The sequence below is a fragment of the Armatimonadota bacterium genome (assembly GCA_028871815.1).
Lineage (GTDB): Bacteria > Armatimonadota > Chthonomonadetes > Chthonomonadales > Chthonomonadaceae > REEB205.
This window is the reverse complement of sequence record JAGWMJ010000001.1, coordinates 172,373-403,058: the sequence shown is the minus strand read 5'-3', so window position 1 is coordinate 403,058 and position 230,686 is coordinate 172,373. Positions and strand designations below refer to the sequence as shown.

The 230,686-nt window shown below is 61.6% G+C and carries 180 protein-coding genes, 4 tRNA genes and 3 pseudogenes (1 of these 187 only partly in view); 95 read left to right on the top strand and 92 right to left on the bottom strand.

The annotated features are described in order from the left end of the window. Window positions 1–123 precede the first annotated feature (123 nt). The 7 genes from KGJ62_01620 to KGJ62_01590 all read right to left on the bottom strand — a co-directional run bounded on the left by KGJ62_01620 (window position 124) and on the right by KGJ62_01590 (window position 16,871). Entirely contained in the window at window positions 124–1,374 is a 1,251-nt protein-coding gene (locus tag KGJ62_01620; GenBank protein ID MDE2125269.1) for an AAA family ATPase, read from the bottom strand. Window positions 1,375–1,503: 129 nt separating this feature from the next. Beyond that, window positions 1,504–2,316: a hypothetical protein gene (locus KGJ62_01615; protein MDE2125268.1), complete on the bottom strand. Its 813-nt coding sequence runs from the start codon at window positions 2,314–2,316 to the stop codon at window positions 1,504–1,506. Beyond that, window positions 2,313–6,560, bottom strand: a complete 4,248-nt coding sequence (locus KGJ62_01610; protein ID MDE2125267.1) for an N-6 DNA methylase — start codon at window positions 6,558–6,560, stop codon at window positions 2,313–2,315. Before KGJ62_01610 ends, KGJ62_01615 begins: the two co-directional genes overlap by 4 nt. Window positions 6,561–6,569: 9 nt before the next feature. Further along, entirely contained in the window at window positions 6,570–9,389 is a 2,820-nt protein-coding gene (locus tag KGJ62_01605; protein MDE2125266.1) for a DEAD/DEAH box helicase, read from the bottom strand. Next, window positions 9,386–14,605: a DEAD/DEAH box helicase gene (locus KGJ62_01600; GenBank protein MDE2125265.1), complete on the bottom strand. Its 5,220-nt coding sequence runs from the start codon at window positions 14,603–14,605 to the stop codon at window positions 9,386–9,388. The genes KGJ62_01605 and KGJ62_01600 overlap by 4 nt, the downstream gene beginning before the upstream one ends. A gap of 115 nt (window positions 14,606–14,720) precedes the next feature. Beyond that, complete coding sequence (locus KGJ62_01595; GenBank protein MDE2125264.1) at window positions 14,721–15,794, bottom strand: DUF1738 domain-containing protein; 1,074 nt, start codon at window positions 15,792–15,794, stop codon at window positions 14,721–14,723. Window positions 15,795–15,896: 102 nt separating this feature from the next. Then, window positions 15,897–16,871 (bottom strand): tyrosine-type recombinase/integrase, encoded by a 975-nt coding sequence (locus KGJ62_01590; protein MDE2125263.1) that lies wholly within the window; start codon window positions 16,869–16,871, stop codon window positions 15,897–15,899. 771 nt (window positions 16,872–17,642) lie between these two features. Between KGJ62_01590 and KGJ62_01585 the strand changes: the two genes are divergently transcribed. Beyond that, a complete protein-coding gene (locus KGJ62_01585) occupies window positions 17,643–18,254 on the top strand; it encodes a hypothetical protein (GenBank protein MDE2125262.1) in 612 nt (203 codons plus the stop codon). 761 nt (window positions 18,255–19,015) lie between these two features. Beyond that, the gene (locus KGJ62_01580; protein ID MDE2125261.1) at window positions 19,016–19,207 is read left to right on the top strand and encodes a hypothetical protein; all 192 of its coding nucleotides are present in this window, start codon (window positions 19,016–19,018) and stop codon (window positions 19,205–19,207) included. Between the two features lie 88 nt (window positions 19,208–19,295). Here KGJ62_01580 and KGJ62_01575 read toward each other — a convergent pair whose 3' ends face one another. Then, the gene (locus KGJ62_01575) at window positions 19,296–19,763 is read right to left on the bottom strand and encodes a hypothetical protein (protein MDE2125260.1); all 468 of its coding nucleotides are present in this window, start codon (window positions 19,761–19,763) and stop codon (window positions 19,296–19,298) included. Between the two features lie 72 nt (window positions 19,764–19,835). Between KGJ62_01575 and KGJ62_01570 the strand changes: the two genes are divergently transcribed. Further along, window positions 19,836–20,324, top strand: a complete 489-nt coding sequence (locus KGJ62_01570; GenBank protein MDE2125259.1) for a hypothetical protein — start codon at window positions 19,836–19,838, stop codon at window positions 20,322–20,324. A 46-nt stretch (window positions 20,325–20,370) separates the two neighbouring features. On the opposite strand, the gene KGJ62_01565 is transcribed toward KGJ62_01570, so the two are convergent. Continuing rightward, window positions 20,371–20,592: a hypothetical protein gene (locus KGJ62_01565; GenBank protein MDE2125258.1), complete on the bottom strand. Its 222-nt coding sequence runs from the start codon at window positions 20,590–20,592 to the stop codon at window positions 20,371–20,373. Between the two features lie 29 nt (window positions 20,593–20,621). Beyond that, window positions 20,622–20,870, bottom strand: a complete 249-nt coding sequence (locus KGJ62_01560) for a helix-turn-helix transcriptional regulator (GenBank protein ID MDE2125257.1) — start codon at window positions 20,868–20,870, stop codon at window positions 20,622–20,624. 145 nt (window positions 20,871–21,015) lie between these two features. Here KGJ62_01560 and KGJ62_01555 point away from each other — a divergent pair, with 145 nt between their 5' ends. Then, window positions 21,016–21,669 carry a GNAT family N-acetyltransferase gene (locus KGJ62_01555; GenBank protein ID MDE2125256.1) on the top strand — a complete coding sequence of 218 codons (654 nt, stop codon included), beginning with the start codon at window positions 21,016–21,018 and terminating at the stop codon, window positions 21,667–21,669. Window positions 21,670–21,743: 74 nt separating this feature from the next. After that, entirely contained in the window at window positions 21,744–22,772 is a 1,029-nt protein-coding gene (locus tag KGJ62_01550) for a hypothetical protein (GenBank protein MDE2125255.1), read from the top strand. Between the two features lie 6 nt (window positions 22,773–22,778). Here KGJ62_01550 and KGJ62_01545 read toward each other — a convergent pair whose 3' ends face one another. The 6 genes from KGJ62_01545 to KGJ62_01520 form a co-directional block, all read right to left on the bottom strand. Further along, entirely contained in the window at window positions 22,779–23,159 is a 381-nt protein-coding gene (locus tag KGJ62_01545; GenBank protein MDE2125254.1) for a hypothetical protein, read from the bottom strand. 20 nt (window positions 23,160–23,179) lie between these two features. Then, window positions 23,180–24,952: a type IV secretion system DNA-binding domain-containing protein gene (locus tag KGJ62_01540; GenBank protein ID MDE2125253.1), complete on the bottom strand. Its 1,773-nt coding sequence runs from the start codon at window positions 24,950–24,952 to the stop codon at window positions 23,180–23,182. Between the two features lie 35 nt (window positions 24,953–24,987). Beyond that, the gene (locus KGJ62_01535; protein MDE2125252.1) at window positions 24,988–27,096 is read right to left on the bottom strand and encodes a hypothetical protein; all 2,109 of its coding nucleotides are present in this window, start codon (window positions 27,094–27,096) and stop codon (window positions 24,988–24,990) included. A 77-nt stretch (window positions 27,097–27,173) separates the two neighbouring features. Beyond that, the gene (locus KGJ62_01530) at window positions 27,174–29,915 is read right to left on the bottom strand and encodes a relaxase domain-containing protein (protein MDE2125251.1); all 2,742 of its coding nucleotides are present in this window, start codon (window positions 29,913–29,915) and stop codon (window positions 27,174–27,176) included. A gap of 6 nt (window positions 29,916–29,921) precedes the next feature. Beyond that, window positions 29,922–30,188 (bottom strand): hypothetical protein, encoded by a 267-nt coding sequence (locus KGJ62_01525; protein ID MDE2125250.1) that lies wholly within the window; start codon window positions 30,186–30,188, stop codon window positions 29,922–29,924. A gap of 694 nt (window positions 30,189–30,882) precedes the next feature. Beyond that, window positions 30,883–31,425: a JAB domain-containing protein gene (locus KGJ62_01520; GenBank protein MDE2125249.1), complete on the bottom strand. Its 543-nt coding sequence runs from the start codon at window positions 31,423–31,425 to the stop codon at window positions 30,883–30,885. 453 nt (window positions 31,426–31,878) lie between these two features. Here KGJ62_01520 and KGJ62_01515 point away from each other — a divergent pair, with 453 nt between their 5' ends. The 9 genes from KGJ62_01515 (at window position 31,879) to KGJ62_01475 (ending at window position 39,811) form a co-directional block, all read left to right on the top strand. Further along, complete coding sequence (locus tag KGJ62_01515; GenBank protein ID MDE2125248.1) at window positions 31,879–32,268, top strand: hypothetical protein; 390 nt, start codon at window positions 31,879–31,881, stop codon at window positions 32,266–32,268. A 72-nt stretch (window positions 32,269–32,340) separates the two neighbouring features. After that, complete coding sequence (locus KGJ62_01510) at window positions 32,341–32,730, top strand: hypothetical protein (protein ID MDE2125247.1); 390 nt, start codon at window positions 32,341–32,343, stop codon at window positions 32,728–32,730. 988 nt (window positions 32,731–33,718) lie between these two features. After that, window positions 33,719–34,063: a helix-turn-helix transcriptional regulator gene (locus KGJ62_01505; protein MDE2125246.1), complete on the top strand. Its 345-nt coding sequence runs from the start codon at window positions 33,719–33,721 to the stop codon at window positions 34,061–34,063. After that, window positions 34,063–35,055, top strand: a complete 993-nt coding sequence (locus KGJ62_01500; GenBank protein MDE2125245.1) for a PD-(D/E)XK nuclease family protein — start codon at window positions 34,063–34,065, stop codon at window positions 35,053–35,055. Before KGJ62_01505 ends, KGJ62_01500 begins: the two co-directional genes overlap by 1 nt. After that, a complete protein-coding gene (locus KGJ62_01495; GenBank protein ID MDE2125244.1) occupies window positions 35,048–37,348 on the top strand; it encodes a hypothetical protein in 2,301 nt (766 codons plus the stop codon). Before KGJ62_01500 ends, KGJ62_01495 begins: the two co-directional genes overlap by 8 nt. 43 nt (window positions 37,349–37,391) lie before the next feature. Next, window positions 37,392–37,841: a hypothetical protein gene (locus KGJ62_01490; protein ID MDE2125243.1), complete on the top strand. Its 450-nt coding sequence runs from the start codon at window positions 37,392–37,394 to the stop codon at window positions 37,839–37,841. 3 nt (window positions 37,842–37,844) lie between these two features. Next, the gene (locus KGJ62_01485; GenBank protein MDE2125242.1) at window positions 37,845–39,008 is read left to right on the top strand and encodes a hypothetical protein; all 1,164 of its coding nucleotides are present in this window, start codon (window positions 37,845–37,847) and stop codon (window positions 39,006–39,008) included. 64 nt (window positions 39,009–39,072) lie between these two features. Then, the gene (locus KGJ62_01480; GenBank protein MDE2125241.1) at window positions 39,073–39,453 is read left to right on the top strand and encodes a DUF4160 domain-containing protein; all 381 of its coding nucleotides are present in this window, start codon (window positions 39,073–39,075) and stop codon (window positions 39,451–39,453) included. Window positions 39,454–39,739: 286 nt separating this feature from the next. Next, window positions 39,740–39,811 (top strand) — tRNA-Val (locus tag KGJ62_01475). Between the two features lie 254 nt (window positions 39,812–40,065). Here the strand turns inward: KGJ62_01475 and KGJ62_01470 are convergent. Continuing rightward, entirely contained in the window at window positions 40,066–40,359 is a 294-nt protein-coding gene (locus KGJ62_01470) for a hypothetical protein (protein MDE2125240.1), read from the bottom strand. Window positions 40,360–40,389: 30 nt separating this feature from the next. Between KGJ62_01470 and KGJ62_01465 the strand changes: the two genes are divergently transcribed. Further along, window positions 40,390–42,657: a DEAD/DEAH box helicase family protein gene (locus KGJ62_01465; GenBank protein MDE2125239.1), complete on the top strand. Its 2,268-nt coding sequence runs from the start codon at window positions 40,390–40,392 to the stop codon at window positions 42,655–42,657. Window positions 42,658–43,567: 910 nt separating this feature from the next. Here KGJ62_01465 and KGJ62_01460 read toward each other — a convergent pair. From KGJ62_01460 to KGJ62_01450, 3 genes are all read right to left on the bottom strand, one after another. After that, the gene (locus tag KGJ62_01460; GenBank protein MDE2125238.1) at window positions 43,568–48,691 is read right to left on the bottom strand and encodes a type IV secretion system DNA-binding domain-containing protein; all 5,124 of its coding nucleotides are present in this window, start codon (window positions 48,689–48,691) and stop codon (window positions 43,568–43,570) included. A gap of 429 nt (window positions 48,692–49,120) precedes the next feature. Further along, window positions 49,121–50,443 (bottom strand): hypothetical protein, encoded by a 1,323-nt coding sequence (locus KGJ62_01455; protein ID MDE2125237.1) that lies wholly within the window; start codon window positions 50,441–50,443, stop codon window positions 49,121–49,123. A 14-nt stretch (window positions 50,444–50,457) separates the two neighbouring features. Continuing rightward, window positions 50,458–54,447: an NERD domain-containing protein gene (locus KGJ62_01450; GenBank protein MDE2125236.1), complete on the bottom strand. Its 3,990-nt coding sequence runs from the start codon at window positions 54,445–54,447 to the stop codon at window positions 50,458–50,460. 137 nt (window positions 54,448–54,584) lie between these two features. On the opposite strand from KGJ62_01450, the pseudogene KGJ62_01445 reads away from it, so the two are divergent. Further along, window positions 54,585–56,109: pseudogene (locus KGJ62_01445) on the top strand (SAM-dependent DNA methyltransferase). Between the two features lies 1 nt (window position 56,110). Here the strand turns inward: KGJ62_01445 and KGJ62_01440 are convergent. Beyond that, on the bottom strand, window positions 56,111–56,836 hold the full coding sequence (locus KGJ62_01440; GenBank protein ID MDE2125235.1) for a prepilin-type N-terminal cleavage/methylation domain-containing protein: 726 nt from the start codon (window positions 56,834–56,836) through the stop codon (window positions 56,111–56,113). Between the two features lie 327 nt (window positions 56,837–57,163). Here KGJ62_01440 and KGJ62_01435 point away from each other — a divergent pair, with 327 nt between their 5' ends. Further along, window positions 57,164–57,604: a hypothetical protein gene (locus KGJ62_01435; protein MDE2125234.1), complete on the top strand. Its 441-nt coding sequence runs from the start codon at window positions 57,164–57,166 to the stop codon at window positions 57,602–57,604. Between the two features lie 38 nt (window positions 57,605–57,642). Here KGJ62_01435 and KGJ62_01430 read toward each other — a convergent pair whose 3' ends face one another. Then, window positions 57,643–57,927, bottom strand: a complete 285-nt coding sequence (locus tag KGJ62_01430; protein ID MDE2125233.1) for a helix-turn-helix transcriptional regulator — start codon at window positions 57,925–57,927, stop codon at window positions 57,643–57,645. A gap of 112 nt (window positions 57,928–58,039) precedes the next feature. On the opposite strand from KGJ62_01430, the gene KGJ62_01425 reads away from it, so the two are divergent. The 3 genes from KGJ62_01425 to KGJ62_01415 all read left to right on the top strand — a co-directional run bounded on the left by KGJ62_01425 (window position 58,040) and on the right by KGJ62_01415 (window position 60,721). Continuing rightward, complete coding sequence (locus KGJ62_01425) at window positions 58,040–59,212, top strand: Fic family protein (protein ID MDE2125232.1); 1,173 nt, start codon at window positions 58,040–58,042, stop codon at window positions 59,210–59,212. A 251-nt stretch (window positions 59,213–59,463) separates the two neighbouring features. Continuing rightward, window positions 59,464–60,240, top strand: coding sequence for a TIGR04255 family protein (locus tag KGJ62_01420; GenBank protein ID MDE2125231.1), 777 nt, complete (start codon window positions 59,464–59,466; stop codon window positions 60,238–60,240). Then, window positions 60,224–60,721, top strand: a complete 498-nt coding sequence (locus KGJ62_01415) for a hypothetical protein (GenBank protein MDE2125230.1) — start codon at window positions 60,224–60,226, stop codon at window positions 60,719–60,721. The genes KGJ62_01420 and KGJ62_01415 overlap by 17 nt, the downstream gene beginning before the upstream one ends. 488 nt (window positions 60,722–61,209) lie before the next feature. Here KGJ62_01415 and KGJ62_01410 read toward each other — a convergent pair whose 3' ends face one another. The 4 genes from KGJ62_01410 to KGJ62_01395 form a co-directional block, all read right to left on the bottom strand. Then, a complete protein-coding gene (locus tag KGJ62_01410) occupies window positions 61,210–62,142 on the bottom strand; it encodes a cobalamin-binding protein (GenBank protein MDE2125229.1) in 933 nt (310 codons plus the stop codon). After that, entirely contained in the window at window positions 62,139–62,567 is a 429-nt protein-coding gene (locus tag KGJ62_01405) for a hypothetical protein (protein ID MDE2125228.1), read from the bottom strand. The genes KGJ62_01410 and KGJ62_01405 overlap by 4 nt, the downstream gene beginning before the upstream one ends. Window positions 62,568–62,684: 117 nt before the next feature. Then, window positions 62,685–63,869: a trypsin-like peptidase domain-containing protein gene (locus KGJ62_01400; protein MDE2125227.1), complete on the bottom strand. Its 1,185-nt coding sequence runs from the start codon at window positions 63,867–63,869 to the stop codon at window positions 62,685–62,687. Window positions 63,870–63,952: 83 nt separating this feature from the next. Continuing rightward, the gene (locus tag KGJ62_01395) at window positions 63,953–64,306 is read right to left on the bottom strand and encodes a hypothetical protein (protein MDE2125226.1); all 354 of its coding nucleotides are present in this window, start codon (window positions 64,304–64,306) and stop codon (window positions 63,953–63,955) included. A gap of 142 nt (window positions 64,307–64,448) precedes the next feature. Between KGJ62_01395 and KGJ62_01390 the strand changes: the two genes are divergently transcribed. Then, window positions 64,449–65,150: a CADD family putative folate metabolism protein gene (locus tag KGJ62_01390; protein MDE2125225.1), complete on the top strand. Its 702-nt coding sequence runs from the start codon at window positions 64,449–64,451 to the stop codon at window positions 65,148–65,150. 16 nt (window positions 65,151–65,166) lie between these two features. On the opposite strand, the gene KGJ62_01385 is transcribed toward KGJ62_01390, so the two are convergent. Next, window positions 65,167–67,785, bottom strand: coding sequence for a hypothetical protein (locus KGJ62_01385; protein MDE2125224.1), 2,619 nt, complete (start codon window positions 67,783–67,785; stop codon window positions 65,167–65,169). Window positions 67,786–68,137: 352 nt separating this feature from the next. On the opposite strand from KGJ62_01385, the gene KGJ62_01380 reads away from it, so the two are divergent. Further along, window positions 68,138–70,243, top strand: coding sequence for an IPT/TIG domain-containing protein (locus KGJ62_01380; GenBank protein ID MDE2125223.1), 2,106 nt, complete (start codon window positions 68,138–68,140; stop codon window positions 70,241–70,243). Between the two features lie 272 nt (window positions 70,244–70,515). Continuing rightward, window positions 70,516–72,834 (top strand): alpha-xylosidase, encoded by a 2,319-nt coding sequence (gene yicI, locus KGJ62_01375; GenBank protein MDE2125222.1) that lies wholly within the window; start codon window positions 70,516–70,518, stop codon window positions 72,832–72,834. Window positions 72,835–72,858: 24 nt separating this feature from the next. Here yicI and KGJ62_01370 read toward each other — a convergent pair whose 3' ends face one another. Then, a complete protein-coding gene (locus tag KGJ62_01370; protein MDE2125221.1) occupies window positions 72,859–74,352 on the bottom strand; it encodes a hypothetical protein in 1,494 nt (497 codons plus the stop codon). Window positions 74,353–74,424: 72 nt separating this feature from the next. Between KGJ62_01370 and KGJ62_01365 the strand changes: the two genes are divergently transcribed. Further along, window positions 74,425–74,877 carry a hypothetical protein gene (locus tag KGJ62_01365; GenBank protein ID MDE2125220.1) on the top strand — a complete coding sequence of 151 codons (453 nt, stop codon included), beginning with the start codon at window positions 74,425–74,427 and terminating at the stop codon, window positions 74,875–74,877. A gap of 34 nt (window positions 74,878–74,911) precedes the next feature. Continuing rightward, the gene (locus KGJ62_01360) at window positions 74,912–75,976 is read left to right on the top strand and encodes an NADH:flavin oxidoreductase/NADH oxidase (protein ID MDE2125219.1); all 1,065 of its coding nucleotides are present in this window, start codon (window positions 74,912–74,914) and stop codon (window positions 75,974–75,976) included. Between the two features lie 224 nt (window positions 75,977–76,200). Here KGJ62_01360 and KGJ62_01355 read toward each other — a convergent pair whose 3' ends face one another. Both KGJ62_01355 and KGJ62_01350 read right to left on the bottom strand, forming a co-directional pair. After that, window positions 76,201–76,674 carry a DinB family protein gene (locus tag KGJ62_01355; protein ID MDE2125218.1) on the bottom strand — a complete coding sequence of 158 codons (474 nt, stop codon included), beginning with the start codon at window positions 76,672–76,674 and terminating at the stop codon, window positions 76,201–76,203. Window positions 76,675–76,756: 82 nt separating this feature from the next. After that, complete coding sequence (locus KGJ62_01350; protein ID MDE2125217.1) at window positions 76,757–77,137, bottom strand: VOC family protein; 381 nt, start codon at window positions 77,135–77,137, stop codon at window positions 76,757–76,759. A gap of 412 nt (window positions 77,138–77,549) precedes the next feature. Here KGJ62_01350 and KGJ62_01345 point away from each other — a divergent pair, with 412 nt between their 5' ends. Then, window positions 77,550–78,227 carry a DUF2807 domain-containing protein gene (locus KGJ62_01345; GenBank protein ID MDE2125216.1) on the top strand — a complete coding sequence of 226 codons (678 nt, stop codon included), beginning with the start codon at window positions 77,550–77,552 and terminating at the stop codon, window positions 78,225–78,227. A 23-nt stretch (window positions 78,228–78,250) separates the two neighbouring features. Here KGJ62_01345 and KGJ62_01340 read toward each other — a convergent pair whose 3' ends face one another. Both KGJ62_01340 and KGJ62_01335 read right to left on the bottom strand, forming a co-directional pair. After that, window positions 78,251–79,513 carry a DUF4010 domain-containing protein gene (locus tag KGJ62_01340; GenBank protein ID MDE2125215.1) on the bottom strand — a complete coding sequence of 421 codons (1,263 nt, stop codon included), beginning with the start codon at window positions 79,511–79,513 and terminating at the stop codon, window positions 78,251–78,253. A 78-nt stretch (window positions 79,514–79,591) separates the two neighbouring features. After that, the gene (locus KGJ62_01335) at window positions 79,592–81,031 is read right to left on the bottom strand and encodes an MBL fold metallo-hydrolase (GenBank protein ID MDE2125214.1); all 1,440 of its coding nucleotides are present in this window, start codon (window positions 81,029–81,031) and stop codon (window positions 79,592–79,594) included. 36 nt (window positions 81,032–81,067) lie between these two features. Here KGJ62_01335 and KGJ62_01330 point away from each other — a divergent pair, with 36 nt between their 5' ends. From KGJ62_01330 to KGJ62_01310, 5 genes are all read left to right on the top strand, one after another. After that, window positions 81,068–81,637, top strand: a complete 570-nt coding sequence (locus KGJ62_01330; GenBank protein ID MDE2125213.1) for a hypothetical protein — start codon at window positions 81,068–81,070, stop codon at window positions 81,635–81,637. 407 nt (window positions 81,638–82,044) lie between these two features. Beyond that, window positions 82,045–82,584 carry a hypothetical protein gene (locus tag KGJ62_01325; GenBank protein ID MDE2125212.1) on the top strand — a complete coding sequence of 180 codons (540 nt, stop codon included), beginning with the start codon at window positions 82,045–82,047 and terminating at the stop codon, window positions 82,582–82,584. Window positions 82,585–82,615: 31 nt separating this feature from the next. Continuing rightward, entirely contained in the window at window positions 82,616–84,676 is a 2,061-nt protein-coding gene (locus KGJ62_01320) for a DUF1592 domain-containing protein (protein ID MDE2125211.1), read from the top strand. Window positions 84,677–84,827: 151 nt separating this feature from the next. Then, the gene (locus KGJ62_01315; protein ID MDE2125210.1) at window positions 84,828–86,192 is read left to right on the top strand and encodes a DUF1552 domain-containing protein; all 1,365 of its coding nucleotides are present in this window, start codon (window positions 84,828–84,830) and stop codon (window positions 86,190–86,192) included. A 123-nt stretch (window positions 86,193–86,315) separates the two neighbouring features. Beyond that, window positions 86,316–87,209 (top strand): hypothetical protein, encoded by an 894-nt coding sequence (locus KGJ62_01310; GenBank protein ID MDE2125209.1) that lies wholly within the window; start codon window positions 86,316–86,318, stop codon window positions 87,207–87,209. On the opposite strand, the gene KGJ62_01305 is transcribed toward KGJ62_01310, so the two are convergent. The 4 genes from KGJ62_01305 to KGJ62_01290 form a co-directional block, all read right to left on the bottom strand. After that, on the bottom strand, window positions 87,184–89,010 hold the full coding sequence (locus KGJ62_01305; protein ID MDE2125208.1) for a hypothetical protein: 1,827 nt from the start codon (window positions 89,008–89,010) through the stop codon (window positions 87,184–87,186). The genes KGJ62_01310 and KGJ62_01305 overlap by 26 nt on opposite strands. Before the next feature lie 137 nt (window positions 89,011–89,147). Next, window positions 89,148–89,951 carry a class I SAM-dependent methyltransferase gene (locus KGJ62_01300; protein MDE2125207.1) on the bottom strand — a complete coding sequence of 268 codons (804 nt, stop codon included), beginning with the start codon at window positions 89,949–89,951 and terminating at the stop codon, window positions 89,148–89,150. Beyond that, the gene (gene pncA / locus KGJ62_01295; GenBank protein MDE2125206.1) at window positions 89,948–90,601 is read right to left on the bottom strand and encodes a bifunctional nicotinamidase/pyrazinamidase; all 654 of its coding nucleotides are present in this window, start codon (window positions 90,599–90,601) and stop codon (window positions 89,948–89,950) included. Before pncA ends, KGJ62_01300 begins: the two co-directional genes overlap by 4 nt. A 19-nt stretch (window positions 90,602–90,620) precedes the next feature. Next, window positions 90,621–92,015 (bottom strand): nicotinate phosphoribosyltransferase, encoded by a 1,395-nt coding sequence (locus KGJ62_01290; GenBank protein MDE2125205.1) that lies wholly within the window; start codon window positions 92,013–92,015, stop codon window positions 90,621–90,623. Window positions 92,016–92,211: 196 nt separating this feature from the next. On the opposite strand from KGJ62_01290, the gene KGJ62_01285 reads away from it, so the two are divergent. Next, a complete protein-coding gene (locus KGJ62_01285) occupies window positions 92,212–93,261 on the top strand; it encodes a hypothetical protein (GenBank protein MDE2125204.1) in 1,050 nt (349 codons plus the stop codon). Between the two features lie 114 nt (window positions 93,262–93,375). Continuing rightward, window positions 93,376–94,515: an LptF/LptG family permease gene (locus KGJ62_01280; GenBank protein ID MDE2125203.1), complete on the top strand. Its 1,140-nt coding sequence runs from the start codon at window positions 93,376–93,378 to the stop codon at window positions 94,513–94,515. Between the two features lie 24 nt (window positions 94,516–94,539). On the opposite strand, the gene mqnC is transcribed toward KGJ62_01280, so the two are convergent. From mqnC to KGJ62_01245, 7 genes are all read right to left on the bottom strand, one after another. Beyond that, the gene (mqnC, locus tag KGJ62_01275; protein MDE2125202.1) at window positions 94,540–95,688 is read right to left on the bottom strand and encodes a dehypoxanthine futalosine cyclase; all 1,149 of its coding nucleotides are present in this window, start codon (window positions 95,686–95,688) and stop codon (window positions 94,540–94,542) included. Window positions 95,689–95,716: 28 nt separating this feature from the next. Further along, entirely contained in the window at window positions 95,717–97,021 is a 1,305-nt protein-coding gene (gene purD / locus KGJ62_01270; GenBank protein MDE2125201.1) for a phosphoribosylamine--glycine ligase, read from the bottom strand. 15 nt (window positions 97,022–97,036) lie between these two features. Further along, a complete protein-coding gene (gene dnaB / locus KGJ62_01265; GenBank protein ID MDE2125200.1) occupies window positions 97,037–98,476 on the bottom strand; it encodes a replicative DNA helicase in 1,440 nt (479 codons plus the stop codon). 31 nt (window positions 98,477–98,507) lie between these two features. After that, window positions 98,508–99,110: a 50S ribosomal protein L9 gene (gene rplI, locus KGJ62_01260; GenBank protein ID MDE2125199.1), complete on the bottom strand. Its 603-nt coding sequence runs from the start codon at window positions 99,108–99,110 to the stop codon at window positions 98,508–98,510. 92 nt (window positions 99,111–99,202) lie between these two features. Continuing rightward, window positions 99,203–100,630: an MCE family protein gene (locus KGJ62_01255; protein MDE2125198.1), complete on the bottom strand. Its 1,428-nt coding sequence runs from the start codon at window positions 100,628–100,630 to the stop codon at window positions 99,203–99,205. 2 nt (window positions 100,631–100,632) lie between these two features. Continuing rightward, window positions 100,633–101,325 (bottom strand): ATP-binding cassette domain-containing protein, encoded by a 693-nt coding sequence (locus tag KGJ62_01250; protein ID MDE2125197.1) that lies wholly within the window; start codon window positions 101,323–101,325, stop codon window positions 100,633–100,635. 71 nt (window positions 101,326–101,396) lie between these two features. Then, the gene (locus tag KGJ62_01245; protein ID MDE2125196.1) at window positions 101,397–102,209 is read right to left on the bottom strand and encodes an ABC transporter permease; all 813 of its coding nucleotides are present in this window, start codon (window positions 102,207–102,209) and stop codon (window positions 101,397–101,399) included. A 160-nt stretch (window positions 102,210–102,369) separates the two neighbouring features. Between KGJ62_01245 and KGJ62_01240 the strand changes: the two genes are divergently transcribed. From KGJ62_01240 to KGJ62_01210, 7 genes are all read left to right on the top strand, one after another. Beyond that, window positions 102,370–104,388 carry a carbohydrate binding family 9 domain-containing protein gene (locus KGJ62_01240; protein ID MDE2125195.1) on the top strand — a complete coding sequence of 673 codons (2,019 nt, stop codon included), beginning with the start codon at window positions 102,370–102,372 and terminating at the stop codon, window positions 104,386–104,388. Window positions 104,389–104,942: 554 nt separating this feature from the next. After that, the gene (locus tag KGJ62_01235; protein ID MDE2125194.1) at window positions 104,943–105,992 is read left to right on the top strand and encodes an RHS repeat-associated core domain-containing protein; all 1,050 of its coding nucleotides are present in this window, start codon (window positions 104,943–104,945) and stop codon (window positions 105,990–105,992) included. Between the two features lie 5 nt (window positions 105,993–105,997). After that, on the top strand, window positions 105,998–106,762 hold the full coding sequence (locus KGJ62_01230) for a hypothetical protein (protein ID MDE2125193.1): 765 nt from the start codon (window positions 105,998–106,000) through the stop codon (window positions 106,760–106,762). An 81-nt stretch (window positions 106,763–106,843) separates the two neighbouring features. After that, window positions 106,844–107,815 carry a hypothetical protein gene (locus tag KGJ62_01225; GenBank protein MDE2125192.1) on the top strand — a complete coding sequence of 324 codons (972 nt, stop codon included), beginning with the start codon at window positions 106,844–106,846 and terminating at the stop codon, window positions 107,813–107,815. A 138-nt stretch (window positions 107,816–107,953) separates the two neighbouring features. Continuing rightward, window positions 107,954–108,262, top strand: coding sequence for a hypothetical protein (locus KGJ62_01220; GenBank protein ID MDE2125191.1), 309 nt, complete (start codon window positions 107,954–107,956; stop codon window positions 108,260–108,262). A gap of 128 nt (window positions 108,263–108,390) precedes the next feature. Beyond that, the gene (locus KGJ62_01215) at window positions 108,391–108,987 is read left to right on the top strand and encodes a hypothetical protein (protein MDE2125190.1); all 597 of its coding nucleotides are present in this window, start codon (window positions 108,391–108,393) and stop codon (window positions 108,985–108,987) included. A gap of 1,010 nt (window positions 108,988–109,997) precedes the next feature. After that, window positions 109,998–112,016, top strand: a complete 2,019-nt coding sequence (locus KGJ62_01210) for a carbohydrate binding family 9 domain-containing protein (protein MDE2125189.1) — start codon at window positions 109,998–110,000, stop codon at window positions 112,014–112,016. A 15-nt stretch (window positions 112,017–112,031) separates the two neighbouring features. On the opposite strand, the gene KGJ62_01205 is transcribed toward KGJ62_01210, so the two are convergent. After that, window positions 112,032–112,595 (bottom strand): lytic transglycosylase domain-containing protein, encoded by a 564-nt coding sequence (locus KGJ62_01205; protein MDE2125188.1) that lies wholly within the window; start codon window positions 112,593–112,595, stop codon window positions 112,032–112,034. Window positions 112,596–113,160: 565 nt separating this feature from the next. Beyond that, window positions 113,161–113,251: transfer RNA gene (locus KGJ62_01200), tRNA-Ser, on the bottom strand. Window positions 113,252–113,440: 189 nt separating this feature from the next. On the opposite strand from KGJ62_01200, the gene KGJ62_01195 reads away from it, so the two are divergent. Further along, entirely contained in the window at window positions 113,441–116,173 is a 2,733-nt protein-coding gene (locus tag KGJ62_01195; protein ID MDE2125187.1) for a hypothetical protein, read from the top strand. Here KGJ62_01195 and sat read toward each other — a convergent pair. Further along, entirely contained in the window at window positions 116,170–117,327 is a 1,158-nt protein-coding gene (gene sat, locus KGJ62_01190; protein MDE2125186.1) for a sulfate adenylyltransferase, read from the bottom strand. The genes KGJ62_01195 and sat overlap by 4 nt on opposite strands. Window positions 117,328–117,577: 250 nt before the next feature. Between sat and KGJ62_01185 the strand changes: the two genes are divergently transcribed. Then, on the top strand, window positions 117,578–118,579 hold the full coding sequence (locus tag KGJ62_01185) for a hypothetical protein (protein ID MDE2125185.1): 1,002 nt from the start codon (window positions 117,578–117,580) through the stop codon (window positions 118,577–118,579). 89 nt (window positions 118,580–118,668) lie between these two features. On the opposite strand, the gene KGJ62_01180 is transcribed toward KGJ62_01185, so the two are convergent. After that, window positions 118,669–119,868, bottom strand: coding sequence for an AI-2E family transporter (locus KGJ62_01180; GenBank protein ID MDE2125184.1), 1,200 nt, complete (start codon window positions 119,866–119,868; stop codon window positions 118,669–118,671). Window positions 119,869–120,002: 134 nt separating this feature from the next. On the opposite strand from KGJ62_01180, the gene KGJ62_01175 reads away from it, so the two are divergent. The 10 genes from KGJ62_01175 (at window position 120,003) to KGJ62_01130 (ending at window position 129,673) form a co-directional block, all read left to right on the top strand. Further along, the gene (locus tag KGJ62_01175; GenBank protein ID MDE2125183.1) at window positions 120,003–120,833 is read left to right on the top strand and encodes a PspA/IM30 family protein; all 831 of its coding nucleotides are present in this window, start codon (window positions 120,003–120,005) and stop codon (window positions 120,831–120,833) included. 18 nt (window positions 120,834–120,851) lie between these two features. After that, entirely contained in the window at window positions 120,852–121,400 is a 549-nt protein-coding gene (locus tag KGJ62_01170; GenBank protein MDE2125182.1) for a hypothetical protein, read from the top strand. A gap of 12 nt (window positions 121,401–121,412) precedes the next feature. Next, window positions 121,413–121,706, top strand: a complete 294-nt coding sequence (locus tag KGJ62_01165) for a 4a-hydroxytetrahydrobiopterin dehydratase (protein MDE2125181.1) — start codon at window positions 121,413–121,415, stop codon at window positions 121,704–121,706. Between the two features lie 9 nt (window positions 121,707–121,715). Continuing rightward, window positions 121,716–122,873, top strand: coding sequence for a cysteine desulfurase (locus KGJ62_01160; GenBank protein ID MDE2125180.1), 1,158 nt, complete (start codon window positions 121,716–121,718; stop codon window positions 122,871–122,873). Window positions 122,874–123,319: 446 nt separating this feature from the next. After that, on the top strand, window positions 123,320–124,426 hold the full coding sequence (locus KGJ62_01155; GenBank protein MDE2125179.1) for a sigma-70 family RNA polymerase sigma factor: 1,107 nt from the start codon (window positions 123,320–123,322) through the stop codon (window positions 124,424–124,426). Between the two features lie 71 nt (window positions 124,427–124,497). Next, window positions 124,498–126,078 (top strand): TolC family protein, encoded by a 1,581-nt coding sequence (locus KGJ62_01150; GenBank protein MDE2125178.1) that lies wholly within the window; start codon window positions 124,498–124,500, stop codon window positions 126,076–126,078. 8 nt (window positions 126,079–126,086) lie between these two features. Next, the gene (locus tag KGJ62_01145; GenBank protein MDE2125177.1) at window positions 126,087–127,601 is read left to right on the top strand and encodes an efflux RND transporter periplasmic adaptor subunit; all 1,515 of its coding nucleotides are present in this window, start codon (window positions 126,087–126,089) and stop codon (window positions 127,599–127,601) included. A gap of 422 nt (window positions 127,602–128,023) precedes the next feature. Beyond that, a tRNA-Gly gene (locus tag KGJ62_01140) sits at window positions 128,024–128,095 on the top strand. Between the two features lie 72 nt (window positions 128,096–128,167). After that, a tRNA-Cys gene (locus KGJ62_01135) sits at window positions 128,168–128,242 on the top strand. Between the two features lie 63 nt (window positions 128,243–128,305). Next, on the top strand, window positions 128,306–129,673 hold the full coding sequence (locus KGJ62_01130; GenBank protein MDE2125176.1) for a M20/M25/M40 family metallo-hydrolase: 1,368 nt from the start codon (window positions 128,306–128,308) through the stop codon (window positions 129,671–129,673). 11 nt (window positions 129,674–129,684) lie between these two features. On the opposite strand, the gene KGJ62_01125 is transcribed toward KGJ62_01130, so the two are convergent. Then, a complete protein-coding gene (locus tag KGJ62_01125) occupies window positions 129,685–132,207 on the bottom strand; it encodes a S8 family serine peptidase (protein MDE2125175.1) in 2,523 nt (840 codons plus the stop codon). 119 nt (window positions 132,208–132,326) lie between these two features. Here KGJ62_01125 and zwf point away from each other — a divergent pair, with 119 nt between their 5' ends. Then, window positions 132,327–133,973: a glucose-6-phosphate dehydrogenase gene (gene zwf / locus KGJ62_01120; protein MDE2125174.1), complete on the top strand. Its 1,647-nt coding sequence runs from the start codon at window positions 132,327–132,329 to the stop codon at window positions 133,971–133,973. A 40-nt stretch (window positions 133,974–134,013) separates the two neighbouring features. Here the strand turns inward: zwf and KGJ62_01115 are convergent, their stop codons facing one another. After that, a complete protein-coding gene (locus KGJ62_01115; GenBank protein ID MDE2125173.1) occupies window positions 134,014–135,648 on the bottom strand; it encodes a YifB family Mg chelatase-like AAA ATPase in 1,635 nt (544 codons plus the stop codon). Window positions 135,649–135,884: 236 nt separating this feature from the next. Beyond that, window positions 135,885–136,442, bottom strand: coding sequence for an AAA family ATPase (locus tag KGJ62_01110; GenBank protein MDE2125172.1), 558 nt, complete (start codon window positions 136,440–136,442; stop codon window positions 135,885–135,887). A gap of 278 nt (window positions 136,443–136,720) precedes the next feature. Here KGJ62_01110 and KGJ62_01105 point away from each other — a divergent pair, with 278 nt between their 5' ends. From KGJ62_01105 to KGJ62_01075, 7 genes are all read left to right on the top strand, one after another. After that, window positions 136,721–137,542: a hypothetical protein gene (locus KGJ62_01105; GenBank protein ID MDE2125171.1), complete on the top strand. Its 822-nt coding sequence runs from the start codon at window positions 136,721–136,723 to the stop codon at window positions 137,540–137,542. A gap of 92 nt (window positions 137,543–137,634) precedes the next feature. Further along, entirely contained in the window at window positions 137,635–139,842 is a 2,208-nt protein-coding gene (locus KGJ62_01100; protein ID MDE2125170.1) for a polysaccharide biosynthesis tyrosine autokinase, read from the top strand. Between the two features lie 13 nt (window positions 139,843–139,855). Continuing rightward, window positions 139,856–140,998, top strand: coding sequence for a sugar transferase (locus KGJ62_01095; protein MDE2125169.1), 1,143 nt, complete (start codon window positions 139,856–139,858; stop codon window positions 140,996–140,998). Further along, the gene (locus KGJ62_01090) at window positions 140,995–142,434 is read left to right on the top strand and encodes an O-antigen ligase family protein (GenBank protein ID MDE2125168.1); all 1,440 of its coding nucleotides are present in this window, start codon (window positions 140,995–140,997) and stop codon (window positions 142,432–142,434) included. Before KGJ62_01095 ends, KGJ62_01090 begins: the two co-directional genes overlap by 4 nt. Then, entirely contained in the window at window positions 142,434–143,894 is a 1,461-nt protein-coding gene (locus KGJ62_01085) for an oligosaccharide flippase family protein (protein ID MDE2125167.1), read from the top strand. The genes KGJ62_01090 and KGJ62_01085 overlap by 1 nt, the downstream gene beginning before the upstream one ends. Before the next feature lie 10 nt (window positions 143,895–143,904). Further along, a complete protein-coding gene (locus KGJ62_01080) occupies window positions 143,905–145,026 on the top strand; it encodes an ATP-grasp domain-containing protein (protein ID MDE2125166.1) in 1,122 nt (373 codons plus the stop codon). Window positions 145,027–145,054: 28 nt separating this feature from the next. Further along, the gene (locus tag KGJ62_01075; GenBank protein ID MDE2125165.1) at window positions 145,055–146,053 is read left to right on the top strand and encodes a polysaccharide deacetylase family protein; all 999 of its coding nucleotides are present in this window, start codon (window positions 145,055–145,057) and stop codon (window positions 146,051–146,053) included. Between the two features lie 91 nt (window positions 146,054–146,144). Here KGJ62_01075 and rsgA read toward each other — a convergent pair whose 3' ends face one another. From rsgA to KGJ62_01040, 7 genes are all read right to left on the bottom strand, one after another. After that, window positions 146,145–147,185 (bottom strand): ribosome small subunit-dependent GTPase A, encoded by a 1,041-nt coding sequence (gene rsgA, locus KGJ62_01070; GenBank protein MDE2125164.1) that lies wholly within the window; start codon window positions 147,183–147,185, stop codon window positions 146,145–146,147. Between the two features lie 80 nt (window positions 147,186–147,265). Next, window positions 147,266–148,963 carry a hypothetical protein gene (locus tag KGJ62_01065; GenBank protein MDE2125163.1) on the bottom strand — a complete coding sequence of 566 codons (1,698 nt, stop codon included), beginning with the start codon at window positions 148,961–148,963 and terminating at the stop codon, window positions 147,266–147,268. A 29-nt stretch (window positions 148,964–148,992) separates the two neighbouring features. After that, window positions 148,993–149,868 (bottom strand): FAD-dependent thymidylate synthase, encoded by an 876-nt coding sequence (gene thyX, locus KGJ62_01060; protein MDE2125162.1) that lies wholly within the window; start codon window positions 149,866–149,868, stop codon window positions 148,993–148,995. Window positions 149,869–149,885: 17 nt separating this feature from the next. Continuing rightward, the gene (locus tag KGJ62_01055; GenBank protein ID MDE2125161.1) at window positions 149,886–152,372 is read right to left on the bottom strand and encodes a hypothetical protein; all 2,487 of its coding nucleotides are present in this window, start codon (window positions 152,370–152,372) and stop codon (window positions 149,886–149,888) included. Further along, entirely contained in the window at window positions 152,303–153,460 is a 1,158-nt protein-coding gene (gene solA / locus KGJ62_01050; protein ID MDE2125160.1) for an N-methyl-L-tryptophan oxidase, read from the bottom strand. The genes KGJ62_01055 and solA overlap by 70 nt, the downstream gene beginning before the upstream one ends. Next, entirely contained in the window at window positions 153,457–154,347 is an 891-nt protein-coding gene (locus KGJ62_01045) for a polyprenyl synthetase family protein (protein ID MDE2125159.1), read from the bottom strand. The genes solA and KGJ62_01045 overlap by 4 nt, the downstream gene beginning before the upstream one ends. After that, complete coding sequence (locus KGJ62_01040) at window positions 154,344–155,078, bottom strand: hypothetical protein (GenBank protein MDE2125158.1); 735 nt, start codon at window positions 155,076–155,078, stop codon at window positions 154,344–154,346. Before KGJ62_01040 ends, KGJ62_01045 begins: the two co-directional genes overlap by 4 nt. Before the next feature lie 56 nt (window positions 155,079–155,134). Here KGJ62_01040 and KGJ62_01035 point away from each other — a divergent pair, with 56 nt between their 5' ends. Then, window positions 155,135–155,977, top strand: a complete 843-nt coding sequence (locus tag KGJ62_01035) for a methyltransferase domain-containing protein (protein ID MDE2125157.1) — start codon at window positions 155,135–155,137, stop codon at window positions 155,975–155,977. A gap of 108 nt (window positions 155,978–156,085) precedes the next feature. Here KGJ62_01035 and KGJ62_01030 read toward each other — a convergent pair whose 3' ends face one another. The 3 genes from KGJ62_01030 to KGJ62_01020 all read right to left on the bottom strand — a co-directional run bounded on the left by KGJ62_01030 (window position 156,086) and on the right by KGJ62_01020 (window position 159,110). Then, window positions 156,086–156,757: a hypothetical protein gene (locus KGJ62_01030; protein MDE2125156.1), complete on the bottom strand. Its 672-nt coding sequence runs from the start codon at window positions 156,755–156,757 to the stop codon at window positions 156,086–156,088. 90 nt (window positions 156,758–156,847) lie between these two features. After that, window positions 156,848–157,750 carry a hypothetical protein gene (locus KGJ62_01025; GenBank protein ID MDE2125155.1) on the bottom strand — a complete coding sequence of 301 codons (903 nt, stop codon included), beginning with the start codon at window positions 157,748–157,750 and terminating at the stop codon, window positions 156,848–156,850. After that, window positions 157,743–159,110 carry a hypothetical protein gene (locus KGJ62_01020; protein ID MDE2125154.1) on the bottom strand — a complete coding sequence of 456 codons (1,368 nt, stop codon included), beginning with the start codon at window positions 159,108–159,110 and terminating at the stop codon, window positions 157,743–157,745. The genes KGJ62_01025 and KGJ62_01020 overlap by 8 nt, the downstream gene beginning before the upstream one ends. A 623-nt stretch (window positions 159,111–159,733) precedes the next feature. Between KGJ62_01020 and KGJ62_01015 the strand changes: the two genes are divergently transcribed. From KGJ62_01015 to KGJ62_00990, 6 genes are all read left to right on the top strand, one after another. Beyond that, complete coding sequence (locus tag KGJ62_01015) at window positions 159,734–160,102, top strand: hypothetical protein (protein MDE2125153.1); 369 nt, start codon at window positions 159,734–159,736, stop codon at window positions 160,100–160,102. Between the two features lie 2 nt (window positions 160,103–160,104). After that, a complete protein-coding gene (locus KGJ62_01010) occupies window positions 160,105–160,542 on the top strand; it encodes a PIN domain nuclease (protein MDE2125152.1) in 438 nt (145 codons plus the stop codon). Window positions 160,543–160,887: 345 nt separating this feature from the next. Next, complete coding sequence (locus KGJ62_01005) at window positions 160,888–161,133, top strand: hypothetical protein (GenBank protein MDE2125151.1); 246 nt, start codon at window positions 160,888–160,890, stop codon at window positions 161,131–161,133. A gap of 89 nt (window positions 161,134–161,222) precedes the next feature. After that, window positions 161,223–161,708: a hypothetical protein gene (locus tag KGJ62_01000; GenBank protein MDE2125150.1), complete on the top strand. Its 486-nt coding sequence runs from the start codon at window positions 161,223–161,225 to the stop codon at window positions 161,706–161,708. A 300-nt stretch (window positions 161,709–162,008) separates the two neighbouring features. After that, window positions 162,009–164,660 carry a hypothetical protein gene (locus KGJ62_00995; protein MDE2125149.1) on the top strand — a complete coding sequence of 884 codons (2,652 nt, stop codon included), beginning with the start codon at window positions 162,009–162,011 and terminating at the stop codon, window positions 164,658–164,660. Window positions 164,661–164,694: 34 nt separating this feature from the next. Further along, on the top strand, window positions 164,695–165,252 hold the full coding sequence (locus tag KGJ62_00990) for a hypothetical protein (protein MDE2125148.1): 558 nt from the start codon (window positions 164,695–164,697) through the stop codon (window positions 165,250–165,252). A 759-nt stretch (window positions 165,253–166,011) separates the two neighbouring features. Here the strand turns inward: KGJ62_00990 and serS are convergent. Genes serS through KGJ62_00975 form a run of 3 tightly spaced genes read right to left on the bottom strand, consistent with a single transcriptional unit; the run spans window position 166,012 to window position 169,034 of the window. Beyond that, window positions 166,012–167,298, bottom strand: a complete 1,287-nt coding sequence (gene serS, locus KGJ62_00985; GenBank protein MDE2125147.1) for a serine--tRNA ligase — start codon at window positions 167,296–167,298, stop codon at window positions 166,012–166,014. Window positions 167,299–167,349: 51 nt separating this feature from the next. Then, a complete protein-coding gene (locus tag KGJ62_00980; GenBank protein MDE2125146.1) occupies window positions 167,350–168,279 on the bottom strand; it encodes a glucosamine-6-phosphate isomerase in 930 nt (309 codons plus the stop codon). Then, window positions 168,276–169,034 carry a PIG-L family deacetylase gene (locus tag KGJ62_00975; GenBank protein ID MDE2125145.1) on the bottom strand — a complete coding sequence of 253 codons (759 nt, stop codon included), beginning with the start codon at window positions 169,032–169,034 and terminating at the stop codon, window positions 168,276–168,278. Before KGJ62_00975 ends, KGJ62_00980 begins: the two co-directional genes overlap by 4 nt. A gap of 103 nt (window positions 169,035–169,137) precedes the next feature. Here KGJ62_00975 and KGJ62_00970 point away from each other — a divergent pair, with 103 nt between their 5' ends. The 3 genes from KGJ62_00970 (at window position 169,138) to KGJ62_00960 (ending at window position 173,882) form a co-directional block, all read left to right on the top strand. Next, the gene (locus KGJ62_00970) at window positions 169,138–169,971 is read left to right on the top strand and encodes an RHS repeat-associated core domain-containing protein (protein ID MDE2125144.1); all 834 of its coding nucleotides are present in this window, start codon (window positions 169,138–169,140) and stop codon (window positions 169,969–169,971) included. Between the two features lie 460 nt (window positions 169,972–170,431). Continuing rightward, window positions 170,432–171,472 (top strand): Gfo/Idh/MocA family oxidoreductase, encoded by a 1,041-nt coding sequence (locus tag KGJ62_00965; GenBank protein ID MDE2125143.1) that lies wholly within the window; start codon window positions 170,432–170,434, stop codon window positions 171,470–171,472. 67 nt (window positions 171,473–171,539) lie between these two features. After that, a complete protein-coding gene (locus tag KGJ62_00960; protein MDE2125142.1) occupies window positions 171,540–173,882 on the top strand; it encodes a glycoside hydrolase family 95 protein in 2,343 nt (780 codons plus the stop codon). A 42-nt stretch (window positions 173,883–173,924) separates the two neighbouring features. On the opposite strand, the gene KGJ62_00955 is transcribed toward KGJ62_00960, so the two are convergent. Both KGJ62_00955 and KGJ62_00950 read right to left on the bottom strand, forming a co-directional pair. After that, window positions 173,925–174,914, bottom strand: coding sequence for a carbohydrate-binding family 9-like protein (locus KGJ62_00955; GenBank protein ID MDE2125141.1), 990 nt, complete (start codon window positions 174,912–174,914; stop codon window positions 173,925–173,927). Window positions 174,915–174,918: 4 nt separating this feature from the next. After that, window positions 174,919–175,686, bottom strand: coding sequence for a hypothetical protein (locus tag KGJ62_00950; GenBank protein MDE2125140.1), 768 nt, complete (start codon window positions 175,684–175,686; stop codon window positions 174,919–174,921). A 197-nt stretch (window positions 175,687–175,883) separates the two neighbouring features. On the opposite strand from KGJ62_00950, the pseudogene KGJ62_00945 reads away from it, so the two are divergent. The 4 genes and pseudogenes from KGJ62_00945 to KGJ62_00930 all read left to right on the top strand — a co-directional run bounded on the left by KGJ62_00945 (window position 175,884) and on the right by KGJ62_00930 (window position 179,713). Then, window positions 175,884–176,597: pseudogene (locus KGJ62_00945) on the top strand (sugar phosphate isomerase/epimerase). A 51-nt stretch (window positions 176,598–176,648) separates the two neighbouring features. Continuing rightward, window positions 176,649–177,398: an SDR family oxidoreductase gene (locus KGJ62_00940; protein ID MDE2125139.1), complete on the top strand. Its 750-nt coding sequence runs from the start codon at window positions 176,649–176,651 to the stop codon at window positions 177,396–177,398. 18 nt (window positions 177,399–177,416) lie between these two features. Next, window positions 177,417–178,388 carry a Gfo/Idh/MocA family oxidoreductase gene (locus KGJ62_00935; GenBank protein ID MDE2125138.1) on the top strand — a complete coding sequence of 324 codons (972 nt, stop codon included), beginning with the start codon at window positions 177,417–177,419 and terminating at the stop codon, window positions 178,386–178,388. Then, the gene (locus tag KGJ62_00930) at window positions 178,385–179,713 is read left to right on the top strand and encodes an ankyrin repeat domain-containing protein (GenBank protein MDE2125137.1); all 1,329 of its coding nucleotides are present in this window, start codon (window positions 178,385–178,387) and stop codon (window positions 179,711–179,713) included. The genes KGJ62_00935 and KGJ62_00930 overlap by 4 nt, the downstream gene beginning before the upstream one ends. Here the strand turns inward: KGJ62_00930 and KGJ62_00925 are convergent. Both KGJ62_00925 and KGJ62_00920 read right to left on the bottom strand, forming a co-directional pair. Next, window positions 179,700–182,591, bottom strand: a complete 2,892-nt coding sequence (locus KGJ62_00925) for a family 20 glycosylhydrolase (GenBank protein MDE2125136.1) — start codon at window positions 182,589–182,591, stop codon at window positions 179,700–179,702. The genes KGJ62_00930 and KGJ62_00925 overlap by 14 nt on opposite strands. Continuing rightward, a complete protein-coding gene (locus KGJ62_00920) occupies window positions 182,588–183,319 on the bottom strand; it encodes a hypothetical protein (GenBank protein ID MDE2125135.1) in 732 nt (243 codons plus the stop codon). The genes KGJ62_00925 and KGJ62_00920 overlap by 4 nt, the downstream gene beginning before the upstream one ends. 150 nt (window positions 183,320–183,469) lie before the next feature. On the opposite strand from KGJ62_00920, the gene KGJ62_00915 reads away from it, so the two are divergent. Beyond that, window positions 183,470–183,946, top strand: coding sequence for a GNAT family N-acetyltransferase (locus KGJ62_00915; protein MDE2125134.1), 477 nt, complete (start codon window positions 183,470–183,472; stop codon window positions 183,944–183,946). On the opposite strand, the gene KGJ62_00910 is transcribed toward KGJ62_00915, so the two are convergent. Continuing rightward, entirely contained in the window at window positions 183,943–185,271 is a 1,329-nt protein-coding gene (locus KGJ62_00910) for a hypothetical protein (GenBank protein MDE2125133.1), read from the bottom strand. The genes KGJ62_00915 and KGJ62_00910 overlap by 4 nt on opposite strands. 172 nt (window positions 185,272–185,443) lie before the next feature. Here KGJ62_00910 and KGJ62_00905 point away from each other — a divergent pair, with 172 nt between their 5' ends. Genes KGJ62_00905 through KGJ62_00895 form a run of 3 tightly spaced genes read left to right on the top strand, consistent with a single transcriptional unit; the run spans window position 185,444 to window position 187,044 of the window. Then, window positions 185,444–185,968, top strand: a complete 525-nt coding sequence (locus KGJ62_00905) for a DUF1003 domain-containing protein (protein ID MDE2125132.1) — start codon at window positions 185,444–185,446, stop codon at window positions 185,966–185,968. A 53-nt stretch (window positions 185,969–186,021) separates the two neighbouring features. After that, a complete protein-coding gene (locus KGJ62_00900; protein MDE2125131.1) occupies window positions 186,022–186,486 on the top strand; it encodes a DUF255 domain-containing protein in 465 nt (154 codons plus the stop codon). Between the two features lie 30 nt (window positions 186,487–186,516). After that, window positions 186,517–187,044: a thioredoxin fold domain-containing protein gene (locus KGJ62_00895; GenBank protein ID MDE2125130.1), complete on the top strand. Its 528-nt coding sequence runs from the start codon at window positions 186,517–186,519 to the stop codon at window positions 187,042–187,044. Between the two features lie 5 nt (window positions 187,045–187,049). On the opposite strand, the gene KGJ62_00890 is transcribed toward KGJ62_00895, so the two are convergent. Beyond that, complete coding sequence (locus KGJ62_00890; protein ID MDE2125129.1) at window positions 187,050–188,108, bottom strand: LD-carboxypeptidase; 1,059 nt, start codon at window positions 188,106–188,108, stop codon at window positions 187,050–187,052. A gap of 93 nt (window positions 188,109–188,201) precedes the next feature. Here KGJ62_00890 and KGJ62_00885 point away from each other — a divergent pair, with 93 nt between their 5' ends. The 3 genes from KGJ62_00885 (at window position 188,202) to KGJ62_00875 (ending at window position 191,667) form a co-directional block, all read left to right on the top strand. Further along, complete coding sequence (locus tag KGJ62_00885; protein MDE2125128.1) at window positions 188,202–188,954, top strand: hypothetical protein; 753 nt, start codon at window positions 188,202–188,204, stop codon at window positions 188,952–188,954. A 74-nt stretch (window positions 188,955–189,028) separates the two neighbouring features. Continuing rightward, window positions 189,029–190,585, top strand: a complete 1,557-nt coding sequence (locus KGJ62_00880; protein ID MDE2125127.1) for a hypothetical protein — start codon at window positions 189,029–189,031, stop codon at window positions 190,583–190,585. After that, window positions 190,582–191,667 (top strand): M42 family metallopeptidase, encoded by a 1,086-nt coding sequence (locus tag KGJ62_00875; protein MDE2125126.1) that lies wholly within the window; start codon window positions 190,582–190,584, stop codon window positions 191,665–191,667. Before KGJ62_00880 ends, KGJ62_00875 begins: the two co-directional genes overlap by 4 nt. Here KGJ62_00875 and KGJ62_00870 read toward each other — a convergent pair. Then, window positions 191,655–191,822, bottom strand: coding sequence for a hypothetical protein (locus KGJ62_00870; protein ID MDE2125125.1), 168 nt, complete (start codon window positions 191,820–191,822; stop codon window positions 191,655–191,657). The two genes, KGJ62_00875 and KGJ62_00870, sit on opposite strands and share 13 nt — an antisense overlap. A gap of 28 nt (window positions 191,823–191,850) precedes the next feature. Here KGJ62_00870 and KGJ62_00865 point away from each other — a divergent pair, with 28 nt between their 5' ends. Then, complete coding sequence (locus KGJ62_00865) at window positions 191,851–193,041, top strand: peptidylprolyl isomerase (GenBank protein ID MDE2125124.1); 1,191 nt, start codon at window positions 191,851–191,853, stop codon at window positions 193,039–193,041. Between the two features lie 82 nt (window positions 193,042–193,123). Here KGJ62_00865 and KGJ62_00860 read toward each other — a convergent pair whose 3' ends face one another. The 4 genes from KGJ62_00860 to KGJ62_00845 all read right to left on the bottom strand — a co-directional run bounded on the left by KGJ62_00860 (window position 193,124) and on the right by KGJ62_00845 (window position 196,418). Continuing rightward, window positions 193,124–194,104, bottom strand: a complete 981-nt coding sequence (locus KGJ62_00860; protein MDE2125123.1) for a hypothetical protein — start codon at window positions 194,102–194,104, stop codon at window positions 193,124–193,126. 140 nt (window positions 194,105–194,244) lie between these two features. After that, window positions 194,245–194,784, bottom strand: a complete 540-nt coding sequence (locus KGJ62_00855) for a zf-HC2 domain-containing protein (GenBank protein ID MDE2125122.1) — start codon at window positions 194,782–194,784, stop codon at window positions 194,245–194,247. A gap of 39 nt (window positions 194,785–194,823) precedes the next feature. After that, window positions 194,824–195,414 carry a sigma-70 family RNA polymerase sigma factor gene (locus tag KGJ62_00850; GenBank protein ID MDE2125121.1) on the bottom strand — a complete coding sequence of 197 codons (591 nt, stop codon included), beginning with the start codon at window positions 195,412–195,414 and terminating at the stop codon, window positions 194,824–194,826. 32 nt (window positions 195,415–195,446) lie between these two features. After that, window positions 195,447–196,418 carry a ChbG/HpnK family deacetylase gene (locus KGJ62_00845; GenBank protein MDE2125120.1) on the bottom strand — a complete coding sequence of 324 codons (972 nt, stop codon included), beginning with the start codon at window positions 196,416–196,418 and terminating at the stop codon, window positions 195,447–195,449. 530 nt (window positions 196,419–196,948) lie between these two features. On the opposite strand from KGJ62_00845, the pseudogene KGJ62_00840 reads away from it, so the two are divergent. Both KGJ62_00840 and KGJ62_00835 read left to right on the top strand, forming a co-directional pair. After that, a pseudogene (locus tag KGJ62_00840) lies at window positions 196,949–197,146 on the top strand (prepilin-type N-terminal cleavage/methylation domain-containing protein). A 727-nt stretch (window positions 197,147–197,873) separates the two neighbouring features. Continuing rightward, on the top strand, window positions 197,874–198,140 hold the full coding sequence (locus tag KGJ62_00835) for a hypothetical protein (GenBank protein ID MDE2125119.1): 267 nt from the start codon (window positions 197,874–197,876) through the stop codon (window positions 198,138–198,140). 37 nt (window positions 198,141–198,177) lie between these two features. Here the strand turns inward: KGJ62_00835 and KGJ62_00830 are convergent, their stop codons facing one another. Genes KGJ62_00830 through hpnJ form a run of 3 tightly spaced genes read right to left on the bottom strand, consistent with a single transcriptional unit; the run spans window position 198,178 to window position 202,802 of the window. After that, on the bottom strand, window positions 198,178–200,019 hold the full coding sequence (locus KGJ62_00830; GenBank protein MDE2125118.1) for a beta-galactosidase: 1,842 nt from the start codon (window positions 200,017–200,019) through the stop codon (window positions 198,178–198,180). Window positions 200,020–200,059: 40 nt separating this feature from the next. Continuing rightward, the gene (locus KGJ62_00825) at window positions 200,060–201,322 is read right to left on the bottom strand and encodes an NAD(P)/FAD-dependent oxidoreductase (GenBank protein ID MDE2125117.1); all 1,263 of its coding nucleotides are present in this window, start codon (window positions 201,320–201,322) and stop codon (window positions 200,060–200,062) included. A gap of 22 nt (window positions 201,323–201,344) precedes the next feature. After that, window positions 201,345–202,802, bottom strand: a complete 1,458-nt coding sequence (gene hpnJ, locus KGJ62_00820; protein MDE2125116.1) for a hopanoid biosynthesis associated radical SAM protein HpnJ — start codon at window positions 202,800–202,802, stop codon at window positions 201,345–201,347. A 128-nt stretch (window positions 202,803–202,930) separates the two neighbouring features. On the opposite strand from hpnJ, the gene KGJ62_00815 reads away from it, so the two are divergent. Continuing rightward, window positions 202,931–203,938 (top strand): aldo/keto reductase, encoded by a 1,008-nt coding sequence (locus KGJ62_00815; GenBank protein MDE2125115.1) that lies wholly within the window; start codon window positions 202,931–202,933, stop codon window positions 203,936–203,938. Window positions 203,939–203,945: 7 nt separating this feature from the next. On the opposite strand, the gene KGJ62_00810 is transcribed toward KGJ62_00815, so the two are convergent. Further along, on the bottom strand, window positions 203,946–204,716 hold the full coding sequence (locus KGJ62_00810; protein MDE2125114.1) for an isochorismatase family protein: 771 nt from the start codon (window positions 204,714–204,716) through the stop codon (window positions 203,946–203,948). Window positions 204,717–204,788: 72 nt separating this feature from the next. Between KGJ62_00810 and hflX the strand changes: the two genes are divergently transcribed. Next, on the top strand, window positions 204,789–206,078 hold the full coding sequence (gene hflX, locus KGJ62_00805; protein MDE2125113.1) for a GTPase HflX: 1,290 nt from the start codon (window positions 204,789–204,791) through the stop codon (window positions 206,076–206,078). Between the two features lie 12 nt (window positions 206,079–206,090). Here hflX and KGJ62_00800 read toward each other — a convergent pair whose 3' ends face one another. The 3 genes from KGJ62_00800 to KGJ62_00790 form a co-directional block, all read right to left on the bottom strand. Continuing rightward, window positions 206,091–207,026, bottom strand: a complete 936-nt coding sequence (locus KGJ62_00800; protein ID MDE2125112.1) for a phosphoribosylaminoimidazolesuccinocarboxamide synthase — start codon at window positions 207,024–207,026, stop codon at window positions 206,091–206,093. Between the two features lie 260 nt (window positions 207,027–207,286). After that, window positions 207,287–208,060 carry a sugar phosphate isomerase/epimerase gene (locus KGJ62_00795; GenBank protein MDE2125111.1) on the bottom strand — a complete coding sequence of 258 codons (774 nt, stop codon included), beginning with the start codon at window positions 208,058–208,060 and terminating at the stop codon, window positions 207,287–207,289. 76 nt (window positions 208,061–208,136) lie between these two features. Continuing rightward, on the bottom strand, window positions 208,137–210,206 hold the full coding sequence (locus KGJ62_00790; GenBank protein ID MDE2125110.1) for a GAF domain-containing sensor histidine kinase: 2,070 nt from the start codon (window positions 210,204–210,206) through the stop codon (window positions 208,137–208,139). Window positions 210,207–210,290: 84 nt separating this feature from the next. On the opposite strand from KGJ62_00790, the gene KGJ62_00785 reads away from it, so the two are divergent. From KGJ62_00785 to KGJ62_00765, 5 genes are all read left to right on the top strand, one after another. Next, window positions 210,291–211,154: a nucleotidyltransferase family protein gene (locus KGJ62_00785; GenBank protein ID MDE2125109.1), complete on the top strand. Its 864-nt coding sequence runs from the start codon at window positions 210,291–210,293 to the stop codon at window positions 211,152–211,154. A 7-nt stretch (window positions 211,155–211,161) separates the two neighbouring features. Beyond that, window positions 211,162–212,487: an MFS transporter gene (locus tag KGJ62_00780; GenBank protein MDE2125108.1), complete on the top strand. Its 1,326-nt coding sequence runs from the start codon at window positions 211,162–211,164 to the stop codon at window positions 212,485–212,487. Window positions 212,488–212,586: 99 nt separating this feature from the next. Continuing rightward, a complete protein-coding gene (locus KGJ62_00775; GenBank protein ID MDE2125107.1) occupies window positions 212,587–213,426 on the top strand; it encodes a phosphatidate cytidylyltransferase in 840 nt (279 codons plus the stop codon). Continuing rightward, the gene (locus tag KGJ62_00770) at window positions 213,426–214,262 is read left to right on the top strand and encodes a BtpA/SgcQ family protein (protein MDE2125106.1); all 837 of its coding nucleotides are present in this window, start codon (window positions 213,426–213,428) and stop codon (window positions 214,260–214,262) included. The genes KGJ62_00775 and KGJ62_00770 overlap by 1 nt, the downstream gene beginning before the upstream one ends. After that, the gene (locus KGJ62_00765; GenBank protein MDE2125105.1) at window positions 214,249–215,289 is read left to right on the top strand and encodes a threonylcarbamoyl-AMP synthase; all 1,041 of its coding nucleotides are present in this window, start codon (window positions 214,249–214,251) and stop codon (window positions 215,287–215,289) included. The genes KGJ62_00770 and KGJ62_00765 overlap by 14 nt, the downstream gene beginning before the upstream one ends. 57 nt (window positions 215,290–215,346) lie before the next feature. Here the strand turns inward: KGJ62_00765 and KGJ62_00760 are convergent, their stop codons facing one another. From KGJ62_00760 to KGJ62_00735, 6 genes are all read right to left on the bottom strand, one after another. Beyond that, complete coding sequence (locus tag KGJ62_00760; protein MDE2125104.1) at window positions 215,347–216,351, bottom strand: nitronate monooxygenase; 1,005 nt, start codon at window positions 216,349–216,351, stop codon at window positions 215,347–215,349. Between the two features lie 14 nt (window positions 216,352–216,365). Continuing rightward, the gene (locus tag KGJ62_00755; GenBank protein MDE2125103.1) at window positions 216,366–217,619 is read right to left on the bottom strand and encodes a divalent metal cation transporter; all 1,254 of its coding nucleotides are present in this window, start codon (window positions 217,617–217,619) and stop codon (window positions 216,366–216,368) included. Between the two features lie 54 nt (window positions 217,620–217,673). Then, entirely contained in the window at window positions 217,674–218,999 is a 1,326-nt protein-coding gene (locus tag KGJ62_00750) for a PD40 domain-containing protein (GenBank protein MDE2125102.1), read from the bottom strand. A gap of 196 nt (window positions 219,000–219,195) precedes the next feature. Next, entirely contained in the window at window positions 219,196–220,176 is a 981-nt protein-coding gene (locus KGJ62_00745; protein MDE2125101.1) for a DUF2092 domain-containing protein, read from the bottom strand. Continuing rightward, on the bottom strand, window positions 220,173–220,739 hold the full coding sequence (locus tag KGJ62_00740; protein MDE2125100.1) for a cob(I)yrinic acid a,c-diamide adenosyltransferase: 567 nt from the start codon (window positions 220,737–220,739) through the stop codon (window positions 220,173–220,175). Before KGJ62_00740 ends, KGJ62_00745 begins: the two co-directional genes overlap by 4 nt. 13 nt (window positions 220,740–220,752) lie before the next feature. Further along, window positions 220,753–221,019 (bottom strand): ferredoxin family protein, encoded by a 267-nt coding sequence (locus tag KGJ62_00735; protein ID MDE2125099.1) that lies wholly within the window; start codon window positions 221,017–221,019, stop codon window positions 220,753–220,755. Between the two features lie 177 nt (window positions 221,020–221,196). Here KGJ62_00735 and KGJ62_00730 point away from each other — a divergent pair, with 177 nt between their 5' ends. Then, window positions 221,197–221,658, top strand: a complete 462-nt coding sequence (locus KGJ62_00730; protein MDE2125098.1) for a hypothetical protein — start codon at window positions 221,197–221,199, stop codon at window positions 221,656–221,658. Between the two features lie 79 nt (window positions 221,659–221,737). Further along, entirely contained in the window at window positions 221,738–223,147 is a 1,410-nt protein-coding gene (fumC, locus tag KGJ62_00725; protein ID MDE2125097.1) for a class II fumarate hydratase, read from the top strand. Window positions 223,148–223,525: 378 nt separating this feature from the next. On the opposite strand, the gene KGJ62_00720 is transcribed toward fumC, so the two are convergent. The 5 genes from KGJ62_00720 to KGJ62_00700 form a co-directional block, all read right to left on the bottom strand. Beyond that, complete coding sequence (locus KGJ62_00720; GenBank protein ID MDE2125096.1) at window positions 223,526–225,013, bottom strand: hypothetical protein; 1,488 nt, start codon at window positions 225,011–225,013, stop codon at window positions 223,526–223,528. Window positions 225,014–225,023: 10 nt separating this feature from the next. Continuing rightward, on the bottom strand, window positions 225,024–225,179 hold the full coding sequence (locus KGJ62_00715) for a hypothetical protein (GenBank protein ID MDE2125095.1): 156 nt from the start codon (window positions 225,177–225,179) through the stop codon (window positions 225,024–225,026). Window positions 225,180–225,357: 178 nt separating this feature from the next. Further along, complete coding sequence (locus tag KGJ62_00710; protein MDE2125094.1) at window positions 225,358–225,495, bottom strand: hypothetical protein; 138 nt, start codon at window positions 225,493–225,495, stop codon at window positions 225,358–225,360. A gap of 209 nt (window positions 225,496–225,704) precedes the next feature. Further along, a complete protein-coding gene (locus tag KGJ62_00705) occupies window positions 225,705–227,459 on the bottom strand; it encodes an ABC transporter ATP-binding protein (GenBank protein MDE2125093.1) in 1,755 nt (584 codons plus the stop codon). A 6-nt stretch (window positions 227,460–227,465) separates the two neighbouring features. Beyond that, on the bottom strand, window positions 227,466–229,253 hold the full coding sequence (locus KGJ62_00700) for an ABC transporter ATP-binding protein (GenBank protein ID MDE2125092.1): 1,788 nt from the start codon (window positions 229,251–229,253) through the stop codon (window positions 227,466–227,468). 245 nt (window positions 229,254–229,498) lie between these two features. On the opposite strand from KGJ62_00700, the gene KGJ62_00695 reads away from it, so the two are divergent. Together KGJ62_00695 and KGJ62_00690 are read left to right on the top strand one after the other, a co-directional pair. After that, entirely contained in the window at window positions 229,499–230,113 is a 615-nt protein-coding gene (locus tag KGJ62_00695; GenBank protein MDE2125091.1) for an LmeA family phospholipid-binding protein, read from the top strand. A 25-nt stretch (window positions 230,114–230,138) separates the two neighbouring features. Further along, window positions 230,139–230,686, top strand: partial view of a hypothetical protein gene (locus KGJ62_00690; GenBank protein ID MDE2125090.1) — the beginning only. It continues 925 nt past the right edge of the window; the window shows 548 of its 1,473 coding nt (coding positions 1–548); its start codon is at window positions 230,139–230,141; its stop codon lies off the right edge, out of view.

Sequence of the window (230,686 nt, the reverse complement as noted above, 5' to 3'; positions counted from 1 at the left end):
GTGCTGCGGCTTGCTGTATGCCGCGTTCGTGAATTCGCGGAACCCGGCGCGAGCGCGATCTCTTCCACATGACCGAAAGCTCCCGACTCTTTCTACGAGATTAGTTACCTGCCACTGGTCGTGTCACACTGGCCAAACCTGTCTACCTTCCAACGGGTGCTTCATGCCCTTAGCCTTGACTGCCGATTGGGACAGGCACATGCTGCAAAGGGTATTCATCGCGCCAACGACCTCTTCCATTAGCTTACGCTGCTGAACGACGAAGTCGTTGTCAAAGCGGTTTTCCTCCACGGCGTGTGCAGGTTTTTGCCGCTGACGGCGGACGTTCTTGAACGCCTCCATCATGTCCTCGATATCCGGAGCTGCCTCAGGCGGATATTTCGACTTCAGCCACTCCTCCATGACTTGGAGTGATCCCTTCTGCTCAACAATGGTCTTTCCGTCCTTGCGTACGATCTCGCGCTCTCGTGTGATCTCGTTCCTGAAGAAGTCGAAGCTAACGTTTTCCGAGAGTAGCTTGTCGAGTAAGTGGACGAAGGAATTGTAGTCCTTGAGAGTTGGACGGAGGAGGAACCCGAACTCGCGCGGTCTGTCCTCGTGCGAGAGTACGTTCCTGAACAAGGCCGGTCGCCCCATTACTGTGCACGCTTCGTTTACGAACTTTACTTGCTCGATGAACGCGCCGAACACGGATATGCCCTCGTACCACTCCCCTAAGACCTGGCCGCGATAGAAGTCCGGATGGAGCTTGTATTCGCCGATAGCGCGTTTCGCGTTCCACAACTGTTGGTGTTCGGGTGAGAGGCAGGACAGATCCCACAGCCACGCGGCCAACACTCGGTTGAGCTTCTCGTCGTATGCAAAGCCAAATGCCTGAAGGTAGACCTGATCGGACTCCGGCATTTGTCGCGGCGGATGTTCTGCGAGGTAGATTGTTCCGAGTATGTCGTCGTTCTGATAGTAGTAGCGGGGGTCGTTTCGATAATGCTCCAAGACGCTGAGGTCGAAAACTTCGAAACCGAGTTGCGGCTCACCGCGGGCTAGTCGGAGCGTGAATGGCTTGCCGGCGTAGTCAGCGGCGTTAACGACAGTCGCTAGATGCTGTGGTGTTGGGTAAACGCAGAAGCTGCCTTCGCTCTTCACGATTCTGATTTCGGGGCTGTGTTCCGTGGCCGGAATTCGAAGTGCAACCTTCGGTTCGTGTGGCTCTCTGTTTTCCCGCTCCCATTCGGCGAACCTTGCAATCTGGCCTTCGAGAGGCTCCTCGCGCAGCGCCTTTATGAACTGGTTGGGATGCCGGTCGCCGAATTCAAGCGAAACGCTGCCGTCCTTCAAAAGCGAGCGTAGGGCGCGTCTCCCCAGTGGCTCTTCCAAATGAACTTCTTGGAGCAGATCGGAGAATGGAATGCCGTTGAATCGGGTAGACGACAGGTAATGGTTCGTCACATGCTCCATGACCCGTGCTTTATTGCTCGCATTGCGTCTTCCCATTAGCCTCAAATCCTAGGCGATTAGCGTCTCCCACCGCTCGTCCGCATAGAGTGCGAATCGAAGCAAGGTAGTCAACGACGTATAGGCTTCTGTTTCCGCCAGACCTTCAACGCTTCCATGCGCTGCGCTGTCGCGCCAATACTTTAGCAGCGTCAAATATCCGCGCATCTCCGCCTTTACTTGGTCAGTTTGCTGGCCGATCACTAGACTCTCAACTCGACCTCGCCCGCCTGAGGACGAGTACATCTTCTCGACTGCTTGTTCGTCACCATTCTTGGCAATGGCAAGCGCCAGTAGAACTGACTCCGCCGCGGCACCACACATCGCGCAACATGCAAGGTAAGCAAGCGCCCGGTAGCATCGAATCGCTTCCTGTGATCGGGCGGCATAGGCTACGCCGAACCGCGAATTCATTTGAGAAAAGAGACTTGCAAAGCGACCCGGCTCGACAAAAACGTAATCGAAGTCTTGGGCGCGCGATAGCCAATCGCGGCCGAGTGAGGTAATGCAGTATCCGTTTCCACCTGAACCGTCGTCGGTAACTTGCTGCTGGTAGGCACGTACTCCCGGCCGCAACACTCCGCGCCGACAGAGCTCCCACGCCGCGGACATGAACTCGGCAGATAGTTGGCCGATGTACGTCTGCTCATATCGGAGATCGAATCCCTTTACTTGCGAATGCAGGTAATGCTGGATGATCTTGGGCAGATAGACCTCATAGCCGTAACTGTCGAAATGGGACTTCTTGCTTGCCAAGCAGTGGACAATGAAGTTGAAGGCATCCTCTTCGTCAATCGACAGCTTCTGTGGGTTGTTGATCATCATCTGGCCCTCAACCACTTCAACACGAACGGCGGGCTTGCGAAGCTTCTCGGCTCCTTCTCTCCGTCCGCCAGGACCTTCCATATTGACGTGCCGTCGCGCTTCTCCCTTCCGACCGCGACGCCCCGGTTCAGCACAACCTGCTCCTTGTGGTCATACACCCGCACACGGAGGACCTCGCCGTCCTTGTCCAGGATCGGCTTTGGCGAGGCGGGCGGAGACACGAGGGCGAAGTCGGCTGGCTCCTCGCGATCGATCGGCGTCTCTGCCTTGGCCGGGGTGTAGGCCGCCGCCGTGGCGAACGTGTCCTTCAGCAGCTCCTCCGGTGGCGTCCAGCCGTTCGGCGGCGGCGGATCGAGTCGGGTGCGATATGGGGCGCCGGTCTCTATCGCCTCCCACATTTCGTCGAAGGCTTCGAGCGTGACGCGTTTGGTTTGATAATCGCCAAACGCGATAACCTCGCGCCGTTGCAATACGTCGAACGTGTCAAGCGCACCGCAGAGCTCATCGCGTGTGAGGCTGAATACACGAATTGCGACGATCGCCTCAATCCGTGCGCGAGCCTGGATTCTAGCCGTTTCGGTCCGAAACGCGTCGAGGGGTATGGTATCTGGAGGCACGCGCTCGACTAGGCCCAGCTCCGCCATGTGGTTCCAATAGCCGGCCATTTCAGGCGCCGTGCATATCAGGCGCAAGACTAACCGGGCCACATCATGGACCAAGGGCTCCGTGAGCGACGGCCGAGGAAAGGGCAAGCTGTCGAGGACCGTGTAGGTCATATGCGGAGAGCTCAACTTCCGGCGAGCGAATGCGTCCATTACGAAACTGTTGGCGACGGCTAGCCATGGCAGGTATGCCCATTCGTACCCAGGCTCGAAGGTTATTGTAGGGACCGTGTGGCCACAGATCGTGCCTGGTGGGATCAGAGTCGCGACAAAGCTCCTCTCATTTCGCGGGTTGGCAACGTCGCCGAAACCGATTCGATAGTGAGTGCACCGATTGCCGAGCTTCGACGGGATATTCTCGGGGAGGACTCGCCATTGCGGGACAACGGCCTTCTCTGGGTCTGTGAATGGACGCTCGATCCAGATGGCGCTGTTGCCGTGGCCCGATTGGTAAGTTTTCGCGCGATGATCATAGTGGTCGATCATCCGTCCCTCATACACAGGTAGTCCTCTCGGATCTGAAGTGAAGAGGTCTCGATCATTTCCCATGTCAATCTCGCGCTGGTAATGGCGAATCGGCGGACCAGCGCCTCGATTACCGAAAGCAGGGCACGCTCCGTTAATCTTCTGGTTGGTCGCCAATTCGCTTAGGCTCCGGAGATCGGCGATGGCGTATGTATCGGGCGCAAGTTCGCGGATTAGGTCTGCGTCCAGCTCAATCGTTTCGGCGCGGACGCTGAGTGCCTTCTCGACCGAGTCGATGCCGAATGCAGTACTTAGCCTCGCTGTGCGACCACCACGCTGTAATGCGTACAATGTGAACCACGTTTGCGGATGTACATGGGGAAAGAACACGCGACCCTTATTCTCGCACCCAACCAGCAACATAAGGCGATTCTCGTCGAGCATGAACTTCCGAATGGCCGAAGCATTGGCGCCGCCGTACAGACCGGCAGGAGCGATTTGTGCAGCAAGCCCGGCGGGCCGAACACGACGAACCGCCAACTCCACAAACATCCGGTATACATTGAAATCGCCCTTGCCGAGGTTGCCTGGCGCATACAACGTGTAGACGCCGCTGCTCTTCAGGAAGTGAACCAATGCGAACAGATTGCGACAGTGAGCCGTCCAAAGCGATGTAATGAATGTATCTGCGAGGAGCTTCTCGACCTCTTCCTTCTGTTCACCGGGGGCCAGCGACCGCAGGCCGACGACCCATCGACTGAAGAACTCTCGTTGGTCAGGGCTAAGGGTGTCCCAAGGCGGATTGCCTAAGACAATATGGAACCCGCCGATCCACCCCGACTGTGCATCGTCAGCCGTCTCGTTCTCGCCGGGAATCCGGAAAACATCGGGGAATGCGAGGTGCCAGTGTAGAAATCTGTATTCCTGTGCGAGTTGCTCGATCTCGTGGCGCATCCACGCCTCAACGTTATGTGGGCTCCGAAGTATGCGGCGCAGTTGTGCGGTCGTTAGCGGGTATCGATCGGCTTCACGCGTCTTCTTCCACACGAACGCGGCGCACCAGGCGTCCGCCAGCATTTTGCCGTTCTCATAGGCTTGTGAGCGTACCAGCTCCTCGTAGCGCGCCTGGCGCGTCTGGACACCCGCGAGCGTGTCGTCCGGGAGATCGCTTAGTTGAACAATGCCGGTGGTGAGGTCGCCCAGACGCTCCCATGGTTGCAGGTTCGCGTCGTAGAGCGAGCCCTGCCCCTCGCGCTCCGTGCGATTGCGTCGCTTGAACTCAGTGCAGACTGCCTTGTCGTCCCCTTCGATGGGGTCGAATGCAGCGTCGGGGATTCCGTTTTCGATGAGCGCCGGTGTCGCCCCAACCAGACTGTTGCCGCACTGGATGTGGTGGTCGAGGAAACATAGCGGTCGGCCCGGTTCCAACGCCTCCATCCAGAGCGCAACCTTGCACAACTCGACCGCCATTGGATTGAGATCCACGCCGTATATACAACGGCCGATGATGTCGCGGAGCGCGGTTCTCGTGGCTGCGGGCGAAGGCTCCTCGTCGCCCGTTCGGACAGATGCCAACCGCTTCGCAATTCGGTGCGCTGCGGCGATGAGGAAATGCCCGCTACCGCACGCTGGGTCGCAGACCTTCAGGTCGAGGATCGCTTGCTCCGGATTCGGTTTCTTGACCGCCTCGTCCACGACGGGGTCAAGCGCGCTGTCGAGAAGGCACTGAACAAGGCTGTCGGGCGTGTAGTACGAGCCGGTTGTCTTCCGCTCGCTCCCTCCGGCTGTACGAAGGCCGAACGTGCCCGCGTCTACGTTCAGCTCGGGGTGGAGCTCAAGGAGGGCCTCATACACGCTGCCGAGTTCCTCGGAGCGGAGGTTCTTGTAGTCCACGGCGCGCCTGATTCGACCGTCCAACGTAAAGGCAAGCGCGCGGATGGCGTCAAGGAGGTCGTGGTTCGCGATCTCGCAGGCATTCAGATCCGAGGTGGCGCTGGAGGAGAATAGGAAGCTGCCAAGTGCCGGCAAGCCAAGCGCCGGCAGGCCGGCGTAGAGGTTATCGAGAACGATGCTTAAGCCGGCGTAGAGATCGCTGTGCCGCGTTCCGCGCTGGCGCTCCGCCAATCGGCGCAAGCGTGCCGAAGCATAGAACCGGAGGTAACGTGCTCGCGCATCTTGCGAAGCTCCTGGGTCGAGGAGAAGCTCACGATCCTCCGCTACGAAGAGGAACAGCAGCCGGTAGACGACGCGAAGTAGCTGGCGGTAGTAATCCTGTGTTGAGAGTGAACCGGAGCGGAGGCAATCGCGTAGGCCGCGGTTGGCTGGATGCGCAACGAAGCCCTTACCGAGAGCGGTGATTGCTTTCTCAACGCCGTCGCGAAGCTGGTCAAGGGCGCGCGTGCCCTGTTCCTGCGCCGCCCGCGACCACTTCTCAAGCCAGCACTGCTCAGGCCGTTCCGCCTCCACGCGCGACTCATGGCAGAGGAGCCACAAGAGAACGAAGTCCGCGTAGACCTCGCCCTCCATCACCGATTCGAGGTCGAACTCGACGTAGGACTGGCGTGTCAGGCTCTTGTTGTCGCGTAGGATTCGCAGTCGCCTCCCATTCGAGACGAAAGCCCAAAGGTGCTCGTCGGAGCGATTGAGGAGCTCCTGCGTCAGGCTGTGCGGGCTGGATCTTGCCGCGCCCGCCACGCCACGCGTCGGTCTATCCAATTCGACCAGGCAGCCTACCAGGTGGATGGGTACATGTCCCCACGCGTGCGAGACCGCATACGACTTTCCGTCGATCTCGGTCGCCTTGGCGGTCTGCAATCGGCCGTAGCCTAGCTCCTGAAACAGCGGAAGGAGCCAGCGCTCGCGCGTTACGCTTGTTCCTGGATCGCCGGTTGGCAGCTTCTCGGCCGCGGCGCGGAACGTCTCCCATGAGCCCTGCAGCCGGTTCCATGCGCGGTTGATCGCCTCGTTGATCTTCTCGCTTGGCGCTAGGTGATAGTCTTCTGGGGAAAGTCCCTCAACGCTTCGGTCAGCGGAGACGACGCGCTGCAAGAGGTCGGCGGGCAGAATTCCGCCTTCGGTCCGAACCGTTGTGAAGATGTCTCGGCGCTTGACTTGCATCGTTCGGTGTCACACGGCGGGCAGAAAAACATAGAGTCCGAGCACATCCGGTGGTAATTGCGGCTCGACTCGATAGGTGATTCCGCGTTGTTCCGACGCGGAGCGAACACGGCGGTGCGAGTTCAGCAGTTCCTCGGCGCACTCCTGGGCGGTCGTGTCCAGTGCCGGCCGGAGATATTCAAAGTCGTCTATCACGCGCTGGAGGAAAGACTGCGCCTGGTCGGGTGGTATGTTGCCCTTCGGTTCAGCGAGTAAGAGAGACTCCGCGTGCCCGGTGTCTAGCCAATGCGGGCTCTGTGGTGAACCCTCAAATGCAACGAGCGAGAGGTCCTCCGCCAGAAGCTGTCGTTCGTCCGTTCCGCGCCGGCTTACGATGTGAAATCGCAACCGGAGCATCAAGAGGGTCGTCCGACGCTCCACGTGATCGGTGCGGATGGCTCCGCAGCGGCGGGCCACACCATTCCCCAGCGTGTCAAGCGCCGAATCCATCGTATAGGTGGCGAGACCTTCCACGATGGGATGGGTGCGCGACAAGTAGATCTCGTCCTCTCGGACCGGTAGGGAGAATCGCGCTCGGAACTTCGTGGTGCCTCCGACAGCATCTTGGACCGCCTGCGGACAAGCGGCGAGGTCCGACTCAAGCGTGCCCGATCCTGAAACCGTTCCGCCGTTGGCACGAATCGACTCGCGGAGGAATGCCTCGACGGTTGTGCCGGACCCGATGGCATCGCGTACGGCGTCAAGCTCGGTAGCGACCTCTGCAACCTTAATCGTCTCCTGGGCGAAGAGCGTGCGAGACCTCTTCTCGCGTTCCGTTGCAGCCTCCCATTCCGTATGGAGATCGTGCTTTTGCTGGGCAATCAATTCGTCAAACTGCAGAGAGAGCTGAGAGGAGGCCGCGCCGGTTGCGCCGCGCAGCAGCAGGCCCTCGAAGATGGCTTCGACAACCTGGTCGGAGTTCGCGGGTACCGGTACGGAGATACCGAGGCTGTTTCGGATCATCTTGTGCTTGCGAAGGAGCACGTCGAGGACGATCCCGTCGATCTGGTTGTCTACTCCGTAGTAGGTCAGCGCTCGAACCGTGCCTGAGGGCTGGCCGTATCGGTCTACTCGGCCTTCGCGCTGCTCATGGCGAGTGGGGTTCCACGACAGGTCGTAGTGAACGACGGCATCGAACCCTTCTTGGAGGTTGATGCCCTCCGACAAGCAGTCCGTGCACACGAGAATGTGCTTCGGCGCTTGAATGAGCTCGGCCACTCGGGATTCGCGCTCTGCCGGAGGCAGTGTTCCCGTGATCGATGAAACCTCGATATCCTTCGGAAGCTTCTCCCTGAGGGCTTGCGCCACGTAATGTGCAGTGTCGATAAAACGGCAGAACACGATCGGTCGGAATCCGTCTTGAACAACCTTCTTGAGGAGAGTGATCGCCTTTTGGAGCTTGAAATCGTCCGCTCCCTTGAGCGCGTCCGCCTCGCGCGCCAGATCCAACAGGCGCCGACGATTGGGCTGCGACTCGTCGTCTTCGGTTCCCTCGATGCTGCCCGGCGTTACGTCCGCATCCTCAGCAGACTCATCACCCGGCAGGTCGAGGACTGACCTGCGCCCGACCGCGTCGGCTTCCTCGACGGTTACAGTGTCCGCCGTCGATGCTCGGCTTCTCAAAGTCGCCGCTGCCGCTGCGGGGCTGGATGCAATGGACCGGAGCAGCGCCAACGCCGACCACCACCGAACTCTTTGGCGGTGCTTTCCGCCCGTTTGATCGGCGACGGTCTCGCGAGCGTAGCGCAAGACCTTGTCGAAGAGCTTGCGATAGGGTTCGGACAGCTTGTAGGTCTCTTCCGCTTCCTCACGACTTGGGAAGGGCGTCTCGTCGCTCAGATAGGAGCGAATGTCCGCCCGGCGTCGCTGAACGAAGTGAGCTGCAAGCGTTCGCCTGTGCCGTTCGTTCTGTGGTCCCGAAAGGTCGTCCGACAGCTCCCCGAATTCCGGTTTCAGGAGACGGAGCAGCGAGCGAAATGCATTCTCGTTGCCGCTATGCGGGGTAGCGGTCACGAGCATGAGGTGACGGTCCTGCCGCGCGGCCAGGCCGGATACCAATCGATGACGCTGGTGGCGCCCTCCCCGGCCTTCGCCACTCCAGGCGCAGGTATGTGCCTCGTCAACGATAACCAGCTCAGGACACGTGCGAAGAAACTCGTCCAATCGGCGGTCGGACTTAATGAAGTCAGTGGATACGACGACGAATGGGTAGATGTCGAACAGCGATTGCCCGATGCGGCAGTTTCTCTCCAAGCGTGAAGCAGTAGATGGCAGTACTAGCTCGGCGTCGATGTGGAACTTGTCTCGGAGCTCCGCCTGCCATTGCTCTGCTATCTGCGGCAAACACAGAACCGCAAGGCGAGTGACTTCTCCTCGATCCAGAAGCTCCCTGGCGACAAGACCCGCTTCGATCGTCTTGCCGATGCCAACGTCGTCCGCGATCAGGAGCCGAACGGTCTCCATTTTGAGCGCCATGAGCAGCGGAACGATTTGATACGCTCTCGGCTCGACGGCAATCTGTGCAAACGAGCGAAATGGGCCGGCGCTGGACCGGAAGCCGAGACGCACCGCGTCCCGGAGAAGTCTGCACGAGCGGAAGTCCCCACTGTGTGAGGGGTCCGGTAGGTCGAATGCAGCCGGCTCGACCTTCTCTAGTGGAAGAAAGATGCCCGCAACCTCGTCTTCCGTTCCGCCCAGCGGACGGAGAACAAGGAGTTCGTCTTCGGATTCGGGCAATACGACCCACTCACGCCCGCGTGCCTTCACCAGCGATCCGACGGCGAAGCTCATTCCGGTCTCCCGAAGAGCGACGGATACTTCGCAATGATCTCATCCCAGTTGGCCTGATGATGAAACCGAACTACGATGTAGCCTTGGTCCTCCATGCAGACGGTTTGTTGCTCGTCCCTCGCCTGCCGATCGGGAAAGTCGTGAGGTGGCCCGTCAACGTAGATGGCGGCCTGGTGGCCGTGGTCGAGGTACAGAAAGTCAGGGCGCGTTCCGCACCCTCCGATTACCTTCTGACAGTCTGTTGGAAGGCGATGACCCTTCGCGTCCATGTGGTTTATCCACGCGCGCTCTAGCTGCGATCCGCAACGTTCCAACAGGGAGTCACGATGTGTAGATCGCGGCACCGACGCAGGCGATGCCGAGACCGTCGCGTCGCGGAGTGCCAGGAGGACCGGTGCGATGGCCTTGCGGTCGAGCAGTTCGTGATCCCGTTGGTTCGCGTAGCTCATGAGACAGTCGTAGCAGGCAGCCTCGCAATCCTCGCGAGCTTGTGGCGCCCGCTTCAGATCGTCTCCGGTTACGGGGTCAAAGTGACAGATGCGAAGCGCTTCTGTAGCGACTTCTTGCACGGCTCCGGGATCGTCTAGGAGGCGGCGCAGAACTCCGGCGCCACCTTCGGCTGCCTCATAGAAGAGGAGCAGATTCCGCTCGTCTCGACCGGGAAGTGGCTCCGCGGCGATCTCGCTGTCCTCCAACTGGTAGGTGACCTGAACTGCGTTCTTTAGCGCGGCCTGAAGGGACGCCATGACACTTGGCGGCTGCAGGTCCGCCAACGTGATGAGCAAGCAGTTGCGGCGATCATCGACGTACGGAATCACTCTCGCAACACGTGCAGAGAGTGGGTCTGGGTCGGTTCCCTCAGGAATCTCCTGCTCGTTCCTCGCCCAGAAGCCTCGCTCGATGTCGAGCACGAATCCAAGTTGCTGTTTGTTCTTCCGCCGCGTCCAACCCTGGTTGATACGCCATAGGGTTGCGGCGTTCCCATATGCCAGTTCTGCTAGCGGCTTGCTGCCAGCCAGAACTGCGGCCGTTCGGTAGACCGGTCCGGCTCCATAGTCAGCGAAGCGAACACCCGTCCGAATATCGAAGCCCATGCGCATCCGCTCTTCTTCGTCGCACGAGATCCGCTCACGGCGACGGGTAGCCACGTTCTGCAGGCGGAAGAGGTTGGTTATCGAAGCATCCAGTTGCTGCGAGCACCGTTCACACGTATCGAACGAGTCGGCGTTAGAAACCGGATGCAGATAGCCGCAGGACGGACACAGCTTTGCCCTACCCGTGAACAGCTCGTCGTCACCTTCGCGCTCGGCAACTGGAAGAATGACTTTGTTGATCTCATAGCGGGCGCCCTCGTGGTAAACGATGGACCGAGGGCCGAATTCCGAGATGGCGAGGAACCGCGGACGCGATAGAAACTCCTCACGCTGTCTCCTGGAGCGGCCCGGAATGTAGGCGGAGAGCGGCAAGCGGGGGAAGTTGTAGCCCGGCAGGAACCCCTCGCTGGCAAAGTAGCGATACGAGTAGAAATCAGACTGTGCGACGTTCTCGACTTCTGTGAGGAGCTTCAGTTGCTGTTCGGCTTCGGCGCGGAGTCGCCTGGCCGATTCCTTGTCGCGAGGCGGGCGCGATGCGTCTAGGACTATGGCGTTCTGGACTTCCTGCTGCTTAAGTGCCGAAAGGTAGAGCTCGCGCCAACGCTGGCACGCGGACTCGAAGCTCCGACCAACCTGAAGAAGAACGTCGTCAAGCCAACGAGGACTCCACCAGTCTGAGGACCGCAGTTCTCCATCGAAGGTAGCAAGGACCCGTTCGGCGCGCTGCTTTGCCCTAACTCGGGCTTGCGGATCGTCCAACGCTGCCTGCACGAAGTCCAGAAGCCGGAGTGACGGTGGACTGCCTGTGAGATCGAGTAGGTCCCTCAGCGACTTGCCTAGCGAAAGGGCATGGCCACCATACCCCGTCTCGGCTAGCCAAATCGCATGAACATGGGCTCGAACAAGGTCCTCGTTTGCGAGATCGAGTCGTGGCGGCGAAACGGCGCCAGCAACCATGCGGTCCGGCCGCTTGAAGAAGTACTGGTCGTGCGGGCTGCCGGTTGTACAGTAAGAGAAGACGAGTGCAGGCTGACCGCTCCGCCCGGCGCGACCGCTCCGCTGTGCATAATTCGATGGCGTCGGCGGAACGTTGCGCATGTTGACCACGTTCAGGCGGGAGATGTCCACTCCCAGCTCCATGGTCGGCGAGCAGTATAGAACAGGGAGTACGCCACTGCGGAAGCGATTCTCTCGATCCTGCCGCTCGTCATACGGCACTTGAGCGGTATGCTCCCGCGCTTCCAGCCCATGCAGATCGCTTGCCACGGTCTTGTAGAAGGCAACGAAGAAGGGATTCGTCCGACTGCCGTCGGCGGGCTGTCTTGGCACTCGAATGGGGTCGTGGAACGCTTGTTCACCTTCTCCAGCGACCCAGCTTATTGACGCTGCGACGACCTGGAACCCCGGTACTTGCTCCTCCGCAATGGGTTCAGAAACGCGCTCGATGATACCAGCTACGGTGAGAGCCTGAAGGACTTGCAACACGATTGCTTGAGCATCGTCCGTCTTCAGGCGCTTTCCAGCGGCCGAGTATTCCGGGAACGTCGTGGGCCTGCAGAGAAATCGCCCATATCCGCCACGAGCGGACAAATAGACGTTGCCTCGGTAATCGTTCCGTCGGCGAGATCTCGGAAAGAGAACCGAGTTGGTTTCCAGCTTCTCGTTCTCGTCCATCGCCCATGGCTCGCGGAGTCGCTGGCTGCTCTGCTGCTGGAGCTGCTCCTGGAAGAGTGCGTCAAGGTAATCAACCTTGATCGCGAGCTCGCGCCTCATGAAGTCGAGCAGCGTTTTCGCGATATGGAAGCGGGTGTCGGGCGCCGCCGTAACGAGGGCCGGGTGGGTGCCCTGCCAGAGATCGTCCGCGGCGCAAGCTTCATCTAGCGACTCGTATTGGATTTGCAGCAACCCGCACTGCTCAAGATTCGGTGCCGTCACGCGCCAACCGCGCTTTAGGTCGCGGTAAAGGCGGTAGCCGAGCAAGTTGCGAAAAGCCCGTTGAGTGTCTCGCTCGGCCTGGAATCTCTCCTCGGGGTTTGCGGAGTAGAGCTCCTTCGGCAGTGCGAGAGCCTCAAAGGTACGCTGCGTCAGCTCCTCATGTCGCAGGCCACCCGCACCCGCTCTCGCGACTGCGGCGAAGAGAGCTGAGCGAAGCAGGGAAATCTCTACGAAGTCATTGAAGTGACCTGCCTGCAAGGAGGCATCCTGCCGGTTATCCGTGAAGGACAGAAGCTTTCGAGCGTCCGCGTCGAGGTCCGATTGCCCTCGAAGGCGGCGGATTGCAGCGAGCGAGAGTATCGTCGTTGCCGTGCTCCTGCCCTCGGATGATAGCGCGGAGAGCTTGGAGAAGTCGCTTCTTTGTGTTGCCGAGTATGAAACGCCGCATTGAAGGCAAAAGCGGAACGGTGCACCGAGGTAGTGGGCTAGTACCCCGTCTGCTGTTTCACGCCCAAGCAGCCCGATCCTGATCGCCGCAGGAAGCACGGGCCGCCGATCTCGCCGTACGTGCGATGTGCCGTTGTCTACCTCAACCCAGTCGTCTGGCAAGCGGTCGACGTATTCGGACTCGGTGGTTGGCCACGGGTTACTGACACTGAGGTGAAGAAAGCCGGCTTCCCCTTCGTCGTCATCGAATTCATCTGAGAGCTCGCGCGGGTGGTATTCCATCGCTCCCGACTTGTCGTCTGCACACCGGCGAACGCAATAGTACTCTTGCCCACACTCACGGCAGAAGACGAGTGGAAGAAGCACCCGATCGCGGTCACCTGGCACAAACTGCTGGCCATGGACGGTGATATGTCGAGAGCTTTCGTCTTCGACACTGGCGTAGACGGTATCCCCACGGGATATGAATTGATGGAGACGGAATGCGAACGCAGGAAAGCCGGTTTCGGGATTACGCTCGCATTGATATCCGCCGAGAAGTCCGTCTTGTATCGCAGCTTCACACCGCTCATAGTCGAGGCCGATCAGATCAGACAGTTCGTTGGCGGCGCCATCTTCCCCGGATAGCGACCGCGGCTGCCTCCTGACCAACCGACCAGTACCTGGTTCCTCGTTGAGTCCGAAAGTCGATTCGATCCAGATTGACAGAGGGTCGCTCGTGAATCCGGAGTAGGTCTCTGGCGGCTTGCGGTCGAGGTCGGCGATTCGCGAAGTGAGCTCCGACACGTATAGTGGTTCTGCCAGATCCCGACTGCTCGTAGAGCGACGCAAGGCTTCGCCGATTACGCTCTCTGGTTTCACGGCCACGCCGAACAGTTGCGATGCGACCCGGACGACTTCAGCGCGCTGCTCCTCGAATGTCCCAAGGCTCGCCAGCGTTGCTGATGTACCGACACATTGCATCTCCGGCGAGTTCAGCGCTTCTCGTGTGCGCCTCACAAGCAGTGCGACATCAGCGCCTTGCCGGCCGCGATATGTGTGCATTTCGTCGAGGACGAAGAAGCGCAATCCCTGTGCATGGTCGATCAACGGTCGCTCGTAGGGCCGGGTCAGAATCAACTCCAACATGACGTAGTTCGTCAGAAGGATGTCTGGCGGACGCTGCAGGATCTTTGCTCGCTGCTCGTCAGACTCTTGCCCTGTGTACCGCGCGAACGTGACCGGCTCTCGTCCTTCTGGGTAGCCGTAACTGAGGAACTTCTCGAGCTCTCCGGCTTGGCTGTTCGCGAGCGCGTTCATGGGGTAGACAACGATCGCCTTGATGCCTTTGCCCGAGCCGTGGCGGAGGACGCTGTCAACAATAGGCACGATGTAAGCTAGGCTCTTCCCGGACCCTGTGCCAGTTGTTAGGACATAAGGGTCCCTCTTGTGGGCCAGCTCCACGGCATCAGATTGGTGTTTGTGCAGGCGGAGTGCCTTGCCCGTGCCGTCTGCAAGGGACTTCAGGCGGAAGATCCGCCCGCATTCGTCGTGGAGGACGCCCGAGCGAATCAGGTCATCGATTGAGGAGCCGGGCTCAAAGGACGGATTGAGCTGAATTAGGGGATCGGGCCACAACAGCCCGCGTGACAAGCTCGCGCCAACGTAATCCTGTATCCGCGTATCTCGGATACGGATGAAGCTGCGTATATATGAGGCATAGTCCGCAAGAAGATTGCGATGGAGGTTGAACACGTCCATGACGACCTCGGGGCGGCCATATCGGATAGGACGACCGTCGATGTGCTGGCGAGCCGAAAGCTAACTGATCGCCCCTTCAAGATACGATATCTTCGTCGCCTAGCCCGCGAATTCCTTAGCCCGCTTGTCCGTCCTCTTCGGCCAGTCTTGCTTGGCTGCTCTCGCCAGCGGACCAAGTCTGTTCCGTCTGATCGCTAGCCAGAATGCAATCGGCGGCTCGCTGCGCCTGGGAGGCGGCGATGGGCAGCAGGCGCTTGTCCTTCTGGAGGACTGCGAGCCAGCCGTTAATGTAGGCCGCCTGATTGTTCACCGTCGTGGGCAGGATGCCCGTGTGTCCGCAGAGAAACGCAGCTCCGAACTCGGCGACCAACTCCTCTTGAGAGTAATCGGGACTGCCAAACGGGGTTGGCGTTCCCAGCGTCTGGCGCGCCAAACGCGACTTGTGGCCCGTGCTGTGAACGAGCTCGTGGAAGAGAGTGGCGTAGTAGTCCTCGGCGGTCTCGAACTGGGGCAGATCCGGAATCCCTACTGCGTCGGTAACCGGCGAATATGACGCTTGACGCGGATCTCGCCGAATCGTCGGTCGTTGCGGCATATGCTGAACGACCATCTCGCAGGCTTCGATTCGCTCGTTCGGTTTCGGTTGGAACTCCCCACTGGGCGGCGAAACGATGCCTTCGCACTGCTCGACATTGAACACGTTATAGTATCGCAGGATCGGCGCCCGTCTTACACTGCCTGAATTCGCCTCGTCACCTTCATCCGTTCCGTCGTGGTCGGTTCTTCGCTCAGCGGATTTCCAGAACGTGACCAACGACGCATGCTCGCCTTTACGGACATGGCCGCCGAGTTCCGTCGCCTGCCGGAATGTAAGCCACCAAGGAGATCGGTATGCCTGTCCAAGCGACAAAAGTAGAACGTTCATCCCGCGATAAGGTCGTCGCGTGCCGAGGTTGCGCGGAAGACCGCCTTCTACGGCCCAGGGCTTTTTCCAAGGAACTGTACTGGCTTCTAGGGCTGAGGTGATACGCTCGGTGACAATCGCATAGACATCGCGGTCAGTCTGAGCGCCCTCGCCCGGAGGATGATGCGATTTCCGGCGCCGCAGGGGGATGGATGCGAAGGTCTCCTCGTCTGAGGTCGTTGCATCGCCAATCTGGGAAACGGTTGACTGCTCGTGCGGCTCCATATGGGGCGCAGAGCATAACACGCCTTCCGCGCTCGATCAATTCCTGTCTGGTCAGGATTGTGCTTTCGACGAGGCGGCGGTTAGCGTGAACGGTTCACGATCTCAGTAATTCGCAAAGAAGGCGGCGCTCTTCTCCGGGTTGAAACCCCGCTTGTCGTAGAGCTTGGTGGTGGTCGCGTCCGCGTGGCCCAACGCTTCCTGCACATCCTCAAGGCTTGAGCCGTTCGCAAGCGAAGTAGTTGCAAAGGTCGCCCGGCAGGAGTGGGCCGAGAACCCGCGCTCGATGTTGAGCGCGACCTTCACGTACTTCCTTACGATCCGATCTATCGCGTCGGGGTGAATGTGGCGGCGGTCGTCGTGGTTTCTCCAGCTTGGTCTGACTGCTCGGAACAGCGGCCCCTCTATATCACCTCCGTGGTTCGATGCCGCAAGATACTGCTCGATCCGTTGCGCGGTTTGCGGGTTGAGCGCGAGGGCATGGTCCTCGCCGCCTTTCCGTGTAAAGCGAAGCGAGTGGTAGCCTGCGTTCATGTAGAAGTCTTTGACCTTCATGCTGGCGACTTCCGCGCGGCGCGGACCTGCCTGGAACAGAACCGACAAGATCGCCCGGTCGCGAAGCCCGCTCAAAGTTTCCCCATCCGGTGCGTCGAGAATCCGCCGCGCTTGCTTCGCCGAGAATGCCGCGGTAACTCCCTTCGTCCGATTCACTCGTGGGCGCTTGATCTCGCGAACCGGATTCGTGTCCGCCGCTCGGCGCGCTACGAGGTGCGTGTAGAGACTGGACAGGGCCGAGAGGCGCCGCCTAATTGTGCGGGCTTTCTCCTGTTGCTCCTCCATTTGCCGAATCCAAGCGATGACGGCGGCGCGCTCGACCTGTCGCAGCTCCTCTCGCGTGGTGACGCCGAGCGAGCGCATGAAGTGGAGAACATCCTCCTTGTACGCACGCCGAGTGTGGTGGCTCCGCTGGCCGTTGAGCCAGATCTCCTCTTCGGGGATCGCGGCCAGCAGTTCGATAGCGGGTAGCCCGGTTGGTGCGGATCGTACAAGCGAGCTTTTGGCGATCATGTTGGGCGTCATTCTAGCACCTACGAGTAGGCCTGGCCATACGTGATAATCCAGTTTATCACGTATGCCATGGGGTCCATGGTATGTGTTCCGTGCTTCCCAAGCAAGTGCGGGCGATGCTCGCCGACGGCAACACGAAACCGGTGTCCATGCAGTATCCTGTAGCAAGGAGGCAAGTGGAATGGGTAACTCTGGAAGTCAGAGCAGGCCGTTACTGATGAGATACGCAATGATCCGTGGGCGCCCTAAGGAACCGAATCCGCCGAGCATCTGGTACGATCCCGAACTCTGCATGACCGTGGTGGCGACCCAGGGTGGCCGAGTGCCAGTGATCGATGTCCCAGGCTACGCGGGAGCCAGGACGAAGAAAGATGACATCGAGAAAGGTGAAGACCAAAAGGATCGGCCACGGCCGCCTTCTCCGCCTCCGCCTACGCCGAAACCCAAACCGAAGTAGCGTGCATGGTCATTCTTCTCACGAACAAGGAGGATGTAAGCGCTGACCTCGTCGTCCGAGAGTTGGGCGAACGAGGGCTCCGCTTTTGGCGTTTCAACGTGGAGGACGCCGCGCAGACACGTTGGCGTCTGGATCCTGTCGCCGGAACCCTACGTGTCTGCGCCCCGAACGGTAGACAGTTGATAACGTATCCGGCGAATGGCGGCATATGGTTCCGGCGTCCGGGCCCGATCGTGTTAGAGTCTGATGCCGCGGCGTCTTGGTTCGCCAACGACCAATGGCAAAGGTTGGTACTCGGGCTTGTTAGCCTCAACGGCTTCCGGTGGATGAACGACCCATTCAATAACGACCGCGCTGAATGCAAACTGGTCCAGCTACGAAAGGCGGCAGAGATCGGATTAGAAGTACCGAAAACGATCGTGACTAATAGTGCCAATGAAGTGTCTGACTTCCGCAAACAGTCCCGTAAGGGCACCGTCGTAAAGGCGGTCTATGCTCCGCTGATCGAGAGCGAGAATGCGTTCGTGTTTACCCACTTGCTGAGCGGCGACGATACGCCTTCGGACGAAGAGGCGGCTTTGGCGCCATTCATTTGCCAGGAGGCATTAATCCCGAAGGATGATATCCGAGTTACCGTTGTCGGCGATAGAGCTTTCGCGGCGCGCCTGTATCGAAATGAACAATTGCCTGTCGATTGGCGCCAGTCGAGCCATGAGCTACCTTGGGAGCCTGTGACATTGCCCGATGAACTCAGCAGGAGACTGGTTGCGCTGGTGGAGGCCCTCGGATTGGTGTTCGCTGGAATAGACCTGATTCACCACCTAGGTACCTACTACTTCGTAGAGGCCAATCCGAACGGTGAATGGGGATGGCTTCAGACAGGAACCGGTCTACCCATTGCATCGGCAATCGTCGATACAATCACAGCATGGAGTTAATGGTGGAAGCCAGCGAGTCCACAGATTCAACGGACAAGGCATTCGTGGCTCGGTTGAGATTCTGCGTGACTTGGATTGTGTGGGCGATGCGGACGGTGACTGTATGGTGGATTCCAAAGGCACTAAGAGAAGCCTTAGCCGAACCGTGGCTCAGTGATCGTGCGCTGGCGCGGGAACAGAGCTCCCTCCTGGACAAATGGAATGCAGGCGTCGAATGGCCATCTGGAACTGAGTTCCTGCAGAATCTGCGAACCGCGGAATACCGCGAAGCCTTCCTTCTCGCGCACCGAGAACTAGATGTTGAGATCGCAAGGCGTGGATCGCGAGTGGATCGCACTGTGGCGACAGGAACGATGGCCGGCGTGTTGATCGCAATTGTGACGTTGCTGGTACCCGCGGCCTTCACTGCTCCGACTCGTGAGGGTGTGGGGGCAGAGTATCCGGATGGCCTCCTGACACTGCTCAGCGTTTCCTACTGGCTGATGGCTGTGCTGGCGGGCTTGTGTCTCCTTCACACTACGTTTCTCTGCATCCGATTTCTAGAGCCATTGCCTCTATATCATATAGGTATCCGTGAAGCCTTCGGAGGTGTGGGGGAACAGTCTGACGCTCCTCCTGCTGTGCCTAACCGGACTGCGGCGGCTCCGAGCCTCCTGTTACGACTAATCGGATTGATATGCGTCGCCCTAACGGTAAACGCGAGTAGCGAGGCTGCAGTGGCAAGGGCTCAAGCTCGGGACGATGAAGTGGAGCGACTGAGATTGAGATCTGCGGTAAAGCAGATTCTGTGGGCTACAGAGGCAAATCGCGTCGGGAATTGCCGTCTGTACAATCGAATCGCTATTGCGGTCGCACGCCTGTACGATGCGGCGTGGTGCATTGTCACGATCATTCTCGCCTCTAAAGGACCTCAGATATATGTCTGGCTGGTGCATGCTACTGCTGCCAGATGAGGCACAACACTAAACATCCGTTGATTCCGATACGCGAAGCCCCTTCCAAACGGATTATGGATCCCTTGCGACTACGTCACCAGGGATTCTACTCGTGGAGCGTCAGGACGTTCAGTTCCAGGCTGTGCGGAATCGTCCCGGAGTGGACGTACTCCGCGTGGCCGGCCGGGGTCATGAGAATGATCGCGTCGTAGCCAAGCTCAACCGCGCGTGCTCGCATCTTGGTGTCGAGCGCAAAGCGCGCCTGTATAGCCCGCTCACCTTCATGTTCGTTAAGCCCGGCGATCGCCGTGGCGGAGCCGAATAGCTCCGTCAGGATCGCTTCCTCGTCGCCAACGACCGGGTTGTGGATACGAACTCGCTCTGACTGGTCTAGCGGCCGGCCGTAGAACTCAGCCTCCTGGTAAGACGACGCGAAGAATTTCCCGCGAAGTCGGTACGCATCCGGGTCGCGCGGGGGGCAATGCCACCAGCGCTTTCCGTTCACGTATGCCACGAGCTTGGCAAGGGTCTCGGGCCGTTCTGGATTCGGTGAGCAGGTACTATAGTAGCTCATATGGTGGCTTGCGCGCTGGTCGAACAAGTATCCCGATGGCGGCGCCCTTGAGCAGCGGCGCGGAGGTCAGAATTGCGCGGTTTCTGGGAAGATGTCCTTACGAGCATCCTCACGGCCTTTGGGGCATTAGCCTATCTGCTAGCCTGGGCTATCCATGTCCTCCTCATTTCGCTTGTGGCGTCGGGTCTGTTCTTTGGGACATATCGAATGCTCGGCAGTCCGCCATTCGATTCAACCCGACTTCACTTCTGGGAGGCGTTCGCGATCTGCCTGGTGTTCTACGGAGCTGGCTCCTGGCGCCTCCTCACCTCGATGAACGAAGACACTCTCGCCGAGGTCCTCGGGATCTTCCGCAATGTGTGGGTCGCGTTTGTTACGAGTATCGTCATCGCTGTTCCGGCGTTCGCTCTGCTCCTTCGAGTATCTCCCAATCTTGCAGCTCTGATGATCGTAGCCGCAACGATGATTTACCACATTACCGCCCGCATGCTCCTGTCAGAAGGAGGTGTTCGCGCCGGTGTCACCGAAGCGGATTACCGGAAGCTACGAAGAGGACGCTAGAGCACGGATCGGGTCGTGCCCACGGCCTTCGAATGGCATGCTGTGCTCATAGTAGGTCATGGAACGTGTGCGCTGCCGCAATCGCTGCAAGAGCAGGCGGCACCGGAATACCTCGCTCGGATCGATGCACGATCGCCTGGGCTGCCAGCGCATTCAGCGCTAGCTCTCGGGCCAGCATTTCGTCGCGGAACGTCGCTTCCTGTGTCTCCGGGTGATACTGGATGCCGACTTCGTGATCGGCGAAGTTGATCGTAATGCTCTCAGCCATAGTCTCACCCTCTCTTCCGCCAGCGGCGGCTACTCAAGGTGTCCTCCGAAGTCCTGAACCGGCGGGAAGAGCTCGCCGACCTCCACGTGGAGCGCCGCCGCAATGCGCATAAGATTCAGTGCCGACAGATTGCGCTCGCCGCGCTCGACGCCGCCATAGTACGACCGGCCGAGGCCCGCCTCCGCAGCGAAGTCCTCTTGAGAAATCCCTCGTGCCTTCCGAGTTTTCCTGATCTGTTGGCCCAGCAGGGCTAGGGCCGGGTGCCGCTCGCTCGCCATACGTACACTTTACCCCGCTCACGTCCTATCGCGTCACTCCCTAAGTTATCCCGCCCTATAGGAGCACACTCTATAAGGTTCATTTGTGGTACAATGGTGAGTGGTCTCCGTTGGTTTGCTTGACCGGCATTGGCGGAAAGGCGGAATGTCCGTGCTTACGCTGTGGACAAACCAGGCTGCCGACGTACAAGTCGTCCGCCTGATCGAGCGCGATGAGATCGACGCACTGCTTGGTCTGTTCGATGAGGTCGTAGCAGAAAGGGACTGGCAGCCCGGCGATGCGCTAGGTTGCGACCAGTACCGCTCCGCCTACTTCGGGCTCCTGGTGAACGACGAACTCGCGGGCGGACTCCAGATCGCCTTTCCAGATAGGACCGGAGGCCTGTCGTGCCAACATGTCTGGCCGGATGTGCCGACAGGTCCGAACGGGCGCTGTGCACACGTGGAGCTGCTGGTGGTTCACAAGCCCTTTCGGGGCCGTGCGAGCCTGTACTGGCACCTTGTCGCGGAGACATGGCGATACTGTGTCGCCGAAGGCGTCACCCGGCTCTACATTGAGACGAACCCGCGTACTTACGCCCTCTACCGGCGAATCGGGTGGCCGCTGCAGATCCAAGGTGAGCCTCGCCTGCACTGGGGCGCACAGACGTACCTCTGTACCCTCGAAATGGCGGAGGTCGCGAAATCGATCCTCTGCCGGGCGGCGAACTCGGAACACTACCACGATGTCGTCATGCAGGCATTCCGGCTCTCACGCCGGCCCCGCCTCGCGCTTCGACCTTCTGATGCTTCTGTCTAATCTACCATCCCCGCTTGGTCCGCTCGGTCAGGCAGCGGGTTGACGTTCCTCCTCGACCGATCGACTATTGGCGTATGTCGTCGGCAACCTTCGTTGGCGTCGTACCCGCGCTCTACTATGTGTCCTTCGCCGCGCTGGGCGGGCTGGTGTATCTGATCCTCGCTCATCGCAGGCGGCGCCAAAACGGACATTGGCGCGTGGATCGGGCCTTCTTAGCTCTCGCGTCCGCGTTGCTGTGCTGGCAGCTTACGCTGTTCCTGGAAGTGAGGGTGCGCCTGCCGGTAGCGCAACTCTGGGTCGGAAGATTCAACTTCGCAGTGGTCGCGCTCGCCGTCTACCTGGCCTATCGATTCGTCGTTCGTGTTCAGGCGGCTGCACGATCGCGGGCTCCTACGCTCGGCGTGGTATACGCGGTAGAGACAGGCGCCATCGTTGCGATTACGATGCTCACGCCTCTGGTTGATGCTCAGGAGATCCCGGCCAATGGCCGGGCCGTAACCGTCTACGGACCGCTGTACCCGGTCTATCTGCTGCACGTACTCTACTACCTTGTCCTTTCGCTTAGAAGAGCCTTTCGCGAGCGCCGGCGCGCGGCAACCGAATCGGTGGCGGCACAATTCTCCCTGATCGGTGGCGGCATACTTGTGACGGGTAGTGTCGGTTTAGTTACCAATGCGATTCTGCCGTACGGCTTTGGCAACTTCGATCTGTGCGATGTGGGCTCGCTGTCGGTGCTCTGGTTCGTGCTCGCCGTCGCCTATGCGACGCTCGTCAAGGGATTGTTCGATCTCACGTTCCTCGTTCGGGAAACGCTCGTTTACGGGGCTCTGCTTGCGTTCGTGCTAGGAGCATACAGCAGCGGGGTGTTCGTCGCGACGCAGTACCTAACGGGCAGTTCGGACAAGGCGACGCAGTTCCTCGTCCTGCTGATTGCGTTCAGCTTTGATCCCCTGCGGCGCTTTCTGGAGAAGAAAGTGGACCGGCTACTCTTTGGCGACGCTGGAGCGGATTCTTCATCGCGATCGACGGTGGAGATTGCAGACGGCGGACGATTCCGCTCGGCCCGGCTGCTCACGATACTGTTCCCGTGGCGCCGCCCCTGACCTGCCCTACGGCTGCGGCTCCGGTTCCGGCTTCGGCATTGCAAGCTTCTCGACAGCGAGCATTCGTACCGGGTAAGGGTCTAGCTTGTGACCGACCATCTGCTCGACCTTTTCTCGCGGTACCTCCGATTGGATAATGTAGCCCGGCCGGAACACGAATTCGGTGAGTCGGCTGTCCGGCGCTTGCTCATACCACATGAGCCGATCTGGCGTGGTCTTCATCACTTCGGAGAGTTCAGCCGCTAGGTTCTCGCGGTTGACAGTGAAACTGACTGTGGATTCGGGCAGCTCCTCGAAGACGAAGACAGGGCTGGTCCGGTGGTCCTCGTCGATGAACCAACGGACCTGAAGGTGCGTCCCCTCGATTACGTGGCGCTCATCGATCATACGCATCACGTGAGAGTCGCCTACGCTTCCTGCTCCGGTAGAGGGTTGACGCGGTGAGATGCGAACGGATCTATGAACTGTTGACCTGGCGCTCCAGCCGGCTCGGCGACGCCTGGAACGGTGATCCTCATTGGCGGCAGGTTCAGCCGTTCGAAGTCGGTCGCCGTCCAGAGAGGGAGCTTCTTGGACGTTGTGTCGGGCCAGGGCTCGAAGTCAAGGTCACTCGACGCCTTCTCCACGAGCATCTCATCGACCTCGCCCGGTGGTATCTCGGCATAGTAAGGCTTGCTTTGCAGGTAGGCGGAGCAGAAGTAACCGTAGAGGGGCTTGCCGATCTCCGGCCGCGGCACCATGCGGAAAAATGAGGGCAGATACAAACGCTTCTCCCGAATATGCTCCGATTCGCCAGTCGTGTACGATCCGTAAGTGGTGCCGCCCCCGCCGAATGTATCCGATTGGCTTCGCGTCTTCTGTACAACCTCGTGCTCGCCGAAGATCTCGCTCGCCCACTGTGGTGTCGATGCGCCGGCCACTCGCAACACGCCGAAGCTCGCGCACATTGACGTAATCTCGCCAGCGATCTCTCGACCGTAGACCGCGCGAAGTCCATCGATATCCTGAAAACCCACGAAAACCGCGGCGCCCTTGCTTCTTCCATTGGTCATGAGCGCATCCAATCCATCGAGCCGCCCGAGCTTGCGGAGCTCGTCAAGGAAGAACCAGTTCCGCCGCTCTTCATTCTCGCTCTGATTGAGGATGAGCTCTGTCATACGCTGGAAAATGACGCGATTCACCGCCTGGATCGGCGCAAGAGCCGCCTGGTTCGTGCCGAGTACGAGGATCGAATTGGACCTCAAGAATTCGTGGAGGCTGATGCGTCGCCCTGCCGCTCCCGCATGGCGCCAGAGCGCCGCAACGACCTCGTAAGGGGCGAGCTTGGAGCGGGCCGTCGATATGACGCTTCTGGTTGTATTGCCTCCTTCCAGGTGCAGGTCGATTAGGTCTTCACCTTCGGGCGTTTGCCGAAGAACATGCCGAAGTCGGTCCCCGCTGCGCATCGCATACAGGATGTCAGAGAACCTCCACTCCTCACCGGAGCGCTCGACGAGAACGTTGATAACGCCTGTTAGCAAGTCGCGCGCGGCATCGGAGAAGTAGCGATTGGGGCCGGATTCCTCCGGGATAAGAATCGTGGCAAACTGGAGCGCAACCTCCGGGCTCCGCACATCCGCCGCGATGTTCCATTCGTAGCATCTCTGGTCGAATGGGTTGAGAATGAATATCCGCTTTGCAATCTCTACGGTGAAGTCTCGGTCAACGCCGGAGCTGCGCCTCATTGCATCGTCGAGGATGCCCCATAGCACGGAGATAGCGTCCTGTTTGGCGTCGAACACGACAGCCCTCTGGTCTGGCTGGGTGAGAAGCGCCGGCAGGACCGAGCCCATTGCCATCCGCAAGGTCAGCGTCTTTCCGCTCCCGGTAGACCCGACGACCATAAAATGGGACGTGGCGGAGTCGGGCGGCAATGGCAATCCACCGAAGTAGATGCCGCCACCAGGAGCATTCTCCCCTGTTGATGATCTCTTGGCTTTCAGGAACTTCATCTCAGTTACGCCGCGAGCCTGGTTCTTCCGAAATCGTCCAGAAACAATGATGAGTATAGCCGCCGCGGTGAGGGCTTGCCCGGCAAGATGTACGTTGCCAGGCGCTATCGCTGACCAAGGAAAGGCCGGAACGTAGAACGATAGCGCCAGGGCCGTGAGTATCACGACCGAGATCAGGAATGGGGCCATGAGCCGAGCATCGTAGCACGGCGCGGAGCCCGGCGCTATTGCAGCTCATGCTTCCTGCGATACGGCGGAAGATGGGGCCGAACCACAATCGGAGGGTTGTAGCTAGATAGGTGGAATGAGGCCCCGAACAGCCGGTCGAACAACGAATCGTTTACCTCGGCTGCATCGCTCTGCTTCGTGGTTGCGAGGTCCAGGTACCACACATGAGCAAGTAGCCTTGCATAAGTTGCTTTATCAGTATCCGACAGCGGTTGCGCGCCTGCATTCTTGGATGACAAGTCCTCGTATGATCTGACCGCGAGGTCGACGTCCTTCCGGGTTTCGTCCCTGTCGCCGATCCGATAGTTCGCCCACGCCACGAACCAGTTCGCCCGGAATGCATCGTGGTCTGGGGAAATCTCACGATTCCATTCATCTGAATCGAGCAACGCCCCAGACACGCTTGAAAGCAATTCGTTTGCTTTCGATAGGGTCTCCCTCGCATCAAATCGGCTTCCCCACTCGACCTGAAACGACGCTATACGCGCAAGGGCTTCTGCCTGCACTATTCGCCTCTTCATGCGCCGAACGGTCGCCTTCGCATCCGCGAACTTCCAAGTGCGAGCTTGCATCATGGCGACTCCCATCAAGAGGTCGTCTGTCTCGTCGTCGAGCTGTTTGGTCCCGTCCGAGGAGTCGCTCTTGTCGATCAGGGACAACGGGAGCGTGAATAGGGCGAGATCAGTCTTTCCGCTTTTCATCTGGAGTTCGGCAAGCGCTTTAAGGAGCGGATTCCTATCGGCTTCACTGGTCGGAAGGTCAGCGATCGCTTTGCCCGCCTCGTCGAGTGCCGTAGGCACCTCGTATGGTGGAAGCGAGTACGCGACGAACAGCCTCAACCAGGCCTCGGCCACTGCGTCCGTGCTTCCACTTCGGTCCATAAGTGTTCGCTTGGCCTCGGTGTAGTCGCCGCGATACACTTGGCCGAGAGCAATGCTCAGGGCGCTCTCGTCCTTCGGAATGCCAACCGATGCAAGCGTCGCGTCGTTCAGCTTTCCGTTGCGGGCCAAGATATACGGCGGGCTAAGCAGCGTAAACCCGGAGACGTTGAACTGCTTGAGCAGATCTGTAGCACCAAGGCGATCATCGACGAACGCCAGCTCCTCAGCGAGGGTATGCAGCGTCGCATCGCGGCCACGACCGGACCCAATCGCAGCACAGTCGATAGCGAGGCGGGCGTTGCCAATCTTGTACGCGATCAAGGCGATTCGGCTTGCGATCTCCGTGCGATACGGTTCTGGAAGGGCCGATACCTGAGAAGCGGTGTCGTGAATCAGATCTGGGACCTGGTGGGGCGAGATGTCCTCGAAAGCCTGATCGGAGACCGGGCTCGCCGTTGGTGAGGATTGCGGTTCTGATGCCTTCTTGACGACCGCTGCCGGAACGTCATTTCCCTTCCGAATTAGTGACCGGCCGGCAGCCAGGATTGCGATACCGAGCACACCGATAACGGCCATAGCGATCCACGGGGTCTTCCGTCCTTGGGCCGTTCGGTCCGATGGGGCAGGACCACGCGGCGCCGCTGGTCCCGGCTGTGTTCCGCCGAGGTTCCGGTACGCCTCCCTACGTCTTGACGCATAATCGGACTCGACAACTCCGGACATTACCTTTTGGGGCTTGTGCTCACGGCGGCTTCCGCCGGACGACTCGTGGCGAACGAAGACAGACGACAGGTATCCGGTGACGATCCCACATGCTGCTGTAAAGACCAAGATCCCGAGCGTGTCGTCTCTCGGGAACATATAGTCACCGAACTCCGAGTGTGTAGGTAAGTTGCGCCGCACAATATAAAGCCCGATGGTAGCGGCTATGCCGATGGCATATGCAACCACGAGTCTGAGGACATATTCGCCGAGTTCGAGGTGTTGACGTAGCCGCGGCATGAGCATTATCGGCGGCCCTGAAAAGGTAGACGCGACAGATATCCCCATGACGAAGGCCACTGCGGCGAGGGCCAGCTCCATGGATGGATTGAGGTGTGCGGTAGGATTCTGTCGGCCTACGACGATGCCGATTGCTCCCATGAGGACGCCCTCGCCGAGGTAGACAAGAAGCGTCACAATTGTGCCGATGGCGCTCAGTATTGCGCTGCGAAGGAAGTCCATGCGTCTCTCCGCTTGCCCTGCCTTGTGGTCCCTTGCGGGCGGACGACGGCCTGGGACTGGAGTTCGTGGTTGTCCGGTCAGGAGAAGATCGGGGTTAGCTCAAGCGGTTCCGGGCCGGTTGTCGGTTGGCGCAATACGTCGTGTGCCAGGTCCTTCTGCCGGCTCCTGCTCATGATCCGGGCAAGTTCGTTTATAGTTCGCTCCGCTCGCTGCTCTTTCCTCGAATCCGGACCCGGAAGAGCCTCGGAAAAGAAGTGCGTATCCAGGCGCGCCCGCGACGCTTGGACGTAGCTGAGTTCGCGATCAGCCATCGGCCCTCCGCAGAGCACATAGGCGTGGTCTACCGTCGCCCCTTGGGCTTTGTGTGTTGTGCTCGCATATCCCAGCGACAAGTCCATATACCTGCGGAACGGAACCGCGACTTCCGCGCCGCTGTCTAGCTGCACCTTGAGCCTCGCGGATACGTTGTCCACGTGAGTGACCGTGCCGAAATCGCCGTTCATCACGCCGATGCACTGGCTGTTCCTCGTGAATACGACGCGGTCGAGTTCGTAGAATGTCGCGGCTCCAACGCGAGCGAACCGAAGGCCGAGCCGTCCGGCTCGCCGCCTCTCGTCCTGCGCTAGTCTATTGAGTTCGTCTGCCTCGCGCCTCTTGCCGGTCATGATGAGGCACGACTCTGGTTTCCTGAGGCCAATCTCAGCCCACTTGCGGATGAGCGCTTGTAGAGCGCGTTTTCTGCCTTGGGCCACGTAGAAGAAGCCACGGTCCGAATAGGCTCGCAGCGCGTCACCCGCTCTGCCCTCCGCCATGGCGCGACTTGCTTCACGTTTCCACGCCGGGTTCGTGTCTCCAGCGTCGAGACCCTGCCGGACGATGTCGGAGAGGCGGGCACACCCGATTCGGTTCAAGATGGAGTAGAACGGCCCGCCAGGCTCTACGGGCTGGAGCTGCCGCTCGTCGCCTACCAGCACGACTTTGCAGTTGGCATGAGCGCACGCCTGGAGCAATCTCTCCATCTGGCGAGTGCCGACCATTCCCGCCTCGTCAATCACGAGCACTGTCTTGTTGTCGAGCTTGTACTTGTCGCGGTCGAGCTTATAATTCAAGAAGTCGCGATGGCGCCGGCTGATCTGCCAGGTCATATACTTCCATTCATGGGCCAACCTGCTCGTCGCCTTATGGTATTGGCCGAGGAGCTTGCGGCGTGTCTTGCTGTCAATCTGCCATGTGGCATGCTTGAACTCGGCCTTGAGGCTCTGCATAATGCCGGGACCATTGAGGGGCGGTCGGCCTAGTTCGTACAGAAGCCTGCTGATTGTGATGCTGTCGATACCCGAGCTCCGGGCAAGTCCGCGCGCCGCCTTGCCGGACACTGCTGCGCCGATGATCCGATAACCGCCGCGCTCCCATGCTCGACGTGCGGCGCCCAGCATTGCGGACTTACCCGTGCCGGCCATGCCAGATACGGCGACGATCCGACTTCGGGAGTCGGCAATGTGCCTCAACGCTGCATGTTGTTCCTGGCTCAGCCGTATCGGGGTTGCACTGGGGTCGCGCTCCCTTGCGTTGACGGTTTCTTCTGCTTCTGTCGAGCCGATCGCTCGTGCGAGTAACTGGTCGGAAATGTGGAAACCGGACTGCTGGTTCATCTCGCCCACAGTCCGGAGCAATCTGGCCTCGCTCGCCAGTATGTCCTTCGTCGTGAATCGCCGTTCTCCACTGACCTCTCCCAAAGGCACTAGCTCGCCACCTGAGATCGCCCGTTGAGTGAGCGCTCGTACTTCTGATACAGACAACCCGGTACCCGCGGCGGCCTCGGCGACCTTCTGAAGGAAGTCTCTCTCTGGAAAGTGGCTCTTCTCCAACGACAGACGGTGGACCGCATCAGCGATAATCCCGTCAGCTATCGCCGGAGAGGAGACCGGAACGGCATTCCCGCGCAATGCAATCACATTGGAGCGCGAGAAGCCAAACGTGGCTGCGATCTCAGCCCACTGCATGAAGAGCACTTCGCGCGCAACGTGTCCCTTGACTTGTCGAGTCTTTACTGCCGCCCAAGCTGCGGCGGCCGGGCCCTCAACTCCCTGTTCTTTCATGAAGGCACGCAGCTCTTTGCTCCGGGTGGAGAACCGGTCACAGAGGCCGTGTGGTACGCCTGCGACCCGGAAGAAGACGCCGTCACGCTCTATCACAAATCCGATCTGCTGCATCCCGAGCGCAAGGCTCGCGCGATAGACCGCGCCGGCCGCCATCTTGTGTCGGTACACCGGCTTGCTGACGATCGCGCCCGGCAGACCGTCTTCTCCTATCCCCGCGTTCAAACACAGCGCGTGTGTGTGCAGGTCAGGATCTTGCGCTCTTGATGTCCCGTGCTCGTACGCCGCGACGATGAAGCCAGCACGTTGCTTGACGCGTCCGCCTTTCCCGCGGCGAGTGAAGCACGCCACATCCTCCAGGTATCCGATCGCCTCTCGCACCGCGTTGAGATGCGCGCTCTGTATATGCCGGCGAGTGTGTGGATTGGCGAGTGCAAATAGGACGGACACGGACTTCGGCGCCGAGAACGTCAGATCCCATCCAGGTTGGCGGTTCTCCTTACCGGCGTTCTGTACAAGAGTGGCGTCCCGATCCGGGTGAAAGCCCTGGAACACACGAATGAACGTCTCGGACACGACCGTGCTTTCGAGGCCAAGGGCCGCGGCGCCCCGGCCAAGCCAGATACCGGGCGCCTCGCCGCCGTTGGTCAGGTAGTCCTCTCGGGCCAGCCCGTCGTAGTAGTGTTCCTGGCCATTCTCGATGTCAGCTAAGGAGAGCATCGCGTGTTAGCCCCGGCGGAGGTTGTCCGATATCCATGACCTGATCGCTTGCGCGTCGCCCTTGGTGAGGTTCACAAGGATGACTTCCAACGACCGGGCAATGTCTTCTCGGAGTTCCGCCACGTCAGCGGTCACTTGGTCGAGTTCGGCAAGTAGCCGAGTTTCGTCGTGCCGGTCCAGCAGCTCTAAGAGTCGCTGCCGGGCGTACTCATGGATACTGATTTCGTAGCTTGCCGCGCCCTTCTCAAGTATCGCGAGGTAGTACTCGTCCACGCGGAATCCGATCGTGAACGTCGGTCGGCGACGGTGCGGCTGGCGGCGCCGGCTGCTGGTAGCCGACCGTTTCGGGGGTTGGTCGCTCCGCAAACACTCCTGGTTAGCTGATTCCATCGTAAATCTGACCTCTGGGTTGCTCCCCTTGATTGCAGTTTGCAAGCGAAAAGCGAGCCTGGGAATTGCTGGTTGTGCGCGAAGCTGTTAGCACCGAAGGTGCATCAGGTGTACCGAGGGCGAAGCCCGAAGGATTTCCTAGTCGTTGCATGGCGGCTATCCGATAAGGCGAAGCAGTCGGGTACTGATGTGCGACACGATTTGCGAGCTTCGGGCGGAGGGCTGTAGATTCTCTGGCAGCAGCAGCAATGCGACGCTGGTGCGATGGAACAGACGTGTCGCGAGGCTCCGAGCACGCTGGTGCTGGGAATCGAGAGGGGCGCTGCGTGACGGCTCGCTGCCGTTGTCGAAGTGTCGGGCCGCGTCGCGGACGCAGAGCGGCCTAAGAGAGAATGGTTTTCCGTAGACGGACCGTCTGCGGGGCTTACCAATTGCCCCCAAGCGGTTCGGCTGCGGAAAACCGGAAGGAGTTATCCATAGGGGATAGCCCGTAGGGGGTCCCTGTGGGTAACTCCTTCGCGTCTGCCCGCGCCGCCCGTTATAGGCTGTACCGTGCTCTTTCATATGGCGGCGCACCTCAGAACACTCCAAGCTGCTTGAGCGAACAGTGCTTTCCGTTGCAGCCGACAACAACATGGTCGAGGAGGTCGATGCCGAGAACCTTAGCGGCTTCGGCAAGGCGGGCGGTGACCTGCCGGTCCTCGGGTGACGGCTGCGGGTCGCCAGACGGGTGGTTGTGGCAGACGATGACAGACGAGGCGTTGGCGAGAATCGCGGGCTTGAATACCTCGCGCGGATGGACAAGCGCGCTGTCGAGCGTGCCAATGGAGACCGTATTCAGACCGATGACGCGGCTCTTGGTATCGAGGAACATGGTCACGAAGTTCTCCCGGTCCGCACCCTTCAGGTATCGCTCGAAGATCCGGGCGGCTTCCTCCGGCGAGCGTATCGTATGCTGGGAATGGTCGTCCGCCGGATTGTCCCGTACAAGTTCGATCCTGAACACGGGCAGGGCCGACTCTCTCGCCGGTCGGCGGCTTACCTCCGGCTCGTAGAACAGCGCATGCTCAAGCGATGTTTGCTCTCGACCTTCCGCGTTTGCTCGTGCCCTTGCGACCATAGCGCCACAGCATAACACGGTCTGCGCGCAAACGGATTGCAGTTCTGCCCTGGCTGTATCGCCCCGACAGATCCTGTCGTCATTTTGCGACGACACGAGGTTGCAATTTCAGCGTCATCTACCGGCTGTTTCCGGTTGCAGGCGAACGCTTCTGCCTTGCCTCTCTCAGCAAACGGCGCACAAGGTCTGAAAGGCCGCCGGGCTGCCGCTTTGCCCACTCGGCGAGCTCCTCGTCAATGAGCACGTTGTACTTCTTGGTCGGAGGCCCCGGTACTGGTCCCGGGCGGCGTCTGGATGTGGTTGTCATCTGGAACATGGGGGCGATCCTAGCAGAACCACCCGGCCAAGGGAAGGATCTATTCCGCATTGATCACCCATTTTTTGCTTGACTGCTACCTAACAATTGCCTATCTTATGGGTGTCAATTAATGTCAACCAATTACAAGGAGAAATATGAATGACGAAACCAAAACCATAACTGGCGACAACGTGATCTACTCGTACACGCGGCGGGAGGCGCTAGAGGACGGAGTGCTGATCGATGTCTCGAAGATGGCCGCCGAAGCTGGCTTCCGTTACCCTGTTGCATTGACCGCGGCACTGTGGGCGGACATCAACGACATTCCGGAAAGCAAGAGCTGGCAAGATCCTACTGGTCGCCTCTGGGATGTGCTCTGGATGGGACTAACCTCAATTCGGGGAAGCAGGACTAGCGGATCTGAACTGGTGTACGGGTTGAATATGCCTGTCGGGCCGACTACAAGCTATAGCGTTAAGCTCGTCTGCGGACCGGGCGATGATTTGGAGCCGGTCATCACCCTGATGCGGCCCGACGAGGACTAGACAACAAATGCCCTCCTCCGTGCGGGATTTCCCCAGAGGAGGGCGACATCAACCCAAAACATGAGAGGAGGTATGAAGCACGGATACTTGATGAATCTGTATGTGACACCACGAAGCTACGCGGATTGCGAAGCGAGGGCAGCGGCCCACCAGCCAGCCATCCATCGACCAGAGGACGAATTTGAAAAGGCGCTCGTGGAGCTGTACACCGGCTGGCTCCGGTACGCAGACGCACGACAACAGCGCTATGGGAGTGGGGTCCGAGACGACGGATTACTCGGCAGCGAGCGAGCTGAGATAAGCGTTGCGCTCAACGAATTCCTTGGCGAGCAGTGGGCTGCGATCGGGGTGGCGCTCAGAGGATTGCTGCATGGTGAGCGCGGGCGGCTAGACGGTCGAACTCTCGATTCCCTTGCCGCTAACGCCTTGCGTTCGGAAGGTTTCGAGCCCGACAACCTCTAGGCTACAATGATCTGCAAATAGGTGCCCACGGATCGACCGGTGGGCGTCACTTGGCGCCGGAAACACGGCGGGGGGCCTGACGTGGACAATTTGACCGACTACCTGAGCGACGCCACAGCGAGATTTGACCGTGCGATCGAGATCGGGAGGCCACGCGAGGCAGAGTTCATCGCTCGTCAGGTTGCGAGCCTCTATCCCCACTCTCCCGAAGCATCCCATATGGTCGCGCGCTTCAGTCAGTTAAGCGGTGAGACGGTTAAGTCCGCCATTGGCAAGGAGCGCCGCTCATCACGTCGCCGCACTCCGGCGCGGTCTGTTACGCTCACGGCTCGCCTGATTCTAGGCGGCTCCGCAGTGTTGGCCGTAGCCGCGGTCGTTGGCTTGAGCTCTCAGCGAGCGTTCAGGTCGAGACCAGCCCATCAAGCGCAAGCTCCCCGATCAATGTCAGAACCACTTCACTTTGTACTCGGTCCGAAGATCACCGGAGTGCTCCCTGTAATCATATTCGAAAACAAGGGCCGAGGTCTTGGTCCGGATGCTCCGTTCCGGTCGCTCGCTGACGTGTCTGTGAGGTCCGGGAACTAAGTCGATGGGCTCGGGCGGGCGTCTTAGGGCGCCGGAAACACGGCGGGGGTTGACATGGAGAGTGTTACCGACTACATGGCTGACGCGGCTATAAGATTCGACCGGGCAGTGGATCTCGGCCGTATCCGCGAAGCGGAGTTCATCGCTCGGCAGGCTCTGAGTTTGTACCCTGAGGAACCAGGCTCACAGGCTCTGCTCGACCGCCCTGCGCGGGTGTGAGTGCATGCCTCGTGCCAGGCGGGCGGCTTTGCGGCGGCGTCACCTCCACTGTAGCGATCATACTGACAGCGTGATGGTTTCGGACATACCAACGCTGCCCCTGAATACCAAGCGATCGATACCCGATAATGGAGTTGACAAACAACTCAACACCTGTTATACTCTGCTTCGAGGAGCGACAGTGATGACTTTCGGCGAGGCGCTGCGAGACGCGCGACGGGATTCGGGGCTGAGTCAGAGGGAACTGGCGGACCGGGCGGGCGTGGACTTCTCCTACATTAGCAAGATTGAGAACGGGCGCATCCCGCCTCCGGCCGCAGACACTGTGGTGAAGCTCTGTGAGATCATCGGCGTACAGCCCGAGAATCTGCTGTCGCAAATCGGCAAGATGCCGTCCGACGTGCAGAAGACCGTCAGCTCAAGCGCCGCCGCCCAGGAGTTCCTACGCGAAGCGCAGCGGATCGGCCTGACAGATGACGAGTGGCGAGCGCTGAGTCAGGAGCTAAGGGGGCTGCGGAGGGATCAGTAATGTTAGCCGGTGAACCATCGCTCTTTGATCCGATGGAATTCGTATCGGGTGAACCCCGTACAGCGGATGACCTCGGCACCGTCGAGTGGTCGTACAGTCGGCGCTCGTTGCTTGAAAAGTGCCCGCGACAATACTACTACGCTTACTACGGAGCGAACAAGAGAAGGGCACAGAACGATCCCGACAAGTTACTGCTCCACCGGCTGAAAGGCATGTCCAACCGACATATGCGAGTGGGCGACATTCTGCACATGGTGATCGCCAATTACTTTCGCGCAAGGCAACGAGGCGACGACTGGACGTTGGATCGGCTTACTGGATGGGCCAACGATATTCTTGTAGCCGACATAACCTATTCAGAATCAGACCCGCGCGGCGAGAACCCGCACGAGGGACAATTCCCACCAAAGCTGCTACACGAGTTCTATTACGGGTGGGCCGACGTGCTGGACCTGTACGCAGAAGCACGCGAGCGGCTTTCATCGGCGCTGGCGATGTTCTACACGGCTGAGGCGTTCGGGCCCCTCCGCATGATGGGGTGTCTCCCTGACGCTGAGATTGAGAGGACGGTTAGCATAGCGGGCCTTCCGTGCAGGGCCGAAGGCAAAGTCGATCTCTATCGAGTTGCCGATGGCGGCATCAAGATCGTGGACTGGAAGAGCGGCGTGCCTGGCTCGGGTGGCGACGACAGCCTTCAGCTCTCTGCATATGGCTTGTGGGCGCACGTTGAACAAGGTATCCCTCCACAACTGGTTTCCGTGAGCATGGCCTTCCTCGGCAACGGCGCGGTCGTGTCGTATGGTGTCTCTGACAGCGAGATGGCGGCTACCCGAGCGCGCATCTGCCAGGACGCGGAGAGGATGGCGCTGGCTCACGAATATGTCGCGCTCAGCGGATCTGCGGCGTTCACCGCCCATCCGCAGCCGAGAGTCTGCCAGATGTGCCCGTTCCTGTGCGCCTGTTCGGATGGTAAGGAGTGCGTCGATGCGTGAACCCATCGTCGAAACGTCGATACGCTTGGTTCAGCGAGGGTGCGACCTTTGGGTGCCCACGCGGGCGGCCAAGATCGTCGGTACTCGCCTGACCGAGAATCAGCGAGAGAGGATGTGCGGGCGGCTTCGGTACCAGCAAGGGCTGGCGAGCGTAGTCGTGGGAAATGACGCTCTTCTTGTCGCCACGTCACGCGCGATCCCTGAGATGCGAATGCAGGAGGAGAACTGGGAAGCTACGATCCTCGACGCTGGCGAGCCTGCCCGACAGCTCTCGCTTCGAGAGGAACGAGGGCGCGCCTCCATTCCCGATCTCGTAGAGCGAGCTGTGCTTGCGCAAGTCCACCGCAAGAGACGCCGCTGGACCCTTTCCAGCCCGCGCAAATGGTATGACCCAGAGCCGTTCCAAGAAGAGATGGGGATCGCGGCGTACAGGTGCATCGCGCTTGGCGCGCGCTTCATCGAGGAGGTTGGGATCGGGATCGCCGCCGACGTACAGACTGCCTTCCTTACGACGCAGAATCTGGCCTGGTTCTTCGACCCAACACAATCTGCGCAGGAACGCGAGCGGCGACACACGTTGTTCGACCGTCTAGCGAACCGGCAGGAGGGGCAGCGCGGCACGCTGGTCTACAGCATGGGCAGGACGATGCGCGTCTACTTCTCTCATGCGGACGGGAAAACGTGCGGACAAGTGCCTATCAGGGTGAAAGACCAGACATACTCGTCGCTCACGGATTACTACACGGCGGTGTATCCTGAGCTAGGCGTCACCGACGACACGCCTGCGGTGTACGTCTTCTTTGACATGGGTGAGCGGCCCGTGGCCGGGAGCCTTCTTCGCGTGCGCGTGATGAACGACAACCTGCCGCGCGGCCTCCGCGACATCGACAAGATCGCTCCTGCCGACAGGCGCAACTACATCGACGGGTTTTGGGCCGAACTGGGCGACCGCCCATGCGGTTTCGTCGCACCTGGGACCGAGCGTGAGTATTGGCGTCCTGCTCCTGGCCGTGTTTGGAGGCCCGCGCTCCCCACGCTCGAATTTGGACGGGACCGCAAGTTGGCTCCGACCCGAACGGCGGCGACCGTCCATGCCAGCTATCATCGAAGGCGTACGGACATGCTCAGTGATGGTGGCTTCTACTACCTTCCTCCGACCACGCATCGGACGCTCTACTGCGCCTACCCGAAGGGCATGGGCCTAGATGCCGCACAGCGTTTCATCTCCAGCATGTGCGAGATGGCGTCTGATTGGACGGGTAGCCCGTTTGCTTTCGAGCTTGTCGAGTACGGGTCGATAGAACAGGCTGTCGATACGCTCCAGCGCGTACGGGACGACGGCATGGTGGTCTTCGTTCTAAACGAGGAACCTGCGGCATATTATTCGGTCGCCAAGGGTCTGGATGGTTGGCGCGTCAAGCGCGTTACACAGCGTCGGCTCTGTAGTAGCTACCGGAGCCTGATCGATGGCGTGACGGATAGGCGGACGGGGAAGGTGTCTGTCGACCGAGGGCGGCGGGAATGGGAGCAGTTTGTGCGCATGTCCGCACTGGATGTTCTCCAGCAGATGGACGCGATCCCGTGGCGGATCGACGGTGCGGACGCCTATGATGCGCAGCTCGTAATCGATGTCGGGCATGACCGTCGCTACCTCGGATTCACGATCCTCGTGAACCGTGGTGTAGGGCTTACGCCCGCTTTCCAACTCTGGTCAGACGTGCAGCAGAAGCTGGACACGAAAGCCGAAGCGATCAACCCTGAGTTCCTTCAGAACGAGCTGGTGAGGTTCATCAAGGACGGCTGGCCCCGCCGCGATGCCCACCCGTTGACCTCGCTGCTCGTCATACGCGACGGTCGCATCTGCGCGGGCGAGGCAGAGGCCATCGAGACGGCGAAGCAGCGGCTGATCCGTATTGGGTGCCTGTCAGAAGATGCCCGAGTGGACTTGATTGAGCTTCACAAAGAGACTCAGTTTCCGGTCCGCTTGTGGGAGATCGACGAGGCAGGCGCTCCGCAGAACGTGGCGGAACCTACCGCCGTCCAGCTCACAACCGCCGAGGCTGTGTTTGTCGGAACGACGCGAGCGACGCTCACACAGGGCACGTCGGAACCTATCCTGCTGACCGCCTGCAACGAAGGTGCCCCTATTCGGAAGGCGGTGGACTCGTACGCGGCGACGACGCAGCTCAACTGGTCCAACCCGGCAAAGGAGCAGACCATCGCAGTACATGTAAAGCGGGCGGACGATGATCTGATCGCTCGATCTCAGCAGGAGATCAAGCGCACCCGCTGATTCCAGTCTCAACCACCATGCGGTTCATCCGAGGGAGAAGACGATGAACACTCAATGGCTTACTGCGGAGAGCTTCGAGCTGAACCAGGCGGTTATCTCCGCGATTAACCGGTTGTCCATCCACGCGAAGCTGTCGCTCGCGGGTTCAGGGGACGCCGCGTCTGCCGAATCGCTCACAGCCGCGCGGCGAACGTTGGAGGAGTTCCTCGATAGATTTGGGCCGCTCGTCCGCGACATCGAGCGCGACGAGGAGGCACCGATCGTCGGTGCGGCCCCCAGGCTCGGAATTCTGGCGCAAAGGTACGTGCGCGCCAGGAGAGGTGCCCTGATTACTGCGCCATTCCAGACGGTATCCCTTGAGGAGCTGAAGTCTCTGCTCGATAGCGACCGTCCCGATGACCAGAGAGTGCTTGTAGGGTGTCTTCGGGAGCTGCGAACACTTGTAGAGGAACACGCCCATGCGGATGACATTGGCGTGCTGGGGGAGATGTAGGCGGTGTTCTCCCCTGGCAGCTCCAATCTACGCGGGCTTCTGGCGGCTCGGAACGAAGCCCTGGCCGATGAGGTGACGGGGCTTCGGGATGCGATTCTGGGGGCGCGGGTACCGGCTCCGCTCGAACCGTTCAGGCAGCGGCTGGAGCAAATCTGCGTGCAATGCGCCGCGCTTACGACGGAGAACCATGCGCACCTGCACTCCAAGAACGATGACATACTTGAGGAGGTGCGGAGCAACATACAGCAAGTTACTCGATCCGCCCGTTTGATCGGTGGAGTTCTGGCGATACCCGTACTGCGGGCGAGCGACACCGACAGCCTCTGCCTCAACGTGATCGCCTGGGTGCATGCCGCGCACACCGAGACCGCGCAGATTCCTGCGGCCAGCGGCGACGGCTCGATTGCTATCTTCCCCTACACGCCTGCTCCGATCTACTACTATCCGTGTCTGGAGAGGCGCAGACTCCTGTTTTTGGCGCTCCACTTCCACGAGTTCGGCCACCTGCTCTACAAGCTCCATCAGGCCGAAATGGATGATATAGTCCGCGACCTTCAACTGCGAATCGAAGACGATCTACGACCCCGGTCGCGTCGGAACGACCAGCACGCAGCGCGGCAGGCAGCGCGGCTCCGTTCGGTCGTCGGCGCATGGTATGCCTGGGCGCAGGAGTTGTTCTGTGACGCAGCAGGTCTGACGCTCGGCGGGCCAGCGTTCATGCATGCCTTTGGGTCGTACCTTAGCGAGTTGAGACACGCCGACTTCCACCAGCCCGAGGACTTGCTCCAACGAAGCACGCATCCCGTGACCTGGCTTCGGGTCCAGTTCCTCGCTCGACGCGCGCATCGGTTGGGCCACATCCAAGCGGCACAACTCGTGCGGGACGAGTGGGCGTTAGTGGCCCAGAGCCTGGGAGTGCAAGAAGATCATCACGGGTTCTACGTAGATTCTCTGGAGAGCGCCGTGGATTCCGCCATAGATGATATGTTGACCGAAGCAGGACCCCGCGCTGCGCTCGCTGAAGAGGTCGTTCCCAACCGCGACTGGCAACCAGGCGATAGTCCAGTTCTGCTCTTGAACCGGGCTTGGCAGGTTGTCGAACGTGACCGTGCAGGATACTCCCGGTGGGAAGAAGCGGCCATCGCTATGGTGATCTCCTCGACTTAATGGAGGTGTGTGTCGCCATCGACCGTATACCCCACGTATCAGGAGAGATGACGAGGACTCCGTAATGGTAGAAGATACAGAGCTCTTCAAGGAGTGGTCAGTTCCAGTAGATGATGATCTGACTGCGGAATTGTCCCGTGATTTCGAAATCGGCCCGCTACTAGAAAACGGCAAACGGCGCATTGAGGAACGACTTGTGGATAGAATCGACGGGTTGAAGATAGAGATCTTCTCGCGCGAGCACCCACCGCCGCACTTCCGTGTGTCGTACCAGGGCGAGTCGAACAACTTCGACATCTGCACAGGCGAGCCTCTACATGGGACGACCTTGTCGAAGTGGTTTCACAACATCAGGAGATGGCACGGAAGAAACAGAGAGCGGCTCGTTGTCGTCTGGAACGATCGCCGTCCGTCGGATTGCCCAGTCGGTACCGTAGACTGCTAGGGCGTTTGGGGCGCAAGGTTGTATCAGGGCCGCAGATGAGCTTGTTGGCGAATAGGTAACACAGGCACACAGGAATCCGGGACTCTGGCGATGCCCGGAGCAGTAAGCCACCTGTTTGATCTGCATGAATGAGCCGAATCCGGTCAGAGTGGTACGAACTGAACAATGGGCTCGGCCATTCAGCGGACCGGCCTAGTTTGAGGTATACTTAATTACGCTCAAAAAACTGAGCGCCTCGTTTCCCAAAAAAGTGGACGGCAAGAATGCCCGTCTGAGCACGAAAACTGGGCAATTGAGCACAAAACAGTGCGCCTCGTTCACACCGAGGAGGTCACTGGTTCAAATCCAGTACTGCCCATCTTGCCGGCGGGATTTGGCGCAGTTGGCGCAGGGGTGTTGTTGCTGGGCGATCACGGGCAGCACCAGACGCGGCTTCCACGGCCTTCCTAATGTAGATTCTTTGGCGTTCATTTACATTGGCTTTCGGTACTGCAAGGTTCCTTGCATTAGCCGCCTCGATGTACCGTGATCCGAGGAACCACTGGGGCGGTTGCCCACTTCCGCGCGCAACCGCCCCGTCCTGGCTCACGAGTGATGACTCTTCACGTTGCCTCACCTGCTGGCATTTGGCGTTACGCGGGGCAGACGGGATTCCACGGCGTCCGGCGCCGTAAGCCCCGCGACGAGGTCGGCCGGAGGCTGAGCCAGCCGCTCCCGCAGGCTGGACGTTACCAGCAAATCGTATAGCCCGCGCAGCACGTCTTCCGTACGCAGGAGGCCCTCCGCGGAGGGATGGCCCGAGGTCAGCCGCGAGATTGGCGACGGAATGTGTTGACACCTACCCGGCCGCGTCATCGAGGCTAATGCGGAGGTGCCGTCGCGCCTTATGGCGAACAGGCCGAGCATCAGCGCCGATAGCCTTTGCCGAGGACCATATTGTCAGCTCGTACTGCCACTCCATATCGTACAGAAGAGCGCTTCGTCGAGCTGTTCCAGGACGTGTTCGGTCCTGCGGCGGCCGCCAAGCTCGTGCCGCAGTACGGATATGAGGACATCGAGGGGCGCAGCCGGTTCATCGACTTCGCCCTTGAATCGCTCCTCGACCGCTATGCAATTGAGATAGATGGCGAGACATACCACCACCCTGCTGTCCTGGCGCACGGCGACTACGCCGACCAGCTTGTGCGGCAGAATAGCCTGATCCACGCAGGCTGGCGCGTGCTGCGCTGGTCCGACTGGCAGATCGGCAAAGATCCCGAGCGCGTTCGCGAGCACCTTTCCGTTCTGCTTGACGCCCCCGTGCGGCTAGTCATCCCGCAGGAGCATTTGCCCTGCAAACGCGGCGCCCTGGTCGAGCTGTTTGAGCACCAGAGGGAGGCGCTGGCCAGCCTCGATGCGCTCCGCCGCGAGGGGAACGAGATCGCCCTCCTCTCACACGCTGTGGGCGCCGGAAAGACGACGACGGCAGTGGAAGATGCCCGTCGGATGGGATTGCGCAGCCTCTTCCTGGCGCACACAATCGAGCTAGTGGACCAGGCGATCGCTCGATTCGCAGAGCTGTGGCCGGAGGCGACGCGGGCACGGCTGGGCGACGGAGGCGACGAGCGGGCACAGGTGATCGTCGGCACCATCCAGGCGATGCACGGCCAGCTCAACCGCTTCGACGCCCGGCACTTCGGCTACATCGTGATCGATGAGGCCCACCATGCCACGGCCAGAACCTACCAAGCCGTCGTGCGGTATTTCGATCCGCAGTTCCTGCTGGGCCTGACGGGCACGGAAGACCGCGCCGATGGGTTGAGTGCGCTGGAGGTCTTCCGCGAGGCCGCACACCGGATGGACCTGGAGACCGCTGTGCGACAGGGAGTGCTGTGCGACGTTCGCTGCTTCCGCGTCGAGACGAACGTGGATCTTCGGAACTTGCGCTTCAACGGCACGGTCTACCGGCAGGCGGACCTGGAGCAGCGGGTGACCGTGCCGGAGCGCAACGCCCTGATTGTGGACACATACTGCCGGAACGTGCATGGCCGCAGTGCAGTCACCTTTTGCGTCAGCTTGGCGCACGCCGAGGAGATGGCACGGCGGTTCCGCGAGGCAGGCGTGCCCGCCGCCGCTGTCAGTGGGCAGCTCGCAAAGGACGACCGACGGAGAGTCCTCGATTCGTACGACCGCGGGAAGCTGCAAGTGCTTTGTGCCTGCGACGTGTTGAACGAGGGCTGGGATGCGCCGCGAACGGAAGTGCTGCTGATGGGCAGGCCCACGCTCTCGAAGGTGCTCTACCAGCAGCAGCTCGGCCGTGGCATGCGCCGTCACGCCGGCAAGGACTACCTCGTTGTCTTCGACTTTGTGGATGTCTTTTCACGACACAACCGCGCTCTCAGCCTGCACCGGCTCCTTCGGAAAGCGCGCTACCGGGCCGGCGCACGCGTGTTCCAGGATGAGGACGGCGCACTGCCGCAGGAGTTACGGCTCCACCTGTGGGCCACCGACTACCAGCTCGTGGACATCTTCGACTGGCAGGAGCGCGTGGAGGGAATGGTCACCGCACCCGCGCTCTCGCGGATGCTGCGCAAGTCAGAGGGCTGGGTGCTGGACCGATGGCTGCGCGGCGAGCTGCCGGCCGACGAGGTTGTGGAGCTTGGCCGCCGCAGCCGGGTGCCCTACTTCGCTGCGGACCGCGTGGCTGAGATACGGGCGAAGTACGGGCTGGCGGAGGTCACGGACGAAACCCTTTATGACGACTTCGTGCGATTCCTGGCCGCGATGGATATGACGCACTCCTACAAGCCCGTGTGGTTCCTGGCGCTGCTGGAGTGCGTGGATGACCACGGCCGCGCCCGCGTGAGCGACGTGGCCGACCGGTTCCACCGTTTCTACCTGACCAGGCTCGCCTGCGGTCTGGAGGCCGAGCGAGGAATGTCGCGGCTGCGTGAACCTGCGGGCCTAACAAGATCGGAGGTGCAGCAGGTCATCAACGTCGGCCCTTTCAACCGGTTTTCCCGCATGGACTTCGTCGGCTACGCCCGTGACCGCGCGTTCTATGAGGTCAATTGTACAGTCTGGGCACGGCTGCGCGACCGGGATGAGCGGGAGGCGTGCGAGGAGCGCTGCCGCGCAGCCATCGAGCAATACTTCGCGACATTGAAGCGTGATGCAGCTGGCGAAGACGAGTTGAGCCTCGAAGAATCGGTCACAGACCAATAGGCGCCGCGCGCCACACCCATGGTTGCTTAACTCCGGCAGCCTGCGGCAGTCGAGTATCTTCGTGTGCCCGGAACAAGGCGTTCGGTGTGTAGGAAAAGACCGCGTCTCCTGAGGAGAATCGGGGCGGAATCGTGAACGCTGTGAAGAGGCGCTGGCAGTAGTACGTGGTAGTCGCGCAAGCGTCCAGGCCACCTTCACACGGAGGAGGTCACTGGTTCAAGTCCAGTACTGCCCATTGTCTTGAGAAGGGCCTGCTTCATTTCACGCGCGGACCGGGCGCAATTGTTCCGTGTCGTGCTCGCCTCCGACGGCTCGATCGGAGGATGAAGCGAACCACCGAGCGCGCCTTGGTTTGCAAGGGCGGACACGGTGCAACCCGCATAAACAACCCGCATAGTTATAGCCACGGGCGGACGGTCTCCGCGCTGGTCGGCCGGACATGGCAAGCAGCCATCACGGTGCAACGCGGGGCATAACTTGAGCTTGAAGTTCCTGATGACCGCGCCCGAGTGGCGCCGGAGGCAGTCGGATCGGCGCCGACGCCGAACTCGCCACCGCAGGGCGCAAGCGGCTCCGGCAGACCTTGGCGGAGCTGCTGACCGCGGACGCCGCGCCTGTAGCCGATCTTCTTCCCGGGCTCGGACGTGATCGTGAGGTCGAACGCTTTCGCACCTACGCTCGCAAAGGCGTCAAGCACTTCGGCTGCGGCAGATAAGCGCCCTGTGCGCTCCGGCTCGTGTTCCGCCCGCCCCCGTTGACACTTTGGTTGCGTTTGATGCAAGCAAGAACTCATTATCACGGAAATTGTCACAAAAGTACACAGAGAAGAAGTAAGCAGCGTGTGCTTGGTAGTTGGAAAGGACCAGTGGCGGATTAGTTCATTGCATGGACCAATAGTCGTTGAACACAGCTACTCCTGTAGTTCAATTCCAGTTGGACGCTTTCCGGGGCTGAAAAAGAGCGCCGTGCGATCTGCAAGTGACTTCAGGCGACTCGCAAGCGCATGCGTTTCCGCATTTGCTCCAACGGTGCGAGCTAGGAACTTCGCGTCGATTTCTGTGACTCGCAGTATAAGGTAGTTTGAAATGGCGGAGAAAAGTGAGACGTTGAAATCCTTGGCCTCCTGTGATGCCACGATCATTGCGAGGCCATATTTGCGGCACTCTTTCGCCATCGTTGGTATGAGCTTGAGGTGGCTCGCCCGATGGGCTTCATCAAAGAGAATTGAATGCGTAAGGGTGTGCTGAGGTCCTCTTAGAAACATGTTTTGGTAGAGGTTGAACAGCACGAACGAGGCCAGCGCGTTCTGAAGTACCTCATTCTGTGTACGATATAGACGGACGATCGTTGGATCTCGCGTATCGAGTAATGTCGAAGGAGAATCCGTGTTGCGGAAAAAGCCATAGTCATTTAACTCGCCGAGGCGAGCGAGGACACCGATATTCGGTTTCGGCTTTTCGGTGAGAATGTCATAGAAACGTTGAAAGCTAGGCGGCTCCTGAATACCGGGACTGCTCATCCCCGTCGATTGGCCAAAGCCACATTCGCGGTAGCTTTCCTTTATCGCTTCGCGGATTTCATGAGTTTGCAGATCTCCAAGGTCGGGATAAATGGCCGCGAAGATATCGCGAAGATCAGCTACGTTGTCTATCCAGGCGTTCTCACCCGTTCGGACAACGCGCATCGGGTTGAAGCCAATTCCCTTCTCCAGGTCTGAAAAACGCAAAGTTTCGCCTTCTGAAGCGAGTCGTTCCTCGATGTCGCCGTGGAAGTCAAAGATGACAGGTGCTATTCCTAACTTGCGAAGCTGGCGGCAAAGACGGACTAGGCAATATGTCTTTCCAGTGCCAGGTTGCCCCACGATCATCAGATGCGGATTACTGTGAACAGAGACGTTCCAGTTAACACGTGTGCCTCCCACGAATGCATTTCCGAGCAGCAGACTCCCTGCACCAAGCTGGAAAGGAGCGGCGAGGTCGGATTGCGGGTGTATTTCTGCGGAATCCTCACTCTGATGGTCTGGCAGCGCCAAATCGAGGGAATGGTCGGGGCCTACCCTCGCACTTGTTCCTTCCATGTCATGGACCTGAGATGAAGCATCTATGCTTTCATCACCAATTCCATATGAGTGTGGAATGGCAACTAGTGGTTCGGCCGTTGAAGGCGCAATTGGTATGAAAGCCGCGCTAGGAACCGCGTCTGGCATTCCTTCGTGACCAAATAGATAAATGCGGCTCGCGCCATCGAAATCCACCTCCATCGCGCCACCTGACCGCTCAGGGCAGAATATGTACCCGCGGTCCTCAAGAACATCACCCGATACTTCCGCATCCGAACGGTAAAGCCTGTCAATCGCTGTGAGAATGCGTTTATGTCCTTCTTCATTCAGTGAGTGACGACGGGCCTTGTCTGCGTAGAAGCGTAGCGCTCGCGCGAGTTTCTTGCGCCGAATTGCGGCCTGTGTTGGGCTGAGGGTCGGGCTAAAATAGCTCTGCATCCATTGTTGCCGGGTGTGTCCTAATTGTTTCCGGATGTAAGCTCGCAGGGCAGGATCCAATGCTGACCGAAGCAAGCGCCGATACTTGACCTCGATAAACTGAAATTGAAGCAACCCGCGTCGTGAAGTAGAGATGTGTACGAGGTCTGCACGTAGGTGGCCGGGTTGTTCTGCTGACTCATAAAACTCACCTTGTGGAATGCGGCCGTCGCCAAATAGTAGGTCTCGAACATCGTCAAGCGGAACTAGAAACCCACGGAACAATGATGGCCATACCGCTAAGTCGTCGTCTGCCCGGAGACAGTTATCCGCAAAGAGAGCCAGCGAAATCAATTCGCCCCGGTCTGACCCGCGGCTGGAAAACCGCATCGCAAGTCGACCGCTTATGGCCTTAAGTCGATCAAGCAAGAAAGCACAATTGCGCGGACTGCTACTGAGATTCATATCCGCAAGAGCTCGATCCAGGAGCCGCATGACTTCGTCAATCTTGCTTGTGGAAGTGACGAGCTGGATGAAGTCGAGGTCTTGTCTCTCCGGGACGCAATCTATCACGTAGGTCTCATAGATGTCGCCTGCCTCCTTTGGTGCATCGAAGTACTCAATACCCGCGTTCCGGTCCACTGTAACCACCCAGTCGCTCAACTCGTGTAGGCGACGAACTGAATCCGCTTTATCAGCTGATATATGCGTTTTGAGGGTCGGCCAAGAATCAACTCCGCCGCCCAGATTGGCGGCCACAAGACGCAGAATAACGGCGTGAAGACGCAGAAGCCGATCGGTGAGAACTCGGGCGTGCGGGTGCTTTTCACCATCAACATTTGGGGCAACCATCGTGATCCAGGTCGGTGTCGGTCGGAATGAGAAAACCCTGGCGATTCCGGGGACCATCCCGAACGCTTCAAGCGGTCGCGCTTCATGAAGGGACGAAACGGGAACTGTCTCAATGCTTGAGTCAAATGTGTCGAATGCTAACGCGAGGTGTGCAGGTTCGCGGGGCTCTGAGTGATCGCGCCGCGCCCATTTCAATCGTGGCTGCGTGATACCCTCTTTCTCATATGTCTCCAACATCCACCGATCTTCAGCGGGAACCGCACCGGCACCAGCACGTCTTCGCTCAGCGATTTCTGCTAGAAATCGGCCTGATAGGCTCGCATCGCGAGATGCCGCACTCGGGAAGAGATTGAGGCGAAAACCCGGACCGGTCAGACGCCCCGTAGGTACGGCCGCAACACGGGCTTCATTGCTCTCGTCATCGATATCGTCGATCGGTCTGCCAGAAAGTTCATTAGGACGCAGGGTCTGACCAAGTGCCTGAGCCACCATGAAGCCGTCGCCAGGGCGCAGTGCATGAATATGCAGTGGGTCAAATTCATCGTGGAGGTCAGCGTACTTGGTGATCTCGCGCGAAAGAGCTTGTGCCGCCGTCGATCCAACTGACAGGGCAAACTCCTCGCGGGAAGAGGCGAGGCAGCGAGCAAGTAGCGCAATCGTGGCTTGCGGCTCCGGTTCATCATGGAGCGTCATAGCAACCGTGTAGAATCCAAGTGTGTCCCCAAATACGAAAACCTCGCCCATGTTGAGCCCCGGCAAAAAGGCCGGAATGAAGCTGCCGTCCAACTCGTGAAGTGTCTTAACAACTTCTGCTGCTTTCAATTTCTCTTGATATCGCATGTAATAGCCCAATTCATCATATGCCTGATGCCATGCGATTCGAAGTGGATGAGAGGGTAATACGATCAGTCCACGTACCGTGCCGTCCAGTGACTGAACTTCCAACGTGTGAACCAGAGTCAGGTCTTCTCTGCCGGCACTAAGTGCGGCTTCTAAAGCGGTCGCCCACGCATTGACGTAGTCTGTAGTACGCTCACTGTCATGGTGTATCAAACCGAGTAAGCCACCGCGACCTTTCGCGCGTTGCGAAAGCAGACGAGAGGTGTCCTCCATTCTGCGCCACGAACTATCCTGCAGTGCTTGCTGAGACATTTCGACGAATTCTGGTGGTCGTAGTGGTGTCCCGTCTTCTCGCACACGGACACGCCATCGGCCAGCGCGGCCATCGCGAGCGTACCACTCTTCCTCAATGGCTCTTAACATTGGTGGTCGAAAGACGCGCGCGCTTCGCCCTGCTATACGGTAGCCGATGCAGCTTTGTCGGTCTTCTGTGATTGACGTCGTGCACGCAAGAGCGAATTCGTCTTGGTTGAGTTTAACTGCTTCCTCGACCAGCGCACGGACTCTTCGCCCAAGTCCAACTGCCGCGTGAGGATCATCCGAATGACCAAATTGCAGAATAAACTCCTCGCTCTCTTTCCACCGCAATGAATCGCGTTCATCGAATGGGCTGGGTTCCGACTCACCGACGGGATGGACAACGATTTTCACCTCCCATTTTCCGTCGGTATCCAGGTCGGCAAAGTCCGCTCCGGAAAAAACGCATTGCTGAGTTTCCTTGCCGGTGTGGCTAACCTCACGTGAAGCAAGTTCGCTTCGTTGTCCTGTCACAACTGCAATTTTGTAAGTGATCGCGCCAGCGTCCAAACCGGGAGGGGCCACCTTCCATCGTACAGTTAGGCGACATTGCTCGCTTTCTCGTTCGTCCACGCTTAGAATGAACTGAAGTACGCCTTCCGGCCCACACCGTAATCCGGACCACTTGAGAGGGTCAGCATCGGGTCTTGAACGCCAGCTTACTATTTCTATTGATTTCAATTGCTGGCTGTCAAATCCAGGATTGATCGCGTTAAGCCAAACTGCTGGATGGTATCGTGCTCGCAAAATCGCATCGGTCCATCTGAGCCCGTCTGTGTCACGGAGAAACTTCTCCAACTCTACTGCCCTAACCCTGTCCTCAGCGGGTAAGAGAAGCGTGTCAACACGCGCCCGAGCTGTGAGTGTAGCGCTAGAGGAAAGTAGGAGACGTTCCACAATGACTGCGGAGCGTTCGAGGTCCTCACTCTTGCTACCACCTTCTCTATTGGCAATTGGCCACAGGCCGAGTCGTGAGACCTCGGCTCCAATTGAAGATGGGTTACCTGCACATGACGCATAAAAATCGAATTCTCGCCAGGGCGAGATGGCGTTGAGCCGGCCCAGCCTGCGACCACGACGGCAGGCCTCCTCAGCGAAGGACCGGTCAGTTCGTGAAAGGAGCTTCTTAGTTGCGGCGATGGCAGCCGTAAACAAGTCTCGCTCTCCGATTTCACGAACAGCGCTATAGATGCCATATATTCCGGCACCCGCGGAGTGAATATCTACTAGTAGCAGAATGCTATCGCGTTTAGCCTCGCGCAAGTCTATTGCCTGATCGGCGGTAATCTGCCGAGCGCCTGTTACATCTTCGCCAACGACGCCATAAACCTCCCATCCCGGTATCTCAAGTGGGGTTATGGCGGTCAGAGCCGCGACTGTTTCGGGCGATAGGCATCGCGCGAAAGCCATCGTTCCTTCAGACGGGGATCCGAGGAGCGAGCAAAAAGCTTCGCGCAGTGACCGAGTGTGCACTTCAGACAACATGCCTTCTGAGGTTATTTCAGACATCGTCGGTGCCCTCGATGTCAAACCTCGCACGAAGGCGTTTCATCGCTTCAGCATCATTCACACCCACAAACAATCCGAGATCCCGTAGCCGACGCTCAAATAGTGCGCGGTTTCTGTTAAGAAGGTCAGAGGAAACTGACAGTCCGGGTGGGGATTCGTCGACATAAAAGCCGTATCGCTGACGTAGAATAGACAGGAAGTCGTGCATGGACAGGTTTCGAGGGCGCGTCCCCTTGTTCGCACCACGTAGGTGCCTGTGAACGAGAAAGTCCAACACCGTGTTAGACAAGACGACTGAACGTCGTTCAGCCCGACGGCCTTGGACTGTACTCGTCCGCTTGCGACCAAGGCCGTTTGGGTTATCTACATGCATTGACGCGTCCAAGCACTTCCTAAACTGACCCAATTGCACTGAGCTACCCATCATGATTACCAAACCCTCAGCCAGGCGCCATGCCCAGCCAGGCGCCATGCCGGCTTCTGGTTGTCGTCATCGAGTAGGTCGACCGCGGGGCTATCCTCGCCCGAATCCTTTAACGCGTCCGAGAGTTTGAAACAGGTCCGTCGAATGTCTTTTTCAATATCTCTACTGGCTTCAAGGCGATCGAAGAGCAAATCTCCTAAGTAGTTCACTCTGTTTGTTGGGTCGGGTGTGGGCTCCGGTAAACCATCGAGACGCTCCTGGCGGGCGCGTTGATCCAGTATACGGAGACACATCATGCAAACAGGCAAACGTCCCAAGCGTTGAACAAGGTCATCCATGCTTTCTTCGGATGCTCGCCGCAAATCGTAGTCCATCGACATCGAACAATCGACAAACACGGACCAGGAGCTCTCGTCGGCCTTAGGGGGAAGTGTGCCCGACTCCGCCCACTGAAGTAGCATTCTAAGCGTGGAAAAGAGAATGTTTGTGAGACCAAGAGCTAGGTACGATTCGAGAATTGGCAATAAAGCCTGTCGCGGAATCGTTGTCCCATACGCGCGAAGGAAGACGTTTAGATCGTCGTAGAAGGTCTCGGTGGCGCGCAAGGAGACTGGCTGTTGATTGATGATGTCGGGGCTCTCATCGCGCATCTTAGTAGGAGCACCGTGCAATGACTGCGCAAGTCGGATTGTCAATAGCTGATCTAGTCCCACATCTGCGGATTCATCGAAGCGGTCGGAGCTGAGGTTGTCGGGCTGCCCTTCGATATAGGCACCAGTGCCGAAGATCCTAAGCAGGAGGTTACTGTCAAAATCCCGGCCGACTGCAAAATGTCCCCGATGGCTGCGTTCTAGCACCGGGCCGTGTAATTGCCGGGCAAGAGTGGTTGTTACGAGTTCTGGGACGCCTCGCAAATGCGCGACTCTTGGAGGCAAATCTACCCAACTTGCGAAGTAGTGAGTTGGAAAAACGCGCTGTACCTGTTCCTCTCTTCCAGTACAGTGTCGGCGGTTCTCAAGACAGTACGCCAGTAATAAGTCTCCAAGAATGGCCTGCCCGGCATCGTTGTCGAACCCTTTGAACCACTCGAATCGACTCGATAGTCCGTTCGAAACATCTAAGATCGCAGCCTTCTTCCCCGCCACTCCTGGCCTGTCGTAAACCTCCTCGAAATTGCCTTTGCCTCTGCGTTGACCCCAGCGCATCATATAGAGGACTGCAGGGAGTACACCGCCAAGAGTAAATTCCTGGGGTGTCAGCGGGAATGCCGGGCGATAGCCGGTTGCCCAAAGTTCACCGGCTTCACGGCGGCCTAGAACCTCCTCCACAATCCTCCTGCCCATTAGTCTCGTTCCTCAACTTGAAGCTTGATAGGCGCCAGAATGATCTTTTGATTCCCGTCGCACCTGTCAATTCTCACGCTGAAAACCTGATGTCCCTGTTGAGGATTAGATGCGAAGAGACCGCGATCTCCTTCCTGCGTTAGTCGCTGCTTGAAAATCATGAGGTTGGCAAATATGTCGTCCGATTGGGCGTCAGTCAACTGGTAGCCTTCTTTCAATTCCAAGAGCAAGTGGAAAAGCTCGCCACCAATAATCAGCTCCTCCTTGTGGCCGTTTTCGAATTCATACGAAAGTACGAGATGCGTCGGAAGTGAATCGATCCCCGGAACGGCGCGCGATGCCCGCGGGTAGAGCTTAAAGCGCTCACGCCGTTTATTTATCCAAAAAGTCGTCTCGGTCGGGGTGCGCGGTGTGATCTTGAGTGGGACGAACTTCAGGTCAAATTGGGCCTCCCGTGCCGGCAGAGCCTCAAGGTGGGCAATGCCCGAACAAAGGTCGATGCATATTTCCGCCCGTTCCGCATCCGTTCCAGCGGCCGCGCGCAGGAACGTGGCAAGATGTCTCCCCCTTGCGAGCGTGAGCGCTGACTCGTCTCCCCCCACTTGCTGAATACGTTCGGTGGGCCATTCGAAATAGGCTCGGCGACGTAGTGAACGGAGCGGCAACCCATTGCCTTCCTCCATTCCCTCCCGCAATAGCTCCCTATCAATAGGTGGCTGAGTATCAAGGGCGGGGTCAAGTACGCGGAGTTCAGAAAGAAGCTCGCCCTGTCGGTGAAGTACGTTTGGGTCGAATGCTCGATCGTAGTACGCTGGAGGTTGCAAAGCGGGATCAGTGTGAAGGTCTCCGCAGTCATGTATGCCGAAAAAGATGTAGGTAAGTGCCGCGCGCAGCTCACGAGCAGTTATGTGGATTTCACCTCGCTGATGAACAGCCTGAAGAGCTCGCGTTAGTCGTTCGCGAATGAGAAGACCAACTTCTGGGTCTTGGAGCAACAGAACGGAGTGCCGCGCCGAGCATCGGGATTGCGCTGAACAAGTCTCACATGCCTTCCATGTTTCAACTTCGCCAAGCATTCGACTCATCAGTGTGCCTAAGAACTCGGTGCGAGGGGCACCGCTAAAGGATGATCCGTCTCCAACCAGCGAGCGAGCGTTGAGGTCCACGAACCGAATACGCGAATCTAGCCCTTCACCCGACTCAGCCTGCAAACCTGCTTCAAGTTGGTCGGTCAGGTAACTCCGTTCGGCTTCAATCAACCATGCGAGCAAAGGGCCGTCGTTAATGGCCACCAGGTGTGTTCTGGCGACCGGAAAATCTGGAGTTGTAAATGGAGCAAACAGTTCATTGAGTAGGCTATTGGCTGATCGACCCTGATACGCAGCGGAACCATCGAGGTTGGCATAGAGCTGAAGTCCATCAGGGAGAACCTCATTCCATATGCGTTGCGCCGAGGCGACCGGTGGAAGTCTGAGGTTTGCCGCTAAATTCTGAAGGAATGCAGTTTTGCCGTCTCCTGCGTTACCGCAGAGAATTACCAAGCTAATCTTACGCGACCTGATTTCGTCAGCTATCATCTTGTCGAGCGCTGTTTCTACGTACGTCGCACGAGCGAACTCGCTGTCCAGTCCGCGTGTTTCAACATTTCCATGAAGCGGAGAGCCGGGGTATCCTTGCAGCAGTTGACCGAGCCATGGAACATGTTGTTCGGTCCACACTTGAGTCGGATCGGCGGTTGTGGGAATGTGCGGATTTCTGGATGTAGGAACTGTTAGTGCTCGCAGGAAAGCGAGCGCGTCCCTTGCGTCTGAGAAGCGATGCGCGGGGTCGGGATCAGTCGCGCGGTCGAAAAAGTTGGAAAGACGGGGCCAGTCGTCGCGGACGATGCCTTCCCAGTTCAATCCTCTTCCCTTCTGGGATACTCCATCGTAATCAAATGGTCTCCGGTCGAAGAGCGCGTGAAACAGCGAGGCGGTAAGAGCGAAGAGATCGTCGGAGAGAGTTAGGGACACGCGAGTTTCAACGTTTGGGGCACAATAGGCGGCGGTCCCACCGAGCGGACGGCTACCACTCTCCGCCACAAGATCATAGTCAGTGAGCGTAACACTGCCTCCATTGACAATTATGTTCCGTGGGCTCACATCGCCGTGAGCCAAACCTGCTTGATGTAAGCGCGAAAGCCCTTCGCAGAGATCACATGCCCAACGAAGCACACTCTCCTCAACCGAGCTCTCCCCTAAGTCTTCAAGGTGGATTGGAAGTACGCCAATTAGATCGTGAAGTGACTCGCCGTGTACCCAATGGAGAAGGGCTGAGATCGCGTCTGGTTTCCAGTTCGGCGCAACCTCTAGAACTCCCGCAAGTGCCGGATCGTCCGTGTTGGCACGGACGCGGTTATACGCTCGGATAGCTGCATCACTGAGCGCCGGATTCGTGAAGACCTTTGCCACATAGGGACCTGCTTTCTCTTCAGTGCCAGTGCGGTCGGTTTCAACTACCTTAAATGTAGTCCCCACGCCTCCGGAACCAAGACGAGTTATGATGCGATAGTAGCGTCCGTGAAGCGGACGAACAGTGTCCTCATCCCAATAGGCAACGCTAATACTAGGAGGCTCGAGCTGATTTTCAGCAGGAGCCTCGTCTGACACCTCATTCGTAAGTGATTTAATGGTCTCCAACATATCACGCAAGGAATGGAGCGTGCATCTAGCGTCCGGAGCCTCTACCAAACCGTTCTGGAGCGTGGCACAGACCTGCGGCGCAAGCGGGTCATCGAGACTTTCGAATACTACCAAAAGGGTTGCACAAAGGGCGTAAACATCCGAGGCTGTGGACGCGGCCCCAAGTCCTGCTTCTCGGATTTCAGGCGCCGTAAAAAAAATGTGCTCCGACATCTGTGTGGCAAACGCGGGCCCAACCGTCACAGCACCAGGTATTCGGGCAGATTGAAGCTGCGTAAAGAGTGGCTCTCCGTTTGAACGAACACGAACGCTATCCGGATTTAGGTTCCGATGAAGAAATGGAGCATCTGTCGCAATACCGTCTGGTTCATGAAGGCTCAATAGAGCATCCACACACCGCAAGGCTGAGTGCAGGCGACCAGAAAAGTCCCATGCCGTGTCTGTTGCCCGCTCACGTAGGCTCGCCGCTTCGGTATCCAAATAGGAAAAGAAGGCAATCTCACCAGGATATGCCGGCGCATATTGGAATGAGTCGAGGATGCTAGGAAGCCACGGCGACTTTTGAAGTCTCTGCATAGCCTCGAACTCGCGCCTAGCAAGCGCAGGAGCGTTGCGGTCCGGGCTCGCCGACAGGTCGAAAAGGTGTAGGACTATTCGATCGCGAGATGGCTTGCGCCGCCCGCGATATACCTGATGAAAGGGAGCGTATGGAGATGGCAGAGGTGTGAGTTCACCGTAGTCCATGAATGTGTGCAAGGACTCATCCAATGCTGCACCCGCAAGCGGTTGGAGCGATTTGCAAATGGCAGTGACTTGTTGATCGCTTAGAGCGGCGGTGCCGTCTATATCTAGTAATGCACGCCATTCAGGGCGTCCGAACACTTCAATACCGCGAACACGTCGTCGCCCGGTCGATTCCTGGAACTTCTCGCCTTCGCCCCTGGTCAGCAGCAACTTGCCCGCGACAAAGCCTACGTCAAACTTATGGAGACCACTAACTACTCCCTTTAGGCGTCTGGCTTTGTCATTTAGCTTATCTGCCTCGAAATCGACCATGCGATCGGGGTCACGCTTTAGATATTCCTTATCCCAGTGCTTAACTTCGATTAAGTGGATACCCGTCGGACCAATCACAACGAGGTCAAGTTCGTCCGCTAATCTTGAGGAGTTAGGGGAAATAGACAAATTGGAGAGAAGAACCCATGAGTCCTTAGTACCCAACCCGATAAGTCGAGCAAGCAGCCACTCGGTCGCTTCGCGCTCGCTGAGATTCGCGAACCTTCCACAACGAATATGCTTCGCGCCCACCGATCGCTCCTAACGTGTAGCTCCATGAGTCGAGAGAGCCCTACTCTTTATGGTTTGCTTCCTCGACAGACAGGCGGTCGCGGGAGGGAACCTAGTTATCAATTCTATTCGTTTCTTGGATATCCTGCTTGACTGGCATGACCAGGTCGCTTGCGAGTCACGGGGCTGCGTGTGAGGAGGTTATTCGCGGATGCGATCCAAGCAGCGAGAGGGCCAATTCACGGAGGATTACGGACCGACCGAGGGGAACAGTGACGATACGCTGTATATGCGAAAATGTGACTCCGTGTCGTTGCCTCATTCCTCCCTTTACAGCCTGCATAATACTACCGGACCCAAGATTAGATGGTCCGGTGATTCCGATTGAGCTAGGTTGTCCCGAGTATGTATTTCGAAAGTCTTCATTTCAGGCAAGGCATGCCATAAGCGACGGCAACCTTGCTCGGGTCGCAAACCTCATATGGGGCATTGCAGACGATGTGTCGAGGGATGTGTACGTGCGTGGCAAGTACCGCGACATGATCCTTCCCATGACGGTGATTCGACGGCTGGATGCCGTCTTGGAAGAGAAGAAGCAGCAAGTCCTCGACATGAACAACCGGCTCGATGACTCTGGAATCACAAATCACGACGCAGCACTCCGACAGGCTGCGGACTAGCATTCTACAAGGCTTCGCCGCTCACGCTTCGCGATTTACGTGCGCGGGCGAAAGAGCAACAGCTAAAGGCTGACTTTGAAGCATACCTCGACGGCTTTTCCCCCAATGTGCAGGACATCCTGGAGAAGTTCAAGTTTCGCAACCAGATTTCGACACTCGGTGATGCCGACATTCTTGGAAGCTTGATTGAGAAGTTCCTCGCGCGCGAAACCAATCTCGGTCCCTCGCCAGTTATGAATACGGATGGTTCGATCCGCCTGCGGGCACTCGACAATCACGCGATGGGGGCGAATTTCGAGGAGCTAATTCGTCGCTGTAACGAAGAGAATAACGAGGAGGCTGGTGAGCACTTTACACTGCGCGACGTAGTGAAGTTGATGGCTGACCGTATCTTCTTGCCAATCGCTTAAAAGATCGAATCGGGCATCTACCTGGTGTATGGCCGTGCTTGCGGCACCCGCGGGATGTTGACCGTCGCCGAGGCACGGCTGCGCGAGTTGGCTAGTCACGATGATGAGGAAGTGGCGATCAATCTGTATGGTCAAGAATTAAACGCCGAGACTTATGCGATTACTGAAGCCGACCTGCTGCTGAAGGGAGAGGGTGAAGAAGCCGGGAACGTCCGGTTGGGGTCGATCCTTTCTCAAGACGGCTTCCCGACCGGTGAGTTCGACTTCATGCTCTCGAATCCGCCATCCGGCAAGAGTTGGAAAACTGATCTGGACCGGATGGCGGTAAAGGAATCATTCGCGATCATCATTTCGTCATCGAACATGCTGGCGAAATTGAGTTCACCGCCCTGCGGGCTGCGAGGCCGTACGCTGAGCATCCAGAAGCGCAGGAGCTACCGGTCCGGATGGCACAGCTTTACGGCGAGCGCCGAACGGCTCCTGGCATAGTAACTCGGCGGCCGCGTCGGCAGCAGGCCTGTCGAAGCCCGAGCACCGGTGCAGCCGCCTCGAACAAACAACGCGGCCTATGGGTCCGCGCTGCCTCGCCATGATCTAGAACGCCTGATGCTGGCCAAAGAGCTCGTGTCCCGCGAACGGCGCGCGAGTTGCCGGGAAGGTGGACCACTTTGCATGGCCGTCGGCGTAGACGTAGTTTGCCCCGCCGGTGTGGCGCACTGCGGCGATTGCCACGGGGTTCACGGTGTCTGCAGGTCCCGTGGGATCCTGGGCCTCGGCCAGCCACGGATGGTAGTGGACATCGCAGAAGCTGTCTTTGCGTTCCGCGATATAGATCGACTCCGAGGGATCCGGGATTTGCGCCAGCGTGGCGCCGAAGAGGTAGTAGGCGTTGATAAGATAGCTGTTCAATCCCCCGGGTGGCGCGCCACCGCCCGGGCAGAGGCCGTTGACCAGCAGCCTGGCGCCGTGCGGATCCGGATCCGATGGGCAGACGTAAATGGCCGTCGACCGGTCGGAGCGGCTGCCAACGTACGGCAGGATCTTCGCAAATGGAGACCCATAGTCGATGGTCTCCAGCTGGCCGGTGCTGTCCTGATCCACGGGATCGGCCGCTGTAGGATGCTCCTGTGGATACTTCTCATCCCAGTCTTCCACGTACATGGAGAGCGCCATTCCGGTCTGCCGGCAGTTGGAGAGGCACACAATGGTGCGCGCCTTCTCGCGGGCAGCGGCAAATACCGGCAACAGCAGAGCCGCCAGTATTCCTATAATCGCTATAACAACTAACAGCTCGATGAGCGTGAATGCCTGTCGTTTCATGAAACTCCTCCTCGATAATCGCGCGTGTTCGCACTGGGTCGCGTGCGCCCGGCGCAGCGCTGGTCGGCCCGATTCGCAACCGGATCGGCAGTCCGCGCGCGGCCCGTTACTGGCGGCCCAATGTTCTCTCTGTACGCCTCTGCGGGCTAGAGAAACGTGGTCCGTGGAGGTGGCGCGGGAGGAGCGAAATAGTTGTTTGGCTGAACGGTCAAAAGATACGAAACAACCTGGCGTGCCGGCGATGGCGGTAGGCTCTGGCGCCGCCAATCGATAGCGGGAGCACGCTCCACGGCCAAAGGCGTGGCGGCTGGCAGAGAGCAGGCAACGATGCAGACCGGGGAGGCCGTCGCTGACATGCCACAGCAGCAGTGCGCCTTACCCGCGCACATCGGGCAGCGGCACGCGGCAGCCATGGCGGGAATTGGCGCGGCCGCGCTTCGAGCGCCCGGCGCTATCGTGCACGGTGGCTGCAGCCACCAGATCAGCCAGATGCTGAGCTGCAGCGGCGCTAGCGAAAGCGCGGCGCGTCGTCGGCGCCGATATCTGCCGCCGGCCGAACCGGCGCGACAGCCGGAGGTTCTGAACATTGCGCGTCCCGGCGCCAATGCGTATCGCGCTCTCCTCCGGCAAAGCGTGCATTGGGCAATCGGCCCGAACATGCCGTTTGAGAGCGGTTGGCGGAACGCGGCCGAGCGTCACGCTCATGCCTGCATCCCATCTAAACTGTACCCGCTTCGCGGCCGGTCGGTAACCGCCCTGCGCGGCTGAAGCAGCCAGACGCGGCAGGCCGCGGCGAGAGCGCGCTGCTAACAGCTCGGACCCGGCTGCAGCTGGGTTCTCGGAGCTGCCAGCCGACCGGTTGCGCAGTACGCCATCCGCCCCAACGCGGCATCACGTGTGCTGCCTACGGGCCTGCGTTTACGCAGCGCCGCCAGCGCATTCAGCGCCAGCTCGCTGGCGGGCATTTCGGTCGCCGTCCGTTGCTTACTGAGTCTCCGGGCGATATTGAGCGCCGCCGCGACCGGCATAAGAACGGGAACAGAGATGTCCCTTACTCCTCGTTCGAAAGCGCTGTAATACGCTCGGCTCAGTCCGACGTCAGCGGCGACGGCCGGCCGAGGTTCCGGCCACCCTAATGTAAATCTGTTGGTGTAAACTTACATTAGCGTTTCGTAATGCAAGGACTCTTACACTAAAAGCCCCATGAATCGTGGACCACAGGGCCGACAACTCGTGCAGCGCGTACCCGGAGAGCAATTTCGGGCGTTTGTGCCGGTTGACCTTCCGCCCAACCCGCCGCTGCAGTCCGACAGCCGCACTACGGCGGCGCTGGAACACGCCTGCCTCGCGCTTGGCCGGCTGGATGGCCTAAGTGAGGTTGTGGAAAGTCTGGACATGTTTCTGTACTTCTACATTCGCAAGGAGGCGGTCGTATCGTCGCAAATCGAAGGGACACAGTCGTCGCTCAATGATCTCCTGCTCTTCGAAATCGAAGCGACACCGGGCTTCCATGCCGAGGATGCGCGTCAGGTCTTGAACTATGTAAAGGCGCTATCTTATGGCATTGGCTGCCTGCGCGAGGGCGCACCGCTCACGATCCGCCTGCTGCGAGAGATGCACCGTCTGCTGCTCGCAAGTGGCCGCGGCGGAAATGCCGCCCCGGGAGAATATCGCACGTCGCAAAACTGGATCGGCGGCTCGCGCCCGGGGAACGCGATCTTTGTACCACCGCCGCCCGGCGAGGTGGCTCGCTGCGTGGGAGCGCTTGAGAAGTTCTGGCACAACCAGCCGGTCACCACCCAGCCACTGATCAAGGCCGCGCTGGTTCATGTTCAATTCGAGACCATCCACCCGTTTCTGGATGGAAACGGGCGTCTCGGTCGGATGCTCATCACGCTCATCCTCTGCAACGAGAAGGTGCTGGCCAAGCCCCTGCTCTATCTCAGCCTGGGCCTGAAGCGCCGGCGCGACGAGTATTACAGCCTGCTGCAGCGCGTGCGCATGGAGGGAGTATGGGAGGAGTGGCTGCTATTCTTTCTGGAGGTGGTGGAAGAGACTGCACGTCGGGCCTGTGAGACGGCCCAGCGTATCCGAAACCTGGAGACCGAAACACGCATACTGCTCCAGAAAGTCGGCCCATCGTCCGGTACGCTTCTGCGCCTCCATGCATGGATGAACACCCATCCCGTATTCTCAGCGCCGTCAGCGGCCGCCGCGCTCAATCTCAGCCACCCAACCGTCATGAAGGCCATTCGGCAGATGGTCGGCATGCACATTCTGGCTGAGGTCGACGGGCGCAAGCGCCGTCGCTTGTTTATGTTTCAGCCGCTTCTGCAGATCATGAACGAAGGAACCGAGCCACTGGAGTCGTCATAGGCCCCGCACCTGGTTTCAGCCGGTGCGGCCCTCATAAGGCGAGTGGCAGCGCGCACAACGTGCCACTCGTTTGGCGCCAGTTTGGCGTGGATTTTTGCGCCAAACCCAAATGGAAGTTTACAGCCTCGAGCCTCGAATTGGTTGGCCAACGCAGTGCCAGTGACGGCGCGTCACGGCGGGCGGCCAACCGGTCGCAGTTCGATCTGAACAGGAATGGATGCCGTCTGCGTATAACGTATCGGGACAAACGTATGATGGTGCAATTCTCGAATCTGCCGCTTCAGGAAGTATCGCTCCGCGCCGCCTTCAAGCAACGTAAGGAACTGGCATTCAGCGATTATGCAAGCTTCTGGAAACGGCTGCCGGAAGAATTCGATAAGTCGGCAGAAGCCGACGTCGTTGAGGGCTCGCTTCCACAACCGGCGCAGATGCCTCTAGCCGGGCGCCTCTGTGGTGTCACGTTTAGGCGTAAGAACGCAGAATTAGTCCTCCTCTCCACATCCATTTCGTCACGATGGCTGAATGCGTGGCACGTACCGTACCCGCGGTTTCCGGAACTTCGCGGTGTGTTGGAACTCGGGTGCCAGGAGCTGTCGGCTGTACTGGGGACCGGCGCGCTGGAGATTGGCATTGTAAACATTACCTACGCCAATCTGATCATCCCGCCGCAATCCTCGGATCCAACGCAAGAGGCGTTGCGGTATTTCCAGCCCGGTGTCGTGCCGCACATGGCGGCTGACAAGCCGTTGCATGCGCTAAGCCTTGATTGGCATGAGTCAGAGGGTCACGATTTCCGGATTACCCTGCAAGAATGGCCAACCCAGGTACCGTTGCTGCAGGAGGACGGTTCATCTGCAATGGTGGACCGACCAGCGTTCGTAATCACAACGACGGCAGGAACGTTGGTCGGCGGCGGAGGCAGTCAGTGGAGCGATTTGGCCCGAATGCACGATGTGATCCAGCCGTTCTTTCTATCACTGCTCTCGGAGCGAGCCTTGGAGGAGTGGGGCTATGCCAGAAACAACTGATACACTCGCTAGCCAGCCTGCTGCGGAGAACAGCACCACGCGTTCGGAGGTCTGGCGCCGCGAGTCCGCGTCAGCGCAACTGTCTGCTGTGCCACAGTTCGTCAAAGAAGCCGTCCAGCCTGTTCTCGCCGCGCTCGCAGCGAATTCGGAGGAGGTAATTGATGAAGGTGGCGCCCCAGTGGCCGGTGTCGCGCGCCGCTTTCTCGCGGACACCGCGGCAGAATTGACGCATGCCGCGCTCCTGAATCCCAACTTTAGCATCGAGGACTTTACGCTAACGCCGTTTGCGCGTTCCGACGGCGGTGCGGAACTGTTGGTCGATTTTGCGGGGACTGGCAAGCAACTGGCGCTTGTTATCTTGCCGGATCACGGCGGCGCAACGATTGTCCTGGACGGCGTGTCCGGCTCGTACGCCGTCTACACCGTTAACTCGCCGGACCAAGTCAGAGGGTATCTCGGCTGGCTCACGAGGCGGGAGTGACTGGCTCGTGCGTGGATTCCTATCTCCGAAGATTCAAAAAGAGCCAGCAGCGAGACGGCCGCTTTGCATCTGAAGCTTTCGAGTGTGCGACTGACGACGAGGGGTTATCTTTCCACATCCGGACCGGCGCACTGCAAACTGATGCGGGCGTTCGGGACTACCAGCAAGCAGCGCGGTACCCCAGCGGCGATCTTCTGGGCGTCTGCGAACTCGGCGCCGAATGCTTTACAGATATGCCGTATCCAGTCCGCATTGCACCAGATGGCGCGGATCCCTGGGCTGCGCAACACTGCGAACTCCGGCCATGTCCTGATATTGCGCAAGCGGTCCGACTCGCCCGGTGCGCCGTCAAGCTCCTGGACTACGTGAAGCATAAGAGAATCTGACGGGGCGACGGGACCGGGGATGGCGCCGGTCCCGCCGCTTGCGAGGCTTGTTCGTCGGTCTAATACAGGGCCGATCCAGGCGGCCGCCATCACGCAGCCCGCTCAATCCTCAGGCCCGTACGGTGGAACCTCAGCGGCAGGAAGGCCCGGTGGCAGGCTGTGCTCCTCCGGATGGAGCGCATGGGCAAGTATCTCCAGGCTGTCCACCAGCCTGGGCCCTGGGCGGCTGAAGTAGGCGGCGCCGTCGGTAAAGTAGATCCGTCCATTTTGCACGGCAGGCAAATCCATCCAACCGTCTATCCGCTGCAGAGCGCCCAGGTCCTGCAGGGCGCGCGCCGTTGAGAATCCGCAGCACGCCACAAAGATCACCTCCGGCATGGAGTCGCACAGCTCCTGGTGCGACACGGTTCGCGAAGGCCGGCCGGGGTTTCCGAGCAGATCGATCCCGCCCGCCATCTGGATAATGCCGGGATTCCAGTGGCCGCCATTGAAGAGCGGGTCTATCCACTCCAGGAATGCCACGCGCGGCCATGCTGCGGCAGAGATCTCTGCCGTGACGCGCTCAACGGTGGAAATACGTGCCCGAAGCTTCGCTACCGCCGCCAGTGCCGCCGCCTCACAGCCGGCCGCACGGCCGACCTCGATCATCGAGCCGAGCACTTCCTCCAGCGTCATTGGCTCGAGGTTTACCACAACCGGTTGGCCGGGAAGCGCGCATGCGGCAGCAGTTACTTCCGCCTCAGGCACCGCACATACGTCGCAGAGCGCCTGGGTGATCAGGAGGTCTGGGCGCAGCCGTTCCAGTAGGTCCATGTCCAGGGTGTAAAGCGCCGATTTTGCGCCGAGTTGTTCCCGCACGAGCCGGTCGATTTCGGCGCCCGAAGCGTCGTGTGGTATCAGCGTTCGCGTAACCTTTGGGAGCAGCTTTACACTCGGCGGCCAGTCGCACTCGTGCGTCACACCCACGAGGTTTGCCTCCAGCCCGATTGCGCACACAATCTCGGTGGCGCTAGGAAGCAGCGAGACGATTCTCATGGCGAAGCCGCCGGGCTGCGCGCCGGCCCGCTGACTCCGCGCCCGCCTTCGGGAGCGTTGGCTGTGCGGTCGGCAGCCACAGGCCCGTCGCCTTCCACTGGTTCACCCACTGGTAGAGCAAGCGGATGTTGAAACATGGGTCCGTCGAACGCGCATGGCTGCCGTGCCGGCAGGCCCCGCAGCGAGAACCACGGCGTTAAGCGCGTGGATTGCAGCGGTTCCTCGCGGTCCGCCCGCACCTCTTCTGCAAACAGGTGGCAAAAGTCGAGGTCCGAAGCGCCAGGCGTCGCCACGCGATCGAATCGCAGAACTGCCGTGGTGAACCGTCCAACGGTCGCGGTATCAGAATTCGACCGCAGAACATGCATCGCCCGGGTCACGTCGTGTCCGATGCTCGCGGATAGAATGGTGCGTTGTTTGGACATTGCGCGCTCAGATAATCCGCCGTGCCGTCCGAATCGGCCGTTTGACCCGCTGCCGACGCCAGTGTACCGCGACAGTGACGGCCATGCCCGGCAAACCCGCTAGCCGTACCCGTCAGACTACTGCGGCGGGGGGTTCGCCTTGCGATAATCGGCAAGGAAGTGGTCCACCCTTTCAGTCACGGCTTTCATCGCGTCGGCGACGAATGCGTCGGGGGTTGTTAGCTCCACCATGCCATCATCCCAGGTCGTAACGCCGTAAACTCGCGTCCTCCCGCGGTCTCGGTCGATCCGCGCGTCCTCTTCAATACCAAGCTCCACGTAGAATGTTGCCGCCTGAAATCCGCGGTCAGTAAAGCCGACGACGGACACGTCGATTTCCGGGATATCGTGCGATTTCAGCCATTCATCTTTCGTCGCCAGCGACAGGCCGGCGGCCCGCAGCTGATTGGCAACCTGGTGCGTTATGGCGTCAGCAGTCAAGCCGGCTCTCGTTGCCCTTGGACTTGTGTCGGCCGTGAGACGGACCGCGGTTACCCCCTTGAGTACATTCGAACTGTCCGCTGCGACAAAGCGGCTCGGTGAGTTCGGTGCAGGTGCGTCGCTGGCGTTTCCGCCAACCAGCCCGCCACCTGTCGGGCCTCCCAACGCCGTCCCGATCGGTACTCCCCACGGAACCGCGGTCAATGCCTTTGCGCTTATCGCAAAGTTGAGCTGCTGGCCCTCCTTGTACTGGGACTGCACCATGCCGGCCACGTTGCCATACTGGTCAAACACCGGGCTGCCGCTGCTGCCGGGAGAGACGGATGCGGAGAGTTGAAGCAGCTTCCGCCCGTTTTGTGTGCGAATGGCTGAGAGCAGCCCGGAAGTGAGGGTCTGTCCGAGTCCCTCCGGCGTACCGATAACATAGAGTGGATCGCCAACGGCGCATGTGGAAGTGATATTCGACATCTTCAGTGCGTGCGCGTCCACAGAACCCTCGGGCAAAAGTATCGCGACGTCGGCGTGAGGATCGGCCGCGAGCACACGTTCCACCGGTATTGGCGCTTCGCCCTGCCGTTCCAGCTGGATTGTCTTCGCGCCGGCTACCACGTGGTAACAGGTCCAGATCATGCCGTCAACGGCAAAGCCGGTGCCCTGTTTCGTGTCGGTCTCAATGGTGTAGACGCATCCCTGCCGCAGTGCAAACACCTGGGCGGCCGTGAGTGGTTTTGCCGTGGATTGGCCGCTGGCCGCAGCTGCCGAAGCCGCCAGACATACGAGGGCAAGCGCCATTAGGCGAAGGAACGCTGTTCCGGGTTTCATTCATCGGCCTCCATCCTGCCATTCCGGCTTCGCCGTCCTGCCGAACCTGGCGCTCACCCTTACAGACCGCGCCCTGCCGAACCTCATGGGGCGGGATCCGGCGCCACGCCGAGAGCGCGGCATCCCGCGTAGAACGCCGCCACCAGAAACGCCACGGCGCCGCAGACGTCGAACGGCGGCCATTCGGCGCGCCGCATCTTTGCAAAAACCAGGAAGAGACCGAAAGCGGCCAGCGCGATACCGGCCGGCGCCAGTCTCGGCGCATACCGCAGCAGCACCCACGCGCTGCATCCGGAGCTGATCAGCACCAGGAGTCGCATCCACTCGTAGAAGCTGTAAGGATGGTACCCACCGGATGCGGAAAACAGCATTATCGCACTTGCGGCGGCAGCCAGAGCCGCTGTACCGAACGCGATCATTTCATCAGACATGCTCATTATCGGCGCCTCCCCTCTTCAACTCGCGCGCCAATTGTAAAGGCGGAAAGCGATACCGGTAGAGTCCGGCCGTAATGCGCGCTTCGCGCCTGAAGCGGTACCATACTACCAGCCGAACACTTCGCCGCCCGGAGGTTTGCCAGTGCCCGCATCCCGTTCATCCGAAGCCACCCTTGACCTTCTTGACAGCCGCCTCAACGAATGGTCGATCCTCAACCATCCGTTCTATCAGGCCTGGCAGAAGGGCGCGCTCACGCGTCAGGACGTGGCGCTCTACGCCAGCGACTACTACCACCACATCGCCGCGTTTCCCGGTCATATCTGCACGCTTGTGGATTCCGCCGGCGATGACGTGGAGCGTGATGCACTCCGCCGCAACCTGCATGAGGAGATCGACGGCGACGAGAACCACCCCGAGCTCTGGTTGCGCTTCGCGGAAGGCGCCGGCGCACCGCGGCAAGAGGTTGCCGATGCGCGGGCCGGGGCGGCATCCGCCGGGCTGACGGCCGCATTCACGGCGGCCGTGAACAGTGGATGCTTCGCCGCCGGCCTGGCCGCGCTCTATGCCTACGAGCGTCAGATGCCTGCAGTGAGCGCGACCAAGATCGATGGCTTGCTGCGGTTCTATGGTGTAACCGACGAGCGCGCGCTCCAGTACTTCCGCGTCCACCGCGACCTGGATGTGCATCATGCCGCCGAGGTGCGCGCGTTACTTCAGCGCCGGATCGAAACCGGCGATGATGCCGGCAAGGCGGGCGATGCCGCGGAATCGGTGGCTGTGGCGCTCTGGGACCTTCTTACCGCAATCGGTACGCGATGCGGCGTTGAGGGCTGCGCGGCCTAACCGTCAGCGCGCCGGGTCATCGCACAACAACGGTCTGGAACCGCCATGGGCCCAGCGGAACATGCTCCGCGCCGCTCTGGGTGCTGCATGTTCCGGTGGTTGTGCCGACCAGATTGGTCTCAACGGCAGCACGTGCGCGGCCCGGAAGGCGCACCGTGGCATACACCGCCCCCGCCCCGGTGTTGAGAAGCCGGAACTCCAACCCGCCGCCCGGGAGCTGCCGCAGCTCCGTCAATTCCGCCGCTGACGGGCTCACCGACACAAAACTGCCCTGCGGCGCCAGTCGTCCCGGATGTGGCGGCGCCAGAAGCGCGATCATCGGGTTGGTAAAGTCCGTGGCGGCATGCACACGATCGGCATTTGTAAAGCCCGGTCCGTGGGGCATCAGGGCATGGCGATATTGGGCATAGCGCGGCCAGCCATACTCCCCACTGTAGGTAGATTCCCACTCGCGCATCACCAGGTTCGATATCTCGCCCGACGGCTCCATGCGGAACCACTCCGTCCCGGAATGGAGGAGCAGCAGCCCGGCATTCTGCGAAAGCATATCCACGAAAGTGAGTGCGTGAAACTCCGATTTAGTGGTGGTACCAATCGCCAGCGGATAGTCGCGCACAATGGTCTCGGGCTTGAATGCCGGCGCAAACGAGAGCCAGTACCCCTTCCTGATCACCTTGGGGTCCACATCCGGCGCCGGCGGCGCCTGAGTCAGCAGCCGCGTGGTCACCTCTACGTAAGGATCCACAGCATCCACCGAGATGTACGTTTCGTACACGAGGCCGTTCCAGCCGAACCGCGCCTTCAGCGTGCTCCGAACAGGGCCCCTCACTACCCAGCTGACCTGTGCGTGTGTTTTGCTGCTGTCGTACTCCGCCGGCAGTCCGCTGCGAAGTGGATAGGCGGTGTTCGGTTGACCGCGAAAAACCGGGTAGCCGTTCGCGCCGGAAGCTGCCATCTGCTGCCCGGTGCGCCGGTCCACCAGACTGTCGATTGCGCCCGTCACCCGGTCCAGCCGAACCGAAACGGCCGGGTTTTCCATGCTCAACTGTGCAGTATCGGTAACGAGCCGGCTGCGCGCTTGCGGCAAATTCCGGCCGAATACGACATGAAAAACGCGGTAACCCAGCGCCGGTACGTTGGCGGCGGCAAACTCCACGCGAGCGGCGACCAACCCGCCTTCGCGATTGCGCGTCGCAGAGACCAGCTGCGTCGGCACGGCCTGTCCCTCTGCGTCGCGCACCACCACGCTCGACGCGTGGCCCGGGATCGGGTAGATGCGGCCGGTCTCCACAATCCCGGATCGTGCCCACGGTGAGCCGTTGAAAACGGTGCACGCCTCGGTCCCGGGAGCGGCACGACCGGTGTCAATCCGACGGTTGATATCGTGCAGCGACGCCGCCAGGACGCGGCCGCCCGCGGCGTTAGCTAAATCCAGAAGGTTGTAACCGAGATCGCCCCACGTAAAGTTGTGGTGATCCTCCAGGCGGTGGAGTGGCGCCATGCGGTCTTGCTGCCAGCGTGAGTATTCGCACAGACCAACGTCATGGCTCTGTGAAGCCAGCAGATGTTTCCAGCCGGTCGACAGGATGGAGGAGCGGTTCGGGCCGCCCATGGTGGAGTCGATGGCGTCGAACCGTTCCGCGTTGAGCAGTGAGTTCTCCACCTCGCGATTGTAAATGCGCAGCTGATCGCCGCCGAGGCCCCAGGTCAGCGACTTGTCCCAGTCATCCATTTTGAGTCGCACCACCGATTTGGGATGCGAGCCATACTCCTGCATGTACTGCGTCAACGTCACGTACTTCACCGGTGCGTGCGCGGCAAGATTCTTGAAGAACGGCGCGTCGCTCTTCCAGGATGGGCCCTCCGGCCGCTCCCAACCGTACTCTTCCCACACCGTAGCCAGCGGCATTCCCTGCTTACTCAGTGCTTTGAATGCGGGCGTTGCCGAGATAGCCGGCCAGTTGAGGTCCGCCTCAAAAAGGGCGTTCTTTGGCGCGGTTGGGATTTCGGTGCGGTCTTTGCCTTTCCATAAGATCGTGTCTGCGTCGACCTCGGGGATGCCGGCCTTGCCCCATGTATCCAGCTGCGAAAGGCTTGCGTACCGGTAGCCATCCGACACCAGGATCTGCGGGAGCTGCGGGTGCGAAAACTCCTCCTCGTCCAGAAAGGTGGTTGGAGCCTGGCCCAGCGCGCGTACAATGGCCGCGCGTCCATAGATCAACTGCCGGATATTCGATTCCCCGCTGAACATGGTGCCCATCGGCTGGCCGTACGTGCCGCCGATCACCTCAACCTTCCCGGCCTTCACATAGCGCGCAAAGCGCTTCACTACGTCCGGAAAGTCCTGCCGCATTCGATCCCACGCGCGTGCATCCAGATCCACACAGGTGCGCAGACCGGCGCGATCTGCCAACTGCATCGCGTCCTGCAGAGAGAGTACGTCCGATTCAATCCCAAGCTGCCAGCCGATACCGGTATAGCTCCAGTGGTTGCAGATGGATACGCACAACTTTGGCGGGGCCGGCGCCCTCCTGTTACCGTGAGGGGCCGCTGCCGAGCCGGCCGCCAGCACCATGCAGGCTGCCGGCACGAGAGCAAGGCGATGGATCCACCGGCATGAGGGCAAAACGGTCATTTCGGTTCCTTTCACGACTCGGTACCGATCTCAATTAGCTGGCTAGCGGGCAATCACCTGCGGACCACCTCTTTCGGCGAATCTACGCCCGCCAACGCGATGTGGCACTGCGGCTCCGACCCGGAAGTGACGCCGGGATTCCATGCGACAGCCTGCGTGTGCGTGGTGATCGATGCCGCCCCCGGGATGCTCGAACGGGAGTTTCAATGCCTGCGGAGAGCAGTGAAGTATCTCACACCTGGATTGTGGTATCCTGACCAACGCAAGCGGGGTATTGCGGGCCCGCGCATAGTTGGCCGGAACCTCCATACCGGTTCGAGCGACGCAACAGACAAAGAACGGTACCACCACGATGTCACATCGAGCTTTGTACGGGCCCATCGCACTCGTTGGCCTGGTTTTGGCGCTGCCGTCGCGCGCGCAGTACAATGCAGCGGTGCTGCCGATGCCGCAGCCGTTCACGGGTGCGCATGCTTACGCGGCAAGCGAGGGGCAGCAGGCTGGCGCCTTCGTTTACGGCTACGGTCGGGCCGTTTTGTGGAACGCTGTGGTGGGAAGCGCCGTCAACCTGGATCCCGGCCAGTTTGGCTCCCTTGCGCTTGCTGCCGGGCCGGGTTCTCAGGCAGGCGTGAACTACGTTACGGTCATTCAGATTGGTTCCGGCCGCAGCGGGCGGTCTGTGCCGCTGCCGCATGCTGCGCTCTGGCACGGCAGCGACGCGAACATGAAGGACCTGAACCCATCCGGCGCCTACCAGTCTGCGGTAAACGCGCTCTCCGGCAGCTTCCAGGTTGGCTGGGCGGCGCCGCCGCCGTACTATTCGGCGCCTTACGCCTGCCTGTGGAGCGGCACCGCCGCATCGGCCGTGAACCTGAACCCGGCCGGCTACCTCGAATCGGCGGCAGAGGGAGTCGATGGCGGCGTCCAGGTCGGCTGGGCTATGACCAGCGCGGCTGTCGAACACGCGATGTTGTGGAAAGGCACCGCGGCCGGCGCCGTGGATCTGGAGCCTAATCTGACCTCCGCCATGGGCAGCGACGCCGTGACTGTGGATGCCGCGCGCAACCAGCAGGCCGGCTTCGTTACAGTCGGCACGTCGGGGTCGTACTACAACCATGCGTACCTGTGGAGTGGCTCCGCCGCCAGCGCCGTAGATATGAATCCGGCCGGCCTGGGGTCGTCACAAGTGACGGCAATGCGCGACGGCGTCGAGGTTGGGTTTGGAGCCGTGCTGTACGGCCAGAGCCAGGCGCTTCTGTGGCGCGGGACGGCTGCAAGCGCGGTGGACCTGCAGGCGTTTCTACCGGCAGGGGTGACGTCGTCCGTCGCAACCAGCATCGACGAGAACGGCGTTATTGCCGGCACCGCGACGTTCGGCACCTACAATCCCGTCACGCTCGGCGTGGTCTGGCTGCCAGCCTCTCAGGCTCGCGTCGTGATGACGCAGAATCCTGCGGCGAGCGCAGCCGGATGGACCACCGCCGCAACGAACGTGCACATCTATTCGCCGTTCCGAACTCTCACCTCCCAGATCCACTACCGCGTCAATGGCGGCGCCCTCCAGAATGCGACGGGGACCCAGCTCCTCCTCGCTTACCCGCGTGGCGGCACCTACCAGATCGAGGCGTATGCCACGAACGGAAACGGCGCAACAACGCCGACCGAGGCCTACACCGCGAACGTGGATCTAACGCCGCCCACGACCTCGATGACATTCGCCAACCCAACCGTGACACTCACCGCGGCCGATGCAAACAGCGGAGTGGCGGCCACGTACTACACGCTGGATGGTGGCGGCCAGTTCACATACACGCAGGCGTTCACGGTTGCGAACATCACACACACGCTGGTGTACTGGAGCGTGGATCGGGCAGGGAACGTGGAGAGCAAGCACAGCGCCACGCTAGCCGCGGTTGCGCCAACCCTCACGGCAATATCGCCGTCCGAAGTCCTCTCCGGCAACTCCGCGTTGACGGTGACGATTACCGGCACGGGCTTCAACTCCACCTCCGTGGCGTGCTGGAACGGTTCGCCGCGCGTCACCAGCCGCATCAGCTCGACCACGGTTCTGGCCGCAATTCTGGCCGCCGATCTGGCGACACCAGGCACGTACACCGTACACGTGACGAATCCCGCGCCGGGTACGGGCACCACGGCCAACGCGGTGTTCACCGTGGCGCAGCGGGCAACAGCTACCGGGACGGCTGCGAACGTCGGCGAGGCCGGCGACACGTCGTTCGACATCAGCCCCGTGGCAACCTACACCGGATTCACGCTCACAGGCGCCACGATTCACGTCACAACCAGCAGCCGCACCGTTTATGAGGACGGTTCGGGAGGCGGGATCTCGTCGTCCCAGTTCTTTGACATCCTGGCGAACGGGCAGTCGGTAAGCGTTATCGGAACGTACGATGCATCCAGCCAAACTCTAAGCGCCTGGTTTGCACAGCTGTACTAGCGGTTACAACGCCGGCCGCAGATTGGCTGCGTGCGGGTAGACCTGGGCGCGTGCCCACGATTGGAACCGGCGACGCGGCCGCCTGCGCCGCGCACCGCGAAGGCGTCAACCACTCCGGCCGCCTGACATGCCCGGCGTTGCGGGCCGCAGCCGGGCCCATGCCGTGAACCGTTACGGCAGCTCGCGCTTCCCCGACCGGCATCCACGCTCGCCTTCCCGCCCGGTATGCTCTATGGTCAGGCGGTCAACAAGATGATAGAGGAGCCTGCAGCGTGAAGTTTACCGACGGATACTGGATGATGCGAAAGGGCGTACGAGCGTTCTATCCGTCGCACGTACAGCAGATCGATCGAACTGCAAAAACCGTTACCGTTCATGCCGCCACCAAAGCCATCCGGCATCCCGGTGACACACTGGATGGACCGATGCTCTCCATCACGCTCTCCGCGCCGATTGAGGGCGTCATCGGGGTGCGCGTTTGCCATTTCACGGGTGGCGCCGTGCGAGAGCCGCGAATCACGCTCAACCATGACGGCGGCAGCCCCGAAATCGCCGTCAAAGATGAGTCGATCACCTTTACGGCAGGATCTCTCTCGGCGGAGATTGGACGGACGGCCTTCCACCTGGCATTTCGCGCGGGCGGGCAGCCATTGACCGCCAGCTCGCCCCGCGGAATGGCCATGATGCAGCTGGACGGCGATGAGAACTGGATGGTGGAGAACCTGGACCTCGAGGTAGGTGAAACGGTCTATGGCCTGGGCGAGCGGTTTGCCGCCTTTGTGAAGAACGGCCAGAGTATTGAGATTTGGAACCGCGATGGTGGCACAGGCAGCGATCAGGCCTACAAAAATGTTCCGTTCTACATCACCAGTCGCGGCTACGGTGTTTATGTTCACTCCGCCAGGCGCGTCGAGTTCGAGGTCGCATCTGAAAAGGTATCGCGCGTGCAGTTCAGCCAATCCGGCGAGGCGCTTGAGTACTACGTGATCCACGGGCCGGAGCCACGGCAGGTGCTGGATCGCTACACGCAGCTGACGGGTCGGCCCGCTCTGCCGCCGGCATGGTCGTTTGGTCTCTGGCTTTCCACCTCATTCACAACCGATTACAGTGAGGAGACGGTCACATCGTTCATACAGGGCATGGAGGAGCGCGATCTGCCTCTCTCCGTATTTCACTTCGATTGCTTCTGGATGCGGCCGTTTCGCTGGTGTGATTTTGAGTGGAACCCCGAAACGTTTCCCGAACCGGCAGCAATGCTGCGTCGCCTGCACGAACGTGGACTCAAAGTGTGCGTGTGGATCAATCCGTACATCGCCCAGCTCTCGCCACTGTTCGCCGAGGCGCGCGACGCCGGGTTCCTGGTGAAGCGGCCGGACGGTTCGGTGTGGCAGTGGGATATGTGGCAGGCCGGTATGGGCATTGTGGATTTCACCAATCCTGAGGCCTGCCGGTGGTTCACCGGCAAACTCGACGCTCTGATGGAGCTGGGCGTCGATTGCTTCAAAACCGACTTCGGCGAGCGGATACCCACCGAAGTGGTGTGGCACGATGGCTCCGACCCGGAAGCGATGCACAACTACTACGCGCAGCTCTACAACCGTGTGGTATTCGAAGCCATTGCGGCGCGGCGTGGCGCCGGTAATGCCGTGTTGTTTGCTCGATCCGCTTCCGCCGGTGGCCAGATGTATCCGGTCCACTGGGGCGGTGACTGTTACTCCAGCTTTCCGTCCATGGCGGAAAGCCTCCGCGGTGGCCTATCGCTTGGTCTTAGCGGCTTCGGATTCTGGAGCCACGATATCGGTGGCTTTGAGGGAATGCCGCCGGTCGATGTCTACAAGCGGTGGCTGGCGTTTGGCCTGCTGTCCTCGCACAGCCGTCTTCACGGCAGTTCCAGCTACCGGGTGCCGTGGCTGTTCGACGAGGAGGCCGTGGAGGTACTGCGCAGCTTCACCCGCCTCAAGTGCCACCTGATGCCCTACCTGTACGCCATGGCCGTTCAGGCTTCCAGGATCGGCACACCGATGATGCGTGCGATGTTTCTGGAGTTTCCTAACGATCCGGCGTGCCGTTACCTGGATCGGCAGTACATGCTGGGCGATTCACTGCTGGTCGCCCCGGTGTTCTCGCCCGATGGTATGGTGGAGTTCTATCTTCCGGAAGGAACCTGGACCCGGCTGCTGACTTCGGAAACCGTACACGGCGGCCGCTGGCTGCGCGAAACCCACGGCGTGATGAGCCTGCCGCTCTTCGTGCGTCAGAACACGCTGCTGGCCGTTGGCGCCCGCGATGATCGTGCCGATTACGACTTTGCCGCAGGAGTAACGCTGCGGCTCTATGCGCTTCAGGATTCGGCAGCGGCCTCGGCCGAGATTCCAGCAGTCGACGGCACGCCGGCGCTTGCGATAACGGCTCAGCGCCGAGGCTCCGCGATCGAAGTGAGCGCGGATCGTGACGGCGCGTGGACGCTGGAGCTGCCGGGCAAAAGCCACGTCCGGAGTGTTTCGGGCGGGTCGGCTTCCACGCTTGCCGCCGGCATCCGCGTGACGCCCGAAGCCGGCGCAGCCAAACTGGTTATCCAGCTCGACGCCTGAGCGCCGGCGCATTGGTGCGGGAGTCTAGTGTGCGCGGTCGCCCCGACGTACGGATCCGGCGTGCGCCCTAATCACGAGGATCCCGCCGGGGGGTACGCTGAATGCTGCCGGCCAGCCGGTGATGGCTCGCGTCGAAATCTGTGCCGGATGCAGCGGGTTGTACGCCTTCAGAACGATGTGGCTTCGCCCAACCGTCCCGGCGCCCGATACCGTGACGCGCGCCCCTGGCGCGCCGGTCCGGTTCAGCAACACGACGCCGATCGAGCCATCCGCGTGGCTCACCGCAAATGCCACCACGTTGTCCGAGCTGGAAGCAGCGCTTACAAACGTATCACCAGGCTGCGCAAAGTCGTGGAAAAGCTGCAGCCCGTACCAGGGCGGAAACGGCGTGTTTGGCCGCGGTTCGGTGAACGTCGCGGCCCTGCTGCCATTGGAGAGTATTCCCTGATCGTCGTAATAGCCGTCGCGCGTGGCATGGGCGCCGTTATGAAGGTCCCACCAATCCACATGCGCCGCTCCACTCGATAGCCAGGCGGCAAACTCATCTGCCGCGTACCAGGCTCCGGGCGGTCGGGTGTTCCAGCCGCTGGCGTCACCCTCTGTCATCCATATCCCGATTCGCCCGGCGTTTGCACCGCAGTAGCGGCTGATCTCCTGCTTCAGCTGAGCCACCATCGCGGGGATCGCGTCCGGTGCATGCTCCAGGCTGTCGGTCGTGCGGCCGTTTGGATACCAGTGAACCACCACGAAGTCGATTTTGGCGCCGCACTGCTCCAGAACATGCTTGTTCCACCGTGGCCGCTGTCCGTCGGGCCAGTTGCCCGGCGTCGTCAGCACGGCGCCGACCTTGATGCCGGGGTCCACCGCTTTCATCGCATCCGAGTAGGCGGCGACATTCCTGCCATATTCGTCGGGACCCAGCAGCGGATTCTTCAAACGTGTGGCAGAAGCCGGCGCGTGCAGATCGGCCTCCCATCCATGTCCGTTGTAGAAGCCGTTGCCGTAGACCTCGTTGCCAACCTCCCAGTACTTGATGCCGTACTTCCGCGTGACGTTGGCATAACGCACCCACGCCGCTGCTTCGCTGGGGTCGCCGCCACCGGTACCGGCAGCGTTCGTCCCGTAGTTCAACGTGATCAGCGGAGAAGCGCCGCACCGCCGCGCGAACGCCGCGAAGTGGTCAAAATCCAGACCGGGCTGAATGGTGGCGCGCATGCCGGCCGTGGCGGTGTTGGTCTTCCAGTGGTAGATATCGGCGTACGACCCGCCGGGATAGCGGATGACGCCGAAGCCATCGGCCACGATGTGGGCTGCTGCCGCCGGATCGAGCCCGAACTTGTCCCACACCGCAACGGCAATGCCCATCGCTTCCGGCTGCATCACGGCAAGCCGTCTGGAGCCATCCACCGTTACCTGAACCGGCGCCTCCTGCGCGAGCGCAGGAATAGACGCGACGCAAAGCGTCAGCGCGGAGGCCACCCAAATCCGGCTGACCCGGCAGTTCAGCTTAAGGGCCACGGTGCAAACCCTCCCCGATGCAATTGATCGTTCAATCGTACCCGATTCCTGCAGCGAAGGTAAAATCGGACGATGGACCAAATCGCCGAATTCAGTCACCTCTTCGATTACGACGCGTGGGCCAACCGCCGCTGGCTGGATGCGCTTGCCGACAAAGGCTGGCCGGAGCCGGATCGCGCCGTGTTCACGCATATTCTTGCGGCATCGGATATCTGGCTGCAGCGCGTCAACGGCGCGTCACCAGCCGAGATGCCAACGCCCGAGCCGAGCGCTGCTACTATTGCGACGCTGAGCCGCGAGTGGAAGGTTGCGCTGAAGCATCGCCCTGGGGACTTGATGGTCTTCTACAAGCGTACTACGGGCGAACCGCTTCACCTGCCGCTCAGCGCCATCGTGCGCCACCTCCTCAATCACGGAACGTACCACCGTGGTGAGCTCCGCGGCTTATGCCGAAGCCGCGGTGACGACGCCTTTCCGGAAACCGATTACGCTCTCTTCGAAATCTCGATCGGCGCGGCTGAGTAGCCGCCGCTCACCAGCGCGACAAGGAGTGTGTGCCATTCCCCAACTGTTCGAATCTCTCAAACTACGCGATGTAACGCTTCGAAACCGCATCGCCGTTTCGCCGATGTGCCAGTACTCCAGTGAAGATGGCTTCGCTACGGAATGGCATCTGGTCCATCTTGGCAGCCGGGCCGTCGGCGGAGCCGGTCTCGTGTTTACCGAGGCGACCGCCGTGGAACCCCTCGGCAGGATCAGCCCGAACGACCTCGGTATCTATCACGATGAGCACTGCGAGATGCTCTCGCGAATCACTTCGTTCATCCATGGCCAGGGTGCAGCCGCGGGCATACAGCTCGCTCATGCTGGGCGCAAGGCCGGTACCGCCAGCCCATGGGCGGGTGGCGAGCCGATAGCGCCGGAGGTGTTGGGCTGGGGGCCGATCGCAGGCCCATCTGCCATTCCGTTCGCCGAGGGCTATCAGACGCCCGAGCCGCTCGATTCAGCCGGTATCGCGCGCGTTTGCCGGGCGTTCGCCGACGCTGCAGCCAGGGCGCTTACGGCCGGGTTTGATGTGGTGGAAATCCACTCGGCGCACGGTTACCTGCTGCACGAGTTTCTCTCGCCGCTCAGTAACCACCGCAGCGACGATTACGGCGGCAGCCTGGAGAATCGCGCGCGCCTGGTTCGCGAAGTCATCGGTTCCGTGCGATCGGTATGGCCCGAGCGGCTGCCGCTGTTTGTTCGCTTCTCCGTGACCGATTGGGTGGAAGGCGGCTGGACCGTAGCGGAGTGCATCGAGGTCGCGCGATCCCTTACGGCGCTGGGTGTCGATCTCGTCGACTGCTCCTCCGGAGCCAATACGCCGAGTGCCAACATCCCGGTGGGCCCAGGCTACCAGACCGGATTTGCCGCCCGTATCCGCGCTGAGGCCGGCATAGCCACCGGAGCTGTGGGCATGATTACCTCACCGGTTCAGGCAGATACCATCATTCGAACGGGTCAGGCCGATCTGGTGCTCCTTGCACGTGAAATGCTGCGCGATCCCTACTGGCCCGGCCGCGCCGCGCGGGAGCTGCGGCAGGAGCAGCACTCGCCAAAGCAGTACCTCCGGGCCTGGTAACCCGGGCGCCGCGCAAAGCTTTGCAGCGCTGCAAGTAGGATGCGATTCAGCGGCGGCACACGCCGCTGCCGGCGAGCCGTTGACCCATGTCCTCGTCTGTCAACAATCTCACCCTCAGCCCAACGAGGTGAGCATACGCTCGGATGCCTCTTCCAGTAAGCCGGCATGGCGATCGTTAATCGAGGCGCCAGCCGCTAAGTGATCCGTCAAAGCCTGATGTGATTCTACAGGTGCACCTCCAGATCACCCCAGCAAGTCTGCAGGTAGTCGATCTGGCCATCGTGGGCTTCGAGATGCCGCGCCGGAACGGTCAGGAAGAACTTGAAGGGCGTCTGGCCCTGCGGCGAATCGACCATTGCGCCGACCTGCTCCGGCTTTACGGTGTCGAGGGCCGCCAGCGTCTCTGCAATACCCTGTCGGAGCATCGCCTCCGCTTCCTCCAATGTGGTGACGCTCTCAATCGAAGCCTGTACCCTGCCGCGGAACTCCTCAACCGTACATGGGAACTTGCCTTCACGGATGATCCAGGCGAACGCGCCACTGTACCCGGCGCAGTGCGCCGCAACCTGCATGGCGGACTTGGCCGTGGGCGTCGGGCTCCAGTTCAGCTTATCCGCCGGCACGAAGCTGAGACCGTGGAGAAAGCCCTCCATGGCCGCTGTAGCGCGCTCCTTGCATATCGCGACAAAGATATCCACCGCGTCCTCCTGTTTTGACTTTACGTAACAAGAGCCTACTCGGGCTTATGCGGTCCAATCGACGCCCGGGGGCGGGTCAAGCCTACTGGCCATCGGGTGGCTGCCAGAGCTCAATCTTGTTTCCTTCCGGATCCATCACCCAGCCGAATATCCCGAACTCCGATTCCTCCACTTCGTCGAACACATGACAGCCCTCTTCACGAAGCAGCGTTAGAAGGCCGTGAAGGTCCGCAACGCGGTAGTTGACCATGAAGGCGGCCCGGCTTGGCGCAAAGGAGGAACCATCGCCGATGGACCAGGCGGTTGTGCCATTTGCAGGAGCGCCATCCGCGTCGACCCAGTGGAAGGCCGTGCCGCCCCAATCCTGCACATCTATGCCGAGATGGGCCTTGTACCACGCGCACAACTTCTCGGGGTCGCTAGCCTTGATGAAGATTCCACCGATACCCGTAACGCGCCTCATAAGCTACCTTTTGACTTGGCTCCGATCTCCCAGGTTCCGACGGTGGAGTATACCGCCTGCAGCCGCTTGTGAACTTGCACGCGAATCGTAAGCGAATGTGGCGATAACGCGTTCGGCAACGTCGATGCTCTGCTGCTGCTGGTCGGAGATGGGGTTGCGTCGCATACGCCACATACGTCACATACGACTTACATGTCCCAGGTCTCGAACGCTTACGCGTCGATGCCGAGTGCCGCGAACAATGTACGCTTTGGCGGCATCCGTGGCGCCAGCATTCTCCAACGCAGCAGCCGTCTCTACGGTATGCGCCTTGCAACTCGAAACCGGCCCGCCCAGTCAGCCGTATAGGCGCATGTTTGGTCACGCTCGGCACACCGTAGTTCGCTTCACGCCGGCTCACAAAGGTCCATTCATGAAGGTACGAAATATGCTGGCTGCGGCCAGCTTGTTGCTGCTGTTACCCGGCTGCGCCATTCACGATCTGATTCGCACGTTCGCTGGCCCCTCGGTCAAAGGATCCGGAAAGCTTGCAACGCAGTCGCGGAGCGTCTCCGCGTTTCACGCCGTCAATATCGCCGGCGTCGGCAGGCTCATCCTCACGCAGGCCCATCGCAATTCCGTTTCGATCACCGCCGATGGCAACCTTCAGCCCTACCTCAGCGCCCAGGTGCGCGGCGGCGTGCTCTACCTGGCCTCAAAACCCCGGACGCGGTTCATCACCAAACACGCCATCCTGTACGAAGTCAGCGCCACAAAGCTGGATGGCCTCACGGCAACCGGCGCCGTGGAGGTAATCGGGAGCAATGTGGTTGGGAAAACGCTCCAGGTACAGATGGACGGCGCCTGCAAGATGTGGCTGCAGGGAAGCGTTCCCGTTACTGACGTCAACCTCGCGGGCGCGTGCAAGTACGATGGCTCGCGTCTCGGATCCGATACGGCCACTGTAAGCGTCAGCGGGGCGGGCGACGCGACCGTGGATGCATCGAAAACACTGAATGCCAGCGTGGCGGGAGTCGGCAAAATCAGATACATTGGTAACCCCACCGTCCACAGCTCGATAACCGGGATCGGTGAGGTGAAGCACCTTTAAGGCGCGTCGAACCGCCGGTCAACTCACCCACGCACCAACAGCAGCGGCAGAACTCCCAACAGCGCCAGGCATCCCAGCAGCGCGGCGCTGGTCCTTCCGGTCTCCCGGTCGGCAAGTACGGCGGCATACACGCCCTTCACCATGTTGTTACTTGCAGCCGCCACCACAATGGCGCCGGCCGCAAGCGCCAGTGGGGTGGCGTGGCCGGCGGATTGCGTCAGGCTCATGATGAACGGATCCACGTCGGTAACGCCCATAACTCCGGCCAGGCTGTAAAGCGCGGTGCCCCCGCCGTGCGTCACTACCAGCTGGGTAATCACCAACATCGCCACAAATATGCCGGCAAACAGGAACGCGGTGCCTATCTGGAGCGGATTTGGCCGCTGTGCCGTGGTCGCACTGCCGGGCCGTGTATGAGGATCTGTGCGGGCGGTCAGCCAGCCGGCCACGACGCCAACGGCAGCCAGTATCAGAAACGGCGCCACCAGCAGGTGGAACAGTCCGGCATTGAAGAAAAGCAGAAGTAGTGCAAGGCGCACGTACATCACGCCGGAGGCCATCGTGATGGCGCCGGCGTAGAGGCGCGGCGCGTGGGCCGCTGTGGAAGCCTTGCCAAGCGCTACGGTCGTCGCCGTGGAGGAGTAGGCTCCGCCGAGCATGCCGGCCACCAGCACGCCGCCGCTGCCACGCAGAACCATCTGCAGCAGGTAACTGGCATACGAGATTCCGCTTACGGCAACCACAACCAGCCACACCTTGAACGGATTGATCTGCATGGCGCCAAACGCATGATTCGGCACCACGGGAAGAATGACGGCAGTCAGCAATAGAAACCGTGCCGCGCTCGACACCTCTGCGGGTGGGAATCGTTTGGTAAGCGCATCTACGCGTACCCGCAACTCAAGCAGCACCAGCGAAAGCACACCGATGGAGACGGCGATCCAGACCAGATCGCGCGAGACGAGAACGCCAAGTACATACACCAGCAGACCGGTCATCTCCGACGTCACGCCCGCGTCTTGAGTAACCGCCAGCTTATGGAAGTAGGCGATGCCCATAAACACGGCCATCGCAGCAAGACCAAGCCCGACAGCCATTGGCGAGTCGTTGGTCGCTCGCGCAATGCCGTAACCCAGGAGACCGATCAGCGGCAGCGTCCGGATACCGCCGTACGTGTAGTGGGTGGAAGTGGTCTTGTGCTCCTCGCGCTCAAGGCCTATCAGCAGCGACAGAAACAGAACCACCAGAATGTGAACCGCATCTGCCGGAAACCACTGCGAACTCAACGCGGAGCCACCGTAAATGAAATGGCGCCGGGGCCAGCCGCCGTCTTATCGCAGAGCGCGGGCGGCCGGCAGCCGGTTTCACGCAACATGAGCGCTCGGTTCGATCCCGGTTCTGGCCTTGCTCGCGGCCTCCCATCCACCGGCGAGGTTCAGGACCTCCCGGCGGCCGGCCCGCAAGAGCAGTGAGCACGCGATGGACGAACGATATCCGGTGCCGCACATCAGGGCCAGCGGAGCCGGCGGCAGCTCGTCGATTCGTTCAACCAGTTCCGGCAGTGGTATGTGCAAAGCCCCTTCAAGGTGGCCGGCGTCGTACTCTTCCCGCGACCTCACGTCTACAACCACGGTGCGTCTCGGCATAAGTGGCGTGTCGGCAGGCAGCTGCGGTACGGCGGCCTGCTCTCCGCCCGCTGCGTTCCATGCCGCCATGCCACCCTCCAGGTACCCGGCGATGTTCTCATAGCCCACCCGGGCAAGGCGCATAATCGCCTCGTGCTCGGCGCCAACCTCCGCCACAACCAGAATACGCTCCTCGGGGCGCGCTACTCGCCCTACCCATGGAGCGAATGTACCCTCCAGCTGCACATGCAGCGCGCCCGGAATGTGCGCGCTCCCGAAATCGGCCACCGAGCGAACGTCCAGTACCAGCACACCCGACTCGGATAGCTCCTCGACCTCAGCCGGCGAGAGCGGGACGGCGCCGGCAGTCGCTTCCGCCAGTGGCGCGGCACCTTCGCGATTGCGCTGGGCGTCGTAGCCGAAGTAGCCTGGGGCCGCAGATAGCCCTTCGGTGTGATACTGTACAAAACCCTCCTCATCGCCATCCAGCACGTACCTCAACGCCGGATTCAGCGCTTTTTCGCGCCCAATGGTCGATGCCCGGTCATTTGAAAGCGCTTTGCCGCACGAGGATCCAGCGCCGTGTGCAGGCCAGACCTCAGCGGCGTCGGGCAGCGTGAGAATGGAATCGCGCAGCGAAGCAAACATCAGGCGGGCCATCTGCTCGGCAGAGTAGCCGCGGCTGCCGGCCAGGTCGGGTCGGCCAACATCACCGATGAACAGCGTGTCGCCCGTGAATATCAGTCGCGGATTGTCGTCACCGGCCACGGTAACCAGAGCGATCACGCTTTCCGGCGTGTGTCCCGGTGTTGTCCGGAACGTCAACGAGACATCCCCAAGCTCGATGCGCATTTCATTCGTAATCGGGATATGCGGAAACGTCGCGCCGGCGCGATCGCCGATCAGAATCTGCGCCCCGGTCCTTCGCGCAAGCTCAACGTGACCGGAAACAAAATCGGCGTGCAGGTGCGTTTCAATTACAAACCGGATCGTAAGGCCCGCCCGTTCCGCATCTGCGATGTACTCGTCTACATCACGCCGCGGATCGATCACCGCTGCGGGGCCGCCCTCGGCTCCGATCATATACGAAGCATGCGCCAGACATCCCAGGTAGTACGGTTTGAAGTACATTGCCTTTAGCTCCATATCTTCGGTCGGGCCATCGATGCCGCGCCACATTATGCACTGCCGTGCCGGGTACTGCAAACCGGTACAATGCTTCGCGGAAAGAAGCGGAGCGATTCTGCGACCGGGGCAGCCGTGGAGATCCGACTGAGAAAACGGCAGCATGGCGCTACAAGTATCGCCTGCCGCCGTGACGATGGCTCAATAACCTGGCAGCGTTCCGTTAGCTACTTTGCCCGGCACGACCTGTTGCACGTTGCAGTGGAAAGCGTGCTCGGCTTCCGGAACGCCTTCTTCGGCATGGTTGCCGCCGGCAGAGATATCAACGACTTCGGCACGGTCGATGCACAAACCGGTCGCAAGGAGTCGCTTCCGCTGGAGGCTTATTGGGCAGAGCACATCGTGGGCATTCTGCAACTCGACGATGCGCGGCGCGAACGAATGCCGTTTGTAGAATGCCAGCAACTGGTGCGCGCCGGCTTGACCGCTCAGGACTTGCCAATGCCGGAAGGCTTTACCGAGGGCGCGCTGTTCGGAGTACGTGAACAGTTCGCAGCACTCGATGCGCAATGGTGCGCGCTGCTGAGCGGCGAAACACTCTCTGTAGCGTTTCCAGTTTGTCTACCGCAGACCGAAACTGGTCCCACCGCTGATCGATAACAACTGCGCGCCGGCGGATCGCTCTGGTGAGCGATGAATTACGTCTACACCGGCCTTTCGAATGGAGATTTAGCGGTGGTCGCTGTCTAAAGCCCGCGCGATCCCGGGCCGTCGTCGCGCCGCTGATCGCCATTGTGCCCTATGCGAGGATCCTCCCCGCAGCCGGTGCGGGGCCCTCAAGTACCAAACCCGGCCCTGCCAAACAACAGCCGAATGACCACGAAGATGGCCAACGCTCCGAACAGCCAGCTCGACATAGGTGGATTGCTCCTCCTTAACGTACCGGCGCGATCTCAAAAAGCTCTTGTGCCAAATCGCGCACTGCGCCGGTTGTGGTAAACTTTCGCCTGCCAATACACATCTATTACGACGGACAACACCAGCGTATTTGCAGGAGCGACGATATTATGGCCACGCGTACGAAGAAAGCAACCACGGCAGGCGATACGGCGGTAGCCGAACCCGGGGAGAACGGGCACGCCGTTAACTACCGGATGACCGCCAACTACCGTGTGGGCGATAAGCTTTTCCACCCGGTTCTTGCCGCGGATGGCGTTGTGAAAAGTGTGGAGTTCGGACCCCGCCGGATGCAGGTGGCAGACGCTCGGTTCGATGCCGTAGGCGACGACGCAACCCCTACGTACATCATTGTCGATTTCGGCGATCAGGGCGTCAAAAAGCTGGCATGCAACGTACCGCTGGATGAAACCCCGGAGGAGTACGACCGCAAGCATTACGGCTATCTGAGAGTGCTGCAGCACGACGCATCGGCAGCCAAGCCAAAGCGCACATCCACGCGTAAGCCAAAGGTTGCGAATGAGGTCGCCGCTGCCGACGCTCCGGCCCCGGTGGCGGAAGAGGCGCCTGAGCCGGCCGCCGAGTCGGAAAACGAAGCATCCGAGGCGCCGAAGGCCCGCAAGACGCGAGCCAAAAAAGCAGCGGAATAACCGCTCAGCGCCGGGAACCGTGCGCATCTCGTTGAGCGTCCTGGGCGGCTGCCGTTCGGCAGCCGCCCGCTTTCATTGCAGCGCCAGGCTGCAACCGCACCGGCGCAAGTCATCCAACTATCTGGTACGACGCACCATGGACCGGCCCACCGAAACTCGACGGAAAAAGCTTGGCGCCGCGCGCCACCTGTCCGCCGTGGCCCCGTTGGCGCTGATTGCAGCTGCCTTTACCGCTCCAGCCGCCGCGCCGCAGTCGGCGCCCGCCGCTAGCGGGACATTCCGCAACTTCATTCTTCCAAAGGTCCAGCGGTACTGCGTACCCTGCCACAGCGGCATGAATCCGCCAGCCGGCATCGACCTCAGCCGGTTTCAATCAGCAGCAGAGGTAAAGGCGCGCCCCGGTTTTTGGCGCCGGGTCCTTTCGCAGTTGCGTGCCGGATCCATGCCGCCGACCGGGTCGCCCGCGCCAACCCCTCAGGAGCGTGACCAGCTGGCCGGATGGGTCCAGCGCGTTATACCCGTCGCGCAGCTCACCGATGCCCCGGCCGATCCCGGCTATGTTCTGATCCACCGTCTCAGTCGCGAGGAGTACAACAATACGATCCGCGACCTGCTCGGCGTGGATACGCATCCCGCCGACAGCTTTCCCGCCGATGGCGGTGGCGGCGGTGGCTTCGATAACGATGCTGAGACTCTCTTTGTACCGCCGATTCTGATGGAGCGATACCTGCAGGCCGCCTCGCAATCGCTGAGCGCCGCCGATCCGCATTTGCTTTTTGGCAGCTCTACGGGACACGCGAATCCCAAGGCGGAGGCACAGGCGGTCCTGCGGCACTTCGCCTCCCTTGCCTACCGGCGGCCCGTCCGTCCGGGAGAGCTCGCCCGCTTGATGCAAGTGTTTACCGCGGCATTCCACCGCGGCCTTTCCTGGCGCAAGTCGGTAGTGGCCGGCCTGACGGCCGTGCTTGTTTCGCCAAACTTTTTGTTCCGCGTTGAGCCGACGCTGCCGGAACATGGCGCATACCGCCTGAACGATTACGAACTGGCCAGCCGGCTTTCGTACTTCCTCTGGTCCTCGATGCCCGATGCCGAACTCTTCCGCCTCGCGGCCGCCAACCGTTTGCACCAGCCGGCTACTCTCCAGGCACAGATAGATCGCATGCTGGCAAGCCGAAAGTCGCGGGCGCTCGGCGCCAACTTCGCCGGCGAGTGGCTTCGGGTGCGAGATTTGGGCACGGTCGCGCAGCCCGATCCGGGCATGTTCCCGCAGTTCACGCCACAACTGCGCAGCGACATGATCGCCGAGGCAGTGGACTTCAGCAACCACGTGCTGCGACGCGATGCCAGCCTGCTCGACTTTATTGGATGCGGATACACCTATCTCAATCAGGACATGGCGCAGCTCTACGGCGTACACGGCGTGCGCGGCGCTCAATTCCGCCGTGTAGCGCTGGCCGATGGCACGCGCGGTGGCGTCATCACGATGGCCGGAGTGCTTGCGGTTACTTCATATCCACTCCGCACCAGCCCGGTTCTGCGTGGCAAATGGGTGCTGGAACAGATGCTCGGCGCCAAAATCCCACCGCCGCCACCGAATGCCGGTGGCCTTCCTGCCACCGACGCGCCGCTGAACGGCCTTTCGCTCCGGCAGCGGCTCGAGGAGCACCGGAAGCGGCCCGAATGCGCCTCGTGCCACAACAAGATGGACCCGATCGGCTTTGGACTTGAGAACTTCGATCCCATCGGGCGCTGGCGCACGCAGATAGGCGGTCAGCCGATCGACAACTCCGGCGTGCTCGCGGGTGGTGAGAAGTTTGCGGGGCCGCAGCAGCTGAAAACACTGCTGCTCAGTCAGAAGGCAGAGTTCGTTCGAAACATGGCCAGGCGGATGCTGGCGTACGCGCTTGGTCGCGGTCTGCAGCGATACGATAGGGCGGCGGTGAACCAGATCGTTCAGCGCGTTCAGGAGGGCGGATACCGAAGTGGGGCGTTGATACGGGCCATTGTGGAGAGCGTGCCGTTTCAATTCCGCACCTCTAACGAACAGCCGCCGGCGGTTGCGGACGGGCAGAACAGCCATGCAAAACCTTGAAATAGAAGGATCCGGGCGGCCGTACGGCGAATGCGGCACGGGAGTCGATGGCTTTCAGGCGACGAAATGAGGCACGTTGAGTAACGCGAATCTAACTGGGCACACGCGGCCGATCTCGCGGCGAACGGCGCTGAAGGGACTCGGCGTCACGATGTTCCTGCCATTGCTGGAGGCGATGGCGCCGGGCGGCGCAAGCGCAGCCTCACGCGCAGTTAGCAGCCCCGTGCGTTTCGCCGCGCTCTATATGCCGAACGGAGTGGATCCTGCCGCGTGGACGCCGGTTGGATCCGGCGCCACGTGGCAGCTTTCGGAAATCCTCGCTCCGCTCAGTGGCCTGCAGCGCGATCTGCTCGTCTTCACTGAGTTGATGAATCGATATAGTATTGATGGCGACGGGCATTACGCCAAGGTTGCGCCATTCCTCACCGGCACGCACATTACGAAAACCACCGGCAGCGACCTCCGGTGCGGTGGAGTCTCGCTGGATCAGGAGCTGGCACAGCATCTCGGTAACCTGACGCCTCTGCCATCGATTGAGCTCAGTATTGAACCCGTGACCACGGGCGTGGATACCAACGTGGGATACACGCGTCTCTATGGGTCGCACATCTCCTGGAGCAGCCCGACCACTCCGGTAACACGCGAAATCGATCCGCAGCAGGCATTCAACCGGCTGTTTCGCAGTCCTGTATCGGAGGCGTCGCCCGCTCGCGAAGCGGTGGATTCCAGCGTATTGGATGCCGTAGCTCACGATGCGGCCGCGCTGCGCAAGCGGATTGGAACGGCGGATCGCGCCAAGTTGGATGAGTATTTTGAGGCCGTCCGAGCCGTGGAGCGGAGAATTGCATTCGATGCCGCCAGGCGAAAGGGCGAGGTGCTTGACGACACACTCGCTCGACAGGCTGTGCAGAAGCTGGGGACCGAGATCTACAGCTATTACCATGATGCCGACCTGATCCGGCGCCGAGGCATCGACCACACCGGCCAGGTCCGTCTCATGCTCGAGATCATGACACTGGCTTTCTGGACCGATTCCACGCGGATTGCTACGTTTATGTTCGCCAACGAGGTGAGTGACCGCAACTTTTCATTTTTGCCCGGCGTCAGCGGCGGACACCACCAGATTTCTCACCACGGCGGCGACGCTCGAAAGTTGGCCGAATACCGCCGCATCAACACATGGCACATTGAGCAGTATGCCTGGATGCTCAATCGAATGAAGCAGATACGAGAGGGCGACGGCACGCTATTGGATAATGCCATGGTCCTGTTCGGCGGCGGCATGCGCGATGGCAACGCCCACAGTCCATATAACCTGCCCATTCTGCTAGCGGGTCGGGCCGGCGGCAGCCTTGCCCCAGGCCGCCATCTCGTTTACGGCAAGAACACGCCGCTGTGCGATCTTTACCGCGGAGTGAGCAATCGTATGGGCGTGCCGGTCCAGCAGTTTGGCAACAGCGATGGTGAGCTTCCGGGCTTGAGCGACGCGGCATTCGCCGGCGCCGGATCGGCGTGACACAGGCCGAGGTCCAAGTTGTTCCGTAAGGTACAGCCGCGCGTTTGGGCATTTGACTGCGAGTGGACTCCAGACCCCATCTCGGGTCGGCTGGCGTACCAGCTGCCGGATACGCTTTCCGATATGGAGGTATTGGCGGAGATGTGGGCACGAGGCGGAGCCACGCCGGAGGTGCCCCGGCCGTTTCTCCGCACCTCGCTCTGCCGCCTGCTGACGATCGCGCTGGTGGATCGCAGCAGCGCAAATGGACAGGTGAAGCTGAATATCCGAACCCTGCCTGCGGCCACATCCGGGGACCAGCCTGGAGATGAGGCATCTATCCTCAGCCAGTTTTTGCGTGGTGTTGGCCAGTATCAGCCGCAACTGGTCGGTTTTAACTCGTTTAACTCCGATCTGCTGATCATACGCCAGCGCGCGATCGCACTCGGCGTAGCAGCGCCGGCATTCTGCAGGCGACCCGAAAAGCCGTGGGAGGGGCCGGACTACTTCCGTAGAGATAACGATTGCAATATCGACCTGATGGAACTTCTCACGGGCGGTGCGTGGGACCGGGGCACGCGGACATCGCTGAGCGATATGGCGCGGATCAGTGGCATTCCGGGCAAAATGGGCACTGATGGTGACGATGTCGCAGAGCTCTGGCTCCAGGATCGCATCGGCGACATTCTGAACTACAACGTCTTTGATGCGCTTACCACCTATTTACTCTGGCTGCAGGTTGCGCACTTTGGCGGCCACTTTACCACCGACGAATGGCACGAGGAGCACGAAAGGCTGGAGGCGCTGATCACTTCAGAGATTGAATCCGGCGCCCGCCCGTGGCTGCAGCTCTACCTGGACGAGTGGCGGCGGCTGCGCTCGTTCCGCACCCAGTTTGCGGCAGGAATGGCTGAAACGCAGGCGGGCACGGCCGAAGGAGACGCGAGCGCAGCCGTCGGCGGCGTTGAGACCACGGCGGCTGTACCAGGCAAGGCGCCAGGCAAGAAACGACCTACTTCCCCAGCAAAGGGACCTTAGGCGCGATCCCATTGGCCTGGTTGTGCAGCAGCCGCAGGAGGGATTGAGCGCTATACGTTTGCGCTTGAAGGAATACGCCGCTGCCACGCCCCACCCATTCCTTTCCCTTTTCGGAGAAGTCGTGGCCTGCGAACTTGATGATCACGATCAGTACATAAGCACGTTTAATCGACGACTCAAACTGGGCCGCCGTTGAGTTCTTCGCGGTACCCTTCCACTCGATCAGATCCTCTCCGAGAGCCTCCTTGAGTTGCTTGGTCACCGCGCTCTTCGGCGTGCCGCCGAGGATCAGCACTCGGCGTCGATCGAGCCAAAGCCTCAGCTCCTCCAGTTCCCGGTCCGTCAGCGACCGGGCGCCCTTTGAAGCCGCATCGTCGTCCGGCGCCTGTACTTTGGCTGTGAGCCTGGCCTGGCGTGCCTTCTCTTCCCGAACGGCGGACATGAACCTGGGCGGGATGTCCGCGCCAACCAGGAACGACTCCGGCAGCGCGATCAGCAAACTCCGGATCCCCTTGTGCGTCACGGGGAGTTTGCACTTCAACCACTCCTCGAGGCTGGCGCGCAGCCGATCGGCGTCCTCCCCCTTCCTCCTGCCCTTTGCAAATCCAGGTTCGGCGATCATGCCGGTCACCTCACGAAGAATGCGCTGCTCCGAATCTGACTTGAACGCGGCCGCTGCGGCAGCATGTGCCGCTGTGAGCTGCTGATCGAGAGTGGCTGACTTCTCAACCAGTTCGGAGTCGGTCGTGTTTGGGCTGAGAGTGAATAGGTAGCAGTTGGTTTCGTTGATGGTGTCAAGCAGCCAATCGTAGACCTGCCGTTGATACCGGTCCTTACCGTTGGTGTTGGATAACAGGCGGAACAGGATCTGCTGCCGCGCTCCAATCGCCTCAAGAAGGTCGGAGGGCGGCGATTGCGCGAACAGCGACGCATTCTCGCGGTACCAGCGCATGGCGGCGTGTGCATCCGGAAGTGCCGTGTAGGCCGCCGCGGTCTGCTGCCACCACGCCGGAGACGACCTGCTAGGCCCCGCCTCCCAATATCGGTCGTCGAACGGGAAGTGTTCCGCCTCGTCAGAATCGAATTGCAGGCTATTTCGGATATCTGTCACCAGTTGCTGCACGCGACCGCTGACGCGTGACGCTTCCGCTTCAGCGGCAGCCCCGGCGGCCCGGCATATAGCGGCGCGATAGGTGCACGAGCGGCGCGCCTCGATACAGCCGTCACCTGCCGCGGGGGTCTTCAGATCAGGATCGGTGAGCTCGGTCAGTAAACCTTCCAGCGTAACTCGGAGGCGCTCCGCCACTGCCGCCTTCTCTGCCGTCACGTCGTCGGCGTCATCGGTAGATGCCGTGGCTGCCAGCAGCGCCAGATCGAGGCCGTCACCAATCTCCAGTGCTTCAGAGAACTCGGCCAAATCCTCCGCCGCTAGTTGTGGCTCCGCCCAATCCGCGGCAAGTTCCAGAGGCGCCCGGTGCTCGGCGCCTGGTTGCGCCGGCAGCGCATCGCGCTGCGACAGGGCTGGCGGCACGGCCGGCAGCGCTCTGTTCTCCACCTGCAGGCTGTGGAGGTACGCTTCGAGGTTCCGCTCCAGGCTCTGTAAGGTGTCGTCGAGGTCGGCAGATGCCGACTGCTGCGCCAGCTCGCGCAGCGTACGGACACGATCCAGCCGCCGGCACGTCTCATCGCGGAACTGCTCGCGATATCGACGTCGCTCAAGTTCAGCCTCACACGCGTCCAACCAGGCGTCAAGCTCCGCCAACTGCACAGGTATCGGTCCAGCATCGTCGCTAGTGGTCACCGGTTTGCCTCCATTCGCTGCGTGTGCGCAGCCCGGAAAGTCAACGTTCCAACAACATCCAACTACCAGGATCGACGACAATCCGGAAGCCCCAAACCGCGCTGCCGCTGCCTACCGCCGGATTTGAGCGATATAGCTCAGGCTGGCGGTCTCATGGCTGTGAGGATCCAGTACGAAGAGGGCCACTGGCGATTTGCCGGCAGGCACCCGTGCAGCCTTGCCTCCGCAGCGTTCAAAATCGGGTGTAGACTCTGATAGAACCGCCAGCCCATTCTCCGGTGACGGAGGTGGAGCGCGGCGCCGATGGGCCGAACGGTCGCTCGTCGGAATCCAGCAGCCTCCGCCTCACGCAGCAGGTCTTCACAAGCGAAGCTGTAGTAGGGGATACCGCTCGGATACACACCTTCGATGGGCGCATTGCGCCAGGTGAACTCCGCGTTGTTGTATGCCGTCACCACCAGGCGGCCGCCGGGCCGCAGGCATCGGTACAGCTCTTCCCACGCTATAGATCGCTGCCCGGGCGGAATGTGCTGCAAAACCAGCGCACACACCGCCGCGGAGAAACTACCGCCAACCAGGGGAAGCGACGTTACACTGCCGGCAGCGGCAATAACCCCATCGAGATGCTTGGCAGTCAGCAGCTTCAAGCTCTCGGTGCTGAAATCGAGGGCGGCAATACGGCGTCCGTTACCGACCAGTTCTCGCGTCACGAGGCCCGTGCCGCAGCCGGCATCCAGGAGCGGGCCGTCGCCGATCCCGTTCAATGCACGTCTAAGGATCCGGGCGTGCATCCGGTAGTAGGAAGCGCCCTTGTTGCGAATCTGCTCGGCTTCGTAGGTGGCAGCCTCCGCATCGCGCCCGCGCTGTTCCGCATGGGCAGCTTCGGCCTCGGCAGTACCGGAGGGCAGGTCGGCCTTGTGGTTCGTGCTGTCTGAGTTCATGCCTGCCTGCCGGCCTTCTCAGCCAGGTTCAATGCATCGGTCAGGCTCACCAGGTGTGCGCCGGCCGTCTGCATCTCCGCTTCCGCCGCATCACCATCGCCCGGATTCAGATTCACCGCACGGCATCCCTCCCGGACCACCGAGACGCTGAATCCCAGCCGGAGGGCATCCAGAACGGTGTACTTGACGCAGTAATCGGTGGCCAGGCCCATCACCGTGAGCTCGGCCACGCCGAGTTCGCGCAACTTTGCTTCCAGGGTTGTGGCGTGACGCCTGCCGTTGTCATAAAACCCGCTGTAGCTGTCCACATCAACGTCGGTCCCCTTTCGCACGACCACGGCGTTCGCCGGCAGGAGCAACGCCGACGCGAACTCCGAGCCATGACGGTTCTCTACGCAATGCACCGGCCACAACACTTGAGGCAGACCGTTCAGATCGATCCGATCCCCGGGTACGCGACCCGGATGGTTTGCGGCAAACGAGCTGTGCGTCGCAGGGTGCCAATCCTGCGTGGCTGCGACGATACCGAAATACGGGATCAGCGCATTGGCCACGGCTACAACCTCATCACCAGCGGGTACCGCCAACGCCCCCCCTGGAAGGAAATCGTTCTGGATATCGACCAGAATGAGTGCGCGGCGCGGGTTCATGAGTTCCTCCTCGGCCTCGTCACGAACGGTCGTCGGCCAGCAACTGCGCCTGCGCCTCGGCAAGGCGCGGCGATAATCCAGCGGGGTACGCTTGCGGGTTGAGGAACCGCTTCACGGCGGCGGGCACCGAAGAAAGCCCCTGCGCGGCACGGTCGCGTACCGCTGAAATCGGTTCCGGCGGCTCTGTCCGCACTCCGGCACGCATCACCGGATTCAGAAGGAGTTGCCGTTCAGCGTCGGCCGCGATGCGCCGCTTCCGCATTGGATTGAGCGGCTCGACCAGCGTTCGCGCACCCTCCGGCTCTGCCAGCTCGTCGAAGATCACATCGCCCACAAGCTCGCCGGCCACGGTATAGCGCGCCGTCTGCAGCATCCCTGGAAGCGAGCTTTTCGCCAGCTGCTCCGAGGCCTTCATCACCGGGCTCCAGGTTTCGCCATCCCGCACGGCGGTCAGCTTGTACACGCCGCCCAGCGCGGGTTGGTCCCAACCGGTTACCAGGCGCGTGCCTACACCCCACGCATCGATGCGCGCTCCCTGCGCCAGCAGGGCACTGATGACCGTCTCGTCCATATCGTTACTCGCGATTATCGTGGCATCCTTCAGCCCGGCACCATCGAGCATTGCCCGAGCCTGGATGCTGAGCCTGGCAAGGTCACCGGAATCCAGTCGGATGCCGATTGGTTGACGGCCATCGGCCGGGAGCGCAGCCGACGCGCGAATGGCGTTCTGAACGCCCTGCAGTGTGTCGCGCGTATCCACCAGGAAGACGCAGTTGTTCGGCATCGCTTCGGCCCATGCCTCAAACGCCTGAAGTTCGTCGGGAAACATCATCACCCAGCTGTGCGCGTGTGTGCCTCGAACCGGGATACCATACTCCCGGCCGGCCGCAAGGTTCGAGGTGGCTGCGCATCCACCTATGTAGGCGGCGCGGCTCGCGGTAAGGCCACCATCCCAACCCTGAGCGCGGCGCAGGCCAAATTCGATGACCGGCCGACCGGCCGCAGCCTGGCACACGCGTGCGGCCTTGGTTGCGATCAGCGACTGGAAATTGATCTGGTTGAGAATAGCCGTCTCGACCATCTGTGCCTGGAGAACCGGTCCCCGCACACGCACGATTGGCTCGTTTGGGAAGACCACGGATCCTTCCGGCGCGGCGTCCACATCGCAGCGGAAGCGGAACGCCGCGAGGTAGTCCAGGAATCCGGCGGGAAACAGCGATGTTCCATCAGCGCCCGGCAGCGCCGCCAGATAGGCCAGATCATCGCTGTCGAAGCGCAGCCGCTCCAGATACTCGAGCGTGCTTGCCAGTCCGCCTGCCAGTGTATAACCGCTTCCAAACGGATTCGAGCGGAAATAGAGGCAGAACACCGCCTCGCGTTCCGCCATGGCTCGCATCCAGTAGCCGCACGCCATCGTGAGCTGGTACAGGTCGGTATAAAGTGCTCGCGATCGTTCCGGCAACTGAAGTTCCTGTGCGGCCCACAGCCGGGCCGCCGTGCCTACAGGTTACCGCAAGCGCATCGTGTGGTGGCGCTGACGCAAAGTCGCCGCCCGGTGCAGGAGAATCGATGGCGATCAGGGAACTGCTCCCAGTCAGGAGCCCAAACCTATGCCGAATCCCAATCGCACGACCCGCCGCCGATTTATTGCCGGGGCAGCGTCCACAATCGCCGGCGCCGCTTTCGCGGCCCGCAGTTCCGCTTCGAGGGCACAAAAGACTCTGCCGAAGCGCATCATCCTGGGAAAGGGAGACCACGCGTACGAGTGCTGGCACGATTGGCTCCAGCCTCCGGCGAATCTGCTTTGGGGCGACACGCATGGCGTCACGCAGGATAGCCATGGACGAATCTATATTGCGCACACCGTCCGTGAGCACAGCCCATCCTCCAACACCATTGTAGTATATGACCATAATGGCAAGTACATCACCTCTTGGGGCAGTCAGTGGGTTGGCGGCGCACACGGATTGGACCTGCGCAAGGAGGGGCGCGAAGAGTTCCTCTACCACACCGACATCGCGCACCGCGTCTACGCCAAAACCACGCTGGATGGCAAGGTGATCTGGCAAAAGGGCCTACCGGCCGAGTCCGGTGTCTATGGTCCTAACGACCCGTTTGTCCCAACCAACACCGCGTTTGCGCCGAACGGGGACTTCTACGTTGCCGATGGCTACGGCTCCAACTGGATTCATCAGTTTGCGCTCAATGGCGACTACATTCGCACCTTTGGCGGCACCGGCACTGAGCTTGGCAAGTTTCGCACACCACACGGGCTCATCCTGGATACGCGCAAAAAACCCCACAACCTCGTCATCACCGACCGGTCCAACCGGCGAATTCAGTACTTTACGCTGGATGGCAAGGTAGTTTCTGAGGTGACGAACGGCATGCGGGAACCGTGCCATTTCCATACGCGCGGTGAACTGATGGTGGTGCCCGATTTGGATAGCGTTGTCACCATCCTGGATGGCAACAACCAGGTGCTGGAGCAGCTGGGTGATGGCTTCCCGACTAACCTTACCGATGCGCCCAGAAGTCAGTTCATACCCGGCAAGTTTATTCATCCGCACGGCGCCAAGTTTCTCCACAACGGAGACATCCTTGTAGTCGAGTGGGTATCCCATGGCCGCATCACGCTGCTGAAGCGCGTTAACGCGTAGATCGCCGCCGGCGCCACCGCTTTGGGTGCGCACGGTTTCGTCTGACCGCTGGTCCGGAGCGCCGGGAATACGGGCGCGCTATACTGTTGCCGTGTTGGGCCGCCGCGCGCGCGTATGAAAACCCTGGATCGCTACATCCTGGCTGAGATGCGCGTGCCGTTCCTCATCGGGCAGGGCGCAATCGTGCTGATGCTTATCGGTACGGTGCTCTACAACAACGCCAACGTCCTGTTGGAGCATCAGGTGCCATGGGCCGATGTGGCGCAGATGGTGCTCTACTTCGTACCATTTCTGGTCCACATGACCATGCCGGTGGCTGCGGCCGTTGCCGCGTCGTTGACGGTTAGCCGGCTGACGCGAGACTCCGAGATCACGGTCATGCGCGCCGGAGGCGCGAGCCTCGCGCGAATCTTCTTGCCTGTGATCGTAGCGGGACTTATACTCAGCATCGGTGACTTCTACTTCGGCGAGTACGTCGTTCCGGCGGCGATGGACCGGTTTGACAACGTGGTTAGCTCCATGCCGGCGCACATTCCAAACCTGATACCCAACCCGAAGCAGGTGTATGTCACCTTCGATCAGGGCAGCATCTTTTATGTGCAGAGCGTGGTTCAGCGACACGGTTATCTGGATATGCAGGGCGTGCAGTTTATCGTCGGTCTGCGCCGGGTCCTGTCGGGCCAGGCCCAGCCCAGGATATTCATCGCGCAGCACGCAACCTACCAGAACGGCGTGCTGACGCTCATGCACCCGCTGGTGATTTCGTATTCGCTGGATGGCAAAGTACTCGCCAAAGGGCACGTTGCGCAGATCAAAGTAAACGCCCCTGTTGACCCAAGCGCCATCGAGAGCAACTTTCTGCTGCAGCTTCCGCTTGGTCAGATGGCGCAAAACTCCACGCTCACATTCCGGCAGTTAGGCCAGAATATCGCGCGCAACCGGACCGAGCACATCGATGACCCGTATGCCATTCTCGACTACCACTTCAAGCTCTCGGTGCCGTTCTCATGCCTGGTCATGGCGCTCTGCTGTCCGCCGATGGCCCTCCGTTTTGGCCGTGGCGGCGGGTTTATGGGGGTGCTGCTCTCCATCTGCCTCGTCTTCGTCTACTGGAACACGCTGCTTGCGATGCGGATCCTCGGTTCGCCCGGCGCCGCCGGAAGCGCGCCGATTCTACCTCCGGCAATCGCGGCCTGGACTCAGAATGTAATCTTCGCCGCTGCGGGCTTGTGGCTGCTCAAACGTTCGGAATAGCGGGCGCAGGCAGCAAAACCTGCGTCAGTGCCCGCGGAGCAGCGGTGAGCCATCCGGCACGCCGTGCGGCAGCAGTTCGTACTGCGTGGTGCGCCGCATCGGCGTATAGCCGGCATCGCGGATCAGCCGCTCCATCTCTTCAATCGGCATGGTAAACGCACAGCCGGCCGAGGAGACCACATTCTCTTCCATCATGGTGCTGCCAAAGTCGTTCAAACCGTACCGCAGCGCCACCTGGGCCACCTTTGGGCCCTGCGTCACCCACGATGCCTGCATGTGCGGGATGTTGTCCAATACAATTCGGCTCGCCGCGACGGTGCGAAGGTAATCGAATGCTGATGCCCGCTCGCCGGTAAGTTCGGTGCCGTCCGGTTGAAACGACCACGGTATAAACGCGGTAAAGCCGCCGGTCTCATCCTGCAGATCGCGCGCCCGTATCAAATGCTCTACCCGGTCTTCAACCGTGTCGACCGAGCCGTACATCATCGTTACCGAGGTGCGCAGCCCGGCGCGATGTGCCTCGCGCATGCAGTCCAACCACTCATCTGCCGTATCTTTGTACGGTGAGATGGTTTCACGCACGCGGTCCGTCAGTATCTCTGCACCACCGCCCGGCACGCTGTCCAGCCCGGCCTTTTTAAGCCTGGCAAACATCTCGGCCTGGGTCAACTTGCTTATGCGCGCCAGGTAGATCAACTCTGCCGGGGAAAACGCGTGCAAAATAACGCCGTACTCTCCAAAGCGCGCCTTGATGCCCGACAGCAGGTCCTCATACCACTCGATTTTCAGCTTGGGATTGAGCCCGCCCTGCATCAGGATCTCGATGCCGCCCACATCCACCATCTGCTGGACTTTAGCGTAAATCTCCTCGCGGCTTAAAACGTAACCTTCCTCATGGCCGGGAACGCGGTAGAAGGCGCAAAACTTGCATCGAACCCAGCAGACGTTGGTGTAGTTCACGTTGCGACCCACAACGTATGTCACCAGGTTGTTGGTGTCCGGATGCAGTCGCTCACGCACCAGGTTGGCCAACCACGCCAGTTCGGGCAGGTTGGGGTGTGCGAACAGGCGTATCGCCTCGTCACCATCTACGCGCCCGCCGGATATCACCTTGCTCGCGATATCGTCGATGCCGCGCCCTCTTATGAGCGGCGCTCGCTCTGCAATCGTCATAGTTGTTTCACGTTCAGCAGGCTACCAGCTACTCGCCGGTAGCCGGCGCTCGCAATGCCCGGCCCGCTATATCCCGCCGGTATTGTAACCCATCAAACTGGATGTGACTCATTCCCACATAGGCTCTTGCTGTTGCGGTAATCAGGTCGGCGCCCAATCCGGTAACACTCAGTACACGGCCACCCGAGGTTTCTATACGCCCATCCGAACCATACCGTGTACCGGCCTCAAACACCAAACACCCTTCGGATTCCGCGGCATCGGCAATGCCGGAAATCGGTATACCGGTACGGACAGCGCCCGGATACCCGGCGGAAGCGGCCACGACGCACACCGACGTGCCTGCACGCCACTTCAGGCTGGAAGGCATCCGGCATTCGGCAGCGCCAAGAAGCAGGTCCACCAGATCACTCTCCATCAGCGGCAGCACGGTTTGCGCCTCGGGGTCCCCGAATCTGCAGTTGAACTCAATCGCCTTTATACCATCAGATGTGAGCATGAGTCCGGCGTAAAGCAAGCCTTTGTATGGAATGCCATACTCCGCAATAGCCCGTATCGCCGGACGTACCACCGTGTCCATCGCCTCGTCAACAAGCGCCGGCGGCATGATTGGAACCGGCGAGTACGCTCCCATGCCACCTGTATTGGGGCCATCGTCGTTCTCAAGCAGTCGCTTATGGTCTTGTGCCGGCAGAAGTGGCAGCACCGTCTCACCATCGGAGACTGCCATCAATGAGGCTTCCTCGCCCGCGAGTCGCTCCTCCAGGATGACACGCATTCCCGAATCGCCGAAATCCCGAGACTCCATCATCCGCGAGACAGCTTCGTGCGCCTGCTGTTCGGTATCGGTAACAAGTACGCCCTTGCCGGCAGCCAGCCCATCGGCCTTTACCACCAGGCCGGTGCTTCCGGGATTCTCGCCGAAGTGGCCGGCCGCAGCCTCGTGCGCTTCTGCGGCTGTTTCGCAGATTCGGAATGCGGCCGTAGGTATGTTCGCATCCTCCATCAACCGCTTTGCAAATGCCTTGCTGCCCTCCAGTTTCGCTGGGTCCGCAGAAGGGCCAAATATCCGCAGGCCGCGGGCCTCAAAGCGGTCCACAATTCCGGCAATAAGTGGCGCCTCAGGGCCAACTACCGTCAGATCAACCAGCTCACGTTCCGCAAAGCTCGCCAGCGCGTCCAGATCGAGAGTTGACAGTGGCACCAGGTCGGCGAGAGAAGCAATACCGGGGTTACCCGGAGCGGCAAACAGGTGCGGCTTGTGGCTGCTGCGCGAAAGCGCCCACGCTAGAGCGTGTTCGCGCCCTCCGCCTCCAATAATGAGGATGCGCATCGATACCGCGGCCCCCTAGGCGCCCTTGCCTCCGACTGCAGAATCTGGCGCCCAGTCGCTGAATTTCGCGTACTCCTTCCGAAACGTCACCAACACGGTGCCGGTTGGGCCGTTGCGGTGTTTGGCCACAATCAATTCTGTAGTGCCGTCGTCATCCACCAACGCGCCATCCGGCTCGCCGAGGTCGCTGTCGCCGTCGTCGCTTCTGCCTCGGCCTGATCGACCCGCGCGCGCCTGCTTATAATCGTGATAACCCTTGCGGTATATCAGAATCACCACATCGGCTTCTGCTTCAATTGCACCGGAATCACGCAGGTCGGAAAGCAGCGGTTTGCGTGATCCGCGATCCTCGCTGCCTCGAGATAGCTGCGAGAGCACAACAACCGGAACACCCAACTCGCGCGCAAGCGACTTCAAACCGCGAATCATGGCAGAGACTTCCTGATTTCGGTTCTCGGACCTTACCGTAGAGCGCATCAGTTGCAGGTAATCCACAATCACCAAATGCAATCCGCTTCCTGCCTTCAAGCGGCGACACTTTCCACGGATTTCCAGCACGCTGGAGTCGGAGGTGTCATCGATGAAGATCGGAGCCTGCCCAACCGTTTGCATGGCGGACGTCAGCCGTGAAACCTCGGCATCGTCCAAATCACCTGTGTTCAACCGTTGGCCATTGATTTGTCCTTCCGAGCACAGCATGCGCTTCACTAACTGCTCAGCAGCCATCTCCAGGCTGAATATCGCGACAGTCTTTCTCTCGACTTTCGCCAGATGCGTACCAATCTGAACGGCGAGCGCGGTCTTACCCACGCTCGGCCGCGCGGCAATCACAATCAGATCGGCAGGCTGAAGGCTCGTGAGTTGAGTGTTCAAGTCCTTCAGATGTGTCAGGTACTCCGCCGGCCCTCCAGCCTCGCTGGCTCTTTCCATCGAATCCCAAACGTTCTCGATGTAGGCGCTGACCGGCGTGAGGCCACGACGGCTGCGTTGATCAGCGACACCGAAAACCAGCTCCTCAGCCCGATCGGCGGCATCGGCGCCCGAGAGCTGTCCATTTAGCGCAAGGGCCTGGATCTCGGAGCCACAGCGAAGCAGGGAGCGGAGGATCGCCTTATCGGCAACAAGGTCGGCATAATAGGGCGCATTCGCCGCCGTAGACGGCACCGTCATCAACTCATTTAAGTAGCTGGCGCCGCCACTCTCGTCCAACTTGCCGAGCGCTTGCAGCGTTTCGGTGAGGCTCACAAGGTCGATCGGCTTGTGGCTTTCCGCCAACTCAAGCATGGCGCCGAAAATCACCCGGTGCCGGTCGAAGTAGAAATCGGCGGAGCTCAGCACCTCAGTCGCTTCTTCTACGGCACGCTGATCGAGGAGCATCGCGCCAAGGATGGCCTGTTCGGCCTCCAGATTCTGAGGAGGAACGGGGTCGTTCCGCGCCGCGTTTGGCAGATTCATGGCGGTGGCGCGGCCGTTACTCCCCTGGCGCTCATTCCACAGAAGGTTCGGGCACGGCCTCGTCTACCGGCGCATCTTCCATCGCCGGCGTTTCCGCAGCGACAGCCGGATCGGACGCCGCCTCAGTCGCGACAACAGGCAGCAACTCGGCGGCGAGCCGCGCTTTTTCACGCGCTTCCAGCTGCTCCTGAGTGGCAACATCTACCTTGAAGCTGGCAGTAACCTCACTGTGCAGCCGAATTGAAAGGCTGTATGCCCCGGTCGTCTTGATCGCGTCAAAGTGACCGAGCTTGCGCCGATCGACCTCCACGCCCGCAGCTTCGCCAAGTTTGGCGGCTACATCGGCTTCGGTAACGGCGCCGAAAAGCCGGCCGGTATGCGCGTTTGCCCGCACCACAAACTGAAGCACCACGCCCTCGATGCGATCGGCGGCGCTGCGAGCGGAAGTCGCCTTGTTGGCTTCCAACGCTGCAAGTTTCGCCAGCTTGTCCTGGTACTGCTTCATCACGCTGCTGTTAGCTACCAGGGCAAGCCGACGCGGCAGCAGGTAGTTCCGCGCGAATCCGCCGGCAACCGTTACAATCTCGCCGTCGATGCCCACCTTGGGTACATCGCGCGTTAGCATTACTTTCATAACAAACCTCTCTTCCCTGCTGACGCTTCCGCCGGCGCCGGTGAGCCTGAGACTTCAGCACCACGTTTTGGGTGGTCGCACACACATGCAGGCTACCGCACTATTCGGAGACCAATCGCGGGCGCCGGATGATCCAGCAGGTCGTAACTTCCCAGCCAGATTGAGGAGTATCTGTTTACCCGCAACAGCCCCCTCAAGTCAAGTTTGGGATGGCGCGTGTCGTACAGGTCGGCCTGGATGCCGTTGCCGAATGAGGGAGCCCAGTCCAGCCCAACGCCGGGCTGGCTGGCGTGTACGCCAAAGCGGAATGTGGTCGTTGGTGAAACGCCTTTGCCGTACTGCAGGTTCCATCTTGTGGTTTGGCCCAGATCGTAAAGGCCAATGTCTACCAGGTCGCTCTTGCCAACATGCACCTGGGCATCCAAGTCCAGCCGTAAATGGCCCGGATTGAACTGCTGGGCAACGTTGGCAATCAACGAAGTCGGCGGCAGCTTTATCGTGGGCTTATGTACGCTCATCAGCCGATCGAGCAGCGTGTTCACTTTGGTCAGCGTCTGCTCCCCGCTCCGGGTTACCCCGCTCAGGTTGCTCACGGTGCTCTTCAGGTTACTCTGCAAGGCGGGGTCACCCACCAGTTGGTCCAGGTCTGACGCAATCTGGTTGAATCGCGAGAGCGTCGCGCGCGCCAGTTCGGCGGTATCCTGCAGCGACTGCACCAGCCGTGGGTCGGTCACCTGCTCGGTCAGCTTCTTGACCACAGAGTTGGCATCCTCAATGGTGTTATCCAGCTGCGCCAGAATGTCACTAAGACGGCCGGTGATTTTGGTTACCGATCCGTTTCCGGTTTTCACCACCGCGATTAGCTGCCGGCTGAGCTGCTGCGACGTGACCTTTGCTTGTGCGGAAACGTCGCGGAAATTCGAAACGGTTTGCAGCAGCGAGTTTCGCATGCCCTGGTCGTCCAGCAAGCTCGCGGTAGAACTGGCCGCCTTGTTGGCCGTCTGCATCATCGTTTGTGCCGACGCAAGAATCGTGTTGATGCGCTTCGCCGCCGTCTTGAACTCGCCGCTAATGGCGTCAAACTGACGGTTCGCCTTGCCGACCAGTTCCTGCGCCGTAGCGGTCGGCGGCGCGCCGGTAACCCGCGCCGACCCGTCTTGAGGCAAGCTTGCCGTGGATACGCCTGGAACCACGTGGAGTTGCGGGTTGGATATCAGCAGCCCGGCTGCAATTTCGAACCTGGAATCGGCAGGAATCTGGTATCGATCGCGTATAGACAGGGTTACCACTGGCATTGGCGGCCGAAGCCGTGTGTCCAACTCCACGCTTCGCACCTCACCAATTTGTACACCATCCATGCGGACCGGGCTTTGTGCCTCAACGCCCTGCGTATCTGCAAACGACACATGCACCAGGTAGGAATTGGGATTCAAATGTGCCAGATACAGATAGAGCGAAACGCCCACGACAAGCGCTACCAGTCCGACCAGCGCCGTACGCAGAGCAGGTTTTGCCGCCATGGTCAGTGTCCTCCGACGCCGGCGGGCGCCAACTCCGCCGTCGATACAAACTCGCGCACTGCCGAAATCGTGCTGCGACGCACCGCATCCGGCGTGTCGAATATCACAAGCTCTCCCCCGTGCAGCATCGCTACGCGGTCCGAGATGCGGAATACCGATCCGATGTCGTGCGAAACGATGACCGATGTTACACCGGTGGCGTCACGCGTTGCAACAATCAACTCGTCAATTGTCCGGCTGGTAATCGGGTCCAGACCGCTGGTTGGCTCGTCGTAAAAAACGATGCTCGGCTCCATTGCGAGCGCACGGGCAAGACCTACGCGTTTCTGCATACCTCCGGAGAGTTCGTCCGGATAGAGCCGTTCCACACCGTCCAGGTCCACCTGCGCCAGCCGTCGCGTAACAATCGCGTCACGTTCGTTCCGCTTCAATCCGCGCCGGTGCTGGGTAACCCCAAACAGAATGTTGTCATAAACGGTCATCGAGTCAAACAAGGCTGCGTACTGAAACACAAGGCCCATCTTGAGGCGCACGTGGCCCAATTCATCCTCAGGCATCCGGGTTATATCGGCTTCCTCGATCAGGATCTCTCCACTGGTGGCGCGGATCAGGCCGGTCATCAGTTTCAGGATGGTGGTTTTGCCGCTGCCCGAGGCGCCCATCACTGAAACAATCTCGCCAGGCATAATCTGCATGCTGATGCCGCACAGCACCTGCCGCCCGCCGATGGCATACACCACGTCGCGCAACTCTATCGCGGGCGCGGTCACCGTAACGCCAGGTGCCGCAGAAAGGGCGTAAGCGCCAAATCCGCCAGGAAGATTGAGATTACGCAAAGCACCACGGAACCGGTTGTGGCCCGACCGACGCCGGTAGCGCCACGGCGAGTAGAAAGGCCCTGATGGCAGGCGATCAGGCCGGTAATTGCGCCGAACACAACCGCCTTGATCAGACCTCGTTCCAGATCCACCGTGTGAGCCCAGGTCCGAACCGATTCAAAGAACACCGGACCGGTAATGCCGGCCATGCGCGCAAAAAGGTAGCCGCCATACAAGCCTGCACAGTCGGCGATCGCCGTCAATAACGGCAGCATGATGAGCGCCGCTGCAATGCGTGGCGCCACCAGGTACCGCACAGGCGAAACCGCCATCGACCGCATTGCGTCTACCTGCTCGGTTACAACCATGGTGGCGAGCTCTGCTGCAATGGCGGCGCCGGCCCGCGCAGCCAGCGCTACCCCGCTCAGCACCGGGCCAAGCTCGTTAAACAGCCCGTATGCCAGGGTGCCGCCCACCAGCTGGCTGACGCCTACCTGTTGCGACAGTTGCGTTACGTAATAGGCAAAAACAGCGCCGGTGGCACCAGTAATGATCAAAACTATCCAGATCGAATCCGCGCCGACCGCGGCCATCTGGTCCACAAGCTGCCGCACAGGTATGCCTTCACCGGCGGCGGCGACGACGGTCTGCCATGCGAGCCCAACTACGCCGGCAATAAGCTGTAGGGGGCCCGCACCCGTAATGCGCGGTACGCGTGAACCTGCCGCTGCCTGCCCAGCATCTGCTGCCTGCTCAGCCATGGCAGAGAGTATACAAGCGCATCTTTACAACCGTCAACGCGAAAGCCGTTCGCCAGGCGCGTAAAGATGCATTTCTGAAACCTCGTGTCTACAAAGTGCGTCGTGCGGATCGTCGCTCGTCAACCGCTCCCGGATTCCGCAGCCTTCCCACCGCAACTCTATGCACAACTCGAATACGCGATTCATTACGGCCGTCCTGCTCGTGGTCGCACCACCGACCGTGTACGGCTCGCCCGCAAGCGCCCAGGCCAATGGAAGCCGCCATATCGCAGCGGTTCGCACGGCCACTCCACCGGTGATTGATGGCGACCTGTCTGATCCATGCTGGAAATCAGCGCCCACGGCCAGGATGTTTACCGACGAGCAGAACGATCGGCCAGCGCCGGATCAAACCGTCGCCATGGTTGTGTACGACAGCCGCTGCATCTATGTTGCATTCCGCTGTACCGACAACCAGCCGGCCTCCATCACCGCCCGTGAAACAGTCCGCGACAGCAAATATCAGAACCAGAACAACGGCTCCTACGATACCGAAGACAACGTGGAAGTAAGGCTCGACCCCTTCCTCTCCCACCGCGACAGCGACATCTCACGCTTCTCGGTAAATGCAATCGGCACGCCGTCGGCGCTCCTGGGAGGCGGGCGAGCCGCCAAGGTGGAGTGGGAGGGGTTATGGCAGGCAGCGGTAAAGCGGACGCCAACGGGTTGGCAGGCGGAGTTCCGGATCCCGTGGCGGATCCTCAACTACCCAAAATCCAACAAGCCTATCGATTTTGGCATCAACTTCACGCGGTTCCAGACGCGCACCGCGCTCTTGAGCGAATGGAGCAATCTGGGTCCGCAGGTGTTCACCGCCCGCGAGGGGATCTGGACCGGCGTCGTACCGCCGGCCGGCAGGTTCAAGCCTCGTCTCTCGCTGCTGCCCTACCTTTTGCCGGCTGAACGGGCTGGCGCGATGAGCCTGCGGATCGGCATGGATGCGCGCTACCCCATCTCACCACAGCTCACGGCTGTGGCAGCACTGAATCCCGATTTTGGAACGGTGGAAGGCGCGGTGCAGGGGATTCAGTTCTCTCACTCGGAGCTTTTCCTTCAGGACCAGCGCCCCTTCTTCGTTGAAGGTAACGAGCTATTCGGCAACAACAACTTCAATCTTATTGGAAACTATTTCTACTCCCAGCGCATACCAGGCTTCATTCTGGGCGGCAAGGTGTATGGCAATGTGACGCACAGTGATACGCTGGTTGCCCTCGAAACCGAGACCCCCGGCAGCAGATCCGACCTGGCCACGCGGATCCGGCACGACTTTTCACCGACCGCGAATCTCGCCTTGACGCTGGTGCAGCGAACCGCCCCAGGCGATAACAACACCGTCGGCCTGCTGGAGCATGACCAACGGTGGGGGAAACTGGAGGCCGATACGCAGCTGGGCATCAGCGGTGGAAACACCGCCGGCGGCCACTCCTTCCAGACCTTCGAGGTGTATGAGGACAAGCTGAATACAACCGGCATCGGTCTCACCGACGTGGCGCCGGACTTTGTCGATGAAGATGGCTACGTGCCATTTAACGATGAGCGCTCGGTAGTTCTGTTCGAGAACTGGGCGGCCGCCTGGAGGCATGGACCGTGGCGATCGTTCAATGTGCAGTCGATTCCTCAATTCGGTTGGCACTACAGCGGTGCACCGTATCAGCGCGGCATTGATACGGCGTTTCAGTTTGTAACCCAATCGAACTGGCAGTTGGGCGGCGAAATCAATTACGACAAGTTTGATACGCAAACCGACGCTACCATGATGCTATCGGTGACGCGCGGCGTGCTGGACCGGTTTCATACCTGGGGCATATCCATACTTCACGGCCTGCAGGGCAGTCGACCCTCCACATTCGTGCAGCCTTCGTTCTCATACCGCTTCCTGCACAAGCTGGACATCACGTACGCCGGCGCGCTTCTGTACCGGGATGGCCGCACCCAACAGCACGTGGTGTCTTTGAACTATCAGGTATCGCCCACGGTGGCCTTCGGTGGCCGCCTGGTAGCGCAAACCGGCGGCACCAATGGCTTTCTGTTCTACAGGCACTCCGGCGGTAAGGGCACCGAGACCTACATCATCCTCGGCGATCCCAACGCGCAGCGATGGACAAATCTGGTTGCAGTGAAGCTGGTATTTGCACTCTAACCGCCGCCGATGTCGTGCAGTGTAGGCGCAGCCGCCAGCCACAGTTCGCATATCGCTCTGTCAATCACCCCCAGAACCTCAACGGCCTCTGGCGCATGCCATACGGGCCGCAGGCATTATTGGTACCATCCTGGGCCGGCTGCGGTGCGGCTGTGGCCTACAGGCCCGCGCCATAAAGCCAGTGGTACCTATCGGGCCACTGGCCGAAGTCGGCTCGGAGATTGACGAATCTCGCCTCAGGATGAGGCCCTGCAGCTCGGGCCGCGGAATCAACCACGCCGCGTTCTGGCATCCTGCCCCGCTTCGTCATTCCGGACCCCTCCAGCGCCGGTTCCCGAGCAACGCCGAAGGATCGGCTGTTGATGGTTCCGGTTCCGGCAGCCGGCGCTCGCTGCCAGGCATTTCCGTTCTTAAACGTCAAAAAGAACAAAAAGAAGTCGCGCGGATGGAACTTTTTCGCCCCAAAAACTCGCTTAACGTTTTAAAGGCCGCGTGCGTGCGAACATTTTCAGATAAAGGTCGTATACTCCTTGACAGGCTTGTTCTGTTAGATTATGATAACTTTGGTTTCGATTTCGTATACGGTGGATCCGGTAGGAAACCGCACCGGCGAAACGGTGGGAAGCACCTCTACGAGCTTCACGATGGATAACGACGATGAGCTTACGTCGACCAGCGGCGGATTCGCGAACAGTTACTCGTACAATGCAAACGGCGAACAGACCGGCCGGACGCTGGCCGGCACGGCGTACACCCTCGCCTTCGATTACGATGGCCAGCTCAAGTCGATCACGCAGGGTACCGCGGTGACCGGTTTCGGCTATGACGCTCTGGGCCGCCGCGTGAGCCGCGCCGTTTCAGGCACAACCACCTCCACGCAGTATGCCGGCGGCGCGCCGGTAACCGAAATGCAGGGCAGCACGTTCACGGCAGCTTACACCGTCGGTAACGACCTGCTCCGGCGTAACAGCGAGTATCCGGCGTTAGATGGCCTCGGCTCGGCCCGCGCCGAAACGAACAGCTCCGGCACGGCCACGGCCACGCAGGATTTCGATGCGTTTGGAAACACGATCGCCTCCAGCGGCAGCAGCGGCAGTCCCTACAACTTTGCCGGCGATTGGGCCTACCAGAGCAACGGCGACGCCGGGCTGCAGCACGTAGGAGCGCGCTACTTCGACCCGCAGGTCGGGCGGTTCGCCAGCCGCGACAGCATGCTGGACCAGATTCCGTACGCCTATTGCGGTGGCGAACCGACAGACTTCGTGGATCCCAGCGGGACGGCGCCTATCTGGATGGGTGACCTTGCCTGTTTTGGAGTTGGCGGCATATTGATCGGTGCACCTTTGGTAATTACAACTGCGCCAGCTTGGTTCCCGATCGCGGGCGGCGCCCTTATTGTTATCGGCTGCGTTGATATCGTCCGGGGCATCTTCGACATAGGTCAGCAACAGGCTGACCGGCGAATTGGGATGCCGTTTCCAGACGGTGGCGATCATCGTTTCTCAGCAGAGATGGAATACGAGACGAATCGCGACCTGTACCCCGACATCAAGCCTAAGCCGGGCTGGACCGAGCCAGTGCCCGCGTGGTACAAGAAGCTCTAATAGCCATGGAAAGCGACCTCGTACGCAAAGTGGATCGCGTCAACGATGCGGCCTGGGTTCGCATAGTCCCGATAGGCATTATTGCCTGGCTGCTTGCGTGTGCCATGCAGTTGCCCGGCCGCGCCTGGCTGGCACGGATGTGCGTTGGAGAGCCGTGCATATTCATCGCGGAAATGGTGGCAGTGGTAGCGATCGGGCGATGGGCACAGCGCAAAGTCGACCGCTTGATCGCGTCGAGCGTTGATGTAGCCGGGCTCGCGGTGATCGCCCGGCGAGCAAGGTTCCGCTCGGGGCGCGCCGGACCGACGCTCCTCGCAGTTTCGCGACAACTGATGCCCATGGAAGCAGAGCAGTGCGCGGAATTCGTTGTTCGCTATCCCGACGTGATCGGCCGCCTCCTCGGGGCGCATGACAGCACGGCGGTGGCAGCGGCGGCCCGCGCGCTGTCGCTAGGCGGGAGCCCCGCGGAGTTGGCACGGGCACGACGACAACTCGGACGACGTGTCGCCGTTGGAGGGTGGCGCGACATGCCCGATCTTGCTACCGCAATCAGCAGCGCTGACGCCATATTGGCGGAGGCAGCGGCCGCTGCCCAACTGGCGCAGCAGAGCCTTCGCGCGGTTGCCGTTACCTCAGCTGGACACGATACCGAGATGCTGCGCCCCGGCGGACTCGACCTTGGAAGATCGGACGGCCTCCTGCGCGCTAGCGCGCCGGAGCCACAGTTGGCGCCGCCACTGGTAAGCCTGGAGTCGAGCATCGGTCCCTGACGTTCAGAAACGCGGACCGGCTCAAACTCGTACTCCATTTCGTATACGGTGGATCCGGTAGGAAACCACACCGGCGAAACGGTGGGAAGCACCTCTACAAGCTTCACGATGGATAACGACGATGAGCTTACGTCGACCAGCGGCGGATTCGCGAACAGCTATTCGTATAACGCCAACGGCGAACAGACCGGACGCACGCTGGCCGGCACGGCATACACCCTCGCCTTCGACTACGACGGGCAACTCAAGTCGATTACGCAGGGTACGGCGGTGACCGGTTTCGGCTACGACGCCCTAGGCCGGCGCGTGAGCCGCGCCGTTTCAGGCACAACCACCTCCACGCAGTATGCCGGCGGCGCGCCGGTAACCGAAATGCAGGGCAGCACGTTCACGGCAGCTTACACCGTCGGTAACGACCTGCTCCGGCGTAACGGCGAGTATCCGGCGTTCGATGGCCTCGGCTCGGCCCGCGCCGAAACGAACAGCTCCGGCACGGCCACGGCCACGCAGGATTTCGATGCGTTTGGAAACACGATCGCCTCCAGCGGCAGCAGCGGCAGTCCCTACAACTTTGTCGGCGATTGGGCCTACCAGAGCAACGGCGACGCCGGGCTGCAGCACGTAGGAGCGCGCTACTACGACCCGCAGGTCGGGCGGTTCGCCAGCCGCGACAGCATGCTGGACCAGATTCCGTACGCCTATTGCGGTGGCGAACCGAACGATTTCGTGGATCCGAGCGGGCGAGGACTCGTCTGGAGCCTTCTGAAGCGTCTCGGGGCGGAGTCCACGCCAGTCAATCCGGATATCGCCGACGGCGGTACGGGCCTGGGCCCGATCGGCCTTGGGCTTGGGGAAGCCGGGCAGCACCTCGGGCTTCCATGGCTTGGCGACATAGGCCAGATTGTTGGCGGGGCAGGATGGATCGTCGTAGGTATCGGGCTCCTGGGACCCGAAGTGACCGTTCCTGCTATGCTCATTATTGGTGCCATTGCGCTCTTTGGCGGCGGCGACCAAGTCGCTCACGGAATCGCGGCGTTGCGGCGCGACCTATGAACCCGCATCTGGCCATCGCGTTGCACTGTAAACAGCCCCGCCCCCGTGGGCAGTCGAGCCGTATGGCCGTCGCGCGTCGGTGCGCTTCGGCCTCGCGGCGGCCGCCGCGCCACGATCTTGGCCATGATTTAGGTTGTGATGGCAGCAGCCGCTGATCAGATACATGCCGTGTTGGGGCTAGCCATGCTTTCCGCCGGCGTTTGGCTCACGGTAGCTGCTATTGCAACGCCGCGATCGGAGGCGGTCCGCGAGGTGAGGTGTCGCACCGGCTTTCCAGCGGCCCTGCTCGGCCTGTTGATGAGCGTTGTTGGTTTGCGCTGGCTTCTGGCGCGTTTTATCTTGACACCATCGTGGCTATCGGATCTCCTCACGATCGTGGAAGGCATGGGTTGGACATTGGCGGCTTTATCGTGGCTCGTTCGCCGGACGCGCGCGCCGAAGCCGTGACTGGCGTGGAACGCTCAGCAATGGTGTCTGCCAGATGGAGTCGGTTCTCGGCAAATACTCTTCCGGCCACGCTGGGGGACCGGGCCCGCCAGCGTCGGCGCCCGCCCGCGCGCCATAAAGCGCCTGTGTTGCGATGGCGATTACCCGCGGCGGCCCGTGAGACGACGGGCGCCGCCAGCACCGGCTTCAACCAGGACGGCGACCTGCTCCGTCGCAACCGCGAGTACCCGGCATTCGATGGGCTGGGTTCCGCCCGTGCCGAGACGAACAGCTCCGGCACGGCCACGGCCACGCAGGATTTCGATGCGTTTGGCAACACGATCGCGAGCAGTGGCTCAACATCGAGTCCGTACAACTTCGCCGGCGACTGGGCCTACCAGAGCGATGGCGACGCCGGACTGCAGCACGCAGGAGCGCGCTATTACGACCCGCAGGTCGGGCGGTTCGCCAGCCGCGACAGCATGCTGGACCAAATGCCGTACGCGTATTGGGGGGTGAGCCGACAGACTTCGTGGATCCCAGCGGACGGAAGGCGACTGACTGGACCGCTGATTTTCAGTGCGGGTTTGAAACTGTCGCCACCGTCATCAGCGGTAGCTGGGGAGGTGCAATCGGCGCAACGATCGGCGGGAGGAGATGGTTCCCTGGCCGGCCGTGGTGGAGGTTGCTCAATCCGAAGGCTGGCCCAAGGCCTCCCGTGGCGGACGACCCGGGCCCCGAAATAGGTGTCGGTACAGAGGTTGAGATCGGAGAGGGCGGAGAGGTTATAGCTGGCCTCGTCGGTGGGGCGGAAGAAGGCGCGGAGGTAGGCGTATTCCTCGGACCTGAGGGCCCCCTGATAGGCGGAGCCATCGGCGCTGGTGTCGGGTTTATCGCGGCGGCCGCCGTCTGGGACTGGACCCATTGACCGGTACGGAGCGCCGTCGCCGGAGCCGGTTCCCCGCTCAGGCCGCTGGCCCGCCGCGCAGCAGTCGAGAACGCCTGGTCTCGGCGCTAGCCGACGCATTCTATTGTATGCCCATGCTGGGTGTAATGACCGGGGTGGATGCGTGGATGCATCGCAGCCAACGTTCATTTACCGGTGTTGAGTGGAGAATAGGAGTTTCATGGCTGGTCGGTACACCAATGTGGTTTGTCATGGGTTACGTTTATCATAGGTCTAAGCCTGACGTGTGGGGGTATTTTGTGCCGCCGATTCGATTACTGGCGCGGCGCTGGCCCGGTATCCCAGCCTGGAATGCATTCATCCGCACGCTGATGGTGGGGTGCCTGGTCTTTCACGCCGCCTGCGTCGTCTTCTGGATTATTACGCTGGGGCAACTTTTGGTGAGGTGATGCGGTACGGCGTGATCGGCGCGGGGGCGCGTTTCCGTCGCCACGCAGCGCTGCGTGAGTGCGCTGCAGTCTGGTGAAGAGCGACGACCGTACCGTCAACTGCCTGTTGCTCTACTTCGGTTGGGATGACGGCCCGAACGCCTGTGCGACAGGCGGGGCAGTTTTACGGCAACGGTAGCGCGCCGTAACGTTCCCGGCCTAGACCCGCGCCATCTGAGCCATAAGTACCCCTCGCTTCGCTCAGGAAGACAGCCGAAGCCACACGCCGGTTGACAGCGAGCGGGCGATTTGCTAAACTTACGATAGGTACCGGCTGCGAGTTGATTTCGCCCGGCCGCCACGACGCAATATGGTGGCTGCTGCGCGCGTTGCTAAACCAGCCTGCATGGAGAGATCCGCATTGAAGCAAGGCCCGGTGCGGCACGCTGCGGCAGCCTGGATGTTGATTTGTTCGCTCGGCTGCTCTGAATCTCTCGCCGCACAGCATCCAGCACCCAGAAGCCTGTCGGCCCAAGTCACAACGCACGCGCCGGTCATCGACGGCGATCTTTCCGATCCGGCATGGAAGGCTGCGCCGGAGGCCACCACCTTTGTGGATGTGCAGAACGGGAACCCCGTGGCCGATCAAACGGTGGCGCGGGTCCTCTACGACAGCAAGTACATCTATGTGGCATTTAACTGCCTCGACAGCAAGCCCAGCACCATCTCAGCCCGGGAGACCGTCCGCGACAACAAGTACCCCAACACCTATACGGTTAACAACAATGAGGACAACGTTGAGGTCTCGATAGACCCGTTCTTTTCGCACCGCGCACAGGATATCTCCAGCTTCAGCGTAAACGCAATCGGGACGCCGTCGGCTCAACTCGGTGGTGGCCGAGGAAGCAAGCTGGAGTGGGAGGGGTTGTGGCACGCAGCCGCCCGACGCACCAAAACCGGCTGGAGCGCGGAGATCAGCATACCGTGGAAGATGCTCAACTATCCCGTCAAGGCGGGACCGGTCACGTTTGGAATCGAGTTCCGCCGGTTTCAACTCCGCACACAGATTCTCAGCGAATGGAGCCCGGAGGGTCCCAACACATTCCTCAATCTGGAAGGCATGTGGACCGGCGTCAAGGTACCGCAGAAGGAGTTTCACCCGACGGTCTCCGTACTGCCGTACGTACTGGCAGGCGAGACGAGGGGAACCATGAACCTGCGTACCGGAGCCGACCTCCGCTACGCCATTTCGCCTCAGATGACGGCGGTGGGCAGCCTGAACCCCGACTTTGGCGATGTGGAGAATGCGGTTCAGGGAGTCCAGTTCTCACGAACCGAGCGCTACGTGGCCGAAGAGCGCCCGTTTTTCCAGGAGGGCAGCAGCTACCTCAATCATATTCATATCAACTTTGTAGGTGAATACCTCTATACTCCCAACATGCCGGGCTTCATCGGCGGGCTCAAAACCTACGGCAAATTGAGCGATCTGGATACACTGGGCGTGATGGATGCATGGACGCCCGGGGCAAACGGAAGAAACGACTTTATCAGCCGCTACCGGCACGACTTCAATAGAAGCAGCAACCTGGCATTCTACTTTGGACAGGTAAGCCAGGCCGGTAACAACAATACGATTGGAGAAGTGGAGCAAGATGTGCGCCACGGCAAGTTTGAAGAGGACACGCAGTTCGCTCTGACGGGCGGAAACACAGCCGGCGGCCACTCGCTCGCAACCGCCCTGAACTATAACGACAAGCTGAACCAGGCTTCACTGGCCTACGTGGAGGTGGCGCCCGATTTCGCCGACATCGATGGTTACATCCCGTATGTGGACCGGCGCGGTCTCGAGCTGTACGACGTTTGGAGTGGAGACTGGCGCAAGGGAACGTGGCGCGGATATAACGTAAGCTCAGACCTCAATTTCAATTACCACTTTGATGGCCGCCGGTTTCAGCGCGGTGGCACCACGTCGGCGCAGTTCTTCACCCGGGCCGATTGGCAGTTTGGCGGCAGTTTGGACTACACCAAGTTTGACGACCAGACCGATGCCACGGTGGGGTTCACCATTGCCCGCGGTGTAAGCGACCGGTTTCACCAATGGGGCATTATTCTGCAAACCGGGTTGCTCGGCAGCCGCCCGACCACCTTCCTCAACCCGCTCTTTTCATACCGGCTGTTCAGGCACCTGGATGTAGCCTACAATGGCGAGATCCAGAACCGCGACGGCACCGTGTTTCAGCACGTGCTCACGGCCAACTACCAGTTCTCGCCAACCCAGGCGGTGGGTGGAAGGGTTGTGGATCAGACTGGCGGCACGAACTTCTACTTCTTCTACCAACACTCCGGCAACAAGGGCATGGAAACCTACATCATCTACGGCGACCCGAACGCGCCAAAGTTCGTGAATCGCCTCGTGGTCAAACTGGTTTTTGCGCTGTAGGCCGGTTCGGCCAACCTATGGGTGGCCGCCACACAGCGCATTGTAGATGCCGATCACACGCTTCACATAGTTCTGCGTTTCGCGATACGGCGGTACCCCGGCGTACTTCTTTACCGCGCCCACGCCGGCGTTGTAGGCCGCAATGGCCAGGTAGGCGTTCTGGAGGCCGCCGAATGTGGCGAGGCGGCTGGAAAGGTACGAGATAGAGCCTTCCAGATTCTGTACCGGGTCGAACGGATTGCTCAGGCCGAGTTCCCTCGCAGTACCGGGCATCAATTGCCCAAGGCCAACAGCGCCGGTCCGCGATACAGCCTGTGGGTCAAAGTTCGACTCGCAGATGATCATCGCCACAACCAGGCGCGGATCCACGTTGTACTGATCCGAAAACCGCAGCAGGTTGAACGCAATCGATACGGCCTGCTCCTCGGTAAGGCGTGGGTTCTGACGCGCGATGAAGGCGTAGTAGGCGGGAAAAATGCCACTCACACGCGGGCCGAGGTTGGCCATCGCCTGCTCGGCTGTGGCCGGTGAAAGGCGGGCATAACCGCCCCGTGAAGCAAGCTGCACGCCACCCGGCATCCCGCGCCGCAGTGCGTTACGAAAGCCGGCCCGCCGCATCTCGGCAGATCGGAGTTGCTGCAGCGCAGCCTGCTTGCGCTCCGCCATCTGCCGCTCGGCGGCGCTTACGATGCTGTCGTGAACTACGGCAAGCACCTTCAGCGGCGGCACATTGCCAAGCGCTCCGCCACCCACCCGCGCCAAAACGCGCACCATCGGCGCACTGTAACCGGATAGGCCTGCCAGCATCCCGTGGGAAACACCTGTCAGCATCACGCCACTGCCATCGGATAGCACCAGCATGATGCTCTCGCCGCCCCCGGCTGTCTGAACCGATCCGTTCAGCGTACCGCGCAGCTCTATCACGCGGCCCGCATACTCTTGCGGGTCCAACTGGATGCGGGAATACGTAAGGGACCGGTTGCAGCCGAGTTCATGCCGCAGATGGATATAACTCGTGCCGGGGTCCTCACGCGCAACCGCAAAAGAAGCGCAGGCGAGCGCGATCAGAATTGCAAAGCTGGTGCGAAGGATTCTCAAGCGGGTGCTGCCTGCAGGGGTTGCCGGGCCGGCCAGTGCTTCTCAGCGGAGAGACCGGGATTCGAACCCGGGGTAGCGCCGTATAGCACTACAACTGCTTAGCAGGCAGCCGCTTTCGACCACTCAGCCATCTCTCCCTACCACCAACCATTGTACACCAGCCACTAGAATAATGCAAAGCGCGCCGATACAAGGAACCTTGGCCGGCAATGTGGAATACGCAGCAAATTGCCCGGTCTCTCGCATTCAGATCCGGATGCCGAGCAACCTGTTCGTGTCTTTGAGACGTATCGGGGTGCTCCACGTTGTACAGGGATAAAGAGATAATGACGCCATACTACAGCCCACGTTCGCGTTCGCTGATAACCTGCATCGCTCTTCTCGCGCTCACCTCAACGGCTCAGGCCGCCGCGCCGCCGCGACATCGCAAGGCTGGACCGGCAAACATGCAGTCGGCCGTTCTCAAAAATGTCCACTGGCGAAGTGTTGGGCCGGCCAGCATGGGTGGCCGCATCGCCGACATTGCGCGAGACCCGGGCAATCCGTTCACCTTCTATGTGGCCATGGCCACCGGCGGACTCATTAAAACCGAGAACGACGGCGCCTCCTGGACGCCCGTGTTTACCCACGAACCGGTTGGCTCTGTGGGTGCGGTGGCCGTCGCGCCGTCCGATAGCAAGCTGATATGGGTCGGCACAGGAGAAGCCAACAACCGCAACAGCTCCTCCTGGGGCGATGGCGTGTACAAATCCACCGATGGTGGGGCTACCTGGGTCAACATGGGGTTGAAAGAGACTCAGGAGATCGCGCGGGTGGTTATAGACCCCAACGATCCGAATCTGGTTTACGTGGCCGCAATGGGTCATCTCTGGGGAACCAACAAGGAGCGCGGCCTCTACGTAACCCGCAACGGCGGTAAAACCTGGGATCTGACGCTGGCGCCCGGACCCGAAACCGGATGCACCGACATTGCGCTGGGCGCGCCGGGCAGCCACATCGTGTATGCCGCCACCTATCAGCGCATCCGCCATCCGTGGGATTATGAAGGGCTGGGCGATCAGTCCGGCATCTGGAAGTCAACCGATAGCGGCGCCACGTGGAAGCGGGTGACCGCCGGTTTACCGCCTTCGCCACTTGGGCGAATAGGCATCGCCGTCGCCGCCAGCAATCCCAAAATCGTTTATGCCGTTGTGGAATCCGACGCCGGCGGCGCCACCGACCTGTTTGATATCAACAGCAAGCACGGTGGCGTGTTTCGCTCGGATGACGCCGGCGATACCTTCAAGCGCGTGAGTGGAACCGACCCGCGCCCCTTCTACTTCTCGCAGATCCGTGTCGATCCCACCGATCCCAACCGTGTGTACGTCCTCGGCTTCAATCTCTCCGTATCCACCGACGGCGGTAAAACCTTCGCCGGCAACGGCTCCCCGGGAGTTCACTCTGATCTGCACGCGCTCTGGATCGATCCGCGCCATCCGCAACACCTGATGCTGGGCACCGATGGCGGCCTCTACATCTCCAAGGATCAGTGCAAAACCTGGGACTTCATCAACAACTTCCCAATGGGCGAGTTCTACCATGCCGTGGTCGATGACCAGACGCCCTATAACATCTACGGGGGCCTGCAGGATAACGGGTCCTGGTACGGACCCAGCGCCAAGCAGGGTTTCGCCGGGCCCGACAACTCCGACTGGAAGATGCTGGAAGACAGCGACGGTTCGTTTGTGGCCGTAGATCCCACCAACAACAATATTGTATACGCCGAAGGCCAGGGGGCCGACGTGTCACGCGTGGATCTCAGCACGCACAAGCGGGTGTCGCTGCATCCAATGCCACCGGAGGGCGATCAGGCATACCGATTCAACTGGAACTCGCCGCTTGCCATTTCTCACTTCGACCACGACACGGTCTATCTGGCAGGCAACCGCCTCTTCAAGTACACAAAGGCCGGCACGGAGTGGACGGTTATCAGCCCGGACCTCAGCCGGCAGATCGGACCGCGCATAACCGGACAGGGCTCCGGCGCCGAAACGTACGGAACCATCACGGCCATCGCCGAATCACCCATCAAGAAGGGTCTGATCTGGGCCGGGACCGATGACGGCAACGTCTGGGTTACCCGAGACGATGGCACGAACTGGACCAAAGTAAGCACCAGCCTGCCTGAGCAGGCACAGCGCTATTGGCTTAACGCAATAGTCGCGTCACGCTACTATCCGGGTCGGGCCTACATTGCCGTGGATGGTCACCGCAGCGATAACATGCGGCCCTACGCGTTCACAACCGATGACTACGGCGCCACCTGGCGTAATATCACCGGCAATCTACCCAGTGAGGGTGTGGTCCAGGCGATCTGCGAAGATCCGGTTAATCCCGACCTGCTCTTTGCCGGAACGGAGTTTGGTGCATGGGTTTCGTTTGATCGCGGCGCTCGCTGGCATAAGCTCGGCGCCAATCTGCCCACGGTTGCGGTGGATGACATCGTCATTCAGCCGCGAATGCATGCCCTGATTGCGGCAACGCACGGACGCAGCGTCTGGGTTATCGATAACATCGCGCCATTGGAAGCAATAACCGCCGATACCAAGGCGGCTTCCGTAATGCTCTTCCCGCTTACGCCCGGCGATGAGTATCTGCCCGTGTTCGGTGGGTTCGGCAACGAGCCGCGCGTCTTCACCGCCCAAAACCGCGAGGCCGGAATACCCATCGTGTTCTGGATGCAGTCGCAGGCAGCATCAGCGCCCAATCTGACGATAGCGGACGCGCGCGGACACAACGTGGCCACTCTCAGTTCCGATGTGTTCGCCGGCCTGAAAACCGTAACGTGGGACCTGCGGCGCGGCAGCGGCGCGCCGCCGCGTCGCCGCTTCGGTGGTGGCGGCGGTGGCCCCGGTGGAGCGCCGCCAGCCTGGGTGCGCCCTGGCGAATACACGGTCACGCTCAAGGTTGGCCAAATCTCGCAGTCTCAAAAGGTGCAGGTGAGTGGCGACCCCGCTCTCTCCGAGCCAGCAGCACCACAGCTCGCTGGGCGGATCCCGATTGGCTTACGGGCACGCTAGCCCCGGCTGTACTCGCTGAGAACAGCGGCAACCTCCGCTCGCGTAAACTCCGTTGGCAGCGGCTCGCCGGCAGCCAGCATCTCGCGAACCCGCGTTCCCGAGAGTGTGGTGCGGGTCTCGGAACCGTGCGGGCATGTCTTGGGAGAGGCCATGCCGCCGCACGCGCGGCACCAGAAGCTGTGCTCAAATTTGAGGGGCACTATTCCCAACTCCTCGGATGAGAACCGGTCGAAGATTGCCTGTGCGTCGTAGGTTCCATACCAGTTGCCAACACCGGCATGGTCGCGGCCAACTATGAAGTGCGTACAGCCGTAGTTCTTACGGATCAATGCGTGAAACACGGCTTCTCGCGGTCCGGCATAGCGCATAAACGCGGGATTCACCGAAAGCAGCACGCGCTCTGGTGGATAGTAGCCCTTCAGCAGCGCCTGATAGCATTGCATCCTTACGGCAGCAGGAATGTCGTCGCCCTTGGTTTCGCCCACCAGTGGATGAAGCAACAATCCATCAACCATCTCCAATGCGCACTTCTGCAGATACTCGTGGGCGCGGTGAACGGGGTTGCGCGTTTGGAAGCCAACCACGGTTCTCCATCCACGATCCGCGAATACGGCTCGCGTCTGCCTGGGAGTTAAGTAATAGTCCACGAATTCGGCATGGCCCGGCAGTCTGATTACATGCAGCGCTCCACCAAAGAGCGTATCGCCTTCGGCAAAGAGGCCCGCAACACCGGGATGGCTCGGGTCAGCCGTGGCGAAGACGGACTCCGCCTCCTCAACCTTGTTCCGAGCGTAGATGCTCTCCACGTCCATCACGGCTAGTGGCCCGCCGGCGTCCACCAGCGCAACCCTGGTACCCACTTCCGGCATTTCATCCTGGCGCAAGGCAGGGGCCAGCGTTATCGGCAGCGTCCATACCAATCCATTCGCCAGCCGCATGCTGTCGACCACCGAGCGGTAGTCCGACTCACGCATAAAGCCATCCAGCGGGCTCGCAGCGCCGATGGCAAGTATCTCCAGATCGGCCGCCTGCCGGGCCGTCAGCTCGACCTGGCGTAGGCCGGCCGCTTCATGCGCCAAAGCCTCGCGTTCTCCGGTCGCAGCCAGCCGATCGACAAGCACACCGCCGTGCGGGCGCGCGCCAAATGTCTGCATCGTTCAACCTTTCAAGGATCAATTGCCGATGCCGGGTCAAGCACCGGTGAAGTTACGGGTGGTCGCAGCCGCAACACACAGATTGGCGAACCTCTGGGCCAATATCGCGCGTAGTGTAGAATATCTGCGGCCCGGTTGCCGCCTCAACCTACATTCTGGCACGCAGTAGCCATACGCCGGCCTTTGGCCCGGTATGCGCCGCCGAACCGGCATCCAACAGTTCGCTTTTCATTTTCACATGGAGGAGACCATGCCTGCACTCCGTCGATCCGTTGCGCCAGTTGGAATAGTAGCGGTGCTGTTCCTGTCGCTTGCGGCATCTGCGCTGCCTGTAGCAAGCCGCGCCGACACAATCGTTTCAACATCAATGGATGGGAAAATACGCGTCTGGTCAACCACCGGGGACCTCATCAAGACCGTTACCGCCAACGCCGGCGGAATCTCCCTGGCCCTGCTCAGCTTCGACGGCAAACTGCTTGCTACCACCGGAGCCGATAAGAAGGTGATGGTGTGGCAGTATCCCAGCCTTACGCCGGTTCGCACAATCGCGGCATCCGATAACGGCGTTACGGCGCTGGCGTTCACCATGGACGACAAGCAGCTGCTTACGGGCAGCGCCGGGCACCGCCTGCGTGTCTGGGACCTGGCCACCGGCAAATCCACTGCTTCGTTTGTCGTCGGCGCCGGTCCCGTGCTTGGTATCTACGACGTCCCGGCCCCGGGCGGCGCCGGAAGCACGATGATAATCACGCTGGATGCCGACGGCCACCTCAAAATGTGGGGCACCGATGGCACCAGCATGTTCGACATCCCCACCGGCGATACCGGCATCAAGTGCATGTCGGGCAATTTCAAGCTGCAGTTGATCTACACGGGCGACACAGCGGGTTTGGTGCACTACTATGGTGAAACCGGGCAGGGCGCATATATCGGCACGCAGGGCAGCGCCATAACCTGCATGACGGCTGCGAGAGATGGCAAGACGGTTATCACAGGCGGCGCAGATGGATCCATCAAGGTATGGGACGCTATGACGCACAAGGTGCTAACAACCATCGCTGCCGCTCATCCTGGTGGCGTTACCGCCCTGATGGTCTCCCCGGACGGCCAGATGCTCGTCTCCGGCGGCGCCGACAAGCAGGCACGGGCGTGGACCATGAGCGGTGACCCAATCAAGAGCGTGGCAATTGGCGGCGGAGCCATAACCTACCTCGCGCCGCAGGTGGACGTGGCGACGGCATCCGGCAAGTAGCCAGCCACCGGCACAGTTTGCGTACACCGAAACGGCTCCGGAGGCTGATGCCCCCGGAGCCGTTTCCATGTCTGCCGCATCGTTCCGCTCTACGTCTTGCGTGGTGGCATCGAGCCCAAGGTGTCGCCGGCAGCCCGTCCGAGCCATAGATCCATCGCATGGGCCGCAGTAACCAGCACCAGAGAAGCGACGGGCGCGGCGAACAGCACGCCCCACACGCCGCCAACCTCCAATCCGGCCAGGATCACAAACAGCACAACGACCTCATGCAGGCCGAGCGCCTTCCCCACCAGTTTTGGGAAGAGCACCTTGGAGCCGAACTCGTTGAGCGCCACAAACACCACGATCAGCACCACAATCTTTCCGACCGGCGAAAGCAGCGGACCTGGCGGTGAGAGTCCGGCGGCAATCAGTGCCGGCGCCGCGCCGACATAGGCGCCAAACACCGGCACCAGAGCGGCAACCGCGACGAATGCGCCGATCAGCAGCCAGAAGCGGACGCCAAGAACTGCGCAAGCCACCGCGGCAGCAACGCCCGTCAGGATGGCCAGAGCCAGCTGCCCCCGCACATAGCCGCTAAGCAGGGCATTTGCGTCGGATTGCCAGGCATGGAAGTGCGGCGCAAGCCACTCCGGCAGGCGGTGTGCGAGCCCTTCTCGCAGGGCCGTACCGTAGATCAGCAGGTAGAGCGTGACCAGGCACGCCAGAAACGTCTCGAATGCGCTCCGGGTAAACCGGCGCGCCGATGAGACGAAGCCCGGCGTCGCCGTGGTCACCCAGTCACGCACGGAAGGAGGCGGGTGCCGGGCTATATGGGCCAGGCTGAGCGGTATTCCGTGGTGCCGCAGCCACAGATCGGTGAGGTGAAGGTGGGCGAGCGCATGCTGCCGGATCGCGGGGCCCTGGCGGGCGAGCGACCGCCCCTGAATTGCCGCCTCGGCGCCGAGTACCCAAACCGATACGCCAAGCGCCAGCAGGATTACAAGCGTTACGGTGGCAACACCGGCCGCTCTGCTTGCGCGGCGTCCGCGGGCACGGCGGCGGGCAAACTCCACCACCGGGTCCAACGCATACGCCAGCAGTGACGCAACCGCGAATATCAGCACCGTGTGATGGATCTGCTGCAGCAACCATTCAAGCGCAGCCAGGATAGCCCCCACAGCCAATATGGCCATGCACGCCATCAATAGCGCTCGCCATCGCTCAGGAGTAACGCGAAGCACAGCCGGTGCGGCCGCGCCCGGCGCGTCGCTCGTCGGCGCCGCGCCACCGTCTTGCCTTTCTCTCATCGGTCTCTCAACCTCCCGGTGCTCTGCGTTGACATCTCCCGTGAATCGTGTGATAATACCATCCTGTGGGAGAGTGCCTGCCAGCGCACTCTGTCGTCGCCGCCAGTTTCACCGGCAGAAGGAGAAGGCCCGCAATGGGACCGCTAAAACGAATGATCCGCTACCTGCGGGCCCTGATCATGGGGAAAATGGATGAATGGGAAGATCCCGAAATCATCCTGAGCGAAGCCGTGCGCGAGATGAAGGAGAACCAGATCAAGAACCGCGAGCTCGCGGTTCAGGCGGTTACCCAGAAGCACAATCTGCAGGCGGAAGTTGACCGGAGCGAACGTCTGGTGGCCGATTGCGAGAAGAAGGCGATGCAGGCGCTTCAAACCGGTAACCGCGAACTGGCGCGCCAATTCATGAAGGAGAAGGCCATCCAGGAGCAGACGCTGGTATCGATGCGCCAGAACCTGGCTTCGGCAATCGAATCGGCCGAAAAGGTTAAACAGGCTATTCAGCAAGAAGAGCAGCAAATCCGGGCCAAGACGTCGGAAGCGCTCGCAATGAAGGCCAACTTGAAGCAGGCACAGATCCAGATTCGCCTCAACAAGGCGATGGAAGGAATGGTTTTCAGCGACAACGCGAACAACTGGTCGGCCGTACAGGATCGCATCCAATCCATGCAGTCCGAAGCTACAGCTCGTGCAGAAGTCACCAGCACGAGTATGGATTCCAAAGTGCAGCAGATGGAGATGGCGGGCATGGATGCCGAGGCAGACCGCCAACTTGCTGAGCTCGAAGCCAAGATGTCGCTCGGGGGCAATCCTGCTGCGGCCTACACCACCAGCCAGCAGCAGCAGACTCAGTCCGTAGGCGCCGGCTCATCCGCTACGGCAGGCAACGGCGCAGCTTCCCCGGTAGAATCGGAGATCGACCGCCAGTTGAGGGAGCTTGAGTCGAAGCTGGGGGGCCAGAAGTAGACCGCTCAAGGTGCTTAAATGAGCCTTCCAGATCGCATATACCGCATTGCCAAGGGCAAGCTTGACGAGATTAAAGACCGCTTCGACAGGGTTGATTCGGAATACAGTCACCGCGACGCGGAGACCGCGGCCCGGGCCGAACTGAGCGAGGCGCTCGACCCCGAGCGCCGGGCAAATGCCGCCGCTGCCTCCGCGCCGCGCCGCACGCCACAAGAGATTGCTGCCGGCTTGCCACCAGGCGCCGCCCGCACGGTAGAGCAGGATGCCGCCCCTCTGGCGCCCGTGCTGGCCGACAGTGATCCGTTGAACTACCACTACCGGCTTCTTGGGGTTGAGCCCGGCAGCGACTTTGCCGCGGTAACTTCGGCATATCAGAGGCTCGTGATTCGGTGTGACAGCAGCCGGTTTGCCGCTGAGTCCGATGAGGCGCGGCAGGCGGCGGAAATCCGCCGGAGGCTGGACGCATCGTTCCAGGTCCTGCGGGACGCCCTGGACCCCACAACACGTCGTTTCGATATGCTGGAGTTTGACGCTGCGCCGGATGTGGCGCGGCCGGCCTCTTCCTGAGGTTCCGCGATTATGGCGTCACGCACGCTGCTATCTCCCGAGGAACAGACGCGGCAGCTGGCCTCCCTGAATGGCTGGAACATTGTAGATGGTGCGATCTGCAAGTCGTTTCAGTTTGCAGACTTTGTAACGGCGTGGGGCTTCATGTCACGCGTTGCGCTGCTTGCCCAGCAGATGGACCACCATCCCGATTGGCGCAACGTGTATAACCGCGTGGAAATCTCGCTTTCCACACACTCGGCCGGCGGCATCACCGGCATGGATATCGCGCTCGCGACGCAGATCGAACAGCTGGAGATCGGCTGACGACCCAGCATGACGGCCGCCAGATACTTCGACTACGCCGCGACCACGCCGCTTGATCCCGCTGCCCTGGAAGCCATGCTTCCGTGGCTGGGTCCACAGTTCGCCAACGCCTCGGCCCTCTATGAGTCGGCCCAAACCGCTGCTGCCGCCATCGAAGAGGCTCGGGAGCGTGTGGCGGCTGCCGTCGGGGCACAGGCAGAGGAGATTGTGTTTACCAGCGGCGGCACCGAATCGATCTGGATGGCAATCGCAGGTGTTGCAATTGACTGCACATCCGGCACACTACTCACAACCCGCATCGAGCACGAATCTGCGCTTCAGGCTTGCGCCGTCTGGCGCCACCTTCGTACGGACCTGGCGCCTGTGGATGCGGAAGGCATCGTGCGCGTTGAGGAGGTCGCCCGCCTCATCCGGGCCGATACCCGTATCGTCTCTGTAATGCATGCCAACAACGAGGTTGGATCGGTGCAGCCCGTTGGCGAGATCGCACGGATCTGCCGGCGTCACCGCGTGCCGCTGCACATCGACGCCGTCCAGACCTTTGGCGTATTGCCGATAGATGTGCGGCGCATGGAAGTCGATCTGCTCAGCGTCTCAAGCCATAAACTCTATGGACCTCAAGGCGTCGGCGCGCTCTACATTCGGAGCGGCATCGCCTGGCGCCCGGCGGTTACGGGCGGAGGCCAGGAACGCGGCCGCCGTGGAGGAACCACGAATGTGGCAGGAATCGTAGGATTCGGTAGCGCTGTGTCTTCTGCAATGGATCGCGTTGAGCTGGAAGCCAGGCGGACGACGGCCCTGCGGGAGGCGCTGATCGAGCAGATACAACTCGCTGTCCCGGACGCAATCCTGACCGGACCGAGGGCGGATCGACTGCCGGGTAACGTCCACTTCTGCATACCCGGCGTCGACGGCGCCGCTATGGTGCTGGCGCTGGACGCCAGGGGGATACGGGCCTCAGCCGGCGCTGCATGCTCGGCTGGGAGCACCGATCCCTCGCACGTGCTGCTGGCAATGGGATTGTCGCCGGAGCTGGCCCGATGCGGGCTGCGCCTGACGCTGGGCCGCGGCACGACGGAGACGGCAGTGCGTGAGGCAGCGATCGCGGTCGCAAGCGCAGTTGCCGAGTTGCGCCCCGCCCGAAGCAGCCTGCACGCTCCCCTGTAGAGTGTTAATTCTGCAACAGCATGCAACAGAGCGAGACCAGAAGCGTTTAAATCAGAGCATCGCAAAATAACTTGACAAAGGAAAGCTGGTCTCTTATAATAAGGAAACTGTGGCGTGACGATTCAGTTTCCTGATTCGAGTTTGTGAAGAAAATAACGAGCCGCCCGTCAATTGGCGGGCCGCCGGGCAAAACACCTATCTGTGCCGTGCACGCTCGGAAGGTCGAACCCCGCGAGAGAGTGGTGCTGCGAGAGCGGCTCAGCGAGGAATACGGTAGCAGCACGGCGAATTGTGGGAGGAAAAGTCCACACCGACTTGGAAATGAGTAGAAAGATAACGTTGAGCGCGGCCGTGATGCCGGTTGTAGGTTCTGCTCATCCTGTGAAAAATATCACTTACTGCGCCGCGGCGATTCCGCTGCGCAACGACCAGAGGAGAAAGTTCCAATGAGCACCGAAACCGTGGCACTTGAAGAGTCGCGCGTGCGGAAGGCGCCGACGCCGCGGCATCGCTCCAAAGCAGCGGCGGAATTGCCCGAAGAGGATGTGGAAGAGACGTTTGGCGAAGAGCCCAACGAGGAGATCCTGCACCTGTATGAAGCTGGTGCGGCGTCGGCCGAAGCGGCCTTCGAGCCGGCCGTGGCGCACGTAGCGGAGCCTATCCCTGTTCCGGAACCAACCGTAACGCACCACCGTGCGCCTCGTACGCGTGCCTCGGAGGAGACCGACCACAGTCGCCACGACGAAACGCTCCACCTTTGGATGAGCCGCGCGAAAGGCGCGCAACTCCTCACGGCCGATGAAGAGATCCGCCTCGCGCGCGCCGTGCAGAACGGCGACAAGGTCGCCAAAGACAAGCTCACCGAAGCCAACCTGCGGCTTGTGGTATCCATCGCCAAGAAGTACAGCGTTCGTGGTATCCCGCTTCCCGACCTGATTCAGGAAGGCAATATCGGGCTGATACGCGCCGTGGAGAAGTTTGACCCCAGCAAGGGTTACCGCTTTAGCACGTACGCCACCTGGTGGATCCGGCGGGCGATCGCGCGCGCTATCATCAACCAGGGACGCACGATCCGCATCCCAGTCTATGTTGCCGAAATCATCCACAAGGTGGTAAAGGCGTCCGGCAGGCTGCGGCAGCAGCTCCTTCGCGATCCTACCGTGGAAGAGATCGCGCGTGAGCTCGAAGTTCCCGTGGAGCGCGTCAACGAGATCATGCGCATAGCCCTGGAACCGCTCTCGCTGGAGACCCCGGTCGGCGAGAAGGATAACAGCCAGCTGGCCGACTTTATTCAGAGCCAGACGGCCGTATCTCCCGCCGAAGCTACGCTCAACCTGATCCGCCGCGAACAGATCGAGGATGTGCTCGACAAACTTACCGCGCGGGAGCGCGAGGTTCTCCGGATGCGGTTCGGTCTGGAGGATGGGCACGCGCACACACTGGAAGAGGTGGGTCGCCGCCTCGACGTGACGCGTGAGCGTGTCCGGCAGATTGAACTCCGCGCCCTTAAGAAGCTGCGGCATATCGGGCCGGCTGAGCTCAGTCGTCACTAGGCCGCGCGCGGCCTGGCACGGTCACAAGGCGTAACACGGGCGGGCGCATCCTCAGGCGTCCGCCCGTTCTTATGAATAATTCCTTCGTTACACAAAAGTTCATGCCCATGAAGCTTTTTCCAGTTCGCCGCCGACCATCCGATCGCCGGAGCCGCTGTTCCCTGATCTCAGCGACTGCGGCCGTAATCGCGCTCGTCGCACCGCCGGCCGCGCATGCCCAGGCTCAAACACCGGCGCTGAACAAGTCGCCCGGCCTGGAGGCTTCACCTGGCGCTAACGGCGCGCCTCTCTCCCTCGCGCAGGCGGTCTCCATGGCGCTGCGCGTCAACCCAACACTCGTGGCGGCACAGGAGGCGCTCGTACAGGCACAAGGCCACACGGCCGAAGCCGGCGCCGCCTTCAATCCAACGCTTAGCAGCACCTTTACATACACCCGGCTTAATCAGGGACAATCAGCAAAGTTCAACGGACAGACCATTGTGCTTGCGAATCCCGATCAGCCGGTGTTGGGCCTTCAAGCAACTCTGCCGATTGATATCGTCGGCGAGTTGCGAGCCGCCAAAACCCAGGCCGAATTCCAACAGATCAGCAGCCGCCTCGACATAAACCGCGCGCAAAACGACCTCGTTCTTAGCGTCAAGTCGGCCTTCTACAGCCTTCTGCGCGCCGAAGCTACCGTTACCGTGGCCTCCGAGAACGTCCGCGACAATCAGCTGCAGCTGGATGACGCGCGGAAGAAGCTCCGTGCCGGTACCGTGGCGCAGTTTGATGTGATCAGCGCCGAAACCAACGTGGCCAACGCACAGCAGCAACTTATATCGGCCCGAAGTTCGGTAAGCCTTGCTGTTGCCGCGCTAAACAGCGCCATCGGGCTCAACATCGATACGCCGCTGCAGGTTTCAGCCGATGGCGCAGTCCTGAATCCGCCCACAGCCGCTACGGTCACTGCGCCTGCGACAAGCACCGGGTTCGACGCGCTCGACCTGGGCAGCGACTATCGCGCCGATCTGGCGCAGGCGCTGAACGACCGGCCAGAAATACTTGAAGGCGATGCTGCCCTGGCTGCCGCTCGCAAGGGCATTCTGTTGGCAGAACGGAGCCAGCTTCCATCGCTCGGCCTTTCGATTACGGCCAATTACAATCCGAATGCAGCCGGCTTTACGCCCATTACCACCAATGGGGCTTTTGTGGCTCAGCTTTCTATGCCGATCTTCGAGGGCGGGTTTGCCAAAGCACGCCTCAAAGAGGCGCGGGCCGGAGTCGCCGTAGCTGAAAACGCTCTTCGTGTCGTCACCGACCAGGTCACGTTAGATGTGCGCACGGCATGGCTCAACGTCGTTCAGGCTGCCGAGCGAGTCCGTGTTGCCGATGCGGCACTCAAGGAGGCACGTGATCAATACCGCCTGGCGCGTGTGCGCTACAATGCCGGCGTGGCCGCCCAGGCGGGCATCTCGCCTTTATTGGAAGTGAGCAACGCACAGTCTGCGCTGGCTCAGGCGGAGGATAATCAGGTGAACGCTCTCTACGACTTCAACTCCGCGCGCGCGGCGCTCGATCACGCCGCCGGGCGGTTTGCGTACCTTCCTGCCGGCGCAGGGTTTCCCGCGCCGCCGCCGCCTGCGGCAGTCGGCGCAGCGGCGCCTGCGAAGTGAACCAGCCGATGACGAAGCGCATTCCGTTAATTGCATTGGCGATTCTGGTCGGTATGGTTGGCTGCAGCAAGCCGGGCAAACAGCCAGTTGGTACGCCCGCGGCACAAACCGTAGTGCCGGTACAGGTCTCGGTGTGGCCCGTTGAAAGGCGCGACATCTCCGATACCGTTCAGGTAACCGGCGCCCTCGCGAGCCTCAACGATGTGATCGTGGCCGTGAAGGCGGCAGGGAAGATCGTGGCCGTCTACGCGCGGGAAGGCGACGTGGTGCATGCCGGCGAGATCGTCGCCCAGCAGGATACGTCGGACTTGAGGAACAGCCTGGCAGCGGAGCAGGCAAACCTGCTTGCTGCCGAAAGCCGGGTAACGCAGGCCCAGACGACCCTTACCAACGCCAGGACCACCGTGGCCCTCACGCAGGTACAGACGGAGGCCGCAATCAGGCAGGACGTGGCGGCGCTGGCCGCGGCCCGTGAGCAGGCGTCCGTTACGCGAGAAGGTGCGCGTCCACAAGAGCTGAAGCAGGCGCAGGCAAACGTTCAGGCTGCCGCCTCCAGCCGAACGCAGGCGCGGTCCGATCTGAAGCGGTACCAGGAGCTCTATCGTGAAGAGGCTATATCCGCCCAGCAGTTGGATCAGGCGCAATCGGTGGCGGACTCGGCCGATGCTCAGTACAACTCTGCGTTTCAGGCATACAGCTTGCTGCGTGCCGGGAACCGCCCCCAGGATGTGCGCCGCGCTCAGGACGCCGTTGTTCAGGCTCAACAGGAGCTTGCAGCCGCCATCGGCAACCGCCAGCAGGTGCGGCTGCGGCAGGAGGATGTTGCGACCGCCAACGCCGGAATAGTATCAGCCCTGGCAGCCGTGCGCCAGCAGGAGGCGGCTGTGCGTATCGCCCAACAGGCGCTCAGCGATGCCTCCATCCGCTCTCCAATTAGTGGTGTGGTAGCCGAGCGCGACATCGATCCCGGTATGGAGGCGGCCATCACCAAGCCAAACGTGATGCGGATCGTCAACCTGAACAGCATCTACATGGATGCGCAGCTTCCGGAGAATCAGTTCGCGTTTGTCCACACCGGGATGCCCGTAGGCGTGAATGTGGATGCGCTGAACGGCCGGGTATTTCAAGGAACTATAACTCGGATCTATCCGGTTGCCTCTGCCGCCGGGCGCGCATTTACGCTCCGCATTTCACTGCGAAATGACGGCAATGTTCTGCGCCCACAGATGTTTGCTCGCGCCACCATAGTTCTCGCCATGCATCGTAATGCCGTGGTCGCGCCGACGCCTGCCATTCTTCCGGACAGTGGGACGGCTGCGCACGTGTTTGTGGATCGCGACGCTATAGCAGCCAGGCGCGCAGTAACACTCGGATTCACTGACTCCCAGTTCACCGAAATCCGGTCCGGTCTCCAGCCGGGCGAGAAACTCATCATCATCGGACAGGCACAGGTCCAACCAGGCGACCATCTGGCTGCAACCGAGGTTCCCGTCAGTGCGGCACAAGTGGCGCCTGCCAACTGAGGCCCACCGCCCCGGCCCGATACCCAGGTGTTCGCAAGCCTGGAATCTGCGACCGATCCAGCCGATTCCGGCAGCTGCGGTTACATCATGCGTGAGACGCACACTGCCTATTCCGCTTGGTTCTGCGCTGTTTTCGCATCCGCCGGCCAGGCATAGTGGCGCCTCTGCCCCGAAGACGTATACCTTCCGTCGTCTGGGCCTCCGGTCGTCAACCAACCTCAAGTGGGCATCCCGAGCGAAGCCGAGGGATCGGCAGTTAATGGTTCGGGTTCCGCTTCCGGCTCCGGAGCTGCCGGATTGCGCCGCCGCGTTCAGCGCTGCTGTTTCCCCGGAGCAACGGTTCTACTGCGCTCAGGTTCTGTCGTGAGGCCACGCGCCGCCTTGACATTGCTCTCGCCGTGCCACATAATGAAGCCCGCAGTGCGGGAGTAGTTCAGTGGTAGAACGCCAGCTTCCCAAGCTGGATATCGCGAGTTCGAGTCTCGTCTCCCGCTTCCAGCCTCCGCATGGCGGTGTTCTTCGGGCCGGCGTTTGCGGTCCGAACACCAGCCGGCTGGATCCATCCAGGCGCCGTACCCAAGTGGCTAAGGGAGCGGTCTGCAAAACCGTTATCACCAGTTCGATTCTGGTCGGCGCCTCCAACTCCCCGGTCCGCCTCAACGTTACCCTTGGACACTAAGCCCTCGCAGGTCGATTCCACCGCAGTGCGCCTCGCCATACGCGGGCAACTTGACAGCGCTCTCGGTGAGTTGGCCGCTCTCTGCGCCATTCCCAGCGTCTCGGCAAGATCCGAAGCCCTGGAGCCGTGCGCGGAACTGGTTGCCGCGCAAATGCGCGAGCACGGACTGCAAGCCGAAGTCATGCCGACCGCCGGCGGACCGCCTATCGTCTTCGGCTCGCTCGCCGGCCGGCAGCCCGACGCACCGACCATACTCCTCTACAACCACTACGACGTTCAGCCGCCGGAACCGCTGGACCTATGGGAGTCGCCGCCGTTCGAACTGACGATCCGTTCGGGGGTGGCATTCGGTCGCGGCGTTGGCGATGACAAAGGCCACATTACATCGCGACTGCTCACGCTGGATGCCCTGCGTGCCGTCACCGGTGAATTGCCGTTCAACGTCAAGTTTCTTGTTGAGGGTGAAGAGGAGATCGGCAGTCCCCACCTTGGTGACTGGATCCTGGCCCATCCCGGGCTGCTGGCCGCGGATGCCTGCATCTGGGAAGAGGGGATGGTCACCCCGGAGGGAGCGCCACTGCTCTACTGCGGCATGCGCGGCATCGCCTGCTTTGAACTGCGCTGCCATACCATTTCACACGATGCCCACAGCGGCTTCGGCGGCAGCATTCTGCCCAACGCCGCCTGGAGGTTGGCGTGGGCGCTGGCAAGCCTCAAGAGCCAGGATGAGCGGATCGCGATTTTCGGTCACTACGATACCGCTGTACTACCAACGATCCGCGACCTCCAGCTGCTCAGCGCTCTTCCGAATGATGCAGCCGAGGTACGAAACCGCTACGTTCTCCCGGATTCCGGCTTCCTCGGCGGTCGCCAGACCGATGGGCTGGAGTATCACCGGCGAGCCGTGTTTGAACCCTCTCTGACAATCAATGGGCTTGACGCAGGCTGGCAGGGACCCGGTTCAAAAACGGTGCTTCCGGCCGACGCCCGCGCCAAGATCGACTTCCGGCTGGTGCCAGATCAAGATCCGGCAACCGTGGGTCGCTTGTTAAGGGAGCATCTGGATAGGCTCGGGTTTGAGGATGTTGAGTCGGTCTATCTCAACGGACAGCGGCCAGCTCGAGTGGATCCCGACCACCCGTGGGTGCGGCTTGCTGCCGAGACCGGCGAACAGGTCTATCAGCAGCAGGCTGCGATAGCCCCCATGTTGGGCTCATCCGGGCCTATGTGGTGGTTCGCACATCACCTCGGCCTACCCATCGCAACGCCGGGCATCGAATACCCGGGGCTGCGGGCGCACTCGCCGAATGAAAACGTAAGGCTCGACGATTTTGAGCTCGGCACGCTGCACTGCGCTCACCTTCTCTCACGCGTGGGAGAATTGCCACGCTGAGGATCGAGCGGTCAGGGATTTATCGTCAGCGCGCCCGAAGCCGAGGTGCCGTAGTACGTCGCCTTGATGTTCGCTGTTGCGGTTGATGTTACGCTCTTTGTGGTAACCGTGAACGTCGCTTGTTTTGCGCCCGGAGCAACCGTAACTGTGGCCGGGACTCCGGCGTTGGAATTGTCGCTGCTTAGCGTCACAGTCGCACCAAAATACGACGCTGGGTAGTCTAGCGTAACGGTGCCGGTGGCCGAGGTGCCGCCGGTAACGCTGCCGGGCTGAACCGAAACCGCCGTCACGCTTGGCACAAACGTAACGATGGCCATATCATCGCGAGCCGGATCTGCCGCACTCTGCGCTTCAACCACCGCCCGTTCGTTGGTGAACGCCGTCGGCGCCTTCAGAAGGCCGGTGCTGCTCAGCGAAGCGCTCTTTGGATGGTAGGGAAGACTCCAGATCACGTTCGTGTTGCTGGGTCCGGTGACGGTTGCGCTGAACTGGATGCTGGCGCCGTAGTGTACATAGGCGTTTGGCGTTATGGTCACCTGATTGAAGTCGAGCGGCATTGAAGCGCCCTGGTAGTCGCAGCCCGCGTCGATCGGCGCCAAAAAGGCGTCGGTATTGCCGAACACGGTCGCCCGTACCACATACCAATCCGTGGAGCAGTTGACGATATGGTAGATGCCATCCGGGTACGTGGAGTTGGAGTACTGGTGCAGCCTCTTCAGTGAGGTCGCCACCACATTCACATCGCCAACCGGCGTGGTGCCGAACGTGATCCTGCCGACGACGCCGCCCTTCCATGCTGCCCGCGGATTTGCGTCTGCAATCGTCTCTGCCGCATCGATTCGTCCGTACCCGAACACGTTGTCCCAGCCACCATCCGGCCTCGCGTTCATCTGATGTGCGCCACGCTCAATCGCGTTGATCAGCTTTTGAGGCAACCCGTGAACCTGGCTGTATCCGTGCTCCGCCGCGTACAGAGCCGCGAGCGCGGTAACGTGTGGCGTGGCCAGCGATGTGCCGGGCAGCGATCCATAGTTCAACCCGTACAGCCCCAGCTGCGCATACTCGCCCAGAGCGGGGTTCGTGGGGTCCGACAGCGATACGGTGTAAGTAGGAGCTGTCGACCAGATCAGCACGTACTCCTGGGTTGGATTGAGCCCGAGAGTATCGGCATTCGGCGCGTTGTTTACAAACGTGGTGATATCGCCGCCAGGCGCCGCAACGCCGAGTTCGTAGCCGTAGTTGCTGTACGACGCGAGCTGCTCACCGCCGATCACCGTGTCGCCGCCATATGCCGTAGCAGCCACGGCGAGCACATGAACAAGAGATGCGGGGTAGCGGCGGATTTCGCCGTCGGATGGGTGTGTTGGGTCGCCGTCATTGCCGGCGGCCGCCACCACCAGGGTGCCATGCTTCCAGTCGTAATCCACGGCGTCGGCCAACGCCTGAGGATAAGTGGTGGTATCCAGGTCCAGGCTTACATTGCAAACGACGCAGTGATTGGCTGCTGCGTACTCCAGGGCGTAGACGAGGTCCGAGTCGTCGCCACTGCCCGTGCTGTCGATTACCTTGAGTGGGACCAGTTGCGCCACAAATCCAAGACCGGGGATGCCCGTGCCGTTGTTCGCAGCGGCCGCAATGATACCGGAGACGCTGGTGCCATGTCCCAGGTCGTCTTGCGCCAACATCGGGTTCGGGTTGCGGTTGCCAAACACAAAGTTGCGCGCCAGCGCCGTATTGATCTGGCCGCCGTCGGAGATGTCGGTCTGCGTCGATTGGTTGGGATTCGTAGAGACATCCGCTACGTAAGCGAAGTCGGCGTGAGAAAAGTCAATCCCGCTGTCAATAACGGCAACAAGCGGCAGTTTTGCCGGGTCGTTTGCCGCAAGGTTCTTCCGCTCCGCCGCGGTGTAGTAGTGGCCGGGGAAGGTGTTCCAGGCGCCGAGTGAGTTGATCTCCTCCAGGTTCCAGGTGTAGGTCCAGAATGCCGAATCGTCTTGTCGGGCATCGGCGTCGGTAGAGTCAAGGCCGCTTAGCACCACGATCAACTGCTCCCAATCCTCCAGGGCCCAGTACGTATCGTTCGGCGGAGGCAGGGTTTCGGCGCGTATGTGCCAGTCGGGCTCGGCAAACAAAACGCCCGGCATCCTCTTCAGCGCCGCTACCGTCGCATTCAGCGCGGAGGGCTGAGCCAGCCGGAAGACGTGCCAGTCAAGGTTCGGTATGGAGCTTTTGTAGGCCAGTTGAGACACCGCGGTGTGGTTCGCACCTGTGAGCCGCGCTGCCACCGCAGAGAATTGCGCCGCAAACAGCAACGGATTGGCGCCGGGCGCCAGCTTGACCATCACTTGCGTTATCGGCCGCTCGGGCGGCGAGCCCGGCGCAAAGCCACGTACCAGCGGCGGTATCTGCGCTGCAGATCGCACCGCCGAGGCGCCGCTGAGCACGAGCAGCAGCACCGCGACCCTCCCGAAAGTCATGAGAATTGGCCGGAGCTGTCGTCCGGCTGTAGCAGCTCCATGGGGCTTATGTCCCATTGTAGTAACCCTCCGCTCTCAAGATTGGCGCTCACGGCTGCGAGCACCGCCACTGGTACAACAGCCACTTCGCGCACAGACACAACGATTCCTGCAACATTGTCAACACCGTTATCATGATGCAGTTAACAGTGCGGGTATCGGCAAGAGGGCCGGATACCGGCACGCCGGTAGGGGTACAATCCGACTCGTTGTCGTGTGCGGATCCCGCAACAGTCGCCTGCGCGGCCGGAGAGAGCGCTGAGAGAGTGCAAACCGAAACCCATGCTCCAGAGCCCTGTACGTTTGTGCTCTTTGGCGCTACCGGCGACCTGACGCGACGCAAGATCATTCCCGCGCTCTTCCGGTTGGCGCAGCGCAAATTGATGCCGGAGCGCTTCATCATCGTGGCGTTTGCCCGCCGGCCCAAGGATGATGGCCAATTTCGTGACGACGTTTGCCAGTCTCTAACCGAATTCGGTTCGGATGCCGCATGGACGGCGGAAGAGTGGCACACGTTCTCGAGCCGCGTCTACTACGTGCGCGGCGACCTGGATGACCCGGCCTCATACCAGGCGCTCTCCGAGCGCCTTCGCCAACTCGAACGGAGTCACCACCTGCCGGGCGCCAGGCTAATCTACCTGGCCACACCGCCCGATCAGTTCGCACCTATCGCTCGCCAGATCGGCGCGGCCGGTCTGAACCATGAAGCGGGCCCTCACGCGTGGGTGCGTCTGATCGTGGAGAAGCCGTTTGGTATCGACCTCGACACGGCGCGCGACCTGAATCGCGAGCTTGCTTCCATTTTCACAGAGGACCAAATCTATCGTATCGACCACTATCTCGGCAAAGAGACCGTGCAGAACATCCTGGTGCTGCGGTTCGCCAACCAGATATTCGAGCCGCTCTGGAACCAGAAGTACGTCGACTCGGTGCGGATTACAGTAGCCGAGACGCTTGGCATGGAGGGCCGGGGTCCCTATTTTGACCACGCCGGCATTACGCGCGACATCGTTCAAAACCATGGGCTGCAAGTGCTCACCCTGGTGGCGATGGAGCCGCCAACCTCGCTGGAAGCCGATGCGATCCGCGACGAAAAAGTGAAGGTCCTACGCTCTATCCGTCCTTTTACACCGGCAGATTGTGAGCACTTCACCGTCCGCGGACAGTATGCGGCCGGCAAGGCGGAGGGAACCGAGCCCGGGGCGCCGGCATACCGCGATGAACCCGGCGTTGCGGCCGACTCCAACACCGAGACGTATGCGGCGTTCCAGTTCGCTGTGGATAACTGGCGATGGGCCGGCGTTCCGTTCTTTATGCAGGCCGGTAAGCGACTGCCGGAACGGAAGACCGAAATCGAGATTCGCTTTCGGGCAATTCCAAACGTGCTGTTTGCGCGGCTCAGTTGCACGGCAGTACCGGCAAACCGCCTCACAATCCGAATTCAGCCCGATGAAGGCGCCTGGCTCGAAATAGGCAGCAAGATGCCCGGTCCCGACATGCAGGTGGAACCCGTCCGCATGGATTTCCGGTATGGCTCCAGCTTCAATCAGCCGATCCCGGAAGCCTACGAGCGCCTGCTGCTCGACGCAATACGTGGTGACGCATCGCTCTACGCCCGCAATGATGAAGTGGAAGCGGCATGGTCACTGATAACGCCGGTTCTGCACGCCTGGCAGCACCTCAGTTGCCCGCTCTTCCCAAACTATGCCGCCGGCACCTGGGGCCCGCCGGCGGGGCAGCGGCTGATGGCGGGCGAACCGGCCGCAGGCGAACCGCACCGGTAGCCTGCCGCATCGGGCTCTGTACGTGCCGGCCCCGCCGGCGTCAGGCGCCCCACAACTTTCGGTCCAGGCTGCGGTACTGAATCGCTTCGGCGATGTGCTGTGGCGCTATCTGCTCACATCCATCGAGATCCGCAATCGTACGGCCAACCTTCAGAAGCCGATCATAGGCACGAGCCGAGAGTCCCAACTGTTGAATTGCGGCGCGCAGCAGGTTGCGCACAGGCTCGGTGGTTTTGCAGTAGGCGCGGATCTCCTTCGGGCCCATCTGTGCGTTGCAAAACAGGCGGCGACGGTGTGGGTGAAATGGCTGCTGCCCGCCTTCTTCACGTATGTTTTCCGCTGCCGAAGCCGGATCTGATGTGTCCGGCTCCGTCGGCAGATGACTTGCGAAACGGGCAGCCTGCTGGTGACGGGCGCGGCAAACGCGCTGGCGGATTGCGGCCGTACCCTCGCTAACGGTATGGTGCAGCAGGTCTTCCTCCGGCACTCTCGGTACATCGATGTGCAGGTCGATGCGATCCAGCAGCGGTCCGCTGATGCGCTTCTGGTACTTGGCTACTGCGCCCTGACTGCAGATGCACTGCCGAAAGGCGTCGCCATAGTAGCCGCATGGACACGGATTCATCGCGGCAATCAGGGTAAAGCTGGCCGGAAACGTGTAGGAGGCCGAAACCCGTGCAACGCTCACCACACCGTCTTCAAGCGGCTGCCGCAAAACCTCCAGGGCGTCGCGACCGAACTCCGGCAGCTCGTCCAGAAACAACACGCCATGATGAGCAAGGCTTACTTCGCCTGGTCGCGGAATGGTGCCGCCGCCGGCCAGCGCTGCCGTAGAAACGGTGTGGTGCGGTTTGCGGTACGGCCGCGTGGTAACCAGTGACACCTCGGCAGAGAGAAGCCCGGCTACGGAGTAGAGCCGCGTTGCGGCCAGCGCTTCATCCGAGGTCATGGGCGGCAATATGCCCGGCAGGCGGCTCGCCATCATGGTCTTTCCGGATCCGGGTGGGCCGATCAGCAGCACGTTATGCCCGCCCGCAGCGGCAACCTCCAACGCTCGCTTCACATGCGCCTGCCCTTTTACGTCGGCAAAATCCAGCGGATACTCGAGGGCTTCAATGTTGAGTACTTGTGGGTCGTAAGGTAGTGGTTCCAAAGTATCGGGAAGGGCGAGCGCCGTTGCCAACTGTGGCAGCGACTGCACCGGATACACGTCCAATCCCTCCACCACAGAGGCCTCGCGCGCATTGGCCGCCGGTACAAACAGACGGGTTCGCTGCCGCTCCCGGGCGCCCATGGCTACGGGCAGCGCGCCATTCACCGGACGCACCGCGCCATCCAGTGACAGCTCACCGATGATCACCGCTCCCGCAAGGTAGTCCTCAGGTATCTGGCCGGTTGCAGCCAACAGACCTATAGCGATCGGCAGATCAAAGCTGGGCCCGGCCTTGCGGATATCGGCCGGCGCCAGATTGATCGTGATCCGCTTATCGTAGGGGAAGTGCATACCGGAGTTGCGGATTGCACTCCGAACGCGGTCGACGCTCTCTTTTACGGCGGCATCCGGAAGGCCCACCAGATTGATGCTGCCGGCCATGCCGCTGGAAACATCTACCTCGACATCGACTTCGTAGGCATCGACGCCCAGAACTGCGCTGGAGAGTACGTGGGAAAGCATAAGCGTTTGGTAACTCGCTGCCCTCTGGATCCAACCAATGCACCGATGAACCGACTGGTGCGACGGCTCCTCACACTCCAGACCATCGTCTGGCCGTCGTCGCTGTTAAATACGTCGCTCGCTGTAGATTATCGTGAACAGCCGTAGTGCTTGTTGGCGTCTTATACTGGATGTCTCTATCCGCGGCACAACCACTACTCGCACGGCGCTTGCTGTATCCGGAAGCCGGGACCGCGCTACGCCTCGGACAAGGCGATCGCAATCAGGCGATCGGCCGCGTCCGCCATCTGCTCGGGGCCGGCGTCGTTCAAAAACGTGATATCGGCCATCGCGATGGGACCGCCCTTCTCAATCTTCTCAATCTCGGCGATATCACGCGCTTCGGCCTCAGCCGCGGTCAGAGGGCGCTCTGGCCGCTCAGCGAGCCGCCGGTAGCGCATCGCGCGTGGAGAGCATACGGCGGCCACGATCAGCCGTCCGCCGAGCGCCGCATAAAGGGTTCGATACTCGGAAAAGCTGTACAGGCCATCAACCACCACGTTGCGATTTGCTTCCAGCAGTTCGTGGATCTCCGGCAGCGCGCGCACCGCACAGACGTCCATCCCCTCGGCTGCGCGCAGTTCCTCCCTTACGCGCCTTTCGTTCTCCGGAGTAAGCGCCAGTCCGCGCGCCTGCACCTCATGAAGCACGATGCCGCCAAAGTAGATCACCGGGCATCCGCGACGGGCCAGTTCACGGCACAACAGGCTCTTTCCGGAACCCGTCATGCCCACTACAGCAATTACGCGATTCAGGATCATCCTCGGCGAACTCAGCGGAGTGACTCGACCCGGTTTTGCCCAAAACCGGGCCGTGGTGGCAAAGAGTATACTGCCACTGTCCGTTGCGGGCAGAACCGACGTGGCAAATCGGTCCCCTTTTTGCACGTACAGGCCCTTAGGGAGCACTGGATGCATGACGGCACTCATAACGCTGTTTCGTTCCGTTTGCACGCCACCACGGTAGTCTGCCGACATAGCCCGGCCGAGTTGGCCGCCCTACATCGCGAGCAGGCAGCTAGGGAATTACCAAAATGACGTTATCGAAGGCTCGGGGCTCGCTCGGTGCGCGCGCCCTGCAACTTGTTCTCTTTTGCGTATTCGGTTCTCTGGCGCTGCAAGGTGCAGCGTCGCAACGGCCCGTGCGCATGCCTACCGGATCATTTCTGCTCCGCCCTGCACTTTCGCGGCAGCAGCTGGTGAATCAGGTGCGAAACAGTCCCGTGGAGATGCATCGCTTTGAGGCGGTTTTCCACCTCTCAGCGCACAACGTGCTGGTCAAGCTGAGCGAACTCCGACTGGCGAAGTTGCCGGCAGATCGTGTAATGGATGTCTACTTCATCCATCCGGGCAACCATATTGCGCACCGGGGCTACACAGTGAAGAGAGGCACGCTGGTTTGGCTGGACGCCGCCGGCAATCCGGTGCTGATCAAGATGTGCGGCAATCCGTGCACCGTTCTGAAAGGCGTGGCAATGATGCCACGGCCGCTCCTCAGCGGTGAGTCGATCACGATGCAGCCTCAGCAAGTGGCGGCTGCCGTGCTGCCACAGCCCGAAACGCCGGTGGACGTGGCGAACTTTGTTGGCTCGTCGCCCGGGATCATACCGGCTGGCGCAGTACCCTTTGGCGGAGTCTACCGGTCGCAGGTGCCCGTAGCCGGCGCCCATGGCGGCGTATCCCCGATCTGGCTTCTGCCGGTGCTGGGCGGCATCTTTGGTTCTGGCGGCGGTGGCGGGCACAAGCCGTCGGTGGCGCCGGAATCCGACACCATCTACCTGTTCCTGGCCGGCCTCATCAGCTGCGGCGGAATCGCCGGTTTGGCCACTGTACGACGCCGGCGGCGAACCGGCTAGCCGTGCAGTTGGGCTACGCCCGACTGCGAAACCGAAATACGACAAACCTTTAAGGAGAACCGCGCGACAACCGGGCGTAGAACGAGAGCTCTATGGATTTTTTGAAGGCATTGACAATCGTCCGGCGTAGGGCATGGGCAATCGGCCTCAGCTCCCTGCTTGCAATGGTGCTTACATTTGCGCTCACGCGTAAGGTCGGCTCGCGCTGGTTGGCCACGGTGTCGCTGATGACGATACCGCAGCAGAACTTCTCGGATACGCAGCAGAACGGCAACGAATACAGCTCCACCGATCCGGTGGTCGCCAAGTCACAAGCTGCGGCCTACGACGAAATTGTAAAAAGCACCGAGGTTCTGGCGCCGGCACTGGCGAGCCTGCAAGAGTCCGCGCTGCCCAACGACCTGCTGAAGAATATTGTGCTGCAGGCCGTTGGCCGCGACACATACGAGCTTCAGGTTGCCGATTCCAGCCCGGTACGCGCCGGACTTATGGCGAACGCCATCGCCGACAGCTTTGTGGCTCGTGCCCGCGAGCTGAACCAGAGTCAAGACGCTAAGCTTGTACATCTGCTGGAGGCAGCGCTGCACGATACCGACGTGAAGCTCGCCTCCGCTCGGGCGCTGGATGTGGCCGTCCACTCCGGCAATGCCACACCGGACCCACGTTTGGAGCCCGCGCTCACACGGCTCTATAATCTGCGCGAACAGCACGATTCTGCGGTGGCGCACGCCGCGGCACTGCAGGCGCAACTCAGCACCCTCACGGCTTCGATGCGTGGGCAAACGCCGCCAAGAACCGCCAGGGGGCACAGGAGCACACGCCGCGGAACATCCGGCGCGCCACTGGCTTCGGATCCGATCCTCGGGACACTACAGACCGAGCTCGCCCAGGCAGAACTGCAGCTCGACACGCTGCGCAAAACCCTGACGGATGCCCATCCAGACGTCCAGCGGCAGTTAGCCATTGTTCAGGATCTGCAGAATCGCGTAGCAACGGAGGAGGCCGCCCACCCGCTGGCCGCTGCGATACCGCCGGGAGATGCCGCCGCCGCAGCAACCAACTGGCAGCAGGCGCAGCAGCAGCTCTCGCTGCTCCGGCAGCAGGTCTCCGCATCCCGGGCTGAAGTGCAGCAGATCTCGGATTCCTTGATATCGGCTGCTGCGGATGTGCGTCGGCTAGGAGCGGCCAACACCGGCACGCAGGTAGTGAGTGGCGAGGTTCAGCAGCTGCTGCAAAACCGCATCGCGGTGGCCGGCCGCCTCCACAGCGCCCGCCTGAGCCTGGATGCCGCCACGCGCCAGAGCCCCGTCGTCATCCTGAACAAGGTTTCGCCGTACAATCCGGTTATCAACTCTACGCCCGGACGGGCGCTGCGCTGGATTATCGCCGCAGGGCTGGCCATGCTGGTTCTCGCTTCGGCGCTCTGCGTTGCCGTCGATACGCTGGACCGGCGCGCGCTGAACCTCGAACAGGCCGAACTCGCCTACCCCGGGCCGATATTGACGGCTATTCCGCAAGCCGGCGGTTCGGTAACCAGTGCTGCCATGGCCCGCGCCTCAGAGCTGTTGCCGCAGTCGCCGCATGCAGAAGCCTATCGATTCCTTGGTCTACATCTGATGCGCATAACGGGCAACATGCCGCGTGCACTTACCGTGGTCTCCACCCGAAGCGGCCAGGGATGCACCCGAACCGCATGCAATCTCGCCATCACCCTGGCGCAGGCAGGATATCGCGTGCTGCTCGTGGATGCCAACCTCCGCAAGCCGGGTGTACATAACGCCTTCAACCTGCAGAACGATTTCGGCCTCTCGGACCTCCTGTCGGAAAGTGGCGCCTCCATCCAGCGGGCGATTCGTCCCACCACAATCGTGGGACTGCGGGTTATCACGGCAGGAAAGTCGGCCGATAACTGCTGGGCGCTGCTCAACAGCGAGCGGTTGCCGGTGCTGGCCAACAGCCTGCAAGGTGCCAGCGATTTCGTGGTCTACGATGTCGCTCCCGCCATCGAATATACCGATGCCATGCTCCTGGCTCCCGTGGTGCAGGCGGCGATCATCTGCGCCCGCGCGCTGGATGTGCCCAGCGGCGAAGAGCCGCGCCTGGCTGAAGCACTGCAGGAATCCGGCGTTGCCGTTTTGGGTACTGTACTTACCGACGCCCCACCAAGCCTTACTCGCACTCGCACCGCAGAGGCCAAAGCGGTGCACGAACGCGGAATCGGCAGCATTCTATCCAACGTAAGCCCAGGTCCCACAATGCCGGAGCGACCGGCTGCCGATACCTGGTCCGGAAACGAATAGGCTGTCACCTCCCATGATGTTTGAGTCGCTCGCCTTCCTTGCCGCAGCGCTGCTGCCCCACATACCGGCATTACCCATGCTGATCGCAGGCGCATTGGCGAGTTGCCTTGGCCTGATGGCTACACAGGCGGCTCCCAGCCACCTTACCGGTGTCGCCGAGCGTGTGGCGGAAGCCGACGACCAACTGCCGGCGCCAAGCGCGCTCCGGGCCGTAGTTGTGGGCAGCGGGCCGGTCGCCCTTCGCCTGGCTCGCGACCTTGAGGAGCACGGCTACCACGTGATTGGGCTTGTCGGCGACGAAACTGCCGGACCTATGCGAAGCTCGCGCTGGCCGGTACTCGGCGGCCCAGAGATGACGCCCGGTGACTTGCATCGCTACGGCGCAGACGAGCTGTTTTTCGCTTTCAACCCATCCTGGCAGGAGAAACTGGCCGAAGATCTTATGGCGGCCAATCCATCCGTCGCCGTTCACGCGATACCGACGCCGGTAACCGTCCTCAGCCACCTGCACCGCGTCACCAGTATCAACGATGTTGCCCTGGTACCGTTGACCCAGCGACCCGCGAAAGTACGTCTGGCCGTGAAGCGCCTGTTCGATGTCGCCGCCGCCGGCGCCATAGCAGTGGTTTTCGCACCGACCATGGCGCTTGCAGCGCTGGCGATACGCCTTACCTCCCGCGGACCGGCGCTTTTTTCGCAGGAGCGCATTGGCCTCGATGGCCGCATGTTCAACATCTACAAGTTCAGGACCATGGTTGCAGACGCCGAACGGCACACAGGTCCAGTGCTCTCTACGGGACCGGGCGATCCCAGGCTCACAGGGCTCGGCGCGATTCTGCGGCGAACACACGTTGACGAGCTGCCTCAACTGTGGAACGTGATCATTGGCGACATGAGCATGGTGGGGCCGCGGCCGGAACGACCTCACTTTGTGCGACAATTTGAAGCAACTCTGCCGTCGTACTCACGCCGCCACGCAATTCGGCCCGGAATGACGGGACTCGCGCAGGTCTACGCGGGATACCACTCCAGCGCGCAGGATAAGCTGCGCTTCGATCTCCTCTATATCTCACACCTGTCACTGTGGCTGGACCTGCGCATACTGGTTCAAACCCTCGCCCGCCTTGGCAAAAGCGGCACTCGCCGCAGCAAATGAACCTGCCTGCCCGGTCTGCCGCCCGACTGGTGCTCGGTCCCGCCAGCCGCCTGCGCCTCCGTCCGCGCCGCTCCCTCCTGTTCCTGCTCACCATCACCATCGTGCTGCCGCTGGTGGTCGCGCTGAGTGTGGCAGTGGTTGGCGACCTCAAAACGCTGGGGCTGTGCATTGCCCTGGCGGTTGGCCTCACCATCCTGGCGCGCCCGTTCTATGGCATCACGGCGTTTGCCGCCGCGCTCTATATCCGGCCAGAGGAGATGATCTACTCACTTCGGAGCCTGCACTTGCTCGAGATGCTGGCCGTAACGTCGCTACTGGGCTGGATCGCTCACCTCATTGTGCATCGAGAACGGCCGCTCCGAACACCCGAGATCACGATGATCAGCTGTTTTGGTCTCGTAGCTATCCTTGGCTCGATGCGGTCCGGTTCCGCATTGGATGCTGTGGATGCAATCGCCAAGCTGGTGGCGCTGGTCATCCTCACGCTAAATCTGGCCAACACACCGGAGCGGTACCGAGCGCTTAAGGCCACCGTAATATGGTGCAGCGCCTATCTTGCCGCATTCTCCGCCTTCCTCTATTTTACGGGCGGGGCGATGGATGAGCACGGCACATTCCGCTCGCAAGCCACCGGCATCTTCAGCGATCCCAACGACCTGGCTGCCGCGCTAACCGCCGGCTTTGCGCTCTGTATTCCCGAAACGTTGCGGGGCTCAACGGGGCGGCGTGCCACCTATGCGGCGCTCACCGTGCTCATCGTGTTCTCTATCTTTCTTACCGGCTCACGGGGTGGTCTGCTGGCATTTATCACGGTGCTCGCGGGATTCGGCATCTGCTACACGCGTCACAAAGTGCTGGCTGCTGTGGCAGCCGTTACAATCGGACTCGGTATCGTGATGCTGGCTTCGGCCCATATGCGCGATTTCGATACGCAGGACGCGTCGGCAAACAGCCGCTTCCACTTCTGGGAGAATGGAATCTATCTCGCCACGCACAATCCGGTGCTTGGCGTGGGATATGGCGCGTTTCCGGCCCTGAACGAAGGCTACACCGCTCACAACACCTTTGTCCTATGTCTCGCCGAACTCGGCGTTTTCGGCTACTTCTTCTTCATCGGATGTCTGTTTTACTGCTATCGCAACTATCCCGGGTGGTCTGCCGCAGAGGGCGAGGAGGAACAGGCTGCTAACGACATGCGCAGCTCGCGTCTTGCGCTTACCGGCTACCTCGCCGCGGCTTTCTGGATATCGCGCACGTATGTTCCGGTGCTGTATCTGCTTGCTGCGCTTCCGGTAGCCGCGCAACTTGCCTACGCCGCGCGATCCGACATGGTAAAGCTGTCGCCGCGTCAGACGTTTCGTGATTACAGCTCCATCGGTGGCATTTGCATTGGCTCCATCATCTTTATCTTCTTCCTGGCGCACCACTTCGCCTGATGCCCATTACCGATAAAGCCGCCAATCGATCCAGGGCTGCCGGCATCGCGTACCTGATTTTTCAGCCACTTACGCTGAATGCGCTCAGCATTCCCGCAACCGCGTTCATAATTCGGCAGCTGGGCCCGCTGGGTTATGGACAGTGGGCGGTTGCCTACAGCCTGGTCGCAACCGTGGGTTTCCTCACGAATCTCGGATTGCGAACACTCTTTGTGCGCTCCGCCGCGCAGGACCCGGCGCGCCTGCCTGAGCTCTTGGGTGAGCAGATTGGTCTCCGCCTGATCCTGGGAGCCGGCGCCGTTCTGTTGTGCCTGAGCGCCTGCGTTGCACTGCGCTATCCCTTGGTTATTGTCGACTGTGCGCTGCTATCGTGCGGCAGCATGATGGTCTACGTGGTTGCAACGTGCTTTATGGACGCTCTGCAGTCGCTGGATCGAATTCGCGAGTTCTCCACGGCAGGCTTCATCGCAGGAATCCTTGTGACGGTGGTTACTGTCGCGGTTGCGGCTCGCGGCGGCGGCCCCGTAGCGCTGTCGGCGGCATATCTCACCAGCCCCGTGGTCAATCTGTTGGCGCTGTGGCGGGTGGTCCGTCGCCACATAGGGCCGATCCATATTCGCTGGCGGGTCGCACGCTTCAAGGCGCTGATGTCTGAGTCCAGAACCCTGATCTGGCAAGGCTGCCTCGGCGCCATCCAGGATCGATCCGAGCAGTTGGTGCTGCCCAAACTGGCCGGCGTGACTGCGTTTGGGTACTACGCCGCCGGCGCACTGCCCTCCGACCGCTTGGGCGTAATTCCCGATGGGTTGGAGACGGCGTTCTACCCCGGCATCGCGCGGGCTGCCGCATCCAGTAAGGACGGCGCGCTCAAGCAGACCCGGAATCTGCTGGCCGTCTCGCTGGTTACGTGCGTTCCAATTGCGCTCCTGGGCTTTTTTCTGGCCAAGCCGATGGCCGTTATTCTGTTTCGCACCCATTGGCAGCCGTGCGCCACGGTTATTCGCATCACCATCTGGTCGCTACCGCTGATTGGACTGTCCAAAAGCATGAGGTGCGGCCTCAACGCGGTGCATGCGCACGATGCTGGTGCGCGTGCCGCAGCGTGGGCTACTGTTACCGGAGGGTGTATCGCCATTATGCTGATGGCGGTGTTTGGTATAACGGGCGCCGCTGTGGGTATGGTAGTACGCACCGCCCTGGCCGTCCTCTTTCTATCGGCGCCATTCCATCGCAACTTCGCCGGTACGCTCAGGCAGCTGCCGCTAGTACGTATCGCCATCTGCAGCGGCGTTATGGCAGCCGTCCTGCACCTTGCCACGCGAAGCACACTGCCTGCCCTCGAAGCGCTTCTGGCTGCCGGCGTCGTTTCCACCCTGGCGTACGTCGCTTCGCTGCTGCTGCTGAGGATTGTGGAAATCCCGGCGCTTTTGGACCTTATGCGTCCCGCATCTGCCGAGTAGGCATGCCGCCATGGTGACAGCGCTGCAGCAGCCCGACCCGCACGTTGCAACATCACGGGTACCGGCGGTCATCTTCGGCCCTAGCGCCGCGGCGGCCGCAGTGCTGCTGCGCCACGGCATACCCGTGACGGTGGTGCACGACGGGCCGCTTCGTACGCGTCTGCCGGCTGGAGCTTCATTTCAGATCTGTCCCAGCTACTCCGAGCACTGCGACGACCATGCCTGGGTTGAGGCTCTCGTGGCCACGAGGAGCAGTACGCACGAAGCACCGCGGTCTGTGCTGTTTCCAAGCACCGATCGGGCGCTGCTGGCGATCGGGCGGCAGCGACCGCTGCTGGATGCGCGCTTTGTTGTTGAGGCTCCGCCACCGGACGTCGCGGCAATGGTGATTGATAAGGCAGCGTTCGCCGCGTGGGCGCTGGAGTGCAGGCTGCCCATTCCAGATTCGCTGTTGATCCCGCGCGGATCCGACCCCCTTGCGGTGCGCGCACTGCCGATGCCGGTTATCATCAAGCCACAGCACACGTTCCAACTGGAAGTGAGTGACGGCGCCAAGCTCTTCCTGGCGGCAGATGGTGATCAGGCGGTGGAGATGGTGAAGCGCTGTCACAGCCGCGATATGGATGTGGTGGCACAGCAGGATCTCTCGGCATTCGGCAGCCGGCAGTGGTCACTCTGTGTTCTGTGTGGGCCTGATGGCGACATTTTATCCGCCGTGTTGTCGCTTAAACTGCGGCAGGTTGCCTGGGGCGCCGGCACGGCTGTGGAAACCATCCCAATGGATCACCAGGTGTTCGAGGCGGGGAAGCAGGTTTGCCGCGCGCTCGGTACCCCGGGAATTTTCGAGATAGAACTTCGGCCGGATGCCGCCGGTGCACCGCGCGTGATCGAGGTGAATGCTCGCATCTGGTCGCAGGTGGAGCTGCCACAGCGGGCCGGTATCGACCTGCTCTACGGAGCGTGGTGCGCCGCGATAGGGCGGCCCGTTGCGCTGCCTTCCCGCTATCGCGCGGGTATCGTATGGTGGAGTTGGAAGCGAGATCTGCGCGTGTCGGCATACCTCGCCAGGCATGGCAGGTTGAATGCCATAGAGTTTCTCAGCAGCATCGTGCGCGCTCGCGTCATCGAATAGATCCTGTCACGGAGTACCAACGCCCGAAATGCCGATTGCAAAACGCGAAGCTGTGTCACGCCTGTTACGCTTTTGGCCGGTTGGATTCGCGCTTCGACCGGTGCTGCACAAGCGCGACCTGATATGCCTCAACTACCACCGCGTAATCGACTCCACTCCATTCGATGACGGCGTGATATCGGCATCAACGGCGGAGTTCGAACGCCAGCTTCAGTGGCTGAGAACGCACGTACCAATCCTGAACGAGGACGAAGCTCTGCGTATGATCCGTGGCGAGGCGGATCCCGGCGCGCCGGTTGCGGTGATAACGTTCGACGATGGCTATGCCGATAACTATGCGGCCGCTTGCCGCATGGCCGAGCTGGGCGTGCCCGGCATCTTCTTCATCGCCACCGGTTTTATCGAGTCGGGCGTGCTCCCCTACTGGGACAGGATCGCTCGCAGCGTGAAGCGGGCCGCCGGCTCTGCGATCTCGTTTCGAGTTGGCGACAATGTCTACCAGGTTCGGGTTGGTGAAACACAAGCCGTTGCGGCGCGAAACCTCATACATGCCTACCGAGCCGTGGATGCCTCCCAGCAGGAGCTGTTCTTACAGGCCCTGGAACAGGCCGCCGGTGTGCAAGGCGACGCCGATTCGGGTCGCGACCTGTTCATGACGTGGGAGCAGCTTCGCCAGTTTCGGGGTATGGGCCACGGCATCGGCGCTCACACCCACTCCCATCCAACACTCTCGGCGCTGCCGGTCGAGGAGCAGTTGGCGGAGATGAAACAGAGCCGCGATATCCTGAGGCGCCAGCTGGGCTGGGCGCCGAGGACACTGGCCTATCCCGTGGGAACGCCGGCAGCATTCAACAGCCAGTCCAAGGCGGCCGCCAAAGAAGCTGGCTTTGAAGCCGCGTTCAGCTTCTACGGTGGACGCAATCCGCGTGGCGCTACCGACATATTCGACGTGCGGCGTTTGCCGGTCTCCCCCGACATCTCCGAGGCAATCTTCCAGACGCGCATCACCAGTGGCGTGCCGTGGTGAGGTTGGCACAATCACGAGAATCCGTACGAGCCGGCGCGGGCTGGCTGATATATCGTCGGCCGAACCGCTGGAGCGCAGTCAACGGCTCGCGCTAAGCGCGCGGGGCCACTTCCGTTGCGATCTGTAAGTAGCTTCGGTACCGGCGCTGGCTGATCTCGCCGCGCTCGACGGCAGCCGTGACGCAGCAGCCTGGCTCGCTTTCATGCGTGCAGTCGCCGAATCGGCAGCCGGCCTCCAGCGCAGCCGCAATCTCCACAAAGCACTCGCCGAGCGCATCGCGACCCATCGGCGGCAGGTTCAACTGCCTCAAACCGGGCGTATCGGCCAGCCAGCCTCCACCGCTCAGCGGGTACAGCTCACGGATCGTGGTGGTGTGCCGGCCCTTGTGCGTGATGCCTCCAACCGCGGCTGTTTCGCCGCGTAACGCCGGCTGCAGGCGGTTCAGCAGGCTGGTTTTGCCAACGCCCGATGGTCCGGTAAACGCAGAGACCTTATCGGTGAGCATCCGCTTCAACGTCGCGACACCCGATCCGGTCACTGCGCTGGTTGCCACCACGCGGTATCCCATCCGGCTGTACTCAGCGAACGGACCGGGCCACTCAGAATCCGCGATCAGTTCGCGCTTGTTCGCCACAATCACCGCGGATAACTCGCAATACTCGGCGATTGCAAGCCACCGGTCTATCCGCCAGAGGTCGGGGTGCGGAGCGGCGCAAGCAAACACGATCACAAGCTGATCCAGGTTGCTCACCAGCGTCTGGTCGCGGCCGCGGAATGCCGACCGTGCAAAACGGCTGCTGCGCGGCAATATCTCCTCGACAACGCCGAAACCGGGCCTCAGTACGGCAAAGCGCACGCGGTCACCAACCGCAACCGCATCCTGCATAAACGGCCTGCGCGCCCGTGTCACGCGGCGCGGCGTTTCGGTGCTTTCGCTGTACGTGAATACCTTCTTCAAGTTGCCGCGAAGCGTGCAGCGGCAGGTACCACAGCCGGCCGATTGGTCCAGTGCCTGAACCGTATACTCGCCAGCCGTCGCGCGAAGCACAATCCCCTCTTCAAGCGGTCCCAACCCCGATGATGCCCGGTCTCGAGCCTCAGTTTCTTCCTCGATAAGCTTGCCTCCGGTCACTTCTCAAGCAGCAGGTGCTTGTGGTTGCCGCCAGTATACGGCATTTGGGAATGCCGGTGCGGCGCCTGTCTGCCCGCGCATCAGAAGAAGATGATGGGCGGCAGGCCGGCGGGCGGAGCCGCTGGGGTTAGCGGGCGCCTGGCTCGAACAGGCGGCAGCCACAGCGGGTGACGGCTCGAAACGCCCGGCGGAATCTCAAACAGGGTCAACCGGCTGATGCCGGTTCCGTGTTCGTCACTGTGCCATATCTCCTTCCAGTGGCGCATCAGGATGGAGATCCGCCAATCCACAGTATAGGTATCGCTGAAGGTACTTCCCACCGCGGCATATTTGTAAAGACCATCCCTCATGTCGCTAAGCAGCCGCGCCGGCGCGCGACCGCTCGGCAGCGCCTCAATCTGCCAATCCTGCGCCTTTGCGCCGGCATAGTGCAGCATGTACCACCGGCCAACGCTGGCATATGCCGGCGCCAGCATGTAGTCGCCCTGCTTCCATCGGGCAGCCAGGAATCGCGACGCAGCGGCCCAGCGCGGCATTCGTGACCGCACGTCCATTCCCGCAAGGGTCATGCTGCCCGGCTGCACCGCGCACAGCGCCATCCAGGCTACCGCCAGAGCGCTGCCGACGTAAGCCTGCAAATCACTCACCGCTTCCACAAGCAATCCGCCCAACAGCGTCAGCATCGGCAGCACATGGCACAAGTACTCCGGGCCAAGAATGTGCGCTGCCTCCGAAGTGCCGAGGATTGTCAGCGCCATGGCGGCCAGTGCGCCGTGGCCTGCCGTGAGCCGGCGCCTGGCTGCCAGCACTAACGCGCCGGGTATCGCAGCCACGTACCACACAAACTCCCAACGGAAACCGTGCCAGTACCAGTACAGGTAACTCCACTTCGGAGCACGGTCATAAACCCGACGGCCAACGGAAACCGGGAACTCGTCGTGCGCCATCACCATGTAGTGATGCAGCATCGCGTAAGTTCCACCAAGAAGTCCCGCGGGGAACAATGCAGCAGACACCAGCACGAAGCTCAGTGCGCCGAGCGCCAGTCCGCGGGCCAGGGCCGCCCGTCCGCCGGCAGATCTCCACGCAATCGCAAACACAAACGGGGCGGCCAAGCCCGTTCCCAACAGTTGTGGAAAGAACATTTCGGAGGTGCACAACATGCCGCCCAAACTAACACCGATAATACCCATCGCTATTACATTCGGGGTTCGGCAAAAGCGAACCAACCCCCAAATATCCAGCAGCAGCCAAAACGTGATGTATGACCATGGAAGCGCGTGCGATGCCGCGCGCACACATGCCGGAGTAACTATCACAATAGCGGCGCAAGCGAACGACAGAATCCGCCGGCCGCGGAAGATTTCCAGGCCGCACAAGTAGACTAACACCACAGAAAGAGCGCCGAAAACCACGGCAGGTATGCGCAGGGTGCGCTCATCGGCGCCAAACTTCAGCGCCACCATCAGCACCTCGGAAGCGAAAGGCGGGTGAAAGTGGCGCAGCGCTATCAGCGCGCTGTCGCGGGCCGAATTGTGTGAAGTGTCCCAGCGGTTCGCGTCCAGCGAACGCGTGGCTGCGGTAGCGTAATCCGCTTCATCCAGCCACAAATCGCCTCGCGTAAAGTGCCACCGCCATACCACTGCTGCTGCAAATAGCAAAAGGCAGATCGCGCACTGGGCAGCAATGCGCCGCGCCACGGACCAAAACGCTATACGCCGTCCGTTCTCACCATCCTCAACCGACTTCGCCGGCTCATCCACCGGCTCATCACCCACCGACGGACGCCTCAGAACTTGCAGGCGCGCTACACTTTGGCAAAGTCGGTCTCCACGGCTGGCGTGCCGTCTGGGCAGTCCACCACCCGGTAATCCTCAAACAACATCGGCTCGGCTTGAAACAAAACGCGATAGACCAGAAGCGCCAGCCTCCGGATTTCCAGTTCGGCATGCCGGTTGGCGCGCATCTCAATAAAGTGGCGCCACGCGCGCGCATTGGCTGTTACAACAATCGGAGCTTCCGTCTCGTTCGGGAGCACCGCCCGCGCCGCCTGCTGAACCTTCTTCCGCAAATCGGTCCGGGCTTCACCACTCAGCATCGCGCCGCCATCCTGCTGAAGCGTCAGCAGTTTCGCCGCCACCCTGGCATACTCCGCTGCCGCCCGATCAATCCGCAACTCAAATTCGGCGTGGAGATCGGCTTCGGCGGCAAACTCCGGACGCTCTACGAACCGCAGAACGCGGCCCGAAACGTATCGCTGAGAGACCTGCGAAAAGGCAAACCCGGCACGGTGGCGCACCAGCTCATGCGTTACCGACCGCGAGATGCCGTATAGCAGTATCGAATATGCTGCGTGCTCCAGCACCGAGCCGTGCCCGCTCTCCTTGATGTTCGCAAGGTAGCGGCCGGCGTCGGCATTCTTTGTGCGCTTCGGGCCAAACGACATATAACACAACTGTCCGGCCGCTTTGCAGATTGCAGCTCCAGGCGCCAGTTCGGTCTCATCCGAAAGGTACGCGCTAAACCCCAGATCTCCTTCGAACCCGTTCAGGAATGCGGCCATCCCGGCAAGGCTCACGGCGGGGCGCGCAAGCAGCGCCACGCCAGGCGATCTCAAATACGGCGTGCCTGCGCCGGTTCGCAGCACGGGCGAGGCAAACTCGGGGTGGTCCGCAGCGGTCATCTCTGCCTCCACGTCGCTCACGGCAAGCCACCATCCGCTGAGGAACTGCCTGCGACCGCTGCAGCCGGAGCCGCGCCGGCTGGAGTTCTGGAAACAGCGACGCGTCCCGTTCCAGCAGTAACAAAGGCCATGCCAAGAGCGCTCCCCGTTATGCCTGCCGTATCGCACAGAAGTTTTGCGTTTAGGCCGCTTGTAGAAAGCTCCCAGGCGCCATTCTTCAAACCGATTTTCAGGAGCGAGGCAACAGCGTTCCTCCCGGCGCCTGTCCGGACCATCCACAGTGATGTTCCGCCTGGCGTTGTCTGCCCGTCCGTCACCACCGGCGCGCTGCCCGGCAGCCGCAGCACCCAGCCGCCGGGCGCACCCTTTGGAGCCGGCTCAAACAGTTGGCCTGTGTTCTCGGCCTGAGAAACCATCTTGGCCACCAGATGCTGGCTCTGCGAAATCGGCGCTCCATCCTGCGACCATACCAGCAGAGAGCCGTACGGAGTATCGGTAGAGAAGCGCAGCCCCTGCCCCAATCGGTAAACCCGCTTCGGCTCGAAAACTCCGCAGAACACCTGCAGCGTTGGGGTATTGATGAACAGGTTCCCCGCATGCGTGTCCAGCGTGATCTGCCCGGTATCGCTGCGCCAGATGCCGGCTTCCACCGCCGCGGCGGTTACAGCCCCACCCAGGCGATGGACGTGATCGGCGTACTCGTGCAGCGTCTGCACATCGACGGCCGGCGAACTGGGTGTAAGCGTATCGCCCACCTGGACCGAACCATCGCTGTTGTAGACCCGTACGAACCATGCGGCACGCAGAAGGTCGGTCATGTGGCTGGGCCACGAAAACAGCTTATCTGCCGGATAACATATGGTCAGCCGGCGCTTCGCGGGCGCGATTGCTCCTCGCAGAAACGCCTGTCCGGCGATGGCGTACTGCCCCCAGACCGTGGGATCCGCTTCAAAAGCCAGATCATTCAAGGCATCACAATCCACGCCGTTCAGCGCGCGGTTCGTCTGATACCCAAACAACAGTACGGCATCCAGATCCTGCAGCGAGGCATACGCCAGTACCTCGGGAACCGAAGCGGCGCGGTAGTCGTTCGGCCACGGAACCGCCCACTCGCGAACCACCACCGGCTTGTTGTCCCACCGCAGCGCAGCAGTGTACGGCGCAAAGCCGTATGCGCTGTCGTCATCCAGAAACTGCCGGTCGCCATAGTAGACGACGGCGGCGTTCGTGGGGTCTGGTTGAGCAGCATCTCCGTACCAGTTCTCTGCCGTGAAATCGCACGAAGCCGCCACGGAATCGATATCCGCCGGAACCTCCGACGACACCACTCCGGTGACCGGTACGCGCAGCCCAATCGACCGCAGGTAAGAGCGCATATCGGCAAAGAATCCGCTCTGCACGTCGCACAAAAACCGTACGCCATCGTTGACCCGGAGTTGTGAACGGCGCGGATCCGGAGCCGGTTGAGCCGCGCCGGGCGCCGGCGCCTGCGCCGGCGCGAACAGCGGCAGTGCGGTTGTCAACTGCCATGGGTCCTCGCTTGCCTGCAGACCGGGAGCGCCGCTTGCATCCGTCCATGCCGCCACAAGGTTGTCGCGAGAAGCATATCTCTTTTGCAGCCATACATTCCAGCGCTGCTGCAGTTCATCCGCGTACGGAGCGATAAGGCCATCGGTTCGCGCCGGATACAAAAAGAAGCCGTTCTCGTTGCAGATTTCGACCATGGCAAGAGCCGGGTCATCGATAGGGCGTAGCCCGGAATAGGGATTGCGATGGGTTAAAAGCTGATGCGCGTACCGCTTCTGCAGTGCGATCAGCGTGGGATCGAAAAGTGCGTACGGCCGTGCGCCACGCCGAAGAGCCGATGCGTGCTCCACGCCGTCTCCAGACTTGAACGTCCGTAGATCCAGCAAGTCCAGGTAGTAGTAGATACCGTGCCGTCTCAGCGCGTCCATCCATCTATCCAGCTTGTCCAGATACCGGCGGTCCAGGCGGCGCGACGTGCGAGCATCGGCCGGCCCCAGAAGGCAGTTCCTGTTGTCTACGGCCTCTAGCCGCACCAGGTTGAGGCCGGTATCGGCGAAAAGCCGTACCGTGTGCTCGATCTCGGCATCCGGAATATCCAGCCGGGTGCTCGAGACATTGATGCCCCAAAACCGCGCTCGCGTTCCATCGGCAAACACAAAATGACCGTCTGCCCCCACCTGCAGCATGCCGTGCTGGCCGGCCGGCGCCTGCAATGTACCGCTGAAATCCACGGAGCAACTCTGCGGCAGATTCCATACGCCAACGGTGGCCTGCCGCGCCGATGAAACGCTGGAAATTGGCGGCGACGGGTCGGACTGGGCCGATACCGAACTGGCTGAACAGATAAGCAGCAAGGTAAGCGCGAAGGCGCCATTTGCGAACTTGAGCGCCAGGTGAACGTTTCTACTCACGCCGGCGTCCCAGCCATCGCCGGCGACGTTGCAAACCTGCTCAACCGGAAGCGCTCGACGTCGCACGGAAGTGGTTTGTCCAGGGCGCGGCACGCCGCCAGTTCACCGAGCAGGGGCGCAAACTTGAAGCCGTGCCCCGAAAGTCCGCCGATCACAAAGGCGCGCGGTACGCCGGGTAGGCCATCGGCAATGAAATCGGCGTCCGGCGTCACGGTATAGAGGCAAACCCCGCCGCTGCCGGAAACCGGCGTAAAGCCTGTGAGCCGGCGCGATATATAGGCGGCCAGAGGTTTGAGGTCGTTCCGGGTCGTACGCCGGTACACGCTGTCGGCATCCGCAACTTCTCCGAATCGGTGGTGCGCCACCTTGAGCCCGGGATGCGTGATGTGTGGAAAGCCGTAAAAGTGTGTGGCGGCGTCGATCCACACGGGGAACTCATCCGGGCCACACGCGTGCTGGTACCGCGAATGGGCACAGTAGGCGATCACCTGACGCGTTACCCGAACCGGAGCAGATTGCCCGGCACGATTCAGAAGCGGCTGCAGCCATGGGCCCGGCGCAAGAATGGCGGCATCGCCAATGTGCTGCTGTCCGTAGACTTCCGCCCGGACACCACCACGCGCTGCCGCGACGGAGTCGACGCGCGCGCCAAAAACAAACTTTGCGCCAAGAGCCGTCGCGCATGCCTTGGCAGCGCGCACGCAGGCCGAGGCGCGTACAAACCCCATTTCCGCGTCGTACACGGCAACCTCGTCGCGGTCAAGGTGGAATAGCGGATATCGCGCCATAGCGGCTCGGCTATCCCAGACTTCGTGCTGCACGCCGTTCGCAGCCAGAGCCGCGGTCGTGGATCGGACTTCGCTATGATCTCGCGGGCCCAGCGTTATGCCGCCACAGCGCACCAGCAGCTCCTCGGTTGGATTGGCGTCGCAAAACTCATCCCACAGCGCCCAGGCTCTCCGCATCAGGCCGGTGTAAAACGGCTCCGGATAGGCATTGCGGACGATGCGGCTCTCACCATGCGAGCTTCCTTTGGAGTGATCCAACTGAAACTGTTCGAATACCGTTACGCGGGCGCCGGCCAATGCCAGCCGCCACGCTGCCATGGCTCCAACCACGCCACAGCCCACCACCAGCACGTGGGGAGCCGTCAAAGGTCGCGCTCCACCACATATCGCGCTATGCATCGAAGCGGCTCGGCCTGCTCCGCAAATCCCGTCAGCGAACCTACGGCGCGCCCCGCCTCATCGCTGGCCATCCGGCGAGAGGCATCCAGACCAAACACCTTGGGATACGTGGCCTTGTCACGCTCTTCATCGCTGCCGACCGGCTTTCCCAACTTGGTCTCATCACCGGTCACATCCAGAATGTCGTCGGCAATCTGAAAGGCCAGGCCAACGTGTTTGCCGTAGTCGGTCAGCCAATCCACTTCGGCATCGTTGGCGCCGGCGAGCAGCCCACCCGCCAGCACCGACGCCGTAATTAGCGCACCGGTTTTACGCTCGTGGATGCGCCGCAGCCGGTCCGCAGTAACCGGCTGTCCCTGCGCCTCCATATCCGCCACCTGGCCGCCCACCATTCCCCACGTCCCCGACCCGCGCGCCACAAGGCCGATGACCGGTATAAGCCGGCTCTCCTCCGTTCGCCGGGAGTTCTGTGCAATCAGTTCAAACGCCAGCGCCAGGAGGGCGTCGCCGGCCAGCAGCGCCATCGCCTCGCCAAAGACCTTGTGGTTTGTAAGACGGCCTCGCCGGTAGTCGTCGTTATCCATACATGGCAAGTCGTCATGGATCAGGCTGAAGGCGTGTATGCACTCCAGCGCGCATGCCGTTTCCATAACATCCTCTGCCGAGCCGCCAATACACTCAGCCGCAGCGATAACCAGGATGGGCCTTAACCGTTTTCCCGGCGCCAACACGCTGTATCGCACCGCCTCAGCAAGCTTCTGCGGCGGCTGATCCACCGGTGGCAGAAGCAACTCCAGGGCCGCTTCCACAGCGGTACGCCGTTCGGTGAGGTAGCTGCCCAGGTCAAAGGTCACGCCGTCGCCCCCACCGCCGCCATGGCGCTTCGTATCGCCTCCAGCGCCGCCTCAACAGCCCGCACATGGTCGGCAAACTCGAACGCTGGCTCATCCTCACGGGTTTTCCCCGCTACGTCGGATGGGATGTGGATGAAGCCGCACCGCGTGCTGTCACCCGCCTGCGCTGCGTACCGCAACGACCGGTAGAGCGCGGCGTTGCATAGATAATCGCCGGCAGAATCCGATATCCGGGCCGGCAAACCTTGCGCTACAATGGCCTGCGCAAGCATCTCGCACGGCAGTGTCGCCTCCAACTCCGGCGGGCCCGCTTCCTCCAGCAAACCCGTAGATGGTGCATAACCATCTATATCGGGTCGGCCGGTGCGGTTGAATGCCAGCCGCTCAACCCGCCAGGCAGTTTCGCCGGCAGCCACGCCCAATGAGAGCACGGCATCATACGGGTGACCATCCACACCGGTCGTCAAAGCGGCCTCCAGCACCGCCATCGCGCGGGTGTACGACACCGGTAGCGAAAGACATGTCAGCGCGTGGCCGGGCGCGCCGGTGAGATCAAACCACTCCACCAGGCTCTGGCTGGGGTTTGCGGCTACAGCGCCGAAAGGTCCATATCCGGTCAGCAAGGTGCGCATAAGGAAGAGGCGGCCAGGAGCGATGTGCGCCCGCCGAAGTCGGCGCACGACCACGATCAGAACCTGTAAAGTATAGCCGCCGAACCTGATATCCTGCATAAGTATCAACTCGTTCAAGCATCGCGGTCACGCAGCGGTTGTGCTATAACCGAGCCATGAAGGAGAGCAGAAGAGAAAAGCAGCCGGATATCTGGTCCGCGGAAGGTCGTCGCCGTCGCGCTGCGGTGTTTGATACTATTGTGGATGACTACGAGCGGCACCGGCCGGGGTATCCGCTCGAAATGTTTCAGACGCTGCAGGCGCTTGTGGCACCGGCAGCTCGCGTACTGGAGATCGGCGCGGGAACGGGAAAAGCCACCACCGGGCTGGCCGCCTGCGGGTTCCGGCTGGTATGTCTCGAGCCCGGTGCCAACCTCGCCGCCGCTTTGCGCCGCAACACCGCTGGGTTTGGCAATGTGGAGGTTCTCAACGTCAGCTTCGAGGCGTGGCCCGCGGAACCGGGCGGATTTGACGCCGTTACCGCAGCGCAGTCGTTCCACTGGACCGATCCCGCCACGAGACTTCAACGGGCAGCCCTGGCGCTGAAGCCGGGCGGCGTTCTGGCGCCCTTCTGGAACTCGCCGGCCAATGATCCGTCGCCTTTGGAGGATGAGATCCAGCAGGTCTACCGCCGCGTGACGCCCGAACTTGCGGCACGGTTCGAGCGCCGGCCGGTCGTTAGCGAGCACGAGCGATGGCAGAGCGAGTTCAACGCCACTGGGCTGTTTGAGAGCGTTGAGGTCCGTGGCTTTCCATGGAGCAAGACCTTCGCCACCGAAGAGTATCTGGCGCTGATCGGTACCTACTCGGAAAACGCCACGCTGCCCCAGTCGACCCGTCGCGAACTGTTCGACGGCCTGCGCAGCGTCATTGATGCTGCGGGAGGCAAGATCACGCGTGACTACGTCTGCAGGCTGCACATCGGCCGAATCGCGCGCAGCCGATCAGCCGACCGGTAGCAGCCGCTCGACTCCACCCATCCAGGGGCGCAGTACCGGGCAATTCGGGCTCCCGGAAACCCTCGCCCCGGAAGCCCGACGGCCCTCACTTCTCCGGCGCCGTTTCCCCTAACTCCCGGAACCACTTTCGGTAATACCGCCGACCCAGCACCATCGCATGCGTAAGCGGCACTTCCCGGTTGAGGTAGACATGATTATGGGGATCCGGTTGGTTGGGCGCCAGATAAAGCTGCCAGTTTCTAGCCGGGGTATGAAGACCCACAACAGCCAGCAGAGCATCCGACAGTTTTGTTTCGGCGTCATCTTCGCCGGCGGCGGATCCGCGTCGAGATGAAATTTCTTGTCTCGCAGGTATACGCGGTAGGCGTCCGGCCGCATCAGCACTGCTTCGAGCTCCGGCACCAGATTCGCCTCGTTGGCCCCGCCGAACTGGCTGCTTTCTGGGGCACCGGGCACGCCCGGACCGACGAACATCATGTTCTCCCACAGCAGCAAGCCGGCCATCGGCTGGTGTGCAAGCCGCCATGCCCGCAGCAAGAGCACCATGGAGGAAATCAGCATCGGATCTTTCAGTGGATGGTCGAACTGCATCTGCGCCCGGTAGTAGCGAAGCGCCTCAAGCCGGAAGAGCGCCGTCGGCGCTGGGTTCTTCGCGCGAACCTGGAGCACAAGTGCCGGCTCATCCGCCGTCCGGCGGTCGGGATCGGCCTGGTAGAGTCCGACCCATGCCGCCAGGTCGTACGGATTCCGAACGGTTGCGGCAGCGAACGCGTGCGCCACCACCGCCCGGCCACGGGTGGAGCACCGTCGGAGCGGGAACGCTTTGTCCGGCCTCCGAGTGCGCATGCCTCCCCGAAAGGCCGAACGGCCTCAATACACCGGCACCTTTGCCCCGAGCTCCTGCAGCCACTTTCCATAATAGCGCCGGTCCAGAACCATCTGATGCGTCAGCGGAGCCTCCCTGGATAGGAATACTACGTGGTGGTGTCCAGGCTGATGCGGCGCCAGATAATACACGTAGTGCTTCGCTGGCGGAATCCACCACCGCAGCAGGCAGCAGAGCATCGTCCAGTTTCCCCGCGGCGTCATCTTTGCCGGCGGCGGATCGGCATCCAGCGCGAACTTCTTGGCGCGCACGTACGCGCGGTATGCGTCGGCCCCCATGAGTTCCGAGGATAACTCTTGCAGGAGGTTGGTCTGCAGCTTCCCAAACACGGCGTCATATTGCGGGACGAGGTCGAATGGCCCGAAGAACTGAATATTCTCGAGCAGCATGAACCCCGCCATGGGCTCTCTTGCGAGCCGCCATGACCGCAGAAAGAGCCGGGCGGCCGCCGCCAGCTCTAGCTTGTGCTTCGGATCGTCGGTGTGGGCCTGCGCCCGGTAGTAGCGCAGGGCGGCCAGCCGGAATACCGCCGTCGCGTCTGGTGCTCTGGCCTTCACCTGCGCCACAAGTTCGGGTTCGTCCGCCGCCCAGCGATCTGGATTTGCCTGGTAGAGGCCAACCCATCCTGCGAGATCGTTTGGATTGCGAGCGACATCCGCTGCGAACGCGGCGGCGGCCGCCGGCCACGGCCCGGGCTGTTGAAGATCATTCGATGCCGCTTTGAGGGCCGGGAGTTCGAAGAAGCGCAGCGGCTTGGATACGACGGTGCCGATGATATTCGGCAGGGAGTTCTTGACCTGCGGCGCCAGGCGCGTGCCGGCCTTGCCGGGACGCGCCATTACCGCGGCAGCGAGGACTGCCAGGAAGACGGCGGTGATATCAGTCATTGGACGACGCCTCCTGAAGCACGCCACCCGCGCAAAAGACCCCGCTCCAGGCCACGTCGGAGTTGTAACCGTGTGCGTCCCACAGGCTGCACGTGCCATACAAGTCCGAGTATATCGGCGCTGTGAAGACATACACCGTAGCGTATGGCTCTACTGACACCGATATTGACTGGGTGAGGGAAGCCGTAATTTGGCTCCCACATGTGATGCTGTCGTTTATCTTGAACTGAAGGTACGCCGCGGGGTCGCCGATCTGTGTTACGAATTCGGTCCCAACTGTCCCGCTCTCAGTCATTGTGGCTGACTGGCTAATCGTGACGGTGTAGGTCTGCGTCAGCGACGTATTATTCGTTGACTCACCCACGATTGTCCAGCCGGGGTGATTTGTGTTAGTCGGATTCGGCGCCGGATAATCGACCTGGCTCGTCTTCACCCAATCCTCGTACTTATCGTGGAAGTGCATCATATAGTTGTTCTTGCACTGGGCGCCGTCTGAGGGATCAACGAGCGCGAGGATGATCTGGTCCTCGCCGCCCTTTGTGGTGTCGACATAGGTCTCGTCAATGCCTCCGGGATTCGCGCCACCGCCGAAGGTTCCGTCGGCATTGTCACCGTTTGTGCTCTCCGTCCACGCGTAGGTGCTATTCGTGTGCCAGGCGCCCCAAGGGTTGGCGAAATAGTTATCGTATTGGAACCCGTCCTGAGAATCGACCATGTTGCAGTCCAGCGAACCGTCGGCATTCCTCAGATCCATCACCCGCGTTGGCGCGCCGTTTACAACCACCCTGTGGTAGGTGGGGTCGTTCGTTGAGCTGATGGTTACCCCGCGTGTGTCGATGTAGACGCTAAATGACCAGCTGACCTCTGCGAGGGCATACCCGGTGTCGCTCACATCAGCCGTGGTGGTTACCGTGATTGCCGGCAGCGTTATTGTTCCACCCCCGCCCTGCCGCTGAATAAGGTGGATCCCCTCGGATAGTTCGCCCGGGTTCTGCGCCACTTCTGTGTCGCTCAGGCCGTCGTCTGCGGTGGCGGCCAGGGTGGCGCCGATGCCGGAAGCGAATGAGTAGCCATGCTCCGCTACGTAAACCGGTGAGGGTGGGTTGACGCCCGGTGAGCCATCGGCATTCACCCAGCTGAGTGTGGGAGTTACCTGAATCGTCTCAACAAGCTTTACGTTCGTGTAGCCACTGCCGCCCATCTGTACGTCCGAATTCGGCAGCGTGTTTGTGCCGGTGTGCGTTACGCCGTACCTGGTTGTGGACCAGGCAAGCGCCTTTACGTAGGTGTTACTGATCTTCCAGTAGGGGCCGCCCTGCGCTCGTGCAACGGTAGCAGCACCGAGCGTGAGAACCGCCATGGCCAGCGTGAGCGAGGTCGGACAAAGGGCGCTGCCCGCTTTATGGTTCGACGCGCAACTCAGACGCGAAATGCGCTCAGCGCGAACGCGCGGTGGGTGAGGGTAGTATCGCAGTTCTGTTTTGCAGTCATAACCGGGTCTCGCGGGATTTCAGGTTCCTCCTTTGGAACTCTCCGACGTCGGTATAGCAGCGCCCTCAAGGCCGCGCCTGTCCATCCAAAAGCGACACAACGGCGTTAGGGTTCTTTGCTCCTTACTACGTTACCGTCGCGGGCTTGTATTGTCAAGCGACACAAATTGAAGTGTTGAATGCAAGCAATTTACAAGTTTCGTACCGCTTACCATCCACGGATAGCCCGGCGGTTAGGCCCAGCGAGGCGGCGGGTAAGGGGATCGCGGGCAAGGCGACCCGTGGCGGAGCATTCGCACCTGCACCCGATCGCATCAGCGCGCTCGAAGCGGCCACGGCACCGCACACTCAAGAACCTCAGCCGTTCACCTGGATGGCAAGCGTGAGCAGCATAGTGGCCAGGATAGAACATCACCAAGCGATTTATGATACGTGCGATAGGTTGTACACTCGGCGCGCACCTGACTGCCGGTCTGCGTCCCTACGGCGAAGAATGGCGATAGCAGGCAGCAGGCGGGTTCAACCGCGCCTCATCACTCTGCATGATTTCGGCAGCTCGGTAAGCCGAATCGCGCTCATGCTATACTTTGCTTATGAGGTGATCGACAGGGTTTTTGAAATTGATTTGGCGCCCGAGACCGTGGCTGTTCTCAGCGCCGAAGCGGAAAAAAAGGGGATCTCCATCCAGGAGCTTGCGCGCGCGATTCTCGAAGTGAGCCTGGCGGTCCCTCGTATCCGTGACCTCGCACCGGATGAGGAAGAGCGGCTGCTTGATGAGCTTGCTGCGATAGGCGCAGGACTGCCGCCAGTGCCGCTGTCGGAAACCTATTCCCGAGATACGATCTGCGCGGAGCACGATTAGCGCTGTGGCGCCTCGGTACAAATATCCTGCTCAGGACAGTGGGGACCACCGTCGGGGATCACATAACCATCCGGACCGCCGTGCGGGACTTGCGAAACGACGGGCAGAACCTTACCTACCTGTCGCAAAATCTCATCGAGTTCTGGAACGTATGCACACGCTCGGTCTCAGTTCGAGGCGGCTTCGGTTTCCCTGTGGCTGAAGCAGACCGAGGGTTGAAGCTCCTTGAGCGACTTTTCACACTTCTTCCGGATAGCCCGGCCACACATACACAGTGGCGCCGCGTTGTAGTGGCACACGGAGTTCAGGGAGTTCATGTGCACGATGCTCGCCGGGTTGCGGCGATGTACGTTTACGGCATTACCCATGTCCTGACGCCGAACCCGGTCGACTTCCAACGCTATCCAAATGTCACCAGCGTTCACCCCGGTGAGGTTTAGAGGGCTGATGAAAAAAGGCGCCATAGTCTGCCCTCAGTTCATGGACCAGCGCTGACGCGCCGTTCCACTCGCCTCGCCCTTGCTGTATTGGTCGCAACCGGTCGCTTCGCGCCCGGTTGCGACCTTTTGTACCGGATTCGCTTATCCGCTAAGCGTTCGCCCCGGGGCCTAATCGGAAGCCGACCCTTTTCCATTACACTCTTAGAAGCCGGACAATAACGCGAAACGGTGCCGCCCGAGGTTCTCTAATGTGACCTACCGGAACAAGTTTGAGACTCGCGCCGGCGCTTCCCAGTTTCGTGCCGTCCTGATCGCGCTCCTCTCCCATGATGCTGCAATCGCGCCATGATCGAAGCAAGTGCGGTCATCCCAGGCGATGTGTACCTTGGCGCCGAGGGCAGCGATCTCGGAACGGTTTTCGACACGATGCCCGAGCAGTTCGGCCAGGCGCGTCCCGGCTATCCTTCGGACCTGTTCGATTCGCTCTGCTCGCAGCTGCCGGCGGCTGCGCAAGTTCTGGAGATCGGCCCGGAAACCGGCAAGGCAACCGCCGAGCTGGCGGCGAGAGACCTCCATATCACGGCCATCTAGCCGGGCGCCAACCTCGTGGCGTTCCTGCGTCGGAAATTCATCGGCGCAGCAAATGGCAGGTTATCCACACAAGCTTTGAAGATGGGCCGGTGGAACAGCGCGCGTTCGAGCTGGTTACGATTGCACAAGCGTTTCACTGGATAGATCGGGGGCTACGCTACACCTGCAGCGCTGTGGCGCTCAAGCCGGGTGACCTGCTGGCGCCATTCTGGTATCTCCCGGATGAGGCCGAGTCCGCGCTCGAAGCTGAGATCGCGCCTGCCTATACTCGGACCGCGCCGGAGATGCCACGCCGGTCGCGTAGCCAAACGGTCGAGGAGCGGCACGGTGCCTCGCGCGCAGAGATCGAAGGGAGCGGCACATTTCACCTGGTCAAGGTGCAGCGGTTTCCGCGGCAGCGAACGTTGACGACCACAGAGTATCTGTCGCTCCTTGGAACCTACTCCGACCATGTGGTTCTCGATCCGGACGCGCGCCAACTGCTCTTCGAAGGAATTCGCGCGCCGCGTGACGGCGATGGCGGCGCCATTACCCGGCGCTGCGCCTGCATCCTGTTTATGGTCCGGGCGCTGTAGACCGGTCGGTTTTGCACCGCATTGATCCCTCGCCGGCCGCCCTCGATGAACCGCCGCAAGGCCCGTCGGGCCGGGCGAGGCAGCCGGTTGGGAATCAAGCGGCACGTTACGCGATGTGGTAGAATGGATTGAAGAGGCACCGTCACAAACCGGCGCAGAAAGGTGTGTACCGACCATGATCGCCGTTAGCAAGCGGGCGGGCGGTTCGTCTCTCTCTCTCTCTCTCTCTCTCTCTCTGAGTCCGCCCGCCGTTTCAGGCGATTCGGTCCAGCCCTTTCCGTTGCAGCCCTCCTTGTCGGCTTGACGACGGTGGCGCGCACCTCCAGCGCGCAAACGCGCGGCGCGGCTCCAACGCTCGTCTCCTCTGGCTGGTGCCGGCTCGCGGACCTCCCGCCCGCTTTTCCCGGCGCAGGCAACTTTGGCGCCGCACCAATAGCGACGGCGTCCGACGGCGGCAGCACGTCCAGCGGCTCGGCGGCGCCGCAGTCCTTCAGCCCGGTGACAAACATCCTCTCCCCCGCGCCAACCGAAACCATCAGTATCGTCGGCGACCTCGGCGGTAACGCCGGCGCGCCGCCAGACACCGAGGGCGCTGTTGGGAAGAGCTACATCCTCACGGGCTCAAACTATATGGTTGTGGTGACCGACCGCGCCGGCAATCTGACCTATGACGCAAACCTTTTGTCATTCTGGGAGAGCGTCACAGGAGACTCTTTCGACAAAGTGACGGACCCGCACTTCCTGTATGACCCCTACTCGGACCGGTACATTGCTACCGCGATAGCGAATTGGAACACGGCGAACGCCATGGTCCTAATCGCTGCGACACAAGGCGACGACCCGGCGCAGTTCTGGAACGGCTGGGCATTCCGCGACGACGCAAGTGGCCAGACCTGGTACGACTATCCCAGCACAGGCTTCAACACCTCGTGGGTCGCGATCGGCCTGAATGCCGTCCCGGTGGGGAGTAGCACTTTCAGCAAATCGGTCGTGTGGGTCTTCGAGAAAAGCAGCCTCTACGCGGTGCCTCGAGACGGAGCGCTGGCGGCGCAGGCGTTCAACGTCACGCCCACGACCGTTGGCAGCCCAACGCCCGCCGTGACGTACAGCAGCTCCCAGCCAGATCTCTATATTGCGGCCAATACGGCTGCGCCCACAAATCGTCAAGACGACCAGGTGCAACTGTACAGGGTAACCGGCTCCGGGGGCGGCGCGGCTCTGGACTATGTTGCAAGCCCCACAACGTCATCGTTCGCCGACTGGTCCGGCAACCACTTGCCGCAGAGCGGTGGCAACGACATTGCCATCTTCGACGACCGTGTGAACTCGTGCTGCTTCCGAAACGGCTCGATCTGGCTGGCGCAATCGGTGGGTGAGCCGGCCGCCTCGCCGACGCAGGCTGGCGTGCAATGGTGGCAGCTCAGCACTTCGGGCACCGTACAGCAGACCGGCATTCTGCAGGATCCCAACGGCGTTGTCTCCTATGCGTACGGCGGTATCGCCGCCAATGTCAATAACGATGTGCTGCTCGGATACTCCAGCTTCTCGGTGGATCAGTTTCCGAGCGCCGATTATGCTTTTCGGGCCGGTGGTGACGCGATTGACGCCTTCAGACTGGACCGGCTCTTTGAAGGCGGCAGGATCAACTATAACGTGCCCGACAGCGAGGTGCCGCCTCTGAACCGATGGGGCGATTTCACTACGTCCGTTGTCGACCCGGTGAACGATTCCGACATGTGGACGATCCAGGAGTACTCCTTCTACCCGTCGACCATGCCGTGGGCCGTAACGTGGGCGAAGGTAGTCATCGACGGTGCGTATCCCGCATCTGGGCTTGCGCAGGGTGCGCCGGACGTGTTCTATGGAACTGCCGTCAACGGCGGAAGTTACACTGGCGGCGCGGTCTACTCGATTACGAGCCCCGGAGGCGTATACACACAAATACACGCGTTCAGTGGTCCGGACGGCGAGGATCCGTACGGAACGCCGCTCCTCATCGGTAACTATCTATATGGAACCGCGGTCAACGGTGGCGCGTCGGGCCACGGGGATGTGTGGCGGATCGACCTGACGAACCAGAATCCAGCGACGAACCTGACTGTCCTCCACTCCTTCGACGGCGCGGACGGGGCGATGCCGTACTGCGCGCTGGCGCAGGACAGCGGCGGGGTGCTATATGGCACAACCTATGCCGGAGGCACCGATGGCATGGGCACCGCGTTCAAGATCGACCAAGACGGAACCAACTTCATCACCATCCATAACTTCAGTGGTTATAACCACTCATTCCCGGCGAACAGCGAGCCAGCGAACTGCTACGCCGGGTTTCTGATAGACAGCTCGAACAACCTGTGGGGCGCCAGCTTCTCTGGCGGCGGAAACGACGCGGGCGAACTGTTCGAGATGAACACCGCCGGCACCATCACCAGCAAGCTCCACTCGTTCGGCGGCGCCGACGGCGCCAATCCCTACGCGCCGTTAATTATGTCGGGCAGTACGCTCTATGGCGTGACGGATTCCGGGGGCTCGAGCGGCAAAGGCGTGCTGTTCGCGGTCACTACAGCCGGGACCTACGCGCCGTTGCATACGTTTACCGGGTACCTCGGCCCGAACAATCCCGCAAGCGACGGCGACAAGCCTCTCGCGGGCCTGTTGCTTTCCGATGGCACTCTGTACGGCGAGACCTACCAGGGCGGCTACGACAACCTCGGCGCCATCTTCTCGTTCGACCTCTCGAACTCCGTCTACTCGCAGATTCACTCGTTCTCGGGCTACGACGCGATCAACCCGGGCGCCGGCGACGGGTCGTCGCCTTATGCCACGCTTGTGGCGGACTCCAACGGCCTGCTGTTTGGGACCACCGCCGCTGGAGGCGGCTACGGCAGCGGCGTGGTCTACTCCATCACAAACACCGGCTCCGTAATTAACTACCTCTATTCGTTCTCGTACTAATGCGGCGCGGTCCGCGCGCGCCCGAGGGGTTCTCATGGCTTCACCGCGATTTTATTTCGGACTCGGCTCGCGATTAGCGGTGCTTGTGCTGGCGTCCGCCGCCGCCATAGGGTCCGTTTGCGGTTGTGGCGGGAATGGCGGTGCCAGCGCGGCAGCGCCGAGTGCGGCCGTTAGCTCGGCGCCGCGCGGGGCCGGTGGCCTCGAATTCACCGGTACGGCGAACCACGGTCTGTATGTGCGGGGTGCGCCGATCGTGCTCACGTATTCGATCACCGACGTAAGCGTAGATCAGGCCGCCGTATCGACAACCGACACTTGGTTCCACGCCGACGCAGTCAGTGGCTCGCAAACCGTTGATCTCATCCCCGGACCTAGCGGGCCTGGCGGGGCACTTGGGCCCGGCTTCGAGGTTGAGCGCTTTCCGCTCTTCGTTTCCGAAACTGCGTCGTATCAGGAGACGGCACCGGCGCTCCCGCCGGGAAAGTGGCAAATAACCTGCTGGCTGGCTGGCTCGATCGGCGGCATTGCCGATGCCTCTCAGCCGCCCTACCAATACGCAGCCAATCCTGTCACGATAACCGTGCTGAGGTAGCGCGTCAGCGCTTGACGGCTGCCCGCGGCAGCGGCGTACTCCGGCGGCGGATACGACGCCGGTCTGGTATTCAGCGTCGGCCGTGGCTGCGCCCGACACTGGCGCCTGTCTTCGTTCAGGGCCCGGCGGCGAACGCTGCCCGGAGTGCCTGCCGGAGCGGGTGGACATAACCGTGGACGCCGTGGACAGCGAAACCGAAGACGGTGCGCGGCGGTGTGCCGGGGCTCCATCCTCCGCGCCGGCAGCGCTCCGGCAATCGTCTGCAGGTTCCACTTCGGATACCAAGACCTCCGACTCCATGCCCCCAAGCGTAGCAAGACAATGAAGAGATACCATGTCGCGGCGGCCCTCCGTGCGGTCGTGTTCCTCGGTTCTGCCTGCGGCTGGAACGGCGGCGGTTCGGGATCTGGCTCGACAGCAAGCCGCAACACGGTGCGTACCAGTAACTCTGCCAGATAGAAGCTGAACTCGTCCGAGGATTCTGGCTTTTACCTGGCTGCGGTGCACGTCGCCGCCAGGCACCGTTCGCAGCGGGGTCCGCCCGAGTTAAGCCGGAATCGTCGGACTGGCGGACCCGTCTGACAGGTCTGGCGTGAATGGAGTGAACCGTTTCGACGCCGTGGGACTGGGTGCCCGGCTGGCTCTAACGGGCGCACACTCCTCCCGGCTGGACCGCAACCCGGCGAGCTCTTTGTTGGCCGTACCCAGGTCGAATCCAACTGCCGAGCTGCGCTGCCTGTGCTTCCCAGGGCTCGAGGCTCAATCGGCCGCGATGCTCTCCGCACCACCCATCCAAGGGCGCAGAACGCGCGGTATCCGCACGCTGCCATCACCCTCCTGGTAGTTCTCCAGAACGGAGATAAGAGTGCGGGGGAGCGCAAGACCCGATCCATTAAGTGTGTGGACCAGCGCCGGCTTGCCGCCCGGTTCGGGCCTGTAGCGCAGATTCGTGCGTCGCGCCTGATAGTCGCGGAAGTTCGAGCAGGACGAGACCTCCAGCCACTCACCACCGGAATCACCGCAGGCAGGTGACCACAGCTCTACATCCTGCTTGGCTGCGGATACAAACGAGAGATCACCCGTGCACATCTGCACCACGCGGTGCGGAATCTCCAGCGCGGCGCACACGGCCTCGGCGCAGCCAATCAGCGAGAGCAGCTCCGCGTCTGACTGAGATGGCTCTACCAGCTTTACCATCTCCACCTTGTCAAACTGGTGACCGCGTTTGATACCACGCACATCGCGCCCAGCGCTCATACGCTCACGGCGAAAGCACGGTGTATAGGCAACATACCGCCTGGGAAGATCACTGCGATCCAGAATCTCATCCCGGTGCAGGTTCGTCAACGGAACCTCCGCCGTGGGGATCAGCCAGAAGTCTTCCTCCGCGTCGTGATACAGGTTTTCAGCAAACTTCGGCAGGTTGCCGGTACCCACCAGACACTCCTGCTTCACCATGTAGGGCGGATAAACTTCGGTGTAGCCATGCTGGCGGATGTGAAGATCCAGCATGAACGAAATCAGCGCACGCTGCAGCGCGGCGCCGGCGCCGGTAAGCACGTAGAACCGGGCGCCGCTGACCTTCACGCCGCGCGGAATATCCAGAATCCCCAGCTGCTCCCCGATCTCCCAGTGTGGGCGCGGCTCAAAATCGAACGTGCGCGGTTCGCCCACCGTTCGAAGCACTACATTCGCGCTTTCGTCTGCTCCATCCGGCACCTGCGCGTCGGGTAGATTTGGTATTCCCAGCAGAAGCCGGTTCAACTCGTCCTCGGCCGTGCTGCGCTGCCCATCCAGACGGGCGATCTCGTCGCCCAGCGCTCGCAGATTGCCACGAGCGCTTTCGCGCTCAGCAGGCGTTGCCCTGGCCATTGCCTTCGACAGGCTGTTCAATTCCGCTTTGCGCGTCTCAGCCGCCGTCTTCAGTTCACGGATCGCCTCGTCAGCATCGCGAACGCGGTCCACAACGGCCGTCTCCTCGCCAAGACGCGCCAATCCCTCACGCACACGTTCGGGTTCTTCTCGAAACAGCCGGATATCAAGCATATAGCAACCTCCCGGCGCAATTCTACCCGGCCGCCCTCGCGGCTGGGCAGGTCAGTGCATCTCAGTGCTGCACGTGCCGATTGCGGGCCGGTAGAAGTTGAACTGTACGTTGGGATGGTCGGAGAGCAGTGACATCGGCACCGAGGTATCGGCGATGCGCTGCGAAATCATCAAGGTCGTCAGCCGTATGCCGAATGGATTGTCGTGATGCCCCGGATGCCAGATCGACACCTTCTCGGCCCGCCAGGTCTGTTTCGGTCCCACGCTGATGGCGTGCTTTGGCACCAACGGCAGGTTGCCGGCGCCGGATGTGCGCGCATTCTGAACCAGGGTCAGCGGATGCAGCTCCACAATGCGGGTGCCGAACGTGCGATAGACCTCGGGCGGCGGCGGTTCATCCTGCCAAGGCGGTTCCCGCCGAGCCGGATCGTTGAACGCCCAGTGCTTCACTTCGCCCTGACCGCCCTGCATAACGGCGCAGCGGACGCCCTCCCAGCTCGCTTCGTAGGCCGCGGCATCGGCAGCGGGAAAGTGCAGGTTGTCGGCCGGCATTGCCAGGCGTGGTTCGATGCGATTGAAGCAAAGCTCCTTGTCGGCGCGGGCAAAAGAAAGCGGATGCGTCTCGGGCGCCTCGGTTCCGTTGACCAGCCACTCGTCCATGCCCCAGAAGTGCGCGTTACGCAGGTCGATCTCAAGCGCGTTTACCAACTGCGCCACCAGCGGCAGCTGCTCCGTCGGGCCTATCGGACCGCAGATGCCCACGGGCTGGTCGGCGGTGGCTTGGCGCCACGAAGAGATGTACTCCAACGCCTCGGCCAGATAGAACTCTGAAAGATCGTCGTACATCACCACTCGGAAGCCGCCGCGATCCAGCCCGGCGATGTCCTCCGCCGTCAGCCTGGCGGCATCCTCCAGCAGCTCGGAGTCCAGCGTCGTGTAGTCCCACCAGTCGGGCGCTACCTTGCTCAATGGGCGCGTCAAAGCTTCACCTCTCCATTCTCCACGGCTACGGCTCGCGGCATCATCAGCTCCAATAGTTGATCATCCTGGCGGTGTGGATGGCCGCGATGCTGGCAAAATGCCTCCGCCGCGCCGGCTCCCATCTGCCGCCCACGCACGCCGGCCCAGGTTCGCATCGCCTCTACGTAGGCGTCCAGACCGTGCTGCCGCCGGAGCCACTCGCTCTGGCTGGCGTGGCAGCTCAGCGCCGCGGCCTTACCATCGAGTTCGGCTGTGATATCTACCAGTGTCGTAATGCGCGCCGGGTCGCCAAACAGGTTGCGGCCCTCGATGGCGTCGGTGTAGTAGAGCGCCGGCAGCGCCTCCAGAACCGCCTCGCCAGCCTCCGTTTCGTAGTTCCGGACGGTGGCATTGAAACACGCGTCACGCACCAGGCTTGAAGTGATTTCGTGGTCCAACATATAGTCCTGCGGCGGCGTGGTGATCACCATATGCGGCTGAATGCGCCGCAGCAATCCGGCGACCTTTTTGCGTGCCGGATTATCGAAACAGATTTCCAGGTCGGCAAACTCCAGGCACTCACAGCTCGCCGCGCCGATTGATTTCGCCGCGTCCGCGGCCTCGCCACGCCGCACAGCGGCAATCTCTTCGCGTGACAGCTCATTGGAACCCTTGTCTCCTGGCGTCATCGTGGCGATATGGATCTGGTGGCCAAGCCCCACAAGCCGGATCAGTGTGCCGGCACATAGAATCTCCACATCGTCCGGGTGCGGCATTACAGCGAGTACGCGCAGACTCATAACCAGGTAATCTCCGCCGGCCCTGCAAAACGATGCATTTACCCCCGCAGATTTCTACCGCAGACCCGCTCCATCCTTGTTGGGGACGCGGCTTTCGGCCGGCAACCCGACGACCTTCCGAAACGCTGCGCAGACGTTTAATGCCGACAACCAGAACACGGCCGAAACGTTTGACGGCAGCGGCAATCCGACCACCTATTCCGGAGCCACGTTGAGCTTCGACCCCGAAAGCCGGATGACCGCGTACGGCACGGCGCTCACGGCCGGCTATACGATTGATGGCCTGCGAGCGTGGAAGACCAACTCCTCCGGAACCACGTACTTTCTCTACGACGGCATAACGCCGATCTGCGAAATCGACAGTACCGGTGCGGTCAGCGCGGTAAACACCTTCGGCCCCACCGGTCTGCTCTCGCGCCATGCAGGCACTTCAAGTATCTTCTACGCCTTCGATCCGCAGGGCAACCCGGCCGAAGACGTCAACTCCAGCGATTCCGTTCTCGCCTCGTTCGACTTCGACGCCTTCGCCGCCCGCTCCATCTCCGGTACGGCAACCGATCCGTACTCGGGCTTTGGCTCACAATATGGGTACTATAGCGACACAGAAACCGGCCTGCAGCTGCTGGGTTACCGGTACTACGATCCGGTACAGGGAAGGTTCGTAAACCGGGATCCCATCGGCATGGCCGGCGGGACGATCGTTTATGGTTACGTGGGGAATGACGCGGCTCGGTGGGTGCAGCAACTATGCCTCGTGCTGACCAGGTCCGAGCTCGGCACGATAGAGCGTAAGCTTGGCAAAGCCGAGGAGGCACCAAATCCTTGTGTAACGACGCCAGGCGTGAAATGCGCGCCGAAAGTCTGGTCACGATGGCTTGCGGCGGGCAGCGGGCGCCGGCGCTCATCCGTTTGAACCGCGCGGCACGCTCCGCCGAGACGCGCGTCTCCCGGTGACGCTGACAGCTCTCCTGCAGCGTTGGGAGCCCGGACGTCAGGCGTTTGCCTCGTGGCTCCTCCTCCTACCTCACGAGTGATGGCTCTTCTCTTCCGTCACTTCCGACACGGGATGCTACCGCCGACACCTACCTGCGGTGGATGCCTGTAGCTTCGCAAAACTCACGATAACCGACTTCCGCCACCGCCCCGACTGGCGATACCGCTTTGCATGGAGTCATGCTGCCGGCGCCGACTCATCGAGTGCCCCGTGATTCGTTTTTAAAGGCCCGCAAGCCTTCCGGATCTTCGGTCAGGTTCTACCGTGAGGCGGCTGTCCTACGTCGGTCAGGTTTTCGATGAGCCCACGCCTGCACTTGAGCCCTGCGACGATTTGCCTGTACAATGCGCCATGCAGGCGGCGTAAGGAGGCAGTTTCCATGGAACAGATTGGCATAGGCGTGGTGGGCATCGGCTGGGTCTCCAGCGAGCACATCCGTTCGTACCGCAAAAACTCCAACTGCCGGGTGGTGGCGCTTTGCAGCCGCTCGCGTGAGCGCGCTCAGGCACAGGCAGCCGATACCGGCCTCGGAGAGGTGCAGATCTACGAGCGACTGGAGGAGATACTGGCCGACCCCGCGATTTCCGCGATCTCCATCTGCACACGGCCCGATACACATCCGGAGGTTGCCATAGCGGCCGCCCGAGCGGGCAAGCACCTGTTGATTGAAAAGGCGGCGGCCAACGATCCGGCATCACTGGGCAAAATGCTCCAGGCCGTGCAAGAGGCCGGTGTAAAGACGGTGGTCAGCTTCGTTCTTCGCTGGAACCCGCAGTTCCAGTGGATCCGCGCGATGCTGGATAAAGAGGCTATCGGACCGATCTACTATGCCGAAACCGATTACTGGCATCACATTGGCCCACAGTACAGCCAGTACCGATGGAACGTTACGCGAAAGGCCGCAGGAAGCGTTCTGCTCTCGGCCGGCTGCCACGCCGTGGACGCGATTCGCTACTTCGTGCAGAGTGATGTGGAAACGGTGAGCGCCTTCGCGAACAAGCGGAACCCGGAGTACGAGTACGATACCAACCTCGTGGGAATTCTGCGGTTCCAGTCGGGAGCGATCGGCAAGGTCTCGGCCTCCTTTGATGCGAAGTGTCCGTACCAGTTCAACATCGACCTGCTTGGCGAGGACGGGGCGATCCGAGATAACCGGATATTCGCGCAGGAGTTTTTCGCCGGGCAAAACGACTGGATCACAACACCGCTCATCACTCCGAGCAGCGGCGATGTGTCGCACCACCCCTTCGACGGTGAGATCAACCACTTTATCGACTGCATACGCAGCAACAGCGAATCCCACGTGAACCTGGCGGATGCCGTGAAAACGCACGCGATCTGCTTCGCTCTGGATCGCAGCGCCTCCGAGCAGCGCACGGTAACGGTGGCCGAGATAGACCGCGAAATCTATGGCGCGTAGCCGCGGCCCGCGCATAAGCCGCCGCGGGCTTTTAGCGGGCGGCGCTGCGGCGATAGTGGCGCCGGCAATGCACACCGAACCCCCACAACCGCTCGAACTCTGGTACCGTCAGCCGGCCGAAGTTCCTCCTGCCGGCGCCGCGAACGAGTGGCAAAATGGGTCTGGTTGGCTGCACGCATTGCCGGTCGGAAATGGCAGTCTTGGCGCCATGGTATATGGTGGCGTTGTAGACGAGCGCTGCCAGCTCAACGAACAGAGCCTGTGGTCGGGTGAGCGGCAGGATTCGGACGATGCGGCAGCATTCAGCCACCTGTCGGAGATTCGCGCTCTGCTGTTCGCTGGAAGGTATGTGGATGCTCTCAACGTCACGGCAAAGCGATTTGTATGCCGTGGCCCAGGTTCATCCAGCGGTAACGGCGCCGCAGCTCAATATGGCTCTTACGAAACGCTGGGTGATCTGCTCATCACGTCGCCCGGTCATGAGCGGTTTACCAACTACCGGCGATCGCTCAACCTCGACTCCGCAATTGCCTCGGTTCAGTACACCGTGGAGGGCGTCCGATGGCGCCGGCAGACGTTTGCCAGTGCGCCGGCCGCGGCCATCGTCACCCAGATTACCGCTTCCACGCCCGGTGCGATCACCTGCACCGTACGGCTGTCGCGCATCGAAGCGGCTCAAACCAGCGCAACCGGCCACGGTCTGCTTCGCTCCGCCATCAGCCTGAAGGGCGGGATGAAGGCGGTCGTACTCCTGCAGGCGGTGGCGGACGGCGGATCGATCAGCGTGGAAGGAACCGGGCTGCGTATTGACGGCGCTACGGCGCTGCGGCTTATTGTTACTGCAGCTACCAATTACCGCTCGGACGCGTATGAAGAGGTCGCCGATGCCAATTTGCGGCGCGCGGCGAGCAGTTCATTCGCCGCCTTACGATCGGCGCACCTGCGGAGTCACCGGCGCCTCTTCCGCCGCGTCTCCCTCCGGCTGGGCGCCAATGGTGGAGCGGCTCAACCCACCGATGAGTGGCTGAAGACCGGGACGGCCGATCCAGCCCTTGCTGCCCTCTACTTCCAGTTTGGCCGCTACCTGCTCATCTCCAGCTCACGGCCCGGCGGACTGCCTGCAAACCTTCAGGGGCTTTGGGCGGCCACCATACAGACTCCCTGGAACGGCGACTACCATCACGACATCAACGACGAGATGAACTACTGGCCGGCCGAACCCACCAACCTGGCGGAGTGCCACAAGCCTTTCCTGCAGTACATCGATTCTCTGCGCAAGCCGGGCCGCAAAACCGCCGCTGCTTACTACGGCTCGTCCGGCTGGGTGGTGCATACCATCAGCAATGTTTGGGGATTCACCTCACCGGGCGAATGGCCATCCTGGGGCCAGTACCCTGCCGCGGCAGGTTGGCTGTGCCAGCACCTGTGGGAACACTATGAGTTCTCGCAAGATCGTGCCTATCTGCGCCGTGTATGGCCCATATTGCGCGAGTGCGCCGAGTTCTTTTTGAACACGCTCACCGAAGAGCCATCGCACAACTGGCTGGTGCTGGCGCCGTCGATTTCACCCGAGAACAGCTTTCGGACCGCCGATGGCCAGGTCGGCAGCGTTTGCTATGGGCCGACCATGGATACCGGCATCCTCCACAATCTGTTCGAGCATTGCATTCAAGCCACGCATACTCTGGGTGAGGACGCCGCCCTTAGCCGCCGTCTCCGGCATGCGCTGGACCGTCTGCCGCCGTATCAAGTTGGCCGCTTCGGTCAGCTGCAGGAGTGGATCGAGGATTTCGAGGAGCCGGAACCGGGTCATCGGCACATGTCGCACCTCTTCGCGCTGCATCCGGGCAGCCAGATCACGCCTCGTGGCACGCCGGACCTTGCGCGCGCCGCCCGGGCCTCCCTCGAACGCCGGCTTGCCCACGGTGGCGGCGCCACGGGCTGGAGTCGCGCCTGGATCGTCAACCTGTGGGCGCGCCTCGAAAACGGCAACGAAGCCTGGACGCACCTCAAAGCGCTGCTGCACGGCTCCACGCTGCCCAACATGTTCGACACCCACCCACCGTTTCAGATCGATGGAAACTTTGGGGGATGCGCCGGTATCGCCGAGATGCTTTTACAAAGCCACGCCGGCGAGATCCACCTTCTGCCGGCGCTCCCCGATGCGTGGCCCTCCGGCTCGGTACGGGGTCTGCGCGCCCGCGGCGGCTTCGAGGTGGACATCACCTGGAGCCGTAACCGCATCACGGAAGCCGCCGTCACGGCAAACGCCGACCGGGTCTGCCGCGTACGTTCAGTGCGGCGGCTGCAGCTTGCACCCTCCTCGACGGCCGTTCAACGGCCGGAGCCAAACCTACTGGTGTTCCATGCCCTCCGCGGTGTGCGGTATCTCCTCGCGCCGCCGACGTGATCAACCGACACTCAGCGAAAACACCTGGCCGCGCACGTCAACCTACTGCTTCCACAGTCGCGAGTCATCCTTGACGTGCCAGCGCTCGGTTACGCCGGGAGAGCGCTCCACCGTAACCGACGCCAGAAACCCAATCTCGGACACTTCGAGGTGGATCGGCGGCCGGATCGAAGGCCCAGACGTCGGTGCGATGTTGAGATCCGCCAGGTTCGCGGTGAATCGCCCGTGCGCGGTGCGCCATGCGTGCTCCGCAAAGTAGATCCGCATCAGCAGTTCACGCGCAGGAACGGCAGCGTCCGGCCGGAACGCTGCCGCGCCAAAGGGCGCCGTACAGAACTGCAGGTATCCCCACATCTCCGGCATGTGCATGTTGATCGCACCCTGGGGCGACCAGACCCAGTTATGCTCGGGCCGCCCGTCAATCTTCCGGTAACTGCCATCCACAACGTGGACGTCCCACTCCACGCGAGAAAAGTTGATGCGCCACTGATCACCATCCTGCGGTGGTGTGCGGCGGTGAGCGCATTCGGCGAGGGCGTGCCACGGCAGGGCCAGCTCCACGCTCCAGCCACGGTCGACGTCACCTGGCCGGTTCAACGTGCCTTGAACCTGAACGGCCGATTTCAGGCCCGCAATATCCCAGCCGGTGACCGGTGGACCGCCGTCGCGATACGGCTTTATCAGCAGCAAATCCCACACGGTATTCAGGGCGTTGATCTCAAGCTCGTAGTATTCGTGATTATCTCCGTCAGGATCGATGAACACTTCAAAGTCGTTATCGTGGAATATCACCGAATCCCGCTGCGTCAGGGTAGCCCAAACATCCGGCTCCTGAAGTTCAGCGGCAATGTACAGGTACTCATCATCCCAAAGGAGCTTGGCACGGGTGCGAAGCGCCGGCAGCGGCTTCGCCGACCCTTCAATATCCACAAAGTCCTCCGTCCAGGGCGCCGCATCCCACTCCGGCTTGTGCACATTGCCATCGATCGAAAACGCAGAGGAGGTTTTCACGCAGAGATAGTGCCTCGGCATCGGTTCAGGCGCCTTGCGCTATCGGAAAGACGCCGGGATCGCCCAGGGGTACCGACACATGCGGCAGCCCGGTATAGAATGGATTGCCCTGATAGTGGCACACCACATTCGAGCGTTCCGCTGAGGCATCCTCTTTAGCGCCCTGGTGCGGAATGTGCGAAAAGAAGAGGACCGCCTCGCCCGCCTTGGGATAGATTGTTTCCTGCTCCTGCTGGTAGCACCAGCGCTCAAACGCGGAGTGATCGCTGGTCCTGCCTTGCGTCGTGAACAACTCCGCTGGCGGCGCCGACTTGTGGCCGTTCTTTACAAATGTAAGCCGCGCAACACCGGGACCATTATCCTGAAAATAGAAGGTGGTGTTGATGCCGGTACCGCGCACGGCGTAGCGCGGCTGAAGCGGTTGATGCCAGTATCCGTAGAAATCCATGTGCCACTCCTGCAGGTACTCACCGGGATTGATATGGGCCCTCAGGCGGCGCAGCTGGCATTGGGGTCCGTAGAGCGCTTCCAGGTACGGGCGCACGGAGCGGTGCGCGATGAGCGGCCGGAATACTTCAGGGTTCTGCTCCAGCAGGTGATCGAACCACATGTTGCCGACCGCGTTCAGCCCCTCTTCCCAGCCGTTCGCTCGCGCCATATTCAGCGCCGTTCGGCATCGCTCCGTCTCATCCGCAGTAAGCGCGGCCGGAATCACGACATAGCCGTGGGTTTCAAGCGCGTCAAGACGCGCTTCCAGAGTGATCGTGTCGCTCGAGGCCGTGTCTGCGGTCATGGTAACCTCTCCGAATCGGCGGATACGGGCAATACGGCGGGGTATTGAATTAGTCGGCGCAGCATTCCTGCCGGGAAGTGATTCGCAGGTGGCAAGCCGAACTGCCATGTACGTCGTCTTCTCGGTGGGTTAACATCATCAAGTTCACAGTTTTCACAAAGCCATGGCCGCACCTCGCTCTGCCGGAGCTTGGAGCGATGGTTGCGTCACTTGGATTCAATGGCATTGAACTCCCGGTTCGGCCCGGATATCCGGTGCCACCGGATCGAGTGGCCGAACTGTCGCAGGCCGCTCGTATGCTGGCGGATTATGGGCTTACCATAGAGAGTATCGCCGGCCCAACCGATGAACGATCTTTGGCGGCCTGTTCCGAGGCTGGAGTGCCGGTGATCCGTGTCTGCCTCAATGTAGATGCGGCCGGCTACCGCGCCACGGAAGAGCGGTTGCGGCGCGAGTTCGATCAACTGGCGCCGCTGCTGTTGAAGCACGGCGTTACCCTGGGCCTGCAGAATCACAGCGGAAGGTGCATTCCCAACGCGTTAGGGCTGCTCCGATTGTGCGAACCCTACCCGCGAGAGGCTATTGCGGCCGTGTGGGACGCCGCGCACAACGCTTTGAACGGTGAGGAGCCGGAAGACGCCATCGACATCATCTGGCCATACCTGCGGATGGTGAACCTCAAGAACGCGATCTGGCGCCGGACCAACGGACCAGAGGCCGAGGTCGCCGAGTGGCAGCACTGGTTCACCGCCGGAAGGCTGGGATTGGCCTCGTGGCCGCGCGTGGCGGCAGAACTGCGGCGGCGAGAGTGGGATGGCGTGGTCTGCCTCACCGCCGAGTACTCCGACGCTGCAGCTGTGGATCGCCTCATTAGCGTGGACGTTGCCTTTGCGCACTCGCTGTTTCACGACACGCCGGCGGTTCCACATAGGCCCGCAGCGCTCTGCGTGCAAGGAGGGACGTTGGAGATCGAAGGCTTGAGGTGTCTGGTTACAGGCGGTACGCACGGGATCGGCGCCGCCACCGCGCGGCTTCTCGCGCAGCATGGGGCCAGGCTCGCAGTGGTGTCGCGCAACGCGGATGCCGAGGCGATGGATCTGCAGGCAGAGATACGGCAATCCGGCCGGCAGTGCGAGCATATCCAGATGGACCTGCAGTCCGGGGAGGGCTGTCGGTCTGCGGTATTGCAAGCCGCACAGCAACTGGGCGGGCTCGAAGCGCTGGTGCACTCGGCCGGTGGACCGGTACCAGGGTCGATTTTGGAAGTCTCCGAGGAGGCATGGCTTGGCGCGTTCGACCTGCACGTCCACGCTGTATTTCATCTCGCTCGGGCCGTTGCGCCGTATCAGAAGCGGGCCGGATATGGCGCCGACGTGCTGGTCTCATCCGCTGCCGGTTTGCGTGGTTGCGCTGGTGCAGCGGCTTACGGTGTAGTCAAGGGCACGCTGCCCCAGTTTACGCGTGTGCTCGCCCGTGACCTGGCAGAGGATAATATCCGTGTGAACTGCGTGGCGCCGGGCATTATCCGGACGCGCTTCCATCAGACCATGACGCCGGAGGCGAAAGCGCACAACCTCAACAACCGCGTGCCGCTTCATTCCGAGGGCAGTGCCGGGCAGGTGGCATCAGTGATCCGGATGCTCCTGGCCAACGACTACATTACGGGAGAAACGGTTACGATCGATGGCGGCCTTACCATGCGCATTGCCTAGGCTGTGAGGTCACCGGACATGAGTTCACCGATAAGAATCGCCTGCATCGGATGCGGCGCCATGGCAAACGCCGTGCACTATCCGTCGCTCATTTCATTCCCGGATGCGGAGGTTGCGGCCGTATGTGATCTCAACGAAGAGCGAATGGCGCAAACGTGCGAGCGCCACTCCCTTAACCACGCTCGGCGCTTTATCGACTATCAGAGGATGGTGGATGAGGTCGAGCCGGAAGCGGTGTGGTGCATCGGCCAGCCCAATATCATGTTTCCGCTGTGGGTTTGGCTCCTCGAACGTCGCTGCCCGCTGTACATCGAAAAGCCGATGGGCATTACCGTGCATCAGGCGCGGGCGCTGGCGCATCTTGCCGACAAGAATGGCTGCGTAACGCAGGTGAGCTTCCAGCGGCGAAGCTCGCCGATCCTCCGCGAGATGACGATCAGGTGCCGCGAACGCGGTCCGGTGACGCATGCCGTCTGCGAGTTTTACAAATGCTCGCCCGCTCCATACCTCGATGCCCGCGATCACATGATGGATGACGGCGTGCACGCCATCGATACACTCCGATGGCTTTGCCGCGGCGAGATTGTGCGCATTCAATCGGCCGCCCGGCGTATCGGTACACCGGATATCAACTTCTTCAGCGCGATGATCGAATTCGACAACGGCTCGGTGGGCATGCTGGCCAACAGCTGGACGAGCGGCCGGCGCACCTTCCGGGTGCAGATCCACGCGCCCTCCATCTGCGCAGAGCTGGAACTGGAAACCGGTGGAAACCTGTACGCCGACGGCCGTCTGGAGGGGGAGAGCTTTGACGCCGCCACCATCGCCGGTGACAGCCGTCCCTGGATCCTCGGTGGCTTCCGCGCCAAAATCCGCGAATTCCTCGACGCGCTTCGGGGCGGTCCGGAGCCATCCTCCTGCTTTGCCGACGCCGTGAAGACGATGGCGGCGGCGGACCTCATCCTGGCGCAGGAGCTGCTGGCCGGATGAGCGCCAGGCTGCTGCGCGGGCTGGTCGGCGGTGCGCTGGCTGCCGCTTTGCTGGTCATCCTGTTCTATCGGGCGCGAGCGGCGCGTGCGCGAATAGCTGATCGAGACGTTCAATTCGCGCTCGCGAACGGAGACGTGGCTCGCGTGCGGCGAGATTTGGCCAACGGTGCGGATCCACGTCAGATACTCGCCCAACGCGATGTGGCGGACGCGCCGCTGGTTCAGCGGAATGATGCCATGGTACACATTCTGAGAGGCCTCGGAGCAAAGCTCTCATTAAACGCCCAGCTTATTCGCGCCGCCGAGGATGGCAGCGTGGTGGTATGTCGGCAATTGATCGCGCAGGGAGCGAGTCCGGCGGCCGCGATCTCAATTCCGGGCCAGATCGATACCACCGCGCTGGCGGCAGCGATGGTCAGCGGAGAATGGGGCACTGCCGAAACGCTGGCCGACGCTGGAGCCAGGCCGAACGATGACGCGATCCGGTTTGCCCTGAAGAACTCGGCGCCCAAGCCACTCCTGCGCAAACTGCTGCGCGTCGATCCCTCCTCTGCCGATGTGAGCCTGGAACTGGCGGCGATGCGCGGTCGAACGGCCGAGGTGCGGGAGCTTGTTGCGCTCGGCGCCAACCTGAACGTCCACACCGTCTACCACGATACGCCACTCTGCCTGGCGGAAATCGGTAGGCACCCAAAAACCGTAGCAGCGATTGAGCAGCTGCTGCGCCGGGGAACCAGGGCGGCAGGCGCACCCTTGATGGGGCGGAAGGATCGCAACCAGTTTCTGGTCGCGGCGGCGCTTGCAGGTGACCTGCCTCGTGTAGAGCAGATGGTGCAGATGGGCGTCGATGTGAACTTCACGGTAGATGGTGAGTCCGCATTGGTCGCATCGCTTCAGATTCGCGATACACCTTTGATGCTCTGGCTGCTGAACCATGGCGCGAAGCCCACCGTGGTACCGCCGCCGCCCGAGGCTGCGCCGGGAGCGCTGCATGCCAAGGCCCAAAGCCCGATGGAAGTCGCCATGGAGCAGGCTCTTCCACTTGCGGCGGTGAAGGCGCTGATCGCGCATGGGGCAAGCCCAAACCAGCGCCAACACTCCGCGGATGGCATGACGCTGCTGATGGTGGCGGCAGCGCAGGGCAGTGCAAACAACGCCAGAACGCTTCTGGATGCCGGCGCCGACCCGAATATGCTGGACGCCCGCGGCTGGTCGGCGCTCGCCTGGGCAAAGACTTACAACCATCCGCAGGTCACAGCGCTGCTCGAGGCCCGGATTCGCGGCGCGTCAAAATCGGCCGCTGCTATAACCACTACCAGCCCGTGATGCCGAACAGAACCGGTGCAGCCACCGGGTCGATCGCGGCGATGCGAATGGCCGCGATCCGCTTGCCCGGTTGCGGGTTGGTCAGCGTGCAAATCCGGAGCCACAGTGGCGCCGCAGCGGCATCGGCCCGCCAGGGGATCAGCGCGGTGGTCATTCCGGCCGGCTCGCCGTTGTCATCCAGAGCGCCGGTTTCGCGGCCATACCGCAGAGGAAGTTCGGCTTGGCCGCCATCCGCGTAGCTCAGGGTCACTGTTGCCACGGTCGTACCATCCGGTGATGGGAAGGCGCATGCCTGCAGGAGCGCGATATGGCCGGCGCGTGCGTTGGGGTGCAGTACGATGGCGCCGGGTCCGACCTCGCCTCGGTTCACCTCCAGGCGGCTGCGCAGGCAGACGCCTGTCGGAACCTTTTCGCTCTGCACTACCGCGCCATCGAGGGGATCCCTAGCGCTCCAGGCTGCCGAGGCGGTTCGAGGCGCAGACCAGGGGAGACCGTGCGATCTCGGCGCCGCGAGCTGCATGTTCGTGCCCTGGCTCAGGTTAATCGTCCAGCCGCTTGCTGTGCTTTGGGACGACCGGCTCCAGGAGCGAATGAAAACGTCGCGCGCATTCCACGGGAGCGTGCCGGCCGCCGGCGGTGAGGAACCGTCGCCGGGCTGCAGTTTCGTTCCGCTCCAGCTGTACTCTGCGGCCAGTACAAAAGCGTCAAACTGGCGCAGCTGCGTGTGCAGAAGCGCTTCACCGCTGTTATATCCAGCCCACGTAGTCTGCAGCAGGCCCAGGGCGCCTTTTCGCACACATTGAAGCGCCCAACCACGGATATTCTGCGGTTGGAACCAGCTGCAGCCAATTGCATCATGCCCGCTGTTCAGAAACAGGTTCAATCCATTGCGCTGCTCACTGCCGGGTTCATATCGCCAGTCGTCCAGGATCATGTCCCCGGGCAGATTCTGCCTCATCTCCTGCGCTGCCGCCGCGGTTGGTGCGTTGGCCGCCGGAAACCGGGGATATCGCGCCGGATTGCCATCCGAGGGAGCAAGCAGCATGTCGGCCCACATCATCGGTCGGATGTTCTGGGCGCGCAGGAAAGCGTCGATGCGCCAGACGTCGCCGGAAAAAAGTTGTGCTGTGCCGGCGCCGCGGTGGTTTGCGCGGAAAGGATAGGCGCCAGGTGCTGAAGATCCCGCGGAGAGGAGTTCGTCGTGCCCAATGTGGAAAGCGCTCGGGCGGAAAATACCGATCGCCTCACGATATACATCGAACAGGATCTGATACGATCGTGGGTCGGATACGTCGTAGGCGTGTGGACTCGCCGGGTCTTCCGCCAGCGTGAGGTGGCGTCCATTCTTGAAGATCCAGTCCGTGTGGCTCAGCGACGGGATCAACGGTATCGGCTGCAAAAAGCGCCGTCGTGCAAACTCGACCTCGGCCCGCAGGTCGCGGAGGGGCATCGCTTCCGGGACGCGGATTTCCGGATGTGATTTCCACCGGGAGTACTCACACTCCAGAACGAGCGCATTCAGCTTGAACCGGCCGAAAATGTGTGAAATCAACCGAGTGTGGAACGGCAGCGCATGCTTGCCTACAAAGAGGTGGGCGCCACGAAAGGCGAGACTCGGCCAGTCGGTAATCTCAACGCCGTGCAGCCACGCCTCACCGTGCGGCGAACGCATCACAAGCTGCCTCAGCGTCTGCAGTCCATACCATGCTCCTCGCTCATCGGTGCCTGTAATCGCCACACCGGATGCCGTGACCGTGAGTGCGTAGCCCTGCGCCTCTCGCGGTGCGGCAGGAGAATCGGTCGGCAGCGCGCCGGCCCGCGAAACAGATACACCGATGCCGCGCCCGCTCCATGCACCCCATCGAATTGGCATCCGGACGCGGTACCGGCGCTGCCAGCGCCGGGTCAGCCTGCGCACGGCAGCCTCCAGACGTGCAAATCTGCGCGTGGACCGGGGCAGCCACACCGGGACTGTGCCGCGGAGCCGCATGCGGTTGCTGGTAAATCGCACCTCTTTGGGCATCGGGATCAGGATCGGGTTGCCGTCAGCGTCCAAAAGTGCCGGAGCCGGCTCTTTCGCGAGTGCCACCGGCGCAGCCGGTGACGGAATGCTGACGTCTGGTACCGCTGCTCCGATGGCAGGCGTCGTGATGGCCAGCTCGATCTGCAGCCGCGCCGGGCGTCCGGGTACCAGCGTCACGTCCGGTACGCCGAGCCAGAATACGCGTTGGCCTTCCAGCCAGACATCCCGTCGTGCGTCAAACAACAGGAAGCCCTCACCGGCAGGCGCAGAAAAGCGAAGGTAACCGCCTCCGGTGTGCTTTAGCGCCAGCGAGGTCACAATCCCGCCGAGCGATGCGGCGAGCATGTCGCCGCTCGCCGGCAGGTAACCGACGGTGCCGGAAACATCCACGCCGCCGAGGTTGGTCGCGCGGTAGTCGCACCCGACCAATATAGCGGCTGGAATGCGAGCCGCGTTCCACTCCATCCGGACAGGCGCCGGGCCATTCTGCTGGGCTGTCAGCGCCCAGGTCACGCGGCCGGCGGCGACCGTCACAGTCTCGGCAGCCGTGAACTGCTGCGGGCCGGTATACCTGGCAACGTATTGCCATCCGCCGCCGGCAAGCGCCATCGCGGTGACCTGCGGTGGCGAGCCGCCGGAACTGTACACGCCGGCGCCGGCGGCAGTGAATAACTGTACCAATCCGCCGGCGAGCAGTGGCACACCGGCAACCGACAGATCAACTCCACCGGCGGACCAACGCGGTTGCGATTGCCCCGGTATCTCGCAATTTGCCCGTGCGCCGGCCAGCAGGCCGCTGAGCAGGCAGGCGGCCACCGAACCGGCAGTTGCGGCCCAGTTCGTGCGTACGTTCACGCGTTTTCGGTGTTCGCGCCGGGTCGCAGAAGCTGCTCCGCCGGCTCAACCGCCGCTGCGCCGGCGCTTCGCAGCAGCTCCGCCGGCGAAGCCGTAGTCTCTGCGGCGCCGGCAGCCCGCAGCAGCATGGCGGAGTCGCGGCGTATCGTGGCGCGCTGCTGCACAAAAGGCAGCGCCCGCAGCGCCGCAGACCTCACTGCCGGGATCCGGCTGGTGGCAAGCTGCTCCACAAGCGGCTCGGTTCGGTCATCACCGACCTGTTCCAAAGCCTGCAGTCCAGCGATCGTGAACTCCGTGCTGCCATGCTGCATCAACAAAACCAGGCACTCCATCTGTCCAGCGGAAATCTGTGCGGCCGTGTCTGCCCGGGCCCGTGGCAGGAGCTTGCAGAGAGCATCACGAGCGGCCCGCCGAACGCTCTCCTGGCTGTCGCGCACGGCAACGGCGAGCAGCGGTCCGATTGCGATGGGATCTGCCGTGTTGCCGAGCTGCTGTGCGGATGCCGCGCGGCGCCTCCGGAGCATCGCCAGATCGTTGGTAACGCCGACGCCGCCTGCCACCCAGAGCCACCATGGGAAAACATGGATCCATCGCCAAAGTAGCGCCAGGCCCACAACCAGCAAAGCTATGCGCGCCCGGCGGCGGCGCGCCAAACTCCGCTCCGTGTCGGCATCGCGCTGCAACTGCGCGATAATGTCCGTTACGCTTCGCGTCGGCTCCGTCGGCAAAACCACCGGCTCGGTGGGGCGATAGGGTGTATGTGGTGGCTGCGCATCCACAATCTTAGCTTACCACGCCGGTTCCGCCGCGGTTTCAGCAATTGTGGGCCGATTGGCGGACCGAGGAAGGCGGCGCCTGTTGGGGGAATAGGTGACTCCATGCCGCCATCGGTTCAAGAACCTCCCCGCTACTCGGTTGTGGCGGCAACCTCCGCGGAAGATCGCGCTCAAGCTTTTGACGTGCGCGTAACGGTGTTTGTGGTCGAGCAGTTGGTGCCACAAGAGGAGGAGCTGGATGCCTGGGACGACACGGCCTACCATTTTCTCGCGCTCTTCCATTCGAGCGGCGCGCAGGAGGCTGTTGGGGCGGCAAGGCTGGTCGTACTGGCCGGTGGCGCGGGCAAGATTGGCCGCGTTGCCGTTCTGCGCCGGCACCGCCGGCACGGCGTCGGACGACTCCTGATGGCGGCCGTCGAGGCGCAGGCGAGGCGGCTTGGCATCAAGAGCACAAAGCTCGACGCGCAACTGCATGCCATTCCCTTCTACGAAGCGTTGGGCTATTCCGCTGAGGGACCCGTGTTCCTGGATGCCAATATTGAGCACCGCCTCATGCGCAAGCAGCTGCACGCCACTTAGGGTGTCAGACGGAATGGCGAAACCGGGGCGCCGTCACTGTTCGCCAGGTTCATCTGCGGAGCGTCGGCCCAGCCATACCGCACCGCTGCCGGCGGATCCACCCCTTCACAAAACACGATAGCGGTGTTACCCCGGCGGATAAACGCCTCTGCGGGATGCCACAAACCGCCTTTGTCCTGAACTTCGAAGCCGTCCAGTTCGCCGCCTGGAGCGATAAGTCCCTTTCCGACATGGTCGAAAGTCACCAGGAACTGATTCATCTCCCGCTGCATGCCGATCGGCCGCGGCCCGGTTGGACCACCTGTGAACCCGGAGCCGAACATCTGCACGGTTGCAGCCAGCCGTTGACCAATTATCGTCGATGGGTTCTTATCGCCGGAGGCATCATCTGGCGCCAGGTCCGCCGTAACCACCAGCGCAACTCCGGCCGTCGTCGTACTGGCGCCCAACTCCGCCTCGCGCAATTCGGGCCAACCGCCCATGCTGCCGGGACCGGTGTGCCCCGGCGCCTGCACCAGCACAAACGGAAGTGGCTGGCTCCATAGCTTGCGCCAACCGGAGATAAGCCAGCCCGCCCGGGCGCGCCAGGCGGAGGCCTCGGCAAGGTCGGCAACGCCCGGCGCCAGAATCACCGCCCCGAAACTGTATGGCGCCAGCGGTGCAATCAACTTCGAAAACGCAGGGCCCGCCGCAGTCGCTGTCGTCACGGCTGCCGGTGAACCGGGTTCAGAGCCTGGCGCTATCCACGATGAGATCGGCGCAGAACGGTCAACGGCCACGACCAGCCCGACCGCCGTATGCGTCGATTGCCGCAGCGCTTGCGCGAACGCGAACATGGCAGCCGATGGCATCGCGGAACGGGCTTCCTGCCAACCAGCTTGTCCCGCATTGGACCCTGCATAAAGCACGCGAACTGGAGGCGCCTGATCCAGTGTGCCTGGCGTCGAGCCGGTCGGCAGCGGCGCCGAAACCAACCTGCCGCCTGTGCAGAGAAACACCTCGCCGATCCAGAGTTCGTGCCGAACAATGGTGTTGCTGCCGGCCACCTCCAGAGTTACCGGGCCGGCCGCTTTCATGGCGGGAAAGACGGCGTGCCACTTGCCGTTCGACGCCACTGTGGTTACATGGTGTCCATTGAGCGTTACCGATATGCGCTCGGCGTCCTGGGCCGTGCCCCAGATGGTCAGGGGCGCGTCCCGTTGAAGTATCGCGCCGGCGCCGAATATCGGGGCCAGGGTAATTTCTGCGCGGGCACGCGCGCCAACTGCCGCCAACCAGGCCGCCGAGCACAGCACGGCAGGCAAACCTACCACTCGAATTCTCAATGGACCCTCCCGCCCAGTCCTCACGTGTGCAAGCAACAGTTTATGTTTGACCCCACAATGCCTCTTACGTTGCGCAGGCAGGATTCCTGCCCCGTGCCGGACAATAGCTCAAAACGACCGTACGCTCGGCCGCACCGGCAGTTACCACCGCGGAAATGACAGGAGCCAACGGATGACTCAGGCAACACCACCGGCCCGCCCGCCCAAGCTCGCTGAGCTGCGAAAGCGCATCAAACCGCCACGCGATATCAACTCCGAGCATGAGCAGAGCCTCACCATGCTGGACCGCGCAGCCCTCCTCATAACCGAAAGAGTAGGGACGATGGGCTTTTTCCTTATCATCCTGGTCTGGACTGTCGTCTGGACCGGCTACAACATTGCCGCCTCTGAGCTGCCGGCGCTGCGCCTCCACGCCTTTGACCCGTTTCCCGCGTTCGTTGCCTACCTCCTCATCAGCAACGTGATACAGATCCTGCTGATGCCGCTGATTATGGTTGGTCAAAATCTCCAGGGCCGCCACTCCGAACTGCGCGCACAGAACGATTTTGAAGTCAACGTGAAGGCCGAGAAGGAGGTTGAGCTGATCCTGGAGCACCTGGAGTACCAGGCCGATTTGATCCTGCAGCTCCTCAAGACACAGGGACGCAAGTTGGACGCCGCGCTGGTGCCCGATCAGGATGCTCCGCCGGCAGCTTGACGCGCAGTGTGCTCCAATCTGCGCTATAATGCGGGCGCAACCCGTTGCAGCTTATGCACAAGAACCTTCACACGAAGCTGATACGAGCCGTGGAACGAGCGGTTGGCTGGCTCCCATTCATGGCGCTGTTACTGGGCGCCGGCGTGCTCGGTGCAATCCGTGAGAGCCGCGCGGGCGGATTGATGACCTGGGCGCCAACGTACCGATCTGCTCTCCGTGCGTCCCGACGAACCAGAGAACCCGTTCTGCTGGCATTCCAATCCGCATCAGGCGGCTGGTCGGCCAAAATGGATGCCGAAACGTTTGCCGATGTCGGCGTGGAAAACCTCAGCACGCGATTTCAATGCGTGCGCCTGGAGCGCGCCCTCGATACGAAAACGGCCCGGAGTTATCACGTCACTGTTTGGCCCACTACAATACTCCTCACCAGCCACGGATCGCCTGCATATCGCTTTACCGGCTATACACCTGCGTCTGCGCTTTTGCCTGCCATGCAGCATTTATTGGCCCGCGATTGATCCTAATGTGACAGCAGCATGCGGAACTCCATGAGAAAACCATATTCTGTAGCCGCAGCGCTGGTCCTCTGCGTATCCTCGTCCTCGGCGCTTGCGGCGCCATCCGGCCATCATGGCAAGCACAAAAAGCCGGCTGCCGGTCACCACGCACCAAAGCCCGCGCATCATCTCCATCCGGTACACAAGGCAAAAGTTGTGGCGCCAACGATCTCGTGGCAGCAAAACGTAGGCGTCGCCTTTCACATAGCGCGACTGCGCCATAAGCTGGTGATGGTCGATTTCTATACAACCTGGTGTGAGTATTGCAAACTGCTGGACCACACGACCTATACCGATCCGGTCGTTCGTTCTCTGGCCCGGCGCTTCGTGACGCTGAAAGCTAATCCCGAAAAGGATGTCGCTGCTGACCGTCTTGCAAAGGAGGTCGGAGTTACCGGCTTTCCCTACATCCTCTTTGTATCGCCTGAAGGCAACGTGGTCTCGTACATCAGCGGTTACGAGCCTGCGCCCGAATTTGCCCGGTACATGCGTGCGGCGCTCACCTACAAGGGGCCGTAGCCACACTATTTGAGGGCAGCGCCCGGGTGCAGCCGGATCTGTTTGCGTACGCAGTCGATTTCCGCCAGCGAGCCAAACGGCAGCACGGCCACCGGGTCCGTATGTCCGAAGTCCATCCGGGTCACAACGGCAGTATCTTCGCGGCCGGCCTCGCGCAGGGCGCCCAGTAGCGCGATTTCCCACTCGCTAAATCGCGCCGGGTCCACTTTGGCTCCTCCCGGTCGCCCCAGAAGAACCCCCTCCACGCGTTCAAGCACGCCAACAGCTGCGAGGCACCGCAACATCCTCAGCATCGCAAGCGGTTCCGGAGCCTCCTCCGACGTCTCGATGAACAGAATCGAGCCCTCCCACTCATGGGCTGCAGGCCATACTGACGTTCCACGCAGCCAATCCAGGACCTCGATGCACCCGCCGATCAAGCGTCCGCAAACCACACCTTCGCCCTGAGCAAACCGCCATGGCATCGGCGGCTGCAGCCGACGCCGGATACCTTGATTGACGGGATCCTGCCAGTCGAGGTGCTCCACCGTCCAGCCTTCCGGGTTTTCGGGAAGGCGCCGCTCGGTTTCAGGCTCGAAAAGTGCACGGCGCACGGCATCGCGCGTGTAGGCGTGCATGCCGCAGTTCTCAGCAAAGCCTGTCATGATTGCCGGACCGTAGAAGCTTGCGACACCGGCGGCAAGAAACTGAAAGTGCGTAATTGTGGTGTCCGACATACCCAGAAACGGCTTCGGATGGCGGCGGATATGGGCCGGGTCGATCAGTGGCAGCAGGCGAATCGAGTCGTCACCGCCAATCGTCGAGAAGATCCCCGAGATCGTGTCGTCTTCCAGCGCCTGAATCAGGTCATCCGCCCGGGCTTGTGGGTTCGCCGCCAGGAACTCATGTGGGCGCAGGGCGTTGGGCATGCTGGTAACGGTTACGCCGTACTCTGCCTCCAGTTGGCGGCAGCCGGCTTGATAGCGGTGTGGGAACCGCGCGGCAGCGCCGGAAGAGAGCGAAACGGCTGCGATGCGGTCACCGGCCCTCAGCAAGTTTGGTTTTAGCAGTGGCTGCATAGCCATGGTGTACCCGGTCGGCGTGTCGAAGCGCTCCACCGGGTATTCTAAGCGGGCGGGTCAGGCTCTCTACCACAGCGAGTCCGCAGAGGTCGATGCATGGTCGTTAATCCCACAACGGTTCTTCACGAACTGGCTTCCGCTCTCCTATGGATCAGTTACGGCAGCTTTTTTGAGTGGTTTTGGCACAAGTACTGGATGCACCAGCGGCGGCCGCCACGGCTTGCTTTCTACGGCCATACCGTCCAGCATCACGGCATCTACCGTGGAGACGGCAGCTTTTATGTGGAGGAAGAGGGCCACACCGATCACATCCTGCTGAAGCCGTACGCGCTGCCGGGAATCGTGGCGCTGCATCTGCCCGTGATGATGTTGATCAACCATTTCGTGCACTACACACTCTTCGGCGGTGTCGCTGGAGTGGTGGCTTACTTCCTGGTCTATGAATACATGCACTGGAACATGCATGTTCCCCGGAACCACTTCGTTGAGCGGTTCCGCTGGTTTCAGTTCCTCCGAGCGCATCATCACCTGCACCATCGCTTTATGCAGAGCAACTTCTGCGTACTGAATCCATTGGCTGACCTGCTTCTTCGGACGCTGATCACCCAGAAGACGATAGATGCGCGCCGGGCGCTGCGCGAGCAGCAGATATCGGACGGCACCTATGGCAAGACTCCGCGGCCGGCAAAGCGCAGCGATACCGTGAAGCTCAGCCGTTTCGCTGCCAGCAGCCTGGCAAAAGCAGCGCGGGCTTCGCGGGGAGAGCGTCGATCCGCGTCGCGAGCTCGTGTCAGGCTGGAGATCGAAGCGATGTGGGAGAAGCGCCGCAGCGGACCGCGTGACCGCTGAGGAACCAAAGCTCTGCCCTCGCCGAGTTGCGTGGCGCGCGCACGGCCCGACTGCGTTCGGATTGAGCGGTGGCCTTGAGTAGCGCGGCACGGCCCTTGTCGGAGTCGCAGCAAGGCGTGCCGGTGTTACAGGCTGCGCGCGCCCATCGGCTTGCACTGGCTGCGTTGACGATCGCCATCCTGGCGTTTGTGAGCCGCATTTGGGTCTCCACCACAACCGGTAGTACGGCGGAAGACTTTCTGATTACGCTGCGCTACGCTCGCAACATTGCGCAGGGCCTGGGGTTTGTTTACAATCCTGGCCACCGTGTGCTGGGCACAACCACGCCGCTATACACCCTGCTGCTGGCGCTGTTTGCTTCGATGCGCCTCAATGCCGGCTTGTGTGGAAAGCTGCTAAACATTGCCGCCGATTCTCTCACGTGCTGGCTTATCTGGCGGACTCTTGCCTCGCGAAAGATCGGTCTGCCATGGGCCGGTCTGGCTGCAGCGCTGCTCTACGCGGTTGGTTCCACACCGATAAACATCAGCACCGGCGGCATGGAATCCGGCCTGGTAACCTGCGTAAGCCTCGGCGCGATACTGGCTTTCATCGAGGATCAACCTACGCTGATGTGCCTGCTCGGCAGCCTCCTCTTCCTCCTCCGCATCGACGGTCTGCTGCTGCTTGCTCTCCTCGTTATCTTCTGGGTTCTGCGCAATCGTTGTGTTCCATGGCGCGGTGTTGCCGCGTCCCTGCTGGTGGCGCTGCCCTGGGTGATCTGGGCAACCGTATATTTCGGCTCGCCGATTCCCCTATCGCTGGTTGCCAAATTGACGGTTTACGGTCGCGGGCTTACGCTTCGCGCGATGAACCTCAAGGCATTTGAACAGCAGTTTCTTCGCGGCGCCGTGCAATTGGGTCTCACGTGCTGCTTCCTGGTTGGTGCTGCGCGTATCTTTCAGCGCAACCGTCACCTTACAGGGCTGCCGCTGTTGGCGCCGGCGCTGCTTTGGCTGGCTATCTACTACGTAACGATGCTCACGTCGCACGTGCCGGCCTTCGCGTGGTACTTTTTGCCGCCCTGGCCGGTGTTTCTCATCGTAGCCGGCATCGGCGGAGACGCGGTGGTGAGATTTGCGATTGCCCATCTTGGCGACTCAACCCGCAGCCGGCTCCAGGGCGTCGGGCCGGTCGCGCTTGCCGGCGCTGCACTGGTCGGGGCCGTTCACGTGCGCAGCGTGCGGGCTGATGTGGCGCACACTCAGTGGGTGGAGAACACACTTCGCCGCCCGATGGGCATCTGGTTTCGAGAACACGCTGCCCGCAACGAACGCATCTTCCTTGAGCCGATCGGCTATGTGGGCTACTATTCGCATAGGCCGATCCTGGACCAGATTGCGCTGGTATCGCCGGAGGTGCTCGCTTCATACCGTACAGCCCAGCCGCTCGGCGATATCGTTCGCCGGCTGCGGCCGGACTGGCTGTGCCTGCGTCCGGCGGAGATACGCACCCTGGGCAGGCAGGGCGTGCCGCTGCCCTCGTCGAAGTATCTTTTCGTGCGTTCGTTCCGAGTGCCTGGCCGCCCACCCGACTTCTACGTATTTCATCGACATCCCGAGCCTGCCGTCACCTCCAGGAGCTATCCATGACCGACATCAATTTCGATCTCCTCAAGCGGATCTGTGAAACGCCCGGCGTTAGCAGCCGTGAAGAGCCGATCCGCGCGCTCGTAGCAGCCGAGATGCGAGGGCTGGTCGATTCCGTGGAGTGCGATGTGATGGGAAACCTCACAGGCACAAGGAATGGTCACCGCCAGCACCCGCGCGTGATGGTTGCCGCGCATCTGGACGAGATAGGCTTTATGGTGAAGCACGTGGATAAACGCGGCTTCTTGCGGCTCAAGCCCGTCGGCGGTTGGGATGCGCGGAATATGGTGGCCCAGCGCGTGCTGGTACACGGATACCGCGGGGCCGTGCTGCGTGGTGCTCTCATGCAGGCATCCAAGCCGATCCATATGCTCAGCGCAGACGACGCACGCAAACCGCCCCGTGTGGAGGAGATGTTTGTGGATCTCGGCATGCCCGCCGATCGAGTCAAGGCAGAGGTTGAGCCAGGCGATATGGTGACGATGGATCGCACCGCCGAACGTATCGGCGACGTGGTGGTGAGTAAAACGCTGGACAATCGCCTCAGCGTCTTCGTGATGCTGGAAGCGCTCCGCCTGCTGGGTTCCGAGAAAACGGAGGCCACGATCCTTGCGGCCGCCACCACTCAGGAGGAGGTGGGCCTGCGCGGCGCCACCACGGCGGCATGGGCGCTGGAACCTGATATCGGGATCGCGCTGGATGTTACATTGGCCAATGACTATCCCGGTCCCGCAGACCACGAACATGTGACCGAGCTCGGAGAAGGGTGCGCTGTCAAAATCACCGACTCATCGCTGCTGTGTCATCCCAGATTGGTCCGTCACTTCCGTGACGTGGCCGATGAGAACTCCATCAAATATCAGTTGGAAGTTCTTCCTGCCGGTGGTACCGACGCCGGCGCCATACAGAGAAGCCGCGCCGGCGTTCCCAGCTTCACACTATCTGTTCCAACGCGTTACGTGCATACGGTGAATGAAATGGCTAATGTGGAGGATATCGCAGGCGCAATTCAACTGCTCGCCGCGTGGCTCAAGGTTGCCCATACGCGTGAGTACGGCTATAACGCCGATTTTCAATCGAGCTGAGCGGTCGTGTTATACTGTACGGCCGGCAGCGTCAGAACCGAGCATCCGCCGCTTGTTGGAAACAGGTTCTTGCCCGCGTGGCGTATAAGTATGGGTGCGGAAAACGCCTCCGGGCGTCGCCGGATCATGTGCTTGACGGTGAACCGTTTCGGCATTCCTCGGATCCTTGAAAGGAGCCTCGTGTTGAAGTTTCCAATCGGTGGCCTTTTGCTGGCCACATCTATTACGCTTGCGCCGGCAGGCAAAGCACTGGCCCAGGGCCCGCCGGTTCCCATTCAACAGCCCGCGGCGCCCCGCCCAACAGGGCCGAATGACGTGGTTGGCCGCGTAAATGGTCAGCCCATCACATGGGCGCAGTTTCTGGACTTCCTCAAGACCAGCAATCCGCAGCAGTTTCAGCAGGCGGTGGCCAGTGCCGTTGGTATCGATGTTGCTGCAGCGCTCTTTGGGCCGGCCCACGCAGCGACATACACGGTTACGCAGGCTCAGGCGATTGCGGCTGTCCGCGCCAACCCACCGATCATTGTGCAGAACGGACTGCAGAGCATGCTCATGGAGCGGGCCCTGGATCAAAAGGCGGCCAAGGTTGGCGTCACTGCTACCCCAGCACAGGTCCAGGCGCGCATAGCCGAGCTGTTTGCGCAACTTCACAAGGAGGGTATCATCCCCGCCGGCGTGACGGATGACCAGTTCCTGGCGCAGCGCAACTTCTCGCGGGAACAGCTTGAGCAGAACATTCGGCTTCAGGTGTTGATGGATGACATCACTCAGAAGCAGCTGGAGCAGCAGCTGGGCCACCCGATCGGCCCGAACGACTTCTTGCAGGCTCGCCACATCCTGTTTAAAATCACGAATCCGGTGAGTTCCACAGGCAAGCCGGATCCGCAGGCTAACGCGGCAGCTCAGAAGGCCGCACTGGCGAAGGCGCAGCAAGTGGCCGCCGATATCCGAAGCAAGAAGAAGACGTTTGCCGAAGAGGCGAAAGCATTCAGCGATGATGCGGGCACCAAGGACCGCGGCGGTGACCTGGGTGTGTTTCTGCGTGGAAGTATGGTGCCGGAGTTCGACAACGCCGCCTTTGCGCTCAAGCCTGGAGTGCTCAGCCAACCGGTGCTCTCAACGTTCGGATATCACCTGATTGAGGTGGAGAAGCTGGGGAAAGACATAAGCCCGGCCGCGCGCGAAACTGCACTCCAGAGTTACCTTGCCTCCACGCGCAACAACCTGATGTCGGCTTTGATGAGCAGCAGCAAGATCGAGAACTACCTGCGGCCGGCGCCTCCCGCCATGGTGCCGCCAAGGCCGGGCGGTCCCGTGCCGCCAAATAACGGCCGCTCGCCCCAACAGCAAGGACCGCCGCCGCACCATCCGTAGCGGTCAGGCGGTTCGGCAGCGCAGGTCGCAATCCGGGCGGGCAGCCATGGCTGTCCGCCCGGATTGGCATTGAAGCGCACCGTTAGCGCAGCGACTCGTAAACCGCGCGCACATTCGCTGGCGAAAGATCTCCCATGTAGATCACGACTACGGTTCGCTGCCCGTCGGAAACTACCCAGCGCTCAACGCTCCTGCGGAAGGTGAAGGCCGCTGGAACCTGCGCCCGCACCGTCGCGGGCGCAATATGCTGATACAGGCTGAAGCTGCTCACGCCGTTGCTGTACCGTAACAGCAATGACGTCGCCCTCGGATTCGGGTTCCTGCCGCCAAAAACCCAGACGCCGTGTGGTGAGTAACCGGGTGGCAGTCGTGTGGGCTGCAGCACGGCAAATGGCGAATGGGGCGCGGCTTCCGCGAGAGTTTGAAACTGGTCACCTGGGTAGAGTGTGTTCACGCGAGCGTTGGGAATACGCAGGTTGAATGCGCTGGGCTGCACTTGCGCGGTGGGGCCAACCGTAACGCTTTCGAGGTACGACCGCGATATTAGCCCGGATGGTCCCGAAACCTCATTCTGCAGTTCGATGCCGGTAGGCATGTCGATCCAGTACTTCATCTGGTGTGCCCCGGCTGTAAGGGCAACAATGGCGGCATTCCGTCCGGCGATGGTCTCTTGCCCAACAACCGCGGCCTGAACCACGCCGCGTTGCACCAGCAGAAGGAATCGCTGCACGTTGGCGTTCCATTGCGTGGGCCAAAGCGCAACATCCAGCGTGTTGGTGCGGCGGTGGTAGTACCGGTACTGCTTTGGTCCAACGATCATAACATCCCCGGCCATATCCGGCGGTGCAAGAAATGTGCGTACAACCCGTCCGCGCGTATCGCCTTCAATCTGCTGGCGCGATACCACGCCGCCGCGTTGCGTTACCTGCGTGCCGCTGTATTCGGCGGTGGGGTGCACCATGTGGGCGAGAAGCTGCAGCACGCGGCGGTTTGCAATAGGACCGCCGGGATGCCTGCCCAACACGCGCACGGCAGGGCGCTGCAGCCGTAGTCGTAGCGGCAATCTCGGCCGGCCTCGCTGGGCCGCAGCAGGAGGCGTTGCCCATAGCAGGGTGAGCACTGCGGCGGCGATTGGCACGCAAAGAGCGCGACATCGCCACCGCTGCCTGCCGGTTTGAAGGGGGTTCGACCGAGGCGCCAGCTTCATTCGCTTGTCGTTCTCGCTGCGGTGGCCGCGGACCGCGCTTGCAGTTGAGCGGCGACAGGATCATCAAACGGATTGCTGGCGGTGATTGCCGTGTTGCGCGCGAGCGATGTTTGAGAGATGGCTGTCAGTTGCGGCGCGCCGGCGGGCCACATCATGAGGACCGCCGCACCGGTCAGGGCAGCAGCGACGCCCAGGCCGATGACAGGCCGGCGAACCTGGGCCGTGGCCGGAAGCAGCCCACCGAGCCAGCCGCGCACCATATCGCCGACTCGATGGTGGGCGCGAACCGGCTCAAGAACATCCAGTCGCTCGTGCAGTCTTGCCATAAAGTTGAGCCCGGTGTCGTGGCCCGGCGCGGATCGCAGCGCATCTGCGAGCAAATAGTACTGGCGAGCCAGCGCCGCGCACTCGGTACAATTCGGCAGGTGACGCTCAACCCTCCACGCCTCGCGCGTCGAGAGCTGATCGCCGGCCAGGCCGGGTAGTAGCGCGGAAATCGCGTCACACTCAGTTTGCATTCTATTAGTACTTGCCATCTCTTTTACCTGTCGGCCGGAGCAGGCTCCGGCGAGTCGTCATGCCATCAGGTACGGTGAGAGCCGCTCGCGCAGCGATGCCCGAGCGTTGAACAGCCGGCTCTTCACGGTGCCCAGCGGGCAGCCGAGTATCCCGGCAATCTCATCGTATGCCAATCCCTCCACGTCATACAGAAGCACTACGGTCCGCAGCTTCTCCGGCAGGCCCTGCAAAGCCAAATCCAGTCTGTCGCCCAACTCGCGGTTCAGCGCCAGCCGCTGCGGATCAAAAGTCGCGTCCGGCAGTTCTCGTTCGTCATCGTCGGCTTCTGTCTCGGCTGAGAGTGAGACGGTGTTCTGCAGCTTCTGGTTGCGTCGGCTGAAGTCGATACACACATTTGTAGCGATTCGGTAGAGCCAGGTATTCAGGCTGGCACGGCTCTGGAACGAGCCGATGCTCAGGTATGCCTTCACAAACGTCTCCTGAGTCAGGTCTTCTGCTTCGGTCGCAGAGTGAACCATCCGGTAGACGTAATTGTAGACGCGCGCCTTGTAGCGCAGCACAATATCGTTGAACGCAGCACGGTCATTGGCCTGAGCGCGCTTGACAAGCGCGGCGTCCGCGACCATAAGCTTCCCCATCGCGACCATCGCACACTCCGCAGTCGGCACTTACCGGGCGTTTAGACGCGGCCGGGGCTGCATTGTTCACTCGCGGCCGCTTCGGCATAGGTGCACAGGCGGAACCTCGCCGCGGTTACAGCGAGGCGCACCGAGGTGCTGATCAATGCGGCGTGCTCCACATCGATTTCGTCGTGCTTGCGTTGCGACCGGCGTGCATAGGCCGTGCCGGGATGCGCGTAGATCTCAAACGTACCGTCGCCCAGCCGTCCGATCAGCGCCTCCACGTACGCAGTATTCATGTTCGAGCTTTGCAGCGTGCCGAACGATTGATCGCACACAAACCAGCGAACGCCGTCCGCGCGGCGTCGATCCAGCTCCGCCAGGTTGCGGCGACGAATGGCGCGAAGCATACAGAGCCCGGCCGTGTTGATGCCGGGACCGTCGCCTCGAAGCCGGAAGTGAGCGATCAACGGTTCGTGCGGAACGCGCAGCCGATAGACGCCGTACTCGGCGCAAAGCCCCAACATGTACCTCCACACCCGTGGGTGCATGTGCATGTGCTGGTGCCCATCAACGTGAGACCATGGGAGGCCGGTGTCGGAAAACCGCTGGAACTGCGCGCGCATCTCCTCTGCGGCCTGCCGGAAGGCCGTGCCGGACAGCGCATAAAGCAGGCCGGCAAACGCTGGGTTTTTGTGGAACCTGTTATCGCGTCTTGTGATTGCGGTGAGTCGCCCGTGGCCCAGCAGGCTACGGTCACAGCTCAACGCAAGGTGCAGACCCACACCAAGGTCGGCGTTGTCGCGGGCGAGTGAGACTGCCTGCTCAAATGCAACTTCTGCCGTCATCAGGCTGGCGCTGGTGAGCACCCCGGAGCGATGCGACGAGATTACCGCGGCGTTCACGCGTGCAGTCATCCCAAAATCATCCGCATTTACAATCAGCAGCTTCATGGCAGCAACGTAAGGCAGGAGTTTGGCTGTGGAGCCAATAACATCGGAGGCGTCGTCAACCGTACTCTCTACGGCCATAATCCGTTTGGCCCACCCATCCACGGCGTGAGCTATTCGGTCTGTGGCCGCGGAAGGTGCTGAACAGGGAAAGCGCGTTTCCCCGCGCACGGTGGATGAGCCTGTACGCAGCAGTTTACAAGTTTTTTCGCCCAAACCCTTGACAAATCCGCGAAGTATTGTAAAATAGCTCACAATGATTTAACGATGAACCTCGGATCGCACATCGACGTACTCTGGCAGCAGCGTGCTCGCCGCACCGGCACGAAGTCCGTGCGGCGCTCAGGCCAAGTCAAGGGGAGTCGATCCGGGGTAGAAACCAGCATAGCCTGAGCGCTGTGCAGCCCGCTTTGGCGACCGCCGAGGCAGTTCTGTTTTGAGAAGGCGCCCGGCCGCAGCCGCTTGGGTTGTGGCCCGGTGTCCCGGGGCAGATTGTCGACGGAGCCGGCCGAAGGGGTAGTGCGCTGAGGAAGTCGTGCTGGCAGACGGGAAATTCATGTGGCGCAACGGCGGCGCCTTTAAATCGAGGCGCCGCGGAGGTTTTCCGCAAGATGAGACAACGCAGTTCTGCATTCACCCTGATCGAACTTCTCGTGGTTATTGCAATTATAGCCATACTAGCAGCGATCCTCTTTCCTGTCTTCGCCCAAGCACGGGAAAAAGCCCGAGGCATATCCTGCCTCTCCAATACCAGGGAGCTCGCCCTCTCCGTCCTGATGTATGATCAGGATTATGACGAGGTCTTTCCGACGGGTCTCCAGGACTCCTGGTGGGATTGCACGTGGTACGTGCTGACCCAACCCTACATCAAGAATCTTCAGATTCTTCGCTGCCCGGATGATCCGGCGCCCGCACCGCCGTCCGGATACTCCTGGGCCGGCCCGCGCATGTCGTACGTCTCCAACGGCTACATGAACTGGGACGGAGCGCACTGGAGCGTGTTCGGCGTTATGGGCCTCGCGCAGCCATCCTGGATGGGGACCATCACCCAGAACGACGCCAGCGTAGGACGCCCGGCGGAGTCGATCATGCTCTCCGAGCGTGACTCGGTCTACGTCGGTGTACTTACCGACGGCGACGCCGGCGCAACCTACTACTGGGGTCCCGGCTGTATGGTGACTGGCGTCAACTGGTGGGATACCTACACAGGTCCCGGCGAGATTCCTGACGGCGCTATCGCCAACGGCACGCTCGCGCCCGGGAATCCTTACGACTACACCGGACCGAACGGCTCGGTCATGCCGGTTCACACCGCTATGGCCAACTTCGCATTCGTCGATGGCCACGCCAAAGCGATGCATCCGCCGGCCACGGATCCGGATCCGCAGAATCAGCCGCAAAACAACATGTGGAACGTTACGCGCCAGTAGCTGGCTCGATCGCTTCCGCCTGAGGTTCAACATCCGGCGGCCAGCCATCTGGCCGCCGGATGCTACCTGACCGTGGTCGTGTTTGTCGCGAGCCCAGATTGAACCCATGAGAACCATAAATCGCATCCTACTCGCCGCCGTCGCGGTGTCGGCCATTGCCGGACTGGCTGGGTGTCAGACCGGGCCCTCTATGAGTAAATCCGACCTCTCAGCCATCAAGGCCGGTCCGCCAAAGGGCGGCATACCGGCGTCCGCGCAAGCTTTCTTGCAGCAGCAGGCCGCCAAGGCGGCCGCCAAGCGGCAGGGCGAGGCGAACTCCAAATGGATGGGTGGTACGCCGGAGCCAACGCCTGGCGGTAGCGCGCCCCACTAATCGGCGTCGAACCTGATTGCCGGGAAGCCGGCCTGAGCTACAGAATTGGGTGGTTCACGGTTCTAAGGCGCGGCCGGCTGGTGGGCGACTCCTCCAGCACGATCACCGTGTTCTGACCCTTCCGCAGCCAAACGCCCGGCACGTACAGTGCCTGTTGAGGCCCGATCGACCAGAACCGTCCCAGGTTGTGACCGTTGATCCAGGCCACCCCCTTGTGCCAGGTTCGCATATCCAGCCACGTATCGCCGACGCTCTCCAGACCAAACTCGCCCTTGTAGAGCGTTGGCGCGATGGCCGTGCTCCCGTCAAAATGGAATGCATTCGGCCGGTTCAGCGGCAGCCGGTAGTTCAACCAGCCGGTCAACGGTTTGCCGTTCAGTGTGACGCCGCCAACAATGCCCTGGTGGTTGTCCGTTATTCTGCCCCCGTAGTTGATCCGCCCGCCGTTCTCCACCAGAATGTCCAGCCGAACTGCACCCGCATGCAGCGAGAGCGGCAAGCTGTTCTGGTGCAGCCTGCGGTCCATTACGCCAACCGTTTTGCCATCGAGCATCACGATGGCGTAGTCGCGCACCGCGCCGCACCGCAACTCGGCATCCAGAGGCCCGTCGACAGTAGTTCGGTAGTCTACGAAGCCAGTCGCTTGTGACAGCTGCTCCATACTCATTGGCGTGGCCGAAGGGATGGCCGGCCCGGCGTTGGCCAACAGCGAACCCTGCTCGCTCAGCGCGATGTTCGGCACGGAGATGACAGGCGGCATTTCCGGAATCGGTGGCACAACCTCGCCCGGAGACAGGTGCGCCAGCAGCACCTGCCGAAGCAGCATATACTTCTTCGTGGGCCGACCCGATTCGTCCATCGGCGCGTCGTAGTCGTAGCTGGTGATCGAAGGCTGGTAATGGTCGCTGTAGTTGGCTCCATTGTCAAAACCAAAGTTGGTGCCGCCGCAAAACATGTAGTAGTTGAACGAGAATCCGTTTGCGATCATCTGATCGGCGCCGCGCGCAACCCCGGCCGCGCCGGAGCGGTTGAAAGCTTCACCCCAATGATCCAGCCAGCCGGGATACACTTCCGGAAAGAGATATGGGCCGCCGGGGTAAAAGCGGTCGATCAGGCGCTTGGCATCCGGGCCTCCGCCGCCGTTGAGTCCGGGAAGCACTCCAGGAATATGGCCGTCCGCCATTTCGCCGCCACCATCGCACGTAAAGAGGGGTGTGTTGAAGCCGGCATCCCGGAAAATGCTTTTCAAACTCTCCATGTAGCCCAGATCACTTCCATAAGACCCGTACTCGTTCTCCACGGCCGTAAGTAAAACGTTGCCGCCGTGGGTCACCAGGTTTTTATGCAGCTCGCTGCCCAGCTTCAGCATATACTGCCGTACAAAGGCCAGAAAGCGCGGATCACGGCTCCGCAGCCGCAAGCCAGGCTCATTCAGAAGCCAGTAGGGGTAACCACCGAATTCCCACTCTGCGCAGCAGTAGGGGCCGGGCCGGAGAATCACCCACAACCCCTCCTGCTGCGCAATCGTCAGGAAGCGCGAGATGTCGGCGCGGCCACGGAAGTTGAATCTGCCTGGCTCCGGCTCCTGCTCGTTCCAGAAGATGTAGACGGATACGGCATTCAATCCGGCAGCTCTCATGGTCCGCAGGCGCAATCGCCAGTACTTTCGCGGGATGCGTGACGGATGTATCTCGCCGGACCGGAAGTAGAAGTCATGGCCATCCAGCAGAAAGCTGCCGCCGGCAATCGAGAACGTGTGCCGGCCAGTTGCTGGCGATGCCCAGTAGCCGGGCGGAGCACCGCCGATTGCGGCCATGGCAGGAACAGCCGCCGCAACAACAGCTAGCGTCACTACAAAAGCAGCACAATTCCGAACCATGTTCACGCTCCTTCTGCCCCGGCCACACAACGGCGATCTTTCAACTGTTTGCGTCATCCGCCGGCACGGTGATCAGCCGGGCGCCGCGCTGAAACGTAAAGTACGCCCACGCCCACTCCAGCATCACCAGCAGGCGACTGCGAAACCCGATCAGGTAGTAGACGTGAATGGCCATCCATGCCAACCATGCCGCGACTCCGGTCAGCTTCAGTGGTCCGACTTGTGCAACGGCAAACTTTCGTCCAACCGTAGCCATCATGCCCTTGTCGAGATAGACCCACGGTTTCGGGTCCGGACGGCCCGCGGCGCGTGCGGCGATCACACTGGCAGCGTATCGCCCCTCCTGCTGCGCGGCAGGCGCCAGGCCGGGAACATAGTCGTGACCCCGCTTTACCAGCGCGGCGTCGCCCACCACGAATACCTCCGGCCGGCCCTCGATGCTCAAATCCGGTAGAACCGGAACACGGCCGCCGCTGCCGCATTCACAACGCAGCCACTGGCAGACCGGAGTGGCTGTAACGCCGGCAGCCCAGATAACCGTCTCGGCAGGGATCTCTTCTCCCGCGGCAAATACACCAACGCCATCGATCGTCTCCACGCGCGAGCCGCACCGAATCTCGACGCCCATTCGCTCAAGCCGCCTGCGCGCCGCGGCTGAAAGCGGTTCGCTGAATGCCGCCAGCAGGCGCGGGCCGGCCTCCACAAGGATGATCCGAGCCGACCTGGTATCGATGTGTCGAAAATCGGCCGGCAGCGCCAACCGCGCAAGTTCGGCAATGGCTCCCGCCATCTCCACACCAGTCGGTCCGCCGCCCACAATCACAAACGTCAGCAGTCGGTTCCGCCGACCTTGATCCGACTCCGCTTCGGCCTTCTCGAAAGCGCGGAGAATTCGGGAGCGTATGTGCGTCGCTCCGGGAATGCCCTTCAGGCCCGGCGCTGCAAAAGCCCAGTCATCATGCCCGAAGTAGCAATCCACGGCGCCGGTGGCGAGTACGAGATAGTCGTAGGGCCGCGAGTCTCCTCCGGCCAGGTTCACCCGCCGTCGGTCGAGGTCTACACCGGTGACTTCCGCCAGCAGCACGTCTGCATTCAGCTGTCGCCGCAGAATGTTCCGGATTGGCCGGGCGATGTCGGCCGGCGAAAGCCCGGCCGTGGCTACCTGGTACAACAGCGGCTGAAACAGGTGGCTGTTGCTGCGATCGATAACGGTCACGAACACCGGCGCTCGCGAGAGGGCGCGCGCTGCTGCAAGGCCGCCAAACCCACCACCCACAATCACAACGCGAGGCTGCTGCTGAATGAGCTTGAACCTTGTTACGCCGTCAGCGCGCCAGAGCTTCCGCTCCGCGCTGGCGAGACTGCTCTTTGCGGTCGCGGAGATAGGTGAAGAACTCGCCACCTTCGCGCAGGCGCCGTACCAGCATCTGGCGGTCAGCCGCCATCTCGCGGACGATGCGCAGAATGGGACGTGGCCGGAAGTAGAACCGGCGGTACATCTGCTCCACCGCATCCTCGATCTCAGCCGTCGACAGATCGGGATACTCCAGCGTGGAGGTCTGAATACCGGAACTTGCGATCAGACCATCGCGCGCAAACCAGCCGTTTGCAACCGCCTGATCGTACAGTTCGGTACCGGGATATGGTGCGGCGATCGAGACCTGGATCGTATGCGGATCGAGCTCCTGCGCAAACCGGATCGTCTCTTCAACCGTTTCACGCGTTTCGATCGGCAGCCCGATGATGAAGGTGCCGTGGACTTTGATGCCCAGCTTGCGGCAGTTGGCCATGAACTCCCGCGCCATATCCAGCTTGATGCCCTTCTTTATCCGGTTGAGTATCTGCTGATTGCCCGATTCAAAGCCCACCAGCAGCAGTCGAAGGCCGTTATCGCGCAGCTGCTTCAGCGTGTCGTAATCCACATGTGCGCGGGCATTGCAGCTCCAGGTGAGCTTCAGGCGCTTCATGTGATGGCTGATCGCCACGGCGCGCTCGCGATCGATGGTGAAGGTGTCGTCGTCAAACATGTATTCACGGACGGTGTCACCAAATAGCGCGCGAGCCTCCTCCATCTCGCGGGCAACGGCCAGAGGAGATTTGTTGCGGTACTTGTGCCCGCCGATGGTTTGCGGCCACAAACAGAAGGTGCACTTTGCCGGGCAGCCACGGCCGGTGTAAAACGACACATACGGGTGCAGAAGGTAGCCGATGAAGTACTTGCGGATATCTAAATCCCGCGCGTAAACCGGCATCACGCTCGGCATCACGTCCCAATCCGGCACCAGCTCGCGATCGCCCGTGCGCTGAAGCTCGCCGTTATCGGCCCTCCAGCTCAAACCGGCGATATCCTTCCAGTCACGCCCTTCGGCCAACTCCTTGCACGTGTAGTCAAATTCGTGGCGGCAGACAAAATCGATGACCGGATGATCGGTGAGAGTCTTCTCCGGAAGGACGGCTACATGCGCCCCTATAAAGCCGACTTTGGTGGATGGGCTCACAGCCTTGATGCGGCGAGCACACTCCACGTCATTGGCCAGCGACGGCGTACTGGTGTGCATCACCACCAGCTCATACTCGGCCGCCTCGCGCAGCATGTCATCCACGTTCAGGTGATGCGGCGGCGCATCGACCAGCCGGCTGCCGGGCACCATGGCGGCCGGCTGTGCCAGCCACGTGGGATACCAGTAGGACGTGATTTCGCGCTTCGCCTGGTAGCGGGAGCCGGCTCCGCCATCAAAGCCGTCGAACGAAGGGGGACTGAGAAACAGCGTTTTTATTGCCATTGAACCTATAACCGATACTGCTTCAGTATACCTCTGCGACCCACGCGCCTGACAGGCCGCCGGCCGTCGTTCGAACCGGGTAAAACGTAACGGTCCGATCGAACGTGGCGAAGGGAGCGCAGATTACAATGCAGCATCGCAGATTGGGCCGCACCGGCCTGAAAGTGTCCGTAATATGTTTGGGAACCATGACCTTCGGGGCACAGTGCGACGAGGCCGCTTCGGTCGAGATCATGAACCGTGCGTCGGAGGGCGGCGTCAACTTTATCGATACCGCCGACGTCTATCCCGTTCCTGTCGAATCCGGCGTATCCGGCCGAACCGAAGATATTGTGGGCCGCTGGCTGCGCGGTAAACGTGACGGCTTTGTTCTCGCCACCAAGTGCCGCGCCGGTATGGGTCAGCTGCCCTGGAACTCCGGGCTGTCGCGGAAGCACATCATCGAGGCCGTGGACGCCAGCCTCCGCCGGCTCCAGACCGATTGGATCGACCTCTATCAGGCACACTCGCCCGATTCTGAAACGCCGATCGAGGAGACGCTCCGCGCGTTTGACGACCTGGTCCACAGCGGCAAGGTACGGTACATCGGCTGCTCCAACTTCGGCGCTTGGCAGCTGGCAAAGGCGCTCTGGACGAGTGATCGTCTCAACATCGCTCGTTTTGACTGCATCCAGCCCCGTTACAACCTGCTGTTCCGGTCGATCGAAGATGAGGTTTTGCCGATCTGCCGCGACGAGGGCATTGGCGTCATACCCTACAACCCGCTGGCGGGCGGCTTCCTTACCGGTAAATACCGCGAGGGATCGCCCGCGCCGGCTGGTACGCGCTTCGATGTCTTCCAGGGACGCTCGCCGATCTACTTTGACCGTTACTGGAAGCAGGCACAGTTTGAGGCAGTTGAGCGGCTTGCCGCGCACTTCGGGCCACAGAACATACCGCTTGCGCAAGCGGCCGTGGCGTGGATCCTCCAGCAGCCCGGGATAACGAGCGCAATCGTCGGCGCAACGCGGCCCGAGCAGCTAGCGGATACGCTGGCGGCGCCGACGCTCAGCCTCACGGAGGAGGATTTGGCCGCCTGCAATGACGCGTGGTACGGTCTGCCGCGACCGCGCGATCCACAACTGGCATTGCGGTAGCGGCGCGTTATCGAGACGCCAGGCCGCCGGTGTCATCGCGGAATCGAAACGCCGCTTCACCCGTTATATCGGTGCTGAGGATACTGGGGCACAGCCACGTCTCGATGTGTTGAACCACCAGGTTCACGCCTTCAAAGTGGTTTACATGAGGCGGCATCGACGGGCTGTACATGGCGTCGGTGAGATCGCGCACCAGCACAACATCTACGCCGCGGCTCAGCATCGCGCGGATCGCGAAGGACCGGTTCAGCACACACATATTGGTGTGCACGCCCATCATCAGCGCCGTTTCGATGCGCCACATCCGAAGCAGGTTGTACACCTCGTCGCCAACATCCGAAAGGGCGTCGGAATCCTCGATGCCGATCGCGGCATGCTGTCGCGACCAGACCCAGTCCGGAGTCGCTCCCTCCGATTCGCAGCCGCCGTCCGAAACGTCGACCGGGAGTGGTGGCTCCTCCGCCGGTGGCCGGAGTGGAGGTGGGTCTGCCTTCGGCGCTTCCATCGCGCGGAGCCGCGCGACCGAGCCCTCGTAGTGGCCCATAACGTCGCTGGGAGCGTGAATGATGTGCGCGCCAAGTTCGCGAGCGCACCGCACTACGCGATCCACCGCCGGCGCCAGCTCGTCCACGCGATCGGCCGCGGCGCGGCACCAGTGTTGATCCCAAACGTCGCATAGCACCAGCGCCAGGCGCTCCGGTGAAACCTCCCGCGTTTCAACCTCGGCGCGGATCTCGCCCTCCACACGCCGCCGTTGCCGCCTGTTTAACGTTACCATGGTGAACCTCCCGGTAGACTGAAATGAACGACTCGCCTTGACTTGCGGGGCGCGCTATGGCACACTCGCAGCATGAATCGGCGCCCTGTGCACGAAGTGAATGATGTGGAACGGGCTCTGCTGGTTTCGGTTGAGCCCGATGAAACGCTGCGTCCGTGGGCGCTGGAAGAGCTTAATGAGCTTACCGCAACAGCCGGCGCGCTCGTGGTGGGCGACTTTTACCAGAAACGCGACCGGCCGGATCCACGCACCTTTATCGGCCCCGGCAAGGTGGAGGAACTCTACGCCGGTGTGCTGGATGCCAGCGCAAATCTGGTCATCGTAGATAGCGAGCTCTCGCCCACACAGGCGCGCAACATGGAAGAAGCGGTCAAATGTCGCGTAATCGATCGCACGCAGCTGATCCTGGATATCTTCGCGCAGCGCGCCCGCACCCGGGAGGGAAAACTGCAGGTTGAGCTGGCGCAGCTCACCTATCTGCTTCCCCGGCTGAGCAGCCTCTATACCAAATTCGAACGGCAGCAGGGCGGCATCGGAGTCCGCGGCGGGTTTGGCGAAACCAAGCTGGAAACCGACCGCCGCAAAGTGCGCGACACCATTAACGACCTCGAGGCACAGTTGGCGGAAGTGCGCAGCGCTCGGCAGCAGCAGAGAACGCACCGGCGCAATCTGCCGTTTCCAACCGCGGCCGTGGTGGGATACACCAGCGCCGGCAAATCGACCCTGCTCAACACGCTTTCCGGCAGCGAGGTTTACGCCGACCCGCAGCTCTTTGCCACGCTGGACCCCACCACCCGCCGCGTGGTTCTCCCGGATGGCTGGGCCATTCTGGTAACCGATACGGTAGGGTTCATCCGCAACCTGCCTACGCATCTCGTCGCATCGTTTCGCGCCACGCTGGAGGAGACGCTGGAGGCCGACTTCCTGATCCACGTTGTGGATGCCCACCACCCGCATCGCGATCAACAGCATGACGCCGTGCTTGAGGTGCTCAGCAGCCTGCAGATTGCCGACAAGCCTGTAGTCACCGTCTATAACAAAGCCGATCTGGTTGTCGACAAGTACGAACTGCGCCAGCTTGTGGCCGAAGACGAGAACGCATGTTACATCTCGGCAACAACCGCCGAGGGCATTCCCCACCTTGTGCGGCGCGTTGTTGCTACGCTCGAGGACCTGCTGGTGGAGGTTCACCTGAAGCTTCCCTACAGCCGCAGCGATCTGGTTGCCCAGTGCTACGAATACGGTCGGGTGGCGCGCGTGGAGTACGCCGACGATGCCATCCTGGTGGATGCCCACGTTACGCACTACCTGGCCGGACGCGTCGCGGCTTACCAGGAGCAGGGCCGGCGCGCGGCGCGTTGATTTGCCGCTGCGCTACAGCGCCGGTTCAGCGCCGGTGATCCGGCGGAATGCCTCGCAGTACCGGTTTACGGTGCCCTGAACCACCTCCGGCGGCAGCATCGGCGCGGGCGGCGTTCTGTTCCATCCCGATTCAATCAGCCAATCGCGAACAAACTGCTTGTCAAAGGAGGCTTGTGAACGACCGGGCTCGTAGGCGGCCGCGTCCCAGAATCGCGACGAGTCGGGCGTCAAAGCCTCATCGATCAACCTCAACTCGCCCGAGTGCCAACCAAATTCAAACTTGGTGTCGGCGATGATGATCCCGCGCTCAAGAGCTCTTGCTGCCGCGGTGGCGTACAGCTGCAGAGTTGTCGCTCGCAGCCGCTCGGCCAGCGAGGGCGATGTGATCGCCGCGACCTCCTCCATGCCGATGTTGATGTCATGGCCGCTTTCGGCCTTGGTCGCGGGAGTAAAAATCGGATGGGCGAGGCGGCTCGACTCGGTAAGCCCAGCCGGCAGTGGGGTGCCGTGGAGGTTCACCTCGTGCTGCTCTCCGCCCGCGTCGCGATACTCCTGCCACAGCGACCCTGCCAGGTAGCCTCTTGCAACGCACTCGATGGGTATCGGAGTCGCCTTCAGCGCCAGCGTAGTCCGGCCCTTCAGCAGGGCGGCAAGAGTCTCATCTATGCGCAGACCCTCGCTCATCAGCGCGTCCAGTATCGATTCGTCATCCGCGGAAACCAGATGAGTAGGCACATCCGAAGGCAGCTTCCCAAACCAGAATGCGGAGAGCTGCGTGAGAACCTTCCCTTTGCCGGGAATGCCGTTCGGCATAATTACGTCGTACGCAGAGATCCGGTCGGTGGCCACCAGAAGGAGCAGACCGCCCAGGTCGTAGCAATCCCGAACCTTACCGCTTCTCGGCGCGGCCAGCCCAGGAATACGCGTATGAAGAATGGCTTCCTGCACTCATTCCCTCCGTCGTGCGACCTACGCCAAAGATGGTACCTTCCGCCACCGCTTGACAGAGTGATGGGAGTGTGCTAAACTTAACACGTTCCTTATGGAATGGCTTTGCCCCGGCAAGATGCGCACTTCAGTGAGGCCGGCCGATCCTCCGGCTGGCTATTCCAGGCGCACTGAGTGAAGGATAGCCTCATACATGACCCCAATTCGTGGGGCGGCGCCGCAGCGGTAACGCGGAGGCGCCGCCCCCTTTTGTACACAGCCTAATTCAGCGCGGCCTGCAGGCTCGCGGCAAAGCTCGGTACGCCGCTCTCCGCGGGCGCCTCCTCTTCGTACTCAATCGCCAGCCAGCCCCGATATCCGGCCTCCTCCAGAATTCGGCGAACCCGCCGGTAGTCCACTTCGGGCCTGAGACCGGATGGCTCCGGTTGGGCATGAACCTTGGCGTGGCAGGCGACAGCGTAGGGTGCACACTGTTCAAATCCGGCGTAGAAGTCCCCGCCGAAGTTGCCGCAATCCAGATTCAGGCAGACCCAGTCGTGGTCCACGGCATCCAGCAGCGCAACGGTCTGCTCCGGCGTCGCTGTCAGGCCGCCATGGTTCTCCAACGCCAATACCACGCCGCATGCCTCCGCGGTGGGAGCGCATGTTTGCAAACACTCCACCACATGTCTGCGCGCCGCTTGTGCGTCCTCGCCAGGGCGGACATATCCAGCGAACACCCGCAGCGTCGGCGCGCCCAGCGCCACACAATGCTCCAGCCAGGCCAGTGTGGTTTCGAGATGTTTGGCGCGTACCGCTTCGTCCGAGGCAGCAAAGTCGGTGCCCACCGCGCAGCCCGAAACGCTGATGCCGCTCGCATGGCAGTGCCGCTTCAACCGGTTCAGGTAGCTGCGGTCCGTACTGGGAAAGTAGTAGGAGGTCAACTCCACGCCGGTCAAGCCCAGGTCGCGGCATGTGGTCACAAACTGTTCCAGGCTCATCGAACCGGCCTGGAGGGCCTGCCGATAGCTGTACGCGCAGCAGCTCAATCGCATTGGTTACTCCCTCGCAAAAGTGTCTGGATTGCCTGGCCGCCCGCCCACGCTGCCTGCGGCAGGGAGTGGCGCCGGCTCAGTGGGGATCGGCAGCGGGCTGAAGCGCGCTACGCAGATTCTCGCCGATCACGGGCCGGCTGAGCACTGTGCAGTGCGCCGACACCGGCATCGCCGGCGCCGCGTCGGAGTTCCGTATCATCACCAACCGCATCTGCGGGTACTTGTCGTGGATGCGCTCAAGCACGCGGCACTGAACGGGAGAATGGGTGCCTATGGCCGACACGATGGCCGTGCATCGCCGGCCGGCGTTCGTTCGGAGCCACGCCTGAGCTCTCCCGCCGGTGTCGAATTCGTGCACCGCGCCACCCGACTCCTGCAGCAGGCGCGCGATGGCTGCCCGGTCTTCGGCGTCGGCGTCGATCAGCGCCACAGTGCCGATTTCGGGCGCGGCGTCAAATACCGGCAGGGAGGCCGGTGCGGCCGGGCCCGCCAGGGGCAGGCGAACGCGAAAAGTGGCGCCATGCCCGGCCGTGCTCTCCACCTCCATCGAACCGCCGTGCTGGTGCACAACATTCCACGAGATGGAAAGTCCCAGGCCCAGGCCGTGTTCACTCCCCTTCGTGGTGAAGAAAGGCTCAAACAGCCGGGTCTTTGTCTCCGGCTCGATGCCTGTTCCCGTGTCGATGATCTCCGCGATCGCCTCGCCGCCGTGCTGGAAGCACCGCACCGAAAGCGTGCCACCGCCGGGCATGGCATCGCACGCATTGCGAATAAGGTTCACCAGAACTTCTCGCAACTCGGCATGGCTCACCAGCACCTCCACGTCCTTCGGCAGCGCCTCGGCCACCGTGATCGTGGCGCCGTTCGCCCGGTCCCAGCTTGGACGCGTCAAAGTCAGCGCGTCGGCGATCAGGCGGCCGAGCCCGGTAACTTCGCGCTGAGCGCTCTGCGACGACCGCGCGAACCGCTGTACCCGGCCCACGATCTCCGCGCCATCCAGGGCAGCGCGCTCGATGATCGTGGCGTCGCGTCGTACCGCATCCGCGTCCGGCGCTTCGTCACGGATCAGCTCGGTGTATCCCAGTATCGCCGCAAGCAGGTTGTTCAGGTTGTGGGCCATGCCGCTCGCCAACTCACCGATGGCGCGCCAGGCCTCCGCCCGGACCACAGCTCCGTGCGCATCCTTCAGCGACCGGTACACGTCGCAGTTGTGCAGAGCAGTCGCAAGGTACGGTCCCAGCGCTTCAAACAGCGCGCGCTCGCGTGCTGGAAATGCGTCCTGTTCCGTCCGCATCAGATTCAATACACCCAGGGTACGGTTCTGGCTGCGGAGCTTTACGCTCAACGAGCTGCCCACACCCAGTTCGGTCAAAACCGGCGACAGCAGCAGGCCATCTCCAGCCACATCGGGCCGGTACGAGAGGCAATCCGAGATGCGCGTCTCCATCTGAAAGAGGTCGGGCCATAGATAGGTGTGACCAACCTCGGGCCACAGCGGCGAGTCGACTGCGCTCCAGGCGGCAGAAAGGCGCCATTCGTGGTTACGTACCGTGGGTCGGAAAATGCTGATGCGCAAAAACGCACCAATCGCCTGAAGCTCGGCGAAGACGCGATGGACCAGTTCATCCGGATCCAACGTGGAACAGATCGCCTGCGAAACAGCCTCCACCATCGAGCGCGTGCGGAGCGCCTCCAGAGCTGCCGACTGCGCCTTGGCGGTTTCACGCACGGTCATGTCAATGGCTATGATAAACAGGCGATCTACTTCGCCGGTCGAGTCGATCAGCGGAAGCAGGCTCCAATCCAGAAAGTACTTGCGCCCGCGTGGGCTCCGGTACTCAATCCTCTGCATTCTCATGGGAGAGCGTGTCCGGATGCATTCGGCCAGTACGCCCAGCAGCGCCTCTTCCATATCGGGAGCCAACACTCGAAGAGGTTGCCCCTCAAGATGGTCAATGCCCAAAACCCGCCGCGCCAGCGCCGCGGCGGCGCGGTTTACGCGTGCAATACGGTAGTCTTTCGCGTGTACCACCACCGCGCAAAACGGCGCCGACTCCAGCGTGGCATCGTCCAGCATCAGCGGGTCGCGTGCCGATGGTACTACGGGGCCGTTAACATCCGGCATAACAAGAGAGTCGTTCTTCATCAACCTGTTGGCATCATGACCAGCAAAGCCAGGCTGCGTACCCGGTGAACTTCAGCGCACAAACTCCATTCGGCGCCTGCCTGCATGGCGGATTTCGCCACCGGCATGCTTACATCCTGCCTTGTCGCCACCGCACTGCTCCAGAGCATCGTGGTTGATGGCGGAAGCGGCGGCGGGCTTCTAGGCGCCGTCCTGCCGGCTGGCGGCCGTCTTGCGGCGCCGATGGATGAGCTTGCCGGGCATAACGTGAAAGCGCTGGTCCGCATCGCCGGCGCCACGCTCCTCGAGACGGCGATCGCCGCATGCAGGCAGACTGCCCGGATCGGACCCTGCGTGGTGGCCGGTCCGCCGGAAGCGCTCGCCGAGGCTGTGCGACTGGGCGTGGACGCCGCGATCGCCGAAGCCGATACCGGCCCGGCCAACATCCTCCTGGCAGCGCGCAGGCTTCAGGAGTTCGGCGCCGAAAGGGCGCTGATACTGGCCACCGACCTGCCGTTTGTCACCGCGGCCGACGTCACCGCGTTTCTGGCCTCGTGCCCACCCGGTGCCGAGGTTGCCGCGGGTCTGGTCGGCCGGACGGAGATGGAGGCGCTCTATCCCGGGCTCGAAAACCGCTGGGTGCGCCTGCGAAGCGGCCACGTCACGATGACCTCCGCCTTCGTGGTCGATCTCCGGCGCCTCGAGACGATCCGTGTTCGGCTGGAAGCTGCCTTTGCCGCGCGCAAAAGCCAACCGAAGATGGCCATGTTGGTGGGGATCCGAGCCATTGTAGGTCTGTACACAGGCAGGCTCACGGTGGAGTTTGCCGAGCGGCGTGTCGGCCGCATCCTGGGCTGCACGGTGGCCGCGGTTCCCGCAGCCCCACCGGCCCTGGCTTTTGATATCGATACGCCGCCCGATCTCATGTACGCGCGCAGCTACGCCGCGCAGCGTGGACGGTCCGAATAACATCTCCATGAGCGCAAAAGCACTGCCACGCACAGCGGATGACAAGGGCATTCCGCCGCTAGGTCTGTGGCGAGCGCTGGTCTACAGCGTCGCCAACCTGGGCTACGGTGCATTCTTCTCATTTAACAATGCCGTTCTTCCCCTCTACCTGAAGCAATTCACTCACAACAACGTACTTCTCGGCCTGGCCGGAAGTACGCACTCCATCGAAGGCACCGTGCTCCAGCCCGTTGTGGGGGCAGTCAGCGACGGGAGTCGCAGCGCGCTGGGACGCCGCCGGCCTTTCATGGTGCTCTTCACCCCGATCTGCGCTCTCTTTCTCATCGTCACACCGCTTTGCGCGCACCTTGCGCCGCATCTGCGTCTTGCCGCCATGGTGGCGTGCATCGTTGCCTTCACCGCAACGTTCAATTTTGCATACGACCCTTACGTGGCGCTGATGCCGGATATAACGCCGGAGGTGCAGCGTGGGCGCGTTGAGGCGGTCTGGGCGCTCTTCGGTAACGCCGGCCAGGCCGGTATTCTCCTGCTGCCGGCTCTGCTTGCCGGCGCGGCATTTGCGCGGCCCGCCGGCCTGTTCGCAGTCACGGCGGCCCTGATGCTCGGCACTGCCGTTTTCACCATCTGTTGTATCGGCGAGCGACCCAACCGTTTCGCACAACGTCGCAAGGTCGCGCAACCCGGCGCGCGGATTCGGGCCGCCGCCAATCGCACTCTGTTCGCGCTGCGCGGCCTGGCCACGCTGCGGCAGGCTGCCATCAGCATTCTGGCGCTCTGCGTGGCCGGCGCCGGCATCAGCGCGGTGCTTCCGTTCCTCACACTGTTTGTGACTCGAATTGGACACACTACGGACGCGGTTGCGGAAGGCATGTTCCTGGTCCTGATGGCGGCCACCGCTGCAGCGGTGCTGCCGGCCGGTTGGCTCACCGACCGGCTGGGTAGCCGGCGGATGCTGCTTGCAGGGTTGACGCTCATCGCGGCTGCCTGCCTCGGCGGGCTGGTGGTACACACAGTTGCTCAGATACGGCTGGTGATGGTGCTGGCAGGCATCGGCAACGCGGCGCAGGCGGCATCCGCTTATCCGCTGCTTACCGAACTGATTCCCGCGGAGGAGATGGGCCTGTATACGGGGCTCCAGACCTCAGCGCTCTCGATCATGCAGCCCGCCGCGGTTGCCATCACCGGCTGGCTCATAGGCAGGGGCGGATATCGCGTGGTGTTTGCCGTTTGCGCGGTAGGCGTCCTCGCCGGCGCCGGCGTGCTGCTTCTACTGCGCGAGAAGCGGGCCATCGGCGAAATCGCGAGGCGAAAGGCCGAACTCGCAGCGCAGTAGCGGCAGGGAGCCGAGCCGAGTGTGTCGCCCGCTTGCGGTAAACTGCACCCGATGGCTGGCCCTACCACACACTCCGGCGGAACATCCGGCGCGGCAGGCATGACGGTGCGATTTGTCACCGGAATCGTGGGCGTTCTGCTGTTCATTGTTATCTGCATGTTGCCGCCCGTACCTTTCCTGGTGGCGCTGGAACTTGTGATGGCCGTGGGGATTCTCGAGGCCGTTACCGCGTACCGTGCTCTCACGCGGAGCCCGGTTCAGACCGTTATCGCATGGTCCGCGCTGATCTATCCCGTGCTGGTCGCTGCCGCCAGTCACGACCCGGCTTTGCACTTCGCAGCCGTGGTTGCCCCGGCCGCAGTGGTTATGGCGCTGCTCGAGTTTGGTGGTCGAAGCGCCGACTCCGCCACGCTGCCGCCTGGCGCACGCCGGTTCTATGGCGTGCTCCTCAACATCTGGCTGGGTGGTACCTTTGCCGGTATGGCCGCTCTCTACGCAATGCCCCATGTGCCGCTCAACGAAAAACTCGGAACGCCCGGTGGCTGGCTGCTGCTGCTGGCGTCACTGTGTGTTACGGCCGTTGATACGGCCGCGTTTCTGGTCGGCAAAAAGTGGGGTAGGCGGCTCATGGCGCCGAAACTCAGCCCCAAAAAGACATGGGAAGGTGCGGCTGCCGGCTTCGTGGCCGGAATCCTGGCCGGCCTTGGGATCGGCCTGGCGATGCATGTACCGGCCGTGGTCGGAATCAGCTTCGGATTCTGCGCGGGCTTTTTGGGCCAATGCGGTGATCTCTTCGAATCGCTGCTTAAGCGCACCGCCAACGTCAAGGATTTCGGCTCGATCGTGGTCGGGCATGGAGGCATACTCGACCGGTTGGACAGCCTCATGTTCACCGCGCCGGCCTGTGCGCTGCTCTTCCTGCTGCTGGTCCAGCGGTGATGTCCGGCAGCGGCGCGACGCAGCTTCCGGCGGAGTTTTTTCAGCAGCCCGGCGTAACCGGTATGGTTCATCTGGCGGCGCTGCCGGGCGCCAACAGTTGCTCGCAAAGCCTCGCGGCGACCATCCGGCAGGCATGCCGCGACGCTCGTGCGCTGGAATCCGGAGGCGCGGTGGCCGTTATCGTGGAGAACTTCTTCGACGGGCCATTCGCGCGGCGCCGCGTGCCGCGGCATACACTTGCAGGCATGACTCTGGCGGCCGCAGCGGTGCGGCGTGCCGTGCAGCTGCCGATGGGCCTCAACGTCTTGCGCAACGACGCGCGGTCTGCCATTGCAATCGCGCATCTCTGCGGCGGCGCCTTCGTGCGCATCAATGTGTTTGTTGGCGCGGCTGTCACCGATCAGGGCATCCTGCAAGGCGCGGCAAGAAGCGCCGTGGCCTACAGGAGTCGGCTGGGCGCCAACGTGCAGTTGTGGGCCGACGTGGACGTGAAGCACGGCGCCACGTTAGGCACGTATCCCGTGGAGCGCGCTGCCGCCGACGCAGCGGGTAGAGGCGGGGCTGCGGCCATCATCGTCTCCGGCTCAACCACCGGTCAACCCGCGGATGCCGGCGAAGTGCGCCGCGTTGCCCAGGCTCTGCCCGGCACGCCGGTGCTTGTCGGCAGCGGAGCCTCCGTGGAGCGCGTCGGAGAGTACCTGCCGCATGCGGCCGGCTTCATCGTAGGCACTTCGCTGAAGCGCAACGGCGACGTCTCCGCGCCGATCGATGCAGACCGCGTGCGAGCGTTGGTGCGCGCGCTGCGACACGGGCCCGATGTGCATGCCACGTCGTAAACCAGGCACTCGCATCCTGGCCGTTGATCCTGCGCAGCCGGCTACCGAAACGATCGCGGTTGCGGCAGCCGCTCTTCGAAGCGGACGCCTCGTGGCATTCCCGACCGAAACGGTCTATGGCCTGGGCGCCAACGCGCTCGATCCCTATGCCGTGGCCGGCATATTCACGGCAAAGGGCCGACCGGCGCACAACCCGGTGATTGTGCACGTGCCCGACGCCGATGCGGCAGCAGCGCTTGGTTCAGCATGGAGCGAAGTATGCCGGCAGCTTGCCGCCGTGTTTTGGCCCGGTCCCCTCACCCTCGTGACGCCGCGCAGCGCAGTTGTTCCCGATATCGTTACAGCCGGTGGCCCTACGGTGGCGCTGCGCGTGCCATCACATCTCGTTGCGCAAGCGCTCCTTCATGCGGCGGGCGTCCCGGTCGCCGCTCCAAGCGCCAACCGATCGAGCCGTATCTCCCCAACGACGGCCGAGCACGTCCGCGCCGAACTCGGCGGCCTCGTCCACATTATCCTGGATGGCGGGCCAACGGAGTGCGGCCTCGAATCGACGGTGGTTGACTGCACCCTGCCGATGCCGCGCATCCTTCGACCTGGGCCAATCTCGCCATCTCAAATCGCATTGGCCCTCGGCCTTGCCCCGGATTCAATCTCCGCGGTGGATCAACACGGCGAGGGCCCGCTGCGCTCCCCGGGGATGCTGCCGCGGCACTATGCGCCGCAGGCGCAGGTCATCGTTGTACCGGCTGCCGCCGCGCACGATGCGGTGCGGAGCGCCGTGGAAGCAGGGCTGGCGGTCGGCTGGCTCACGATGTCCGGTTCGACTGCTGTGGCGTCCGCGCGGCTGCACGCCATTCGCATGCCTGACGCCGCCGCCGGGTACGCGCATCTGTTGTACGCCGCGCTGCGCGCGTTGGACGCCCGGAGCGTCGATCGCATCGTTGTGGATGACCCGCCATCCGGCGAGGATTGGCTGGCTGTTCACGACAGGCTGTCAAGGGCGGCTGCCCCGGCTGACCGGGTTTGACCGCGCTGACGACCCGATAACGTTGCCGCTGCGCGCAATTCGCGCCGGCTTGGCCCGTCACCCGTTTGCAGTCAGTAATCGCGCCCGCTCCAGCGCCTCCTCGCCAAGCACCCGGGTAAGCGGGCCGGCGCTTACCACCTCGCGAATCCGGCCGCATCCGGTGCCGCTGTACATGGCCATGGCCTCGACATCGCCCGTCATATCGGCGCGCGGAGCGGCATCATCGTAGCGCAGCACGCGGCTGCCGTCCGGACGCATCGCGGTAACATCGCCCTCGCCCGGACGCTCGCGCGGCGGGGGCGATCCGGCCGCTTCCCACATCTCCAGGGTTTGGTTGCGCAGTACCCGGTGCCGCGCGTCCGGCCAGCCGTCGCGGAAGCAGAATGTCAACCGGGTATCGCTGCCGTCGGCCGTCGTGAGGCGATGCTTGTACACCTCGTGCGCCCCGCTCTCGATCGTCGCCACAAAACGGGTGCCAAGTATCACCGCGCAGGCTCCGGCCAGCAGCGCCCCGGCGATGCCTTCCGCGTCGGCGATCCCACCTGCGGCAATCAGGGGCGTGTCGCTGCCCAAAGCAGCAACGGCGTTCATCAGGCTGCCGAGTGACGCGCTCGACTGCACGTGTCCGCCCGCTTCTACGCCCTGGCAGATCAGGAAGTCGGGTCGGCTCCCCAGCGCGACTGCGGCTTCCTGGCGCGAACCCACCTGGACACCGAACGGCACACCCGCCGACCTGAGCAGCGGCGCGTACGGCGCCGGATCACCCCACGAGAACGACACAATAGGCACGCCGGCCTCTAAAACGGCCGGCAGACCTACCGGGTCAAAGGCCAGCGCAAAGTTGGCGACAAACGGCGCCACCGTCAGCAGCCGCGTTCTTCGCACGGCATCCGCCGCCGCTTCGGGCGTATGCCAGGTCAAGCCGAGTGAGCCGATGCCGCCGGCCGCGCTCACCGCGGCCGCCAGTTCCGGCGTCGCGATGCTCCCCGTGGGCGCCTGCATCACCGGCAGCTCCATGCCGCCACCCAGCAGTTGCCGCAGCCGAGCGGCAGGATCATTCATCGACATCATCGTGATCAAAGGCCAGGAAACAGCGTGGTGATGATCAAGACCAGGGTCAGTGCGATCAACAACCACGTTGTGATCCACGCAATCACGTTGTAACTGCGGCTGTTGGTGTGCTTGCCCATGATGCGCGGGTTGTTGATGAGCTTAAGCGTAAGAATGAGAATGATCGGCAGCAGCGCACCGCCCACTACGTTGGGCAGAAGGATGAGGAGGGTGAGATAGTTGCGGCCAACCAGCACAGTGATTGCCGACACCGCAAGCAGCAGCGTGAAAATGCCCACGAAGAGCGGCGCTTCCTGGCGTCGGTAACCCAGCCCCGATTCGGTGCCGAGCGACTCCGTGACCGCGTACGCTGTGGAGAGCGGAACCGTGATCGCCCCAAAGCAGGAGGCGTTGAACAGCCCGACGGCAAACAGGACGGTGGCCAGACTGCCGGCGATCGGCCGCAGCGCAGCGGCCACCTGCCCGGCATCTTCCAGGCCGGAACGATGCCCGACGGCGTACAGCGTGGCGCCGCACGCGACAATGATGAAGAATGCGATGAAGTTGGTGAAGAAGGCTCCGAACAGCACGTCGATGCGCGTGTAGGGATACTCAGCCGGCTTGATCGCCTTGTCGCGCACCGACGACTGGATGTAGAACTGGCCCCATGGCGTGATCGTGGTGCCTATGAGGTTGATCACCATGAACACATAGTCGTGATCCAGATGGATGGCGCCGGGCCAAACCGTCTGCTTCATCACCGTGAGCCACGGCGGGTGGGCGAGAAACGCCGAGATGCAGTACGCCAGATAGACAACAGAGGCCGCAAGCAGAATCCGCGTGACGCGCCGGTAGGAGCTGCGTGTGACGAGAAGCCAGATGATCACCGCGGAGCCGGGCACTATGATCCATTGCGACCAGCCGGGTGTGAATAGTCGTGTAGCCGCGGAGATGCCCGCAAACTCCGAAACCGTGGTGGCAAAGTTGGCCACCAAAAGAGTGGCCATTGCAAAGAGCGCCATCTTGACGCCGTACTCTTCGCGGATGAGGTCGGCCAGGCCTTTACCGGTTATGGCGCCCATCCGGGCGCCCATCTCCTGACATACCGCCAGACTTACCGTGACCAGTACCAGCGCCCAAAGCAGCGTGTAACCGTACTGCGCGCCGGCGAGCGAATAGGCGAAGATCCCGCCGGCATCGTTGTCGGCATTCGCCGCAATAATGCCCGGACCTATCAGAGCAAGCAGTATCCAGAGTTGGCTTGACGGCCGTTTCCGCATGCGGAAGCGGGCGAGGCGAGCCATCATGGCTATGGAATCCTCTCTCGCTTCGAGTTACTTTAAGGGTGACCATACGGCCTGAGTGTTATCGCCCGCCCCGTTCGTCAGGTTGATCGGATTGGTTCCATCCGAATCCACAACCCACAGGTCGTGGCCGCCCTGTGGCCGGCGCACCTGATACAGAATTCGCGTCCCATCGGGCGACCACTGCGGGCGCTCCGGAACGCCTTTTGCGCTGGAACGCACCAGGAAGCGGATGCCGGAAAGGTTGCCGGCATCCAGCTGCACCGTCTGGTCGGGTACCTGAACCACGGTGATGCCGAGCAGCGAGCGGTTATCTGCCTTGTCCACCTTCCAAACCTCAAACGCCAGCCGCTTGCCGTCGGGCGAAAGTGCTATATGCTCGGTCTCCACAGCGGAGCCGACGCACAGGATCAGGGCCTTGCTCACGGGGTGATCCGGATTGCTGAGGTCCCACTCCCGAATGCCGCTGATGTTGCGGATCTTGCCCTGAACGGGCGCCTCAATCTCCGTGAATGAGGTGAGAAGCCGCGGCGCGGTTTGGTCCCACGCAAAGCTCACGCTGTGGCCGGTCTCCAGAAACAGGGCTTGAGTGCCTTGCGGCGGCACCGCGGTAACCGCCTCGTCACCCGCGGGCTGCGTAACGCCTCCGATGTTGATATCGCCCACGTCGCTGTTCATATTCTGAACGCCGGCGATTCCGGTGCCGTCCGATGAGAACGCGCATCGAAGAAACGCGTTCCCCATCTGGAGACCGCTGCCGTCTCCGCCGCTGTCGTCCGATCCGGAGTTGCCCGCCTGCGGTGTCGGCATGACCTGATACACATCTTCACCGTTCAGGTAGACCGTCTTGACCGCGCCCTGCGCCAGGAAGGCGATGTGCTTGCCATCGGGGCTGGCTTCGGGCGCATCCTTGTTGGCTTTGCCGTACGTCAGCTGCTTTGGCTCACCGGTACCGAGGATGAATATCTGACGCACGCTGGCGTCATCCCGATTTGAGGCGTACAGAATCTCCTTGCCATCTACCGTCCATGCCGGCGCGCTTTTGTCCGAGATGTCGGAGGGATCGGTGAGCCGGTGCAGCGCCGTGCCGTCGGCGCGGATGTCGTAGAGCGTCGAGGTGGTGCTGGTGGACCCAGGTTTGCGATCCTCCCGCACAAACGCGATGGAGTCACGCGTGCTGAAATGGATGCCGGAAACGGAGATATGCAGCCCGGTGATGGAGGCCCAGTAGTAGTAGCCGATCAGTATCAGCAGACCGGTGAGGAATATCAGGAAAACGACCTGGCGGCGGCGCTTCTCGCGCTCCCACCAGTCCGGGATCTTGATGGTTGGGGTGCGGGCGGGTGCTGGTGGCATGGCTGTAGCTGCTGGATCGCTGCCGGTCCGTGGAGAGTATCATCGGTGCGAGCGACCGGCAAAAGAGACGACTGCGCCGCCGGGAAACACGCAGGAAATCAAGCTCGCGGTAGCAGGTTCGGGAACGCGCGCCAGCGAGCGCAAGATTAGCACCGGCCGCGCGTGATTGTCAAGCGTGGTTACGGCTTGTCGCGCCTCAGTAGTGAATCACCTTCAGCCCGCGGTGTTTCTTCTCCGGCTTCGAACCCATCAGCTTCTTCAGCAAGTTCTTGTACTGCTCTCGCGCGATCTTTCCCGACACATCGTATGGTTCGTACAGAGAGGATCCGGCCGGCGGCTGGAAGCTGAATGTCAGGCCGGTGAACGACGGTTGGCCAACAAAGGAGTTGGCATACGCCAGGCGGGTCTCGAGGATCTGCGCCGGGGCGCCGGGCTGCGAGGTCTCTCCATCGGTGGCAAGGGCATCCAGACCATCGCCGACCAGCCCCGGATGAGCATTCTGTCGGGCCGGAATCGTGGTGACCGCGCACTCGTGAAGCAGATGGTCGCCGGCGCCGATGTACAGATCCACCACGGTGGTCGCCTGTGGTGTTGTGGTTCGCAGCTCCACGACGCCGGTATCGACGCCGCTGATCGTGGCGCTCTTCAGCAGCCGCACGCTGTCGGCCGCACGCGCTACATCCTTGAATGGGTTGACGCCCATCAGCATCAACAGCTCCAGGCTGCTGTCCGGCAGATGATCCAGGCGGACGAACTGATGGATGCTGCCCGGGGCCTTCTCGATGGTGTAGCTCTTCTTGTCCGAAAGGTACGACCAGAACGTTTTGCCGTCGCACACCCACCGGCTCACCACCGGCTCTCCGTTCGGCCCACTGTCGGTCGCCGTGAGGTTGAGCCGATTCGGCCGGGCGAACTGAAGCCGGATGACACGGCTCAGCGGCGTGGGCTTGTCCAGGCTGCCGCCATCTGGAGCCCCTTTGCTGGAAACCACCTGGCTGGTGAAGGTTGTCGTCTGGTCGAGATAGCGCAAACCACCGTACGCCGCCGCCATACTGTCCAGCAGCGCCACAGCCGCCGGGTCGATGCCCGTGGGGCGTGTGCGCGTGACTGCCAACACCTTGTTGCACGGCGCCATGAGCGTCATCGCGCAGATCAGCGGCGCAACCCGGAGCGTCATCCGCGCCACACCACATCCTGCTCATTGGCGCGGTGGTTGGCGAGCCGCGCCATAACAAAAAGCAGGTCGGCCAGGCGGTTCACATACTTCAACGCCAGCCCATTTATACCGGAGTCGGGTCGGCGCATCAGCGTGACCAGCCGTCGCTCCGCCTGGCGGCATGCCGTACGCGCAAGGTGCAGCGACGACGCCAGCGGCACACCGCCCGGCAGAATGAAGTTGTGCAGCGGCGACAGCTCCTGCTCGTAGCGGTCAATCTCGTGCTCCACGCCGAGAACCTGGTCCGCCGAAACGCGCTCCACGTGAATGCCACCCTGGTCGACGCCGGACGCTGCGGGCGTGGCCACGTCGGCGCCAAGCTGAAGCAGGGTGTTTTGCAGCCGCACGAGATGCGCGTCGATATCGGGATCCGGCGATTGATTGCGCGCAGCCCCAAGCCGCGCGTTCAGCTCATCAATGGCGCCACAAGCTTCAATGCGGGCGTCGTCTTTCCAAACGCGGTCCGGTCCCATCAAACCGGTCTGCCCGGCATCGCCGGTGCGTGTATAGATCCGGGTGGCCATCGGGCCTCTTCGGCTACTTCTTGATCAGGAAGAAATCGGCGTTGATGCCGATGTACGGTACAAACTGCTCGGGAACGTCGCTGTCGGCAAAGATTGCCGTCACCGGGCACTCCGGCTCGCAAAGCCCGCAGTCGATGCACTCCTTGGGATCGATGAACAGCATGTCCAGCTTGGCGCCGTCAACTTCGTGCACGCCCTCATGAATGCAATCCACCGGACACACGTCGATGCACGACCTGTCCTTAACGCCGATGCACGGCTCCGTGATAACGTACGCCATACTCTCCTCCGCGGTTCAACGCGCAATCGCGACGGGTCTCGGGTGCACCGCGCCTGCGCAACCGGGATTATACCCGAGAGCCCCGCGCCGACCGGGGCATGGGCCGGTCGCCGGCAGGTAACCTACTACGGGTCGCCGCAATGAACCGGCAGGCGTGAGGACGAAGAGGATCAACGGATGACGACGGAGCAGGAAGAGATTCAGGTGAACTATTTCGCAATCTGCGATCTGGTCATCACCGAAGCTGGAAGCAGCAAGCAATCGATTATCGGCATCTACACGGCGCTGATGACCGACCGGCTGCCGACGGACGAAGCGCCCGTGGTGCATAACTTCTCGGTGGCCATCGGACTGCGCGTTCAATCGGCCACACCGCGCGAGCTCACGTTTAGGCTCACCGGGCCGGACGGCAAGGTGGTGTTTACCACGCCTGCCATTCCTTACAACTGGGATGCCGTGCAGCAGGGGCTGGAGCGAATGGGCTTTGCCGCAGTGCAGATGGGCGTCAATCTTCGCCAGATTCCCCTCAAGGCGTTGGGAGTCTACACAGCCGCGCTGTTCTGTAACGGAGCTGTGATCGCCACGCATCCCGTTCTGCTCAATCTTGGACCCGGACCCGGCGCGCCGCCGCAGCAGTAGCCGCTCACAGCGCCCGACCGCAACCGGCGCCATGAAGGGCCGATGCGGCGCCATAACCTCTACCAGGAGTTGATTGCAGATGACAGATCCATCGGGAGAGTATCGCCTTGAATCCGACAGTATGGGCGAAGTGCCCGTGCCGGCCTGGGCCTACTGGGGCGCGCAGACGGCCCGCTCGCTCAAGTACTTTGATATTGGCGCAGACACGATGCCGGCCGAGGTGATCCATGCCTTCGGCATTCTGAAGCGAGCCGCAGCCGAGGTCAACATGGAGCTTGGCAAGCTGCCGGTAAAGCTGGCGCGCCTGGTTGTTTGCGCTGCAGACGAAACGGCGGCTGGGAAACTGGATGATCACTTTCCGCTGCGCGTCTGGCAGACCGGCAGCGGCACGCAGACGAACATGAACGCCAACGAAGTTATCGCAAACCGCGCCATAGAGCTTGCCGGCGGCGTGATGGGTTCCAAGAATCCCGTTCATCCCAATGACCATGTGAACATGTCGCAATCCTCCAACGACACGTTTCCAACAGCGATGCACATCGCCGCCGTGCACCAGATTTCCAGCGCGCTGTTGCCGGCGGTCACCGAACTCCGGGCTGCGCTTGCCCGGAAAGCCGAGGAGTTTGCAGAGGTGGTGAAGATAGGGCGCACGCACCTGCAAGACGCCACGCCCCTCACAGTCGGTCAGGAGATGTCCGGCTGGGTAAGCCTTTTGGATCGCGATCTGGAACGAATTGGACGGGCAGTGACCGGATTGTGCGACCTTGCGATAGGGGGCACCGCGGTTGGCACCGGGCTGAATGCGCCGCGGGAGTTTGCTCCCAGGATCTGCGTGCAGATTGCCGCCGCAACCGGGATGCCGTTCCGGGAGCATCCGAACAAGTTCGCCGCGCTTTCAGCGCACGACGAAGTGGTCTTCGCCAGCGGCGCGCTTGCTACGCTTGCCGCATCGTTGATGAAGATTGCAAACGACGTCCGCTGGCTGGCCTCCGGGCCACGCTGCGGCCTCGGCGAGCTGCGCATCCCCGAGAACGAGCCCGGCTCCTCCATCATGCCGGGCAAGGTGAACCCAACCCAGTGCGAGGCCATGACCATGGTGGCCGTGCAGGTGATGGGGAACGACTCTGCCATCAAGTTTGCCGGCTCGCAAGGAAACTTTGAACTGAACGTCTTCAAGCCGGTGATGGTGTTCAATCTGCTGCATTCGGTCCGTTTGCTGACCGATGCCTGCAGAAGCTTCAGGGAGAACCTGGTGGCCGGTATCGAAATCGACGCGGCTCGCATCGACTCGTACGTGCGGAACTCACTGATGCTGGTGACCGCGCTCAGCCCGACGATCGGATACGACAAAGCCGCCGCGGTGGCGCACTACGCGCATGAGCACAACGGCACGCTCAAGGAGGCGTGCCTCGCGCTTGGATACCTCACCGGCGAAGAGTTCGATGCGCTGGTCAAACCCGAGCGCATGGCTCACCCGTACGAGACGTAGGGCGCCTAACATGCCGGTAACGCCGTCTGAGAGCGCGTCCGGGCGGCATGGAAAACCGGCGCGTCCTCCCCGTAATTGCGTTGCTTCGATAGTCTGCGACCCGAAGCATCGCTACTGTGCGATCGCCAGTGGCGCATGTGTTCCGACCCAGCGCGACTCAAGCTGACCGTGACGCGCCTCGCGGTCGTCTGACGGTCTCCTGAGCCCCCGTACGCATTTCGTCCGGCCGTGCTGCGATGGCCGGCCAATCGGTCAGCTGGCTGCGACCGATGGCTTCCGACCACGCATCGGCACCGGCAGCGTTGTAATGCGCACCCGGTTCGAGGACCGGGTGCGGCACGGCGTCGACCGGACAGGCCTCGTATCTCCTCCAGAGTTTCAATCCTCATCCGGTCCGAGGGCCGGGTGCGACGCGTTGCGCGCACGGCCAACCAACCCCACGATAAGCTGGAACCTCGCGATGCTTGCGGCTTCACGCGCCTCGGCTTCAGCCACATCCGCCTCGGTTTCAGCCGCATCCGCCTCGGCTTCAGCCGCATCCGCGTCTGTTTCAGCCACATCCGCCTTCGCGAACTTCAATAGGATTCGCTGGAACCTCGCGATGCTTGCGGCTTCATGTGCCTCGGTTTCAGCCGCACCCGCATCGGTTTCAACCGCACCGGCCTCCGCGACCGTCAAAGCGTGTTCGCCACTCAGCGCACCCGCCTCATACGCCGTCATGACGGTCGGGTTGATGAAACTGGCTTTGCAGACCGCTGGCGTGTTGTGCAATTGCGCCGCAACCGTTTTAATCGCCTCGGCGATGTTTCGCTTTGCCGCACGTTGATCAGCTGGCTCCGGCATCTCCAACAGTTGGTCCACGGCCATGCGCGTCGCATGAAACGTTCGCAGTTCCCGGGCGGTCATCCCGTAACGGCGGAGCCGCTCATTCACTTGTGCCGCGGTGATTCCGTGCTGTCGCCCATTTCGCTCATAGCAAAACAGCGTGTCACAGTCGCGCGCTTTGCACGCTCGCAGGAATGCCACCATTTTGCGGTTCGAAATCTTGAGATACCACTGCACCCGGGACTTACCATAAAGCGCGATGCGGGCGGATGTACCCTCGAACGTAATATGGTCTGCCGTCAGTGTGGTGACTCCGTATGAGCCATTTCGCTCCACAAGAGCCTCGGAACCAATCCGCATATTTGTTTTATCGAGGAGCCACATCGCGGCCTTCGCCACGTTCTCCTCACTCGTCCCGTCCGGTGTAAAGCTGTTGGCAAATGCTGTCATCGCGGCATAATGCTGGCTCACCTCGCACAATTGAAGCAACTTTTGATCCTTTCGCTGCGCCACCCACTCCGGCGGATACACGATCTTGCGCTTGTCGTTGTAATCGTAATAGGTGATAGCTGCGTGGCCGGAGCCGGGCTGAATGTCGTAGGATTCCCTTGGTATGTTAATCCCGCTCTCCACAATACGTGCCCAGTCGGCGAATGGTGCTAACGGCCTGCCGCCTCTGTTTACTGGTCGCGGGTCCCTGGATCCTGGCTGTTTCGCCTTTGGCGCTACGATACGGGAACCGAGCGTCCATCGACCACTGTCGTCGCGTGCCTCGCCGGTAACGTCGCGGCCGTCGCGGCCCACGCTGGACGCCTTGGGGAGCGGCTCGCCCGCCACACCGTACATGGCTATCAGAGTCTCGCATACGCCCGGCAGTTCCTCACCAAACTGAGAGGCGCCCTTCAGCACGAGGCGCAACGTCTCGCGAATGCCTTCGGGACCCATGCCCGCGCGGTCCGACGGTCGCAGAAGGTGGCTCAATGACGTCAAGTATTCCAGATAAGTAAGATCGGACGCCGCAATTCTTATGGTACGTTTCATGCTTTCCTCGTCAATCCGGCATCGCCATCAGTTCCTGATACGATAGCCCATGCGTGGACGCAGCCGCTTCGCTGCCGGTCAGGACACTCGCTTCGCCCGCGATTTTCTTCATCGCCAGTGCCGCTTTGTGCTCGTCAACCGTTCCCGCCATCCGCAGGTTGATCATGCGGCACCGGTTCTTCCGGCCGGTGCGACAGATCCTGCCCTCTCGCTGCTTGATAACGCTTCCGGTCCACGGGGAGTCCATATGAACAAGGAGATTAGCCTGGTGCCGCCAGTCTAGCCCCGGCTGCGCTGTCGGGTGCGAGGAGTACACGCACCGTCCCGCTGTTGAGTTTCAATCCTCACCCGGTCCGAGGACCGGGTGCGATCGCGCCGCCGCCGAACATCGGCGTTATGGTTGTGAGGTGGTATTCAAGCCGCTCCGGTACGGCCGCTTCGATCGCCCACTTCGGCGCCGGATCAATCAGTTTGCCAGGCAATCCACGCCTCCTTCCGGTTCGCTACTGCCGCCTCACGCTCCGCGCCCCGGGGCTTCAGTGTGGGTGCTTCAATCACACTGCAGCATTCAAACGTTCACAATACATACTATCCGGCGCGCTCGAAATGCGGAATCGCGCTCGCGGCGCGGCCGGGTTTGCCGCGCGTCCTACCTCCAGGCGACGCGACTAGCCCGCAACCAACACGAACCTCACCCCAACAACGCCGTCATCGCCTCACTCTGAGCGCTTTTGAACTGTTCGTTGTACAGATTCTGGTAGACGCCCGGGCGGGCCACAAGCTCGGCATGTGTGCCGATATCCACGATCCGCCCCGCATCCAGCACCACGATCCGGTCGGCCTCCATAATCGTGGCGAGGCGGTGCGCAATGGCAAACGCGGTGCGCCCGCGCATCAATCGATCCAGCGCGGCCTGGACGTGGGCCTCCGTATGGCTGTCCAGCGCCGAAGTGGCATCGTCCAGGATGAGGATCCGCGGATCGGTGAGCGTTGCCCGGGCGATGCTCACCCGCTGCTTCTGCCCTACCGAGAGCTTGATGCCGTCTTCTCCGATTTTGGTGTCGTAGCCATCGGAGAGATTCAGGATGAATCCATGAACATCCGCATGGTGCGCCGCCTGCATGATCTGCAGCGCCGTCGCATCGTGGTTTCCGTAGTTGATGTTCTCGCGGATGCTCACCGAAAACAGCAGGCTCTCCTGCGCCACGATGCCGATCTGCCGCCGGATCGATTCCAGGCGCAGCGAGCGGATATCGAGGCCGTCTATCAGCACCTGGCCGTCGGTTACGTCATAGAAGCGGGCAATCAGGTTCACCAGCGTGGACTTGCCGGCGCCGGATGGTCCCACAATGGCCACGAATTCGCCCGGTTCCACGCGCAGGTTGATGTTGTGCAGAACGGGTAGATCGCGGCTGTACCCAAAGCTTACGTTGCGAAACTCTACCGCGCCATCCACGTGGCTGGGATTGATGGCGCCGGGCGCGTCGGTCACTTCCGGGCGGGTATCCAGCGTCTCAAATACACGGTCGATGGCCGCGCCGGCCCACTGCATGGTCACGTTGAAATCCACCAATCGCACGGCCGGGTCGTAGAGCGAGGCGATCCAGCCGTTGAACGCCAGCAGCTCGCCGATCTGCATGTGCCGGTGGAGAACCATCGCTCCGCCATACCACAGCACCAGGCCGGTGCCCACGGCGCGGATAATCTGCGCAATGGCTCCCAGCCGCCGATTGAGCTTCATCTGCGTCATGCCCAGCCGGAAGTTGTCCTGCACGGTCACCATAAACTTCTCGGTTTCGTACTCCTCGCGCACAAATGCCTTCACCACCGAAATACCCGTCAGCTTCTCCTGCAGCGCGCCCAGCATGGCGTCCCACTTCTCGCGCAGCTGTTCACTGATAGGCCGGATATAGCGGATAAAGAGCTTGTAGTTGAGCACGTAGAGCGGCACAATGGCCACGGCCACTGCCGCCAGGCGCCACTGCATGATAAACAGCACAATCAATAGCGCAACCACGCTGAACAGGTCGGCCAAAAAGGTGACGAAGCCACCGGAGAGCATGTACTGAACCGTATCGATATCGCCCGTGAGACGGGCCATGATCTTGCCCGTCTGGCGCGTATCGTAGTAACTCAGCGAAAGCCGGTTCAGGTGCCGGTAGCTCTGAAACCGCAGGTCAAACACAACCCGCTGGCCCAGCCAGCCGATGAGGTAATTCAGCGAAAACGAAACGACTCCGCGAAAGGCATATAGGCCGACCGTCGACCAGAAGACGATGTTCAGCGCGTGGTAGCTGTGGTGCGGCAGGGCGTAATCAATCGTGTACCGCAGGATCATCGGCATCACGATCGGCGTAGACGTGACGGCAAGCAGCAGCAGCACGGCTCCGACTACGCGCCGACGGTATGGGCGAAGGTAACCCAGCAGACGGGCAAACTCTCTCAATTTACGTCAGCCCTGTGCCGGCGCCAGCAGCTGCCTGGCCGTGTCGGAATCTTCCAGCGCCGCCTTGAACTGCTGGGTGTACAGCGCTGCGTACATGCCACCCTGCTGGAGCAGCTCGGTGTGGCTGCCAATCTCCTTGATCTCGCCCTGCTCCATCACCACGATCTGGTCGGCCTTAACAATGGTACTCAGGCGGTGCGCCACCACAAAGCTGGTGCGGCCCGCAAGCAGGCGATCCAGAGCTTCCTGGATCATCGCTTCGGTCTCGGAATCCAGAGCCGACGTCGCCTCGTCCAGAATGAGGATTCTCGGGTCAGAGAGCAGGGCGCGGGCGATGGCGACCCGCTGCTTCTCACCGCCCGACAACTTGACCCCGTCCTCACCGATTCGCGTATCGTACTTACGGGGCAGCGCCTCAATCACATGGGCTATATTGGCTGCGCGCGCCGCCTCCTCTACCTCGGCATCAGTGGCCTCCAGCCGGCCATACCGGATGTTCTCACGCACCGTGGTGTTGAACAGGATGGTCTCCTGGATCACAACTCCCACCTGCCGGCGAAGTGAAGCCAGAGTCACGTCGCGCACATCTCGCCCGTCCACGGTGATCGCACCCGAGGTCACGTCGTAGTTCCGCTGCAGCAGGTTGATCATGGTGGTTTTGCCCGAGCCCGATTCGCCAACCAGCGCGACAAGCTGCCCGGCCGTCACGGCAAGGTCGATGCCCTTGAGCACCGGCGTACCCGCCTCGTACTCGAACACCACTTTCTCAAACCGCACATCGCCACGGATCTTCGGCAGCGGCTCGGCCCCGTCGCGGTCCTTCACATTCGGCTTGGTATCCAACGTGTTGAAGATGCGCCACAGCGCCGCGTTAACGCGCGCGACCTGGTCGTTGATCTGGATCAGCCGCAGAACGGGTCCATACAGATAGCCGCCAACATAGGCGTAGAATGCCACCAGCGAGCCGACCGATATGGCGCCGTGAATCACCAATCTTCCGCCGTACCACAAGAGGAGCGCCGTGCCGACCGCGCCGATGAACTCCGCGATCGTCCACAAGCCGGTCGACATCGCCGAGATGCGCACATTCAAGGTGAGCAGGTTGCGCGTCTCGCCCACAAACTGATGCACTTCGTACCGTTCGCGAGCGTAGCTCTTCACAACCTGAACGCCGGCCAGTTTCTCCTGAAGATCGCCCAGCATCACGTCGCGCTGTTCGCGGATTTCGTGGCTGGTGATCTTGATTTTGCCGATGAACGCCAGGTAGTTCAGGATGTAGATTGGAAAAACAGCTAACGCTACCAGCGAGAGTGTCCAGCTCTTCAGAAAGATGATGAACATCACGGCAAGCAGCGTCACGCAATCCTGAATCACCGTCACGAACCCGCCGCCGATCAACTGGTCCAGCGTGGCCACGTCGTTGGTGATGTTGGACATCAGCTTGCCCGTCTGGTTCTTTTCAAAGAAACCGAGCGAGAGCGACTGCATGTGCGCGTACAGTTTGCGGCGCATGTCTTGCTTGAAGCGCTGTCCGAGATATGTGATCGCCACCGAGAGGAAGTAGCCGAGGATTGCGCTGGCGGCGGCGATGCCTACGACGGCTGCGAAGACGCCGACCAGGCTGATCGGCAGATGCCGGTGAAGCGCGATATCGGAGAGGTGATCCGTGATGTACTGGATCACGAGGGGTGGCGGCAGGCTGAGCGCCGCCGTACACACTGTAAGGCACGCAATGAGCGCCAGCGTGCGCCAGTAGGCGCGGATTTCGCCGAGAAAACGGACGAAGTTTCGCATATTGCAGGCTCGAAACCAGCCTCTTACAACAATGCCTCTGCGGCTTCAGCCCGGAGGCCGAACGCAAAGGCAACCTCTTTCCCTATACATTCTTGTAGTGGTGATCCAAGTATACCTGCCGGGCCTGGCGAATAGGTGCGGCGCGGCCCGCGGCTCAGACCGCTCGTGTGGAGATACCCGGCGGCTCTCCGGTTCGCGCCTTATGCTACAATGCGCCGCCGATATTCTTGCGCGAGAGGCCGGACATGGCGGACGAAGCCCTTGCATTTGGTATTGAGAGTGGCACGCTGACGGCGCGCAACGTGAAGCTGCGGGCCGACACCACCGTGGATGAATTGTTGGTAGAGATTGTCGGTCTCCGCGGCTCGGTCCAGCCGGATGGCGACGTACGGGTCACATCCAAAGAGGCAGCTGTGACTGCGATCATCTCCGAGGTGAACCTCAATCGTCTCATGGAGGCCAGCATCCCCGCGGATGCGCCGGTGCGTTCCATGCGGCTTGCCGTGCTTACCGGCAAGATTCGACTCACCGGCCAGGTGGTGAAGATGGGCATCGGGCTGCCGATCTCCGCTGACGCCGTCATCCGCATAGAGGCAGGCGTTCGAGCCATGCCCGACTGGCAAACCATGACGGCCGCCGGCATTGGCCTGCCCAGCGCCGTCGTTCAGTTTATTGAGAACCAGCTCAAGAGCTTGCTGACGCTCGATCTGCGCGACTTGCCGCTGCCGCTCTGGCTCTCGGAGGCGATTTGCGAGCCGGGCCGCATTGTGCTGAAGGGCAGTGCGCGCCTCAACTGGCCACTGGAGGCGCAGGTCACCAACGGCGCGGCGCGGCAGGAAGCGGCGCCATCCAGGGTTTGATGCCGGCGCCTCCCGCAGCCGGCGCATGATGCAAGCGGAACGCGCTCCATCGCGGGATTGCTGGTCGACTCTGGCGGTTATCCTTCTTCTGGCGCTCATTGCGCGGCTGGCATTGTGGCGAACGGCCCACGCCGCCGAAGAAGACTTCTTCATCACGCTGCGCTACGCCGCGAATATCGCGCACGGCCACGGGTTCGTCTACAACCGCGGCGAGCGCGTTCTGGGAGCAACAACACCGCTCTACACCCTGTTTCTGGCCGCCGTGATCCGGGTTGGACTCAATCCACTTATGGCCGCGCGGGCGGCCGGGATCACCGGCGACCTCCTGGCGGCCGCCGGGGCATTCGCCTTTTGCCGGGCGTGCGGCCATCCGCGCGCCGGCCTGGCGGCCGCAGCGCTCTGCGCAGCCGCCCCGATCAACCTGGTATGGGCCACCAAGGGAATGGAAGTTGGACTGGTGGCGGCATCCGCTGTCTGGTGCTGGGCATGGTGGCTGCAGGGGCGCAGTACGTTGGCATGGTTCGCCGCTGCCATCACGGTTCTGCTTCGGATCGATGGCTTCGCATTGGCGAT

Coding starts and splice junctions, on each gene's coding strand:
- KGJ62_01615 (MDE2125268.1), bottom strand. CDS start 2,316: ATGATGATCAACAACCCACAGAAGCTGTCGATTGACGAAGAGGATGCC.
- KGJ62_01610 (MDE2125267.1), bottom strand. CDS start 6,560: ATGCAAGTCAAGCGCCGAGACATCTTCACAACGGTTCGGACCGAAGGC.
- KGJ62_01605 (MDE2125266.1), bottom strand. CDS start 9,389: ATGAGCTTCGCCGTCGGATCGCTGGTGAAGGCACGCGGGCGTGAGTGG.
- KGJ62_01600 (MDE2125265.1), bottom strand. CDS start 14,605: ATGGACGTGTTCAACCTCCATCGCAATCTTCTTGCGGACTATGCCTCA.
- KGJ62_01595 (MDE2125264.1), bottom strand. CDS start 15,794: ATGGAGCCGCACGAGCAGTCAACCGTTTCCCAGATTGGCGATGCAACG.
- KGJ62_01590 (MDE2125263.1), bottom strand. CDS start 16,871: ATGACGCCCAACATGATCGCCAAAAGCTCGCTTGTACGATCCGCACCA.
- KGJ62_01585 (MDE2125262.1), top strand. CDS start 17,643: ATGAACGACCCATTCAATAACGACCGCGCTGAATGCAAACTGGTCCAG.
- KGJ62_01575 (MDE2125260.1), bottom strand. CDS start 19,763: ATGAGCTACTATAGTACCTGCTCACCGAATCCAGAACGGCCCGAGACC.
- KGJ62_01565 (MDE2125258.1), bottom strand. CDS start 20,592: ATGGCTGAGAGCATTACGATCAACTTCGCCGATCACGAAGTCGGCATC.
- KGJ62_01560 (MDE2125257.1), bottom strand. CDS start 20,870: ATGGCGAGCGAGCGGCACCCGGCCCTAGCCCTGCTGGGCCAACAGATC.
- KGJ62_01555 (MDE2125256.1), top strand. CDS start 21,016: ATGTCCGTGCTTACGCTGTGGACAAACCAGGCTGCCGACGTACAAGTC.
- KGJ62_01550 (MDE2125255.1), top strand. CDS start 21,744: ATGTCGTCGGCAACCTTCGTTGGCGTCGTACCCGCGCTCTACTATGTG.
- KGJ62_01545 (MDE2125254.1), bottom strand. CDS start 23,159: ATGATCGATGAGCGCCACGTAATCGAGGGGACGCACCTTCAGGTCCGT.
- KGJ62_01540 (MDE2125253.1), bottom strand. CDS start 24,952: ATGGCCCCATTCCTGATCTCGGTCGTGATACTCACGGCCCTGGCGCTA.
- KGJ62_01535 (MDE2125252.1), bottom strand. CDS start 27,096: ATGGACTTCCTTCGCAGCGCAATACTGAGCGCCATCGGCACAATTGTG.
- KGJ62_01530 (MDE2125251.1), bottom strand. CDS start 29,915: ATGCTCTCCTTAGCTGACATCGAGAATGGCCAGGAACACTACTACGAC.
- KGJ62_01520 (MDE2125249.1), bottom strand. CDS start 31,425: ATGGTCGCAAGGGCACGAGCAAACGCGGAAGGTCGAGAGCAAACATCG.
- KGJ62_01515 (MDE2125248.1), top strand. CDS start 31,879: ATGAATGACGAAACCAAAACCATAACTGGCGACAACGTGATCTACTCG.
- KGJ62_01510 (MDE2125247.1), top strand. CDS start 32,341: ATGAAGCACGGATACTTGATGAATCTGTATGTGACACCACGAAGCTAC.
- KGJ62_01505 (MDE2125246.1), top strand. CDS start 33,719: ATGACTTTCGGCGAGGCGCTGCGAGACGCGCGACGGGATTCGGGGCTG.
- KGJ62_01500 (MDE2125245.1), top strand. CDS start 34,063: ATGTTAGCCGGTGAACCATCGCTCTTTGATCCGATGGAATTCGTATCG.
- KGJ62_01495 (MDE2125244.1), top strand. CDS start 35,048: ATGCGTGAACCCATCGTCGAAACGTCGATACGCTTGGTTCAGCGAGGG.
- KGJ62_01490 (MDE2125243.1), top strand. CDS start 37,392: ATGAACACTCAATGGCTTACTGCGGAGAGCTTCGAGCTGAACCAGGCG.
- KGJ62_01480 (MDE2125241.1), top strand. CDS start 39,073: ATGGTAGAAGATACAGAGCTCTTCAAGGAGTGGTCAGTTCCAGTAGAT.
- KGJ62_01470 (MDE2125240.1), bottom strand. CDS start 40,359: ATGCTCGGCCTGTTCGCCATAAGGCGCGACGGCACCTCCGCATTAGCC.
- KGJ62_01460 (MDE2125238.1), bottom strand. CDS start 48,691: ATGTCTGAAATAACCTCAGAAGGCATGTTGTCTGAAGTGCACACTCGG.
- KGJ62_01440 (MDE2125235.1), bottom strand. CDS start 56,836: ATGAAACGACAGGCATTCACGCTCATCGAGCTGTTAGTTGTTATAGCG.
- KGJ62_01435 (MDE2125234.1), top strand. CDS start 57,164: ATGCAGACCGGGGAGGCCGTCGCTGACATGCCACAGCAGCAGTGCGCC.
- KGJ62_01425 (MDE2125232.1), top strand. CDS start 58,040: ATGAATCGTGGACCACAGGGCCGACAACTCGTGCAGCGCGTACCCGGA.
- KGJ62_01420 (MDE2125231.1), top strand. CDS start 59,464: ATGATGGTGCAATTCTCGAATCTGCCGCTTCAGGAAGTATCGCTCCGC.
- KGJ62_01415 (MDE2125230.1), top strand. CDS start 60,224: ATGCCAGAAACAACTGATACACTCGCTAGCCAGCCTGCTGCGGAGAAC.
- KGJ62_01410 (MDE2125229.1), bottom strand. CDS start 62,142: ATGAGAATCGTCTCGCTGCTTCCTAGCGCCACCGAGATTGTGTGCGCA.
- KGJ62_01405 (MDE2125228.1), bottom strand. CDS start 62,567: ATGTCCAAACAACGCACCATTCTATCCGCGAGCATCGGACACGACGTG.
- KGJ62_01400 (MDE2125227.1), bottom strand. CDS start 63,869: ATGAAACCCGGAACAGCGTTCCTTCGCCTAATGGCGCTTGCCCTCGTA.
- KGJ62_01395 (MDE2125226.1), bottom strand. CDS start 64,306: ATGAGCATGTCTGATGAAATGATCGCGTTCGGTACAGCGGCTCTGGCT.
- KGJ62_01385 (MDE2125224.1), bottom strand. CDS start 67,785: ATGACCGTTTTGCCCTCATGCCGGTGGATCCATCGCCTTGCTCTCGTG.
- KGJ62_01380 (MDE2125223.1), top strand. CDS start 68,138: ATGTCACATCGAGCTTTGTACGGGCCCATCGCACTCGTTGGCCTGGTT.
- KGJ62_01365 (MDE2125220.1), top strand. CDS start 74,425: ATGGACCAAATCGCCGAATTCAGTCACCTCTTCGATTACGACGCGTGG.
- KGJ62_01350 (MDE2125217.1), bottom strand. CDS start 77,137: ATGAGGCGCGTTACGGGTATCGGTGGAATCTTCATCAAGGCTAGCGAC.
- KGJ62_01345 (MDE2125216.1), top strand. CDS start 77,550: ATGAAGGTACGAAATATGCTGGCTGCGGCCAGCTTGTTGCTGCTGTTA.
- KGJ62_01335 (MDE2125214.1), bottom strand. CDS start 81,031: ATGTGGCGCGGCATCGATGGCCCGACCGAAGATATGGAGCTAAAGGCA.
- KGJ62_01330 (MDE2125213.1), top strand. CDS start 81,068: ATGCTTCGCGGAAAGAAGCGGAGCGATTCTGCGACCGGGGCAGCCGTG.
- KGJ62_01325 (MDE2125212.1), top strand. CDS start 82,045: ATGGCCACGCGTACGAAGAAAGCAACCACGGCAGGCGATACGGCGGTA.
- KGJ62_01315 (MDE2125210.1), top strand. CDS start 84,828: ATGTTCCTGCCATTGCTGGAGGCGATGGCGCCGGGCGGCGCAAGCGCA.
- KGJ62_01310 (MDE2125209.1), top strand. CDS start 86,316: ATGGAGGTATTGGCGGAGATGTGGGCACGAGGCGGAGCCACGCCGGAG.
- KGJ62_01300 (MDE2125207.1), bottom strand. CDS start 89,951: ATGAACTCAGACAGCACGAACCACAAGGCCGACCTGCCCTCCGGTACT.
- pncA (MDE2125206.1), bottom strand. CDS start 90,601: ATGAACCCGCGCCGCGCACTCATTCTGGTCGATATCCAGAACGATTTC.
- KGJ62_01290 (MDE2125205.1), bottom strand. CDS start 92,015: ATGGCGTGCGGCTACTGGATGCGAGCCATGGCGGAACGCGAGGCGGTG.
- KGJ62_01285 (MDE2125204.1), top strand. CDS start 92,212: ATGCCGAATCCCAATCGCACGACCCGCCGCCGATTTATTGCCGGGGCA.
- KGJ62_01280 (MDE2125203.1), top strand. CDS start 93,376: ATGAAAACCCTGGATCGCTACATCCTGGCTGAGATGCGCGTGCCGTTC.
- mqnC (MDE2125202.1), bottom strand. CDS start 95,688: ATGACGATTGCAGAGCGAGCGCCGCTCATAAGAGGGCGCGGCATCGAC.
- purD (MDE2125201.1), bottom strand. CDS start 97,021: ATGCGCATCCTCATTATTGGAGGCGGAGGGCGCGAACACGCTCTAGCG.
- dnaB (MDE2125200.1), bottom strand. CDS start 98,476: ATGAATCTGCCAAACGCGGCGCGGAACGACCCCGTTCCTCCTCAGAAT.
- rplI (MDE2125199.1), bottom strand. CDS start 99,110: ATGAAAGTAATGCTAACGCGCGATGTACCCAAGGTGGGCATCGACGGC.
- KGJ62_01255 (MDE2125198.1), bottom strand. CDS start 100,630: ATGGCGGCAAAACCTGCTCTGCGTACGGCGCTGGTCGGACTGGTAGCG.
- KGJ62_01250 (MDE2125197.1), bottom strand. CDS start 101,325: ATGCAGATTATGCCTGGCGAGATTGTTTCAGTGATGGGCGCCTCGGGC.
- KGJ62_01245 (MDE2125196.1), bottom strand. CDS start 102,209: ATGGCTGAGCAGGCAGCAGATGCTGGGCAGGCAGCGGCAGGTTCACGC.
- KGJ62_01240 (MDE2125195.1), top strand. CDS start 102,370: ATGCACAACTCGAATACGCGATTCATTACGGCCGTCCTGCTCGTGGTC.
- KGJ62_01235 (MDE2125194.1), top strand. CDS start 104,943: ATGATAACTTTGGTTTCGATTTCGTATACGGTGGATCCGGTAGGAAAC.
- KGJ62_01230 (MDE2125193.1), top strand. CDS start 105,998: ATGGAAAGCGACCTCGTACGCAAAGTGGATCGCGTCAACGATGCGGCC.
- KGJ62_01220 (MDE2125191.1), top strand. CDS start 107,954: ATGGCAGCAGCCGCTGATCAGATACATGCCGTGTTGGGGCTAGCCATG.
- KGJ62_01205 (MDE2125188.1), bottom strand. CDS start 112,595: ATGCCGGGTGGCGTGCAGCTTGCTTCACGGGGCGGTTATGCCCGCCTT.
- KGJ62_01195 (MDE2125187.1), top strand. CDS start 113,441: ATGACGCCATACTACAGCCCACGTTCGCGTTCGCTGATAACCTGCATC.
- sat (MDE2125186.1), bottom strand. CDS start 117,327: ATGCAGACATTTGGCGCGCGCCCGCACGGCGGTGTGCTTGTCGATCGG.
- KGJ62_01185 (MDE2125185.1), top strand. CDS start 117,578: ATGCCTGCACTCCGTCGATCCGTTGCGCCAGTTGGAATAGTAGCGGTG.
- KGJ62_01180 (MDE2125184.1), bottom strand. CDS start 119,868: ATGAGAGAAAGGCAAGACGGTGGCGCGGCGCCGACGAGCGACGCGCCG.
- KGJ62_01175 (MDE2125183.1), top strand. CDS start 120,003: ATGGGACCGCTAAAACGAATGATCCGCTACCTGCGGGCCCTGATCATG.
- KGJ62_01170 (MDE2125182.1), top strand. CDS start 120,852: ATGAGCCTTCCAGATCGCATATACCGCATTGCCAAGGGCAAGCTTGAC.
- KGJ62_01165 (MDE2125181.1), top strand. CDS start 121,413: ATGGCGTCACGCACGCTGCTATCTCCCGAGGAACAGACGCGGCAGCTG.
- KGJ62_01160 (MDE2125180.1), top strand. CDS start 121,716: ATGACGGCCGCCAGATACTTCGACTACGCCGCGACCACGCCGCTTGAT.
- KGJ62_01155 (MDE2125179.1), top strand. CDS start 123,320: ATGAGCACCGAAACCGTGGCACTTGAAGAGTCGCGCGTGCGGAAGGCG.
- KGJ62_01150 (MDE2125178.1), top strand. CDS start 124,498: ATGAATAATTCCTTCGTTACACAAAAGTTCATGCCCATGAAGCTTTTT.
- KGJ62_01145 (MDE2125177.1), top strand. CDS start 126,087: ATGACGAAGCGCATTCCGTTAATTGCATTGGCGATTCTGGTCGGTATG.
- KGJ62_01125 (MDE2125175.1), bottom strand. CDS start 132,207: ATGGGACATAAGCCCCATGGAGCTGCTACAGCCGGACGACAGCTCCGG.
- zwf (MDE2125174.1), top strand. CDS start 132,327: ATGCAGTTAACAGTGCGGGTATCGGCAAGAGGGCCGGATACCGGCACG.
- KGJ62_01115 (MDE2125173.1), bottom strand. CDS start 135,648: ATGCTTTCCCACGTACTCTCCAGCGCAGTTCTGGGCGTCGATGCCTAC.
- KGJ62_01105 (MDE2125171.1), top strand. CDS start 136,721: ATGACGTTATCGAAGGCTCGGGGCTCGCTCGGTGCGCGCGCCCTGCAA.
- KGJ62_01100 (MDE2125170.1), top strand. CDS start 137,635: ATGGATTTTTTGAAGGCATTGACAATCGTCCGGCGTAGGGCATGGGCA.
- KGJ62_01095 (MDE2125169.1), top strand. CDS start 139,856: ATGATGTTTGAGTCGCTCGCCTTCCTTGCCGCAGCGCTGCTGCCCCAC.
- KGJ62_01090 (MDE2125168.1), top strand. CDS start 140,995: ATGAACCTGCCTGCCCGGTCTGCCGCCCGACTGGTGCTCGGTCCCGCC.
- KGJ62_01085 (MDE2125167.1), top strand. CDS start 142,434: ATGCCCATTACCGATAAAGCCGCCAATCGATCCAGGGCTGCCGGCATC.
- KGJ62_01080 (MDE2125166.1), top strand. CDS start 143,905: ATGGTGACAGCGCTGCAGCAGCCCGACCCGCACGTTGCAACATCACGG.
- KGJ62_01075 (MDE2125165.1), top strand. CDS start 145,055: ATGCCGATTGCAAAACGCGAAGCTGTGTCACGCCTGTTACGCTTTTGG.
- thyX (MDE2125162.1), bottom strand. CDS start 149,868: ATGACCGCTGCGGACCACCCCGAGTTTGCCTCGCCCGTGCTGCGAACC.
- KGJ62_01040 (MDE2125158.1), bottom strand. CDS start 155,078: ATGCAGGATATCAGGTTCGGCGGCTATACTTTACAGGTTCTGATCGTG.
- KGJ62_01035 (MDE2125157.1), top strand. CDS start 155,135: ATGAAGGAGAGCAGAAGAGAAAAGCAGCCGGATATCTGGTCCGCGGAA.
- KGJ62_01025 (MDE2125155.1), bottom strand. CDS start 157,750: ATGACTGATATCACCGCCGTCTTCCTGGCAGTCCTCGCTGCCGCGGTA.
- KGJ62_01020 (MDE2125154.1), bottom strand. CDS start 159,110: ATGGCGGTTCTCACGCTCGGTGCTGCTACCGTTGCACGAGCGCAGGGC.
- KGJ62_01015 (MDE2125153.1), top strand. CDS start 159,734: ATGGCGATAGCAGGCAGCAGGCGGGTTCAACCGCGCCTCATCACTCTG.
- KGJ62_01005 (MDE2125151.1), top strand. CDS start 160,888: ATGATCGAAGCAAGTGCGGTCATCCCAGGCGATGTGTACCTTGGCGCC.
- KGJ62_00990 (MDE2125148.1), top strand. CDS start 164,695: ATGGCTTCACCGCGATTTTATTTCGGACTCGGCTCGCGATTAGCGGTG.
- serS (MDE2125147.1), bottom strand. CDS start 167,298: ATGCTTGATATCCGGCTGTTTCGAGAAGAACCCGAACGTGTGCGTGAG.
- KGJ62_00975 (MDE2125145.1), bottom strand. CDS start 169,034: ATGCCGCACCCGGACGATGTGGAGATTCTATGTGCCGGCACACTGATC.
- KGJ62_00965 (MDE2125143.1), top strand. CDS start 170,432: ATGGAACAGATTGGCATAGGCGTGGTGGGCATCGGCTGGGTCTCCAGC.
- KGJ62_00960 (MDE2125142.1), top strand. CDS start 171,540: ATGCACACCGAACCCCCACAACCGCTCGAACTCTGGTACCGTCAGCCG.
- KGJ62_00955 (MDE2125141.1), bottom strand. CDS start 174,914: ATGCCGAGGCACTATCTCTGCGTGAAAACCTCCTCTGCGTTTTCGATC.
- KGJ62_00950 (MDE2125140.1), bottom strand. CDS start 175,686: ATGACCGCAGACACGGCCTCGAGCGACACGATCACTCTGGAAGCGCGT.
- KGJ62_00935 (MDE2125138.1), top strand. CDS start 177,417: ATGAGTTCACCGATAAGAATCGCCTGCATCGGATGCGGCGCCATGGCA.
- KGJ62_00930 (MDE2125137.1), top strand. CDS start 178,385: ATGAGCGCCAGGCTGCTGCGCGGGCTGGTCGGCGGTGCGCTGGCTGCC.
- KGJ62_00915 (MDE2125134.1), top strand. CDS start 183,470: ATGCCGCCATCGGTTCAAGAACCTCCCCGCTACTCGGTTGTGGCGGCA.
- KGJ62_00905 (MDE2125132.1), top strand. CDS start 185,444: ATGACTCAGGCAACACCACCGGCCCGCCCGCCCAAGCTCGCTGAGCTG.
- KGJ62_00900 (MDE2125131.1), top strand. CDS start 186,022: ATGCACAAGAACCTTCACACGAAGCTGATACGAGCCGTGGAACGAGCG.
- KGJ62_00895 (MDE2125130.1), top strand. CDS start 186,517: ATGAGAAAACCATATTCTGTAGCCGCAGCGCTGGTCCTCTGCGTATCC.
- KGJ62_00890 (MDE2125129.1), bottom strand. CDS start 188,108: ATGGCTATGCAGCCACTGCTAAAACCAAACTTGCTGAGGGCCGGTGAC.
- KGJ62_00885 (MDE2125128.1), top strand. CDS start 188,202: ATGGTCGTTAATCCCACAACGGTTCTTCACGAACTGGCTTCCGCTCTC.
- KGJ62_00875 (MDE2125126.1), top strand. CDS start 190,582: ATGACCGACATCAATTTCGATCTCCTCAAGCGGATCTGTGAAACGCCC.
- KGJ62_00870 (MDE2125125.1), bottom strand. CDS start 191,822: ATGCCGAAACGGTTCACCGTCAAGCACATGATCCGGCGACGCCCGGAG.
- KGJ62_00855 (MDE2125122.1), bottom strand. CDS start 194,784: ATGGCAAGTACTAATAGAATGCAAACTGAGTGTGACGCGATTTCCGCG.
- KGJ62_00850 (MDE2125121.1), bottom strand. CDS start 195,414: ATGGTCGCGATGGGGAAGCTTATGGTCGCGGACGCCGCGCTTGTCAAG.
- KGJ62_00845 (MDE2125120.1), bottom strand. CDS start 196,418: ATGGCCGTAGAGAGTACGGTTGACGACGCCTCCGATGTTATTGGCTCC.
- KGJ62_00835 (MDE2125119.1), top strand. CDS start 197,874: ATGAGAACCATAAATCGCATCCTACTCGCCGCCGTCGCGGTGTCGGCC.
- KGJ62_00830 (MDE2125118.1), bottom strand. CDS start 200,019: ATGGTTCGGAATTGTGCTGCTTTTGTAGTGACGCTAGCTGTTGTTGCG.
- hpnJ (MDE2125116.1), bottom strand. CDS start 202,802: ATGGCAATAAAAACGCTGTTTCTCAGTCCCCCTTCGTTCGACGGCTTT.
- KGJ62_00815 (MDE2125115.1), top strand. CDS start 202,931: ATGCAGCATCGCAGATTGGGCCGCACCGGCCTGAAAGTGTCCGTAATA.
- KGJ62_00810 (MDE2125114.1), bottom strand. CDS start 204,716: ATGGTAACGTTAAACAGGCGGCAACGGCGGCGTGTGGAGGGCGAGATC.
- hflX (MDE2125113.1), top strand. CDS start 204,789: ATGAATCGGCGCCCTGTGCACGAAGTGAATGATGTGGAACGGGCTCTG.
- KGJ62_00795 (MDE2125111.1), bottom strand. CDS start 208,060: ATGCGATTGAGCTGCTGCGCGTACAGCTATCGGCAGGCCCTCCAGGCC.
- KGJ62_00790 (MDE2125110.1), bottom strand. CDS start 210,206: ATGAAGAACGACTCTCTTGTTATGCCGGATGTTAACGGCCCCGTAGTA.
- KGJ62_00785 (MDE2125109.1), top strand. CDS start 210,291: ATGGCGGATTTCGCCACCGGCATGCTTACATCCTGCCTTGTCGCCACC.
- KGJ62_00780 (MDE2125108.1), top strand. CDS start 211,162: ATGAGCGCAAAAGCACTGCCACGCACAGCGGATGACAAGGGCATTCCG.
- KGJ62_00775 (MDE2125107.1), top strand. CDS start 212,587: ATGACGGTGCGATTTGTCACCGGAATCGTGGGCGTTCTGCTGTTCATT.
- KGJ62_00770 (MDE2125106.1), top strand. CDS start 213,426: ATGTCCGGCAGCGGCGCGACGCAGCTTCCGGCGGAGTTTTTTCAGCAG.
- KGJ62_00765 (MDE2125105.1), top strand. CDS start 214,249: ATGCCACGTCGTAAACCAGGCACTCGCATCCTGGCCGTTGATCCTGCG.
- KGJ62_00760 (MDE2125104.1), bottom strand. CDS start 216,351: ATGAATGATCCTGCCGCTCGGCTGCGGCAACTGCTGGGTGGCGGCATG.
- KGJ62_00755 (MDE2125103.1), bottom strand. CDS start 217,619: ATGCGGAAACGGCCGTCAAGCCAACTCTGGATACTGCTTGCTCTGATA.
- KGJ62_00750 (MDE2125102.1), bottom strand. CDS start 218,999: ATGCCACCAGCACCCGCCCGCACCCCAACCATCAAGATCCCGGACTGG.
- KGJ62_00745 (MDE2125101.1), bottom strand. CDS start 220,176: ATGACGCTCCGGGTTGCGCCGCTGATCTGCGCGATGACGCTCATGGCG.
- KGJ62_00740 (MDE2125100.1), bottom strand. CDS start 220,739: ATGGCCACCCGGATCTATACACGCACCGGCGATGCCGGGCAGACCGGT.
- KGJ62_00735 (MDE2125099.1), bottom strand. CDS start 221,019: ATGGCGTACGTTATCACGGAGCCGTGCATCGGCGTTAAGGACAGGTCG.
- KGJ62_00730 (MDE2125098.1), top strand. CDS start 221,197: ATGACGACGGAGCAGGAAGAGATTCAGGTGAACTATTTCGCAATCTGC.
- fumC (MDE2125097.1), top strand. CDS start 221,738: ATGACAGATCCATCGGGAGAGTATCGCCTTGAATCCGACAGTATGGGC.
- KGJ62_00720 (MDE2125096.1), bottom strand. CDS start 225,013: ATGAAACGTACCATAAGAATTGCGGCGTCCGATCTTACTTATCTGGAA.
- KGJ62_00715 (MDE2125095.1), bottom strand. CDS start 225,179: ATGATCAACCTGCGGATGGCGGGAACGGTTGACGAGCACAAAGCGGCA.
- KGJ62_00700 (MDE2125092.1), bottom strand. CDS start 229,253: ATGCGAAACTTCGTCCGTTTTCTCGGCGAAATCCGCGCCTACTGGCGC.
- KGJ62_00695 (MDE2125091.1), top strand. CDS start 229,499: ATGGCGGACGAAGCCCTTGCATTTGGTATTGAGAGTGGCACGCTGACG.